This is a genomic window from Vibrio sp. Vb1729, assembly GCF_033338655.1.
Taxonomy (GTDB): Bacteria; Pseudomonadota; Gammaproteobacteria; order Enterobacterales; family Vibrionaceae; genus Vibrio; species Vibrio alginolyticus.
The window spans coordinates 1-230,686 of sequence record NZ_JAWOTB010000011.1 but is presented as its reverse complement, the minus strand read 5'-3'; the positions used below and the strand labels follow the sequence as shown (position 1 = coordinate 230,686).

213 protein-coding genes, 1 tRNA gene and 3 pseudogenes (1 of these 217 cut by a window edge) are annotated in these 230,686 nt (G+C 45.0%); 99 read left to right on the top strand and 118 right to left on the bottom strand.

All coding sequences use genetic code 11. The features are described from left to right. The 3 genes from R7E29_RS05930 to R7E29_RS05920 form a co-directional block, all read left to right on the top strand. Nucleotides 1–1,336, top strand: partial view of an NAD-dependent succinate-semialdehyde dehydrogenase gene (locus R7E29_RS05930; RefSeq protein WP_213906699.1) — the 3' portion only. Its footprint begins 185 nt before the window's first position; 1,336 of the gene's 1,521 nt are visible here — the last part of the coding sequence; its start codon lies beyond the left edge, outside the window; it ends in the stop codon at nt 1,334–1,336. A 41-nt stretch (nt 1,337–1,377) separates the two neighbouring features. Beyond that, nucleotides 1,378–2,781 carry an aspartate aminotransferase family protein gene (locus tag R7E29_RS05925; RefSeq protein ID WP_054576152.1) on the top strand — a complete coding sequence of 468 codons (1,404 nt, stop codon included), beginning with the start codon at nt 1,378–1,380 and terminating at the stop codon, nt 2,779–2,781. Nucleotides 2,782–2,953: 172 nt separating this feature from the next. Then, complete coding sequence (locus R7E29_RS05920; RefSeq protein WP_054574550.1) at nt 2,954–3,475, top strand: DUF2058 domain-containing protein; 522 nt, start codon at nt 2,954–2,956, stop codon at nt 3,473–3,475. 93 nt (nt 3,476–3,568) lie between these two features. On the opposite strand, the gene R7E29_RS05915 is transcribed toward R7E29_RS05920, so the two are convergent. The 3 genes from R7E29_RS05915 to R7E29_RS05905 form a co-directional block, all read right to left on the bottom strand. After that, entirely contained in the window at nt 3,569–4,183 is a 615-nt protein-coding gene (locus R7E29_RS05915) for a LysE family translocator (RefSeq protein WP_017633575.1), read from the bottom strand. Nucleotides 4,184–4,260: 77 nt separating this feature from the next. After that, the gene (locus R7E29_RS05910) at nt 4,261–4,653 is read right to left on the bottom strand and encodes a ribosome recycling factor family protein (RefSeq protein ID WP_017819813.1); all 393 of its coding nucleotides are present in this window, start codon (nt 4,651–4,653) and stop codon (nt 4,261–4,263) included. A 19-nt stretch (nt 4,654–4,672) separates the two neighbouring features. Further along, complete coding sequence (locus R7E29_RS05905; RefSeq protein WP_005373812.1) at nt 4,673–5,542, bottom strand: LysR family transcriptional regulator; 870 nt, start codon at nt 5,540–5,542, stop codon at nt 4,673–4,675. A gap of 105 nt (nt 5,543–5,647) precedes the next feature. Between R7E29_RS05905 and R7E29_RS05900 the strand changes: the two genes are divergently transcribed. Next, the gene (locus R7E29_RS05900; RefSeq protein WP_005373814.1) at nt 5,648–6,904 is read left to right on the top strand and encodes an adenylosuccinate synthase; all 1,257 of its coding nucleotides are present in this window, start codon (nt 5,648–5,650) and stop codon (nt 6,902–6,904) included. Nucleotides 6,905–7,275: 371 nt separating this feature from the next. Then, nucleotides 7,276–8,340: an L-asparaginase 2 gene (gene ansB / locus R7E29_RS05895; protein ID WP_054576153.1), complete on the top strand. Its 1,065-nt coding sequence runs from the start codon at nt 7,276–7,278 to the stop codon at nt 8,338–8,340. Between the two features lie 76 nt (nt 8,341–8,416). On the opposite strand, the gene R7E29_RS05890 is transcribed toward ansB, so the two are convergent. Further along, the gene (locus R7E29_RS05890) at nt 8,417–9,253 is read right to left on the bottom strand and encodes a pyruvate, water dikinase regulatory protein (RefSeq protein ID WP_005373820.1); all 837 of its coding nucleotides are present in this window, start codon (nt 9,251–9,253) and stop codon (nt 8,417–8,419) included. A gap of 251 nt (nt 9,254–9,504) precedes the next feature. Here R7E29_RS05890 and ppsA point away from each other — a divergent pair, with 251 nt between their 5' ends. From ppsA to tyrS, 4 genes are all read left to right on the top strand, one after another. Then, nucleotides 9,505–11,877, top strand: a complete 2,373-nt coding sequence (ppsA, locus tag R7E29_RS05885) for a phosphoenolpyruvate synthase (protein ID WP_047102763.1) — start codon at nt 9,505–9,507, stop codon at nt 11,875–11,877. 170 nt (nt 11,878–12,047) lie between these two features. Beyond that, the gene (locus R7E29_RS05880; protein WP_005373824.1) at nt 12,048–12,827 is read left to right on the top strand and encodes a hypothetical protein; all 780 of its coding nucleotides are present in this window, start codon (nt 12,048–12,050) and stop codon (nt 12,825–12,827) included. A 193-nt stretch (nt 12,828–13,020) separates the two neighbouring features. After that, nucleotides 13,021–13,827, top strand: a complete 807-nt coding sequence (locus tag R7E29_RS05875; protein WP_025767978.1) for a response regulator transcription factor — start codon at nt 13,021–13,023, stop codon at nt 13,825–13,827. A gap of 82 nt (nt 13,828–13,909) precedes the next feature. Next, complete coding sequence (tyrS, locus tag R7E29_RS05870) at nt 13,910–15,169, top strand: tyrosine--tRNA ligase (protein WP_054576154.1); 1,260 nt, start codon at nt 13,910–13,912, stop codon at nt 15,167–15,169. 106 nt (nt 15,170–15,275) lie between these two features. On the opposite strand, the gene R7E29_RS05865 is transcribed toward tyrS, so the two are convergent. Further along, entirely contained in the window at nt 15,276–16,310 is a 1,035-nt protein-coding gene (locus R7E29_RS05865) for a PotD/PotF family extracellular solute-binding protein (protein ID WP_042523267.1), read from the bottom strand. Between the two features lie 137 nt (nt 16,311–16,447). Then, nucleotides 16,448–16,813, bottom strand: a complete 366-nt coding sequence (locus tag R7E29_RS05860) for a DUF6559 family protein (protein ID WP_054576155.1) — start codon at nt 16,811–16,813, stop codon at nt 16,448–16,450. 166 nt (nt 16,814–16,979) lie between these two features. On the opposite strand from R7E29_RS05860, the gene R7E29_RS05855 reads away from it, so the two are divergent. Continuing rightward, on the top strand, nt 16,980–17,234 hold the full coding sequence (locus R7E29_RS05855; RefSeq protein WP_017819806.1) for a hypothetical protein: 255 nt from the start codon (nt 16,980–16,982) through the stop codon (nt 17,232–17,234). Nucleotides 17,235–17,335: 101 nt separating this feature from the next. Here the strand turns inward: R7E29_RS05855 and R7E29_RS05850 are convergent, their stop codons facing one another. Beyond that, on the bottom strand, nt 17,336–19,744 hold the full coding sequence (locus R7E29_RS05850; protein ID WP_318082462.1) for a beta-mannosidase: 2,409 nt from the start codon (nt 19,742–19,744) through the stop codon (nt 17,336–17,338). Between the two features lie 303 nt (nt 19,745–20,047). Between R7E29_RS05850 and R7E29_RS05845 the strand changes: the two genes are divergently transcribed. Continuing rightward, on the top strand, nt 20,048–21,634 hold the full coding sequence (locus R7E29_RS05845; RefSeq protein ID WP_005373846.1) for a BCCT family transporter: 1,587 nt from the start codon (nt 20,048–20,050) through the stop codon (nt 21,632–21,634). A 62-nt stretch (nt 21,635–21,696) separates the two neighbouring features. On the opposite strand, the gene R7E29_RS05840 is transcribed toward R7E29_RS05845, so the two are convergent. Then, a complete protein-coding gene (locus R7E29_RS05840) occupies nt 21,697–22,425 on the bottom strand; it encodes a UTRA domain-containing protein (RefSeq protein ID WP_005387087.1) in 729 nt (242 codons plus the stop codon). Nucleotides 22,426–22,635: 210 nt separating this feature from the next. Here R7E29_RS05840 and R7E29_RS05835 point away from each other — a divergent pair, with 210 nt between their 5' ends. The 9 genes from R7E29_RS05835 (at nt 22,636) to R7E29_RS05795 (ending at nt 33,158) form a co-directional block, all read left to right on the top strand. Next, entirely contained in the window at nt 22,636–23,703 is a 1,068-nt protein-coding gene (locus R7E29_RS05835) for an ABC transporter substrate-binding protein (protein WP_005373851.1), read from the top strand. Nucleotides 23,704–23,715: 12 nt separating this feature from the next. Continuing rightward, nucleotides 23,716–24,540 carry an alkaline phosphatase family protein gene (locus R7E29_RS05830; protein WP_053307187.1) on the top strand — a complete coding sequence of 275 codons (825 nt, stop codon included), beginning with the start codon at nt 23,716–23,718 and terminating at the stop codon, nt 24,538–24,540. Beyond that, a complete protein-coding gene (locus tag R7E29_RS05825; protein WP_047102769.1) occupies nt 24,537–25,427 on the top strand; it encodes an ABC transporter permease in 891 nt (296 codons plus the stop codon). The genes R7E29_RS05830 and R7E29_RS05825 overlap by 4 nt, the downstream gene beginning before the upstream one ends. Nucleotides 25,428–25,429: 2 nt before the next feature. Next, nucleotides 25,430–26,218, top strand: a complete 789-nt coding sequence (locus R7E29_RS05820) for an ABC transporter permease (RefSeq protein WP_017633567.1) — start codon at nt 25,430–25,432, stop codon at nt 26,216–26,218. Continuing rightward, nucleotides 26,215–27,234: an ABC transporter ATP-binding protein gene (locus R7E29_RS05815; protein WP_005373862.1), complete on the top strand. Its 1,020-nt coding sequence runs from the start codon at nt 26,215–26,217 to the stop codon at nt 27,232–27,234. Before R7E29_RS05820 ends, R7E29_RS05815 begins: the two co-directional genes overlap by 4 nt. 2 nt (nt 27,235–27,236) lie before the next feature. After that, nucleotides 27,237–27,896 carry an HAD family hydrolase gene (locus R7E29_RS05810; protein WP_005387091.1) on the top strand — a complete coding sequence of 220 codons (660 nt, stop codon included), beginning with the start codon at nt 27,237–27,239 and terminating at the stop codon, nt 27,894–27,896. 192 nt (nt 27,897–28,088) lie between these two features. Then, nucleotides 28,089–28,745, top strand: a complete 657-nt coding sequence (locus R7E29_RS05805; protein ID WP_021707693.1) for a TetR/AcrR family transcriptional regulator — start codon at nt 28,089–28,091, stop codon at nt 28,743–28,745. Beyond that, a complete protein-coding gene (locus tag R7E29_RS05800; RefSeq protein WP_042523281.1) occupies nt 28,732–30,060 on the top strand; it encodes an efflux RND transporter periplasmic adaptor subunit in 1,329 nt (442 codons plus the stop codon). The genes R7E29_RS05805 and R7E29_RS05800 overlap by 14 nt, the downstream gene beginning before the upstream one ends. Continuing rightward, nucleotides 30,057–33,158 carry an efflux RND transporter permease subunit gene (locus R7E29_RS05795; RefSeq protein WP_054576157.1) on the top strand — a complete coding sequence of 1,034 codons (3,102 nt, stop codon included), beginning with the start codon at nt 30,057–30,059 and terminating at the stop codon, nt 33,156–33,158. Before R7E29_RS05800 ends, R7E29_RS05795 begins: the two co-directional genes overlap by 4 nt. Nucleotides 33,159–33,665: 507 nt before the next feature. On the opposite strand, the gene R7E29_RS05790 is transcribed toward R7E29_RS05795, so the two are convergent. The 5 genes from R7E29_RS05790 to R7E29_RS05770 all read right to left on the bottom strand — a co-directional run bounded on the left by R7E29_RS05790 (nt 33,666) and on the right by R7E29_RS05770 (nt 40,839). Next, the gene (locus R7E29_RS05790) at nt 33,666–34,505 is read right to left on the bottom strand and encodes a hypothetical protein (protein WP_054576158.1); all 840 of its coding nucleotides are present in this window, start codon (nt 34,503–34,505) and stop codon (nt 33,666–33,668) included. 170 nt (nt 34,506–34,675) lie between these two features. Next, on the bottom strand, nt 34,676–35,299 hold the full coding sequence (locus R7E29_RS05785) for a DNAase (RefSeq protein ID WP_318082459.1): 624 nt from the start codon (nt 35,297–35,299) through the stop codon (nt 34,676–34,678). Nucleotides 35,300–35,918: 619 nt separating this feature from the next. Beyond that, nucleotides 35,919–36,185 (bottom strand): hypothetical protein, encoded by a 267-nt coding sequence (locus R7E29_RS05780; RefSeq protein WP_005373876.1) that lies wholly within the window; start codon nt 36,183–36,185, stop codon nt 35,919–35,921. Between the two features lie 324 nt (nt 36,186–36,509). Next, nucleotides 36,510–39,668: an efflux RND transporter permease subunit gene (locus tag R7E29_RS05775; protein WP_213906700.1), complete on the bottom strand. Its 3,159-nt coding sequence runs from the start codon at nt 39,666–39,668 to the stop codon at nt 36,510–36,512. A 13-nt stretch (nt 39,669–39,681) separates the two neighbouring features. Beyond that, complete coding sequence (locus R7E29_RS05770) at nt 39,682–40,839, bottom strand: efflux RND transporter periplasmic adaptor subunit (protein ID WP_025767993.1); 1,158 nt, start codon at nt 40,837–40,839, stop codon at nt 39,682–39,684. Between the two features lie 518 nt (nt 40,840–41,357). On the opposite strand from R7E29_RS05770, the gene R7E29_RS05765 reads away from it, so the two are divergent. Both R7E29_RS05765 and R7E29_RS05760 read left to right on the top strand, forming a co-directional pair. After that, nucleotides 41,358–42,875 (top strand): phospholipase D family protein, encoded by a 1,518-nt coding sequence (locus tag R7E29_RS05765; protein ID WP_054576161.1) that lies wholly within the window; start codon nt 41,358–41,360, stop codon nt 42,873–42,875. Between the two features lie 90 nt (nt 42,876–42,965). Then, the gene (locus tag R7E29_RS05760; RefSeq protein WP_017635142.1) at nt 42,966–43,553 is read left to right on the top strand and encodes a class I SAM-dependent methyltransferase; all 588 of its coding nucleotides are present in this window, start codon (nt 42,966–42,968) and stop codon (nt 43,551–43,553) included. A gap of 54 nt (nt 43,554–43,607) precedes the next feature. Here R7E29_RS05760 and R7E29_RS05755 read toward each other — a convergent pair whose 3' ends face one another. After that, entirely contained in the window at nt 43,608–44,078 is a 471-nt protein-coding gene (locus R7E29_RS05755; protein WP_017635141.1) for an ASCH domain-containing protein, read from the bottom strand. A gap of 200 nt (nt 44,079–44,278) precedes the next feature. Between R7E29_RS05755 and R7E29_RS05750 the strand changes: the two genes are divergently transcribed. Together R7E29_RS05750 and R7E29_RS05745 are read left to right on the top strand one after the other, a co-directional pair. Beyond that, nucleotides 44,279–45,124 carry a tetratricopeptide repeat protein gene (locus R7E29_RS05750; RefSeq protein ID WP_005373890.1) on the top strand — a complete coding sequence of 282 codons (846 nt, stop codon included), beginning with the start codon at nt 44,279–44,281 and terminating at the stop codon, nt 45,122–45,124. 13 nt (nt 45,125–45,137) lie between these two features. Beyond that, entirely contained in the window at nt 45,138–45,533 is a 396-nt protein-coding gene (locus R7E29_RS05745; RefSeq protein WP_005373896.1) for a DUF2391 family protein, read from the top strand. Nucleotides 45,534–45,542: 9 nt separating this feature from the next. Here R7E29_RS05745 and soxR read toward each other — a convergent pair whose 3' ends face one another. After that, entirely contained in the window at nt 45,543–45,977 is a 435-nt protein-coding gene (gene soxR / locus R7E29_RS05740; protein ID WP_005373898.1) for a redox-sensitive transcriptional activator SoxR, read from the bottom strand. 201 nt (nt 45,978–46,178) lie between these two features. Between soxR and R7E29_RS05735 the strand changes: the two genes are divergently transcribed. From R7E29_RS05735 to fusA, 5 genes are all read left to right on the top strand, one after another. Continuing rightward, the gene (locus R7E29_RS05735; RefSeq protein WP_017635140.1) at nt 46,179–47,387 is read left to right on the top strand and encodes an MFS transporter; all 1,209 of its coding nucleotides are present in this window, start codon (nt 46,179–46,181) and stop codon (nt 47,385–47,387) included. Nucleotides 47,388–47,541: 154 nt separating this feature from the next. After that, nucleotides 47,542–48,423 carry a LysR family transcriptional regulator gene (locus tag R7E29_RS05730; RefSeq protein WP_005387199.1) on the top strand — a complete coding sequence of 294 codons (882 nt, stop codon included), beginning with the start codon at nt 47,542–47,544 and terminating at the stop codon, nt 48,421–48,423. Nucleotides 48,424–48,524: 101 nt separating this feature from the next. Then, the gene (gene dgcN, locus R7E29_RS05725; RefSeq protein ID WP_025998657.1) at nt 48,525–49,529 is read left to right on the top strand and encodes an N-acetyltransferase DgcN; all 1,005 of its coding nucleotides are present in this window, start codon (nt 48,525–48,527) and stop codon (nt 49,527–49,529) included. 50 nt (nt 49,530–49,579) lie between these two features. Beyond that, complete coding sequence (gene dgcA, locus R7E29_RS05720; RefSeq protein ID WP_054576162.1) at nt 49,580–50,572, top strand: N-acetyl-D-Glu racemase DgcA; 993 nt, start codon at nt 49,580–49,582, stop codon at nt 50,570–50,572. Nucleotides 50,573–50,865: 293 nt separating this feature from the next. After that, nucleotides 50,866–52,890, top strand: coding sequence for an elongation factor G (gene fusA, locus R7E29_RS05715; protein WP_005387204.1), 2,025 nt, complete (start codon nt 50,866–50,868; stop codon nt 52,888–52,890). A 75-nt stretch (nt 52,891–52,965) separates the two neighbouring features. On the opposite strand, the gene R7E29_RS05710 is transcribed toward fusA, so the two are convergent. Then, a complete protein-coding gene (locus R7E29_RS05710) occupies nt 52,966–53,160 on the bottom strand; it encodes a hypothetical protein (RefSeq protein ID WP_005373920.1) in 195 nt (64 codons plus the stop codon). A 187-nt stretch (nt 53,161–53,347) separates the two neighbouring features. Here R7E29_RS05710 and R7E29_RS05705 point away from each other — a divergent pair, with 187 nt between their 5' ends. Then, the gene (locus R7E29_RS05705) at nt 53,348–54,160 is read left to right on the top strand and encodes an aminoglycoside phosphotransferase family protein (RefSeq protein WP_049872752.1); all 813 of its coding nucleotides are present in this window, start codon (nt 53,348–53,350) and stop codon (nt 54,158–54,160) included. On the opposite strand, the gene nqrM is transcribed toward R7E29_RS05705, so the two are convergent. The 3 genes from nqrM to R7E29_RS05690 are packed head-to-tail and all read right to left on the bottom strand — an operon-like array spanning nt 54,138 to nt 55,142. Next, a complete protein-coding gene (gene nqrM / locus R7E29_RS05700) occupies nt 54,138–54,347 on the bottom strand; it encodes a (Na+)-NQR maturation NqrM (RefSeq protein ID WP_017635136.1) in 210 nt (69 codons plus the stop codon). The genes R7E29_RS05705 and nqrM overlap by 23 nt on opposite strands. A 1-nt stretch (nt 54,348) precedes the next feature. Further along, entirely contained in the window at nt 54,349–54,855 is a 507-nt protein-coding gene (locus R7E29_RS05695) for a NifB/NifX family molybdenum-iron cluster-binding protein (protein WP_005373923.1), read from the bottom strand. Continuing rightward, nucleotides 54,852–55,142 carry a DUF134 domain-containing protein gene (locus R7E29_RS05690; protein ID WP_005373924.1) on the bottom strand — a complete coding sequence of 97 codons (291 nt, stop codon included), beginning with the start codon at nt 55,140–55,142 and terminating at the stop codon, nt 54,852–54,854. Before R7E29_RS05690 ends, R7E29_RS05695 begins: the two co-directional genes overlap by 4 nt. 499 nt (nt 55,143–55,641) lie before the next feature. Here R7E29_RS05690 and R7E29_RS05685 point away from each other — a divergent pair, with 499 nt between their 5' ends. The 4 genes from R7E29_RS05685 (at nt 55,642) to ompV (ending at nt 59,563) form a co-directional block, all read left to right on the top strand. Beyond that, nucleotides 55,642–56,541, top strand: coding sequence for a proline/glycine betaine ABC transporter permease (locus R7E29_RS05685; RefSeq protein WP_318082455.1), 900 nt, complete (start codon nt 55,642–55,644; stop codon nt 56,539–56,541). Continuing rightward, complete coding sequence (locus R7E29_RS05680) at nt 56,534–57,763, top strand: glycine betaine/L-proline ABC transporter ATP-binding protein (protein WP_213906701.1); 1,230 nt, start codon at nt 56,534–56,536, stop codon at nt 57,761–57,763. The genes R7E29_RS05685 and R7E29_RS05680 overlap by 8 nt, the downstream gene beginning before the upstream one ends. Before the next feature lie 267 nt (nt 57,764–58,030). Further along, nucleotides 58,031–58,564 carry a copper resistance protein NlpE gene (locus R7E29_RS05675; protein ID WP_005373930.1) on the top strand — a complete coding sequence of 178 codons (534 nt, stop codon included), beginning with the start codon at nt 58,031–58,033 and terminating at the stop codon, nt 58,562–58,564. A gap of 222 nt (nt 58,565–58,786) precedes the next feature. Continuing rightward, entirely contained in the window at nt 58,787–59,563 is a 777-nt protein-coding gene (gene ompV, locus R7E29_RS05670; RefSeq protein ID WP_054576164.1) for an outer membrane protein OmpV, read from the top strand. A gap of 75 nt (nt 59,564–59,638) precedes the next feature. On the opposite strand, the gene R7E29_RS05665 is transcribed toward ompV, so the two are convergent. From R7E29_RS05665 to R7E29_RS05655, 3 genes are all read right to left on the bottom strand, one after another. Continuing rightward, a complete protein-coding gene (locus R7E29_RS05665; RefSeq protein WP_017819787.1) occupies nt 59,639–61,306 on the bottom strand; it encodes an ABC transporter substrate-binding protein in 1,668 nt (555 codons plus the stop codon). Between the two features lie 161 nt (nt 61,307–61,467). Beyond that, on the bottom strand, nt 61,468–62,082 hold the full coding sequence (locus tag R7E29_RS05660; protein ID WP_005373936.1) for an outer membrane beta-barrel protein: 615 nt from the start codon (nt 62,080–62,082) through the stop codon (nt 61,468–61,470). 180 nt (nt 62,083–62,262) lie between these two features. After that, on the bottom strand, nt 62,263–63,147 hold the full coding sequence (locus R7E29_RS05655) for a LysR family transcriptional regulator (RefSeq protein ID WP_005387224.1): 885 nt from the start codon (nt 63,145–63,147) through the stop codon (nt 62,263–62,265). 93 nt (nt 63,148–63,240) lie between these two features. On the opposite strand from R7E29_RS05655, the gene R7E29_RS05650 reads away from it, so the two are divergent. Continuing rightward, a complete protein-coding gene (locus R7E29_RS05650) occupies nt 63,241–64,122 on the top strand; it encodes a DMT family transporter (protein WP_213906702.1) in 882 nt (293 codons plus the stop codon). Between the two features lie 62 nt (nt 64,123–64,184). Here the strand turns inward: R7E29_RS05650 and R7E29_RS05645 are convergent, their stop codons facing one another. The 4 genes from R7E29_RS05645 to pncB all read right to left on the bottom strand — a co-directional run bounded on the left by R7E29_RS05645 (nt 64,185) and on the right by pncB (nt 67,858). Next, nucleotides 64,185–64,964, bottom strand: coding sequence for a methyltransferase domain-containing protein (locus tag R7E29_RS05645; RefSeq protein WP_017819786.1), 780 nt, complete (start codon nt 64,962–64,964; stop codon nt 64,185–64,187). 170 nt (nt 64,965–65,134) lie between these two features. Beyond that, nucleotides 65,135–65,653: a glycine zipper 2TM domain-containing protein gene (locus R7E29_RS05640; protein WP_054576165.1), complete on the bottom strand. Its 519-nt coding sequence runs from the start codon at nt 65,651–65,653 to the stop codon at nt 65,135–65,137. Nucleotides 65,654–65,867: 214 nt separating this feature from the next. Beyond that, nucleotides 65,868–66,227, bottom strand: coding sequence for a hypothetical protein (locus R7E29_RS05635; RefSeq protein ID WP_005373947.1), 360 nt, complete (start codon nt 66,225–66,227; stop codon nt 65,868–65,870). A gap of 320 nt (nt 66,228–66,547) precedes the next feature. Next, complete coding sequence (gene pncB, locus R7E29_RS05630; RefSeq protein ID WP_042523435.1) at nt 66,548–67,858, bottom strand: nicotinate phosphoribosyltransferase; 1,311 nt, start codon at nt 67,856–67,858, stop codon at nt 66,548–66,550. 298 nt (nt 67,859–68,156) lie between these two features. Here pncB and R7E29_RS05625 point away from each other — a divergent pair, with 298 nt between their 5' ends. From R7E29_RS05625 to R7E29_RS05610, 4 genes are all read left to right on the top strand, one after another. Beyond that, nucleotides 68,157–68,882 (top strand): NUDIX domain-containing protein, encoded by a 726-nt coding sequence (locus R7E29_RS05625; protein WP_005373953.1) that lies wholly within the window; start codon nt 68,157–68,159, stop codon nt 68,880–68,882. 32 nt (nt 68,883–68,914) lie between these two features. Further along, nucleotides 68,915–69,568 (top strand): isochorismatase family protein, encoded by a 654-nt coding sequence (locus R7E29_RS05620; protein WP_053307171.1) that lies wholly within the window; start codon nt 68,915–68,917, stop codon nt 69,566–69,568. 29 nt (nt 69,569–69,597) lie between these two features. After that, entirely contained in the window at nt 69,598–69,954 is a 357-nt protein-coding gene (locus R7E29_RS05615) for a VOC family protein (RefSeq protein WP_025768007.1), read from the top strand. Nucleotides 69,955–70,108: 154 nt separating this feature from the next. Continuing rightward, entirely contained in the window at nt 70,109–71,002 is an 894-nt protein-coding gene (locus R7E29_RS05610) for a DMT family transporter (RefSeq protein ID WP_005373960.1), read from the top strand. Here R7E29_RS05610 and R7E29_RS05605 read toward each other — a convergent pair whose 3' ends face one another. Next, entirely contained in the window at nt 71,003–71,743 is a 741-nt protein-coding gene (locus tag R7E29_RS05605) for a DNA-binding transcriptional regulator YciT (RefSeq protein WP_054576166.1), read from the bottom strand. A 217-nt stretch (nt 71,744–71,960) separates the two neighbouring features. Between R7E29_RS05605 and R7E29_RS05600 the strand changes: the two genes are divergently transcribed. Then, a complete protein-coding gene (locus R7E29_RS05600) occupies nt 71,961–72,440 on the top strand; it encodes a peptide-methionine (S)-S-oxide reductase (RefSeq protein WP_005388723.1) in 480 nt (159 codons plus the stop codon). Between the two features lie 38 nt (nt 72,441–72,478). On the opposite strand, the gene R7E29_RS05595 is transcribed toward R7E29_RS05600, so the two are convergent. The 4 genes and pseudogenes from R7E29_RS05595 to R7E29_RS05580 all read right to left on the bottom strand — a co-directional run bounded on the left by R7E29_RS05595 (nt 72,479) and on the right by R7E29_RS05580 (nt 77,426). Continuing rightward, the gene (locus tag R7E29_RS05595; RefSeq protein WP_033906298.1) at nt 72,479–73,534 is read right to left on the bottom strand and encodes an NAD(P)H-dependent flavin oxidoreductase; all 1,056 of its coding nucleotides are present in this window, start codon (nt 73,532–73,534) and stop codon (nt 72,479–72,481) included. Nucleotides 73,535–73,721: 187 nt separating this feature from the next. Then, nucleotides 73,722–75,125, bottom strand: a pseudogene (gene eat / locus R7E29_RS05590) (ethanolamine permease). A gap of 11 nt (nt 75,126–75,136) precedes the next feature. Then, complete coding sequence (gene eutC, locus R7E29_RS05585) at nt 75,137–76,021, bottom strand: ethanolamine ammonia-lyase subunit EutC (RefSeq protein ID WP_054576167.1); 885 nt, start codon at nt 76,019–76,021, stop codon at nt 75,137–75,139. Then, nucleotides 76,014–77,426: an ethanolamine ammonia-lyase subunit EutB gene (locus R7E29_RS05580; protein WP_318082451.1), complete on the bottom strand. Its 1,413-nt coding sequence runs from the start codon at nt 77,424–77,426 to the stop codon at nt 76,014–76,016. Before R7E29_RS05580 ends, eutC begins: the two co-directional genes overlap by 8 nt. Before the next feature lie 184 nt (nt 77,427–77,610). On the opposite strand from R7E29_RS05580, the gene R7E29_RS05575 reads away from it, so the two are divergent. Beyond that, a complete protein-coding gene (locus tag R7E29_RS05575) occupies nt 77,611–78,561 on the top strand; it encodes a helix-turn-helix domain-containing protein (protein WP_033906296.1) in 951 nt (316 codons plus the stop codon). A 44-nt stretch (nt 78,562–78,605) separates the two neighbouring features. Here the strand turns inward: R7E29_RS05575 and R7E29_RS05570 are convergent, their stop codons facing one another. Continuing rightward, nucleotides 78,606–79,133: a TetR/AcrR family transcriptional regulator gene (locus tag R7E29_RS05570; protein WP_054576168.1), complete on the bottom strand. Its 528-nt coding sequence runs from the start codon at nt 79,131–79,133 to the stop codon at nt 78,606–78,608. 122 nt (nt 79,134–79,255) lie between these two features. On the opposite strand from R7E29_RS05570, the gene R7E29_RS05565 reads away from it, so the two are divergent. Beyond that, a complete protein-coding gene (locus R7E29_RS05565) occupies nt 79,256–79,477 on the top strand; it encodes a hypothetical protein (protein ID WP_017635120.1) in 222 nt (73 codons plus the stop codon). A gap of 98 nt (nt 79,478–79,575) precedes the next feature. On the opposite strand, the gene R7E29_RS05560 is transcribed toward R7E29_RS05565, so the two are convergent. Beyond that, nucleotides 79,576–79,947 (bottom strand): VOC family protein, encoded by a 372-nt coding sequence (locus tag R7E29_RS05560; protein WP_005373979.1) that lies wholly within the window; start codon nt 79,945–79,947, stop codon nt 79,576–79,578. Between the two features lie 59 nt (nt 79,948–80,006). Then, complete coding sequence (locus tag R7E29_RS05555) at nt 80,007–80,897, bottom strand: LysR family transcriptional regulator (RefSeq protein WP_017819777.1); 891 nt, start codon at nt 80,895–80,897, stop codon at nt 80,007–80,009. 109 nt (nt 80,898–81,006) lie between these two features. Here R7E29_RS05555 and R7E29_RS05550 point away from each other — a divergent pair, with 109 nt between their 5' ends. Beyond that, complete coding sequence (locus R7E29_RS05550; protein ID WP_005388704.1) at nt 81,007–81,618, top strand: LysE family translocator; 612 nt, start codon at nt 81,007–81,009, stop codon at nt 81,616–81,618. 131 nt (nt 81,619–81,749) lie between these two features. On the opposite strand, the gene R7E29_RS05545 is transcribed toward R7E29_RS05550, so the two are convergent. From R7E29_RS05545 to R7E29_RS05535, 3 genes are all read right to left on the bottom strand, one after another. Next, complete coding sequence (locus R7E29_RS05545; protein ID WP_005373984.1) at nt 81,750–81,959, bottom strand: hypothetical protein; 210 nt, start codon at nt 81,957–81,959, stop codon at nt 81,750–81,752. A 105-nt stretch (nt 81,960–82,064) separates the two neighbouring features. After that, entirely contained in the window at nt 82,065–83,663 is a 1,599-nt protein-coding gene (gene groL, locus R7E29_RS05540; RefSeq protein WP_005388702.1) for a chaperonin GroEL, read from the bottom strand. A 33-nt stretch (nt 83,664–83,696) separates the two neighbouring features. Then, on the bottom strand, nt 83,697–83,987 hold the full coding sequence (locus R7E29_RS05535; protein WP_005373989.1) for a co-chaperone GroES: 291 nt from the start codon (nt 83,985–83,987) through the stop codon (nt 83,697–83,699). A gap of 267 nt (nt 83,988–84,254) precedes the next feature. On the opposite strand from R7E29_RS05535, the gene R7E29_RS05530 reads away from it, so the two are divergent. Then, on the top strand, nt 84,255–84,605 hold the full coding sequence (locus R7E29_RS05530) for a rhodanese-like domain-containing protein (protein WP_042523331.1): 351 nt from the start codon (nt 84,255–84,257) through the stop codon (nt 84,603–84,605). 93 nt (nt 84,606–84,698) lie between these two features. On the opposite strand, the gene R7E29_RS05525 is transcribed toward R7E29_RS05530, so the two are convergent. The 4 genes from R7E29_RS05525 to R7E29_RS05510 all read right to left on the bottom strand — a co-directional run bounded on the left by R7E29_RS05525 (nt 84,699) and on the right by R7E29_RS05510 (nt 88,864). Further along, nucleotides 84,699–85,097, bottom strand: coding sequence for a GFA family protein (locus R7E29_RS05525; protein ID WP_017635116.1), 399 nt, complete (start codon nt 85,095–85,097; stop codon nt 84,699–84,701). Between the two features lie 251 nt (nt 85,098–85,348). Further along, nucleotides 85,349–85,612 carry a DUF3012 domain-containing protein gene (locus tag R7E29_RS05520; protein WP_005373992.1) on the bottom strand — a complete coding sequence of 88 codons (264 nt, stop codon included), beginning with the start codon at nt 85,610–85,612 and terminating at the stop codon, nt 85,349–85,351. 194 nt (nt 85,613–85,806) lie between these two features. After that, nucleotides 85,807–86,826: a type 2 isopentenyl-diphosphate Delta-isomerase gene (fni, locus tag R7E29_RS05515; RefSeq protein ID WP_054576170.1), complete on the bottom strand. Its 1,020-nt coding sequence runs from the start codon at nt 86,824–86,826 to the stop codon at nt 85,807–85,809. 238 nt (nt 86,827–87,064) lie between these two features. Then, nucleotides 87,065–88,864, bottom strand: a complete 1,800-nt coding sequence (locus R7E29_RS05510) for a cation:proton antiporter (RefSeq protein ID WP_005373994.1) — start codon at nt 88,862–88,864, stop codon at nt 87,065–87,067. Between the two features lie 440 nt (nt 88,865–89,304). Here R7E29_RS05510 and R7E29_RS05505 point away from each other — a divergent pair, with 440 nt between their 5' ends. Beyond that, nucleotides 89,305–91,968, top strand: a complete 2,664-nt coding sequence (locus R7E29_RS05505; RefSeq protein ID WP_054576171.1) for a DUF2339 domain-containing protein — start codon at nt 89,305–89,307, stop codon at nt 91,966–91,968. Nucleotides 91,969–92,056: 88 nt separating this feature from the next. On the opposite strand, the gene R7E29_RS05500 is transcribed toward R7E29_RS05505, so the two are convergent. Genes R7E29_RS05500 through flgB form a run of 12 tightly spaced genes read right to left on the bottom strand, consistent with a single transcriptional unit; the run spans nt 92,057 to nt 102,047 of the window. Beyond that, the gene (locus R7E29_RS05500; RefSeq protein WP_054576172.1) at nt 92,057–93,097 is read right to left on the bottom strand and encodes a hypothetical protein; all 1,041 of its coding nucleotides are present in this window, start codon (nt 93,095–93,097) and stop codon (nt 92,057–92,059) included. A gap of 18 nt (nt 93,098–93,115) precedes the next feature. Further along, complete coding sequence (gene flgL / locus R7E29_RS05495) at nt 93,116–94,015, bottom strand: flagellar hook-associated protein FlgL (protein ID WP_005373998.1); 900 nt, start codon at nt 94,013–94,015, stop codon at nt 93,116–93,118. A 13-nt stretch (nt 94,016–94,028) separates the two neighbouring features. Beyond that, on the bottom strand, nt 94,029–95,402 hold the full coding sequence (flgK, locus tag R7E29_RS05490; RefSeq protein WP_005374000.1) for a flagellar hook-associated protein FlgK: 1,374 nt from the start codon (nt 95,400–95,402) through the stop codon (nt 94,029–94,031). Continuing rightward, on the bottom strand, nt 95,403–95,951 hold the full coding sequence (locus tag R7E29_RS05485; protein ID WP_005374002.1) for a rod-binding protein: 549 nt from the start codon (nt 95,949–95,951) through the stop codon (nt 95,403–95,405). Between the two features lie 10 nt (nt 95,952–95,961). After that, on the bottom strand, nt 95,962–97,098 hold the full coding sequence (locus R7E29_RS05480; RefSeq protein ID WP_086026720.1) for a flagellar basal body P-ring protein FlgI: 1,137 nt from the start codon (nt 97,096–97,098) through the stop codon (nt 95,962–95,964). Further along, nucleotides 97,083–97,754, bottom strand: a complete 672-nt coding sequence (flgH, locus tag R7E29_RS05475) for a flagellar basal body L-ring protein FlgH (RefSeq protein WP_017635111.1) — start codon at nt 97,752–97,754, stop codon at nt 97,083–97,085. Before flgH ends, R7E29_RS05480 begins: the two co-directional genes overlap by 16 nt. Nucleotides 97,755–97,786: 32 nt before the next feature. Beyond that, on the bottom strand, nt 97,787–98,572 hold the full coding sequence (flgG, locus tag R7E29_RS05470; RefSeq protein ID WP_005374008.1) for a flagellar basal-body rod protein FlgG: 786 nt from the start codon (nt 98,570–98,572) through the stop codon (nt 97,787–97,789). 24 nt (nt 98,573–98,596) lie between these two features. Further along, nucleotides 98,597–99,328, bottom strand: coding sequence for a flagellar basal-body rod protein FlgF (gene flgF, locus R7E29_RS05465; RefSeq protein ID WP_005374009.1), 732 nt, complete (start codon nt 99,326–99,328; stop codon nt 98,597–98,599). A gap of 12 nt (nt 99,329–99,340) precedes the next feature. Next, entirely contained in the window at nt 99,341–100,537 is a 1,197-nt protein-coding gene (flgE, locus tag R7E29_RS05460) for a flagellar hook protein FlgE (RefSeq protein ID WP_017635110.1), read from the bottom strand. Nucleotides 100,538–100,564: 27 nt separating this feature from the next. Further along, entirely contained in the window at nt 100,565–101,248 is a 684-nt protein-coding gene (gene flgD / locus R7E29_RS05455) for a flagellar hook assembly protein FlgD (RefSeq protein ID WP_005384410.1), read from the bottom strand. Beyond that, nucleotides 101,248–101,682, bottom strand: a complete 435-nt coding sequence (gene flgC, locus R7E29_RS05450) for a flagellar basal body rod protein FlgC (RefSeq protein WP_005374012.1) — start codon at nt 101,680–101,682, stop codon at nt 101,248–101,250. Before flgC ends, flgD begins: the two co-directional genes overlap by 1 nt. Nucleotides 101,683–101,684: 2 nt before the next feature. Continuing rightward, nucleotides 101,685–102,047, bottom strand: coding sequence for a flagellar basal body rod protein FlgB (gene flgB, locus R7E29_RS05445; RefSeq protein WP_005374013.1), 363 nt, complete (start codon nt 102,045–102,047; stop codon nt 101,685–101,687). A 77-nt stretch (nt 102,048–102,124) separates the two neighbouring features. Here flgB and flgA point away from each other — a divergent pair, with 77 nt between their 5' ends. The 4 genes from flgA (at nt 102,125) to R7E29_RS05425 (ending at nt 104,525) form a co-directional block, all read left to right on the top strand. Next, entirely contained in the window at nt 102,125–102,922 is a 798-nt protein-coding gene (gene flgA, locus R7E29_RS05440) for a flagellar basal body P-ring formation chaperone FlgA (RefSeq protein WP_031777223.1), read from the top strand. Between the two features lie 136 nt (nt 102,923–103,058). Next, complete coding sequence (flgM, locus tag R7E29_RS05435; protein WP_005374016.1) at nt 103,059–103,340, top strand: flagellar biosynthesis anti-sigma factor FlgM; 282 nt, start codon at nt 103,059–103,061, stop codon at nt 103,338–103,340. A 20-nt stretch (nt 103,341–103,360) separates the two neighbouring features. Beyond that, nucleotides 103,361–103,798: a flagellar export chaperone FlgN gene (gene flgN, locus R7E29_RS05430; protein WP_005374018.1), complete on the top strand. Its 438-nt coding sequence runs from the start codon at nt 103,361–103,363 to the stop codon at nt 103,796–103,798. Next, nucleotides 103,779–104,525 (top strand): lytic transglycosylase domain-containing protein, encoded by a 747-nt coding sequence (locus tag R7E29_RS05425; protein ID WP_054576173.1) that lies wholly within the window; start codon nt 103,779–103,781, stop codon nt 104,523–104,525. The genes flgN and R7E29_RS05425 overlap by 20 nt, the downstream gene beginning before the upstream one ends. 435 nt (nt 104,526–104,960) lie before the next feature. Here R7E29_RS05425 and R7E29_RS05420 read toward each other — a convergent pair whose 3' ends face one another. Continuing rightward, nucleotides 104,961–105,479 (bottom strand): NUDIX hydrolase, encoded by a 519-nt coding sequence (locus tag R7E29_RS05420; RefSeq protein WP_054576174.1) that lies wholly within the window; start codon nt 105,477–105,479, stop codon nt 104,961–104,963. A 277-nt stretch (nt 105,480–105,756) separates the two neighbouring features. Between R7E29_RS05420 and R7E29_RS05415 the strand changes: the two genes are divergently transcribed. Both R7E29_RS05415 and R7E29_RS05410 read left to right on the top strand, forming a co-directional pair. Further along, nucleotides 105,757–106,023, top strand: coding sequence for a DUF333 domain-containing protein (locus tag R7E29_RS05415; RefSeq protein WP_005374023.1), 267 nt, complete (start codon nt 105,757–105,759; stop codon nt 106,021–106,023). 249 nt (nt 106,024–106,272) lie between these two features. Next, entirely contained in the window at nt 106,273–106,929 is a 657-nt protein-coding gene (locus R7E29_RS05410; protein WP_005374025.1) for a hypothetical protein, read from the top strand. Here R7E29_RS05410 and R7E29_RS05405 read toward each other — a convergent pair. Next, nucleotides 106,919–107,761, bottom strand: a complete 843-nt coding sequence (locus R7E29_RS05405) for a YdcF family protein (RefSeq protein ID WP_017635105.1) — start codon at nt 107,759–107,761, stop codon at nt 106,919–106,921. The genes R7E29_RS05410 and R7E29_RS05405 overlap by 11 nt on opposite strands. A gap of 131 nt (nt 107,762–107,892) precedes the next feature. Here R7E29_RS05405 and R7E29_RS05400 point away from each other — a divergent pair, with 131 nt between their 5' ends. Further along, nucleotides 107,893–109,263, top strand: a complete 1,371-nt coding sequence (locus R7E29_RS05400) for an L-serine ammonia-lyase (RefSeq protein ID WP_005374028.1) — start codon at nt 107,893–107,895, stop codon at nt 109,261–109,263. 121 nt (nt 109,264–109,384) lie between these two features. Here the strand turns inward: R7E29_RS05400 and R7E29_RS05395 are convergent, their stop codons facing one another. Further along, nucleotides 109,385–109,621 (bottom strand): hypothetical protein, encoded by a 237-nt coding sequence (locus tag R7E29_RS05395; protein WP_005374030.1) that lies wholly within the window; start codon nt 109,619–109,621, stop codon nt 109,385–109,387. A 248-nt stretch (nt 109,622–109,869) separates the two neighbouring features. Here R7E29_RS05395 and R7E29_RS05390 point away from each other — a divergent pair, with 248 nt between their 5' ends. Then, a complete protein-coding gene (locus R7E29_RS05390; RefSeq protein ID WP_213906706.1) occupies nt 109,870–110,745 on the top strand; it encodes a LysR family transcriptional regulator in 876 nt (291 codons plus the stop codon). A gap of 68 nt (nt 110,746–110,813) precedes the next feature. Here R7E29_RS05390 and R7E29_RS05385 read toward each other — a convergent pair whose 3' ends face one another. From R7E29_RS05385 to R7E29_RS05350, 8 genes and pseudogenes are all read right to left on the bottom strand, one after another. Further along, nucleotides 110,814–111,683 (bottom strand): LysR substrate-binding domain-containing protein, encoded by an 870-nt coding sequence (locus tag R7E29_RS05385; RefSeq protein ID WP_054576175.1) that lies wholly within the window; start codon nt 111,681–111,683, stop codon nt 110,814–110,816. A 200-nt stretch (nt 111,684–111,883) separates the two neighbouring features. After that, nucleotides 111,884–112,864 carry an OmpA family protein gene (locus R7E29_RS05380; protein WP_005374035.1) on the bottom strand — a complete coding sequence of 327 codons (981 nt, stop codon included), beginning with the start codon at nt 112,862–112,864 and terminating at the stop codon, nt 111,884–111,886. Between the two features lie 454 nt (nt 112,865–113,318). Then, nucleotides 113,319–114,443 (bottom strand): M14-type cytosolic carboxypeptidase, encoded by a 1,125-nt coding sequence (locus R7E29_RS05375; RefSeq protein WP_017819760.1) that lies wholly within the window; start codon nt 114,441–114,443, stop codon nt 113,319–113,321. 113 nt (nt 114,444–114,556) lie between these two features. Then, complete coding sequence (locus R7E29_RS05370; protein ID WP_017635100.1) at nt 114,557–115,957, bottom strand: FAD-dependent oxidoreductase; 1,401 nt, start codon at nt 115,955–115,957, stop codon at nt 114,557–114,559. A gap of 116 nt (nt 115,958–116,073) precedes the next feature. Next, nucleotides 116,074–116,821 (bottom strand): annotated as a pseudogene (locus R7E29_RS05365) (IS5 family transposase). Between the two features lie 122 nt (nt 116,822–116,943). Continuing rightward, the gene (locus R7E29_RS05360) at nt 116,944–118,482 is read right to left on the bottom strand and encodes a hypothetical protein (protein ID WP_155489403.1); all 1,539 of its coding nucleotides are present in this window, start codon (nt 118,480–118,482) and stop codon (nt 116,944–116,946) included. A 165-nt stretch (nt 118,483–118,647) separates the two neighbouring features. Beyond that, nucleotides 118,648–118,982 (bottom strand): annotated as a pseudogene (locus R7E29_RS05355) (transposase); the annotation flags it as partial. Nucleotides 118,983–119,189: 207 nt separating this feature from the next. Further along, nucleotides 119,190–119,549, bottom strand: a complete 360-nt coding sequence (locus tag R7E29_RS05350; protein WP_017635096.1) for a DUF3316 domain-containing protein — start codon at nt 119,547–119,549, stop codon at nt 119,190–119,192. 412 nt (nt 119,550–119,961) lie between these two features. Between R7E29_RS05350 and R7E29_RS05345 the strand changes: the two genes are divergently transcribed. After that, nucleotides 119,962–120,888: a VirK/YbjX family protein gene (locus R7E29_RS05345; protein WP_005384371.1), complete on the top strand. Its 927-nt coding sequence runs from the start codon at nt 119,962–119,964 to the stop codon at nt 120,886–120,888. A 12-nt stretch (nt 120,889–120,900) separates the two neighbouring features. Further along, the gene (locus R7E29_RS05340; protein WP_005374044.1) at nt 120,901–121,452 is read left to right on the top strand and encodes an outer membrane beta-barrel protein; all 552 of its coding nucleotides are present in this window, start codon (nt 120,901–120,903) and stop codon (nt 121,450–121,452) included. Nucleotides 121,453–121,544: 92 nt separating this feature from the next. Here the strand turns inward: R7E29_RS05340 and R7E29_RS05335 are convergent, their stop codons facing one another. From R7E29_RS05335 to R7E29_RS05315, 5 genes are all read right to left on the bottom strand, one after another. Next, nucleotides 121,545–122,450, bottom strand: a complete 906-nt coding sequence (locus tag R7E29_RS05335; RefSeq protein ID WP_064354503.1) for an EamA family transporter — start codon at nt 122,448–122,450, stop codon at nt 121,545–121,547. A 66-nt stretch (nt 122,451–122,516) separates the two neighbouring features. Next, nucleotides 122,517–123,221 (bottom strand): phosphonate utilization transcriptional regulator PhnR, encoded by a 705-nt coding sequence (phnR, locus tag R7E29_RS05330; protein WP_005442366.1) that lies wholly within the window; start codon nt 123,219–123,221, stop codon nt 122,517–122,519. 9 nt (nt 123,222–123,230) lie between these two features. Continuing rightward, entirely contained in the window at nt 123,231–124,955 is a 1,725-nt protein-coding gene (locus R7E29_RS05325) for a putative 2-aminoethylphosphonate ABC transporter permease subunit (RefSeq protein WP_064354502.1), read from the bottom strand. An 8-nt stretch (nt 124,956–124,963) separates the two neighbouring features. Continuing rightward, nucleotides 124,964–126,070, bottom strand: a complete 1,107-nt coding sequence (locus R7E29_RS05320) for a putative 2-aminoethylphosphonate ABC transporter ATP-binding protein (RefSeq protein WP_064354501.1) — start codon at nt 126,068–126,070, stop codon at nt 124,964–124,966. 269 nt (nt 126,071–126,339) lie between these two features. Next, entirely contained in the window at nt 126,340–127,350 is a 1,011-nt protein-coding gene (locus tag R7E29_RS05315; RefSeq protein ID WP_213906708.1) for a putative 2-aminoethylphosphonate ABC transporter substrate-binding protein, read from the bottom strand. Between the two features lie 266 nt (nt 127,351–127,616). Between R7E29_RS05315 and phnW the strand changes: the two genes are divergently transcribed. The 3 genes from phnW to phnX all read left to right on the top strand — a co-directional run bounded on the left by phnW (nt 127,617) and on the right by phnX (nt 131,021). Further along, nucleotides 127,617–128,720 carry a 2-aminoethylphosphonate--pyruvate transaminase gene (gene phnW / locus R7E29_RS05310; RefSeq protein WP_005432490.1) on the top strand — a complete coding sequence of 368 codons (1,104 nt, stop codon included), beginning with the start codon at nt 127,617–127,619 and terminating at the stop codon, nt 128,718–128,720. A 26-nt stretch (nt 128,721–128,746) separates the two neighbouring features. Then, the gene (locus R7E29_RS05305) at nt 128,747–130,126 is read left to right on the top strand and encodes an aspartate aminotransferase family protein (protein ID WP_053304643.1); all 1,380 of its coding nucleotides are present in this window, start codon (nt 128,747–128,749) and stop codon (nt 130,124–130,126) included. 79 nt (nt 130,127–130,205) lie between these two features. After that, the gene (gene phnX / locus R7E29_RS05300; protein WP_213872746.1) at nt 130,206–131,021 is read left to right on the top strand and encodes a phosphonoacetaldehyde hydrolase; all 816 of its coding nucleotides are present in this window, start codon (nt 130,206–130,208) and stop codon (nt 131,019–131,021) included. Between the two features lie 84 nt (nt 131,022–131,105). Here phnX and R7E29_RS05295 read toward each other — a convergent pair whose 3' ends face one another. Next, on the bottom strand, nt 131,106–132,134 hold the full coding sequence (locus R7E29_RS05295; protein ID WP_005442357.1) for a LacI family DNA-binding transcriptional regulator: 1,029 nt from the start codon (nt 132,132–132,134) through the stop codon (nt 131,106–131,108). Nucleotides 132,135–132,382: 248 nt separating this feature from the next. On the opposite strand from R7E29_RS05295, the gene R7E29_RS05290 reads away from it, so the two are divergent. The 3 genes from R7E29_RS05290 to R7E29_RS05280 are packed head-to-tail and all read left to right on the top strand — an operon-like array spanning nt 132,383 to nt 134,439. Then, nucleotides 132,383–132,826, top strand: a complete 444-nt coding sequence (locus R7E29_RS05290; protein ID WP_005384357.1) for a PTS sugar transporter subunit IIA — start codon at nt 132,383–132,385, stop codon at nt 132,824–132,826. A gap of 59 nt (nt 132,827–132,885) precedes the next feature. Next, entirely contained in the window at nt 132,886–133,173 is a 288-nt protein-coding gene (locus R7E29_RS05285) for a PTS sugar transporter subunit IIB (RefSeq protein ID WP_005374080.1), read from the top strand. Between the two features lie 9 nt (nt 133,174–133,182). Further along, complete coding sequence (locus R7E29_RS05280) at nt 133,183–134,439, top strand: PTS ascorbate transporter subunit IIC (protein ID WP_005384349.1); 1,257 nt, start codon at nt 133,183–133,185, stop codon at nt 134,437–134,439. Nucleotides 134,440–134,630: 191 nt separating this feature from the next. On the opposite strand, the gene R7E29_RS05275 is transcribed toward R7E29_RS05280, so the two are convergent. Then, a complete protein-coding gene (locus tag R7E29_RS05275) occupies nt 134,631–134,993 on the bottom strand; it encodes a hypothetical protein (protein ID WP_041054168.1) in 363 nt (120 codons plus the stop codon). A 9-nt stretch (nt 134,994–135,002) separates the two neighbouring features. Continuing rightward, nucleotides 135,003–137,033, bottom strand: a complete 2,031-nt coding sequence (locus tag R7E29_RS05270; protein WP_171344275.1) for a S8 family serine peptidase — start codon at nt 137,031–137,033, stop codon at nt 135,003–135,005. 466 nt (nt 137,034–137,499) lie between these two features. Here R7E29_RS05270 and R7E29_RS05265 point away from each other — a divergent pair, with 466 nt between their 5' ends. Next, on the top strand, nt 137,500–138,756 hold the full coding sequence (locus R7E29_RS05265) for a type 2 secretion system lipase (RefSeq protein WP_017819748.1): 1,257 nt from the start codon (nt 137,500–137,502) through the stop codon (nt 138,754–138,756). 151 nt (nt 138,757–138,907) lie between these two features. Here the strand turns inward: R7E29_RS05265 and R7E29_RS05260 are convergent, their stop codons facing one another. After that, on the bottom strand, nt 138,908–139,510 hold the full coding sequence (locus R7E29_RS05260; RefSeq protein ID WP_005384344.1) for a TetR/AcrR family transcriptional regulator: 603 nt from the start codon (nt 139,508–139,510) through the stop codon (nt 138,908–138,910). Nucleotides 139,511–139,621: 111 nt separating this feature from the next. On the opposite strand from R7E29_RS05260, the gene R7E29_RS05255 reads away from it, so the two are divergent. Next, on the top strand, nt 139,622–140,164 hold the full coding sequence (locus tag R7E29_RS05255; RefSeq protein ID WP_005374097.1) for a carboxymuconolactone decarboxylase family protein: 543 nt from the start codon (nt 139,622–139,624) through the stop codon (nt 140,162–140,164). A gap of 96 nt (nt 140,165–140,260) precedes the next feature. Here R7E29_RS05255 and R7E29_RS05250 read toward each other — a convergent pair whose 3' ends face one another. The 3 genes from R7E29_RS05250 to R7E29_RS05240 are packed head-to-tail and all read right to left on the bottom strand — an operon-like array spanning nt 140,261 to nt 144,793. Next, nucleotides 140,261–141,637, bottom strand: a complete 1,377-nt coding sequence (locus R7E29_RS05250; RefSeq protein ID WP_213906709.1) for an efflux transporter outer membrane subunit — start codon at nt 141,635–141,637, stop codon at nt 140,261–140,263. A 14-nt stretch (nt 141,638–141,651) separates the two neighbouring features. Continuing rightward, complete coding sequence (locus R7E29_RS05245; RefSeq protein WP_213906710.1) at nt 141,652–143,616, bottom strand: MacB family efflux pump subunit; 1,965 nt, start codon at nt 143,614–143,616, stop codon at nt 141,652–141,654. Between the two features lies 1 nt (nt 143,617). Further along, nucleotides 143,618–144,793: an efflux RND transporter periplasmic adaptor subunit gene (locus tag R7E29_RS05240; protein WP_213906711.1), complete on the bottom strand. Its 1,176-nt coding sequence runs from the start codon at nt 144,791–144,793 to the stop codon at nt 143,618–143,620. A 770-nt stretch (nt 144,794–145,563) separates the two neighbouring features. On the opposite strand from R7E29_RS05240, the gene R7E29_RS05235 reads away from it, so the two are divergent. From R7E29_RS05235 to R7E29_RS05220, 4 genes are all read left to right on the top strand, one after another. Beyond that, nucleotides 145,564–146,907 carry an OmpP1/FadL family transporter gene (locus R7E29_RS05235; protein ID WP_050550082.1) on the top strand — a complete coding sequence of 448 codons (1,344 nt, stop codon included), beginning with the start codon at nt 145,564–145,566 and terminating at the stop codon, nt 146,905–146,907. Nucleotides 146,908–146,985: 78 nt separating this feature from the next. Beyond that, nucleotides 146,986–147,705, top strand: a complete 720-nt coding sequence (locus tag R7E29_RS05230) for a carbonic anhydrase (protein WP_033906269.1) — start codon at nt 146,986–146,988, stop codon at nt 147,703–147,705. Between the two features lie 79 nt (nt 147,706–147,784). Then, nucleotides 147,785–148,336, top strand: a complete 552-nt coding sequence (locus R7E29_RS05225; RefSeq protein WP_005374105.1) for a YtfJ family protein — start codon at nt 147,785–147,787, stop codon at nt 148,334–148,336. Between the two features lie 20 nt (nt 148,337–148,356). Beyond that, nucleotides 148,357–148,791, top strand: a complete 435-nt coding sequence (locus tag R7E29_RS05220; protein WP_033906267.1) for a hypothetical protein — start codon at nt 148,357–148,359, stop codon at nt 148,789–148,791. A gap of 79 nt (nt 148,792–148,870) precedes the next feature. Here R7E29_RS05220 and R7E29_RS05215 read toward each other — a convergent pair whose 3' ends face one another. Beyond that, nucleotides 148,871–149,410: an NUDIX domain-containing protein gene (locus R7E29_RS05215; protein WP_213906712.1), complete on the bottom strand. Its 540-nt coding sequence runs from the start codon at nt 149,408–149,410 to the stop codon at nt 148,871–148,873. Nucleotides 149,411–149,461: 51 nt separating this feature from the next. Then, nucleotides 149,462–150,136 carry a pyrimidine 5'-nucleotidase gene (yjjG, locus tag R7E29_RS05210; RefSeq protein WP_005374109.1) on the bottom strand — a complete coding sequence of 225 codons (675 nt, stop codon included), beginning with the start codon at nt 150,134–150,136 and terminating at the stop codon, nt 149,462–149,464. Between the two features lie 138 nt (nt 150,137–150,274). Here yjjG and R7E29_RS05205 point away from each other — a divergent pair, with 138 nt between their 5' ends. The 4 genes from R7E29_RS05205 to R7E29_RS05190 all read left to right on the top strand — a co-directional run bounded on the left by R7E29_RS05205 (nt 150,275) and on the right by R7E29_RS05190 (nt 152,714). After that, the gene (locus R7E29_RS05205; RefSeq protein WP_005374110.1) at nt 150,275–151,198 is read left to right on the top strand and encodes a LysR family transcriptional regulator; all 924 of its coding nucleotides are present in this window, start codon (nt 150,275–150,277) and stop codon (nt 151,196–151,198) included. Nucleotides 151,199–151,318: 120 nt separating this feature from the next. Further along, the gene (locus tag R7E29_RS05200) at nt 151,319–151,633 is read left to right on the top strand and encodes a hypothetical protein (RefSeq protein ID WP_054576183.1); all 315 of its coding nucleotides are present in this window, start codon (nt 151,319–151,321) and stop codon (nt 151,631–151,633) included. Between the two features lie 47 nt (nt 151,634–151,680). Next, on the top strand, nt 151,681–152,367 hold the full coding sequence (locus tag R7E29_RS05195; RefSeq protein ID WP_053304651.1) for a helix-turn-helix transcriptional regulator: 687 nt from the start codon (nt 151,681–151,683) through the stop codon (nt 152,365–152,367). A 164-nt stretch (nt 152,368–152,531) separates the two neighbouring features. Next, on the top strand, nt 152,532–152,714 hold the full coding sequence (locus tag R7E29_RS05190; RefSeq protein ID WP_021035913.1) for a hypothetical protein: 183 nt from the start codon (nt 152,532–152,534) through the stop codon (nt 152,712–152,714). Between the two features lie 1,550 nt (nt 152,715–154,264). Here R7E29_RS05190 and R7E29_RS05185 read toward each other — a convergent pair. Then, nucleotides 154,265–154,825 (bottom strand): sugar O-acetyltransferase, encoded by a 561-nt coding sequence (locus R7E29_RS05185; RefSeq protein ID WP_053304653.1) that lies wholly within the window; start codon nt 154,823–154,825, stop codon nt 154,265–154,267. A gap of 129 nt (nt 154,826–154,954) precedes the next feature. After that, nucleotides 154,955–155,353 (bottom strand): OsmC family protein, encoded by a 399-nt coding sequence (locus tag R7E29_RS05180; protein WP_005374132.1) that lies wholly within the window; start codon nt 155,351–155,353, stop codon nt 154,955–154,957. Nucleotides 155,354–155,555: 202 nt separating this feature from the next. On the opposite strand from R7E29_RS05180, the gene msrB reads away from it, so the two are divergent. Further along, a complete protein-coding gene (gene msrB / locus R7E29_RS05175) occupies nt 155,556–156,698 on the top strand; it encodes a peptide-methionine (R)-S-oxide reductase MsrB (protein ID WP_054576184.1) in 1,143 nt (380 codons plus the stop codon). Nucleotides 156,699–156,731: 33 nt separating this feature from the next. Next, entirely contained in the window at nt 156,732–156,878 is a 147-nt protein-coding gene (locus tag R7E29_RS05170; RefSeq protein ID WP_080996743.1) for a DUF2256 domain-containing protein, read from the top strand. 61 nt (nt 156,879–156,939) lie between these two features. Here the strand turns inward: R7E29_RS05170 and R7E29_RS05165 are convergent, their stop codons facing one another. The 3 genes from R7E29_RS05165 to R7E29_RS05155 are packed head-to-tail and all read right to left on the bottom strand — an operon-like array spanning nt 156,940 to nt 160,543. Next, on the bottom strand, nt 156,940–157,647 hold the full coding sequence (locus R7E29_RS05165; protein ID WP_053304655.1) for an SDR family oxidoreductase: 708 nt from the start codon (nt 157,645–157,647) through the stop codon (nt 156,940–156,942). Continuing rightward, nucleotides 157,647–159,191 carry a cryptochrome/photolyase family protein gene (locus R7E29_RS05160; RefSeq protein ID WP_053304656.1) on the bottom strand — a complete coding sequence of 515 codons (1,545 nt, stop codon included), beginning with the start codon at nt 159,189–159,191 and terminating at the stop codon, nt 157,647–157,649. The genes R7E29_RS05165 and R7E29_RS05160 overlap by 1 nt, the downstream gene beginning before the upstream one ends. Next, nucleotides 159,191–160,543 carry a DASH family cryptochrome gene (locus R7E29_RS05155; RefSeq protein WP_053304657.1) on the bottom strand — a complete coding sequence of 451 codons (1,353 nt, stop codon included), beginning with the start codon at nt 160,541–160,543 and terminating at the stop codon, nt 159,191–159,193. The genes R7E29_RS05160 and R7E29_RS05155 overlap by 1 nt, the downstream gene beginning before the upstream one ends. Nucleotides 160,544–160,892: 349 nt before the next feature. On the opposite strand from R7E29_RS05155, the gene R7E29_RS05150 reads away from it, so the two are divergent. Next, entirely contained in the window at nt 160,893–161,906 is a 1,014-nt protein-coding gene (locus tag R7E29_RS05150) for a GGDEF domain-containing protein (protein WP_017635511.1), read from the top strand. Nucleotides 161,907–161,996: 90 nt separating this feature from the next. Here the strand turns inward: R7E29_RS05150 and R7E29_RS05145 are convergent, their stop codons facing one another. Beyond that, nucleotides 161,997–162,575, bottom strand: coding sequence for a malate synthase (locus R7E29_RS05145; RefSeq protein WP_005374156.1), 579 nt, complete (start codon nt 162,573–162,575; stop codon nt 161,997–161,999). A 174-nt stretch (nt 162,576–162,749) separates the two neighbouring features. Between R7E29_RS05145 and R7E29_RS05140 the strand changes: the two genes are divergently transcribed. Next, the gene (locus R7E29_RS05140; RefSeq protein WP_080773721.1) at nt 162,750–164,306 is read left to right on the top strand and encodes a DUF3612 domain-containing protein; all 1,557 of its coding nucleotides are present in this window, start codon (nt 162,750–162,752) and stop codon (nt 164,304–164,306) included. 387 nt (nt 164,307–164,693) lie between these two features. Here R7E29_RS05140 and R7E29_RS05135 read toward each other — a convergent pair whose 3' ends face one another. Next, nucleotides 164,694–166,049 (bottom strand): diguanylate cyclase, encoded by a 1,356-nt coding sequence (locus tag R7E29_RS05135; RefSeq protein ID WP_053304658.1) that lies wholly within the window; start codon nt 166,047–166,049, stop codon nt 164,694–164,696. A 132-nt stretch (nt 166,050–166,181) separates the two neighbouring features. Between R7E29_RS05135 and R7E29_RS05130 the strand changes: the two genes are divergently transcribed. Together R7E29_RS05130 and R7E29_RS05125 are read left to right on the top strand one after the other, a co-directional pair. Continuing rightward, nucleotides 166,182–166,787 carry an alpha-ketoglutarate-dependent dioxygenase AlkB family protein gene (locus R7E29_RS05130; protein ID WP_033906254.1) on the top strand — a complete coding sequence of 202 codons (606 nt, stop codon included), beginning with the start codon at nt 166,182–166,184 and terminating at the stop codon, nt 166,785–166,787. Nucleotides 166,788–166,856: 69 nt separating this feature from the next. Further along, a complete protein-coding gene (locus R7E29_RS05125; RefSeq protein WP_005384167.1) occupies nt 166,857–167,945 on the top strand; it encodes a DUF3541 domain-containing protein in 1,089 nt (362 codons plus the stop codon). Nucleotides 167,946–167,999: 54 nt separating this feature from the next. Here R7E29_RS05125 and R7E29_RS05120 read toward each other — a convergent pair whose 3' ends face one another. After that, entirely contained in the window at nt 168,000–169,208 is a 1,209-nt protein-coding gene (locus R7E29_RS05120) for a NupC/NupG family nucleoside CNT transporter (RefSeq protein ID WP_017635515.1), read from the bottom strand. Between the two features lie 561 nt (nt 169,209–169,769). Here R7E29_RS05120 and R7E29_RS05115 point away from each other — a divergent pair. Continuing rightward, nucleotides 169,770–169,853: transfer RNA gene (locus tag R7E29_RS05115), tRNA-Leu, on the top strand. 32 nt (nt 169,854–169,885) lie between these two features. After that, the gene (locus tag R7E29_RS05110) at nt 169,886–170,497 is read left to right on the top strand and encodes a DUF2913 family protein (protein ID WP_005374167.1); all 612 of its coding nucleotides are present in this window, start codon (nt 169,886–169,888) and stop codon (nt 170,495–170,497) included. A 78-nt stretch (nt 170,498–170,575) separates the two neighbouring features. Here the strand turns inward: R7E29_RS05110 and R7E29_RS05105 are convergent, their stop codons facing one another. Next, nucleotides 170,576–171,976 (bottom strand): tryptophanase, encoded by a 1,401-nt coding sequence (locus tag R7E29_RS05105; RefSeq protein WP_053304660.1) that lies wholly within the window; start codon nt 171,974–171,976, stop codon nt 170,576–170,578. A 298-nt stretch (nt 171,977–172,274) separates the two neighbouring features. Beyond that, on the bottom strand, nt 172,275–173,519 hold the full coding sequence (locus R7E29_RS05100) for an NADH:ubiquinone reductase (Na(+)-transporting) subunit B (RefSeq protein WP_054576185.1): 1,245 nt from the start codon (nt 173,517–173,519) through the stop codon (nt 172,275–172,277). Between the two features lie 159 nt (nt 173,520–173,678). Between R7E29_RS05100 and R7E29_RS05095 the strand changes: the two genes are divergently transcribed. The 3 genes from R7E29_RS05095 to R7E29_RS05085 all read left to right on the top strand — a co-directional run bounded on the left by R7E29_RS05095 (nt 173,679) and on the right by R7E29_RS05085 (nt 176,655). Continuing rightward, nucleotides 173,679–175,067: a cytochrome ubiquinol oxidase subunit I gene (locus tag R7E29_RS05095; protein ID WP_054576186.1), complete on the top strand. Its 1,389-nt coding sequence runs from the start codon at nt 173,679–173,681 to the stop codon at nt 175,065–175,067. 10 nt (nt 175,068–175,077) lie between these two features. After that, nucleotides 175,078–176,076, top strand: a complete 999-nt coding sequence (gene cydB / locus R7E29_RS05090) for a cytochrome d ubiquinol oxidase subunit II (protein WP_005374173.1) — start codon at nt 175,078–175,080, stop codon at nt 176,074–176,076. 174 nt (nt 176,077–176,250) lie between these two features. Further along, nucleotides 176,251–176,655: a hypothetical protein gene (locus R7E29_RS05085; RefSeq protein ID WP_054576187.1), complete on the top strand. Its 405-nt coding sequence runs from the start codon at nt 176,251–176,253 to the stop codon at nt 176,653–176,655. Nucleotides 176,656–176,702: 47 nt separating this feature from the next. On the opposite strand, the gene lhgO is transcribed toward R7E29_RS05085, so the two are convergent. The 3 genes from lhgO to R7E29_RS05070 form a co-directional block, all read right to left on the bottom strand. After that, nucleotides 176,703–177,929: an L-2-hydroxyglutarate oxidase gene (gene lhgO, locus R7E29_RS05080; protein WP_054576188.1), complete on the bottom strand. Its 1,227-nt coding sequence runs from the start codon at nt 177,927–177,929 to the stop codon at nt 176,703–176,705. 8 nt (nt 177,930–177,937) lie between these two features. Beyond that, the gene (locus R7E29_RS05075) at nt 177,938–180,061 is read right to left on the bottom strand and encodes a TRAP transporter permease (protein WP_054576189.1); all 2,124 of its coding nucleotides are present in this window, start codon (nt 180,059–180,061) and stop codon (nt 177,938–177,940) included. A gap of 88 nt (nt 180,062–180,149) precedes the next feature. Beyond that, nucleotides 180,150–181,160: a TAXI family TRAP transporter solute-binding subunit gene (locus tag R7E29_RS05070; RefSeq protein ID WP_017635521.1), complete on the bottom strand. Its 1,011-nt coding sequence runs from the start codon at nt 181,158–181,160 to the stop codon at nt 180,150–180,152. Between the two features lie 836 nt (nt 181,161–181,996). On the opposite strand from R7E29_RS05070, the gene brnQ reads away from it, so the two are divergent. Both brnQ and R7E29_RS05060 read left to right on the top strand, forming a co-directional pair. After that, nucleotides 181,997–183,307: a branched-chain amino acid transport system II carrier protein gene (brnQ, locus tag R7E29_RS05065; protein ID WP_054576190.1), complete on the top strand. Its 1,311-nt coding sequence runs from the start codon at nt 181,997–181,999 to the stop codon at nt 183,305–183,307. Nucleotides 183,308–183,410: 103 nt separating this feature from the next. Further along, nucleotides 183,411–184,619 (top strand): GGDEF domain-containing protein, encoded by a 1,209-nt coding sequence (locus R7E29_RS05060; RefSeq protein WP_054576191.1) that lies wholly within the window; start codon nt 183,411–183,413, stop codon nt 184,617–184,619. A gap of 43 nt (nt 184,620–184,662) precedes the next feature. Here R7E29_RS05060 and R7E29_RS05055 read toward each other — a convergent pair whose 3' ends face one another. Further along, on the bottom strand, nt 184,663–186,012 hold the full coding sequence (locus R7E29_RS05055) for a sigma-54-dependent transcriptional regulator (protein WP_017635522.1): 1,350 nt from the start codon (nt 186,010–186,012) through the stop codon (nt 184,663–184,665). 171 nt (nt 186,013–186,183) lie between these two features. Here R7E29_RS05055 and R7E29_RS05050 point away from each other — a divergent pair, with 171 nt between their 5' ends. Together R7E29_RS05050 and R7E29_RS05045 are read left to right on the top strand one after the other, a co-directional pair. After that, on the top strand, nt 186,184–188,244 hold the full coding sequence (locus tag R7E29_RS05050) for a sensor histidine kinase (RefSeq protein WP_017635523.1): 2,061 nt from the start codon (nt 186,184–186,186) through the stop codon (nt 188,242–188,244). Between the two features lie 147 nt (nt 188,245–188,391). Further along, nucleotides 188,392–189,783, top strand: a complete 1,392-nt coding sequence (locus tag R7E29_RS05045) for a glycoside hydrolase family 1 protein (protein ID WP_017635524.1) — start codon at nt 188,392–188,394, stop codon at nt 189,781–189,783. A gap of 99 nt (nt 189,784–189,882) precedes the next feature. Here the strand turns inward: R7E29_RS05045 and R7E29_RS05040 are convergent, their stop codons facing one another. After that, nucleotides 189,883–191,919 carry a PhoX family protein gene (locus R7E29_RS05040; protein WP_017635525.1) on the bottom strand — a complete coding sequence of 679 codons (2,037 nt, stop codon included), beginning with the start codon at nt 191,917–191,919 and terminating at the stop codon, nt 189,883–189,885. Between the two features lie 266 nt (nt 191,920–192,185). Here R7E29_RS05040 and R7E29_RS05035 point away from each other — a divergent pair, with 266 nt between their 5' ends. Both R7E29_RS05035 and R7E29_RS05030 read left to right on the top strand, forming a co-directional pair. After that, nucleotides 192,186–192,524, top strand: coding sequence for a YggL family protein (locus R7E29_RS05035; RefSeq protein ID WP_005374208.1), 339 nt, complete (start codon nt 192,186–192,188; stop codon nt 192,522–192,524). Nucleotides 192,525–193,892: 1,368 nt separating this feature from the next. Continuing rightward, entirely contained in the window at nt 193,893–194,792 is a 900-nt protein-coding gene (locus R7E29_RS05030) for a LysR family transcriptional regulator (RefSeq protein WP_017635526.1), read from the top strand. On the opposite strand, the gene R7E29_RS05025 is transcribed toward R7E29_RS05030, so the two are convergent. Together R7E29_RS05025 and R7E29_RS05020 are read right to left on the bottom strand one after the other, a co-directional pair. Continuing rightward, complete coding sequence (locus R7E29_RS05025) at nt 194,760–195,104, bottom strand: DUF5329 family protein (RefSeq protein WP_137282874.1); 345 nt, start codon at nt 195,102–195,104, stop codon at nt 194,760–194,762. The genes R7E29_RS05030 and R7E29_RS05025 overlap by 33 nt on opposite strands. Before the next feature lie 82 nt (nt 195,105–195,186). After that, on the bottom strand, nt 195,187–196,200 hold the full coding sequence (locus R7E29_RS05020) for an MBL fold metallo-hydrolase (RefSeq protein WP_213906714.1): 1,014 nt from the start codon (nt 196,198–196,200) through the stop codon (nt 195,187–195,189). A 155-nt stretch (nt 196,201–196,355) separates the two neighbouring features. On the opposite strand from R7E29_RS05020, the gene R7E29_RS05015 reads away from it, so the two are divergent. The 3 genes from R7E29_RS05015 to R7E29_RS05005 all read left to right on the top strand — a co-directional run bounded on the left by R7E29_RS05015 (nt 196,356) and on the right by R7E29_RS05005 (nt 198,699). Further along, nucleotides 196,356–196,970 carry a TetR/AcrR family transcriptional regulator gene (locus tag R7E29_RS05015; RefSeq protein ID WP_213871498.1) on the top strand — a complete coding sequence of 205 codons (615 nt, stop codon included), beginning with the start codon at nt 196,356–196,358 and terminating at the stop codon, nt 196,968–196,970. A gap of 329 nt (nt 196,971–197,299) precedes the next feature. Beyond that, nucleotides 197,300–198,205: a 30S ribosomal protein S6--L-glutamate ligase gene (gene rimK / locus R7E29_RS05010; protein ID WP_005374224.1), complete on the top strand. Its 906-nt coding sequence runs from the start codon at nt 197,300–197,302 to the stop codon at nt 198,203–198,205. Between the two features lie 65 nt (nt 198,206–198,270). Next, complete coding sequence (locus tag R7E29_RS05005; RefSeq protein WP_005384193.1) at nt 198,271–198,699, top strand: ATP-dependent zinc protease; 429 nt, start codon at nt 198,271–198,273, stop codon at nt 198,697–198,699. Between the two features lie 66 nt (nt 198,700–198,765). Here R7E29_RS05005 and R7E29_RS05000 read toward each other — a convergent pair whose 3' ends face one another. After that, nucleotides 198,766–199,491 (bottom strand): MBL fold metallo-hydrolase, encoded by a 726-nt coding sequence (locus R7E29_RS05000; protein ID WP_005384195.1) that lies wholly within the window; start codon nt 199,489–199,491, stop codon nt 198,766–198,768. Between the two features lie 323 nt (nt 199,492–199,814). Between R7E29_RS05000 and speA the strand changes: the two genes are divergently transcribed. From speA to R7E29_RS04980, 4 genes are all read left to right on the top strand, one after another. Further along, on the top strand, nt 199,815–201,725 hold the full coding sequence (gene speA / locus R7E29_RS04995; protein ID WP_033906546.1) for an arginine decarboxylase: 1,911 nt from the start codon (nt 199,815–199,817) through the stop codon (nt 201,723–201,725). 1 nt (nt 201,726) lies between these two features. Then, the gene (speB, locus tag R7E29_RS04990) at nt 201,727–202,647 is read left to right on the top strand and encodes an agmatinase (protein WP_005374233.1); all 921 of its coding nucleotides are present in this window, start codon (nt 201,727–201,729) and stop codon (nt 202,645–202,647) included. 410 nt (nt 202,648–203,057) lie between these two features. Then, nucleotides 203,058–204,263: a multidrug efflux MFS transporter EmrD gene (emrD, locus tag R7E29_RS04985; protein WP_005374234.1), complete on the top strand. Its 1,206-nt coding sequence runs from the start codon at nt 203,058–203,060 to the stop codon at nt 204,261–204,263. A 310-nt stretch (nt 204,264–204,573) separates the two neighbouring features. Then, nucleotides 204,574–206,739, top strand: coding sequence for a S9 family peptidase (locus R7E29_RS04980; RefSeq protein WP_081008300.1), 2,166 nt, complete (start codon nt 204,574–204,576; stop codon nt 206,737–206,739). Nucleotides 206,740–206,954: 215 nt separating this feature from the next. Here R7E29_RS04980 and R7E29_RS04975 read toward each other — a convergent pair whose 3' ends face one another. The 10 genes from R7E29_RS04975 to R7E29_RS04930 all read right to left on the bottom strand — a co-directional run bounded on the left by R7E29_RS04975 (nt 206,955) and on the right by R7E29_RS04930 (nt 214,557). Next, nucleotides 206,955–207,950 carry a porin gene (locus tag R7E29_RS04975; protein WP_017635534.1) on the bottom strand — a complete coding sequence of 332 codons (996 nt, stop codon included), beginning with the start codon at nt 207,948–207,950 and terminating at the stop codon, nt 206,955–206,957. 215 nt (nt 207,951–208,165) lie between these two features. Continuing rightward, nucleotides 208,166–209,035, bottom strand: coding sequence for a metal ABC transporter solute-binding protein, Zn/Mn family (locus R7E29_RS04970; RefSeq protein WP_053307119.1), 870 nt, complete (start codon nt 209,033–209,035; stop codon nt 208,166–208,168). A gap of 22 nt (nt 209,036–209,057) precedes the next feature. Then, a complete protein-coding gene (locus R7E29_RS04965) occupies nt 209,058–209,933 on the bottom strand; it encodes a metal ABC transporter permease (protein WP_005393560.1) in 876 nt (291 codons plus the stop codon). Then, the gene (locus R7E29_RS04960; protein ID WP_017635536.1) at nt 209,933–210,661 is read right to left on the bottom strand and encodes a metal ABC transporter ATP-binding protein; all 729 of its coding nucleotides are present in this window, start codon (nt 210,659–210,661) and stop codon (nt 209,933–209,935) included. Before R7E29_RS04960 ends, R7E29_RS04965 begins: the two co-directional genes overlap by 1 nt. Then, nucleotides 210,661–211,587 (bottom strand): metal ABC transporter solute-binding protein, Zn/Mn family, encoded by a 927-nt coding sequence (locus R7E29_RS04955; RefSeq protein ID WP_005374249.1) that lies wholly within the window; start codon nt 211,585–211,587, stop codon nt 210,661–210,663. The genes R7E29_RS04960 and R7E29_RS04955 overlap by 1 nt, the downstream gene beginning before the upstream one ends. 22 nt (nt 211,588–211,609) lie before the next feature. Next, complete coding sequence (locus R7E29_RS04950) at nt 211,610–212,161, bottom strand: DUF6162 family protein (protein WP_054576195.1); 552 nt, start codon at nt 212,159–212,161, stop codon at nt 211,610–211,612. Beyond that, nucleotides 212,158–212,478, bottom strand: coding sequence for a hypothetical protein (locus tag R7E29_RS04945; RefSeq protein ID WP_318082425.1), 321 nt, complete (start codon nt 212,476–212,478; stop codon nt 212,158–212,160). The genes R7E29_RS04950 and R7E29_RS04945 overlap by 4 nt, the downstream gene beginning before the upstream one ends. Nucleotides 212,479–212,520: 42 nt before the next feature. Further along, complete coding sequence (locus R7E29_RS04940; protein ID WP_025768070.1) at nt 212,521–213,351, bottom strand: DUF4198 domain-containing protein; 831 nt, start codon at nt 213,349–213,351, stop codon at nt 212,521–212,523. Between the two features lie 15 nt (nt 213,352–213,366). Further along, the gene (locus R7E29_RS04935; protein ID WP_054576196.1) at nt 213,367–213,906 is read right to left on the bottom strand and encodes a DUF2271 domain-containing protein; all 540 of its coding nucleotides are present in this window, start codon (nt 213,904–213,906) and stop codon (nt 213,367–213,369) included. A 21-nt stretch (nt 213,907–213,927) separates the two neighbouring features. Then, on the bottom strand, nt 213,928–214,557 hold the full coding sequence (locus R7E29_RS04930) for a PepSY-associated TM helix domain-containing protein (protein ID WP_054576210.1): 630 nt from the start codon (nt 214,555–214,557) through the stop codon (nt 213,928–213,930). A 729-nt stretch (nt 214,558–215,286) separates the two neighbouring features. On the opposite strand from R7E29_RS04930, the gene R7E29_RS04925 reads away from it, so the two are divergent. Then, nucleotides 215,287–215,775, top strand: a complete 489-nt coding sequence (locus R7E29_RS04925) for a hypothetical protein (protein ID WP_054576197.1) — start codon at nt 215,287–215,289, stop codon at nt 215,773–215,775. 67 nt (nt 215,776–215,842) lie between these two features. Here R7E29_RS04925 and R7E29_RS04920 read toward each other — a convergent pair whose 3' ends face one another. The 9 genes from R7E29_RS04920 to R7E29_RS04880 all read right to left on the bottom strand — a co-directional run bounded on the left by R7E29_RS04920 (nt 215,843) and on the right by R7E29_RS04880 (nt 225,136). After that, on the bottom strand, nt 215,843–217,015 hold the full coding sequence (locus R7E29_RS04920) for a tetratricopeptide repeat protein (protein ID WP_005374255.1): 1,173 nt from the start codon (nt 217,013–217,015) through the stop codon (nt 215,843–215,845). Next, nucleotides 217,012–217,632: an energy transducer TonB gene (locus R7E29_RS04915; protein ID WP_005374256.1), complete on the bottom strand. Its 621-nt coding sequence runs from the start codon at nt 217,630–217,632 to the stop codon at nt 217,012–217,014. Before R7E29_RS04915 ends, R7E29_RS04920 begins: the two co-directional genes overlap by 4 nt. Continuing rightward, a complete protein-coding gene (locus R7E29_RS04910) occupies nt 217,632–218,036 on the bottom strand; it encodes an ExbD/TolR family protein (RefSeq protein ID WP_005374257.1) in 405 nt (134 codons plus the stop codon). Before R7E29_RS04910 ends, R7E29_RS04915 begins: the two co-directional genes overlap by 1 nt. Further along, nucleotides 218,033–218,587, bottom strand: a complete 555-nt coding sequence (locus R7E29_RS04905) for a MotA/TolQ/ExbB proton channel family protein (RefSeq protein ID WP_017819708.1) — start codon at nt 218,585–218,587, stop codon at nt 218,033–218,035. The genes R7E29_RS04910 and R7E29_RS04905 overlap by 4 nt, the downstream gene beginning before the upstream one ends. Continuing rightward, a complete protein-coding gene (locus R7E29_RS04900) occupies nt 218,587–219,954 on the bottom strand; it encodes a MotA/TolQ/ExbB proton channel family protein (protein ID WP_042523423.1) in 1,368 nt (455 codons plus the stop codon). Before R7E29_RS04900 ends, R7E29_RS04905 begins: the two co-directional genes overlap by 1 nt. After that, the gene (locus R7E29_RS04895; RefSeq protein ID WP_005374260.1) at nt 219,955–220,722 is read right to left on the bottom strand and encodes a DUF3450 domain-containing protein; all 768 of its coding nucleotides are present in this window, start codon (nt 220,720–220,722) and stop codon (nt 219,955–219,957) included. Nucleotides 220,723–220,796: 74 nt separating this feature from the next. Further along, complete coding sequence (locus R7E29_RS04890; RefSeq protein WP_054576198.1) at nt 220,797–222,890, bottom strand: TonB-dependent siderophore receptor; 2,094 nt, start codon at nt 222,888–222,890, stop codon at nt 220,797–220,799. A 207-nt stretch (nt 222,891–223,097) separates the two neighbouring features. Beyond that, nucleotides 223,098–224,471 (bottom strand): sensor histidine kinase, encoded by a 1,374-nt coding sequence (locus R7E29_RS04885; RefSeq protein WP_054576199.1) that lies wholly within the window; start codon nt 224,469–224,471, stop codon nt 223,098–223,100. Beyond that, nucleotides 224,471–225,136: a response regulator transcription factor gene (locus tag R7E29_RS04880; protein ID WP_005386018.1), complete on the bottom strand. Its 666-nt coding sequence runs from the start codon at nt 225,134–225,136 to the stop codon at nt 224,471–224,473. Before R7E29_RS04880 ends, R7E29_RS04885 begins: the two co-directional genes overlap by 1 nt. Before the next feature lie 229 nt (nt 225,137–225,365). On the opposite strand from R7E29_RS04880, the gene R7E29_RS04875 reads away from it, so the two are divergent. Further along, nucleotides 225,366–226,076 (top strand): glycerophosphodiester phosphodiesterase family protein, encoded by a 711-nt coding sequence (locus tag R7E29_RS04875; RefSeq protein WP_054576200.1) that lies wholly within the window; start codon nt 225,366–225,368, stop codon nt 226,074–226,076. Nucleotides 226,077–226,111: 35 nt separating this feature from the next. Here R7E29_RS04875 and R7E29_RS04870 read toward each other — a convergent pair whose 3' ends face one another. Further along, nucleotides 226,112–226,594: a murein L,D-transpeptidase family protein gene (locus R7E29_RS04870; RefSeq protein ID WP_005374271.1), complete on the bottom strand. Its 483-nt coding sequence runs from the start codon at nt 226,592–226,594 to the stop codon at nt 226,112–226,114. A 242-nt stretch (nt 226,595–226,836) separates the two neighbouring features. On the opposite strand from R7E29_RS04870, the gene R7E29_RS04865 reads away from it, so the two are divergent. Together R7E29_RS04865 and R7E29_RS04860 are read left to right on the top strand one after the other, a co-directional pair. Further along, on the top strand, nt 226,837–227,832 hold the full coding sequence (locus R7E29_RS04865) for a 2-hydroxyacid dehydrogenase (RefSeq protein ID WP_025768075.1): 996 nt from the start codon (nt 226,837–226,839) through the stop codon (nt 227,830–227,832). Nucleotides 227,833–227,917: 85 nt separating this feature from the next. Next, nucleotides 227,918–228,274, top strand: coding sequence for a YibL family ribosome-associated protein (locus R7E29_RS04860; protein ID WP_005374274.1), 357 nt, complete (start codon nt 227,918–227,920; stop codon nt 228,272–228,274). A gap of 163 nt (nt 228,275–228,437) precedes the next feature. Here the strand turns inward: R7E29_RS04860 and R7E29_RS04855 are convergent, their stop codons facing one another. After that, the gene (locus R7E29_RS04855) at nt 228,438–229,469 is read right to left on the bottom strand and encodes a hypothetical protein (RefSeq protein WP_005374275.1); all 1,032 of its coding nucleotides are present in this window, start codon (nt 229,467–229,469) and stop codon (nt 228,438–228,440) included. 103 nt (nt 229,470–229,572) lie between these two features. Further along, nucleotides 229,573–230,334: a hypothetical protein gene (locus R7E29_RS04850; RefSeq protein WP_005374276.1), complete on the bottom strand. Its 762-nt coding sequence runs from the start codon at nt 230,332–230,334 to the stop codon at nt 229,573–229,575. Nucleotides 230,335–230,686 lie beyond the last annotated feature (352 nt).

Genomic DNA, 230,686 nt, shown 5'->3' with positions numbered 1-230,686 from the left:
ATCTCAGCAACAACTCTATCAAGCGATTGATGAAGCCGACCAAGCCTTTTGTCAATGGCGAAAAATGCAAGCAGAAGAGCGCGCTGAAATTCTCATGCGTTGGCACGACCTGATTCTAGAATCAAAGCAAGACCTTGCTCATTTGATGGTGATGGAGCAAGGAAAAACACTAGGTGATGCTGTAGGTGAGATTGACTACGGCGCATCCTTTGTTCGTTGGTTTGCCGAAGAAGCACGCCGCTGTTATGGCGAAACCATCCCAAGTCATATTCCGAATGCGCAGCTATCAACGGTGCGCGAGCCAATTGGTGTCGCAGCACTGATTACGCCATGGAACTTTCCTAATGCCATGATCACACGCAAAGCCGCTGCCGCACTAGCAATAGGCTGTCCGGTGCTCATTAAGCCCGCCAGTGAAACGCCTTTTTCTGCATTAGCGTTGGCAGAGTTAGCAGACCGAGCTGGCTTTCCACCTGGTGTCTTTAACGTGATCACTGGCGATGCGGTGATGGTGTCACAAGCCTTGTGTCACTCCGATAAAGTCAAAGCGCTCTCGTTCACAGGCTCAACTCGAGTAGGCAAACTATTGCTACGCGACGCGGCACAAACCGTGAAGAAGTGCAGTATGGAGCTCGGTGGTAACGCCCCTTTCATCGTGCTGCCAGATATGGATGTCGAGCAAGCAGCCAAAGCCGCCGTGGATGCGAAGTTTCAAACCGCAGGACAAGACTGCTTGGCCGCAAACCGTATTTTCGTCCCTGACGATAAGTACGAAGCGTTTTTGGAAGCGTTTGCCAAAGAAATGAGCCACATCGTTTTGGGCAATGGCTTAGACGAAAAAACCACCATGGGACCGCTTATTAATCGCACTGCGGTGGATAAAGCGCATGATTTGGTGCGTGACGCGCTCGACAAAGGCGCGCGATTGGTAGCGGGATACCACCAGCCCGTACCAGGCGAAAACTTCTTCGCGCCGACATTGCTAGCCGATGTAACCTCTGAAATGGCGGTGTATCGCGAAGAGAATTTTTGTCCTGTGGCAGGCGTATTGCCTTACCAAGACTTAGATACCGTGATTGAAATGAGCAACGACACTGAGTACGGCTTAGCTGCCTATGTTTATGGTCACGATATTCACCAAATTTGGCACTGCATGCGCGGTTTGGAGTTTGGCATGGTGAGCGTGAACTCCGTCAAAATGACAGGGCACCCTATCCCATTCGGCGGCGTGAAACAGTCTGGTCTTGGACGAGAAGGAAGCCGTCACGGATTTGAAGAATACAGCGAAATCAAATACTGCTGCTTAGGCGCTTTACCAACCGTCAGTGGCAGTTGAGGCACGAAATATGGATATCCAATTATTCGAGGAGAAGGATCATGAGTAACAAAACCCAACAACTTTTAGAGATCGATCGTCAGAGAGTATTTCATGCCTCAACCCACCTGAAGCAGTATGCGGCCGGGGAGCTTCCGGGAAGAATTATCTCGAGCGGAAGCGGAATACGCATCACCGATTCAGAAGGCATCGAGCTGATAGACGGCTTTGCCGGGTTGTATTGTGTAAACATTGGCTATGGCAGGACCGAAATGGCCGATGCGATTTATGAGCAAGCCAAAGAACTGGCGTACTACCACACTTACGTCGGTCATACGAACGAAGCGCTCGTGACACTGTCAGATCGCATCATCAAAATGGCGCCTGAAGGCATGAGCAAAGTTTACTACGGCATGTCAGGCAGCGACGCGAACGAAACTCAACTTAAGTTGGTGTGGTATTACAACAATGCTCGTGGTCTACCAGAGAAGAAAAAAATCATTTCGCGTGACCGCGGCTACCATGGTTCAAGTATCGCGTCCGGTTCAATGACAGGTTTACCGTTGTTCCACGCCCATTTTGATTTACCACTTGAGCGTATCAAACACACCATCGCGCCATATTATTATCGCCGTGAAGACGAGAGTATGTCTGAGCTTGAATTCTCTCAATATTGCGCAGATCAACTCGAAGCGATGATCTTGGAAGAAGGCCCAGAAACGGTAGCAGCAATGATTGCGGAACCAGTGCTCGGTACTGGCGGTATTGTGCCACCACCAGCAGGGTACTGGCAGGCGATTCGCAAAGTACTCGACAAATACGATGTACTCTTGATTGCGGATGAAGTGGTGTGTGGCTTTGGTCGCCTCGGCTCCGATTTTGGCTCACTCCACTACGACATGAAACCAGATCTCATCACGGTAGCGAAAGGGTTAACCTCAGCGTATCAACCGCTGTCTGGCGTGATCGCCGGTGAACGAGTTTGGAGTGTGCTAGAAAACGGCACCGACCAATGGGGTGCTATCGGACACGGTTATACCTACTCTGGTCACCCAATGGGAGCGGCAGCCGCGAACTGCAACCTCGATATCATTGAACGTGAAGGCCTGGTGCAAAACGCAGCCGAAGTCGGCGCTTACTTGCAGCAACGCATGGCGGAGACGTTTAACGATCATCCATTGGTCGGTGATACTCGTGGCGTTGGCTTGTTGCATGCGTTGGAGTTTTCTTCAGACAAGCTCCGCCGTGCACACTTTGATCCAAACTTGAAAGTAGGCCCGCAAATCGCGGCGGCCTGTTTAGAGCAAGGCTTAATCGCTCGCGCCATGCCACATGGTGACATCCTCGGATTTGCTCCACCGCTTATCGCGAACCGTAACGATATAGACACCATTGTCGACAAAGCGCATCAAGCGGTAAACAAAGTGATGGATAACCTCGTCACATCTAAACAGTGGCAACCATAACCCACCTAGATTTCAGTAATGCTCGCGGGCTTTGGAGAAGGCCCGCTTTGCACTTTCCATTAAAGAGATAACAAGCCAACCAAACATTTTAGACCCATAGAAAGCACTATTATTTACTACAAGTGGCAATAGTGGGTAAAATGCCCAAAATTGCGCACTAACTGGATAAAACATGGCAAAACTTACCCTTCAAGAACAAATGCTGAAAGCTGGCTTAGTTAATGAAAAGAAACTAAAGAAAGCGAAGAAAGGCTCTAAAAAATCACGCGTTCAAGCACGCGAAGTAAAAGCGGCGGTTGAAGAGAATAAACGCCAACAGTTAGAGCGTGATAAACAATTGAGCGAGCAACAAAATGCTGAGCGATTAAATAAAGAGATCAAAGCGCAGATCAATCAATTGATTGAGATGAACAAGATCGACTTAAAAGATGGCGACATCAAATACAACTTCACTCACGGTACGCTAGTGAAATCACTTTATGTAGATTCACTTATCCGCGAGCAGTTGATCAAAGGTATTTTGGCAATCGCAATTGTTGGTGAAAGCTATGTTGTCATTCCACGTGGAGTAGCGAATAAAATTACTCAACGTGATGAGTCCGTAATCATCGAACAAAAAGAACCTGAATCGGACATTCCAGCAGAAGACGATCCATACGCAGATTTCGTCGTGCCTGACGATTTGATGTGGTAACAATAAATTAATCGATACATCAACGAAAAGAGCCGCTAATGTAACATCAGCGGCTTTTTTTATAGAAAAATAATCTACAGAGATGATGTTTTGTTATTGCTTACTTAGAAGCAAATTCGCACCTGATGCAGCTAAAAACAACGAACATCCGCGATTGAAACGTTTCGCCATTTTTGGATTTGAAAACCAGTGTCTCAAGTACAAACCAAAGATGGCATAGATTGAAATGGCGACCATTTCTAATATCAAAAACGTCGAGCCAAGGGCAAAAAACTGCTCTTGAACGTTGGCATTGGCATCAACAAATTGCGGCAAGAATGCAGTAAAAATAAGAATCGCTTTCGGGTTGCCAGCAGCGAGCGTAAATTCTTGTTTCGCCAGTCCTGCGTAGTTGCGCGAATTGTCCAAGTCAGAGATCGGGCTGGACTCTGAGCGCCAAAGGTTGAACGCAATCCATAGTAGATACAGCGCCCCTACCAACTTTATTGCCAAAAATAGCATTTCTGACGTATACAAAATCACAGCCAGACCTGATGCAGACAACGCAATCATCGCTGAAAAAGCAGCAATTCTGCCTAAACTGGCCGTAAACGCGGCCCTAAAGCCGTAACAACGCGCATTATTCATTGCCAATAAATTGTTTGGGCCAGGAGCCATATTGAGAGCAAAGCAAGCAGGAATAAAAAGGAGAAGCTGCCAAATATCCATAATAAAATGGTCTTAGTGAGTGATTTTGATCGGTACCCTAACATCTGTTAATAAAGTGAGTAAACCACAAACCGATCTTAAAGCAACTCAGCATCAAATCGTGCCGTGCGAGCTTGAACTAACGTGCAGTTCGTTTCAGCCATCAGCTCCGCTAAGGTGATGTTTGGGTTTTGTCTCACCAAACGTATCAACTTCACGTCCAAAGGTTCCAATTTGTCTTGGTGAGCAAGTAGAGCTTGTTCGATCTTGTTGATCGCAAATCGCATCGTCTCTGCTTCTTCGTTTTTTAGATGCTCTAAAAACGCTTTTACATCCAAAGCCTCGCCTGAGATTTGCCAGTGACGAGATCGTCTAATTCTCTTAAGATCGCACTGTTTTTCTGCTGCGAGTGTTTTCGCTCGCTTGGCATGGTCACCCCCAATACGGTGAATCAAGGATGGGAGCGAAATCGTAATCTTCGTTTCTTTCATGGCTTTTTCTTTCATCGCCTTAGCCCTCAACCACCGACACATTCTCGCCAACCCAAGCCAACAACTGTTTTGCCGCTTTGGACAACACCTGATTTTGACGCACGATGTAGCCGAAATCAGTGTTTGGAAAACTTGGCAAAGGCGTAACTTCACGAGAAAGCTTTAATCTCGGATCGAGCGAGAAATCCGGCACAATAGCAGTCCCAAATCCCGCTTCCGCCCAGTCGATTTGTGCTTCCACACTGCCCACTTCCATCACGCGATGCTTAGGCAGATTTAGCTCAGGTAAAGACGCATCAATCAGCTCTCGGGTTCGAGTATCGTGCCCTAGTAGAATCAGCGTCTGGCTCTCTTTTCGATTGTCTTGCCACTCAAAAATGTTATCGCCAAACGCACACCAGTGAATTTGCGTGAGAGGCGTAAAATGCAGCGGTTGACTCTCTTTTTGTGCGATAACAAAGCCGATATCGGCACGCGCACTTTTCACCAAATCCACCGCTTGAGAAGATGTGGTGTTGAACAATGCCAAGTCGATCCCCGGATATTCACTTTTGAATTGCTGAAATGGTTTGATAAGCAGTAAACGTGAAACAATATCGCTCGCCGCAATAGAAAGCGTCCCCTGCGTAAGATCGTTGATGGCATTGAGATCTGACTGACAAATTTGCAGCTCATTGAGCATCCGCTGCGCAGTAGCTAACAAACGCTTCCCCGCTTGCGTCAACTGCACGGGATTTCGCTCAATCAATTTCGTGCGCGTGGCTTGCTCCAACTGCTTGATATGCAAACTTACGTTCGGCTGCGTCATGTGCAGTTCCGTCGCTGTTTTACCAAAGTGTTTTACCTCTGCAAGAGTTACGAAGGTTCGCAGCCAGTTCAAATCTAACATTGCCAATTCCGATATGAGATTCTTATCAAGTTAATGAGTATAATTAATTTCTCTTATTATGGCGAACGTCTTAAGATTTTTGCATCTGTTTTTGGAGATTAAATTATGTCGTCTATCGTTGTTGTGGGTGCAAACTGGGGTGATGAAGGCAAAGGCCGCATCGTTGACTTTTTGGCAGAGCAAGCTTCTGCGAGCATTCGTTTCCAAGGTGGTAACAACGCGGGTCACACCGTGGTTAACGATCTAGGTACGTTTAAGCTGCACCAGCTACCAAGTGGCGTATTCAACCCAGACTGTTTGGCAGTGTTAGGTCCGGGTATGGTTATCAGCCCTGCGTTGCTGTCTCAGGAGATTGCGGAAGTTGAAGAAGCGGGCGTAAAAGTGAATATGTGCATCTCTGATCGCGCAACACTGTGTCTACCTCTACACGCACTAGAAGATACGCTAGAAGAACAACGTTTAGGCGACAAAGCATACGGTTCAACTCGCCAAGGTATTGCACCTGCGTACGGTGATCGCGTAATGAAGAAAGGCATCCTAGTTGGTTGGTTGAAGCAACCAGAAGTATTGGTTGAACGCCTTCAATTCATGATGGATTGGAAACTGCCGCAACTGCGTGCACTTTACCCGACGTTCGAGTTTGAACAAACCGCTGAAGAACTGGCGAACTGGCTGCTAGAAGTCTCTGCACCTTGGCGCGATTCAATTTGCAACGTAACGCTTCCTCTAAAAGAACTACAAGCGAAAGACAAAACTCTATTGTTCGAAGCGCAGCTTGGCGCGGGTCGTGACCTTGTTTACGGTGAGTACCCTTGGACAACATCTTCTAACGTTGTATCAATGTACGCGGGTATCGGTAGTGGCCTTCCGGCACTTCGTCCTGAACGCGTTATTGCGGTTGCAAAAGCCTTCAGCTCATCAGTGGGTACTGGTACGTTGATCACTGCAATGGAAGAGCAAGACGCTTTCCGCGAACTTGCTGGCGAGTTCGGTGCAACTACGGGTCGTCCACGCGACATGGGCTACTTCGACGCAGTCGCTACGAAAAATGGCGTTGAACTGCAAGCCGCAACTGAAATTGCACTAACGAAAGTAGACTGTTTGACTGGCCTTAACGATCTGAAAATCTGTGTTGGCTACGAAGGCGACCACAGCGAAAACCCAATCTGGCCTCAAACTGCCTCTCTTGCGCCAATCTACGAGAAGATGGAAAGCTGGAGCGAGGACATCACTGGTTGTCGTAAGTTTGAAGAGCTTCCAGTAGCAGCACAGAAATACGTTCTACGCATTGAGGAACTCATGGGCGTACCAGTAAAAATGGTGTCTGTGGGTCCTGGTCGTGAACAAATGATTATGCGATAAGATGTGAATTAACACATCATTGGCAAGCGGCTTTTATCTGTTCCGGGGTAAAGCCGCTTTTTTTTTACACTGTAAACTTTGGAAAATTGCACGGCTAAATTCATGTTTAATAACCTCATCACGAGACTCCTACCTCCTTTATTTATAAATCAATAAATTATAGGACTTAACACGTTGTGCACGTTACTAGCACATCTCACTTGTTAAAGAAGCACGCCAATTAGGTTAACTGGTTGATTTAATATTCTTTAAGTGATTAGTTGATCACGATCTTCATCTGCAATTTGTTGAACTAGTACTCAAAAAATCTAACCCACTGTTTTTAGGATAGATGAGTTCCCCAACATCCAACCTAACAGCAGGTGATTCCCATGACGAAAAATCTTTTCCGCCTCAGTACGATAACCCTTGGTTTGTGCCTTAGTTCTTTGTCTTTCGCGCAATCCGATCTTCCGAACATTAAAATTCTTGCCACTGGCGGCACCATAGCAGGCGCAGGTCAATCTGCAACCGAGTCAAACTACACAGCAGGTAAAGTCGGCGTTGAATCATTGATTTCTGCGGTGCCGAGTATGACCAACATTGCCGATATTTCTGGAGAGCAAGTGGTCAGTATCGGTTCACAAGATATGAATGATGAAGTGTGGCTAAAATTATCGAAAAGAGTTAATGAGCTACTCGCTCAAGATGATGTTGACGGCATCGTCATTACTCATGGTACGGATACGTTAGAGGAAACCGCTTACTTCCTTGCTCTGACCGTCAAGAGCAAAAAGCCTGTCGTGATCGTTGGTGCAATGCGTCCTTCCACCGCAATGAGTGCTGATGGACCAGTCAACTTATACAATGCAGTCGTAACAGCCACCGATGAAGATTCAGAAGGACGTGGCGTGCTAGTCGCAATGAATGACACGATTTTCGATGCGCGAGATGTGACAAAAACCAATACAACCTCCGTCAGCACTTTCCAGTCACCCAACTTTGGTGCTATCGGCTACATTCATAATAGCGATGCCAAATATCAACGAAGCCCAGAGCGTAAACATACGACAGAAACCCCATTCGATGTATCAAAGCTTACTAAGTTGCCTAAGGTCGGTATTGTTTATAACTATGCAAATGCCTCCAATTTGCCAGTGAAAGCCTTTGTGGATGCGAAGTTTGACGGCATCGTAAGTGCTGGTGTCGGTAATGGTAACTTGTACCACACTGTGTTTGATGAGCTAGAGAAAGCGAGTAAAGATGGCGTTGTTGTTGTAAGAAGCTCCCGAACGCCTAGCGGCTCAACCACTTTGGATGCTGAAATTGATGACGAAAAATACGGCTTTGTTGCCGCTGGTACATTGAACCCACAAAAAGCACGTATCTTACTGATGCTGTCACTGACTCAGACCAAAAACTATCAAGACATCCAAAAGATGTTCCAATACTATTAATTCTGTCTAAGGTTCATTCGATAGAGGAGGTACACACCTTACCTCCTCTTACACATAGCGACATGAGCGTCTCTTGTTAGCCAAACAAGCGACGCTTCATTCCTGCTTTTTCCAGAATACGCGTAGTAATTTCCTCAACAGACAGAGAGGACGTATTGATATATGGGATCGCCTCTCTTCTAAACAACGCCTCAACAGTGTCTAGCTCCAGCTTGCACTGCTCTGTGCTAGCGTAATCACTTCCAGACAAACGATTCTCACGGATTTCAGTCAAGCGCTCGGGATCGATCGTCAGCCCAAACAACTTATGACGATGGATCTCAAATTCAGGCAACAAACGCATCATCTTCACATCTTCCGCAATGAACGGATAGTTCACAACACGTAAACCAAATTGCATCGCCATGTACAAGCTAGTCGGCGTTTTTCCACTGCGCGACACGCCAAGTAAGATAATATCAGCTTGCTCCAACCCTTTTAGCGTAATGCCATCATCATGCGCCAATGTGTATTCAATAGCCGCAATACGGTCAAAATAGGTGTCGGAATCTTTCCCCACGCTGCGAGAACGCTGCAACTTAGGCTTTGGTGCCATCTGAATGTCGTCTTGCACTTTCTGCACAATACTCTCCAACACATCGTAACTGTATGCTGGCGCTTCAAGCAGCATTTCACGTACTTCTGGAACGACAATTGAGAAAAAGACCAGAGGTTTGACGCCATTGCGCTGGTAGGAAGTTTCAATTTCTTTGACTACGTCAGTAGCTTTGTCCTGGCTTTCTACAAACGGAAAGGTTTTTTCGTTAGGAATGAACGGAAATTGACCGAGAACAACATGCCCTAATGTCTCACATGTTATCGCCGTACCGTCAGAAACATAGAATACATCACGACTTTGGTTATTTATTTGCATTTCTGTTTAATTTTTCAAAATCTTTTGAGTAGGATGGTACACATAATATTAATAAATCAGTTTGGCTTTCAGTTAGGTTCACCACAGCTTTAAAAATTCTTTTGAATTTTTTTCAGCCAGAACGTAATCGTTTGCCTTTGATATCAATCTAAATGAAGCAATGTATGGTCAACGTGTAATAACAGCCAACATGCGATTGTTTAGATCGATTTAAGTCCCCCTACTAAGCTGCAATGTTTCTGGAGAAAGACATGCAAAAGAACACCCTCTGGTTCAATGGCCTATCCATGGATGATGTCGACAAAGTCGGCGGTAAGAATGCTTCACTTGGCGAAATGGTTTCTAACCTAGCAAACGCAGGCGTTTCTGTACCAAATGGTTTTGCGACAACCTCATACGCGTTTAACCAATTCCTTGACCACGAAGGTTTGGATGAGCGTATTCACCAATTACTCGATGAACTAGACGTTGAAGATGTAGAAGCTCTGCGTAAGACAGGTGCAAACATTCGTCAATGGGTATTAGAGGCCCCTTTCCCTGCGGACCTTGAACAAGAAATTCGTGAAAATTACCAAGAACTGATCGAAGGCAATCCTGAGCTTTCAGTCGCAGTTCGTTCATCTGCTACGGCAGAAGACCTACCTGATGCTTCTTTTGCTGGTCAGCAAGAAACGTTTTTGAACGTGAAAGGCATCGACGCAGTACTAGAAGCAACTAAGCACGTTTACGCTTCTCTATTTAACGACCGTGCGATTTCTTACCGCGTTCACCAAGGGTTCGACCACCGTGGCATCTCGCTATCTGCGGGTATCCAACGTATGGTGCGTTCAGATAAAGCCTCGTCGGGTGTTATGTTTACACTAGACACTGAATCGGGTTTCGACCAAGTTGTCTTCATCACCTCTTCATGGGGTCTAGGCGAGATGGTCGTTCAAGGTGCAGTAAACCCTGACGAGTTCTACGTTCACAAGCCAATGCTTGAAGCAGGCGAACACCCAATCGTTAAGAAAACATTTGGTTCTAAGTTGATCAAAATGATCTACTCAGATAACCAAGAAATCGGCAAACAAGTTGATATCGTTGATACTCCTGATGAAGAGCGCAACACGTTCTCATTGAACGACGACGAGATCAAAGAGCTCGCAAAGCAAGCAATGATCATCGAAAAGCACTATCAGCGTCCAATGGACATTGAATGGGCAAAAGATGGCATTGATGGCAAACTGTACATTGTTCAAGCGCGTCCTGAAACCGTATGTTCACAAACGGAACAAAACGTGATTGAGCGCTACGAGCTACAAAACAAAGCGGATGTTTTAGTTGAAGGTCGTGCAATCGGTCAGCGCATCGGTAAAGGCGTGGTTCGCTTGGTTGACTCTCTGGACCAAATGTCTTTAGTCCAAGAAGGTGACGTGTTAGTTACAGACATGACTGACCCAGATTGGGAACCAGTGATGAAAAAAGCATCTGCAATCGTAACCAACCGTGGTGGCCGTACGTGTCACGCAGCCATCATCGCTCGTGAGCTTGGTATTCCTGCAATCGTTGGCTGTGGCGATGCGACAAGCAAGTTAACCGATGGTGCAACCGTGACCGTATCTTGTTCTGAAGGTGAAACGGGCTACGTTTACCAAGGTGAACTTGAATTTGATGTAAAACGCTCTTCTGTTGATGAACTGCCACTGCTACCAACAAAAGTGATGATGAACGTGGGTAACCCTGATCGTGCGTTTGACTTCGCACAAATTCCAAATGAAGGTGTTGGTCTTGCTCGTCTTGAATTCATCATCAATAAGATGATTGGTATCCACCCGAAAGCATTACTTAACTTTGATGCACAAAGCGATGAGCTAAAAGCAGAAATCACTCAGCGTATTCGTGGTTACAAAGATCCTATCGATTTCTACGTAAGCAAACTGACAGAAGGTATCGCAACCATTGCTGCGGCATTTTGGCCGAAACGCGTTATTGTTCGTATGTCTGACTTTAAGTCTAACGAATACAGCAACTTGGTTGGCGGTAAAGCATACGAACCGCATGAAGAAAACCCAATGCTTGGCTTCCGTGGCGCGTCTCGTTACATTTCTCCAGTGTTTGAAGACTGCTTCGAGCTAGAAACTCAAGCAATCAAACGCGTTCGTAACGAAATGGGTCTGAAAAACGTTGAAATCATGATCCCATTTGTGCGTACACCAAGCGAAGCAGCATCAGTGATTGATTTGCTAGCGAAGTTTGATCTGCGCCGTGGCGATCAGGGTCTTAAAGTCATCATGATGTGCGAACTGCCATCCAACGCGGTCCTTGCCGATGAGTTCTTGAAGTACTTTGATGGCTTCTCGATTGGCTCAAACGACATGACTCAGCTAACGCTTGGTCTTGACCGTGACTCTGGCGATGTCGCACATCTATTTGATGAGCGCAACCCAGCGGTTAAGGTGATGCTTCAGATGGCGATTGATGCGGCAACAAAAGCAGGCAAATACGTTGGTATTTGTGGTCAAGGCCCATCAGACCACGACGACTTAGCGGAATGGCTAATGGATCAAGGTATTAGCTCTGTATCACTAAACCCAGATACGGTTATCGATACTTGGTTAAAACTCGGTAAAGTTAGCAGCAAGTAACACACGATAAACTCTAGCCCTCACACTCCCCTTGTGAGGGCTTTGTTATTCACACGTCATTTCACAATCAGTTCGTGATTCCTCTCTCAAGTTCGTCATTTAGTCAATTTCATTATCAAAGTCTGATGACCTAAAATGAATGGTATATCGATAACTCCAGAGAGAATTTGATGAAAAAGCCTATCGCACTCCTTACTACATTGATGCTCCTGGCATCCCCTGCTTATGCCGATTGGGATGAAATTTCCAATAAAATGTCTGAGCTTGGCGACGCAGTTTCTGATACTGCACAAGATGCTTGGGACGACACCAAAGCGTTTTCAAAACAAGCGTGGCAAGATTTCACGAACTGGTCCGAGGAAGCGATCAATACCGCAGGCGAATGGACAGAAGCCAGCATCGAGAAAAGCAAAGAATGGATAGATGCTGCCGACAAAAAAATTGATGAGCTGATGGAAGGCGATACGCCAGAAGAAGCTCGCCAAGCCGTGGACTTAATGGCAGATAGCGCTTTGCTCAAGTTATTTAATGAAAAGCCGGAGGCAAAAGCTATTTACGACAACGCGTACGGCTACGCGGTCTTTGATTCTCGTAAATTATCTTTGCTGTTCCACACCAACTCAGGGTCAGGAGTCGCAGTGAATAAGGAAACAGAAGAACGCACTTATATGAATATGTTTGGTTTGGGCGTTGCACTTGGGGCTGGCGGCAAATTTTACCAACAAGTGGTTCTGTTTGAGAGCAAAGAAGACTTTGATACGTTCGTCAACGAAGGATGGGAGGCCACAAGTGAAGCCTCTGCTGTTGCGGGCGAAGATTCAGAGCAACTTTCAAAACAATTTAACAGCGGCGTCGCCGTCTATCAGTTGAACGCTAAAGGTTTGCTCATCGATGCTAACGTGTCTGGTTCTAAATATTGGGTTAACGAAGAGCTCACTAACTCGCAGTAATGCATAGCAACTAATCGCTTAAATAAAACCGTTGTTATGCCCCCTTATCAATAAGTTAACGGGGATATGATTCCTCAAAACTGAGCACTTACGCAACTTTCTCTATGGAAGTCACCAGAAGATGGCGACTTCCCTTTCTCGTTGGATTGCTTTTGGTTATGCTTGCGCAAAACCACCTGCAATTCGGTATCCCATGCCTGACAATAACTTTAATAATCTGCTAGCAGAAGCAATTTCTGCTCTTAACACGCCTAACTTTACTCCTAAACTTATGCGTGTCATTCGCACTCTTTTTCATTTTGATTGCGCAGTTATTTTAGGTTACCGAGAAGGTAAACATCCTATTTATCTCTACGACTCAATTGAGAACGAGCGAGAGTTACTTTTTCAACGCTACCTTACTGACTCATTTCAAAATGACCCTTTTTTTCTCAAACTAAACGAGACAAAGCAACAAGGCGTATTTACGCTCAAAGACGTGGCGCGTAAAGGCGTTGACTTCACCTCATACTGCGAGCAGTTCTATCATCAAACAGGGTGGAAAGACGAACTTAGCATGCTAGTCGAAGTTGAATCTGGCCGTTGGGTCATGCTGTACTTCGGGTATATGAATGATGGAAAATACTTTTCTCAGCAACAAATCAATAAGCTAAAGCCCTATTTCCCGATAATTCAGTCGCTTTGTCAGCAGCATTGGAAACAAACGGAATTTACCTTTTCTGAGCCTGTTTTTGCACAGAGTGCTTATTCTGGCAGTATGCGATTAGCCATTGAGCAAGCTTTAGCAACGTTTGGCGTAGAATCACTCACCCGTCGCGAACAAGAGGTGGCTTCGCTTCTCGCTCAAGGGTTTGACACCAAAGAAATTGCCGCGCGGTTACACTTAGTTCAAGGCACGGTCAAAAATCATCGAAAGCGAATTTACTCGCAATTAAATGTGTCTTCATTGAGTGAGTTATTCCAGCTTTTCCTCAATCACCTCATTCTCCATTCAAGATAAAAAACTGTCCCTTAAGGGATATATCGAGAAAAGGTGTCGCGTTTTAGTCTGAATGTAACAACCACTAAAACAGACAAAAAGAATGACGACACCATTACTGCAAGATTTACAAGATCGCGGCTTGATTGCACAAGCCAGCGATTTGGAAGAAATTCAGACACTTCTCTCACAGCCACAAACCGTTTACTGCGGCTTCGATCCTACAGCTGGCAGCTTACATATCGGCCACCTCGTGCCTTTGATTATGCTTAAGCGCTTTCAAGATGCCGGACACCAAGCTGTTGCCTTGATTGGCGGTGCAACGGGCATGATTGGCGACCCAAGCTTTAAAGCGACTGAGCGCAGTCTGAACTCAGAGGAAATCGTCTCAGGCTGGGTTAACGATCTTTCTAATCAAATTCAGCAGTTGATGAATCACCAACTGGCCAAGCCGATGATCATGGTAAACAACGCTGACTGGATGAAAGCGATCAATGTGATCGACTTCTTCCGCGATGTGGGTAAGCACTTCTCAATCAATACTATGGTCAACCGAGAATCGGTAAAACAACGCCTGCAACGACCTGACCAAGGTATCTCCTTCACCGAATTTAGCTACGCCCTACTGCAATCGTACGATTTTGCCGAGCTAAACCGTCGATACGGTTGCCGTTTGCAAATCGGTGGCAATGACCAATGGGGAAACATCGTCAGCGGGATCGATTTAACTCGCCGTCAAAATGGTGAGCAAGTATTTGGCTTAACTCTGCCGCTGATCACCAAATCCGATGGCACCAAATTTGGCAAAACTGAAGGTGGTGCAGTATGGCTAGATCCTAGCAAGACCTCTCCTTACGCGTTCTACCAGTTCTGGCTTGGCGCAGAAGACGCCGACGTTTACCACTTCCTGCGTTACTACACGTTCTTGAGCTGCGAAGAAATTGCCAGCATTGAAGCGCAAGACCAAGCAAGCCAAGGTAAGCCACAAGCACAACGTATCCTCGCTGAGGAAATGACGCGATTTGTTCATGGCGAAGAAGGCCTAGCTAGCGCCGAGCGCATCACTCAAGCTTTATTCAGCGGTAATGTGCAACAACTGAGTTTGGGTGAATTAAAACAATTGGAGTTGGATGGTTTACCAAGCATTGAGAGCGCACAGCAAGATTTGGTTGAGCTGTTGATTGAGTCGGGTTTAGCAAGCTCGAAGCGTGTTGCACGCGAACACATCAGCAACAACGCCATCAGTGTAAACGGTGAAAAAGTGGCGGCTGATAACCCAAGTTTGAGCTTCCCACTGTTTGATCAATATTGGTTACTGCAACGCGGTAAAAAGCACTTCTGCCTCGTGAAGCGTGCCGCGTAGTAACACTCGAAGTACAAAGCCCATAAAAAATTCCCCTCACTGCTTTCGTGATGAGGGGAATTCAAATTTGAACGATTTTAAGCCTAACAATAGGCAAAGGCGTTGCTTATTGCGTTCTTAAACGTTGCCAGTACTTTTCGTAAATCGCTAACGTTTCTGCGCCAACATCATTAATAAACTCGCCTTTTTTCATGTCTTCTGATGAAGGGAAAATAGTACGGTTATTTTTCAACTCTTCTGGCAATTTGTCACGCCCAGCGTTCGTTGCCGACGCATAACCCAAACTGGTCACGATTTCCGCTTGGTTCTCTGATTGGTACATGAAGTTAATAAATTTATGCGCCAATGCTTTGTTTTTACTGCCAGACGGAATAGTGAAGTTGTCCATCCACAATACCGCGCCCTCTTCCGGCATCACGAACTTCAGCTCAGGCATTTCAACCTGTCCTTGGAATGCGTTGCCGTTCCATTGCATGCCGACCGATGTTTCACCGGACACGTAAGGGACTTGCGGCGCATCTGAGTTGTACAGTAATACGTTGTTTTTCAGCGCGACTAGAGAATCAAAAGCCTGCTCGATTTCTGCTTCGTCTTTTGTGTTCACGCTATGGCCATTTTTCTTCAGCGCCATACCGAACACATCGCGAACGTCATCAATCAGCATGACTTGTTGTTCGTATTGAGACTCCCATAAGTCTGCCCATTTGGTCACTGGTTGCTCAACCATGGATTCGTTGTAGCTGATCCCGGTAATGCCCCAAATATAAGGCAGCGAGTAATCATTTTTAGGATCGTGCGCTTGGCCAAGTAAACCGTCCATTGTGTCTTGCATGTTTGGCACTTGAGCGTGATCTATTTTCGAAAGCAGCCCTTCTCGCCCCATTTTTTCAATGAAGTACGCAGAAGCAAAAACCACATCGTAGCCAGAACCTTTTAGCAATTTTAGCTTGGTATACATTGATTCATTATTCTCAAAAGTCGAATAATTAATCGTAATACCTTCTTGTTTTTCAAACGCTTTTAACGATGCTTCCGGCAAATAGCCACCCCATGCATAAACGTTCAACGTTTTGCTATCTGCATGAGCAAACATGCTGAGCACAAGAGCACTCAGCCCCAATCCTTTGATGATTAATTTCATGGTATGCAATCCAACCAGTCCAGCGACGCGCTGGGATTCGGGTGCATAATTAGGTAATTGTTACCCAATTGAAAGAAAATTTAATTAATCTTTAACAGCAAAAATATTTATCGAATTTATAAAATTAACGCATGTTTTTAATAGCGACTGTGCATACCAAAATGATGAGACATTCCATCTTCCATTCGACCGCCTTTCCAGCCACCAGAGCCGAGTAAATTAAGCACATCTTGAGCGGTATAATCGGCACCAGAAAAGAAATCATGCGCCACGTCTGAGCGTATTGCTTGCAATTCTGGTTGGTTTTCCAAATCAAGATCTTGCGGATTCGCATACAACGCCAACGCAATTTTTTGTTGGCACGCGCTTAAGCTTAACTCGCTGGTGCTCGTCTTTACCTGACCAACCGAAAAGTACTCACGACTGCCGTATCCCACTATCAATCTGGTACTCATTAGCTTAATCACTTTCTTAATGCGGCGACGTTGTATAAATCTCAACATGTTTTGTTATTCCTGTATTAAGTTGGCTATGTCGTATTCTTTTGTTCGAATTAAAACACTCTGTTTTATCCGCGAAATTTCTCTAGCGCTTTTCGCGATGATCGGTTGTATAATACGATCCTGAAATATTTTGTTACGTTACCTCGGTAACCCCTGAGACTGCAACATGAACAACAGCAGATGGGTCGGCTTTATAGGCGGCACGATTGTCTTACTTAGTACCTTTATCCTCTTCGGATCTTCCGTCCACTCTGCTTGGTACCGAATCCCTGCGGAAGCCATTCATGGTATCGCCTTCACTCTGGCTTTTGGTTTAGGGTTAAACAGCCTGCTGGCGTACGCGACGGCAGTGATTACTCTTGCTGCACTATTCTACATTGGCTTTGTCGTTAGCTATCGGGTCCATCAGAAACTTAAATAAACTTCTGTCTCAACCTGAGCTTAATAACGGATACTTAATAACTAAAAAGGGAGCAAATGCTCCCTTTTTAGTTATCAGCATATAGATGTTCTATGCCCGCTTTAATCATTAAGGTGGCATACCCTCAACGACTGCTGCATACCTGAAACATCATCACCTAAATACTCAACCGTCATTGGAACGTTGACCAACAGAGTAAAACTGGAGTCACTGAACCTTCCATCAGCATCACTCTCCAAATGAACAAAAAACGCAGGCTTATCCGCAATCAATGTAATTTTCCTCCCTTCAATAGAGACACCTATATTGGCTTTCGCTATCGGCAAGGTTTTTAGCTCATGAGTACTAAACCATGTGTTGCTTATTCTGTCTTCACCGATTTGCGCTTCAACATAGAAGAAGCCTGACGTAAGTTCGTCCTTCTCGATCGATTCATCCAATTGCCACAAAATCGTATTGCTGTCTGCTATGACTGTTTGTTCTAAGCTCCAACATTGCTTTTCTTCCCCTTGCCAATCTACCCACTTAAGCAGTACGTTGACGCTTGCGGGCTCTTTTGCATCATTGAGCAAATGTAGGCTCAACTTGCCTGTATGCTCGGAAAATACCAAATACTGTGGCGCAAAAAATCGCTTCGCATGGTAGTGCAACTGCTTCCATCGACCACTGTATTCCAAACTAGACCAAGAACTGACAGGCCAATTGTCGTTGAGTTGCCAGTACAGCATGCCGCGACAAACTGGAGAAATGGCACGCCAATGATCGCATGCAGTTTTGATCGCGATTGCCTGCTGAACTTGACTTAAATACAGCATGCTCTCGAATCCAGAGGGAAAACGAAAATAGCGCGTGAACATCTCTGTGATAATACTATTACCTCGAAGGTTCTTCTGATGTTGTTCGAAAGTTGGGGATGTAATATTCCAGTCTTGCTCAGGGACAAACCGCTTAACTTCAGCAAAAGATGGCCAAGATTGAAAACCAAACTCAGAGCAAAAACGAGGATTCACGTCAAGGTAGGCACTGAATGATTTTCCTGAATGCCAAACGTCCCAAAAGTGCATATCGCCTTTACTATCATCATGCCACGCATCACCGAAATCCAGTTCACCATTACATGGGGAACTTGGCCAGAAACGGCGAGTGCTATCTTGCTCGGTAATCTCCTTCTCAATCATGCGGTTGAGGCGATCGTAGTTAACCGTGTATTTGACTTTACTGCGCTTAGATTCGTCATACCAACCAATAGCTCCAATCACTTCATTGTCACCACACCAAAGTGCGATTGATGGGTGCTCCTTGAGCCTCGGGATTTGGAATCTAAGTTCTTCTTCTACCTCTTTTAAAAACTCGTCGTTTGATGGGTACAACGAGCAGGCGAACATCATGTCTTGCCACACCAACAAGCCAAGTTCATCACAAAGGTTATAAAAGGTTTCACTCTCGTACTGACCACCGCCCCATACGCGAATCATGTTCATGTTGGCGTCAACCGCACTTTGCAAAAGGTTGCGATAACGTGTTTCGTACTCTCGCCCCGGCATTGCGTCAATAGGGATCCAGTTGGCACCTTTAGCATTAATCGGTACGCCATTGACGATAAATTCCATTGCAGAGCAGTGCTCATCAGCTTGGTTATTTAGGGTTAACTGACGCAAACCAATGTTGTGCGTTAACTTTTGCTCTCTGCAAGAAATGGTAATGGGATAGAGATACGCTTCGCCATAACCCGATGGCCACCAGCGTTGAGGCTCCAAAATGTGGAACTGGCAATGATAGTGACCACTTCCTTTTGTTTGAATACATTGACGCTCACCATTAAATTCAACAATCATTTCATGGCGTTGACTGTCCGTTTCCACTTCAACTACTACATCAAGAAACACACTCCCATCGGCTTGCCATTGCTGCTCTGTCGAGAAGCCTTTGAGCCAAAGCTCATTCACAATGTCGATTTGAATGGGGTCGTAAATACCCGATACCATCAAGCAAATGCCCCAGTCCCATCCGGAATGGCATTGTGTTTTGCGGATCAAGTTCATGTGTGGAATTTGGTTGTTGCCCATTGCCGATGGAATAGGAAATGGCAATTTTTTTGCTCTTGCGATACCTTCTAAATCCACCCGAGCAAACTCAACCCGAATCGTGTTAGTACCTTGCTTTAAATGCGGTTTAATATCCACACGTTGCTGGGTAAACATGTTGCTGCAAGTTAGTGCTAACTCACCATTAACATAGAAGGTTGCCAAGGTATCGAGACGAGTTAGCGTCATCCAAATTTGCTTGGCAGACAACGTAAACGCGTCGACTTCAAACTCACGTGAGATATGCCACTCACACTCTTCAATCCATCGAACTTTGTTTTCATTATCGGCAAAATAAGGATCTGGAATCTGCTCTGCTTGTAAAAGCGCCGACACATTATCGCCCGGAATAAACATCGGAATTTCAAGATCGGGACGCTGTGGCGAGGTAAGCATCCACTGCCCGTTAAGTTCGAAGTGAGCCATTGAGTTAAACCTTAGCTTGGGAAAAACATGTTTTCTCAATGTAATCCTGATAATCCCATGCAAAAATAAGGGAAATGTTAATTACATACGAAATGCGGTGCATTTCACGTAAAAACTCTTTCTTTTGATCTCTACCCAAAAATCAGCAACTTGGCTAACCTGTTAAAAATTAATCGAAATCTAAGGTTATATTTGCAACTTCGACATGTTAACATCATCGGCTTTTTGAACATCCTCACACTTTTCGTTGAAACGATGTGAGGGGAAATGCACGGCTTCATAGCCCTAAAAAGCGAAGTAATTATGTCAAATATGACGAATGCCGCCTCCCACACAGCGCCTATTCAGGATGCTGACTATTCTGCTATTCATCCCCCATCTTTACTCAAGCGCCTCGAACTCACCAATCCTGTCTTTTGGTTAAGTGGTAGCTTCCTCACTCTATTCGTTTTACTTGCTCTAACGAATACCGACTCTCTAACCGCAATGGTTAACACCGGCTTCGGCTTTGCTACTAAATATTTCGGAGCTTACTGGCAAGTACTGCTTCTTCTGAATTTCCTAATTGGTTTGGCTCTTGCGTTTGGTCGCACTGGTTATGTGCGCCTAGGTGGTCTAGCGAAACCTGATATTGATAACTTTAAGTGGTTGTCAATCGTACTCTGTACTCTACTTGCAGGTGGTGGTGTGTTCTGGGCCGCAGCTGAGCCTATCGCGCACTTTGTGACTGCTCCGCCTCTATACGGGGAAGCCTCACCGAAAACTGCCGCAATCAATGCCCTATCTCAGTCTTTTATGCACTGGGGCTTCTTAGCTTGGGCGATCCTTGGTGGTCTATCTTCCATTGTCTTAATGCACTTGCATTACGATAAAGGCCTGCCTCTTAAGCCGCGTACTCTGCTTTACCCTGTTTTTGGTGATAAAGCCATTAAAGGCTGGATTGGTGATGTTGCTGACGCATGTAGCATCATTGCAGTAGCAGCAGGAACCATCGGTCCTATCGGCTTCTTAGGTTTACAAATTAGCTACGCGCTAAACTCATTGTTTGGCCTGCCAGATACGTTCGTAACGCAAAGCATGGTTATCATGGCGGCGATCCTGATGTATACCCTTTCCGCACTGAGCGGTTTGAGCAAGGGTATTCAAATCGTCAGTCGTTACAACATCATTTTGTCTGTACTATTAATTGGTTACATCCTGTTCTTCGGGCCGACAAGCTTTATCGTTGATGGCTACGTGCAAGGCGTTGGTCGTATGGTGGATAACTTCTTCCCTATGGCACTTTACCGTGGTGATACAGGCTGGCTAAGTTGGTGGACAGTATTCTTCTGGGGTTGGTTTATCGGTTATGGCCCAATGATGGCGATCTTTATTGCTCGTATCTCTCGTGGTCGTACAATTCGCCAATTAATCATGTCTATTAGCATCGCGGCACCGCTGATTACTTGCTTCTGGTTTAGTATCGTTGGTGGCAGTGGCCTTGCGTTTGAACTTGATAACCCTGGTTTGATTTCATCTGCGTTTGAAGGCTTTAACTTGCCTGCAGCACTGCTAGCGATTACTGGTGAATTACCTTACCCAATGATCATTTCGGTTCTGTTCCTGATCTTAACGACAACATTTATCGTGACGACGGGTGACTCGATGACTTACACAATCAGTGTAGTGATGACGGGCTCAACAGAACCAAACGCAGTGATTCGCTCGTTCTGGGGTCTGATTATGGGTATTGTCGCTATTGCGCTCATCTCAATGGGCTCTGGTGGTATTTCTGCATTGCAGTCTTTCATTGTAATTACTGCCGTACCTGTGTCTTTCATTTTGCTGCCAAGCATTTGGAAAGCACCCGGCATTGCAAGCAGAATGGCGAAAGAGCAAGGCCTCGTTTAAACCGCCTCTCTAACCAATATGCGAAAAAGAGCCCTTCATTGGGCTCTTTTTAATTCTGCGCTTTATCCTACGCTATCAATGCGAATCATCACTGCGTCTGGACGCCAATACTCGAATTCGCAGTCCATTAAATGCCCATCTTGTTTGTAGTTTACCCGCCGAATTTTCAGAACGGGTTGTCCTTCAGCTAGGTTCAACGCCTTAGCGACATGAGCAGGAGCTGACGTGGGAATCACATCAAAACGAGAGCGCTTTGTCTCGTAACCATACTTCTCACGATAAATGCCTGTCAGGGACATGGTGAGGTTCTCAGACAATATACCCTCAAACAGTGCCGCTTTGAGCACGTTCTCAACAAACAATACCGCTCGCCCATCAATAAAACGTAACCGTTCAATTACATAAATTGGGGTAATTCGCTCCACCTCTAACGATTTGGCATACTCACCTGCGGCCATTTCACTTCGCACGTTGAGTAGCTTAGTTTCTGCAATACGATGCTGCTCTCGAATCATCTGATGGAAGTGAGAACGAGACAACGGGTTGTAACAGATACGCTCAGGAGATACATACCAACCCCGGCGCTCTTCTCGATAAATAAGACCTTCCGTTTCCAAAGACACCAACGCATCTTTGATTGTGATTCGAGTCGTAGAAAACAGCTCACTGAGCTCTCTCTCTGACGGCAGTTTTTGTCCTTCCGACATGATGCCGGAAAGAATCTGCTGTTTTAAGCTGCTTCTAATTTTTCCTAATTGGGTACCAAATTGTCCGGTGCCTGTCGCTCTCATTCTGATCTAGTCCAAGGATAATTTGACGAATAACATAAGGCGTTTACGTAACAAAAATATGACATTAATCAACAGAACACATACTGAACGTATGAAATATAAGTGCCATATAAAATCAGCAAAACTGTCAAATTACTTGCGCTAAATCGTCACATTCCATCCATAGCATACAAAGCGAACTTACTGACCTAGTCCAGAAGGATGGAGACAATGAAAACTTTGCTAAGTCGTTCAATTACCGCACCAGCGGCAATCATTGCGGTAACGCTCGCTACGCCAACAGTAGCGAAAGAAGCCGATATTGAATCTTTGGTAGCAGCAGCACAAAAAGAAGGGGCGGTTTACAGTGTGGGTATGCCTGACAGTTGGGCAAACTGGAAAGACACTTGGGCTGATTTAAAGTCAAATTACAACCTTAAGCACCAAGACACGGATATGAGCTCGGCTCAAGAAATCGCAAAATTCGAAGCTGAGAAGAAAAACGCGACCGCAGACATTGGTGACGTAGGCTTTGCCTTCGCACGTGTAGCGGTTAAAAAAGGCGTCACTCAGCCATATAAACCAACAACTTGGAATGACATCCCAGATTGGGCAAAAGACGAAGATGGTCATTGGGCACTTGCTTACACTGGCACTATTTCTTTTATCTCCAACAATAACCTCGTAAAAGACGCGCCAAAAACGTGGGATGACCTATTAAAAGGCGACTACAAAGTGACCGTAGGTGACGTAGGCGTAGCAGCACAGGCAAACAACGCGGTTCTCGCCGCAGCGTTCGCCAACGGTGGGGACGAATCCAACCTCAAGCCTGCGCTCAAATTCTTTTCTGAACTCGCGAAGCAAGGTCGTCTTTCATTTACCGATCCGAACATCGCCAACCTAGAAAAAGGCGAAGTGGAAGTGGCGATCATGTGGGACTTCAATGCATTGAACTACCGCGACAAAATTGACCGCGACCGCTTTACAGTGAGCATTCCTCAAGATGGCTCTGTGATTTCTGGTTATACAACCATAATCAATAAATACGCGAAGAACCCTAATGCAGCAAAGCTTGCTCGTGAATACATCTTCAGCGATCAAGGGCAAATCAACTTAGCAGAAGGTTATGCGCGTCCAATCCGCACCAACATCACACTGCCTCAAGCAGTGCAAGACAAGCTAATTGCTAATGACCAATACAGCAATGTTCACCCAGTGACTGACTTCTCAGCTTGGGAAAAGTCCGCACGTAAGCTGCCACGTCAATGGCAAGAAAGTGTCTTAATCCACCAGCAATAAGAGTAAGTCGTTATGAGCAATAAGGTCATCCTTGTTGTTCTAGATGGACTGAACTATCAGGTAGCCCGTGATTGCATGGGCTACCTCAATGGTCTTCTAGAACAAAGTCGTTCCCAACAAGAAACTCGCACAACGCTTTATCCTGTGCAGTGTGAGCTGCCCTCTATGTCTCGCCCACTTTATGAGTGCATTTTAACGGGCGTTCGCCCTGTAGAAAGCGGCATCGTAAACAACAATATCGTTCGTCTATCCAAACACGATTCCATTTTCAGTTTGGCAAAAGCCCAAGGAAAAGTGACCGCTGCGGCTGCCTACCACTGGGTAAGTGAGCTTTATAATCGCGCGCCATTTGAACCTGTTCGCGATCGTTTCACGCATGATGAAACCCTGAATATCCAGCACGGCTACTTTTACCATTGGGATCATTATCCTGATGAAGCCTTGTTCCTGGACGCAGAGTATTTACGTCGAAACTATCAACCTGATTTCTTACTGATCCACCCGATGAATATCGACGATACAGGACATAAGTTTGGCCTAGACTCTCGCCAATACCGCAATTGTGCGCGAGGTGCAGACATTATTCTTTCCAACTACATCGATCAATGGCTTGCTGATGGGTATCAAATCATTGTGACTAGCGATCATGGCATGAACAACGATCTTTCTCACGGTGGGATTTTACCTGAAGAGCGAGAAGTTCCCCTGTTTGTCATTGGTGATAAGTTTACCCATCAAGATTGTCATATTAAGCAAACTGATATTTGTGGCACCGTTTGTCAATTGCTAAACCTTGACCACACGAAGCCATACACTCAGGAATTGTTAGCACTATGAGCAGTTCAGTCCTCTCCCCAAGCTCCAGCGAATCACGCTCAAATTTGGCAAGTACTTGGTTAAAGCGCTTTAAGCCAGCCATTTGGTTGGTGCCTTTCGCGCTGTTTTTCTACCTATTTCAACTCGCACCGATGATTTGGGTACTGTTAAACAGCTTTATCTACGATGGCGAGTTTGCCTTCGATAACTACATTGAAGTGCTCGACTCCGCCTTTATGATGCAGGCGTTTGGCAACAGTTTGTGGTTAGCTGTATGGTCGAGCATTTTTGGCTTAGCCATTGCGACTCTGTTGGTCTCTTCTCTACGCAGAGTCGATTCTAAAGTCCGCGACGGTGTGATTGCGTTTACGAACATGAGCAGCAACTTTGCAGGCGTACCTCTGTCATTCGCTTTTATCATTATTTTGGGCACCAATGGGGCGATTACCCTTTTGCTCAAGCAGTATGGCTTACTCGGTGATTTCGACCTTTATGGTAAATGGGGCCTGCTGGCCATTTACATCTACTTCCAAATCCCGCTGGCGGTGTTGTTGCTCTACCCTGCGTTTGACGCGTTGAGTGATGATTGGCAAGCTGCTGCTGCGCTACTGGGAGCCAAAACATCACAGTATTGGGCGAAAATCGCGCTGCCAGTGCTCTCACCAGCCTTATTCGGTACCTTTATTATCTTAATAGCCAACGCAATTGGCGCATATGCGAGTGTTTATGCGCTGACCTCCGGTAACTATAACGTCATCACAATTCGAATTGCGAGTCTGGTATCGGGAGACCTGTTCCTTGAACCTAATCTCGCCGCTGCAATTTCGGTGATTCTAATGGCGTTACTTGCCTTTATCACAGTGATTAACCAATGGCTCATTTCGAAAAGCTATGCAGGTAGGAAGTAGTCATGAACAACGTTAATACTCGATTCCATAAAACGGTGGTTTATTCCATTGTTGGGATCATGCTCATCCCGATTTTAGCGACCTTTGTCTATTCGCTTTCATCACGCTGGGGTGCCACGGTGCTTCCAGATGGTTTCACTTTTGATTGGTACGTTAAATTGCTGACCGACCCACGCTTTTTGCAAGCGTTTGGGCGTTCGCTGTTTATTTGTATTGCTTCGCTAACCCTCAGTGTGCTTCTGGTTCTGCCAGCGATATTCGTGGTGTTTTACTACTTTCCGAAGCTCGATAAGCTCATGAACGTATTGATTTTGCTACCATTCGCTGTACCACCAGTGGTGTCCTCCGTCGGCTTGCTTCAACTTTATGCTGACAGTGAAATCTCCCTTATCGGTACTCCTTGGATTCTAGTAGGTACTTACTTCACCATCGCGTTACCGTTCATGTATCGTGCGATTTCTAATAGCTTCGAAGCAATTAACCTTAACGATTTAATGGACGCTGCACACTTGCTAGGGGCAAGCACAACCAAAGCGTTTTTGATGGTCATTTTACCTAACCTCAAAAAAGGACTGATGGCATCGCTTTTCCTTTCATTTTCATTTCTATTGGGAGAGTTTGTGTTCGCCAATATTTTAGTCGGCACACGTTATGAAACCCTGCAAATCTACTTGTATAACATGCGTCAGACGAGCGGCCACTTTACGTCTGCCTTAGTGATGACCTACTTCCTATTTATTTTTTTACTGACTTGGTTGGCAAGTCGTTTCAGCCGAGGAGTCAAACAATGAGCTACGTAACAGCGAAAAATCTGACTAAACGTTTTGGTGATAACACCGTATTTGAGGACATTCACTTTAACATCGAGCAAGGTGAATTCATTACGCTTTTGGGCCCTAGCGGTTGTGGTAAATCGACACTACTTCGCAGCCTTGCTGGGCTTAACCCTGTCGATGGAGGCGAGATTTGGGTAAACGGAGAAGATATCACGCATCAAGTCCCGCAAGAGCGTGGTATTGGGATGGTCTTTCAATCGTATGCGCTGTTTCCCAATATGACCGTCGAAGGCAACATTGCATTTGGCTTAAAAATGAAAAAGCTTGCGAATGATGATATTCGACGTGAAGTGGCTAAAGTCATCAAACTGGTGGATCTGGCAGGTAAAGAAAAACACTATCCGCATCAACTTTCTGGCGGTCAGCGCCAGCGTGTCGCACTCGCTCGAGCGTTGGTGGTGAAACCTCGCATATTATTGCTTGATGAACCACTTTCTGCGCTTGATGCCAAAATCCGCAAACACCTTCGTCAGCAAATCCGAGATATTCAGAAAGAGATGAATCTCACCACTATCTTCGTAACTCATGACCAAGAAGAGGCGATGATTATGTCTGATCGTATCTTCCTAATGAGTAAAGGAGAAATTGTTCAAGCAGGAACACCTGAAGAAATTTATACTCATCCTGCTAACGAGTTTGTGGCCGGTTTCATGGGGCACTACAACCTTGTAGAGGCCAATAAAGCCAAGCAACTCTTCAACATTGATACCGAATGGAAAGTGGCGATTCGCCCAGAGTCTATATATGTAAAAGAGCAAGGTCGTCAATATGATAGCCACATCTCAGCGCCACAAGTAGGTACGATCACCAACCACCAGCTTCTAGGTAATGTTATTCGCTATCAAGTGAACGTTGAAGAGTGTGAGCTCACTGTTGACTTGCTTAACCGCTCTTCAGAACGCTTACTAGCGAATGGCAGCCAACTAGAGCTACTCTTTAACCTAAACGAAATTCAACCAGTGAGAGCCTAAACATGTCCAAACCTTTGTATGTTTTTGATATGGATGAAACCCTAATAAACGCTGACTGCGCAATGATTTGGAACGAGTTTATGGTTGAGAGAGACATCGCGACTGATCCTTTATTTATTAAGGAAGATCAGCGTCTAATGGCCTTGTACTCTGAAGGCAAAATGGACATGGAAGATTACCTAGCGTTCTCCATGAAGCCACTAGAAAACATGCCGATTGAAGAAGTAAACGCCTTGGTTGAAGAATGTGTTGAAAGCCATATTTTGCCTAAACAGTTCCCTCAAGCCAAAACCCTGATTGAGCAACTGTCTCGTGATGGTATAGATATGGTTATCATCTCTGCCAGCGTCACTTTTTTGGTGGAAGCCGTTGGTCGCCGTCTTAATATTCCAACCGCACTCGGAATTGATTTAATCGAGAAAAACAACCGTTATACTGCTGAAATCGACGGTATCCCGAGTTATCGTGAAGGCAAAGTCACGCGATTAAAACAGTGGCTAGAAAATCAGCCTGAGCCTTATTCCGAAATCCATTTCTATACCGATTCAATCAACGATTTACCGCTTTGTGAATACGCGAACTACGCTTATCTGGTAAATCCATGCCCACAACTAAAAGAACACGCCAACAGACCGAATTGGAGTGTGTTAAGTTGGGGGTGATATAGCCTCACAAGACCGTTCTTCCTAAGTAAATACTTTTCTATTTGTTCAAAGAGCAGTTCTTTCTGCTCTTTTTTACTTCTCTTCATCACAAATTAATCACTTGATTAAATACTGATTAATTTTTCACATGTCGCATGAGAAATCAGCATCTTATAATTAATCAAATGTTTAATATTTTGAGAGAAGATTGTGACGGAAGCGCATCGAAGGGCGGGAAGACCCACAGATAATATCGACGCAAGGGAAAAACTGATTTTCCACGCGCGCGAACTCTTCACCATTATGGCTTATGACAAGGTCTCTACTCGCCTAGTCGCGCAGAAAGCAGGCGTGAACGTGGCGATGATTCGTTACTACTTTGGCAACAAAGAAGGCTTGTTCGAGACCATGTTGCGCGAAACACTGTCACCGATGCAAAAGCAGATGCAGACGTTGGTATCCAACAGTAACGAGCAAAACTTTCTCGATCTAATGCGCACCTACTACCGCGAAATGATCAAGGTACCACAGTTCCCACGCTTAGTTGCCCAAGTTATGAATATGCCCCCATCGGAAACCCAACGCAAACTGCTCGAAAAAGTCTTCGCAGATATCAGTAAGCCAATGCAAGGCGTGATCTTTGATAAGTTGATCGACAGTGGCGTTTTACGAAAAGACGCCGACCCTCAACTTTGTCGCGTCTCTTACATCAGCTTGATGGTATTTCCTTTTATGGCACCACCAGCACTGCTCGCCATTCATGGCATTGAACTTTCTGAAGCCTTCTTGAACCGATTATTCGAACACAACATACAACTGATGAAACATGGATTTTTAGACTCGGGCGACCAATATGAAGATAAATAAAAAGCTGCTGTTCTTTCCTGCTCTTGCGGTGGGGGTCGTCATTCTGTTTTTGGCGATTAGCCTCAAACCAGATTTGCCCGTAAAACCCGCTGGAGATCGTGCACGGTTGGTCGAGACGATTCCACTTGAGCTCAAAGCCATTGCTCCAGTAGCCATAGGGTTTGGCAAGATCGCCCCAAAAGTGGAATGGAAAGCGATAGCCGAAGTGACGGGGAAAGTGGTCTACCGCCATCCGCAGCTGGAAAAAGGACAAGTGTTGCAAGCAGGGACAGAAATCTTGCGAATCGACCCACTCGATTACGAACTGAAACTGGTTCAAGCTCAAGCCGATCTCAAATCTGCCCAAACCTCTCTGGCTAAGCTGAACCAAGAAGAAGCGAATCTCAAAAGCACACTCAAGATAGAAGCCAACCGTCTGGTTATCGCCAACAAAGAGTTAGACCGTAAACAAAACCTACGTAAGAAAGGCTTAACCTCGCAATCGGATGTAGATCAGCAAGAGCAAAGCGCGCTCTCTCAACGTAAGTTAGTACTGGATATTGAAAATCAAATTGGTTTGATGCCGGATGAGAAACGAGTCGCGGAAGCCCTAGTTAAAGTTAATGCATCAAAAGTGGATGAGGCCGAACGCTCGCTTGATAAAACCATCATCACGCTTCCTTACGATTTGCGTATTGCTGACGTAGAAATTGAGAAAAAGCAAGTGGTTAACCTCCAACAAACCATGGTGACAGGACATGGTATTGATGTCATGGAAGTGGAAGCTCAACTATCCATTCATGACATGCAAACTTTGGCGGCGAGCATCGGTGAGTTTGTCCGCGATGAATCTGGTATTCCACAACCTGATATGAATGCAATTCATGCCAACATTGAACTCAGCAGCGGTAACCTCTCTGCAAGCTGGCCTGCGAAAGTTGCACGCATCAGTGAAACGGTTGATCCAAGCCAAGCGACTGCCGGTGTGATTCTGGAAATTGAACAAGACTACCGTGCATTAAACCCAACGTCTGCGCCTCCATTGGTGAACGGCATGTTTGTGCGTGCCTTGATTGAGGGACAAGAGAACCCGAGTTGGGTCATCCCAGAGCGTGCGCTTCATGGCGATAAGATTTACCTGATGGGAGATGACAACCGTCTGCAAGTCGTCACGGTTGAAGTGTTATATCGTCGCAATAACCAAGTGGTGATCGATGGTGAACTAGAGCAAGGTCAGAAGCTGATCATCAACGATTTGCTGCCTGCGATTAACGGCATGCTATTGAAAGAGTCACCTGAACAGTCAGAAACGGCTATTGAGGAGTCTGATTCATGATCCGATTCTTCGCCAAGCATCCAACAGCAGCCAACTTGCTGATGCTAACGCTGCTGATATTGGGGATTTCTTCACTTTCCACGATTAAGCGTGAAACTTTTCCTGAGTTTGATCCGCCCTACATCCTAGCTGGTGTGGTTTACCCCGGCGCTTCCCCTCAAGAGGTAGAAGAGAGCATCTGTATCCGAATGGAAGATGCTGTCGATGGCCTTGCCAACATTAAAGAAACTCAGTGTGAAGCGATTGAGGGTTCTGCGCGTCTTATCTTAAAACTGAATGAAGAAGCCGACATTGGGCGCATGTTGGTTGATGTTCAAACCCAGATCAACTCGATAAACGACTTCCCACAAGAGATTGAATCTCCTGTGGTCCAAGAGCTCGATTGGAACGAGCCAGTTGTGGATGTCGCGATCACCGCAGATACCACATGGCCAGAGCTAAAAGCGTATGCCGAACAGCTTAAACGCACGTTAAAAATCGATTACGATGTCTCTTTGGTTGAAGTTGCTGGCTTCTCTGACCACCAATACCGAGTAGAGTTAGACACTCAAGCTATCCGACAACTTGGTTTGAGTGTTGGTGATATTGCGGACCAGATTGGTCGTCAGAACGTCAAGTTGCCAAGTGGTAATGTCGAGACGCCAGATAAGAACTTTCTGATCCGCTTTGATGAACGACGTGTGACGCCAGAAGAGCTTGAGACTATTGTCGTGGGCTCTGGTCCAAATGGATCAATCATCCGTCTAAGAGACATTGCGACGATTACCGACCGATTTGAATTAGATGAACAGAAAGTCCTCTTTGATGGTCACCCTTCTGCCCTATTAAAAGTCAGTAAAAACAAAGAAGACGATGCACTGCGCATCAAAGAACGTGTTGCTCAATTTGTCGAAGAACAACAAGCCATCGCGCCAGACGGTGTGATGCTACAAATGACCAATGACCTTTCATCTGTGCTTTGGGATCGCCTGACCATGATGGTCAAAAACGGTTGGCAAGGTATCATTCTGGTTTTCGCCACCATGTGGTTGTTCTTTAGTTTTCGCTACTCTTTTTGGGTCGCAGCTGGTTTGCCCGTAGCCTTCTTAGGTGGCTTATTTTTGATGGCGCAACTTGACCTGTCCATCAACATCATGTCTTTGGTCGGGTTACTCATGGCCATCGGTATCATGATGGATGATGCCATCGTTATTGCCGAATCGATTGCCGCTCACCTCGACCGAGGAGAAGAGATCGATGATGCCGTGATAAAAGGAGTGAAAAAGGTACTGCCAGGGGTAATTTCTTCCTTCCTAACTACGGTGTGTATTTTTGGTAGCTTGTTATTCCTGCAAGGTGAAATGGGTGCGGTACTTAAAGCAGTTCCTCAAGTTCTGATCCTCGTTTTGAGTTTGAGTTTGGTGGAAGCCTTCTTGATCCTACCTAACCACCTTTCTCATTCGCTACATAAACAAAAGCAAGAGCGAAAAACACCGAAGTTCAAACAAAAGCTGCTCGCTTCTTTTGAAAACTTCCGCAACACCACCTTGGTCAACGCAGTAGATAAAGTGGTCGAGTATCGCTATGCCTTTATGGGTGGCGTGGTTGCCTTGCTTCTTATCTCCGCGGCCACGTTAGTAGGTGGTTTACTCAAGTTCCAACCCTTCCCTGAGTTGGATGGCGACATTGCAGAAGCGCGTATTATTCTTCCTCCGGGTTCTTCTCTGTCTCAAACGGAAGCTGTCGTCGATAAGATCGTCGCTTCCGCTCAAAAGCTAGATAAAGAATGGACAGAGAAAGTGGAAGACGGCAATCCATTGGTTCTACACATCACCAGTCAATTCAACGCTAACGCCGACGCGAATGAATCTGGCCCTCACATTGCCACGGTACGTCTGGATTTGCTGGGTGCAGAGAGTCGTAACACACTCATCGATGAATTTATCGATGCATGGCGTGAAGACATTGGTGAACTTGCCGATCCTATCTCGCTGGTATTTAAACAACCGACCATGGGGCCGGGTGGACGAGCGATTGAAATTCGAGCGAAGCATGATGAACTGGATGCGCTCAAAGCCGCCTCTATCGACATTCAACAATACTTAAATGAGTTTGACGGTGTCCATGGCGTGTTGGATGACATGCGTATGGGTAAAGAAGAAGTCTTGGTTAAACTTCGTCCTGGGGCGGAAGCTTATGGTATTAACGGTCAGCTCATTGCCAATCAATTGCGTGCAGCTTTCTTTGGCCAAACCGCAGACGAGATCCAAGTTGGGGTAGAAAACATTTCCATCGAAGTTCGCCTCGATAAAGCGCAAGCTGGTGACTTACAGCAATTGGCAAACTTCCCAATAATCTTGTCCGATGGTAGTCAAATCCCACTCGCGACCATTGCAACTTTGGATTTCCAGCGTAATTACGTAAGAATCCAGCGCATTGATGGCTTGCGCACTGTAAGCGTATTCGGCGATATCGACAATACGAAAGCCAACTCAACCGCCATTATTCGTCAGTTCCAACAGGATGAAGCACCAAAGCTTATGCAAAAGTATCCTGGTCTTCGCTTTGATTTTGAAGGTGAAGCCAAAGATACCGCTGAAACTGGCGCATCAATGGGTAAAGGCTTCTTGCTTGGTTTGTTTGGCGTGTTTGCGATTCTGAGTTACCAATTCCGCAGTTATTTGGAACCATTCGTCGTCATGCTTGCGATTCCCCTCGCCTTTATTGGCGTGGTATGGGGACACATCCTACTCGGTCACTCATTAAGTATGCCAAGTATGATGGGCTTCGTCTCATTAGCAGGGATTGTGGTGAATGACTCGATTCTGTTAGTTCAGTACATACGCCATCATGTGGATGAAGGGGATAATGTGCATGACTCGGTAGTCAAAGCCAGTCGAGAACGCTTTAGAGCAGTATTCCTAACATCAATGACCACTGCAGCAGGTTTGCTTCCGTTGCTGACTGAAACCAGTTTGCAAGCACAGGTTATCCAACCACTGGTTATCTCCATCGTGTTTGGTATTTTCGCATCCACTCTTCTGGTGTTGTTTATGATCCCTGCCGCGTATGCCATTTTAGCTGACTTCGGCCTAGTCCATAAGCATGAAGAGATCTAAAACGACTGATAAGTAAATTTATCAAAATGAACAAGAGCGGCTTAGGTCGCTTTTTGTTCAACACCAACACGTTAAAAAACACAATCACTTAACAAACAGAGAGTTATTGTGTCTCATTAAGTGTGAATATGAACAGTTAAGGATTAAGTATGTTGAGTTTTATATAACCAAATCAAATAACCAACACAAGATTTATAATATGTCTTATTGTCAAAAACGGAATTTCACAGAGTAAAAATACACGTAGGCAACACATTCACAATTTAAACTCACGATAATGAAAACATTGATTGAAGAATTAACATTTTAACAATCATTACAACAATGTTAACTTTAGCCTCGTTGGTCGCGCTGGTGGTAAGCCTCTCACCAAGCCTATTGTCAGTTTTATATGGACGTTCGACCACCTCCAAAATGAATAGACACCCAATTTGGTGCCCTTTTTTTTCGCCCGTGAAAGCATTCTTCGCGGGCTTTTTTCTTTAAGTTAAGTATGAACGCTCTGGATCAACTTTTTTTTGTCAACCTTTCGGATTTGGAGGTAGTATGTGAATCAATAAGCGGAGACAGTGCTAGCAACTCTAAAACATTTTTTTCAAAGATTTCATCCGCGTGTCTTACCCAATCTAAAAACTTTTTTTGAGCAAAAATAGGCTCGATTTCATATAAAAATTCAATACTAAAGTAAAACTCATTTTTGATAGGCAAATTGTACACTCTTCGATAGTCTTTTTTATACTCCAAATTTCCTTCTACATATTTTGAAAATGTATTTTCACCAATCTTGATATCTTGGCATTTGATTGGAGGGTAACCACGAAGAAACTCTCCTACAAGGAACTCTTCTTTCGCTCTCTTTTTTTCTTCGTTTATCGGGTCCATTCCCCAACGATGATTTGCGTACGCAATGGCATCATTCATCAACTCTGTATGATCACCTTTTCGAGAGCCGTCAGGTGACTCTACAGCATGATAAAAATCCACGTACTCTTTCTCTATAAATGAAGATAGTTCATTAACACTAGTAATATATTTATCTGAAGATTTAATCCTTAACCGAATATATAAACCACCTTGTTTATTGATTGGTAATAGTGGATTTATTATTTTATTTTGAAAAGAGAAATAAATCGTGGCCAAGTTTATAAACTTTTCATGCCGCTCTACTTTTGAATCAATATTGAATCGTTGTAATTCAATAAAATCTTGGTATACATGACCTCCATATATATTGTTCGGACATTCAAATGATAGTACTAAGTCATCTATCTGGAATACATTATGTAACAAGTGTGCAAAATCTGGTTTCCCTCTAAACCCATCTTTAAATATTTTGATAAAATTCATATTCATATCTCTTGTTATTTAAATATGTATTGATATTTGTGATAAGCTCTATACTAAATCCATTGGCTTTATATGCGCCATGGCGTACAAAGGTAAATAGACATCCAATTTGATTCATTTTTCTCTCATGGTTACATACTTTGCTAGCTTTTCTTGACACTGACGCTGTGTTACTCAGCCTTAGTTTTTTCGTTCAATCCCTTTACTGCTTTGGCTGTATACGAGTCGATGAGCGGAGACAAATCCAGTAATTCCAATACTTTTTTTTCAAAGGTTTCATCCGCACTTCTCACCCAATCTAAAAACTTCTGCTTAGCAAACATCGATTCGTACTTATACCAAAACTCGATGCTCAGGTAGAATTCATTTTTTATGGGTAAATTGTATACTCTTCGTAATTCACTCTTATACTTAAGATTACCTTCTGAGTATTTTGAGTATTTGTTTTTTCCAACTTCAACTATCTCACACTTTATTGGTGGATAACCACTTAAGAAACCTCTAATTAAATATTCTTCTTTTTCTCTTTTTCGGTTTTCACTTTCTGGAATTTCTCCCCATTGTTTATTCGCACGCTTAGTCAATTCTTTCATCAAGTCTGTATGATACCCCCTCATAGAGCCTTCACTTTGCTCCGGGGCATGATAAAAATCATAATGTTCTCTCTCTAAAAATGAGGACAATTGACTAATATTATCAATATCTTCTCCAGTAGATTTAACCCGTAGCCTAATATATAATCCACCTTGTTTGTTAATAGGAAGCAAAGGGTTTAATATTTTCTTCTGAAACAAAAAATATACCGTAGCTAACTTTACAAACCTTTCATGCCTCTCTATTTTTGATTCAACATCGAACTGTTCTAAATTAACAAGATCCTGGTATACATGTCCTTCATATATGTTGTTCGGACACTCAAATGACAGCACTAAGTCATCTATCTGGAACGCATTATGTAATAAGTCAGAGAAATCCGGCTTTCCTCTAAACCATCTTTACACATTTTAATAAAACTCATATGTCTATCTCTTACTCTTCAAATATGCATCAATACCTTTAAACGAGAGCCTGCAATATGAGTTCTAATTCAAGTAAAGGTAAGCCACATACTAAGGTATTATGAAGGTCAAAAAGGAGATCGGATCTTTTCTAAATTTTAAATATCTAACATCACCTCCACTTTACTGAAATCTACACTTTTGAAAGTTACATCCGCTCCATCCAGCAATAGCTCATCAAACACGCCAACTATTGATAATAAGCTTGAGGATCTGATCTCCACCCATGAAATGAGAAACAAAAAAGCCAGCCTTAAAAGGCTGGCAAGTAGAGCAACAAGGTCAGTGCTTACTGCTAACTAACACCGAACTCGTATTGGATTCATTTTCGTCTGTTAGTCTCTTTTATCGTCGTTTATGACTTGCTTGCTTTCTCTTTGTGGCACGTTACCTTTACTAACTGTTCTTGCTCATCTTTAATGTTTTTCACGATACGCTCATCACGTGCGTGAATGGCATCCATGTTCATTTGCTGAATATCTGCTATAGCTTCATGTTTCATCTCAGAAAAGTCCTGACGTAAATCTGAGCTCCACTCCTCTTTGTCTAAAGTGTTAGCAGCAGCGATTGGTGATGACATTACAGCAATAAGACTTAGAGTAGATAGAAATACGCTTTTCATAATAAGCTCCTTGAGGATTAGCAGTTAATTTTAATTACAATTCATATATTGCACATACGATGCCAACTTTTATTTTGTTATTTTTCAACAACTTAAATAAAACCTCATATTCAACGTTATCTTCGTCTGGTAAATTTCGCTAACCAAGTGTCAAATTAACCATGCGAATTTAAAACATTAGAAACATACATATTAGAAATGCTTTGTCAGGCAGTTTTCTCATCAGATAATTACGTAACTGCCCACTAAAAAATCACTTTGAATCAAAATGCGGAAACAAAAAAGCAGCCCGAAGGCTGCTCCTAATCGTTAACATCAAGCTTGTTAACTCGATACGCTTGCTTCAACGCTCGACGTCACTGGCGACTTTCTGAAACGATTAATCAAACGATGGATAAACCTCTTAATCGATCTGAAAATATTTTTAATATCTTCAAGCATTAAATACAAACAAGGCACCAACACTAAAGTCAGAACCGTTGCGTACAACACCGCAAAGCCCAAAGCGACAGCCATCGGTATGACAAAACGCGCCTGCAAACTCGTTTCAAACATTATCGGCAATACACCCGCAAACGTCGTTATTGAGGTGAGCGTGATAGCTCGAAAACGAGCACAACCCGCCTCAACAACCGCTTGTTTGATGTTCATACCCTTTTCTCTCACTTGGTTTACGTAATCTGTCATAACCAGAGAGTCGTTGATAACCACGCCAGCAGCGGCGATCAAACCAAATGTCGACATCATACTGATGTCTAAACCTAGCCAGAAATGGCCCCAAATCGCCCCCGTCAGACTAAACGGAATGACGGACATTACAATCAAAGGTTGGGTATAACTTTTTAACGGTACAGCTAACAAGATGTAGACGATGATCATGCCTGCAATAAAGAACAAAATCTGTTCATTACGCTGCGCAGCCTGCTCTTCAATATCACCGCCCAATTCTGTTTTCACAGTTGGGAAGGCTTGCTTCATGTCCGGTAAGATATTGTCGTCAATGACCTTCACGATTTCTTGAGGTTCAACCAATTCTTCGTCTATGGAACCATAAACATAAACGGTTTGATACCCGCCTTCACGTCGAATGCTACTCACGCCCGGCTGCTCGTTGATCTTCACCACATCACCTAGCATGACCTTCTTACCTGCTGGTGTTGTAATCACGGCGTAACGCAATGATGAGAATGCTTCACGCGTCAGTTGCGGGTAACGCACCATAACTTTAATTTCTTCACCATCACGAATAATGCGCTGTGCTTCGCCACCATAAAAGCTGCCACCAACTTGCTCTGCGATCATGGTGAGATCCAGACCGAGATCGTACGCTACAGGCGCAAGAGACAGGAGTACTTCTTTGCTTCCAGAATCAATAGAAGATGAAATATCATATAACCCTTCTTCCAGCTGTAAACGCTCTATCAAGTAACGCGCAGCCTCGTTGAGCTCATTGATGTTAGAACCAAACAACAAGTAGCCAAACTCATCTCTGTCACCACCACCCGCACTCTGCTCGCGGATTTTGATGCTCTTCATACCTGGAATAACAGGCATAGCTTCACGCCAACGTCGAGCCAGTTCAAATGTATTGAACGGGCGTAACTCTTCATCAACCAGAGGTACTAATACACGACCTTCGGTGCGGCTTCTGTTGTACGACAGCACATCACGAATCATTCCTTGACCATGTTCTGCAATGGTCTCAGATTCGATCTTTTGCATGACACGTTCAATAGTCTTGAGTGCACTGATTGTCTGCTCACTTGAAACGGTATCATTCATTTCAATAGTGATCGCAGGATAGTCAGTCGGCACTTTAGGGTTGGGGATCACCCGAACATAATTCGCGTTGATCAAAGCCGCGCTGATCAGCAGTAAACCACAGAACACCGCAAACACTGTCCAGCGCCAATGGGTGCATGTTGTTACAAAGTTCCGATATGGACCATTTACAAAACCAAAAAAACGTTGGTTAAATCGGTCACGCCAACCACCTGGTTTAACTGGCTTAAAATGAGTATGCGCAAGGTGTGCAGGAAGGATCAGCTTCGATTCAATCAAACTGAAGATCAAACACAGAATCACGACCCCCGCGATACCATAAAAGAAGGCACTATCAATACCACTAGACAACAAGAATGGTGCGAATACAGCAATCGTTGTCAGAACACCAAATGTCGCTGGCGTAGCAACACGTTTGACACCGCGTACCACGTTATCGACACCGCCGCCCTTTTCTTCGATTTCACTGTACGCACTTTCTCCCATGACGATGGCGTCATCCACCACAATTCCGAGCACCATGATGAAAGCAAACAGCGAGACGATGTTCACTGTAATACCCAAAGCTGGCATCATCATTACAGCACCGAGGAAACAGACAGGTAGCCCAATCATTACCCACATAGCCAAGCGGAAACGTAGGAAAATGGTCAGCATAATCGCGACTAATGCAGCACCTTGCAGCAAGTTTTTCAACATCATGTCGAGACGCCCATTTAAATAATAAGTCGTATCAACTAAGACTTTGAGCTTAACATCCTGCGGCAATGTCTTGTTTTTTGCTTCAATATAATTACGAACGGACTGTGCAACAGGGATAATGTTCTGATCACGAGTTGCTTCAACAGACATGTAGATCGCATTTTGCCCTGAGTATTCAAAATAGCGCTCTTCTTCCGTAAAGCCATCTTTGATCGTGGCGATATCTTGCAGTATAACCTTCGCACCATTTGCGCCAAGCTTTACAGGAATATTTCTAAACTCATCACCACGGTAGTATTGGTTTTCAATCCTTACTGCAATCATCCCTGAGTTTGTTTTTACTTCGCCCGCAGAAAAGTTGGCTGAGTAACGGCTGATCGCGCTGCTGATATCGCTCAACGTCAGGTCGTATTTACGAAGAACAAGTGGGTCTACTTCAATCGCTATTTCTTCTTCTGGCGCACTCAGATACACCAGCATGACGTTTTCTAACTGAAGTAATTCATCTTCGATTTGCTTAGCAAGCGGTTTAAGCTCCTCGAGCGGTCGGTCCCCAACTAACCCCATTTCGATTACATCTTGGCGCCATTCAACTTGGTAGACATTGATTGGTTCCATACCCGCTGGTAAGTTAGACAAGGTATCAATACGTTGGTTTACATCATCTAAGACACGCTTGATATCGGCATTAACGTCTACCTCGATGGAAACATACGCGCTACCTCTAGAGGCCGTTGAGACTGCTTTTTTAATCCCGGTGACGTCTTTAATCGATTCCTCGACCTTAACGAGAATACTCTCTTCTATCTCTTGAGGAGAAGCGCCAGGATAAGTCGCACGAACATCAATGTAGTTCACCTCAATATTCGGAAACATCTGCCTTTGAATAAAGAGAAAACTCACCACACCCATGATAATGATGAACACCATCAAAAGGTTGGCAGCGACGGGGTTATTCGCAAAATAGGCAATTAAGCCCTTTTGTTTAGTATCTTCCATGACAAACTCCTACTTACTGTACGACGGTTTCGGAGTCGTCACTCTTTTTTGCGATTTGTACCGCCATGCCTTTTTGAGGGTACTCTGGTAAGGTCAGTACCAACTTATCACTTTGCTCTAAGCCTTCGCCCACCAGCAAAAACTCACCTTCTGCTCTCAAAACCGTGACAGTTCTGGGTTGAAGTTGATTATCGCCATTCACCACCCACACGGTACGGTTTTTAACTAATTCCTGTGGCAAGCGGTAGATGTGCTTAAGTTCCTTACCAGTGAAGCTCACTTCAACGTAGGAGCCGAATTTAATTGGAGGCTGCTGGTTATCGACACCGTATGGGTCCGCGATTTGAATGACCATGTTAATCATTCGGGTAGCGCTATCAATCATGCCTAGATCACGAACTACTCGACCTTCTCTAGTGGTAGAAAACACACCTTGCTGCGTCACTGTCGCAGTGAGTTCACCAATGGATTCGGGTAAAAATGCACTATCAAAACCGGCAATGGGTACGTGCACCTCTGCCACTTCGATGTTGTTTAACGTGGCAACTCGAGAACCAGATGTAACAAATTGACCAACACCAATATCACGCTCAACAACCAGCGCATCGTAAGGTGCAACGACTTTGCAATTTTCTAACTCTCTTTTTGCTCGTTTGAGTGCCGCTTGAGCCGACTTCACTTGGGCTTGTGCGCTCAAAACGTGAGGTTTGCGTAAATACAGATCCGTCACTTGCTTATCGCTCAGTCTCTTTGCCTGACGTTTTGCCACTTCGGCTTTCGCTTGTTCCTCAATCAAGTTTGCGCGTGCACTAGCTAAATCGGCTTCAGCTTGTAAAACCGACGCTTCATAGTTGTCGCTTTCAATTGTGAAAAGAACCTCTCCTCGTTTCACGATGCCACCCGTTACAAAATTCGGGTGCCAACTTATCACTTCACCACTGACTTGCGCGGAAAGGTGTGTTTTTTCAAAAGGGACTAATTCACCGTGACTGGTAATCACCACTTTGTGATCAGTAGGAAAAAGAGAAGAAGCCTGAACAGTAGGTTCTGTAATTGCATCTTTGGTTGACTCTTTTTCCGGCGCAGTTGCGGCAATTGCAGCATATCCTGCATAAGAGCCTCCAACGACGACGAAGGGTAAAAGCCAACGTAATATGGGTTTTGCTAACATCGAAAATCCTTTTTTATTGTTGTTTTCAACACCACACTTTTATTCAGTCCATTGCTCCCGGTAAGCATGGTGGTGAGAGAATTGAATTTGAATAAACATCAAAGCGGCGCTTGCCTAGTCTTTTAAGCAGCGAACTAGATAGTTATTGCCAATTCAAAGTTAATAAAATTAACAAAAAATTAACCAACTGCGCAAGTTGCTCTGACTTAACTTTTATTCTAAATGGCAAATGACATGCCAAGCATTTATTTATTAAAAATCATATGGTTATATAAAAATCATTATTTTATCCAGTGCGCTATTGGTCATAATCACCAGATATTAGTGATTATGACCAATACGGCCATAATGATAATTAAAATAAATGATTATCTGCGCTTTAAAAGTTGAACTTAGTTCAGGCTCTATGGCAATTCATCGATTAATCGCTCGTTATCAAACGGTTCTGGGTGCATGTGGCGTCAGCTTAAGTCTATAATTTGGAGTAGGTAACACTCTGTAAGACAAGGAAATGTGCTTTGTTACAAACGCTCGCCAAGTTGCTCTTCCCCTCGCTGCTCACTATTTTATCGGCATGCTCATCCGTATCGTTGAATGACGCCAGTGAAAAGTCCACCAGCTTTCAGCTCGGTTATCAAAAGGATTCTGTTCTTGCGCAGTACTTTGAAGCTTACGGGAGAGACCCCAAGTCCATAACTGGCTTTGCACCGTTAAATCAGGGACACGATGCCCTTCTTGCTCGAACCTCTTTGATCGAGTCCGCCCAGAAAAGCCTTGACCTTCAATACTATATTTACCGTGGTGACGAAACGAGTCAGCTAATAACGTGGCGCTTGTATGAAGCGGCAAAGCGTGGTGTTCGAGTAAGACTGTTGCTTGACGATATGCAAAAGCGAAACGACGATGTGATGGCAGCCCTCAATGCACATCCTAATATAGAAATCCGCTTATTTAACCCGCATCAGTATCGCGACTCCCGTTGGTTCGCTCTTGCTAGCGATTTTGAACGCCTTAATCGTCGTATGCACAATAAGTCTCTGATTGCAGACAGTGTTTCCGCCATTGTCGGAGGTAGAAATATCGGCAATGAATACTTCTCTTTTGAATCGCAAGTTGAGTTTGGTGATTTTGATCTTCTGCTCTATGGTGAGGCGGTACAACAAACTGCCGATCAGTTCGACCTCTACTGGAATAGCGCCTATTCGATACCAATGGAATGGATTACACCGAATTCACAGCAAATTACCGACCAAGCGATTCAAAAGCAGGTCAATAAACTCCGGTTAGAGGAAAAGTTTTCAACCGGCCGCTATGACTTCACTCAACTGGATATGTACCAAGATCTAAAACAAGGCAAACTCAAGCTCTACTGGGGAGAAGCGAAAGTATGGTTTGACCTGCCCGATAAAGTCGCGACCCGAGAGAGCCAACTTATTGATAATTTAACGGAACTGGTTAAAAGTGTTGAGGATTCATTTGTGCTCATTTCTCCCTATTTCGTTCCAACTGAAGCAGGTACTCAAGCATTAAGTAACGCGGCCAAGCGAGGCGTTGATATCACGATTGTGACCAATAGCCTCGCGTCTAACGATGTGTTTGCCGTGCATGGTTGGTACGCAAAATATCGAAAAGATCTACTCGAAGCTGGAATCAAGCTTTGGGAAGTAAAAGCGAGCGCGAAACTCAAAAGTAAGTGGAGCCTCACGGGGAGTAGCAGAGCAAGTTTACACGCTAAAGCAATGACAATTGATAACAAAACACTTTTCGTTGGTTCGATGAACTGGGACCCACGTTCGGCCGCTTTGAATACCGAAATGGCCGTTGTTATCGAACAGCCAGAATATGTGCAAATGTTTCTAGAACAACTGCCAAATCAACTGTCGAGTAACGCCTACGCCTTAACTCTGCGCGACGGGGACATTGTCTGGACCGACGTAAAAACAGGCGAAGAATACGACTCCGAACCAGAAGCAGGAGTATGGCGAAAAATGGGCGCTTGGTTCTCCGGAATATTACCGATTGAAGATCAGCTATAACAGCTGCCAATACTGCAAACCTCCCCAGTCAAGCAAAACAAAATGGACGCTAGTTTTGGGCAGGGGACACAACCAACATAAGGAAGTTCAATGCCAGCGCAATGGAATGAATACTATCAGAAAATTTTAAGCCAACCTCACCGCCCAAACGTGGAAAATGCCCTGAACCTACTTAAGATAGAAGGCAAAGTCGCTCTCGATATTGGCTGCGGAATAGGTCGAGACAGCCACTTTCTCCTCGAACAGGGATTTAAGGTTCACGCATGTGATAGCAATGAAAATGCAGTAAAAACTTGTTTAACACGCTTTGAAGGTAATAAACGATTTTCGGTTTCGCAGTGCTGTTTTACTGAATTTAATTACCCTAAGTGCAGCTTGGTTATCGCAAATGCCAGTTTGTTCTTTTGCCCTGACACAGGCTTCAAACAAGTCTGGACAAAAATAGACAGCGCATTACAACCGGGCGGTATCTTCTCCGGCGATTTCTTGGGAGTGAAAGACTCCTGGGTTACCTCCGAAATGCACCCAAACATTACCGCATTAACAAAAAAGGAAGTGGAAAGCTTATTCGAAGGTTACGACCTCATTTCATTGCATGAAAGAGATGAAGACGGGACCACTGTAGTAGGAAGCCAAAAACATTGGCACATGTTTAGTGTGACCGCTCGAAAGCGCTAAAAATGGTCTCTCAGTAAAGAAAGCAGCACTTCAAATCAGTGCTGCTATCAGAGATTAATTGACGGGATACACCACTTCAAAACGCTCTAAAACCAGCGTACGTTTCTCATGCCAATCGATGTTCAACTCATCGCATTCAGCTTTAAAAAATGCAGTATGAGCATCACGCCACCAGTTTAAGGTTCTATCACCTTCGCCTTCTGCGAAGGCAAACTCTGCGGTTACATCCTCATATTTGCATGTACTTACGTCAGTAATTCGTATCACGCAAACCGGGTCCCCATCCCAATTCGTCACTACTTGTAAATGACCGACTTGGGGCATGATTTCACCATGCTCTCGATACCAAAGCTCCAAACTGCACGATGCAGTTTTCTGTCCAATACGAACCAAATCTGCGCATACATTCGCGTTGTATTCATCGGCACAATAATAGTCAGCACTGACTGATGGTACAGCTTCCCTTTGTTCTGGTGATAATAATTCTAGGAATTGTTCTAAGTAATCCTTAGCTCGCGCGTCCATGCTCACTCCATTAATCATAAATTCGCAAGGAGGATAAAAGATATCACAACAAATAACCATCAGGAACAAACTGAAAAACAACAAGAATATGACTTCTACGAAGACGACTGTTATTTCTTTTGTAATAACTTTGCTAAACGTTTGTGCTATTTGCTATTGTTGCATGGTCTATCTGTACTCTTCTCGTGAAAGGACGTTATATGCGCTTATTTATTGGTATTTTTTTCTCGCTGATACTTGCCTTGCCAACAATGGCATCGGAGGAAAAGTATTCAGAATCGGATCTGTTAGATAGACCATTAATGGAACGCTATATTTTAGATGAACTAAAAGCGCTGCGTCAGGACTATCAAAGCCTAGAAAAGCGAATGATCACAGAGATCACCGATCGCGAGCTAACGGTCGCAGATAAATCGTTGAACTATGCCAACGTGACCGTTACATACTTCTTCTACATCATTGCTGGTGTCGCATCGCTGATTGCCTTTGTCGGATGGCAATCTCTGCGCGAGTTTAAACACAACACCAAAGAGATGGCTGATAAACGATTGGAGAAGATCGCCCAAGAATACGAGAAAAAGTTTGTCGCCCTTGAGCGAGATTTAAAACGCAAAACTCGCATTATCAGCGAAAACAACAAAGAGATTGAGAAAATCAACGAGATCCATAACTTATGGCTACGTGCACAAAGCTCTCAAACTCCAGAACAACGTATTGAGATCTATGATGAAATCTTATTAATTCGTCCAGGTGATTTAGAAGCGTTGACTTACAAAGCCGACGCAGCGATGGAAATCAACGAATACCATTGGGCACTTAGCATTTGTAACCGCGTACTTGAAGTCGATTACACCAACGGCCCTGCACTGTATCAACGCGCGTGTGCATACTCTCGCCTTGGTATCGAAGAGCAAGCTATTGAAGACTTGGAACGCGCAATTGAATACAGCCCATCCATTCGTGATTTACTTGCCGAAGAACGAGACCTCGAATTGCTGCACGGTAATGAGCGTTTTGAAAAGCTCTTACATCTAGCAAGCGAATAATGGAATAAACAGCATGAGCAGCCACTTTAATCTAGAAGACGCTAGCCAAGTATTGGTTGGCGCTTTTGCCCTAGCAGTCCCGATCTCATTTTCGGAGGAAGCGTGGCGATTGGGTGAGAGCCTACCAATGGCAAACTTGCTCATGCTGTTAAGTCTTTCTGTCATTTTCCTCAGTTTTTTCGCGTATCAAAGCGTGTTTCAAAGCCACATCAAGAATCGCGTATCCATCTTTATTTTTCGTGTGGTTATCGCGTACCTCATTGCGGCCGTTGTGGTAGCGTTAGTTCTTTTCTGTCTTGATAAACTGCCACTCATGAATGAGCCTTTGGTTGCGATAAAACGCGTTATCGTCATCACAATGCCTGCTTCGATGGGCGCGATCGTAGTCGACAGTTTCGACAAAGAATAGAGATAATCGCTACTCTTCTTCTAACGTTAAGTTCGACCCCGAGTGGTCTTTCCCTAATACATCTTCTGGGTTTCGAAGTGCGCAGGTTTCTAACGACAAGCACCCGCAGCCAATGCATCCGCCTAAATCGTTTTGCAACGCTTTAAGTTTTTGAATCTTTTGTTCTAACTGTTCATGCCAATGGCTTGCCATTTCTTCCCATTGCGCTTTGTTAGGGGCTTGGTGTTTCGGCAGTTCATCTAACGCATGTTTAATTTCTTCTAACGACAACCCAACTTGCTGCGCTGCTTTGATCACCGCAACACGGCGCAACACACTGCGATGGTAGCGACGCTGATTACCTTGATTTCTCCAGCTCGAAATCAGTCCTTTTTGCTCGTAAAAATGTAGGGCAGATACTTTCACTCCAGAACGTTTTGCCACTTCTCCTACGCTGATTTCCATCCTTGACTCCCTGCGTATCAATTTTGTTAAAAAAATGCTTTACCTCAAGTTTACTTGAGGTTTTAAAGTTGCACCATCTTAATTAACGCTAAACCCCGGCGATCTCAAGATAATGTATTCAGCGCGAACGACTTGGTTGTTAACCACAAGACAGTTGGACATCAACCTTTTGAAATCCATCGGGAGTTAGAGGCAAACATAATGAAAAATAAAACTCAGCCGTACTTAGCTGGCCGCTTCTTCGACAGTATCTCCTCTGGCTTATTCATGATGGCGCTGCCATGGGTCATGCTTTCCGAACCTAACATGGGCACTTTCGTAGCTTTAGTTTCTCTGAGCTGCACCGCGATTTCTTTTCTAGCAACGCCTTTCTTTTCCACTTTAATTGACCGACATTCACGCAAAGTACTACTCGTGCTCAATCAATGGATTCAATCGGGTATGGCTTTGGTGGTGTTCATTGCTTATTGGTTAGGGTTTGAGTCACACTGGTTGCTGGCTTTTGCGCAATTGGTGTATTGGGTTTCGAGTAATTTTGCATGGACGACCAACAACGCCTTCACCCAAGAAAATTATCAGCACCATGAGTATGCGAAAATTTCGGGTCAGCAAGAAATTGTAATGCAATCCACAACCCTCGGAGCTGGCGCGTTGGGTATTGTTTTGCTTGAAATGTGGGGTATGAAAGAGTTTGCTTTGTTTGCGGCCAGCGCCTCTGCGTTAGCAGCGATGTTCTATATTCTGACGCCTTATACCCAACAATTAAGGGCGTCAAAATCCGTTGCTTTCATCGCGCAACTCAAAGAGAGCAAACAAATATTCCGTCTCGAACCCCGATTTTATGGCTTTATTCTGCTCTCTTGCCTCTCTTATCCTGCATTGACGTATTTGAGCAAACTGGTGCCGATTTGGTTTTCTGAACAAGGCATCTCTGGCGATTGGTTTGCAGGGTTCAACATCAGTTTTGGCCTCGGTTCGTTGCTAACCGGCTTTATTGTCACCAAAGTGCTAAGCCGTGCCTCCCATAGCCACATTATGTTCGCTTCGATGGTTATGGTATCTTTTGCGCTTATCGGGATGAGTTTTGCGATGAGCCCGCTGACCATCTTATTGTTTACGGCGCTGTTTGGCGTATTTAACGCGCTAAATCGCATTGCGAGAGTCAACTGGATGCATCACACCGTAGCGGTTCATCAACGAGGTCGCGTCGATGGCGGCATCAGCATGTTTGCCACCACCATTCAATCTCTCAGTTACGTCCTGATTGCAATGTTGAGTCATTACGAACTAACACAATACGGTTTTGCAATCGCAGCTGCTGTCATGGTGTTAGCAGTGATTTTGATGGGATTACTCAGTCGAGACGTCGAGCCGTTTAACGACCTGCCCCTTCATGCAGCAGCAAAGTGAAGCATAGAAATTGAGAAGTTGAGAAATTGAAAAAGCGAGATAGGAAGGCAACCAACATCGTCTTCCTATTTTTTACGCCAGCACTTTTGCCTCTATCGCTTATCAGCAAGGTTGGGTATTCTGAAGTGACCAACATGAGCAGGGGGAAATCGCAGTGAACTTAAGGCAATTAGAAGTCTTTTACGCCATTATGCAAGCAGGAACGGTGTCAGGCGCGGCTCGCTTACTGCACGTTTCCCAACCTAATGTCACTCGAGTTCTCGCCCATACAGAACAACAACTGAGCTTCGCTTTATTTGAGCGTGTAAAGGGCCGTCTCGTTCCCACTCAAGAAGCCAAAGCCTTATTGCCAGAGGCTGAAAAAGTCTATCAACAACTCGGACAATTTCGCTCTCTGACCAACAAAGTCAAACAGGGAACTCAACATTTACGAGTTGGTGCTCCGCCTGTTTTGGCCGCACACTTGTTAGCGCCGACTGTCGCGTTGTTATCGAAAGAGCACAGCATCTCCTTTGAGCTCTTAACGGCCAATCGCGATGAGCTGTGCTCAGGTTTACTGAAACATGAACTGGATGTCGCCATTGCGTTCGGTGAAGAAACACCACCAGCGATCATGGGGCACGTGTTATTGAAAGAAAACTTAGCACTGATCGCTCCTAAAAGCGCAGCGATACCCGCAGAAAAAACCGTCATTTTAGAAGAACTCATCAGTCACGATTTACCCATTATCGGTTTAGATAGCCGAGACCCTCTGGGCTTGCTGTTACATCAAACCTTGTCAGCGCGTGACGAGCATTATCAACATGCCATTACCGTCCGCAGCTACTCCGCGGCGGCTGAACTGGTGAAAAACGAAGCAGGATTCGCGATTGTAGACCCTTGGACTGCAAAACAATATCGCCAAGATAATGCCGTTTCCGTGCATGCTTTGGAGCCAAATATGTCCTTCTCTGTCTCTATTTTATTCGCAGAGCACACACCTCAATCCATTGCGACAAAGCAATTTATCACCGCCCTAAAACAACAGATGGTTTAAAGGTATAACCTGAAGTTATACCTGCCTAACAAATAAGCATTCGGTTTCCTAAATCAGTCTGGCTACATTAATGAGCAATAACGATGACGAAGGGAACCATCATGCAAATTGCTCAACCTTACCTACTTTTTCTTGGCGATGTAACCGATCCACTCGCAGCAAAAACCGCGCGTGGCATATATCAATGGCGACCTGAGATTTGTCTTGGCCAAATCCGCCTGACGCCAGAAACCGTATCGCTTAGTTTAACCGACATGACACTACAACAAGCGCAGCAGCAAGGAGCAAAAACGCTGGTGCTTGGCACTGCAAATCCAGGAGGCGTCATTCCCGAAGCTTGGCAAGCAACCTTACTTGAAGCGGCAGAGATGGGATTTGAAATTGCATCGGGCATGCACCAACGTTTGGCGGAACTTTCTCCTCTTGCCGATCTAGAACAACGCGGATTAACCAAACTGTATGATGTTCGCCATTATGATGCCCCGCTCAAGGTCGGCAATGGCAAAGCTCGCGCAGGCAAGCGAGTACTTACTGTAGGGACAGATTGCTCCGTTGGAAAAATGTACTCTGCCCTTGCCATTGAGCATGCATTGAAGCGTAAAAACTGTCGTGCAGAGTTCAAAGCAACGGGTCAAACCGGAATTCTCATCGCAGGCAGTGGCATTTCGATTGATGCTGTAGTTGCCGATTTTATCTCCGGCGCAGTAGAAGCGATCAGCCCTGAGTTCACCGATCACGATTGGGACATCATCGAAGGGCAAGGTTCATTGTTTAACCCTTCATTTGCTGGCGTAAGTTTGGGCTTACTTCACGGCGCACAAGCTGACGCTCTGATACTGTGCCATGAGATTGGTCGCCCGCACATCCGCAACTTACCACATGCGAACTTACCAACCATTGAACAAACGATAGAAGCGAATCTGGCCGCTGCTCGCCTAACAAATCCAAACGCTCAATTAGTGGGTATTTGCTTGAACACTTCGGCGATCAGCGAAGAAGATGCAGCCCAGTTATGCCAGGATTGGAGCGACAAATACCAGGTGCCCGTCACCGACCCTGTGCGTTTTGGCGTTGATGCGGTTGCAGATAGGCTCCTTACGATTTAAGAAACATTTACGGTTTAGAAAATAACTGCGGTTTAGGGAAAACTAGTGAGATGAAAATTCATGTAGAACCTGTCACGCTTGCCATGGCGACACCATTTCGCATCTCTCGCGGCAGTCGGACAGAGTGCCACGTAGTCCGCGTGACAATTGAACATCGAGGCATGACAGCCCAAGGAGAATGCACACCATACCCACGTTATGGTGAATCGGTTGAATCGGTAATTAAGGCGATTTCTCACGCCTCGCATGAACTGCAAAGTTTGTATGCCAAAGGCGAAGCTGATGTCATGGTTCTCAAAAGCCTGCTTCAATCGTTATTGCCCGCGGGGGCGGCAAGAAATGCATTGGATTGCGCCCTTTGGCATCTTCACGCGCTTTTGAGCCAAAAGCAGCAGGTTCACGACCTCTTTACGTTACCCGAGGCGATTGTGACGGCGATGACGGTTTCTATCGACAAGCCGCAAGCGATGGCAAGACAGGCACAAACTTACCTTAGCCAAGGCGCAAAACTGCTTAAGGTAAAACTGGATGGTGAAAACGTGATTGAGCGCGTTGCAGCAGTACGCGATGCCGCGCCGCACGCACAAATTGTCTTAGATGCGAATGAAGCGTGGCAAAACCTCGACCTCGCGACGGTATTTGCTCAACTCGAACCGCTAGACATCACCATGATCGAACAACCGTTGCCACAAGACTGCGATGACGTACTCGCCAGCATTCCGCACCCCATTCCACTTTGCGCCGATGAAAGTTGTCACACCAGAGAGCAATTGCATCAGTTGGTTGGCAAATATGAAATGGTGAATATTAAGCTAGATAAAACTGGCGGGCTCACTGAAGCACTATTATTAGCCGACGACGCCCAAAAACTCGGTTTTAGCCTCATGTCCGGTTGTATGTTGGGGACGTCGCTTGCGATGCGTGCTGCCTTACCCATTGCTGCTCAGGCAAGCGTTGTCGATCTTGATGGCCCGGTGCTGCTCGGACAAGATGTAACGCCAAGCTTGGTTTATCGCGACGGCGAAATCGTTCTTTCCAAATAGCCTAAACAATCCAGAGGTTTTGCTCCAAAAGTCAGAACCTCTGAGTTTATGATCTCGATTAAAAAACAATCAGCCCCATCATGAAATAAGTCACATAAATTATACGGTTATTACGGCATGCTAAGATTACAGTGGTCCAAGAAGGTGGTCTTATGCATCGAGTCATCCGAAAAATGACATGGAAGACGAATAGGCGGTAATCCCGCCCTACTCCAATGCAGTGCGTGGGTTTCTATAGCAACCCACTTCCTAGCAATTCGTAGGTTTTTCACGCCATCTTGCAAGGAGGCTCTATGCCTATCAACAAAATACGCAATATCGCTTTTGTCGGCCAAACCGGGACCGGTAAAACCACGCTAATAGAAAAACTGCTCTTCACCTGCGATGCCACGCACCATTTAGGCAGCGTAGAAAAAGGCGATACCGTTACCGACTTCGACCCTCAATCCATCCAATATCAACACAGTATTGAAGCAACGCCAGTCGCACTGCGCTGGAATAAACACCGGCTCAATATCATCGACACTCCGGGACAAAACGAGTTACTTGGCCGTACTATCAGCGTTTTTCCTGCCGTTGAAACATCTGCCCTTGTCATCGACCCTCAAACCCCACTTAACCAAACTTCCGATCGCTTATTCACCTTTGCTAAAGAGCAGCAAAAATGTCAGATGATCATCATCAATAAGCTCGATAACCACGGTAATCAGTTAGAAAGATTGATGGAGAACATCGTTGAGCATTTTGGGGACCACTGCTTGCCGATCAACTTACCTTCGGCTGACGGGGAATCTGTAGTTGACTGCTATTTCGAACCAGAATTGGGACGAGAAACCTTACTTGCAACGGTAGATGAAGCTCATGAGACCTTAATTGACCAAGTCATCGAAGTCGATGAAGAACTGATGGAACTGTATCTGGAACAAGGCTCCGAACTCACCGCAGAGCAACTGCATGATCCGTTTGAAGAAGCACTGAGAACTGGACATGTGATTCCGGTCTGTTTTGTCTCAGCACAAACCGGCGCGGGCGTCGAGTTGCTGCTGCGCACCTTGGCGGAGATCATGCCCATGCCAAACGAGGGTAACCCTCCTCTACTGGAAAAGAACGGCAAAAAAATCAAAGTAAATTGCGAAACCTTAGAGCACACCGTCGCACACGTGTACAAAGTCAGCGTCGACCCATATATGGGAAAACTTGCCTACTTACGTGTGTATCAGGGTGAAATCAATGCGGGCAGCCAGCTTTATATTGGCGAAAGCAACAAGGCATTTAAAGTTGGGCACTTATATCAACTGCAGGGCAAAGATAGAACCGAGATCCCTCGCGCGCTTGCAGGCGACTTCTGCGTTTTAGCCAAAGTGGATGATCTCGAATTCGATTCAATCGTTCATGACTCTCACGAAGAAGATGGAGTTCAACTCAAAACGTTGGACCTTCCTGACTCCATGTATTCTTTGTGCTTGAAGCCTCTTAAGCGTGGAGATGAGCAAAAATTAGGAGATGTGCTGAATAAAATTGCCAGTGAAGATCCTTCGCTGCGCATCGAACATCGCGCTCGCACCAACGAAACCATCATCAGCGGCCAAGGGGAGTTTCACCTCAAAGTCGCATTAGAAAAGATGGCGAACGTGTACAAACTGGACGTCGAAACCTGCCAACCAAGCGTCGAATACTTTGAAACCATCACCAAACCTGCCGAAGGGCATTATCGACACAAAAAACAAAGTGGCGGTGCAGGCCAGTTTGGTGAAGTGCAATTGAAGGTTCGTCCACTCGAACGTGGTGCCGGATTTAAGTTCATCAACAAAGTGGTGGGTGGCGCCATCCCAACCGCGCTCATTCCTGCTGTTGAAAAAGGTATTTTGCAAGCGTTAGAGGAAGGCGCGATTTCTGGCAACCCAATTAAGGATGTGGAAGTCACCGTTTATGACGGTAAATATCACTCCGTCGATTCGAAAGAAATTGCGTTTGTCATCGCAGGTAAGAAAGCCTTTTTAGATGCTATTAACAACGCCGATCCTATTGTGCTAGAACCCATTGTCCAGATGGAACTGCACATCCCAACCGCGAATGTTGGCGATGTTTCTGGTGATTTATCTGGCAACCGAGGCTTAATCGAAGGCTCCGAGCCAATCGACAGCAGCTTCACCTTACTCAGAGCCAAGTCACCTGTAAACGAGCTGCAAGATTACGCTCGTCGATTACGCTCTATCACTGGTGGTGAAGGCAGCTTTAGTATGACCTTAAGCCATTACGAGCCTGCGCCACCAGCAGTGCAAAAACAGGTCTGCCAAGGCAGTACACAACAAGGTTAATTCCCTAAGATTCAAATCAATCACATAAACAAAAAAGCGCCCTCATTTTGAAGGCGCTTTTAGGTAAAAGAAAAATTATTTATCGAGAGACAAACCTATCTGACTGATTTTGCTTTCAAACTCTTCGATGCTGTTCGCTTTGTAAGTCGGAGCACCGTTAAAGTAGCGCGGTTTCTCTGGCAGCATCGCATTTTTCAGCTCTTGTTCTTGATCGATATTGTCATGGTAAACCGTTACACGATTTGGAATATCCTGCTTCATTACAGCCATTTTGGTTCTCCTTTATTAAGACGAATAGTAAGCGTAGAACGAATTTATCGGAGTACAGGCGAGACTGTGTAAAATTTAGACACTCACAGCAAAATCATATTTAAACAGTTGCATTTAATATTTTTGAGGCACTTTGTCGTGGCTATTGGCAAACGTGAGTGCAGCGATTAAGGTGAGCTCTCTCTACATGAAGACAGGAAGTCCGGTGTCGCAACAAGAATTCAACCAAATGGGCAGTGCCAAAGTTTTTCTCATCGAAAAAGATGGCGTCCAAGTAATAGAAAAACGTAACCCTACTCAAATAGAAGTGGCGTTTTATCAACGCTATGCCGAACAGTTTAACGCGCTTGGAATACACGTACCGCGCTTGATTCAATTCGACGACCAGAAAAACGTTCTGCACATTGAATACGTTCCCCACGCAGTCGAGCAAGCATTCTTACTTGAAGATGATCGAGTCATTGAACAACTCGTCAAACTGCACCAACTTCCACCAACATCAGATGGTGTTTATCACCGCCACCAGTGGACACCACAAGCGACTCAACAAGCACTCGCTACACTTGAACTGGGCTCAGAGACAGAGCAGTTCTTCCACAACCTCCAACAACGATCGGCGCATCTTTTCGATGGACAGAACTTGATCTCCGGAGACTCGAATGCTGGAAACTGGGGACAGCGCGAAAATGGCGAGCTAGTGCTGTTCGACTGGGAACGCTTTTCTACAGGGCATGTCGCGATAGATTTAGCGCCGCTCATCGAGGGCATGGGCACATTTGATGATTACTTGAACGTAGCAGGCAAGTATATAGAGTGCGCAGAGAAAGGTGAAACAACAGAATTGGCGCGCGATATCGGACTAGCAAAAGCGTGGATCGTTGTCGAGGTAGTCAACATACTGGTCTCCAGAGAGAATCCGCAGACCAGCAAATATTTGGACTGGTTTCGGCAAACCTTGCCGCAATGGGCCAAAAGCCTTAGCGCTCAGGTGATGAGTTAGGCTCTGAGATTTGATATAAACGCCTTTCAGGTTCTGCGCATGAGGTTTCGCAGTTGCATACTTTATCAACACCGACGTTGTTTAAACCGCCGCAACTTCCTTGAATACGCTTGTTATGAAAAATGACGCCAAGTGACATCAACAAAATGATTGCGAGAAAACCAAGAAAGGTAAATAACCAAACCATATTAACCTGCCTTATTAGCCATCGACTCTAGCTTAAGTATAGCAGGGCTAGATGTTGCTTTGAGTAGCGCTTTAGGTCTTGCCAACAAGGAGGTTTTTGATTTTTGGCCACCACAACCACAGGAGCCGCAGCCGCCTTTTTGTTTGTGAACACTTTTCTTATGATTGTTTGATGGGCGTCCTTGAGAGGGCTCAATCAAAGGCTCTCTTGGAACCGCAAGCACATCTTCCAATGAACTACGAGTAGACAGCCTAAATACTGGCGTGCCACTGCTAAGTAGCTTTGCCAATACACGTTCACCAATATTTCGCACAAGAACAGCATCCACATTGTACCCTTGTAGAGACTGAATCAACTGAGACTTCGCATTACAACCCGCTTGTGGCATAGAAGCAATGTTCGCTAAGTTTTTTAGCATACCGTCAGTATCAGAATAAATAGCGATGTATGGTGCTTTTACAAAGTGGTTTGCCACCCGCTCACCATCATTAGGAATAGCATAAATCATAAGTTTGACTCCTCATTCGGAAAAACTAATGCATGACCTTCAACTAAACTTTTTGCGACTTTCAATCTTGCACTTTTTACTGTGTTACCAAAAGTTTGTCTAGAAACGCCCATCTGCTCCGCAGCTTGCTGCTGGCTAAGCCCCTCTAAGTCGGCTAAACGTAGCGCTTCTAACTCTTCTGGTAATATGGCGACTTGCTCCAACTGATTAAATGGAATGCCATTGGGCTTAAAGCAGTGGTGAGCCGCACGTCCGCATATTCGTCTTTCTATCTTTGGTCTTGCCATCATTGTCCCTCAAAAACACAGAGTCAAATTACGCCTTAAACTGGCATATGCCAATAACATTTTTAGCATATGCCAATAAACTAAGTTTGCAAAAATCAACACGACAAATACGTAATACATCAGCATTAATTAGACATCTAATAATTTAGAAATTTCGATGACAAACGAGCAAAAAGATCAATTCTAATTAACCGGATAATAAAAACGTTAATTTGCGCAGATTTTTCATACAAATACACGCTAATGTGTTCATTTTATTGAAGAAGAAAAACTATAATCCAAGCAAATCATTAGTTTGAACACTAATGATTGTTTTATTTAAAGGATGTATACCTAAGGAACGAAAAAGAGAAGTTTGACGATATTCGCCTGAGCTTAAAGAGTAATACGTTCGATAAAGAACCTGTCGAACGACCATTACTTGGCCTAGGTGCCCTACTCTTCTTGCCAAATTAAGTTTCTTGAAAGCGCTTAGGTATATCAGAAAAAGGAAGTACATATGTCTGACTCAAATTGGCTCAGCGAATTCCCGGAAATGGATGCCTCTGATCTCAGGGCGATTCGCAAAACACTCGACGGCGCCTACAGAGATTTCTCTCGCGAGTATGGTGAACTCATTGAGTCTCTGTTTGATCCGCTCCTTGCGTTTCTTGTCTGGTTTGAAAAACTTCTGATTTCTACACCTTGGTTCATTATTTTAGGTGTCTGCACCACTCTCGCTTATGCCGCCAGCCGCTCTTGGAAACTGGCCGCTGCATGTTTTGGTTCGCTGATTCTGATTGGCTATTTCGGAATGTGGGAAGACACTATGCGCACGCTCAGTATCATCACTGTGTGTACCATGCTTGCCATTGCACTCGGTATCCCTATCGGTATCGCTATGGCGCGCTCTAATCGCATTCAGTCGGTGGTAACACCATTACTCGACGTCATGCAGACCATGCCGGCATTTGTGTATCTCATTCCAGTTGTGATGTTATTGGGCATCGGGAAAATTCCTGGCCTTATTGCAGTAGTGATCTACGCGATTCCACCGGTTATTCGTTTAACCAATTTGGGCATTCGTCTAGTTGATAAAGAAGTATTGGAAGCCGCAACCGCATTTGGTGCCAGCACTCGGCAACGGCTTTTTGGGGTTCAGCTTCCGCTTGCAATGCCAACCATCATGGCGGGAATTAACCAAACGATCATGATGGCACTGTCAATGGTGGTCATCGCATCAATGATTGGGGTAAAAGGTTTAGGTCAGCCTGTTCTAAAGTCTATTACCAATCAATATTTCACTCTTGGTCTTCTCAATGGTTTAGCAATTGTCGCCCTAGCAATCCTTTTTGATCGTGCTTCACAAGCGTATGCGAAACGCACTCAAGCTCATTTAGGAGACTCAAAACATGACTAGTCCACTTATCGAAATCAGCGGTCTGTATAAAATCTTCGGCCCCAAGCCCAATAGCGTGATTGAGCGCGTTAAGTTGGGACATAGTAAAGAGCAGGTTTTAACGGAAACGGGCCACACGGTCGGACTAAAAGACATCAACCTGCAAATTCAAAAGGGTGAAATTTTTGTCATTATGGGATTATCCGGTTCTGGAAAATCCACCATGATTCGCCACTTCAACCGATTAATCGATCCAACCATGGGGCAGATTTTGGTAGAAGGGGTGGATGTCATGCAACTTTCGAACAAAGAGCTTGAACAGTTTCGCCGTCACAAGATGTCTATGGTGTTCCAGCGCTTTGGTTTGCTGCCTCATCGCACTGTTATCGACAACATCGCATATGGTTTGGAAGTTCAGGGAATGAATAAAGAGGCGCGCTTAGAAAAAGCAAATGAATGGTTAGAAACCGTTGGACTGACGGGTTATAAGCACCAGTATCCTGCTCAACTATCGGGTGGACAGCAACAGCGTGTGGGCCTTGCACGGGCACTGGCTACCGACGCCGAAATACTGTTGATGGACGAGGCTTTTTCAGCATTGGACCCTCTGATTCGGAGCGAAATGCAAGATCAGCTGGTAGAGCTGCAACAGAAGCTGCACAAAACCATTATTTTCATTACTCATGATTTAGATGAAGCGCTTCGACTTGGCGATCGCATCGCGATTCTTAAAGACGGTGAACTTGTCCAACAAGGTTCACCAGACGAAATTTTACTGCATCCTGCCGATGAGTACGTTGAAGCCTTTGTAAAAGACGTCAATAGAGCGCGAGCACTGACAGTCGAAACGCTGATGCAGCCACCTTCGTACTGTGTTCGCGCTGAAACCATTGAAGATGCACTAAGTGAAATGAAACGTGTTAAACGTGATTATGCCTACCATGAGACCAATGCAGGCTATCAAGGCGTGATAACACAGCAAGGATTGCTAAACGCAGCGAAGTTAACTCATATATCAGATTGGCGTGATGATATCTATGAAGAGGTGCCTATCATCTCTCCACATTTAGCCATTGAGCAAGTGCTGACTGAAGTCATGTCGTGTGAACATTCACTGCCCGTCATCGATGAGCACGGCCATTTGAAAGGCGAATTAAATCGTCAGGTTATTGCGGAGCTGTTTTCTGAACAACGAAGCACAAAACGAGGCACTTCACGCTCAAGCTTCAATAACGTTTCTTAGATGATGTTGATAATACAGCTCACAACAATGTGGGCTGTTATCAATTAACTCACTCCCACTCCCACTCCCCTTTTTAGATATTTATCTGTGGGCTCAAGCTTGATACCCAAAGCAACATTTACATTGTTCTGATTTTCCTGACAATTTCATGCTCATATCCGGTTTTATTGACATAGTTAGATCATTCTATTGCTTTTTGATGACGCAAATCCTCGATAAATGTCTACTATTACTCTCATACAAAATCTTGATTTAAAGAGGGATAAAATGAAAAAGACAATGTTGGCACTAACAGGCGCGGTAATCATTCTTGCAGGCTGTCAAGATGAGAAACCTGCCGAAACAAGCGCAGTTGAAGTACCTCAGGCAACGGAAACTGAAGTCACCACCAGTGCAGACGTTACGACTGAGACAATTGACACGTTACCAGTAGAAGAAGAACAGGTAATTACTGAAGAGACATTTGTAGACTCTGAACACAACGCACAAAGTGCTCTGGACTGGAACGGCACCTACAAAGGAACACTACCTTGCGCGGATTGTGCTGGTATCGATATGACCATCACACTAAATCAAGATGGCACTTACGTACTTGAAGAAAGCTACCAAGACAAAGAAGACGGTCAATCAAAATCTGAAGGTCAATTCACTTGGGACGCAAATGGCAGCATCGTAACGTTGACAAATGAAGATGCACCAAACCAATACTTTGTTGGTGAAAACGTACTTATGAAGCTAGACATGAATGGCGAAAAAGTAACGGGTGACCTAGCACCACTATACAACTTAACGAAACAGTAAGAAGTTAGTATCAATACCTGATAAATACCCCAAATCCGAGCCACCCCAGCTCGGATTTTTTCGCTGTTTTAACGAAAGCTATTCCAGCAACCTTTCTATTCTGAAGCAACATTCTGCTTCTTACCCTGATTGTTCATTACATTTCCATACGCTTTGCCGATAGATGCTTACAACGTCATTTTGTACAGTGTTCAAAACAAAACAGAACAACTCGGAAAAATGATGAAAAAAACATTAATTGTACTACTTACTCTGACAGCTGCTGGCTCAGCTTTCGCTGGCGATACTTACATTCGTAACGGTAACATCTACAACAACGAAGGCGGTTGGAACGTAGAAGCTGGTGTGGCTCAAGGCAGCGATCTTTTCAAAGATCAAAAGCATAATACAGCACCAATTCTCAACGGTGGTTACCATGGTGACGACTTTAATGCCGACCTAAGTGGCATTAACTACCGCTTCTTCGGTAACACCAATGAGTTAATCAACATGAGTGCCTACCTTGTAGGTAGTGGTGTAATGCGCGACGGTGATACAGCGAAAAGCCTGAAAGGCACAGATAAACGCCGTTTCGCCGTCGATCTAGGTTTAAACGCAGACTTTACACTGGATCAAAACAACGTCATTTCTACATACCTTCAGCACGATATCAGCGGTGCTTACAAAGGTTACTTAGCGGGCGCGACTTACTTCCACATCATGAAATTCGGTAGTGTTGATTTTGTTCCTTTTGCTAACCTAACTTATCAAAGTGAAGACTACGTAGATTACTACTTTGGTGTGAAACAACGCGAAGCAAACGCAAACCGCAAAGCATACAAAGGTGATTCAACGGTAAGCTATGGTGTGGGCTACAAACTTGTTATGCCAATCAACGACAACTGGCAAGTAAGCCAAATGACACAATACACGCGCCTAGGCAGCGGTATCAGCGACTCTTCTATCGTTGATAGCGCAAACCAATGGGTTGTTGGCGCAAGTGTGTCGTACAACTTCTAATCCGATACGCCCTTATAAAGCCATCATTTCGATGGCTTTATGCGTTGGACATTTGCATAATCTTGAACACCGACTCTAGTGTGAATGAGCAATCCATAACCTATGTAAATCGCTATAGCCTGTATTCTTCACCTGCACACCTCGCACTTGCTGTGTTTTTGTCACTTCTTCGTAGCCAACAAACAAAGGCAAATATAGGTACTGATCGCGCAGCGCTTTCTCTAGGTTTAATAAAGACTGTAGCGAGTGATCATCTGCCATCGCCCTGCGAACCTTTTCTCTATGGCTTAACATCTGGCTTTGATCAAAACTAAAACGCAGTCCAGTTGCTATCGACAGCCATTCGAAGATGCCATATTCAAATGGTGCTTCCATGACTTCCTCAATGAAGAGCAAATCTGCTTGGTGAGACACTACCTCAGGAAAACTAATGTCATCAATAACAATGATCTCTAACTCTAATCCCGTTGCACGAATCACACTGTGCAACCATTCGGAATGACGAATTAAACTCGGAATCGTCCAGACAGGTTCAGCTAATACCACTTTACCTTTCAGTTTAGGTATCACAACACCATCTGTTATTGATAAATCTTGCTCGTGAGTCTCTAACTGAATGCTGTCAACGGCACTTGGCGCATCATAAATTCGCTTTTGCACATGGATGTAATCAGCGAGTTGATACCAAGTTTCTTTTGTGAGTTGGGATTCCGCGCGTTCGCGGTAGGTCACATATGAAAATGCGCTAATTTTTTCCACTTCAACGTGATCGGAGCTTTGGTTAAAGCTCAACATATTTAAGGTTTTAACATCACCATGAGACAGCGTTATTTGATCTAACAATGCGCGTGCTGAAAAATACTCTTTGTGCGCTTCAAGAGTCATACTCTCCTGGTTCCAGCCGCTGATTTTAAATGGCCCAGTCCCTATGTGGTAGGAATAACTAGAACCGAAAGAGACGACATCTCGACACAGAATAGACGCATGAGGAGTTGCTAGCATGTATGGAAACAACTTGTTCGGATGCTTCAATATGATTTTTAAGCAGTTAGATGTTTCTGCAACCACGCTATCAATGCATTGCCAGAGCTCGTGAACTGGTCCTTTTATCTCCCTAAGTCTTTCTATACTCCAAACCACATCCTGTATGTTAAGGGGTTCGCCATCATGGCGATATATGCCTGGCCGCAACCATAACGTCATTACCTTGCCTTCCATTTTCCATTCGTGTGCTAACGATGGCTCGATACCACCATTGGAATTTTGGGTCAGCAATACGTCATAAACGCTTTTCGCGACGTGTAATTCAGTGTGACGGTAAGTATTCGCAGGGTCGATTTTGGATACCCAAGGGTAAGAAGAAATCAAAATAGCGTTATTTGATTCATTCAATCGATTCACTTTTTCAGATGCGATAGTTAGTGCTCTAACCGCGGTTTGACCGAACCAATCAATAAGTTTCGTTATTGAGTTCATTCTTCCTCTGCCAAGCTCCTCAACCAAAAACTCGGTCATCGCTTGTTGGAGGGAAATATTAATACTGAGACGGCTAGCGTTACTTCGGCCAATCGCAGGTTGCCAATCGACCCAATCGTAAGTGGCAAGCTTTTTCATCACAATAGAAACATTGCGCCTCGACGTGCAAATCACCGCTTCTAGCTCAGAAAGCGTAACAAGGTGATACTGGTGAGGTTCAAAGTGCTTTAACAGTAGATCCAGATACCTAAGATTGACATCGTTCACAAAGATTCCTAAGAGTTATTCCAAAGCAAAAAAAATAGCACAGGACGCTTAGCAACTAAACTTCCTGTGCTATATCTAAACAAATTCAAAGCTTGGACTCAGCTCGACCAACAGAAGTCAAAAACGTTTACTAAGCCAAGAGGTAACTTGAATAAGTATTCTTAGAAACGGTAGCTCATACCTACAGAGAACACATTGATGTCTGCATCAACCGTTACTTTTTCATTGCCAAATTTCGCAATGTCTAGCTCAGGCATCATGTATTCCCATTCAACTTGTAGAGCAAAGTTTTCAGTAATAGCGAACTCTGCGCCTAAACCGTACATGCCTGTTACAGTGCTGTCAGAAATGGTGGTATGGCCTGCGCTACCGTCAATCACAGAGTTGCTAATTTTGAATTCAGCATTGAAGTAAGAAAGACCAGCTTTAGCAAAAAGGTTGAAACGATCGCCAATCGGTAGAGTCGCTTTTGGCTGAATCGATAGATACTTCATGTCACCAACAGTAACAACTTTGCCGTCTAAAGCATCGTAGCCACCAATGGCTGCTTCTAGAGAAATGTATTCGTTGAATTTGTAACCACCGAATACTTTGCCTGAAAGGCTTGAGTCATCTTCAAGTTTAAGTTTAGTGCTAGCGTTAGTACCACCACCATTGATAGAGCCATTAACATCACCAAACGATGCTTGACCTACAGATGCACCAACGTAAGGAGCTGCGTTTGCAACAGAACATGTTGCTAGAAGGGCTGTCATTAGCCATGTTTTTTTAAACATTGTATTTCACTGCCTGTTAATTATTGAGGTTGTGTTTTGCCCATCCTTAAGCATGCCATGCTGTCCATTTCACTTGGTTTCAAAACCAAGTGGATGTTAATGAATAAAAACTCAATAAAACATGAAATATTTAGACACAACTTTGCCACTTTCTTTCTTAATTTTGACAATTTAGTCATTTCACAAGCATTGCTGCTTCAACCAGTTAGTGAGCTTGATGATTTCCGCTTGCTTGGCTCGACTCTTTTTATGAATAAAATAAAAGCTGTCTCCGGTTTCCAATCCATGAGAAGGGATGTACACCAAATCGTGCGCTTTATCTCTTTCATTGAGCATAAAATCATTCGCAAATGCGATGCCTTGGTCATAACGCGCCGCCTCTATTGCCAACAACATATGACTAAAATGTTGAACATCGACATCTTTCGGCAAGGTGTAACCGCCCGCTCTGCACCACTCAGCCCAGTCTTTTCCTCTCTCACGATAAATTGAGTCTGTCGACAAAATAGGGTATCGCCAAAGCGCTTCTGGAATCGGTTGATCTTGCAACTCTTTCCAAATTTTATGGCTGCAGACCGGATACAGCGTCTCCGCGTATAACTTTACCGACATGTAGTTTCGCTTTGGCTTTTCTACCGTGATGAAACAATCGCCAACGCTGTCTGTCTGTTCAGGATCACCAACGACCATATTGAGTGTCAGATCGATTTCTGGATGTAAGCGCTTAAAATCAGACAAACGCGGAATAAGCCACTTTACGGCAAGCGAGCTATAAATCGCCAACCGTATGCTGCCTTTGTCCCCTTCTCGCACCTTTTGGCTGGCCATCGCAATTGAGCTAATTGCTGGGCTAATATCCTCTAAATAGCGGGTGCCCGTATCGGACAAAGAGAGCTTTCTGCCTTGACGGATAAATAATGATTCACCCAAATAATCTTCTAATAATCGTATCTGGTGGCTAACGGCACTTTGCGTCACATTGAGTTCTTCAGCAGCAAGCGAAAAGCTAGAGTTTCTGGCAACAGATTCAAAACAGTGAACAGCTCTGAGTGGTGGCAATTTCATTATCTAAAAATCTCATACTTAAACTAATAAATATCACTTCACTTCATCCTATGACATCACCTACTCTTTGGCAAAGAAAGAGGAGAGGAAAAAGTGAAAGTTACATCGGTCGGAGCAGCGATGCTGCTATTAATTGTTGGAAATCTCATTGCGGTGCTTTCGGACTCTTTAATTAAAAGTGTCGGAAATGAAGTGCCTATTTTTCAATTTGTCTTTTTCCGACAAATATCAGCGGTGCTTTTCCTGCTGCCAGTCTACCTGCTAACAAAAAATGCGCCTTTTCTTGAAGGGTTTAAGTGGCATGCTGTTCGCGCTCACGTATGGTTACTTGGTGCAATATTCATGGTTTTGGCGATCTCATCTTTACCGCTCGCAACTGCGAACGCGATCTTTTACGCCGCGCCATTGATCATGTTGCCACTTGCAGTAATCTTTTTTGGAGAACAGTTGTCTAAGCAATCGGTCGCTGCAGCGATAATGGGCTTTGCCGGTGTATTGGTCATCATTCGTCCAGACCAAATCGATTGGGCAGCCATTTCAGCTTTAGTTGTTGCAATTACTTTAGCAATCAATAACTTGCTCATTCGAAAACTGCCAAAAAATCAGTCTGTGATGCAAACGTTATTGATGACAAACTTGGCAGGTATTCCAGTAGCCTTCTTGCTTGTTCTGATCGAAGCAGAACCTTGGGACTGGAGTGCTTTCCCTGTTGCTGCTGGCTCAAGTTTGTTCATCATGATTTATGCAGCAACATGTGTCATCGCTTACCGCTCGATCGATAGCAACAAAATTGCTAGCGCTGAATACAGTGGCTTAATTGGTGCCGTGTTTGTGGGATTGATTTGGTTTGGAGAAGTGCCAGATATATTTATGGCAATAGGAACCATTATGATTGTTGTGCCTCTGGTTTGGCTTTCTAAACGAGAGCGTCGCAAGAAAAAGTTGCAAGAGCAACAAGAAGCGCACGTTACTTAAAGTTGTGCTCTAGCCCAAAGACTAAAAAACCGAGCCGTAAGTGCTCGGTTTTTTATGTGGCTCTAATCGTTTTTTACGTAAGCGACTACGTGAGATAAAAACTGCCTTGCAAAGCGATCATTAAACCGGATGCGATATTCATGCTCGGCTTCCGACACTAGACGCCAGCCTTCAGCAAAGTATTCTTTGATATCATCAACCGCCTCTTCTTTATTTTTGATGTGTTTCGCGTTCCACTGATAAGTGCAAGAGACAACGATCAGCCCACCCACCTTGGTGGTTTTTTTTAGAGCATTGATCACGCTAAGTGGCGACTCACATTGATCAATCACATTTAAACATACGACTAAATCAAAGCGAGATTGGAGAGTATCAAGCTCAAAAGGCTGGTTAATTAGCGTCAAATCAACATGAGCACATTTCTGTACGATATCTCTATTCTCTACCTCTAAAGTGTTTAAGGTGTTCACATCGTGAAGGTAAGTAAGCTCGACGCGTTGTTCTTCTATTAATAGTTGCTTCAAGCCATCCATTAACCTATTTGAAGGCTCCACAAGCGTCGCTTCTCTAAGGTTAGGTAAGCGTTGCACTAACTCATAATAATTTCTTCCCAGCGCCGCCCCAACCTCAAGTAGGGAATACGGCTGAACGCTGCTTTCGATTACCGCCTGCGCAATAAAATCAGCAACTTGGGAGCAGTGAGGTGATGACAAAAAAGAAAGTGGGACTTGTTTTGAGCGACTGGTTATCATCTCAATCTGTTGATCCTCAATGAACTTGTCGAACCATTGCGCTTCGAAATAACCAGCCAAACCGTGCTCGGTCAGGTAAAAATCTTCCATGTTTTTTCCGTTCGTACTTTTAGAAAAGTGATTGTATCGAACACGGAAATTAACGGGTATTTCTGGCCGCACATTCCAATAGGAAAACAGATGAAAACGCCGCTTGTGTGAAAAAGCCCTTTCATCTCAAAGATAAAAGGGCTTGTTAATCGCTTCGGTTAAGTCGCTAACTATTGTGGTAGAACAACGTTACCATCTTGAATTGGGAACGTTTTTGTCGCTGGCTTGCTCGCCAAACGAACCGTCTTTGGTGCACCTGAAACTTCGTAAGTGACGTCGTAACCCACTACTTTATCAGATGTCGTATATTCTGTATGACACTGTTTTTTCGTCGTTGTTACTACATCACCTTTTTGCACATTCTCCTGGATCTTACGACCTGTCAGTGCACCAGCAATCGTACCAGCTGCAGTTGCAATCACTTTACCTGAGCCACCACCGATTTGGTTGCCCAGCGCTGCTCCAGCTGCTGCGCCACCAACCGTACCAATAATTTTATTGTCATCCGCAGGGGCAACTTGCTCGGTTACTACCACGTCTTTACATACTTGGTGCGGCTTTTTCACCGTTTCAGTCACCGCTTCAACCAAAGTAATGTTTGCTTGAGTTGGAGCTGGTGGCGTTTTGTCTTTACAGCCTGCTAGTACAGCAACAACTGCCGTTGCAATTGCGATAGATTTCATATTCATGATTTACATCCCAGTATGGCTTGCTTTGATGAGCGTTATGGTAAATCGCAAAAGGGAAATCACATCAGACGAAAACAAACCCTCTGTTATTAACAAGTAAAGAAACACTGTTTTATAAGAGGTACGTCAAGAAACACTCAGCAGAATGTCAACAGAGCTAAAACTGTATCACTACTGATTATGATTGGGCTGGACTAGTCTATGAGATTTATTTTTAAGCCAAGCTCAAAAATAGTTCGTCATCCGTTAAATACTTATGACGGTGGCTTAGATTACGCACGTGCATAAACATAAAATCAGGGAAACCAGGCGCTATAATGTTATTTGGTTCCCAGCATACACCTCCAACAAACACATATCGCCCCTGCTTGTCATCTTCGTGAAGAGGGTTATTAAGAGGAGAAGAAAACTCTGCTCGGCAACCTTCAACCACACAAACAATTTGTCCTTTAAAAAGGCCAATCACGCGCTTTACAAGATTTGCCTTGATACCACACTTCCATGCTTGGCGAGTGGCCATCTCATAGCCATATTTTCGGATCGCTTTCTTTTGCAAATGTACTACTAGGTTCATTTTGACTCCTGATTCAAGCAACTACGTGAAGCCCAAAGTCATAAAAGCAGATAGACGTCTATACCCGAGTGAGCTCATGGTACGTGGGAATAAACTACGTGATTAGACTGAGTTTAGTGTCGGATGAGATACACCGTCCACGATGCTGTAACGTATCGATTTACACCAATCAAAGGCAGATAACACATCAACTTTTGAGTGCTTTCCTGCGCTGTATCTGGTTACTTCTGTATATTACTATAACGAAATCACCCTCCACGTTTACCTATATAAATTTGTCGTAACGATAGAGGGTGCTTATCATGGAGAGAGGATAACGCCTACGCGTCAATGAGATAATTTTGACCTTCAGTTTCTAAACGATCAATCATTTTACGACACTCATTTAAATCAAGAGGTTGTTCAAAGCGGCGCTTGAGATTCATCAAAAAGAAGATATCTTCACACATGGCTTTCTCAGGTTCGTCACTGATTTTGGCGACCGGTGAACCATTGCACGTGACCATTTTTATCACGATAGAAAGTGGCTGGTAGGCTTCACCATCTTTATTGACATAATCACCCATATCATTGGCAAGAAAAGTACCGATACCAAAACTCACCTGAATACGTCCTTGGAAATACTCGCAAATATCTAACGCTTGTTCGAAGTTAAGTCCGTCGGTAAACACCAGTGTTTTTGTTAATGGGTCTATATTCAGCGACTGGTAGTGTGCAATCATTTTTTCACCCCAGCTATAAGGGCAACCACTATCGTGACGTACACCGAAGTATGCGTTACTTAGTTCTTCATCAAAGTCTTTAAGGAAAGCATCGATACCAATCGTATCGGTTAACGCAATACCTAGTGCACCATTAAACATTTTTTGCCAACGTTGCAACGCCACTTTTTGCGAATCTCGCACATTCACCAGAGCTTGGTGTCCCATAAACCACTCATGAGCAACCGTGCCGATAGGCGTCAAGTTTAGCTCTTTTGCTAAGTGATAGTTGCTTGTTCCTGTCAAACATTCCGGCACTTCCTGGCACAAATATTCCAGCATAGTGCGCTGAGCTTGAAAGGAAAAACGTCGACGCGTCGACATGTCAGAAAATTTAAAGTTAGTAATGTTACGACGTTTTAGTTCCGACTTTAGGTGTCGAACTTTCTCTTCTAAAACAGTGGTAAATTGCGCAACAGGGATATCTGACCAACGCTGACGGCTACGAACTTCAGACACGATACTCATGATGATCGTTTCGTACAAGATGGTATCTCGCCACAAACCGTTAATGGTAATTCTTAACTGGCTTGAGCCATCAGCCATGGCTTTATTATGGAAAGAGACATCACTTTGTGGGTTGAAACGGAAATGGCGCAGTGCATCAACAAAGTCAGGATTCAGGTAAGGCGCGACACGCTTAATATATTCAATTTCTTCTTGCGTAAATTGAATATCTTGCAGTTTAAGGACTTCGGCTTTTACCTCGGGCAAAAGCTCAGAGAGGTCTTCCTCACTGCGCACGATAAACTTATATGACACCATCGCATCAGGGTAAAGCGCTGTTACAGCGCTCATCATATTGACTTTGTAGACATCGAAATCCAAAGCGCTTTGAATGATGCGGGAAGAAAATAGTTTGGTGGTCATTAGGTGCCCTTCTACATGCCCTTCCTGGGTATATAACTTTTTGTTACTAACTAATTTGCGTAAACAATAAACACCCATCTATAGTTTGTCAACTTTTGTTACTAACCACTCATTTTTATAAGGTTTTTTTGTCTAGAATTCGAGCAAGCATTGTGAATAAGTCAGAGTCAACCGTAAATTTATGCTCAAATCGTATTACGAACACTACCTAAAACGTTTCTAACAACTCGTTACTTACCCATTGATTGACCACTTGTTATGCGCTAGATTACTTACAAATCAATATTAGGACCCAACCATGATCGTATCTGTCGACATTATTCCATTCAGGCTATCTGGCTGTGCCGATAAGGGATTGGAAGTGTTGTTGATTAAACGTTCAAATCCAAATCGGCCATACCATGGAGTCTGGGCACTACCGGGCGGATTTGTCTTTGATAAAGACTTAACCAGTGAAGGCGGACGCCCGGCCGATGAAAACTTTGAAGCGGCGCGTCGCCGAATTTGCCGTGAGAAAATCCATACCTACCCTCGCCATTTTAGCGAAGCGTTTATCGACGGTGATCCAAAGCGCGATCCAGAAGACTGGAGCTTAAACATTACGCACTACGCCTTAGTTGATCGTAACAATGTAGAGCAAATAAATAATGCAGGTGTACCGGAATGCCAACTTAAATGGTTTTCGCTACAGGCTATTCTCAATGGAGAAGAGACTCTCGCATTTGATCATCAAAAAACCATTGAAAAAGCGTGGCAAAAGCTTCGTGCATCCATTGAATACACATCGGTTCTTTTGTTTGCATTAGACAAAGAGTTTTTGGTTGCGGACATCATTTCTGCTTATCAAGAGTTTGGTATTGATATCAGCCGAATGACGATTAAGCGCCGCTTGATAGATTCAGGCGTACTAAAACCCACTAATAAAGTCGCTTCAACCAACAAAGGCAAAGGTGGAAAACCCGCAATGGTATATACGCTGACTAGCGACGAAGTAACCTTTTTTCAAAACTGTTTGCGTGGATAAACGCAGACAATCAGACAGACAAGGAGTCTGCCATGACTGTTCGAGTAAACTATCAAACTACAGCAGTGATCGACGTTGATCCAGAGAAAGGCTTTAGTGAGTTATGTCCAGATGAACTGCCCGTTGCAGGTGCGTTGGAAATCGTACCGGAACTTTTGAACAATCATGCCAAAGGCCGATTAAAACTGGTCAGTCGTGACTTACACCCACCAAAAGCAAAGTGGGATGCAGAATCGCCATCCAATATGCTTGAGCCCGTTGGTTTACCGAATGTGGATATAAAGTGGAACCGTCACTGTGTGCTTGGCACAACAGGTTCTGAGCTGCTAGATGGCTTACCACCCGTGTTGGACTATGATTTTCAAGTTAATAAAGGTATGGATCCTGACGCACACCCTTACGGTATTTTTTTCCATGATATTGCCGACACCAAAACGACAGGCGCGCATGAATTTCTAAAGTTCAACGGGATTGATACCTTAGTTATCGGTGGCCTTGCCTTAGACTTTTGCGTGAAAAAATCCGTCATGCAAGCGCTGGAACTTGGCTACAATGTGGTAGTTAATCTTGCTTCAACTCGTGCGGTGCTGCCTGATAATGTAGAGAATGTGCTGACAGAGCTCAGAGATAATGGCGCATTATTTGTCGAAAAAGCGGACGACATCATCGTAGAAAAGTTCGCCTAGAAACGATAGTAACCGAGAAGGATTTCACCATGCATCAACATGAAAAATTGAATTACGTTGAATTTGGTTCCACTAATGTCAGTGCGACCAAACAATTTTTTGAGCGTGCTTTTGACTGGAGCTTTACCGATTATGGTCCAGAATATTCTGCATTTTCAGGACAAGGGTTGGATGGCGGATTCTTCAAATCTGAGTTTATAAACCAAACCGCAAATGGTGGCGCACTTTTAGTATTTTATAGCTCAGACATTCAGGCCACTCAGACAAAAGTAGAGCTGCATGGTGGAAAAGTTATCCGCCCTATTTTCGAATTCCCCGGCGGCTGTCGATTCCACTTCACTGAACCGAGTGGAAATGAATTCGCAGTATGGTCAGAGAGCCATTAAGTCATCACAAATCAACAACACACCATCAACGTGAGCCCAAGCTAGCCAGATCCGGAACTGGCATTACATTTCTGGTTGACCTCATCCTTGGTTTAATTCACTGTTAGCGCAACAATTAATCGATGAGGCGCTAGACCTCGACCAAGGATGTCAAATGACTGCCGTCAGTTTTTTTCGCTTACTCTGCCTCGCTGCTATTTGGGGTGGCTCGTTTCTGTTTATGCGAGTCGCCGCCAACACATTCGGGCCGGCTTACTTAATCGAATTTCGAGTTACATTTGCCGCCGTCGCTTTGTTATTGATCGCCGTATATTTGAAGAAGAAACTCACGTTAACTGCGCATACTAAACACTTCTTTATTATTGGCTTATTCAATAGCGCAGTTCCATTTTTACTCTTTGCGTACGCAGCCCAGACACTGAATGCATCAACTTTAGCAATATTGAACTCAACCGCCCCAATATGGGGAGCACTAGTTGGCTTTGTTTGGTACCGCAGCCCACTCACAGCGAAATCTGTTCTCGGTATGCTAATAGGCATTGGAGGCGTTGCAGTCTTGGTCGGCTTAGATACTTCAACCATAGGTGAAGAAGCCATGCTCCCTATTGCCGCCAGTTTGATGGCTTCTTTCAGCTATGGCATTGCTACCAACTACACTAAAAATGCGCCACAAGTACCTGCTTTTGACAATGCTCACGGCAGCATGTGGGCGGCGGTTATTTGGGTACTGCCGCTGCTACCATTCTTACCAATGCGTGCAGAACCAAGTCATTTCGAATGGAGCTCTGTTGTCACGCTCGGCGTTGTATGCACAGGGTTCGCTTATTTGCTCTATTTCCGCTTAGTTTCTGATATCGGCCCAGCGTCAGCACTGACTGTCACTTTTCTTGTTCCTGTTTTTGGTATCTTATGGGGCTACTTGGTGCTAGATGAGCCCGTCGGTTCTAACACCATCATAGGAACAATTCTAGTGCTTAGCGGCACTATGCTAGTCACCGGTTTCTCCCCAACAGCAATGCTCGCGAAGCGAAAACGAAGCGTGGCTTAATCAGCCTAATATAACTTCCACACCTCGCTTTTTGATTTGTTCAAGGTCGCTTTTCGGAGCGGCTTTGTCAGTCAGCAGCACTGATATTTCGTCAGTATTACCAATTGATGAGGGATAAATTTGCCCAAATTTACTAGAATCCGTTAGAACAATATTGCGCCTTTTTTTCGCAATGATGGTTTCTGCGATCTCAGCACGCATCATGTCGCGGCTAGTAAAGCCAGTGTCTTGATGGAAGCCGTCAATACCCAAGAAGGCCGTGCTGAAATGAATGTTCTCAATACACAACTTAGTCAGCGGTCCGACCAAGCTCTCGCCTTGGTGCTGATACACGCCACCAAGCAAGATAATGTTGGCAGAAGTGTTACGGATGAGATGGGCGATATACGCCGATGGCGTAATGATGGTCACATCGCCGCGCTCAGCCAATGTCCGAGCCAACAACGCATTGGCACTGCCTCCTTCAATCAGCACTGTCTCATTCGGTGCGACCAAATCCGCAGCTTGGTTTGCGAGCGATTGTTTAATATCGAAACGTACTTCTAGGCGGGCATCAATGTCATCACTTTGCAACGCGGTAGCTGCGCCGTGAACGCGCTTTAGGTAGCCCTGTTGCTCCAGAAAGTTCAAATCCTGTCTGATGGTCACACCCGACACGCCAATGATGTCAGAAAGCTCTGTGACTTGAACGCGTTTACGGTCGTTCACTAATTGCAGGATTTCATTTTGTCTTGGGTTCACAGGTTCGCTCCTTATTGATGAGCTTACAGTATACTCACCTGATGTTTCATAAGAAAAGAACTTGAAAGTAAAAAGGAAAAAACGCGTGGTCTGATTAGCCAAGCTGTACCTTGCGAATATCGCTCCCATCAACAGATAATAGGGCAACGAAGATGGGATGGAAGAAGAGGGGTTAACTCCCTACATCCCAACAACGATAGAGACTAGGATAAAAGTAATGGAAGAAATTTACTTCGCAGGCGGCTGCCTTTGGGGCGTGCAAGAATTTATGCGCCACCTTCCGGGCGTAATCAACACAGAAGCCGGGCGAGCAAATGGCACAACGGATAACACTCAATCCGAATACGATGGCTACGCAGAGTGCGTGAAAACCCAGTTCGATGCTGAGCAAGTTTCGGTTGAAACTTTAATGGGGTATTTGTTTGAGATAATCGACCCTTACAGCGTTAACAAGCAAGGTGAAGACGTAGGTGAGAAGTACCGTACTGGTGTTTATAGCCAAAACGAACAGCATCTCACCATCGCGAAAGCGTTTATCGCAGCACGACCGGACGCCGACAAGATCGCCGTAGAAGTACTGCCACTCACAAATTATGTGCCAAGTGATGATGAGCACCAAGACAGACTCACAAACTTTCCGAATGATTACTGCCACATCCCATTAGATTTACTACATAAATACAGGGATAACTCGTAACCATTCGGTCAGCATCGCTTTAAAAGGCAAGATGCATATCAGTTTAAATCGATGCCTTCCACTAATGACAATGTCATTTCTGCCGCCGATATTTCCTTACAACCCGACGAGTTTTGTCCGCACCACAACGGTGTGAATTCATCTCGGTTTTGCTTTTCCATAAGCGCTCTTAGTTGAGCCATTTCAATGGAGGCGTATGGGAATTTCGGCGCAAACTCACTGATGTAGCCTAGCTCCGACATCGCGCGATTCACAATGCCTCTCGCTGGTCGGCCCGAGAAAACATTGGTCACTGCGGTATGTTGCGCGCGTTCACTGGCAATGGCATATCGATGTAAAGACGATGTTTTCGCCTCATCACACAACAAATAGACGCTGCCAACTTGAACGGCACTCGCTCCTAATCTCAACGCGGCTTCCACCCCACTTCTATCAGCGATTCCGCCTGCAGCAATAACGGGCAAATTCACCCGTTTGGCGATTTGTGGTAATAACGCCATCAAACTTAATTGAGTAGTTAAATCATCCGATAAAAACATACCTCGGTGTCCACCAGCCTCCAAGCCTTGGGCGATAATACCGTCAACGCCTTTTGCTTCTAGCCAAAGTGCTTCGTCCACCGTGGTCGCTGACGAAAGGATCTTCCCTCCCCACCCTCTAATTCGAGCTAACAGATCATCGTCTGGCAAACCAAAGTGGAAACTGATCACTGGCGGTGCAAATGGTTCAATCGCGTCAGCAATATCATGATTGAAAGGCATCCTTGTCGGAGCGTTTGGCTGAGCCTGAACGGTTGCATCAACCTCGGAAAAATACGGTTGCAGCGTTTTTTGCCACTTTTCGTGCTTGTTGGCGTCATACTCCGGCATTTCATGGCAAAAGAAATTGAGGTTAAACGGTCGGTTAGTTGCCTGCTTGATAAGTTGAAGTTCTTTTACGATGGCGTCTTTGTTCAGCATTCCACAAGGTAACGAGCCAAGCCCGCCAACATTACTGACGGCGATGGTCATTTGGCTGTCTTGCACACCGGCCATTGGCGCTTGAATAATCGGTAACTCTGTTCCCAAAAGTGTATTAAATACCTTGTTTATCATGATCTTTCCTTGAAAACTTAACCTTTACCTGTGATGGATCTGCGCCATCGTTATCCAGACTAGACTTTCACATGATTAAACACTTATAAAGTTAAAGTGATGCATTTGTGCGCTATGCACTTTTGATAGAAATGACAAAGGGAGCCTATGGCTCCCTTAATATGCTGAATAACAAGAATCAAAGTGACTATCGTACGACATCTGATTCAAGCTCTAGCTCTGCTACAGACAGCATGGCAAACTCTTCCTCGGCGGTTGCTGCCACCAGTTTGTTGCGGCTGTATAACCCATAATAAACACCACCGATAAGAAACAATCCCATTGTCATGAAAAAGGCTGAGGGATCAAAAGCATAAACACCTGTCATTGCGATCAAAGAAAGCACCAGAGAAATACTCGAAGTAATTATCCCACCAGGCGTTTTATATGGACGAGTTAATTCCGGCTGTTTAATTCGCAATAAAATATGGCTCAAGGACATTAATGCGTACGATACAGTCGCACCGACAACAGCCATCGCCAAGATTAAGTCCCCCTCACCCGTAAGTGAAACCAAGAACCCAAAAACGCCCGGAACCAAAAGCGCACGAGAAGGCACTTTTTTGTCACTGGTTAATGACAAAGTTTGCGGTAAATAACCCGCGCGGGAAAGCGCAAACACCAAGCGACTGTAACCATAAATGATTGAAAAGAAAGAAGCGATAAGGCCAGCCAATCCAAGTAAGTTCACGGCCATTGCTACCGTTGAATTGCCCGTAAGCTTTAGGGCGTCAACTAATGGCACCGCGCTATCGCCTATGACCTTTGAGCCAACCGCACCAGCCAAAAGGACGACTACGAGAGTTGCGGTTAGCAATAAAAACAGCATCGCACCAATGATGCCTTTGGGAACATCTTTTGCCGGATTTTTTGCCTCCTCTGCCGCTAAAGGCACACCTTCAACCGCAAGAAACAACCACATTGCAAATGGCAACGCAGCCCATACGCCATACCACCCAAACGGCAAGATTTCTGTTGCCTGAGCCGTCGCCGGAGCAATATCGAATAAGTTATTAACATCAAAGTGACCAATAAGCACAGCAGCAGTAATGAGAATAGCTAGCACAGCCAAACCGCTGATGACCATCATCACTTTGAGAGCTTCGCCAACACCTGCCATATGAATAGCGATAAAGACGGCGTAGAAAAGTGCGTAAACAACAGGGCCATCGATACCAACCAATTCATTCACGGCTGAGCCAATAAAAATCACTATCGCAGCAGGCGCGAGCGCATATTCAATCAAAACTGATAAGCCAGTGAAAAAGCCGCCTGTCGGCCCCATCGCCTGTCTTGCGAAGCTGTAACCACCACCCGCAGCAGGAATAGCCGCAGACATTTCAGCTAAAGACAATACTAGCGTGAAATACATTACTGCCATCGCTCAAGCAGCAATAAGAAAGCCTCCCCATCCTGCTTGAGCGATGCCAAAGTTCCAACCGGCGAAGTCACCAGATATAACATACGAGACACCTAAGCCAGCAAGTAAAATCCAACCTGCGGTGCCTCTTTTTAGCTGCCTTTTGGCCAAGTACTCCTGATGTTTAGACATAGTAAATCCTTCTACTTTGATGAAATTAAAAAGTTGTCGCTGTGTTTATCTTCAACGCTTGCGCCACTTGGCTCATTGATATCTGAGCAATCTTTCAGATTCACTCCTGACAGTTGTAATTTTCGAGCTTCCTTGAGCAAGTAAAATGCGCGTTCACAGGCATCGTCATAGTTGAGCCCCTGAGGGCGCACATTGGAAATGCAGTTTCTTTGGGAATCTTTAGAGCCTCGTTTAGCCCCCCAAGTGAGATACATACCCATGCTATCCGGAGAAGTTAGACCGGGTCTCTCTCCAATTAAAACCAGCACGGCCTTGGCGTTAAAACATTCACCAACATCATCCCCTACCGCTACTCTTCCTTGCTTTACGATTGTGATAGGTGCGAATTTCCATTGATGTTCATCACCAGCGCTTAAAAGAGAAATCAATCGAGTAACAACAGGCACGGCATGGTTTTGAATTGCGACGGAAGAAAGTCCATCAGCAATAACAATCGCAAGATCAATGTCAATGTTATGCTCATTTGCTATCGAGTTGAGCGTTTGCCAAGAAGATTCATCAAGCAGCCTTCCTAAATCGGGCCTTTGCAGGTACATAAGCCGGTCACTCACTTGACTGCTAACTATGACAGGAGGTTCTAAGGTATTTTCAAGAATCGAGTAAGAGTCCGATAAACCAGCAACGAGAGAGTCAACATTCAAACTGCAATGCACTGCATCCATAGCTTGGGCGTGATCCAGCTGAAATGAGAGTAACTCGTTGGTTGGTACACTGTTCCCGCTGCGACCCAGAGCGATCCGAGCAGAGGTGAAGTCGCGTAACTTGCCCCAAGGGTTATGTGTGACAACTTCAGACTCATCTTGTGGGGACTGAGCAATGGTGATTACTTTACCCATGAGAATACCCCTTATTCACTTGGTTAATTGCTCCCGAAAACGAGCGAGAGATTTGCTCACTTAACCGAACGTCTTGCACGCTCTCGAAAATCTGCATCTCCATTAACCATTGTTCAAACTCTGGTGCTGGCTTCAAACCGAGTACTTTTCTTGCGTAAAGGGCATCGTGAAATGAGGTAGTTTGATAGTTGAGCATGATGTCATCAGACCCTGGAATACCCATGATGAACGAGCACTCGGCCACACCTAATAGTGTCAGCAAGTTATCCATGTCATTCTGATCGGCATAGGCATGATTGGTGTAACAGATATCGCAACCCATAGGTAAACCAAGCAACTTCCCACAGAAATGATCTTCAAGCCCAGCACGAATGATCTGTTTGCCATCAAACAGATACTCAGGGCCAATAAACCCAACAACTGTATTAACCAACAAAGGATCGAACTGTTTCGCGACAGCATAAGCACGGGCTTCACAAGTCTGTTGATCGACCCCATGAAATGCATTCGCAGACAGCGCGGTACCTTGTCCGGTTTCAAAATACATCACATTGTTTCCTACGCTACCTCGATTCAAAGACAACGCGGCTTCATGGGCCTCTTTCAAAATCGACAAGTCGATTCCGAAGGTATCATTCGTCCCTTGCGTGCCACCTATCGACTGAAAAACGAGATCGACTGGTGCACCCATTTCAATGGCTTCGATCGTGTTCGTTACATGAGTTAACACACAAGACTGAGTCGGTATTTGATAGTGTTGAATCACCTCATCCATTAAGTCCATTAACTTGATAGCTTGAGGCACATTATCTGTTGCCGGATTGATACCGATAACCGCGTCGCCATTTCCGTACATCAGACCATCAAAAATGGTCGCTGCGATACCGTTGAGAGAATCAGTGGGATGATTCGGCTGTAAGCGAGTAGACAGGCGACTCGGCAAACCAATCGTATTCCGAAAAGCCGTGACAACTTGGCATTTTTTAGCAACGAGAATCAAATCCTGGTTGCGCATAATCTTACTGACTGCGGCCACCATTTCTGGTGTTAAACCTTGACGAATTTTAGCCAACGTTTCACCATCGGCTTCTTCACTCAGCAGCCAATTTCGAAAATCTCCGACCGTCAAGTGCTCAATCGGCTTAAAGGCTTCAAGGTCATGCGTATCGATAATTAGACGAGTGATATCGTCGCTTTCGTATGGAATAACCGCCTCGTTAAGAAACGTTTTAAGTGGTAACTCAGACAGCGCCATTTGTGCGACTACACGTTCTGCCGCTGACTGAGCACAAACCCCGGCTAACGCATCGCCTGAGCGCTCCGGTGTCGCTTTCGCCATCAAGTCAGCTAATGACTTAAAGGTATAGACTTTACTTCCTTGTTGCCGACGATAAGTTGCCGTCATTGCTCTTCCTCTTCACTATTTGGTTCGCTTTTTGCTGAACTATCAATAAGCTTTAAGAAAGTATTGCCAAATGTGTTCCGTAGCGTTATCCAAAACTGGCAACATTTATAAACCAATAATAAACAATGAGTTATGTAAATACTGCTCCAACATGACTCACAAAAAAGGAATGAGCATCACAAGGATGAGTAACCAAATACCCCAAACTGCACCAATGCTGTGCATCCATCACACTAAGGATGCAAACCAACAAGCTGCGAGTCTGATAAACTGGCAACAGGAATATGACCAACTCAGCGATGGTCGATTTTTAGGTCAAATTCGAGAACGACGATTTCCCAATTTCCATGTGTTTCGTGAAGACAGTAACCGCTCGCTAAGACAGCAATGCAGGGTTGAAGAGGGAGGTATTTGGTTGGGTTTGAGTGCGGAAAATAAGCCGCTACACCTAAATCACAGTCAGTTTAATTCAAGCCAACTTTTGCTTAGGCAAGGTGGCGCTGATTTTGAGTTAATGACACCGGAGCAGTTTTCTATCTATGGAATAGTGCTCGACAAAAACTTCGTTCACATCATAGAAAATCAACTTGAGCTTGGGAGTATCCAAAACAACACATTACACTTAACGGGTTTGACGGAAAAACACATTCAACAACTTAAATACTACTTAGGCACGTTACTTGGTTCCGCCGAGCCAAGATGGTCTGAAACCACACATCAAGCAATCTTAAAAGATATTGTGCTGGAGTTGTTCTCACTCAGTTCACTGCACACGAGCCATCCGATATCAAGCTCTCATCGTCAACACGTGATGCACCGTATAAAACAACAGCTACAGGATCTAGACTACCGTACACCGATAACCGTCAGTGAACTGTGTGACGCAGTACACGTCAGTCGTCGCACACTACAGTACACCTTTGAACATTGCTGTAATACTTCCCCAAAGCAGTTCATACATCGAATGCGCCTGAATCAAGTACGTAGAGTGCTACAAAGCCCTGAAGATAATCGAACAATTGCAGAAATTGCTTTTGACTTTGGTTTTTTCCATCTCGGGCAGTTCAGTCAAAGCTACAAGCGGCTATTTGGTGAGACGCCAACTGAAACGAGAAAATGGGAGTCCAGCAAATAAAATGACAGGCAGTATATTCTTTCAGATCCTGCGTTGGGGCCATGTTATGCAGTCGCAATGATTTGCTGAAACTTAGCATGAAACTCTTCAAGTGCCGCTTCAACATCCGGTTCTGCACGGCTCAAGTGCGAGATTAACGTCATAAAATAGCAGTCAAAAATCAGCGGTATTTTTCCCTCAAGGACGGAGCTTCCGTTTACAGATTGAAACAAAGCTTGGTTAAACGACTGATAATAATCCAAATCCCAAATCACTTCTTTCAACAAAGCTCGGCTCAGCTCAACGTTCGCAAAATAGTAGCGATAGTATTTCTCCGTCAGCGCCAAACCAATGTCGATATCGGTTTTACCTTCCACACTGACTAGCGTTTCTTGGCTGATCTGTTGCAGTTGCGCCAGCATCCCTTCGCGCAAAATCGACAGTTTAGTCGGGAAATGGCTAAACACTGTGCCATCGGCTACTCCTGCTGCTCTCGCTATCTGCCTTGTGGTCGTCATGTCATAGCCATTTTGAGCAAAAGATGCCCATGCGGCTTTTAGAATTTTATCTCTGGTCTGTTGTCGCTTCGTCATTGATGTGTCTGCTTAATGAGCCTGAAAGGATCATACCTTGCGTGGTTGAGATTGACAAATTGAGCGCGCTCATTTATAAAATTGATCGCGCTCATTTTATATAAAAACAAAAGGAATCGCTCATGTACGTATTAAACAAACTAGGCCAAGGATTGATTTTCTTCCCGACCATCTTCTGCTTTTCGTATATTTTAAGACCGATATTAATGGTCATCCTTATTCCAGGAGGACTCGCACTTTTGGCGTTAATCGGTGGCGCAGAAGTCAGAGCAGAACTCAAAGCCATGCTGCTTGAGGAGTTTTTTGGCGTTAGCCCATCGCACACCACCTCGAAAAAGGCGTGAGTGCGCTACAAACGTTGGCAAGGCTAAGTAAAAAAGAAAACGCGCAGATATCGAGATCTCAATACCTGCGCGTAGATGTGGTGAAAATAAGACTGGCGTTAGTCAGTATTCATGTTCTGGCCAATTCGCCATAAAACGCCACTAGGGTCAAACAAACAACATTCGCGCATGCCCCAAGGTTGCTCGACCAGCTCAGTCAAACGCGAACCAAATTCTTCATGACCCACTTTGGATAAGTGCTGATGCCAGCTTTCTGCGTCTTCTACGAGCAAGTGCATCATGAAGTTATTGCCGTGTTCTGGCTCATAAAAATTCTGTAAAAGAAACGCGCAGCTACCTTGAGAGAAATATGCTACATCACCGAAGTCCGATGCCATTTCAAAGCCAATCGCCTCATAAAAACGTTTTGATAGCGCGTAATCTTTCGCCGGAACAAATGATTTGATTTCAACAATATTGAGGTTTTCCATTTCCAATTTCCTAAGCCTTTTTCCATAAAACTGACTGACGTAATCTCGCTCTATGCCTTCTATTCGCCTTGCGTAATCTGCTGTGATGACAGTGGCACACACTCTGCCATTTGCGTTTGTAACCACGTGATAAATTTATGTTCGAGTTCTGTACGCTTTTTATCTTGACTCAATAAAACGTAATTGCAACTTGATGGAGAAAACCCAAATGGTGCGACCAAATTACCACGCTTAATATCGTCCATGACAAAAGGATACGATCCCATTGCGACGCCTAAGCCATCCACCGCTGCTTGTATGCAAAAATAAAAATGCGTGAATGATTGCTGAGTGTTGCCGTTGAAAGTTTCACAACGTGTTGATTGCTGCCAATCCGCCCAAGCATTCGGTCTGGTTTGGCTATTCAACAATCGAGCTGCTTTCAAATTGTCTTTAATGGATTGCCAATACTCAGGAGAAAATACCGGCCCCACCCACTCTTCCACAAGAATGGTTTTGTCGTAATCGTGATGCTGCGCAAAATCGTCTCGACGAATCGCCATCGAAAGCCCAGTTGATCCTAATGTTACCGGGCCACCAGCCGTCGACAAACGAACATCAGCACGGTGTTCATCATTAAACGCGGCCAACCTTGGCATCAACCAGCGCATGGTTAATGTCGGTTCACAAGACACTTCAAGATGCTGATGCTTCTCTTGCATAAGCGTATTCACGCCTTTTTCTAGCGTTTGGAATGCCGTTTCTGTGTATGTCTTGAGTAATTCGCCTTCTGCCGTCAACACGACTTTCCTGCCCTCTTTGAAGAACAAAGGTTGAGACAGATATTGCTCAAGTTGCTTGATCTGCTTACTCACGGCTCCGTGGGTAATGTTCAGTTTGTCAGCCGCTTCAGTGTAGCTTGAAGAGCTCGCCGCAACGTGGAATACATAAAAAGATTTCAGGTGACGCATCTGTGAGTTTTTCTCACCAATATGGGAATATTTTTCGATTATAGTCAGTAATAAAGACGCCTACAATTCCGCTACATCCCAGACTTCATCATTCAAACAGGAAATCGATATGGAATTTGTAACTCTTGCGTTATTAGGTGTGCTTATTGTTATTAGCCCTGGCGCAGACTTTGTTTTGGTATTAAGAAATAGCTTAAATCAAGGACGAAAAGCAGGCGTGTACAGTGCGATTGGTATCAGCATGGCGATCAGCATCCACATCGCTTACTCCATGCTGGGGATCAGTTACTTAATTTCACAAAATGAATGGTTGTTTAATCTCGTGCGCTATCTTGGGGCCGCTTATCTTGTCTACCTTGGGATTAAAGGAATATTCTCCTCGCAACCTGCATCAAACTCAGAAACCGTTCAACAGAGCGAGTATTCAATGTGGCGATTTTTCATGCAGGGATTTCTGTGTAATTTACTCAATCCCAAGACGATGCTGTTTTTTCTGAGTATTTTTAGCCAAGTGATTTCTCCCGACTCTAGTCAGCAACACATCGCCTTGTTCTACGGGATTTATATGATTGCGCTGCATGGTATTTGGTTTTCTATCGTTGCTGTTTTATTCACGTCACCCCAGCTACAAGCTTTCTTGTTGAAGATTAAGCATCGACTCAATCAAGCATGTGGGGCGGGATTGATCATTTTCGGCGCAATGCTGGGCTTAAAGGTGTAGTACGCTTGCGGTCCGATTACCCCAGTTCAAATTGATCATTGAACAAGTGGCAGCAATCAAATAAAAATCAACATTATCAATACTTTAAATTAGAAAAAAACAGCCAACGTGCGCTGGCTGTTTCGATACAGTTAATGGATGACCCGAGCGTCCCCTTTAAATAACTGAGACAGATCGATAGTGAATATCGTCACTGTCGGACGTTTAGGCAGAGCATTTTCGATTGAAAACTCTGGCCCAGCTGGAACGAGGGGGAAGTGAATAGCAGTCGGCCACGTTGACGAAGCTTCATTACCGCCCGGCTCAGATATTGAGAAAGAAAACGCAGGTAAACGGGTCATAACACTTACCTCAAATGACTGATTAGCGGGCTCAAGCGAGCCCGCTTAGGTTTTGCAATATTATTGTTATTTTAACGCTTACTTAATCACTAACGATTGATGACGTTAGATATCAAGTTCTTTGTCTTCAACGTGGTTGGTGATCATCGCTTCAGTGGTGATCATCAAGCCAGCAACAGACGCTGCGAATTGAAGCGCTGAACGTGTTACTTTCGCAGGGTCCAAGATGCCCATTTCGATCATGTTGCCGTATTCACCTGTTGCAGCGTTGTAACCGTAATCGGCATCACCCGCTTTAACAGCGTTCGCCACAACAGAAGCTTCGTCACCTGCGTTAGTTGCGATTTGACGAAGAGGCTCTTCCATTGCACGTAGCGCAACTCGGATACCCACGTTTTGGTCATCATTGTCGCCTTTTAGATCCGCCAATTCTTTCGCGATCTTAGTTAGGGCAACACCACCACCAGCAACAATACCTTCTTCAACCGCTGCGCGGGTAGCGTGTAGCGCATCGTCCACGCGGTCTTTCTTCTCTTTCATCTCAACTTCGGTTGCAGCGCCGATCTTGATCACCGCTACGCCGCCAGAAAGCTTCGCAACACGTTGTTGAAGCTTATCTTTGTCGTATTGAGAAGTGGTTGTTTCGATTTGTTTTTCAATCGAAGCCACACGATCAGCAATCGCGCTTGCTTCTGCTGCACCACCCACAATGGTTGTTGTGTCTTTGGTGATGGTAACTTTCTTCGCACTACCTAGTTGCTCTAACGTTGCTTTTTCGAGCTCTAGGCCGATTTCTTCAGAGATGACCGTACCAGCAGTTAGTACCGCAATGTCTTCCATCATCGCTTTACGGTTGTCACCAAAGCCAGGCGCTTTCACCGCGGTCGCACGCACGATGCCGCGCATGTTGTTCACAACCAATGTCGCTAGCGCTTCACCTTCGATGTCTTCAGCAATGATCAATAGCGAGCGAGAAGATTTCGCCACTTCTTCTAGTACAGGCAATAGCTCGCGGATGCTGCTGACTTTTTTGTCCACCAATAGGATGTAAGGGTTGTCTAGCTCGACGCTGCCATTTTCTTGGTTAGTGATGAAGTATGGCGACAAGTAACCGCGGTCAAATTGCATACCTTCAACCACAGACAGTTCGTTGTTTAGACCTTGGCCCTCTTCCACCGTAATCACGCCATTGCGACCCACTTTTTCCATCGCTTCTGCAATGATTTCACCGATCGCGCGATCGCTGTTTGCAGAAATGCTACCCACTTGGGTGATGGATTCTTTGTCACTGCATGGCTTAGACATTTCACGTAGTTTCTCAACCGCCGCTTCAGTGGCTTTGTCGATACCACGTTTTAGGTCCATTGGGTTCATGCCAGAGGCTACCGCTTTAAGACCTTCATTGATGAAAGATTGCGCCAGTACGGTAGCCGTCGTTGTACCGTCACCCGCTTCATCATTCGCTTTGGACGCCACTTGTTTCACCATTTGTGCGCCCATGTTTTCGAACTTATCTTTCAGTTCGATTTCTTTCGCTACAGACACGCCATCTTTGGTGATGGTTGGCGCGCCGTAAGATTTATCAAGCACAACGTTGCGGCCTTTCGGGCCTAGTGTCACTTTTACTGCGTCCGCCAGTAAGTTCACACCTTTCAGCATTTTTTGACGTGCGTCATTAGCAAATAATACGTCTTTTGCAGCCATGGTTATCTCCTCAAAAAACTACTACAAAAATAATTACTCAACGATTGCTAACACATCAGATTCGGACAGAATTAAGTATTCTGCGCCGTCAATTTTCTCGGTTTTCACGCCGTAACCGTCATTGAAAATGATTTGGTCGCCCACTTTGACTTCCATCGCAGCGCGTTCGCCATTTTCAAGACGTTTACCTAAACCAACAGCAATGACTTTCCCGCGGTTTGATTTTTTCACCGACTGAGAAGTTAAAACGATTCCCCCTTCAGATTTATTTTCCACCTCTTGTCTTTCAACAATTAGCTTGTCATTTAAAGGACGAATTTTCATTTTTAAGTGCCTCCTACTTGGAACCAAAAATAAAAGACAAAATAAACATCAAGATGGATTTGCGAGTCGACAGCTCGCTTTCGATGAAAATAATAAGGTCGAAAAATTAGAGTTCAAGAGGTGAATTTGATAAAAATTTTTTATTAAATTAAATAAAATTTTCTATCGAATTATCGCATTCACAACTACTTAGCATCTCTTTATGATGGAAAATATGCTCAATCAAATCTAGAGTGGTTACGTACTCTTAAAAAGGATAATCAAACAATGAAAAAGGCCGTATCTCTATTTCTTGCAACGTTGTGCGTTGGCTTCCTCTCCCCCAACGTGTCGGCTTCTGAACGCGCTGAACAAGGGTGGCAATTGATTGACAAGGGCGCGATGATTGTCGATGTGCGTACGCCGCAAGAGTTTTCTGAAGGGCATTTGGATAATGCCGTCAACTTCCCTTTATCTGAACTTGATAAACATTTTCAAGACGTCGATAAAGATCAAGCTATCGTGTTGTACTGTCGCAGTGGTAACCGCTCTGGCAAAGCGTATCAATACTTACAAACGCAAGGCTTTACGAATCTGCACAATGCAGGTGGCTTAGAAGAACTACAAGACGCCAGATAGTCGTCTCCGTTCTAATATACAAAGTAAAAGCGCAGAGCGTGTCGCAAGCGTATTGTAACGCGCTCTGTTTCTAAATACTTATCTACAACAACTCTACTTTGGCCCTGCATCAAATTGAGTCAGGTTATCCGATATCTCGAGCCACGGCGCTTTCGACGCGACAAAAATATGGAAATCAGGCTTGTGAGAAGATGTGTCATCCAAGATACCAAGGCGAATATTGACGATCCCATTGTTCTTTTTCGAATACAGACTTGATCCGCAGTGGCGACAAAAGCATAGCATGGTATTTTCGCTTTTCTGATAAGTTTGAATATCTTCTTTCCCTTGGATAATAAGCAGTTTATCCAACGCAATACCACCGGCAGATGAATAGTCAGAACCTGTGAACTTGCGGCATTCAGAGCAATGGCAATTTCCCATGTACTTAAATTCATCTGCCACTTCCAACTTTACCTTGCCGCACAGACATGAGCCTTTTAGTACTTCCATTTGAATTCCTTTTTGTTATGAATCTAATTGAATTAGATGGCTATCTCGACACCATGCCATTGCAATACGAAAAATTAAAGACAGGCAATACAGGTTTTCAAAAATGAAACGAAAATGTAAAACTTTCCATTCAGAGGGAGGTGCGCTGACACGTGAAAAATCGAGCTATTTTAGATACAAAAACACCAAGCAATAACGCTTGGTGTTTACCTCACAGAATGTCGCCTCAGAAAAGGCGCTTTCCGCTGTGCTTAAAAAATGCAGTGTTTAGTAAAGCTGGTCGCTTCGTTTGCAGTCCAGTCACCTTTCGGCTTATCTTTCAGGTTTTCACACCATTGCTCGCTGCCGACACCATCTTGCAGAACACAATGCTTTGCAAAGTCTACCGCGTTGTCTGCTGTCCATTCTGTTTTTGGCTTATCGCGCATGTCGTTACACCAGCCTTCAGTGCCCACTTCATCACTACAAGCGGTCAAAGCAGAAGCCGCCAACATCAGCATGACTAGTTTTTTCATAAATTTAAGGTTCCAGTTGCAAACAATAGTAAAATTAAACTCAATCTCTTCAACACGTGCCCATTCAAGTGTCTGAATAAAGGCGTCACTAGCTGAAGTGACTTTTGTATCAACTATAACGAAATTATCAGTCTACGTGTTAAGACATCGAAAAATTATTGAGCGACTCTGTGTAAAGCGCGCCATTCTAAAAGCTATAGGCAGCGCGCTTTCGTTAGCTCACCAACCTTAGAAGAGCCAGTACCAAAGCACGCTAAACGCAGCTCTAATGCCATTTGTTCAAAGTGTTCGACGACAGACTGCGTGCTGATCGTCGCAGCTTTTAATACCGCACCAGCTTGCCCAATGAGATTAGCACCCAAATGAATGGCTTTCGCCGCTTCAAGTCCGTTATGAACACCTCCCGAGGCGATCAACGGTAATGTAGGATGCAGTGCGCGGATTTGAGCCAAACATGTTGCTGTAGGGACACCCCAATCGCGGAAAAGCTCGGCTGCACGCTGCATTTTCGGATTGTCTTGGCAATACCCTTCAACCGCACTCCAGCTTGTACCACCCGCGCCCGCAACGTCAATTGCATCCACACCAGCATCAATTAATCGCTGCGCAATGTGTCCGCTAATACCAAAACCGACTTCTTTGATAATGATAGGAACCTTCACGCGAGATTTAAGCATCTCAATTGCCTGGAAAACACCAACCCAATTGTGGTCGCCATTTTTCTGAAACGCTTCCTGCATTGGATTAACGTGCACAAACAAGGCATCTGCTTGAATCGCCTCTACCGCACGTTGCGCATTATCGAGTTTACCTTTATCGAGCAATTGAGCGGCTCCAAGATTGGAATACAACGGTACTTCTTTCGCCAACTCACGAATGGTTTTACCCAAGCCCGAATGCTGACTTTCTTCTAAGCTAATCCGTTGCGAGCCCACACCCATGGCAATACCTAATTCACTTGCGGCTTCAGCCAAACGACAATTGATCGTTTCTGCGTCTTTTGCTCCGCCAGTCATCGAGCTAATCAAAAACGGTAGCGCTAATTGATGACCAAGAAACTCTGTCGATAAATCGATCGCGTGAAAGTCACATTCTGGCAGCGCACAGTGTTCAAACTCGACAGACTCAAAACCCGCCGTTTTATGCTTCATGCTCATATCATGATGTAAAACAGCATCTAGGTGTAAATCTTTTCGGTTAGTTTGCGGAGCCATAATGTCACCCTAAAGTAAAACAGTCGCGCAGTATTGCGATCCTTATCAGTAACGTCAATGCGAATTTTGTGAATTTGCCGGATTACTTTTCCGAAACGAGTAATGAATCTCGACTGCCCCTGACATTATAAGAAAAGAAACTCGCTTTCCGTTTTAAACAAGCCGGCAAGTTTCTCTTCAAATTGAGATAATCAGCGTACGATACCCATGATGAAAATGGATCACATTGCTCTGTAGTTTACTTTACGCTGTCCGACAGAATTAGCGACACAACAGTGCTTGTCGTCGTTGGTTCAAACTGTTCGGGATCATCACAGAATTGAATTTTTCCTTTTTCTTCTACATGGAACAGCGGTACAACTGAACTACCTTTGTGATGCGCTAAATAATCTTGATACGTGAAGTTATCGCTCAATTTCGTGTGTTTAACCTCTGCACCACGACTTAACATACTGGCTAGCTGGGTATAGCTTACATTGCCGCCCATCAGCAATTTACCATGGTACTCCTGAGCCACGGAGTGCTTCTCGCTGCCATTGCCGTTGGTTTTCACTTTTTGTAAGCAGTGAACTTTATCTTCCCCAAACTCGTCGACGAATTGCATGCAAGCCATAATGTTGAAATGCTGATCGGGCGTTAATGCAACCACTTGTCCAACTCCTATCAAGTTCAAGTTGTCGTCCGCGTGACTAGAAATAGGGTTGCCGTAATAGTAATCCAACCCCAACATACGAACCTGACTGATGTACTCCCAGTTTGAGTCAGTCATTAATACGCGGCGGTCATAACGCGCCAGCGCCTGCCCTATTTCTCTTGCTACTCGGTTAGCACCAATCAACAAGAAGCCGCGTGGTGCTGGCTCTGCAACGCCCAACGTCAGCGCTACAGGACGTGCCGTCGCACTTTGTAACACGACCGTTCCTATAATCACCATGAAGGTCATAGGGACCAGTAAAATCGCTTCATCAATGCCGTATTCGGTCAATTTGATCGCGAAAAGAGACGAAATCGAAGCAGCAACAATACCGCGCGGTGCAACCCAAGACAAAAACAGCTTATCTTTAAGACGCAAGTTGCTGCGGAAGGTTGAAAGAAAAATCGATAACGGACGCGACACTAACTGCATAAATACAAACAACAATAACGCACCGCTACCTAGCGCAGCAAAATCATCCAGACTGATTCGAGCCGCAAGGAAGATGAACAATCCGGTGATCAGTAAAATGGTTAAATGCTCTTTAAAGTGCAGAATTTGCTGAATATTGATGTCTTTAGCGTTTGCGAGCCACATACCCATTACGGTGACGGTTAGTAACCCAGCTTCAGACTCAATGTGGTTAGAGACCGAAAATACACCTAGAACCACCATCAAAACCGCAAATGGCTGCAAATATTCCGGTAGCCAAGAGCGACGCATGATCGTCGCAACTGCATAGCCTGAGGCCGCACCTAGCATGACACCGACAGCAATGATCGTCCCAAACACTTCGACGCTATTTATCGCGCTGTGAGATACGATAAACTCGTAAACCATCACAACAAAAAGCGCACCGAGCGGGTCAATCAAAATCCCTTCCCATCGCAAAATGTTAGCAAGCGTACTGTTAGGTCTTACGGTTCGTAGAAGTGGCACGATGACCGTCGGCCCTGTTACTACGGTTAAGCTGCCGAACAACATGGCAAGCTCCCAAGTAAAGCCGAGGAAATAGTGTGTTGCGATACTGGTCGCCGCCCACGAAATGATCGCCCCGATGGAAACAATGCTCCATACCGAACCACTCACGCCACGAATTTCTTTAAAATTTAAGGTCAAACTGCCTTCAAATAAAATCACTGCCACCGCCAAAGAGACCAACGGAAAGAGCAAATTACCTAATATCTCATCAGGATTTAACCACTGCATAAATGGCCCGACGATCAGCCCTGCCAACAACAAAAATAAAATCGCTGGCAAACGCAATCGCCAAGCTAACCATTGGCAACCTAAACCAATAACCCCAACCGCTGACAGCACCAGCGCTTCATTACCCACTTGCATCAATAATTACCTGTTTTTGTCTTTTTTCGCGTGAATGCGCTATACCCGAATACATTCAGCCTTACGGTCAAATAGAAACAACCGAACGTGCAAATCAAACGACTGACCTTCGATGACATCGCTACGAAACGCACATGTTTGAAGTCCTTTGGCGATCGCATCAGAACTATGAATATAGTTGACCCCCAATGACTTAACGACTCATTTTTGTTCATCAGGTCTTAAAGTGGCACACAAGTGTGCGACTTTGTCGAATTCATCATTACGCATTGAGTTTCATTATGTAGAATGATTTCTGAAGAAAGCGCGGAACCTAGCACTATATGAGGCTAAGGCATAGAGCATGAACTAAGCTTTAGCGTAAGTGCTCAAAGTTAAGAATCGTGGGTCACGCGACGTACGCAAGGAGAAATGGATTGTACGTAATACTAGCACTGTTCATGGCGTGTCTCGCCATCCTCATCGGAGTGAAAGCCGCCAACCGAGCTGCACTTTTAGAAAAAGAACTAACCAAACTTCGTGAGGAAGTCACATCACTACGAGCCAGTGTCCATGGGGGCTCAAACCCACAAGCGCACCAACAATCCAGCATCGAAAAAGACACACCATCTGTAGCGACGTCACCTCACATAGAATCACCACAGAAAAATGTCTCATCCTCTGGGGAACATGATCCAGCTGCCAACCTAGACTTGGACCAGAGCGCTGCGAATCAAGGGTACGCCCAGACAAGAGAAGTGCAACTGGATGTTTTTAGTCAAGAAAATGAGTCATTCCTTCAGAGTAAAGTTCAGAGCCTGCTTAGCAACATTCAAGAAAATTGGTTGGTTTGGGTAGGCGCATTGGCCATGCTGATCGGTGGAGGTTATCTCGTACAGGTGATTGGTAGTCACATCCAGTTTTCGCCATTTATGCGAGTGTCCTTTGCCTTTGTGATCTCATTACTTATGGTGCTTGTTGGCGAGTGGTTTCACCGTAAAGAACAACAGAATCCGCAACGGGCAGCACGAGCCCAAGGCTTTACGTATGTTCCTGCTGCTGTTACCGGTACGGGATTAACGGGCATTTACTGCACCGTCATTTTTGCCTTTGTGGTTTATCAAATGCTAACGCCGAGTATCTCGTTGATCATCTTGGCTTCAGCGGCATTTTTCAGTTTAGCATTATCATTGCGACAAGGGCCGTTAATGGCCGTGCTTGGCTTAATTGGTGGCTACACAGCACCACTGTGGATTGGGGGTAATGAACCCAACTACTTTTTGTTAGCCGGATACATCTGCGCAATTTCGTTCGCGGCGACCTTATTGATGCAAAAAGTGCGTAGGTCATGGATTACGCCAAGTATCGCGATTCCACATGTCATTTGGATGTTGCTGTTGATTGAGAGTACACCAACAGAACTGTTGTTCTCGTGGCTCGCGATTTATCTCTCCATCACTTTGTATCTCATTTTCGCGGTTCCGAGAATGGGTTGGATGCTCAATCCTCGCTTTCGTCACTATCAAAGCAAGTGGACAAACTCGCCGACCGCTACCGCTCTCGCAACTGCTTTATTGACCTTTTCTGCCGTCACCAGAATGCCGGATCTGAACACTCTACAAATGGCGTACTGTTATACGCTGCTTGTTGCGATCATCTGGCTACCAGCACTTCGTACAGGCTGGTCATTACGTGTATTTTTGCCATCCATTCTCGTCTCAGCAACCGCGCTGATTGTTCTTACCATCGCTTTTAATGCGCTGTATATGTTAGAGCGAGAAGCTAGCATCCTATTCGCATTGGCGGTGAGTATTGCGCTGATCTGCTATCGAACATATTGCCAATCACTTAGTGACCGTTCGCAACTCAGTGGGCTGCTTCTGCTGGTACTGGCTCCCGCGATGAGCTTAATTACGTTGTTTTATATTGACGAATTTATGCAAGGCTACCTGTGGTATTGGACTGCATTCTGCGCATTGATGGCCACTTACTACGTTGTGCTTGGTCAGCGTGCACGTTCGTTGGCATTAGAATGCTCTGCCGTTATGCATGCTTTAATCGTAGGTATCGCTTTTGTTTGGTTGAGTGATACTTGGTTAACAACAGCAATCTCAATACAAGTTGCGATAATGGCCTTACAGGCTCAAGTCGGGTTATTTCGACCTGCGAGTTGGGCGATTAAAGTGGCAATGGGAATACTGGTTATCCGACTCACGCTGCTACCTTTCATACCCGAATGGCAACCGGTAGAAGCTGGGCATTGGGCTTGGGTTCTGGTGAGTTATCTGCCTTCTCTCTTCATCTTGTCTTATGCTCGTTCAACACTAAAACAAGTGGACCGAGAACTGACCAACTGGTTTGAAGGGGCGTTTTTACATGTATTCTTAATGGCATTGTTCACCCAAACTAACTACTGGTTAACGGGGCAATATGGTTACTTGGGGAACATCGACTTCACAAGTGCGGCAGTCTTTGCCAATCAAGCATTAGTTATGGGTTTGGTATACAGCTACCGCAGCCAATTTGCGCAACGCTTAAGCCGTATCTACGAAATCTATAGTTACTTGCTTTGGTGCGCGTTCGCTATATTGATTATTTTGCTTAATACGGCAGAATCGCCGTTGGTGACTGATAACGTCTCGGCACAAGCACTTCCCATCTTTAACATGCTGAGTATCGGCTGGCTGTTACCAGCTTGCATCCTGCTTATCGCAACCTTTAAACGCTGGAATACGTTGCAAGTTCATCGATTTGCGATTGCTAGTCTAGGCTTTTTACTTGCAGCCATTTGGTTGGGGATGTCTATCCGTCAATTCTGGCAAACCACATCAATGATGCTGTATCAGCCAACCAGCATGGCAGAGTTGTTCAGTTATTCAGTGGCTGGCTTGCTCGTAGGTGGATTGCTGACTTGGCGCGGCGTGACCCAACAGGGGCTGATGATGCAGCGTGTCGGTCTAGTGGTCCTTGCCGGTGTCGCACTGAAAGTATTCTTATGGGATGTGAGCTCTCTGGATGGGTTCTGGCGAGCAATAAGCTTCTTAGGCTTAGGTGCATCTTTGATAGCACTTGGATGGCTATTCCAGAAATTGAATCGTTCGGTGGCAAAAGCACTCGAGCCCTAGACGAGTCAAAGAGAGATTCCCGACAGTGCGCTGTTTTCGTTATTGGGGGACGATAACAGTGTAAAGCCGGGAATCATTGGAGTGTTCGTTACTTCAGTAAAGCGACCACGGTATGACGACGCACGTTTGCTTGCGCATTCAATGCCTGAAAAGTCGAAGTAAACTCGCCAGACTTTTGCATGAATCCATCCAGTTTTGCATTCACCTCATTGACTGAAAGCTGTGCGGTTTTGGTTTGGATAGAACGCATTTGAGTATTCAGTTCACCATGAAAAGCTTTCGCTTCTTGCAAACTCGTTTGAACTTGTTTCAGATGCTGATTTACTTTAGCAATCGTCTGCTTGATGCCGTCGCGTGAGCCTAGATCAAACCCGAGCTCCGCAATACCATCTGGCTCAGACTTTAAGTTCAAAACGTTAGGCTGTCCCGCAGGGAATCGGTGCCCTTCCCCCGTTACCATCACCTTTTGCTGCATTTGTTGATAAGCGTTGTCTCTGGCTTCAAATAAAATGCTGCCATCATCGGCTAATGAGGCTCGCATTCCTAACGCAATCAAGCTGCGATCCAGCATTTTGACCGTTCGCTCACCGTCTGATTGTCCATCAAACTGAATCATCACCGCTTGACCTTGAGGAAAATCCAAACGGATTTGCTCGGCCTTGTCGCTTAAGCGATGAACATTCAAACCTGGAATAGAAAAGCGACGAATATCCGCTTTATCCAGTTTTAAATGCAGTTCGTTATTTAGGACTTTCTGGCCATCGAAACGTGCTTGCTCAACGACTTTTTGGATGGTGGCTTCAGAACGAACCAATGTATCCTGCAAACCAGGAACATTTTGTACGCCTTGATTAATAGCTTGCGTCAAACCACGTTTAATTTGCGTGAGCTCTTTGCCAATCACCTGCAGCGATTTGGACGCGATCTGAACCGCCGTGGCTTGCTGCTGACCCTGCGTAAGCTGAATACCAGATACAGAGTAGGCTGACGCAGTGTCAGCCTGAATTTGCGCCGGGCGCGGTTTAATTGCCGTACTTGAGTCTGCAGAACGGGTCGGCATGATAGAGGCTTGTTCTTGTCCACCTAAGCGTATGCTATGGGGTCTAACCTCTACTGTACTCATTACCATAAAAAGAACTTCCTAACCTTATAAACGGTCAAACAGCGACAAACCATCGATCTTCACATAGCTTGCTTGCGTTGCTTGCAAAGCGGCCATGTAATTACTCAATCGTACCGACGCTTCACCATAGTCCAGAGCAGAGAGGTCTCCAGATACTTTGTCAACGAACAGCTTGTTTTCACTGTGCGCGCCACCAACAAGATCTAAGTTGTTGTGTCGACCACCAATCTCAGTCATGGTCCCTAGTACGTTTGAAAAAGTATCGTCGATAGCGCTGATACTCGCCTCAACTTCAGCTCTGAAGTTGGCGGTAGGGCTCTCAAACTCTTTGATCAGCGCATCAATTTGGTTAAGCACGTTATGGCCTCCCCCAAGGTCCAATATTTCTTTTGCAGTCATATTGGAATCCATCGTGACACCTTTAGCAATTGTTACTACGCGCTTGTCACTATTACCTTCAATTACGTAGCTGCCGCTCGCTTTACTTACAGCCGCAGTATCCGTTTTAGTACCAGAGAAAAGGTAGTGCCCTTCTTCATCCTGCGCGTTAAAAGACGACTCAATAGAGTCACGGTAACTCTTAAGCTCTGTAATCATACCGCCACGACTTTCGTCAGTAAGAGAGCCGTTCGCACCCCAAAGCGCGATGTCTCGCATGCTTTTTAAGCTTTCTTTGATCGAATCTAAATGGGTTTCTTGACTCGATAGCGTCGTTTTTACGTTTTCAATGTTGTTTTTGTACTGAGCAATCGCACTGGTTTCTCGGTCTAAGTTAAGCAACTTGATCGAAGCCATTGGATCGTCAGACAGCTTGGTCAAGCGCTTGCCAGTAGACATCTGTTGCAGAGCTTCGCCTAATCCCGCGCTATTGCTCTGCAAGCTGTGCAACATCATTTGACTAAATTGATTGTCACTAATTCGCATCTAAACTTTCCTCTTAGAATAACTGCAGAATAGAATCGAGCAGTTGATTTGCTGTGCTGATCACTTTCATGTTGGCATTGTGCGCATTAGCAAACATCATTAGGTTAGCCGCTTCTTCATCGCTGTTTACGGAGCTAACATTATCGCGAGCTGCGTGCGCTTGCTTGTTCATGGCTAACTTCGCTTGATAATCAGCATTAGCTTGGCGTGCTTTAATTGCGGTTTGACCCACCATTGAACTAAAGGCATCGTTCAAGCTTACTGAGCCGTAACCTGATACCGCCACTGGCTTGTTGCTTAACTCGATCAATGATTGCAACGCATCTGCGTTACCAGGTGTTCCATCACTTGAGAACGCAAGCTCATCTGGAGTTAGCTTGGTAATATCCAAACTGGCTGCAGGGTTTGCTGGGTCATAGCTGAACAAAGGTTTACCTGGGTTGCCATTTAAGTCTTTGCCAGTTGCAAGCACGGCGTTGTATTCATCCGCGAGAGCTTTCGCCATGTCATTCAGAGCCAATTGGTTTGGTTTCAACACTTCGGTTTGATAGTCATTAATCGCACCTAATTTGCCACCAAGCGAGTCACCAATCGCAAAACTTTGATTCGAGAACGTGACGTGTAAGTCCGCCAAGTAAGGATCACTCGGGTCAGGAATGGCTTCCAGTTTGCCATGGTCCGTACCCATCACAAGCGGTTGACCAGAGGTTAGTGTGACCTGAACACTGCCGTCATGCTGCTGTGTTGTTTTGATTTCAATGGTTTGAGATAACTCACCGATTAACCTATCTCGTTCATCCATTAACTGTGATGGGTTACCACCTGTACCTTGCATCTCTACCAGTTGCTTGTTCACCTTCGCGATATTTTCCATAAGGCTATTCGCGTGGTTAAGCGCTGCATTACGTTGGTCGCTCATGTCTTTATGTTGATTGTATAAAGACTCGGTAAGCGTATTAAAACGGCGGGCCAAAGCTTCAGATTCGTTAATGATCTGCTGGCGGTAAGGTATGGATTCCGGCTTAACGGTCGCATCGTTAAGCGCAGCGTTTAGCGAGTCCAAGCCAGCCGATATACTGAAACCATCGGCACCAAGCGTATTCTCCAGCTGACTCATGTTACTGGTGTATCCAGATGCGTATGCCGCCATACTGTTAGTCGACCACGTTTGCTTAATCAGAAATTGATCAGTAACGCGGCGAATGCTAGTGACTTCTACCCCTAAACCTGGACTTAAGCGATTGGCTTTACCATCATCGACAGACGCCATCAACGCTTGTTGACGACTGTAACCCACGGTATTCACGTTTGCCACGTTTTGCGCGGTTACGTCTAGGGCCACACGGTTCGCGCCTAAACCTGAAAGGGCAATATTAACTAGGTTCATTTACAGCTCCATTTTTCTGATCAACGGCTGAGAAAACGCGGTAGTCATACCGGCCTCACCGAATACCTGTTTAACAGAGGCGACGGCTTGAGAAGCGGTATTAAATAGGCTTGAATTCTTCTCTACCTCTTTAGAATCTACTTGTGAGATAGATTCAGAATTCGAAGCTTTACCATCGTTAGCGGATGAGATGTTGCGCGCAGCATCGAAAGCAACCTCACGCATAGACGGGCTCAGCTGCTGGATGAGCATATTGGCAATGCCTGAGCTCTGTTTCTTTGCTAGTTCCATCGCCAGCTGACCGTCATACATATCACGGAATACCCCTTGTTGCTGACTGGCGAACGGGCTGTCTTTATCAGCAAGAGCATCACTACTGCTGCGCATTTGGCGTAACACCATTTGTAGGAACATTGCCTCAAATTGACCTGCGACGACTTCAAGTGCGCCTTCTTGATCACGACTATGCTTGATGTTAGCCAATGCACTATTGTCGTGATAAAGCATCGAATTTAACTGAGTTTGTTCATTGGTACTGTCTAGCTTCATCCTTAACTCCTTATATCACGACCAATTCAGCGTTCAATGCACCTGCTTCACTCAAAGCTTGCAGGATAGACATCAAGTCTGTAGGCGTGGCACCTAAACTATTTACCGCATTAACTATGGTGTTAAGTTCCGTGCCTGGAGGCCAAATCACCATCTGAGCGAGATCTTCATTCACATCAAGGTCCGTTTGGTTAACGACTTTCGTATCGCCATTTGCAAACGCATTAGGCTGACTAACTTGTTGTGATTCAGAAATTCGCACGGTCAAGTTACCGTGACTTACTGCTGCTTCACTCACTTTGACACTCTTACCGATCACTACGGTGCCAGTGCGAGAGTTAAAGACAATACGAGCAGGTTTACGGCCTTCAACGACGCTCATTTCTTCAAGCATCGACATCATGACGACACGCTGCTGTGTATCTTTTGGTGCACGCATATCAATGCGCGCTTTATTGATCGCAACTGCAACGTTAGGTCCAAAAGTGTTGTTAATTTCACGCGCAATATTTTTTGCTGTAGTGAAGCTAGGCTTGCGCAGGTTTAGGGTGATTTCATCACGTTGGTTGAAATCGGTTTTGATTTCTCTCTCTAAAGTCGCACCATTCGGAACGCGACCCGCCGTTGGTGTGTTTACTTCTACTTTGGAGCCACTTCGCCCCTCTGCAGATAAGCCGCCCACAACCACGTTACCTTGCGCAATCGCGTACACTTCGCCATCAATACCACGTAAAGGCGTTAGCAATAACGTACCACCGCGAAGGCTCTTTGCATCACCGATTGAAGACACAACCACATCCAACGTTTGTCCTGGGCCTGCCATTGGATCAACGGACGCTGTCACACTCACAGAAGCCACATTTCGTAGCTTAGGGTTCATACTGTCATCAATTTGAACCCCAAACTGACGTAGCATGTTGGTAATAGATTGAGAGGTAAATTTCACTTGGTTTCGGTCACCTTGGCCGGCTAAGCCAACTACCAAACCATAACCAACCAGTTGGTTTTCTCGAATGCCGCGAACATCGACCAAGTCCATGATCGGAATTTCCGCTTCAGCACGTGAAGTGCCTGGTAGTCCCAAGGTCAACACCAATAGGAGAGACATAAAGAAAGATTGCATTGTCTTCATTAGAAAGGTACCCATGGGCTGTTGAAGAACTGAGTTAGCCACCCGGCTGCGTTGCTGTCAGCTAGCGCTCCGCGACCTGCGTAGGTAATTCTTGCATCAGCAATTCGTTGAGAAGAAACTTGGTTACTGCGGTTAATATCATCCACACGGACGATACCGGTTAGACGAATAAACTCGTCGCCTTGATTCAGACGAAGCCATTTTTCACCGCTGATACGCAATACGCCATTAGGTAATACTTCGTGTACCGTTACCGTAATGGCACCTTGAAGCTTGTTGCCTTGTGAACTTGATGCACTGCCATCGAAGTTACGTTTGCCATCCACGCTAACCCCTAACTCATCGATAGTTTTCGTGCCTATGGTCGGCGCCACAAAGTTAATTGCTGAACTTTTACCGAACTTAGTACCCGCATTTTTACTCGATGAGGTTTCTTCTGATAATTGAACCGTTAATACATCGCCAACTCGGTAAGCACGACGATCCTGGAACAGAGTCATCGTGTATTGGTGACGATAAAGGCTACCAGATTGGGTTTCCGGCAGCGTGTAATCGAGCGTTGGTGGTGCATATTCCTCAGCATTCGGCTCAGGCGGAATGAATTCCTGACGGCCAGCACATCCCACCAGCAACACGGCGGCTACTGCCCAACTCTTAGAAAGCCATTTCATTGCTTTTTCCTTCATCATCACCAATTTCATACTTACATTGATTGCGAAACAAACTTCAGCATGTCATCTGCAGCAGAGACCACTTTCGCATTCATCTCATACGCACGTTGAGTGGTGATCATGTCGACCATCTCTTCTACTACTTGTACGTTTGACCCTTCCAGTGCACCTTGCTTGATAATGCCGGCACCATCAGCTCCTGCAATCAGCTCATCAGCTGGACCGCTGGCTTCCGTTTCACGGAATAAGTTGCCACCCATGGCCTCTAAGCCTGCTGGATTGATGAATTTTGCAAGTGTAATTTGACCAAGCTGCTGAGGTGTTGGATCGTCTGCTGTTGTTGTAGTCACGGTGCCATCAACACCCACAGAGAAAGAGACCGCATTGTCAGGGATCTGGATTTGAGGCTCTAAAGGCAGGCCCTGACTGTTCACCATTAAGCCTTCTGAGTTTCGATGGAACTGACCATTACGTGTATACATGATCTGCCCGTCCGAGTTTTCTATTTGGAAGAAACCCTGACCCATTACAGCAAGATCCAACTCTTGCGTTGTGTTTTGGGTATTACCTTGCGTGAACACTTTTTGTGTGCCAACAACGCGAACACCGCTACCTAGCTGAATACCACTTGGTAATTCGTTAACTTGGTCTACTTGAGCGCCTGGTTGGCGCTGAATGCTGTAGAAAAGATCTTCAAATACGACTCGGTCACGCTTAAAGCCAACCGTGTTTACGTTTGCTAGGTTGTTAGAAATGGCAGTCATCTTCGTGTCTTGCGCTGCCATGCCTGTTTTACTTACCCATAATGCTGAATGCATTTTTTACTCCTTGCGGGGCGAGACTTAGCTCGCCGCCATTAATTTGTTACCAGCTTTTGCTAGAGTTTCCGCCGTTTTCATCATGCGAACTTGCATTTCAAAGTTGCGCGTCAGCGACATCACACTAACCAATTCATCAATAGCAGATACGTTACTGCCCTCAATGTGCTCAGGAGAGAGTTGCACGGTTTCATCTGCCGCGAATGGCACGCCATCTACGCTGTGCAGCAAGCTATCGCTCTCTTTTTGCAGTTGATTAATTTCCGGTTTAACCAACTTCAAAGTGCCTGCCACAATTTCTGCGCCGCCACCTGGTGGGATCACTGAGACTTGACCACGTTCGCTGATTTCAATCTTTTGATAGTCCGGCACAACCAAAGGACCATTGTCACCGAGGACAGGGAACCCATTGATTGTTAGAGCGCCAAAAGTATCGACCTGAATATTGCCTGCACGGGTGTAAGCTTCGTTACCCGCTGGGGTTTCTACAGAGAGATACCCCTCACCCATAACCGCAACGTCCAACGGACGTCCTGTTTTCACAATATCGCCAGCGTCGAAACGTGTTGAGGCAGAGTTGGTCACAACCATAGTGCGACCATCAAAACCTGGGCCTTGCATCTCTACACTACGCACACGCTCCATATCCGCTCGAAAACCCGCAGTATCAGCATTTGATAAGTTGTTTGAACGAACGTGCTGCGCTTTAAGAACTCGGCTGGCACCCGACGTTGCCGTAAATAACAAACTATCCATGCAAAACTCCCATTACACCGCGTTAAACAAAGCTTGAGTAAGCTTGTCGCTGGTAGAAATTGTCTTTGCGTTTGCTTGGTAGTTGCGTTGTGCAGTCATTAGAGCAACAAGCTCGCTGGTTAAGTCAACGTTAGAACCTTCTAATGCACCCGGAGTTAGGTCACCCATCGTACCTGAACCCGGAACACCCATAATTGGAGCACCTGAGCTAAAGCTTTGAGTCCATGATGTTCCACTCACTTTCGCTAAGCCTTGTGTGTTTGCAAAATCAGCAAGAACAACCTGACCTTGTAGCTGTGATTGGCCGTTAGTGTAAGTCGCGTAAACCATGCCGTTACCTTCAACGCGTACACCTGCAAGTTCACCTGATGTGTAACCGTTAGGGCTATTAGTACTTACGCCAAAAGCTGCACCAAATTGCGTGCTGCCTTTCAGGTTAATGTCTACACTCATCGCGTTCGCACCTGCTGCAGGGAATGAAACATTAAACGGCGCAGTTGGTGTTGAAAGCGAGCCGTCTTTACCAAACGTTACAGGCACAGTTGCTACTGGCGTCGTACCGCCATCTACTTGAACGTTCACTTCCCACGAGTTAGAAGCAGTCTTAGTAAAGTACTGAGTTACCGTGTGCGAGTTACCCAATGAGTCGTAGACTTTTGTTGTGTAAGACGAGTTAAATGAGCTTGGATCTTTTGGATTGAATGGCGTTACGGCTTTATCAATAACAGACGCGCTTGCGTCGAAGTTCGCAACAAAATCTAAGCTGTCTGTTGCTTTAGCATTCAGTGAGGAAGTCGATACCTGAATATTACCCACAGAACCTGTCATTAGGTTGTTGTTGCTATCGACACTGTAACCTTGAAGCTTTGCACCGCTGTTAGCCGTAACAAAGTTGTTCTTATCCGTTGAGAACACACCTGAACGTGTGTACAACATTTGGCCCATATTATCTTTAGTAACAAAAAAGCCACCGCCATTAATAGCTAGGTCCATCGCACGGCCAGTTCCTGTGATACTGCCGTCTTTGTCGAAGTTCTGTGAAATTGACGCGACTTCCACACCACCAGGTTGCATGCCGTTATATACAGCGGAGAATTCTGTGCGGCCACCTTTAAAACCATACGTTGATGCGTTGGCAATGTTGTGACTGATTGTGTTTAGCTCTGTGTTGGTCGCGTCCAGACCACTTAGTGCGATGTTAAAACTCATAAATAGACCTCTGATTTCCGTATTTGGTTAAGCACCAAACTGAGTGATTTGATAGAAAGGAACGTTGCCAACGCCATGGACATTGACTAATGCTGCGCCACCGGTATTAGGAATGCGCACTTGCTCAACAGTGCCTGCCATCAGCACATTTGGACTTGCTTGCCCTTCTTGCACTTCTACGGCCACTGAGTATTTGCCTGGTTTAAGACCAAGTTCTTCAGGATTAATTGAAAAGTCGACGTCACCTTTGCCGTGAGCACCTAGTGGCACTTTAGTTGATTGACCAAATTCATCTTTAACAACTAACGTGACTTGGTTTGAGCTATGAGCGAGTTCGATTTTTCCGTTTTGTACGTCTTCACCAAGCTGAAATTCATCCGCGTTGACGTAAACCGTTTGCCCAACAAGGCCCGCTGTTGATAGCACTTGCATGTTGTCCAGTAACACCATGCTCTGTTGCATTGTCTTAGACATATTCTCGGTACTTTGTACCTGCGAGAACTGAGCCAATTGACCAACGTATTCCGTACCATCAAGGGGATTAAGTGGGTCTTGGTTTTGAATTTGAGCCACCATCAAAGAAATAAACTCATTCTCCAATGAAGAAGCACTGTTCATGTCTTTAGGGTTTGGTGAGATACCGTTGCTGTCTTTTGCTTTTGTATTTACTGGAGCGTCAGACGATAAAGGGGTGTATTGTGCAATACTCATTAGCTACCCTGCCCTAATCTAAGCAGACCTTGCTGCATACTTTTTACATTGGCTAATACTTCAACATTCGTTTCGAAGCTGCGTGTTGCGGACATCATGTCTGCCATTTCAGCAACTACATCAATATCGGGGTAAAACACATAGCCTTCATCATTAGCCAGTGGGTTGTTCGGCTCAAAACGCTTCTCTGCATCTCCAGCATTTTTAACAACGTCAACAATGCGAACTTCTGCATTGGGATAAGCTCCATTTTCTGTTGTCATTTGCGTTTTTTGGTACACAGTCGCAAATACTGGCTTAAGCGCTTTATAAGCATCTTCTGGATTTGCAGATACTGCATCTGCGTTTGCTAAGTTACTGGCTACCGTATTCAGACGCACAGTTTGTGCTGTCATCGCGGAACCAGTGATCGAGTAAATATCAGTGAATGACATAATTAACGTCCCTCAATCGCTTTCGCTAAGCCATTAAATTTCATGTTGAGAAACGTCAGGCTAGTTTGAAAGTCCATGTTGTTTTGCGTGAATTTTGCTTGTTCAACACCAAGCTCTACGGTGTTGCCATTTTTGCTATTCTGGTAAGGCACCGAGTATTGGGCCTGAACCTGGAACTTTGGCACCGGTTTGTTCACACCACCTGCCGTTACTTGGTTCATTACGGTGGTGAAACTTAGGTCTTTCGCCAAATACCCAGGGGTGTCAACATTTGCTAGGTTACTGGCGAGGACTTTGGTACGCTGAACGCGAAAATTAAGTGCCTCTGGATGTACTCCTAAAGCATTTTCAAATGTGATCGCCATGCATCTTCCTTACAGTTGGCTCGAATACGCCAACATACAAACAAGATACGTGCCATAAAAAATAGCTATATATATCAATGACTTACAAACAAGGATGGAAGCCAAACTTCCGGTTCTCGGAAAGCATTAAAAACAAGAGGAAAGTGTCCACTTCCTCAACAATAATGCTGACGTTACTCGCTTTGACATCAGAACAAGCATTCGCCAACACCAATGACAAAACCCTCAGCGTTGAAGAGATAAAGTCCGTTGTAGCAACGGATTTCGAACAAGAGGTGGATCGCGTAGCGCTCTCCAATCAGTGGGGGGAGTACAAACTGGACTTCGACATGTGGGTGCCCGGTTCCGCCAATCACTTGCCAGAATGTCAATCGCCTTTAGTTATCACAGGTCGTGACAACAACACGTTGCCAGTCGGTAACCTCAAGCGCTCAGTCAGCTGCGACAATATCGCATCACCATGGCGAATTAACGTTACGATAAAGTCTTCGCTGACTCTGCCTGTTTTAGTCGCGACAACCACGGTTGGCCGAAATGAAGTCGTAACGGCTAAACACATAAAGCTTGAAACCCGAACCATCTCTCGCCAAGACGATTTTTATACTCGCCCCGAGCAAGCAGTAGGCTTAGAAACCTCTCGTCGTTTGCGGGCTGGACAAGTGGTTAATCCATCCAATTTGTCGGCCCCACCTCTAATCGAGAAAGGCAATGAAGTCATAGTCATTGCGAGCAAAAATGGATTTAGTGCCAGCACAAAAGGAGTCGCCTTAGAAGATGGAGCGAAAGGGCAACAAATTGACGTGGAAAACCCAAGTTCGGGCAAGGTCATAAGAGCAGTCGTAACTGGATTAAACCAGGTTCATACTCAATTTTGATTTTTTGACTCGGGGTAACATTTTTTAATTTTGGCTCTCGTCAGTAACACTGAACTTCGAGTACAAAAAAAATATTTAATGTTTATCACATTCTAACCGCCTACTTAATTTAGAACATGATGATGAGGACCACAGCATGAAAATCGACAAAGTCGCGGGCGGTCATGTCCCACAAACAAAATTACAGCAAGCAAGCAAACAGCCTGTCGACGTCGTCGAACAGAGCAAAGTACACGAGCCTGCATTTCAAGCGAATACCGTAGCGATAGATCGCGCTCAAGCTGAAATGGCATCACTACCTGATGTTGATATGGAAAAAGTAGAACAAGTACGCAACGCATTAGCGCGTGGTGAACTTAGCCTAGATACAAAAGTGCTATCCAAGGCAATCATGCAGTTCCATACAGGTCACGAGTAATAAAACGCTAGGAAGACATCATGGCAAGCGCAGTATCGCAGCGAATTCAACAATTTGTTCGCTCTATATCTGAGGATATTAAGCTTTATCAACAACTGCTTCCTTTGCTTCAGCAGCAAAAGGTATTGTACTTAAAGTTTGATGGAGAGGCACTGAACGACAATGTTCAGAAACAAATGCCGATACTCAATAAACTCAGCCGCTCCGCCAATGACAGAAGCCAGTGTATGCGAGCGCTGGGGTTAGCGTGTAATGACGCCAGCGTAAAACGAATTTTCAATGCTTTGCCTGCCCAAATAGGTATGCAAGCTAGAAAACAATGGGCGCTATTGGAAACGTTGGTAAGTCAGTGCCAACAATACAATCAGAGCAATGGCCACAGCTCTGCGGCGTTCCATGAGTTGGTCAGTCAACTCAAACAACCTGTGCAACACACTTATGAAGATAAATCGTTCTAAACGATGTTCGTCTTGCCTACAGATTCAGTCGCCATCTCGGCTGAGTACTGTAGGCCTTTTTATTTTTATTGCCTTTCTGTCCTACCTTCCAATCACATGCCAGGCAAAACCAAATGCTGTCGATATTCAAACGCAGTATCAAGTATTAGCACCATACAAGCCACAAATTGCCAAGCGTCTCGATTCATCCAAACCGGTAATTAACCACATTTTCAAACAGCTTCAAAACCACTCATTACCAAATAGCCTAGCCTTAGTGCCAATGTTAGAATCTTCTTACAACCCCAAAGCCGTTTCTCACGCTAACGCCGCCGGACTTTGGCAATTGATACCAACCACAGCGAAACGATTCGGATTAACGATAAATACAAAACAAGACGATCGCTTTGACACAGAAGCCAGCACAACGGCCGCGCTCAAGTACCTGGCGTTTTTATACAACAAATTCGATCAAAATATGGCTCTCACTTTAGCTGCATACAATGCCGGAGAAGGACGTGTTGCACGTGCTATTCAGCGAGCAGGAAGTCGAGATTTCCAACAACTCACGCTGCCTAACGAGACTCGTCAATACGTCAGCCGCTTCTATGCATTGGAAAAGTTGATAGATATCGGTCAGTTACAATCCTCATCATTTCAACCTTTACTCTTGTTTGCTCCAGACGCTCCTATGATTTCACAACCGCTGGTCGACTTTAGCCGACTGCCTCCGCTAGTTAATTTGTGATAAAAGCTACGACAGAGCTCAATGTCAGAGAAACGTAAAATTACAAGATCCTGTTCGGCGAATTTGAAAACTCGTGATCTCTATGCAAACGTGTGCAAAAAAGTTGAGGTAAGGTATCTCAAAGATAAGAAAGAGTAGTGGTTTACTAAAAAGCGCCCCAATTGCGCTTGGCAATTGGGTAGATATGCGTCACATTGCGTTTGCAAAAAAACATGAAAACCAATGGTCAGACCTAATAATTATTTACACACTAAATGTAAAACAGCTATTGTTTCCATAGTTCGAAACAAATCTAACATATCAAGATGACGCTTCGCTTGCGCGTCTGGAATAAGTCCGGGTTCCGGGGGGGAGTCCGGACTTTTTTATTGCTCTAAAATCTTTGCCCACAATAGAGCCAACAGAAGCTAAGTCGTAATGATGCAAACTAACTGTTTATAGTAATTCTTTAGAAATCAACTGAAGTAAAAACGTTTCGCGCTCAATGCTCATGCCTTTTTTCGGGCTTTCTGCCATCGTTTTTTCATTGTGTGCAATTGCTTCGTGTATGTTCATCCATACCGGGTGCATTCCATTTTTAACTTCGTAATCTTCATACGCCGTTTCGCCTAGCTCACGTTCGATTTTACATGTATAACAATACGACACCATGTGCATCACGTCAGCGTCATCCTTGTACCACGGACGAAACTCCTCAAAGATTCCGAAAGGCTTAATACCATGTATATTTTGGGCGCCCGTTTCTTCCTCTAATTCACGGACTAATCCAGCAATGACATCTTCACCATCATCAATACCACCGCCTGGTAGCGTGTAGTCATGGTAACGTTCTGTATAGAGCAACAGCACATCTTCACCATCAAGTACAATGGCTCGCGCTGCATTGCGCTGAAAAACAATTTTGTCATCCAAATGCTCTATGTCTGGATGAACGGTCGATTTTAAATGTCTCATCGAAATTACCACGGTCAATGTTTTGTGCGCATATTACCGAATTTCACACTTTAAATCATTGTTGTAGGCCAGGTACGTTCGAGCGCTTGTCAGGAAGTGATTGATATGACCTTCACAACAATACGCCAAGAACAGAAGTGTGACGTGCTAATCAGCAATAAATGAGAATATCTAAATTCTTATACGTCCCTCTTACTTTTAACATCGATAAGACAATAATCTCTTAAAGTTGCCTATAATCAATACAATACTCGCCCACCCCATGCGGAGATAAAGAATGAAAAAGACAAATTTAATGATGGCTATGGCTGCAACATTGGTACTGGCTGGTTGTTCAACTTACGAGGGAGCGACCCGATCAACTGAGTATACCTCCGTTGCAAATCCCGCAGCCGTATACTGTGTTCAGCAAGGTGGTGAGCTGGATACCGTGTCGGAAAACGGCGAACGTGTCACTTACTGTGTGCTGTCGGACAATGAACGCGTCGAGCAATGGGAATACTATCGCGAGAATCACAAAGAAAATGAGGGTGACAACTACTAATTATTTTTATCGATACGTCACCTTCCCTCTATCACTTAGGAGCCTTTGGGCTCCTTTTTTATTTGATTTATCAAAGTGTTCTTACGTTGTTTTTACATATCTCTGACTTTACCGCACATCGACCCTATATCGAACAGTGTTCTATTCTTGACATTCCCCTGACATAACTTTCCACTTGGACAATAAAATTCCAAACACAGATCACACTAATTCACATTTCTTCCACATTTTCTGGGACAGGTGAGCAAGATGAAAACACAAATAGTAAAAGAAGCCGAGTCAGCCCCAAGCAACGTTGTTACTGAAAAATCAAAGCGCATTATTTATAAATCAAGCTTAAACGCCTTGATGATTGTCGCTATAAGTATTCTCGTTAACCTTAGTCTTCGTCTTGATTATGTCGTGTTGGGATCAAGCCTTGGCGAGCTTTCCGTTACAGAAACGCTCCAGCTTGTGATGCTTGCTATTGCATCATGGTCGTTTTTCAGCTTATCGAAACAACAGCCTCAGCTAAAGCATGCGGCTATTTTGATTGCAGGATTTTTTGCAGTACTGATTATTCGCGAAACGGACTATTGGACAGACATGATTCATCATGGCTCTTGGGTTTTCCCAGCACTTGCTGTCACCGCACTGGCTTGCGCCAAAGCTTACCAAGGTGGTAAAGGTACCATGAACGAAATGGCGACCATTTTAACGGTGCCACATATGAAGCTATTAGTTGGTGCTGTAATGCTATTATTAGTCTTCTCTCGTTTGTATGGTATGGGTAGTTTTTGGCAACAAGTGATGGACGAAAATTACATCCGTGATGTTAAAAATATCTCAGAAGAAGGTATAGAACTGCTTTGCTACTGTTTGATCGCATTAAGCGCCGTCCGCACAAAACGCGAGCTTAATGAATAGACTCTGGGTCAAAGCGACGGTTCAATGCCGTCAGTATCGGATGGAAGATACTTAATGCCTTTTCCGCAGCACCTACAGATTCATCCAAGGCCGTCATTTCGACGGCCTTTTTCATTTCTTTAATATGTTGCAAAGCCTCTTTATCGAGCGGTAAAGAGAGCAATTTATGAATAGTATCTCTTGCGATCATAAGTGGCTTTTTTCGGACAATTGATAAATCTCGGAAAAATACGCCATGCTTGACCCCTTCTAAATAAACTCGGTAGGTTGTGAGTTCATCGAGTAGCAAGAATGTCTCCGCCATAAGCCCTTTATGTGGGTATGGCACGCTAATATGTTTGCTGATATCCAGTGGAATATTGAGGGTCACCCCCATGGATTCGCAATCGGATTTAAGTACTCGTAATAAGCCTTGCTCATCCATCAAATTCTGGATATCAATGATTCGTTCGAGGTGGTAGTCATTAGACAGCAAGATAACCTCAACCGGATGCCCCAACCATAACTCGAACAACCCACTTTTGCACAAAACTTGGGAAACATAACGCATGTTTTGAAACGTGTTCAACGACTCCGTTTCTAAGAGTATATGACGTTCAGGGAACGGATTCACAGAGTCTGCGTTTAGGGTTCTAAAATACGCGTACATCGCCTCTGCTTCAGAAACACTTTGTCCTTGCGTTACTCCGCCACAAAAAACAATCACCGTTCGCTCTATCGGTAGTGATGCAGTCCTACAAGACAAAGCTTCGACTCTGGTTATGCCCTCAGAGGTCAACCTGTTATTGACGAGGCGTTTACCTAAAACGATGACGATGTTGTCTAACTTCATTTTAAAATCTCGCGCTTAGTTGGCAGTGTTACAAAAATCTTCTTTCACTCCCGACCCACAAGCTTTAACATCTAGTTAACAACACTGTTCTAGAGACCTTTATAAAGGTTCACTGCTAAAGGAAGTCAATTATGCTGTCGATTTTCGATATATTTAAAATTGGTGTCGGGCCATCCAGCTCCCACACTAATGGTCCTATGCTTGCCGGATTCCATTTCACTCAGCTAGTTAGCGACTCTATGGCGAAAGTGCATCGGGTGCAAGTGGACCTTTATGGCTCATTGTCACTGACAGGTCGAGGGCACCATACAGACCGAGCCACGGTCCTTGGTTTGATGGGAAATAAACCTGATACCATCAAAATGAGCAGTGCCAAAAGTGCGCTACAAAATACCATAGACAATAATACGCTCATGCTCGCCGGTACACACCAGATTGAGTTTAGCTACGACCATGACATCGTCTTTCATAGCGACAACCTTCCCCTGCATGAAAATGGTATGACGATTACGGCATTAGACGCAGCTGGAGATCAAGTAGCGTTTGAAATTTATTACTCCATTGGAGGCGGATTCATCGCCACCGCCGACGAACTAGAGAACGGCACGCAACAAAATGAGGTCGCAGTACCATTTCCGTTTACATCCGCAGATGAGATGCTGGAAAAAGCCGAGACGAACGGTTTCAGCTTGGGAGGCATGATCCTCCAAAACGAACTCGCATTTCGCTCAGACGAAGAAATTAACCAAAGAGCAGAGCAAATTTGGAAAGTGATGTCGCTCTGCATGCAACGTGGCTTCGATACGGAAGGGATTTTGGAAGGTGGTCTAAATGTCACTCGTCGAGCACCAAACCTTTTGAAAAAGCTCGAAGCCAACGCTGCAGTTGAAAACGATCCGATGGAGATCATGGATTGGATCAATCTCTTCGCCTTTGCGGTTAGTGAAGAAAATGCAGCAGGAGGGCAAGTCGTTACTTCTCCAACGAATGGCGCAGCAGGGGTGATTCCGGCGGTATTGATGTACTACCATCGCTTCATCAAAGAGCTCGATGTTAAACAGCTAAAAGACTTTCTCGCAGTCGCCGGCGCTATCGGCATCTTATATAAAACTAACGCGTCAATTTCTGGTGCAGAAGTGGGGTGTCAGGGAGAAGTTGGGGTTTCTTCATCCATGGCTGCCGCTGGCTTAACAGCGCTAAGAGGGGGCAGTAACGAGCAGATTTGTATTGCTGCGGAAATTGCGATGGAGCATTCATTGGGTATGACTTGTGACCCGATTGGCGGCTTGGTTCAAGTACCTTGTATTGAAAGAAATGCCATGGGAGCAATGAAAGCGATTAATGCATCGCGTATGGCATTAAAGCGCACAAGTAAATGCTTAATTTCGTTAGATAAAGTTATCGAAACCATGTATCAGACTGGTAAAGATATGAATAAAAAATACCGTGAAACTTCTTTGGGGGGCTTAGCTGTCATTCATATGGCACCGCCATGCGAATAATGGCAGGTGGTCATTGCGCTTAGCTTCTCACCATACGCTTATCTGGTAATTATGATCTGATGATATTACATATAGAAATGCCGCGAAGAACGCGGCATTTTCTTAACAAGAAACTATTCGATTAATCACGTCGACCACGAAGTTCAATTTTTTGAGTTGCAGCATCCGAATGGATTGTTACACCGCCATAGGCCATTTCATTGCGACCCTTCAGCGTCAATTGAGAATCTGCACGCTCTACGTCAACCTGATTTTTCGTTGCCATCGTCATATCAATCGTGCCCGTGTATGACCCATCGCCAGCAAATGCTACGTTTGTTGAGCAAACCATCAAAACAAGTGCGATTAGTTTTTTCATACATCACCTCTATTATCGTTCTTACTTTCTGTCGGTGGAAAAACTGTAACAACAGAAACGCGCTCATACGAGGAAAGCCATTATTTACCAAATGGAAATCCATGCTAATAAACTGATGTAACCAAGAATAACTTATCGTTACCTTCAATAAATCAGGGATAAGGCAGCAACTTAAATTGACCGAGCGTTGTCTTTTCTTAAGAAATTCAGCGATATGATTTGTCGACAAAAGCCAAGCGAGACAATGTATGAGCGTTAATCTGGATATTCAAAATATTTTGGTATTAAAACGGATGTATGAGTTACGTAACGTCCGGTTAGTCGCAGAATCACTCGGTAAAACGTCAGGAGCAATCAGCAAAAATCTGACAAAGATGAAAACTCAGCTCAATGATCCGCTATTCGTTCAGACCAAAAATGGCTTTGAACCAACACCTTTTGTGGAAGCGAACATTGCGCATTTTGAGCAAATAATCAACAGCATTGATTCCATCAAACCACAGCATTTTTCACCAGCTCATTTTGACGGTTCAATCACTATTTATGCCAACACATTGTTTTGGGAGTACTTTGGTGACAAGTTTTACTTGGAGTTACTAAAGCACGCTCCAGAAGCAAAATTCTCATGTTTGCGCTGGGGTAGCGAAGCAAAAAAACGATTAATTGACGGTGAAAACGCCATTGCGATTCATTACTTTGATGAAGATCTGCCACAGTCAATTGTTCAGACCGAACTAGGGCGAGGAAAAGCGGTATTTTTTGTTCGACAAGATCATCCCGCTCAAAACTCCCAAGAACTAGAAGAATACCCTTTTATACTTTTTAAAACGCCGGGATGGAACGACTACCGATACCCAGTGTTGGAAAGGCTCAAACATATAGGTTTTAGAACCACACCTAAAGTGGAAATTGAGCATCCAGCGATGATTCAAAAAGTGCTTCTGCAAACGAATCATTTTGGCATAACGATGAGTGGACATGTTCCTAAGGGTTGCCGGAGTATCGCGCTTCCTGGCGGGCTAGAGCTTGATGTTCGCTACGTGATGAGCTGTCGTCGCTCTCAACAGCAAGCTCCGGTAAATCAGTGGTTATTAGATGTCATTAAGCATGTCGCTCAGTCCTAGACTGATGACTTGCTACTGCTAATAATAGCCAAACCACACATGCGCTCTACTTACTCGCTGAACGAACATTAAAGACTCTGTATTAACCATTGAGCAAAGGTGTTTACGTGTGATTTTTCGGATGCTCGAACCATCATATAATGTGCACCAGAACTTGGCATATGCCAAGTTCCAACCTGGACTAATACGCCCTGTTGCAGCTCATCCTCAACAAGAAAGTCTCTTACCAACAACACGCCAAGTTGATTAATCGCAGCATGAATAGCAAGCAATGAATGCTCAAACTCGGCGACGACTTTGCTCACCTTCCCTTGATAACCTTGGTGCGCAAGCCACTCTTGCCAAGATTCATGATAACCGCTAGTGCAGATTTTAGGCACTTTAGCTAACTGCGAGAGGTCATTTATCGGGTTTAAATGCATAAAGCCCGGGCTTGCGACAACGATCCAGTTTTCTTGGGTTAATCGTATGGCTTCTTGCTCTTGCCAATCTCCATCTCCGTTAATAATTTCGATATCCGCAATCGCACTGGCGCTTGGAACTGTACTAGCAGTAGTCGAGATTTTAAAGGAGATGTCTGGGAATTGTCGCTGAAAATCAGCCAATCTTGGCATTAACCATTGAGAGCAAAAGCTGTGAGCGACATGTAAGTTAACTTGCGTATTCTTGGGACGAGTAAATAAATGCTGCGTCGTGGTCGATAATGTTTGAAGCACATGATTAACCACTGGCCAGTATTCTTGCGCGGAGCAGGTCAGCGTAAGGTGAGTGCCCTTACGCTCGAATAACGTCGCATTGAGCTGTGACTCTAGCGATTTCACCTGTTGGCTTACGGCCGCACGAGTCACATTTAGCTCCTCTGCAGCTTTTGTAAAACTCTGTAGTCGAGCCGTGGCTTCAAAAGCTCGGAGCAAATTGAGCGGCGGTAAACTTTGCATATCATTCTCCCAAACACTTGGCTGTCATGCTATGAACTGGTGATGACAAATTGATGAAGGTGCTGAGTTTACGTATGTTGAGCACATGTCAAAGCGTCCCGATATAACTATGTTTCTACACAACTACTTAGTTAGTTAAGCGGGATCAAAAAAGCCAGCGTGATACACGCTGGCTTTTGGAACTTTATCTTAAGCAGGAATTATTCTGCTTTTTCAGTTGTTTGGTATTCAAACGCAGGAACAACCACTTCAACACGACGGTTCATTTGACGACCTTGACGTGTCTCGTTGCTTGCTACTGGGTTAGCTTCACCCATGCCTTTCACTGTCATACGCTCAGCCGCAATACCTTTTGCTTGGAACTCGTCAGCAACGGCTTTCGCACGTTTTTCTGTGAGTTGCTTGTTGTAAGCAGCAGAACCTGTCGTATCGCTGTAACCCGTGATCTCAACTTGAGCTTGTGGGTAAGTATTCATCAAATCAACGGTACCAGAAAGGTTCGACGCGTCTTTCACTTCTGCACTTTCTAAGTCGAATTGTACTGTCGCTGTTGTTTGAGCAGGGTAAACGTGATCTACAATGCGTGTTGCAGGACGTGCTTCTACCACCTCTTCAACGGCTTTTTCTTGAACGACTGGCTCAGAACCAAACTTGTAGTTGAAACCGATACCGAAGAAATCTGAATCCATGTCTTCAATTACATCATCAGACATATCTTGGTAGCGTTGGTATTCAGCACGTAGGCTCCAGTTGTAGTTGATTTGGTATTCAGCACCCAGAGAGCCAGTTGGTACGAAATCTTTCTCGTCACCAGCCATCATGTATGCAGCACCAACTTTCGCGAATAGATTCCAAGAATCCGTTAGTGGTAGGTTAAATTTAGGAGCAAGCGTCAATGCCCAAAGATCACCATCAACGGTGTTTAGGCCAGGCTTTTTAAAGTTTGCAGTGAAGTCACCAAGGTAATCAACACCATACTCTGCCGCAACGTACTTGTTGAAGCTGTAGCCTAAGTGCATAGATGCTGCAAAACTGTCGTCGTCACAAGGTTCGTTCAGGTAACACGCATCGTTTAGAGAGTTGTAACCTACTTTACCGCCCATGTAAGTGTCAGCAAGTGCAACGTTTGAGATCACACCACCAGCAAGTACAGTAGCCACTGCTATAGCGATTTTTTTCATTATTCTTTTCCTTTTTCTTGTACACAAAGCAACACATCGCGGCAGCATACTGCCGTAAAATATGAAGCCGTAACTTTCTCTTTTCTTCGAATAGAAATAGCTAAATAGCGTAGGAAAGAATCAAAAATGATATTCAAACGCCAATGACGTAAAACGGAAAAAGGTAACCTCAAGACCATCTATTCATGAGCTTCATCCGCATACCCAACCGAAAAATAAAGTTCGTTGCGTTGGTTTAGCCATAGTCAATTCGTTGCGGAGAATATCACAAAGAAGCCAACTTTCTGTGACGCAAATCACCATAAAAAGCCACTTTCTCAAATTTAAGAATCATCATTTAAGCTTGTGAATGGCAACAAATTTTTACAGGGGAGCGTGGATCTGGAGAGCACAAAAAAACAGCTCATTTAAATGAGCTGTTTTCGAAATAATGAAAAAGCGTTAACTCGTCGAGCTAAATTTTATCCGCTACGGTTAACGTTGCAGCTAATACATCTTGCCCAAACAAAACACTACGCTCAGGAGACCAACCGTAAAGTGGATCTGGGTGATTGTTGTTATCTTTAAATGGCATTTCGATTGTGTAAGACAAGCATTTGAACTGCTCTGCAACCCAATTTGAACCGACCGTCAAATTCGCTTTACCAGGCTCATCTTTATCGTAACCAATCTCATCTTGGAACTCTGGCGTAATAGTCAGTAACGCTTGCTTAAATGATGTCTCTAAAGCGGCAAGATTTTCATCGTAAGAAGGAATACCTTCTGAGCCAGCGACGAAGTTATACGGAATCGCTTCATCGCCATGAATATCTAAAAACATGTCAACACCCGTTTCCAGCATGCGCTGACGCACAAGGTAGACTTCTGGGCTCTTTTCCATTGATGGCGTTTGCCATTCACGATTTAGGTTTACGCCTACTGCGTTGGTACGCAAGTGACCGCGAATACCACCGTCTGGGTTCATGTTTGGTACGACGTAAAGCACCGCTTTTTCAAGCAATGCACGCGCAACCGTGTCGTTTTCATCTAACAGACGTTGGATCATACCTTCCATGAACCATTCCGCCATTGTCTCACCTGGGTGCTGACGTGCAATCATCCAGATTTTCTTTTTACCTTCTTCTGGCTCACCGAAAGTAAGCAAGCTCATGTCGTTGCCGTCTAATGTGTGGCCTAGTGTTTCAAGTTGGCAGTGGTGCGCGCTTTGTGCCATGTGTAACAAGTCTAAATGACGATCGTACGTGTATGGCGCAAAGTACGCGAAGTAAATTGAGCTGCGCTCAGGGATTACAGTGAAAGTCAGCGTGTCGCCATCGAACTCTGCCGGTACTCGGAACCATTCTTCACGATCGTAAGACGCAACCACATCGTAACCTTGCCATCCTTCTGGATAAGCCGATTTAGCCAAATCAAGCAATTTGATGGTGTGCGATTGCTCAGCTTCTGTCTCAAGACGGAAGTGGAACCACTGGTAGAATTCCGACATATTGTCGTTAGGAATTTTGAGTTGGATGTCGTTTTTGTCGTCCGCTTTCACTACGTGAATGCTGCCGCTATCGAAGTTGCTGAATACTTTCATTTTATGACTCACCTTTTAAATCTGAGCTTGAAAGACAGAGGCTAACACAAGGCTTCATCGCGCCCCAATGACTTTCACTGCAAACTGTCTCGTTTGTGGCTAAAGTCTTCAGTTTAGTCAAGCTTATCCGCTTTGCCTGCTGGTCCCGCGAGTTTTGCTAGCCACTTATCCCAGATGAATGGCGTCTGCTCGTTATCTTCTGCTTCCTCTTTGCGACGTACCGCGTTGCGCACTATCATAGCCCCGGTCCAGCGAAGCGGTTCTGGCGGGAAACACCCCAACGGTCCTTTGGCTAAACCACTGTTCGTCCACTCGTTATCGATTCCCAATATCAATGAAGATAGGATCTTTCCGCCCATTCGAGTCTGCGCTACACCATTGCCTGAATAACCAAATCCGTAAAAGATATTGCTCTGTTTATCTAGCTCGCCGAAAAAAGGGAAACCAGTAGCAGAACGATCAGAGCCCCCCGTCCATGAATAAGCAAACTCCTCCCCTCTCAAATGAGGAAACAACTTATCGAACGACTTGCGCAGTAGACCTTGGTAGCGTGTTGGCTTGTTAAACATTGCGTCAACTTGGTTATTGAAAGAAAACTGATTGCCGCCTTTCCCCAACATCAAACGGCCATCTGGCGTATCTCGGTAATAGTGGACGAAGATACGTGAATCCAACACGCTAGAACCTGCCTGCCAACCAGATAGAGGTAGTGCGTCACCAAGCGGCCTGGTGATCACCATGTCGGAAGAGACCACCACGATACTGTTTTTGAACTGTTTAAACTGCTCCACCATCCATGCATTTAATGCCAATACCACCTGCTGCGCTTGAATGTTTCCTTTAGGTGTACAGACAATGGCAGGTTTTCCATAATCTAGACGCGTCATCGGCGTGTCCTCATAAACTTCTACACCCAGATCAATAGCAACACGGCGTAACCCTCTCGCTAATAATGCAGGTTGAACGCTGGCTGCAACTGGAGAGTGAAAGCCTTCTATATGTCGAGGTGAACCCGCATTGGCACGCAGTTCCTCCACCGAGCAACGACGCCAACTGTTCACTTCTAATCGCTTTAACTCGTCCACAACTGGCTGCATTCCCCCAGTTTGAGCCTGATTGGTTGCAGTGTAATAAACCCCTTTCAACGATAAGTGCGCATCGATGTTGTGCTGCTGACAAAAGTCGTCAATCTCGAGCACTGCTTGTTCCGACTCTTTTACTAACCAAGCAGCATGTTCTTCACCGAATAACCGTTTCAATGTCGGAAACTTGGTAGACCAAGTCAGCATACAACCGCCGTTTGCGCCCGATGCACCACTGCCACAAAGGCCTTTTTCAATCACGACTACCTTTTTTTCCGGAGATTGCTGCTTAATCATAATCGCGGTCCAAAGTCCGGTGTATCCGCCACCAACAATCGCAACGTCAGTATTAATGTTCTGCTGTAACGGTTGTGGCGTTTCTGGTTGCTCAGCTTCAATTGCCTGCTTGAACCAATATGAATGATGTGTCATCGGGTATCCTTTGTAGAAGTGACGCACACAACCGTGCTTTGTCACCACTTTACAAACCTACCGAATATTCAACGAGCTAGAAAAACTTACGCTGAGCATTAGAAAATATTTAGATCCTATCCCAAAAGGGGTTTATTCCAAACAATGAGGCCACAAGCAAAATGCGACATGGCCTCGTAGTTTTCTATTTCTTATCCCAACGAACAAGCAATCTACGATAATGGTTTAACCAGCTATGGGTTCGCTCCACTACCCAACTATGAGCCTTAAAATCATCCGATTGTTTTAAGCTAGCTGCCTCTTCTTCTCGTGATTGAACATGAGGGATGTAGTTCAAAGTAACCAGTTCATCATGTAACCTCTGTCGAGATACAGTGGCGCTTGTAAAGGTGGTCGATAGCTTTCTAATGCATCTAAAGTTTGAAGTACCCATTTGATATCGTGAACGTTGGCACCACGCTGACTACAGCAAGTGGCAATCCATTCGCATCCGTCAACAAACTGCGTTTTATGCCTTGTTTTTGGGTTCTTTGCTGTTTTTTTGAGCCAGATAAAGGCACTTTAGTTTGGCAGCCATCCATTGATATAGAGCGCCAATCAACACCAACGTAAATCATGCCATTTTGCCAAAATCGCTCAAAAACGCCTGCATCTCGCCACTCTTGAAAGCGACGATGTGCGAAGCTAGAGGTACAAATGCCCGTTGCGTTAAGCGCATTCCACTGACAACCAGTTCTAAAGACAAAAAGAATGCCGTTCATCGCATCACTATTATCGACTCGTTTTCGATGCGTACCGAAGGATGGTTAGTCTTATGAACGGGCAACAATGGCTCAATTTTTCCCAGAGCACATTAAAGATCAGGTATTATGTTGAACTCATTTACAGTATTTTCAATAGGTGTTGATTTAGCTCAGGCAACACCTATTGAGATAGGTTCTTAGCTCGAGGGCTGCGATATCACTTGGGAAGTCGACGATTGATTATTACATGGGGGTCGCTAAATAGAGTTTGTCTTTGTCTCTATCGACATACACCACATAAGGGACATTGCCAACACGAAATCCATAGGGCTCAACGGCAGCTTCTATCGGAATAACTCGTTCGATTTTACGGTTGAGTAAATCAACTCGCCAGATGCAGGCATAGGCTGATGAGTTATCAAAATAGATTTCATAACTATCGCCCCCCCAAGAAAGGTTATTGATCACCCAGTTTTCGTAGTGATCATTAATCAGAATGCTTTTATGGTAGGGGCTTTCAACGAGTAATTGGCCGTCATCGCTGCTTATTTGACTTTGTTGGTCGGCTGATACTAGCGGTACGGACGAATAGCGTCCTTTGTGCGGAGGTGGCACATAGGGAACCTGTACCAGAGAGGGGGATGCTGCAGTGAGATCTAGCTCAAAATAATCATCCTGTTTGTTTTTTATATACAGCAGTGATTCTTCGATACTATGGACATAGACCTGTTCAGGTGCTGTGAATACGGTCTTTTTGTTACCCGTTAGCAAATCAAGCGTCTTTATATCATTGCCAAGATTATAAATTAGCTCAATACGATCCTTATATTGAGCGACAAGGAAGTTTTCCTCACTAGCCATTTCATTGATGTCGATGAGCGCTTTATGTCCCCACCAGTTGTATGGGTCGACGGTAAAATCTGTCGTTATTGTTTTTTCTAGCTCAGTAAGGTGTTCCGGTGAGTAATCATTGTCGCTTTTGCTCTGTACCATACCGGTATTGAGCTGTGCGACTTGCTGTTGCGTTGTTTCGTTGGTTTGATAAGCGCGTAATGAATAGTATTCGGTACGTTTGTTAACGGATTGGGGTTGCAGGGGGCCTTCTGTGTTAAAGACATAGGCAACCATCATAGAGCGTTCGTCGCCAAGGAAGAGAAGACGGGTCTTGCCATCGTTGGGTATAACACCGTCGAAGGGAATGCGAATTGCTTTATTTTCGGTGTCCGCCTTTAGTAAGGTTAGTGATGTCCCTTGTGTTAATGTTTTGGGGCCAATACATTCTATCGAGTCATGATTTGCGACTTTGCCTTGCCAAGATGCCGGCACGGAAAGGAAGTTTTTGTCAAAAGCACAACTTGAGCGAGTAAGCCGTGTATCAATCCGTGATTCGGTTTGCTTAAGTGAACATAGGCCAAGGTTGGTTTGTATTGCTTGGGCGATACGGGAATGTTTCTGTAACGTATCGGCCTTAACAAGGGAGGCTATGTCGTCACATGCTTTTTGATTATCGCTCCGTGATGCCGCGAGAGAATAGTCGCTAAGCAGCCATAGTGTTTCTACTGACGGTGAATGCGCCGAAAACAAAGCTGGGCAACTATCAGCATAAAGATAAGCTGCGTAGTAGGCTGCTGTGTAATCTTTTTTCTGATAATGCTTTAAAAATAGTGCTCGCGTTTTAGCAGTGGTTGTATCGTTGCATGCATTGTTTTCCGTATTGGCTTTAAGCGCAGTGGGAAGTGCAAAAAATCCAACCATGACAAGCGGTAAGATAATTTTTCTCATTAACTGGTGTAATTGTTGTTTATGGTATCAGCACTATAACAGAAAATAGTGGCAAGGCGGTGATGTTAAGTCAGCGAAACAGAGCCAGCGAAAGAGTTGAGCAGTTTCATTCTGGTTTGTGGTCGGTATGAACAGTGCTAAGAATCAAAAGGATTGTCGCTCATAGCCAGCAAAAGGTGCTTTAGTTTGGCAGCCATTGATCTAGAACGCCAATCAACACCCTCGTAAATCAGACCATTTTGCCAAAATAGCTCAAAAACGCCTGCATCTCACCACTATTGAAAGCTACGATGCGCAGAGCTAGAGGTACAAATACCCGTTGTGTTAAGCGCATTCCATTGACAACTAGTTCTGAGAACAAAAAGAATGCCATTCATCGCATCACGATTATCGACTCGTTTTCAATGCGTACCGAGAGGATGGTTAGTCTTGTGAGCGGGCAACAATGGCTCTATTTTTTCCCAGAGCGCATCGAAGATTAGGTATTGTGTTGAACTCATTTACAGTGTTTTCAATAGGTGTTGATTTAACTCAGGCAACACCTATTGAGATAGGTTCTTACGAGATATTACATTTAAGACACACATTCATCAGGAATATATATTTAATAATAAAAAGGGGAGCAAATGCTCCCCAAAAATAATAAAACGAATTCACAACAAGGATTAAATAGGCAATAGAGTTATAAATGCTAGCGAATAAATTAATTAACGATTACCAGGTTCACGCATGCGGTACTCGTATTGAACATTGAGAATAGGCTGGTAAACAACTTGCCCGTCACTTTGCAAGAACTCATTTACCATGACTTTTGAGTCAGTGATAGAAAACGATTGGCGATCAACATACGTTGTAAGGCTCGTAAACTCATCACGGAGTTGTCCAGATGATTTATTTTGGTAGCTTTGGATCATGTCTCGGCCCATTTCATAAGCCGCTTGTTTGCTATCCATTACGTCGCCATGGATAGTTTCGGTATCGTTTGTCCACTGATAACCACCAGCAAGAGCCATAGAAGGTGCAGCAATCAGAGCAATCGTACTTGCTAAAGTTGTTAAGCGTTTCATAAACCTCTCCTTACTTACCTTTACATCGGGCCAAAATTGGCTCGATACTTATAAGGTACGTATAAAGACCTAAAACACGTCAAAACAATTTCAAATAATGTTCAATTTTCGTTCAACTTATTTCACATTAACTTAGCAACTCAACGTCATATTCAGCCGACATTCGCATTTTCTTCCTTTTGAACAATGGGTTTCAACCTGACACTTCCTTACCAAACCATACAATACCTAAGGTCAATTTTCTCTTAGAATTCCAGCAAAAGAACACTGTTCAAAACCTTACACAAACGTCGGACACAGCAAAAACCACCTCTTTTCAGTCGTGCTTTGCATTCCTCCTTTTCGGGTTCTTCGCTGCTCGTCCGTCGGTTCTTAATTGTCGCTATTGAGCACAAGTTAATCTGGAGTGAAAATGACCGCGAACAAATCCATTTTTTACCATAGCAAATCGATTTACTCAGATGATTATGCTGATGTCTACAAGCCAATTTGGACCTACAGAGCTAAGTTCATCTTACGTGCGCTTTATTACAAACGTGCGTTTAAGCACCTTTCAGACAATATTGAATCGTCATTGTTAGAGTTGCTTTGTACACGTACGCATCGATTTTTAGAGAAGCCGTTTCGTCCGTATATCATCAAAAACAACTCAGCGTTCGATCGTTCTAACTTGGTGGTTGATCACTACAAAACGATTTCAGAACTGTTTTCTAAACAAACAATCGAAGAAATCTACACAGACTCGAAAGGCCTAACATTAGCCTCTTTTGAAATTGACGAAATACTGTACTCGGTGAGATTAGTATACGAAGCACGTTATCAAAAAGAAGGCGACATGAGCCTAGTGCTGCACAGCGCTGAAGATGGCAACTTCTACACGCTCTCTTTTACGCTAGGTCACATCGAATCTGGACGCAGCATTATGATTGGCGGCTTACAAGGACCGCGAAGCAGTGAAGAAAACAACGCGAAAATTAAAAAGCTAACTCGTAAGCTTTACGGACAGAGACCAAAAAGCTTGATGGTGAGCTTGCTCACTTTGCTCGCACAAATTTGGGAAGTAAATACGATTCTAGCAGTGAAAACGCAGTCCCATACTTACGCAGCTAAGCGCTACAGCAAAGGGCGAATCAAAACGGATTACGATGCACTCTGGCAAGAATTGGGCGGCACCGAATACAATCGTCATTTTTACTCAATTGATGTAAATGCACCCCGTCGAGATATCGAAGGCATGTCGCGCTCTAAGCGTTCGATGTATCGTCGCCGTTATGAATGGCTAGACAACACCAAGATCACTTTCGAACAAATATTAAAAGGCGAGCAAGCTAAAAGCTAAGGAGAAGCGTTCATGCGTTATTCATTCATTACTGCTTTAGTGTTGTCGGCTTTTTCTTTGTCAGCCAACGCAGAAACCAGTGAGCACATCATAGGTACAAACATTGGCTATGGCGATGTGAACTACGATGCTCCGACAAGCAAAGAATCAGGCGACATGTTCTTAGGTGAAATATATTACCGCTACATGCCAACACATAACTTTGGTATCGAAGCAGGTTATAAAGGCGCGTTTGACGGTATCGGCTCGATACTCGTGAGTCCGATTTCAGAAGTCACCGATACGAGCTTCTCCGGACCTCGCTTGAGTGGCTATGCTAGCTATCCTCTGGGTTCAGGTTTCGAACTGTACGGCAAGGCAGGTGTCACTCTCTACACTCTCGAATACACTTATAAAGTGAACGGTCAGAGCAAGAACATCGAACACTCAAGTGTCGGAGGTGAAGCGGCTGGCGGTATCGGCTGGAGCTATAAACACTTTGGTTTGAATGCAGAATATGTGTACTCAAAAAACAGCGATTTTGACTCTAGCGGCGTGATGTTCGGCGCACAACTGCGTTTCTGACGTCCCTTATACTCCTACCCCTTCCCCAAAAACTCAAAAAGAAAAAGGCAGCGACGGCCTGAGTCGCTGCCTTTTTCTTTCATCAATATGAGTCAGTTCGTCAACGCAAGAATAATCCCCACCAGAATCGAAGTAACCCCAATACCCCGAGTGAGATACCATTTCTCAGACAGAAACCAAATCCCCATAAACAACCCAAACACGATGCTGATTTGCCTTAGTGCCACCACCAAACTCACGTTGTCTGTCATGGTCATCGCAAACAACACCAAGCCGTAGGTAGATGCCATCATTACCCCTGCCATGCTAGCTGTTTTGCGGATCTGCCACGCTGTCTTAATCTCATCTGGTTTGCCCGTAATTAAGCACCACACAAGAGCAGGAATACCAATTGCCCAAAACTGCACGCCCAAGTAGAAGATCGCACTGTACTGATCATTCAAGATCTCTGATGCTTGTCCTGTGAGTAAACTCAGCGCTTCTTTGTCGACCACCGAGTAACCCGTTGTGCCTATTGCGGCAATCAATGCCCAGAACACACCAACGTTCAAATAAGAGCCCAATGTCATCTGACGAAAATTCGTCAGTGGTACCAGCATACAACCAAGGGTAATCAGCAAGAATCCAAGCCACTGCTGACTGGATAATTCATGCCCCAATGCAACACTGATTGCGCCGACCATCATCACAGGCAGTGCCCGAGCAATCGGATAAACCACCCCCACATCAGCGTGCTTATAAGCGACAATCAAACCGACCAAATAAACCATTTGTGAAATGCCGCTAATGAACAGCAATCCCCAAAATTCACTCGGTAATGATGTCCAGCCAATGGTCGCCAAATACCAAATCAAATAAGGGGTAAGAATGGCACAGGCCGAGAAGCTGGCCGCCATAGTAAACGCGAGTCCAGAGCCTGAGTTGCTTTTACCAAGGATATTCCAGCCCGCATGGAGAACAGCAGAAAAAACGACGAGACCAATCGCCAACAAATCCATTTCAATGTTCCTGTCTGAATAAAGTAAAGGCTCCGAGATGGAGCCTTAGATAATGAGAAAATCCACTTAACGATTGAGTTCCGCCAGAGATTCAATGCTGATGGCATCGTGTCGCCAATACTCGATATCGCAATCAATCAACTCACCGTGCTGGTTGTAGTTGATGCGCTCCACCACCATCGCTGGCGTGCCAGCTGTCGCGCGCAGTGCCTGAGCCATTTCACCCAACAAAGTGCTGGTTGAAATGCGGTAGCGAATCTTTTGATACGTTACGCCATAATGATCGCGATAAATGTCCGTCAGTGAATTTGATAAATCGTAGTCCAACAGGTTCGGAAACAGCTCTGGGCGAATGTAGTTTGTTACGAATACCACAGGTCTATCTTCAAGGTATCGCACACGGTCAACTCGATACACATCCGAGAAAGGCTGCAAGTCCAGCAAGCGCGCGGCTTGTTTGTTTGCCAACGTCCCTTTTGCTGCGACCAACTCCGTTTTTGGCACACGATTTTGCGCTTTCGCCATGTTCGGGAAGTTCAGAGTTTGGGTTGGATCGTAACGCAATGGCTCAGGTGAGATAAACCAACCTCGGCGATCTTCGCGATAGATTCGACCTTCCGCTTCTAGCAGTGATAAAGCTTCACGCAGAGTGACGCGTGTAGTATCGAACGACTCCGCCAACTTACGCTCTGCTGGCAGTTTTTGACGCGGCGATAACATGCCCGCTTCAATCTGTTCAACAATCGAATCTTTAATTTTTACGTATTGCACGAAGTGTCCTTATCTTTTGCGCCAAGCTTGTGTGCGATTCTCTAACAATTTACCCAAAGTCATCTGAACAATCTTCGCAATTGCGGCAGCAATCATGATCATCACAGCCATTGCCGCTGCAGCGCCAGTTTGACCTGCATCGTCCATATTCAGAATCGAGACCGAAGCCGGAATCGTATCGGTTGAGTAAAGGAATACTACCGCAGAAGTGGTGGTCAATGCATTAACAAACAAGTAAGTCGCAATGTCCAAAATCGTAGGTAAGCACACAGGTAATGTCACTTTAAAGAACAACTTGTATTGAGGAAGCTTCACCGATGCCGCCGTGGCTTCAATCTCCGATGGCAACTGCTTTAGCGCTGTCAGGGCGGTCATGTGACCCACTGTGTAGTAATGCACTACCGTGTTAATTACCAAGAATGCCATGGTGCCATAAAGTACGTTCAGAGGATTGTTCGCATCGTTGAAGTAAAAGATGTAACCCAAGCCAAGCACCATACCCGGAACTGCCATTGGCACCACGCTGAGCATTTGCATCACCTGACGAATTGGACCAAACGCACGCCCTTTCTCAATGCAGTAAGCACCGACAAAGATAATGGCTGTACCGATCACTGCCGTCCAGCCTGCCAGCGTTAGCGAATTGAAGAATGGGCTCCAACCGTAAGTGCTCATTTCAGCAAAGTTGTAGTTGTTTAGCGTCAGCGCTTTGTTCCAAGGCCAGAACGTCACTAACGAGCCATACACCGCCATGCCAAGCACAGCCAGCACTGCAATAGAAATGATGCTGCAGTAAACCAAACAGATGCTGTCGCGCGCTTTGTTGGGTTCTGGCTGATAAGGCACTGAACGTGTGTCGAATAAGCTCTTTTGTTTTTTCTGTACCCAGCGATCTGCACCAAATGCCATTACCGCAGGGAATAACAACATAATGCTGGTCACCGCACCCATGGCAAAGTTTTGTTGTCCCACAACTTGCTTGAAGATGTCAGTCGCCAGGACGTTGTAGCTTCCACCAATCACTTTCGGCACACCAAAGTCCGTGATAACCAGCGTAAAGACCACGATAAGCGTACTGATCAAACCGTATTTCGCCGCAGGTAACGTCACCATAAAGAAGGTTTTGATGGGTGAAGTTTTCAGTGCGCGGGCTGCTTCATACAAACGGGCATCTGAAGTACGCAGCGAAGTAGTCAAAATCATCAATGCATGAGGGAAGGTCCAGAAAATCAAACCCATCGAGATACCAATCACGCCGTAAATCGAGTTTCCTAACAGCATCTCTTTGGCAATGCCTTGATTACCGAAAAGGAAAATCAAACTGATCGCTGGTAACAACGAAGGCGCGAGAATCGGCGCAGTACCTAGGATTTGGAACAAACCTTTAAACGGCATGCATGAACGAGTCAGCGCATAGGCATAGCCAAACGCAAGCACACCCACTACCGAGGTCACTATCACGCCCAGAGTGAAAGTGTTGCCCACCGACACCCACAAGCTTGAAGAAGAAAAGTACGTCGCAAAGTTTGCCAATCCGACAAATTCGCCATTGGCATTTTGCACACTCTTGGTCAACATGGCCCAAAGCGGCATTAAGATGAAGAGCACCATCATGGTCGACAAGCCAGCGAGCAAACCAAACAACACAAGGTTGTCACGGCTGACACGTCCGAGTAAGGGTTTTGCTTTGTCTTGTGTGGTCAGGCTATTCATCGTCATTGTCTTCGCATCCATGTTTACACCTACGCTGCTAGCGCTTTATCAACCGAGGGCACGGCGTAACCATGCAGCCCTTCTTCAGCAAACTGGATGTAACGTACATCGCCCGCTTTGATATTGAGTTTTTGAACCGTTTCCACAGGCACATCCACGACGATGGTTTTCGTTGAGCTGTCGTTTTGCAATACGCAATCAATACGGAAAAACGCCCCCAGAAACTCGGTTGCGGTAACTCGCACTGGTAAAGAGTTGGTGTAGTTTTCAACGAACTTGATGCTTTCAGGACGCACCGCAAGGTCGAAGCGATCACCACGTTGGATCTTACGATTGGTCAAGCTTGGCGCTGGCATTAGGGTTTCCGCAATGCGCACTTGGGAGTCCGTAGCTACTGAGGTTTCAATAAAGTTCATGCTGCCGACAAACTCAGCAACAAAGCGCGTGGCTGGTTGTTGGTAGATCTCTTGAGGTGTGCCTACTTGCTCAATCACACCATGGTTCATTACCACGATACGATCCGCCATCGACAACGCTTCGTCCTGATCGTGCGTAACCATGATGGTAGTGATGCCAAGCTTGCGTTGCAGCTTACAAATTTCATCACGTAAGTGAACACGTACTTTCGCATCCAACGCAGATAAAGGTTCATCAAGAAGAAGCAGTCCCGGAGATAAAGCAAGCGCTCGCGCTAACGCCACACGTTGTTGCTGACCGCCCGACAACTGGTTAGGAAACTTCTGCCCTGAGGTTGGTAAGCCTATCGTTTCGAGCCACTGCTCTACTTTCTCCAGCGCCTCTTTGGTTGACATACCTTGGTTTTTCAAACCCACCGCAATGTTCTCTTGTACGGTGAGGTTTGGAAACAGCGCGTAAGACTGAAACACAATGCCGAAATCACGCTTTTCTGGTGGTAGAAATGTGGTCTCTTGGCCGTTTTGAAAAATCGCGCCAGAAGTAGGTAGATCTAAACCTGCAATGGCACGTAATAACGTAGTTTTACCGCAGCCAGAAGGGCCTAAAAAACAAACGAACTCGCCTTTTTCGATCGCCAGTGAGATTTGCTTTAATGCAGTGAACTGTCCGAATTGCTTCACTACATCTTCGATATTTAGGTAATGTTGGTTAGTTGACATAACACACGCTCCAAATGGTATATACCAACTTTAATTTTGGAGTGTTACGTTCCAATGACAAATTTATAGCCAGAAGATGACAAATAGATGAAGGGAGATAGGGTTTGTTTAAGTGGTAATTAGAGATTCCCGACTTTCTTAAGTTCGTCATTCCAGCGAACCTAGGTGAGACTAGGAATCTACTTTCAGCAAACTTTGAAATAACAGAGAAAACAAAAAATCCACCTCAACCGAGGTGGATTTCAGTATTCAACTCAAAGCAAATTCAATTAAGACTTTGGCTCTGATTTCGTGTCAAACTTTTCAGACCAAGCCGCTAGAATCTCTGCACGCTTGCTGCCCATTTGCGCGAAGTCCATCTTCGCCATGTTCTCTTGAACGTTCGGGAAGTTAGACACAGTCGCTTTCACTTCTTTATGTGCAACCACTGGGTACATTTCTACGTAAAGCTCGTTTGCTGCTTTAGAGATTGACCAGTCGACAACACGTTTCGCTGCATCAGACTCTTTTACTAGACCAACGGCTTCTGATTCCCAGCCGATGCCTTTTGGTGTGATCACCGCTAGTGGTGCACCTTGTGTTTTCAGCTTCGCGCCGCGGCTTGCCATCGAGATACCGATAGCCACTTCACCCATACCCGCTTGAACACATGGCTTAGAGCCAGAGTGCGTGTAGTGTGCAATGTTCTTGTCTAAGTCACGCATGTAATTCCATGCCTGATCTTCACCCATGTTTTGTAGCCAAGCAGAAACCTGCATGTAGCCAGTGCCTGAAGACGCTGGGTTCGGCATTGCAATGTGACCTTTGTAAACCGGCTTCGTTAGGTCTTCCCAAGACGTTGGTTTCGGTAGGTTAAGTTGTTTCGCTACCGCTTCGTTGAAACAAACTGCGTTAAAGAATGCATCGTTACCGAACCAAGCTTGGTTTGATTGAGGGTCGTTTAGGTTCGCGTGCAGCTCTTCCAAACCTTTTGGTGTGTAAGGCTTAAGAAGACCTTCATCTTTAAGCAGTGCCATTGACGAGCCAGCAAGACCCCAAACCACTTCCGCTTGAGGGTTGTTCTTCTCTGCCAGCAATTTCGCCGTCATGATACCAGTGGAATCGCGAACCCACTTAATCTTGATATCTGGGTTATCTTTCTCAAACGCAGACTTGTATTTCGCAAGAATGTCAGTTTCGAAAGCGGTGTAAACCGTGACTTCCTGTGCTGCCATTGCATTCGTAGCTAGCAGAGAGACAAGTGCAGCCAGCGATCCTTTCATCAAACGGTTTTCCATCATTTTCTCCAGTTAATTTGGCTAAGTTTTCATTTGGTCTGTACCAGTTGACGATATACACCCTACTGAGTCTTTGTGACGAAATCATGACCATTAAATGGCAGTTTTACGAAAATTTGCGATGAATAATCGTTCAATTGATCCGCCATTTTCTGGATATTAAAGTTTTATGAAATTGGACATTCGCCTATTTACTGCCCTTTTCTTCCTCGCTAGAGTGAACTCGAAATTTGGCGTAGACCAATTAGCCTATTCTGATGGAAATCGAGATGAAAAACGAATACCTACTACTGACTCCAGGTCCTCTATCTACTTCTGAAACAGTACGTGAAGCCATGCTAAAAGACTGGTGTACTTGGGATGATGAATACAACAAAGACATTGTAGAAGTGATCCGCACTAAGCTTGTAAAACTGGCGACGGAGCAAGACGGCTACACCAGCGTACTAATGCAAGGTAGCGGCACCGCATCAGTAGAAGCAACGATTGGCAGTGCCATTGGCAAAGATGGAAAATTGTTGGTTGTCGACAACGGTGCTTACGGTGCGCGTATCGCTCAGATCGCTGATTACCTAAATATTCCATGCCATGTAGTTTCCCCAGGCGAAACATCACAGCCACACTTGAACGAGGTGGAAACTGCATTGGCATCGGATCCTGCGATCACACACGTGGCGATTGTTCACTGTGAGACAACCACTGGCATGCTGAATCCAATTGAGGCATTTGCTTCTGCGGCAAAAGCACACGGTAAAGTCGTGATTCTCGATGCCATGTCGAGCTTTGGTGGCATTCCTATCGATATCGCAGAGCTAGGCATCGATTTTATGATCAGCTCTGCAAACAAATGTATTCAAGGCGTACCGGGTTTTGGCTTTGTGATTGCGAAACAAACTGAGCTAGAAAAGTGCCAAGGTCAGGCGCGTTCTTTGAGCCTTGATCTTTACGACCAGTGGCACTGTATGGAAGTGAACCACGGCAAATGGCGTTTCACGTCTCCAACGCACACAGTTCGCGCTTTCTATCAAGCATTGCTAGAACTGGAACAAGAAGGCGGCATTGAGGCTCGTCATAACCGCTACCAAACTAACCAGAAAACACTGGTTGCAGGTATGCGTTCTTTGGGGTTTGAGCCGCTACTGAGTGATGACCTTCACTCGCCTATCATCACCTCTTTCTACTCTCCAACTCACAGTGATTACCAATTCAAAGCGTTCTACACGCGTTTGAAAGAGCAAGGCTTCGTGATTTATCCGGGTAAAGTATCGAACGCAGATTGCTTCCGCATCGGCAACATTGGCGAAGTTTACCCAGCAGATATCGAGCGCTTAATCGGTGCAATTGAAAAAGCAATGTACTGGCAAGTTGCGTAAAGCAGCCTTCTGATTGAGAAAGCGTTATGACTCAGAATATCAAACCGACCCATCTCCGCAGCGAAGGCGATGTCAACACGACACCAGCGCGCCAAGCTTGGAATGCATCGATGGACGACGAAAGCACGCAAGCATTATTGAAGCGTGATTCGGAGGTCTTTCTTCATCAAGCCATGTCGACGCCTTGCTTAGATACCTTGGAAGCAGCAGAAGGCATCTACATCCAAGATGCCACCGGCAAAAAGTACATGGACTTTCATGGCAATAACGTCCATCAGCTAGGCTATGGTCATCCGCATGTGATTAACCGTGTGCAAGAGCAAATTGCCAAACTGCCGTTTTCACCACGTCGTTTTACCAATGAAACTGCGATTGAATGTGCCGAAAAACTCACCCAAATCTGTGGCGGCGAATTGAATCGCGTGCTGTTTGCTCCGGGTGGCACATCTGCGGTTGGCATGGCACTTAAACTAGCGCGCCACATCACGGGCAACTACAAGGTGGTGTCTCTGTGGGATTCCTTCCACGGCGCATCGTTGGATGCCATCTCAGTGGGCGGCGAAGCGTGTTTCCGCCAAGGTATGGGACCATTAATGGCAGGTGTTGAGCGAATCCCACCAGCCGTATCTTACCGTGGTGCTTTCCCAGTCGCGGACGGCAGCGATGTGCATTACGCCGATTACCTCGAATACGTGATTGAGAAAGAAGGTGGCGTGGGCGCGTTTATCGCAGAAGCAGTTCGTAATACCGACGTACAAGTGCCGAGTAAAGCCTATTGGAAACGCATCCGCGAAATCTGTGACAAACAAAATGTCATGCTGATCATCGACGACATCCCTAACGGCATGGGTCGCAGTGGTGAATGGTTTACCTACCAAGCCTACGACATCGAGCCAGATATGCTCTGCATCGGTAAAGGTTTGGGTGGTGGCTTAGTGCCTATCGCAGCCATGGTAACCAAAGACAAATACAACACCGCCGAGCAAATCTCCATGGGCCATTACACTCATGAGAAAAGCCCTATCGGTTGTGCTGCAGCACTGGCAACCATGGAAGCTATTGAGCAAGACGGCTTGCTAGATAAAGCCAAAGCTGACAGCCAGTTCATGCGTGAAAAGTTGCTAGAGATGAAAGCTAAGTACCCAGTGATTGGTGATGTGCGTGGCATCGGCATGTTATGGGGCATTGAACTGGTCACTGACCACGAAAGCAAAGCACGCGCGTATGACGAAGCGGAAGCTGTGCTGTACCAATGCCTCAACAACGGAGTGAGTTTCAAGGTATCGCAAGGTAACGTGATTCAACTCAGCCCACCGCTGATCATCACTCGCGAACAACTGACAGAAGCGTTGGCGATCTTCGAAGAAGCGATCGCCAAAGTGTGCAAAGACTTTAACTACTTCTAACCTCAACAAAACCAATTTATCCAGAGCGCGGTTCCAACGTGTAGGCAAGCGCTCTGGCAAGCAAGAAAAAGGATTGAACATGAGCAACTCACCAATTCAAGCAGTGATCTTTGACTGGGCTGGCACTATCGTCGATTTCGGCTCTTTTGCGCCAACCAGTATCTTTGTGGAAGCGTTCAAACAAGGCTTTGACTTTGAAATAGACCTAGAAGAAGCGCGTGAACCAATGGGACTTGGTAAGTGGGATCACATCCAAGCAGTGGGTCGCATCCCTGCAGTTGATAAGCGTTGGAATGAGAAGTTTGGTCGCTCAATGACCAGCGAAGACATCGACGCTATCTACGCAGCATTTATGCCTCTGCAAAAAGCAAAAGTGGCAGACCATGCAGACCCAATCCTTAATGCGATTGAAGTTGTGAACGGTCTGAAAGACAAAGGCATCAAGATCGGTTCTTGTTCTGGTTACCCTCGCGAAGTGATGGACGTACTGATTCCAGTGGCAGCGGATTACGGCTATAAACCGGATTACGTAGTAGCAACGGATGACCTGCCGCAAGGTGGTCGCCCAGCACCATTTATGGCACTGAAAAACGTGATTGAGCTGAATGTAACGGACGTTAATGCGTGTATCAAAGTGGATGACGCCGCACCGGGCATCGATGAAGGTCACAACGCAGGTATGTGGACCGTTGGTTTGTTGCTTTCTGGTAACGAAGCAGGTCTAACGTTTGAAGAATACCAAGCCGCGGACGAAGCAACGCTTGATGCCGCTCGTGAAAAAGCGCGTGCAAAATTGATCAAGAGCTCGCCGCACTACCTCATCGACACCATTGCTGACTTCCCAGAAGTGGTTGCAGATATCGAACGTCGCCTAGCGGCAGGTGAGCGTCCTTAGTAGAGAATCATTATTCTCACGCATAAAAAACCTCTCAGCATTGAGAGGTTTTTTGTATCGCGTTTTGTCGCTAACCAAATCAAATTAGTTGATCGCAGTACTCGCTCGGCGTTTAAGCTTAAAGCCCATGTCCGTTGCGTGCTCTACAGGCTCACCTTTAATGGCTTGCAGTAACTTGTCTGCGGCTTTCGTCCCCATACGTTCGTAATCGAATTCCGCACAGGTCAAACTTGGGTAGGCGTGCTCACCCATGGAAGAGCCTTCCAAACAGATAATCGCAATATCGGTCGGGACTTTCAGCACGCGGCGATGACACTCAAACAACGCGCCAATCGCAATTTCTTCATGGCTACATACCAGAGCATTCAAACTTGAATCGCGCAGCAATAACTTTGCCAACCCTTCCGCACCTAATTGTGAAGATGGCGCTTCGTGGGTAGTTAAGAAATGATCCGGCGCAAGGTAGTTCTCAATCATCGCGCTTTGCCAGCCGTGTAGCTTACGTTGCAAAGTGGAGTGATCCCCACGCGCACCAATGAAGCCCACGTTCTTGAAGCCTTGCTCAATCACATGCTTGGTACAGGCTTTACCCACCTCAAAATGGTCAACACCGATATTGAGGTAACTGGCTTTCGAACTTAACTCAGCAATTTCCAATACCGGCGTGTTCGAGGCTTCCAAAAGCTGATTAGTACGTTGGCTGTGTTCATTACCAAACAGCACCACTCCGGCTGGGCGGCTCTCAAGAAATGTCGAAAGCAGTTTCTCTTCTTGCTCTACCGAGTAGTCGCTGTAGCCAAGCAGCAACTGATAACCTGCTTTGTTCAACGCTTGTTGAAAGCTCGGTAAGAAAAGCGCGCACGCTTTTTCAAACAGGGAAGGAATGATAAGAGCGATGGAGTAACTTTCAGCAGACGCCAAAGCCCCTGCCGCTTTATTCGGGATATAGCCGAGCTCATCAACCACTTGTTGAATCTTTTCTCTCAGCTTGTCAGACACTAGCTCAGGCGTTCGTAATGCTCGCGACACCGTCATGGTGCCTACGCCGGCTTTTTTAGCGACGTCCGCCAAGGTGACATTGCCAGTACTTCTTCGTTTGCGAGGTTCGCTCATTGTTCTTATTTAGTGTTCTCTATTTTCTGCCGCGACATCTTACCACAGCGTTTTATTGGTTTTGATATTAGCGCATTAGAAGTCGATCACAAGCATATGAAACTCGGATGACTGATAAAAATGGTAGCGCTATCACAATTTATGATAGCGCTATCAGATAGCGCTACCATTTGTGATCATTCTCAGGTTTTTCTGACAAATTGATCGATAAAGTACCCATCAACAAAACAACAAACCGGAAAGATCCAATGCTACGTGAACTGATTACCTCTGATGTGATTCGCATCCATTCTGATGCTACTGACTGGAAAGATGCGGTGAGCAAATCCTGTGAAGCACTGATTGAAAATGGCGCGATTGAGCCAAGCTACGTGGACGCTATTTACCGCTCACACGAAGAGCTCGGTCCTTACTACGTGGTAGGTCCTGGTATGGCGATGCCACACGCTCGCCCTGAAGATGGCGTTAACCGTTTGTCTCTTGCCATCACGGTGATTCAAAACGGCGTGAACTTCGATTCTGAAGGTAACGATCCAGTAAAAATGCTGGTTACGCTAGCCGCGACAGACAGTAACTCGCACGTGGATGCGATTTCTAAACTGGCTGAGTTGTTTATGAATGAAGAGCATGTAGAAGCCATCTGCACCGCTCAAAACACACAAGATGTTCTCGCGATCATCGAAAAATACTAACTCCTGATGTGCCCTTAAAAAATGGGCATACACCCCTATAAAAAGAAAAGGTCTGAATTATGAAAATTATGGTTGTTTGCGGTCACGGTCTTGGTACTAGCCTAATGATGGAAATGAGCATCAAAGGCATCGTGAAAGAATTGAATGTAAACGCAGAAGTGGATCATATCGATCTAGGTTCTGCAAAAGGTACGGATTGTGACATCTTCATCGGTACTAACGACATCGTTGAACAGTTGAACGCACTTGGCGTTGAACCACGCATCGTTGCGCTTGATAACATGGTCGACAAAGTGGCAATGAAAGAGCGTCTATCTGTGGCACTTCAAGAGCTTGGCGCTCTATAAGGTGGCGTTATGGAATTTTTCAGTTTCTTAATGAACGATGTTCTATCAGAGCCGGCGGTTCTGGTGGGTCTCATCGCCCTAATCGGCTTAATTGCCCAGAAAAAACCGGTCACTGAATGTATTAAAGGTACGGTAAAAACCATTCTTGGTTTCATCGTGCTTGGCGCGGGTGCGGGTCTGGTTGTGACTTCTCTGGGTGACTTTGCGACGATTTTCCAACACGCATTTGGCATCACTGGCGTGGTTCCAAACAACGAAGCTATCGTCTCTATCGCGCAAGAAGCGTTTGGTAAAGAGATGGCGATGATCATGTTCTTCGGTATGTTGGTGAACATCTTGATCGCTCGCTTCACGCCTTGGAAATTCATCTTCCTAACGGGTCACCACACACTATTTATGTCGATGATGGTAGCGGCGATCCTTGCTTCTAGCGGCATGAAAGGTGTTCCACTGATCGCGCTTGGCTCTCTGGTTGTGGGCTCTGTGATGGTGTTCTTCCCTGCGATTGCTCACAAGTACATGAAGCAAGTAACAGGCTCTGACGACGTTGCGATTGGTCACTTCTCTACCCTTTCTTACGTACTAGCGGGCTTTATTGGCAGCAAGTTCGGTAACAAAGAACACTCTACTGAAGAGATGAACGTACCTAAGAGCTTGTTGTTCCTACGTGATACGCCAGTGGCAATCTCGTTCACCATGGGCATCATCTTTATGGTGACGTGTATCTTCGCTGGCGGTGACTTTGTACGCGAAGTCAGTGGTGGTAAGCACTGGTTCATGTTCGCATTGATGCAATCCATCACATTCGCCGGTGGTGTGTACGTTATCCTTCAAGGTGTACGTATGGTTATCGCAGAAATCGTTCCAGCGTTTAAAGGTATCTCAGACAAACTAGTACCAAACGCAAAACCTGCGCTTGATTGTCCGGTTGTATTCCCATACGCACCAAACGCAGTATTGGTGGGCTTCCTATCGAGCTTTGCGGCGGGTCTTTTGGGCATGTTCCTACTTTACGTGATGGGTCTCACTGTGATTATCCCTGGTGTCGTTCCACACTTCTTTGTAGGCGCAGCGGCAGGTGTATTTGGTAACGCTACAGGTGGTCGTCGCGGTGCAATCTTGGGTGCTTTTGCACAAGGTCTATTGATTACCTTCCTACCAGTATTCCTAATGCCAGTACTTGGTGACCTAGGCTTTGCTAACACGACCTTTAGTGACGCAGACTTCGGCGCTGTTGGTATCCTACTGGGTCTGATTGTTCGTTAAGTAGTTAGTCTGAATATGACTAGCTGATAACTGACTTGATTGATGCGGGAATAGGCTCATAGGCATCAATCCTAAAGAGTCTCTAGTCATAGCAAGCGACTGACTTTAGAACAACCGGAGCATGAAAGAAAACAAACGCCCCTCACGTGAGGGGCGTTTTTCTTTTTGGCACTATCTTAAGGAGGTTTGGTTTATTGAAACGTACTTCCGTTAGATAGCAGCTTTCTTGTCGGCTCTTGCTCGGTGTATTCGACCGCATCGTGATCCGCGAGCTTATCGACTTCCGCCTGTTCACCCACCACAATCAACACATGTTGTTTCACCAGAGCATCGACCACTTCAATGTTGTGCTGACGAAGAAGCGCTCTCACTTCGCTCTCTTTTCCTTCATGATACTTAACAAAGTAACGTGCAGGTTGCTGCTCGGCTTGATCTTGGCGTTCATCCACGAGAGGAAATCCTTGATTGTTTGCCAAGCTGCTTGAGCTCAGTCCGATTGCCAATAGTGCGGTAGCGCCTACCGCAGACAAAGAAAGTAAGGTCAACTTCTTCATAGCCACTCCTTATTGAAAGGTCAGAGTCCAACTGTTGATGGTGCCTGTGTCTCTTCTGGCACTGTCCACCGCTTTTAGTTCCCATGTACCTTGCGATTCAAAACCAGAAAAATCCGCTTGGAACGTATTTTTTATATCGTTAGCGCTGCCGCCGGTATTATTGTGAAGTACAACTTCTCCACCAGTCGGTGACGTTAAAGTCACTCGTAGATCACCGATGTAAGTGTGGCTAATATCAACGTCAATACTTACTGTGCCTGAATCACCAGAGCGATCGACTTCTACTGCACTGATTGCGCCAGAAGATTTATTATCTGGAATCGCGACAGGGCTGGTATTTGAGAAGCTAGAATCCGAAGAGCTACCACCATCAGGTCCATTACAGCCAGCGTCCAAGAACAGCTTCGCCGCTTCAGCATTAACTAGGCCGTGGCCAGTACGGTTGTCTCGACCAGCAACATCAATATCTGTTGCAGTTTTCACTAGGGCATTACGCACTTGCGCTGCTGTACAGGTTGGGTGGTAACTCCACACCAAGCCAGCTACGCCCGTTACGTGCGGTGTCGCCATTGATGTACCATTGTAGTATTCGTAATCTTCACCAGAGGTTGTTGCAACAGTAATTTCCTGACCAACATACCCCAACAGCTCTTGACCAAATGCACGATCAACCGTTACCGAAACCATACGATAAGCGTTGTTTGTGTCTACCAAGAATGGGTTTTGTAAACCAGGTAGTTCAGAGTTGCTGTATACGATTGCAGCTCGCGCACCCGCATTGTAACAAGCCTGAACCGCATCCACTTCAGGGTAGTTTCCTGAAGACTGGTTGCCAATACGCTCAGTCAAACAAATTTTGCCCGACATATCACCACAGTTAAAGTTACCGCCAGATACATCACAGCTATCTAGCGTTGCCGTTACTGAACCCGCGATTGGATCCGGAACATACGAAGAACCGTTATTGATCAAACGATTGTGAGGAACAATCCCACGATCAAACTGACTGACACCATTCAAGGTAATATCAGAAAGTTTACCTTCACCTACCGTAACCGTTGATAAGATCGCCACACCCGGGCCTGAGATCTCAACTTGACTAGTAGATTGTGAGAACGCTGCATGATCATTTTGATTATCAACGGCCGCAACAGACATCACTGAGTCATAAGAAGCTGGATAGCTGTGCGCTGTATTGCCATCATTACCCGCAGCGGCGATCAATAGAACGCCTTGATCGTAAATATTTTGCAGTGCATTTTGCTCAGTTCGGCTTGATTGACTACCACCAAGGCTCATGTTCACAACGTTAGCACCATTATCGGCACAGGTCTGGATTGCTTTAACAAGCCCAGATGAGTAACCCCAACCCGATTCGTTAAATACTTTCACGATGTGCAAATTCACATTCTGGTTTGGCATCACACCCTTTACACCTTCGGTGTTGGCAATCGCAGCAATCGTACCCGCGACGTGAGTACCGTGGGCATTGTTGTTACCCGGATCACTCCATGATCCCGTACCACTATCGTTAGTACCAGCAACGCGGTTACCGCTTAGGTCGTTGTGCGAAATGTCGTACCCTGAATCGATAATACATACAGTGCGATTACCCGCATTGAAGTCAGCTAGCAGTTGAGCATTAACCGCTTCATATCCCCATGGGGTCGTTTCGCTGAGCAAATAGCGAGGTGGATCGACTTCCACGTATTCCACATCACTACGGTTGCGAAGCGGCTCTAAGTCATCGCCATCCAATTCAACGCTGTAAATGGCGCGATTACCCAGTTTTTCCACCTTACGTGCCTTCACCTGTTCTAGAACAGACTCCTGCGCGATTCGTGGCCCCCAGAATGAGTTACCACCCATTGAAGAACGGCTGACCGCATCTTCTTTGAATTTGACGATGTACTTCGTCGGTAACTTAGATTCATCAAATCCCATTGGTGGAGCCGCAAACGCTGACATCGAAGTGGTCAGTGCTATTGCTACGGCAGACAACGAAAATAAGCCTTGTTTTTTACTTGTTGTGTAGTGCATTTGCCCTATTCCTTATTTGAGCTAATTTTTATTCACTATATTCTCATGAAAAGTCATCATCATGATGTTTGCATGAGAGCTTCAGCTATAGTTTACAGAGCAAAAATGCCAAACAATTTGTTTCATGAATATACAAATTTGTACAAAAGATCATTCAACAAACACTTTAAGTTAACATTAAAAATCATAAACAAAACCTTATAAAGCAATTACTTAATTAACAAAAAGTGAATGTTAAATTAATGTTAGTGAGTAATTATTCTAAATATCACCCATTTAATCGATTGCTATGCTGAATGGATTTTTTGACCGTGGTGCCAAAACTGAAATATTGAATATTTAGTTGTTGACTGTCTTGAGCATTTACTCAGAATTAGAAGGTTTAGTGAGAAAAATTCTCATCTAAATACTGTTATAGCCGAGCGTATTCACGCATTCGGAACAATAACCATTACAAGAAGAGTGAATGATGAAAAAAACAATCACACTATTAACTGCATTACTTCCGCTTGCCTCCGCCATTGCAGAGGAGCCAACTTTATCACCAGCAATGGTTTCTGCGGCTGAAGTGGTTAGCGCGCAAGAAAATCAAACTTATACGTACGTTCGATGCTGGTATCGTACGAGCCACTCTAAGGACGATGCGGCTACCGATTGGAAATGGGCAAAAAACCAAGATGGTAGTGACTTCACTATCGATGGTTATTGGTGGAGCTCTGTTTCATTTAAAAACATGTTCTACACCAATACCTCACAAAACGTAATTCGTCAGCGTTGTGAAGAAACACTAGATCTAGCGAACGAGAACGCAGACATTACATTTTTTGCTGCCGACAATCGTTATTCTTATAACCACACGATCTGGAGCAATGATGCTGCAATGCAACCAGATCAGATAAACAAAGTAGTGGCTTTAGGCGATAGCTTGTCTGATACAGGCAACATCTTTAACGCGTCCCAATGGCGCTTTCCTAACCCGAATAGCTGGTTCTTGGGTCACTTCTCAAACGGTTTTGTTTGGACGGAATACGTTGCTAAAGCCAAAAACTTACCGCTATACAACTGGGCAGTTGGTGGCGCAGCAGGTGAAAACCAATACATCGCGCTAACTGGTGTCGGCGAACAAGTTTCTTCTTACTTAACCTACACAAAGCTGGCGAAGAACTACAACCCTGCTAACACATTGTTTACGTTAGAGTTTGGTTTAAATGATTTCATGAACTACAACCGTAGCGTGCCGGAAGTAAAAGCGGATTACGCTGAAGCTCTGATTCGTTTAACAGACGCTGGCGCGAAGAACTTCATGTTGATGACACTGCCAGATGCAACCAAAGCACCACAGTTCAAATACTCAACACAGGAAGAAATTGAAACGATTCGTGCGAAAGTATTGAAAATGAACGAGTTCATCAAAGCACAAGCGATGTACTACAAAGCCCAAGGCTACAACATCGCATTGTTTGATACACACGCACTGTTTGAGAAGTTAACCTCGGCACCAGAAGAACACGGTTTCGTAAATGCAAGCGACCCTTGCTTAGACATCAACCGTTCATCCTCTGTTGACTACATGTACACTCACTCATTACGTTCTGAATGTGCAGCATCTGGCGCAGATAAGTTCGTGTTCTGGGATGTGACTCACCCAACCACAGCAACGCATCGTTATGTGGCTGAAAAAATGTTAGAAAGCAGCAATAACTTAGAAGAGTTTCGCTTTTAATAAGCCGTTGTTGTTCATTGCAAGTTAATCTGCATAAAAATGACCACGATGCTTCGTGGTCATTTTTTATCGATATCGACCCCCGATAACGGGTTTATTTGAGCTCGCTTACTTCAAGCCGTTGATTTAGAGACGTTGACTTTGAGCAGTCTCATTCAGCGTTCTGTTTTGGTACGTTACCGCGGAAGCTGTTCACCATAATAGAGATCAACGTCTTTAAGGTTTCATCATCACTGCGGTATGAGTAGGCTCGTATACCCGTAAACTGAACCTGGAACAACTGAGCAAGAAGCAATGTATCCTGGGCTTCAATTTCGCCATTCTCGATTGCTCGCTCAAACAGCTTTGCAAGAAAAGATTCAAATTGGTTTGCTAAGCTGTTTGTTTGATTGCGCAGCGCATTAAAATCCTCAGCAAATTCACTTGCTGATTTGACTAACATGCACACTTCACTGGGATTGGAGTCTCGCTGATTGATAACCACATCAATCGCGAAAGCTTCTATTGCATCTAGAACCGTTGTGTTCTGAGCTAAATGCAACTCAAACAGGGCTTGTAAGTTCGCAACGTACATTTTTAGCGCTTCACAATATAGCCCCTCTTTTGACCCAAACGTCGCATAGATACTTCCAGGACGCAGATTAACGCTATCTTGCAAATCACGTGTAGATGTTGCATGAAAACCTTTCTTCCAGAATAGATCCGAGGCGGCTTTCACCACTTCATCACGTTGGAATTTCTTTGTATTCGCCATGAGCAATTATCAATTTTGAACATATGCTCAATTTTATATTGAGCGACCGCTCAAAATCAACTATCCTGTTCTTGCCTAATTCGCTCATATCCAATTACAGGAGATTTAAACATGGCAGAATTTAAACTGTATACCGCAGAAAACGCACCCGAAGGATCAAAGCATCTGATTGAAAATTCAGTCAAAGCGTTTGGCATGCTACCAAATCTTCATGCTGTTATGGCTGAAGCGCCAACCTTGCTTGAGGGTTATCAAGTTGTGCATGAGCTCTTTCAACAAACATCATTTAACGCAGAAGAATTGACCGTCGTATGGCAAACCATCAACGTTGAACATGGTTGTCACTACTGCGTTCCTGCTCATAGTGCGATCGCGGCGTCAATGAAAGTGGATCAGGAGATTGTTGATGCTCTCGTCAACCAAACACCATTGGCAGACGAAAAACTTGAAACACTACGAGAAACAACGCTTCAAATGGTGCGTCAACGTGGTGTAGTGGAAGAGTCTCAGATAGAGAAATTCTTTGCGGCAGGTTACGGACAGCAGCAACTGCTTGAAATTGTTCTTGGTCTAGCGCAAAAAGTGATGAGTAACTACACCAATCACCTAGCTGACACCCCGGTTGATGCACCTTTCAAGAAGTTTGCCAAGTAACTTAAGCTTTTAGTACTGGTCCCATTCATGGGACCAGTAATACCTTCAAAAAAGGCTTTGTTGCATGGCGCTTCGCTAGTGTGCGCTGACCCCTAATTACAACGGCGCAACGTCGGTTCCTCCTAAAGACTGGTAAAGCGTAACCTGAGTGAGAAACTGGTTGTAGCGGTTCTCCAACAAAGAAGCTTGCGCGTTTCTGGTGTCTTCTTGGGCATTCAAATAGTCCATGATCGATGTCGAGCCATACTGATACCGCGCAGCATAAATGGACTCAGCGGCACTTGCGGCATCATATTGCTCTTGTAAACGCGCCGCCTGATACTTCAATTTTTCGCGTGCTGACAAGGCATTTTCGACATCTTGGAATGCGGCGTACAACACTTGGCGATAACTCACAATGGCCGATTGATAGTCTAAATCGGCAATGGCTTGGCTATTTTTCATCTCATTCCACTGCAAAAACGGCAACGTCATATCTGCACCTAAACTGCCGATCGGGTTGGAAAGCAGGTCTTTGAGCGCTTGTGACGATCCACCCAAAGCCCCAGTGAGCGTCAGCTTGGGCAAGTAGTCCAAATCTGCTGCGTCTTTATTTGCTAGCGCGGCTTTGACTTCATAAATCGCTGCTTTAATGTCGGGTCTGCGGATCAATAAATCAGACGGAGCACCAACACTCAACGATGGCATATCGCCTTCAGGCAGCATTTGGATGTTTGCACTGATGCTCTTCGGCGGTTGATTGAACAAAATCGCAAAGGCGTTGTTTGCCTCAAGTAAACTCTGTTCAAACTCACTTTGCTGCGCTTGTAAGCTTGCCAACGTACGTTTGGCTTCAAGCACATCTAACTGATCCACAGCGCCAAGTTGGTACTGTTTTTCAATCAATTGTAGCGTTTGAGCTGCGTCTTCCACATTACGCTGACTGAGGTTTAAGCGCTGTTTTAGATAGCCAATTTGCCAATATAACGATGCCGTCGTTGCCACCAAACTTTGTGCGGTCGCCTCGCGATCTTGTTGACTTGCCATCGCCGTCCACTCGGCTTGGTCAACGTCTGCAGAGATTTTTCCCCACAAATCCAACTCGTAATTGACGGACAAGTTAGTGCTGTAGCTATCTGCCGATTCCCCGCTATCAAGAGATTTTTGAACTTGTCCTGATGTGGAAGAACTCAACGTAGGGAAAAGGTCATCTTGCGCTAAACCCAGCTGTAAACGCGCTTTCTTTAGCGTTAGCGTTGCCAGCGTCAAATCGTTGTTTTGAGCCAACACCTGAGTAATGTATTGATTAAACGTTGGGTCGTTAAACGCCAACCACCAAGGATCCATACTGACATCACCCGCAACATGCATCTGTTGCCAATTTGCAGGCACTTGCACCGCAGGTGCTTGATAGTCACTACGCATAAGCGACCCACAACCTGACAACCACACTGCACTTAAGGCAGCCGCGACCAATCGAGTTTTGAATTTCATTGTGTTACTCATTTTTAGTCTCTCGCTAGCGCTTCTATCGGATCGAGTTTGGCGGCATTGCGAGCGGGTAAAAAGCCGAAGGCGATGCCAATCAACGTTGAGCAAATAAACGCCCAGATGATCGAGTTCATTGAGTAAATCATTTGGAAGCTGCTACCAGACGTACTGAATGCAAAACCAATCAAAAACGCCAAGCCAATACCAGCAATGCCACCACACAAACACACTAGTACCGCTTCAATCAAAAACTGACGCAAAATATCCGCTTGCCGCGCACCCACAGCCATTCGCACACCGATCTCTTTCGTGCGCTCTGTCACCGACACCAACATGATGTTCATTACGCCAATTCCCCCGACAATTAGGGAGATCACCGCAATCGCTGAGATCAGTAACGTCATGGTTGCGGTGGTTTTCTCGATGCTCTGACGAATGGTGTCAGTGTTAATCGTGAAGAAATCTTCTGTACCGTGGCGCATTTTTAACAAGTTGATGATGCTCTGCTCTACCGCCGCACTTGGGGCGTTCTCATCAATCCGTACAGTAATGCCGTTGAGGTAGCGTTGTCCCATCATGCGTCCCGACATAGTGGTGTATGGCACCCAAATTTTCAGCGCGTCGCTGTTGCCAAACGCGTCTTCTTTTTTCTGCGTGACACCCACAATACGCACTGGCAATGAACCAAGAAAAATCACTTCACCAATCGGATTTCTATCCGCAAACATTTCCTTTCTGGTGTTGTCATCAATCACTGCTTCTTGGGCGAGTGAGTTCACGCTCTCTTCATCCCAAAACTGACCTTTGGCGATCCCATAACCGCGCACACGGAAATAGTCTTCCCCAACGCCTTCCACAGACGCAGTTGCATCCTGATTGGCGTAACGCACGGTTATGCTGTTGGATAAAGACGGCGTGACACTGTCAACAAAAGGTAGACTCTCCAACGATTTAGCATCGTCGGCGGTTAGCGTTTTCACTCGTCCGGAGCGGCGGTCACCAAACCCTTTGCCCGGCCTGACATCAATGGTGTTTGTTCCCATGGATGAAATATTCGACAAAATTTGCTGTTGTGAACCATTACCTAGTGCCACCACGGAAACCACCGAGGCTATACCAATAATGATGCCGAGCATGGTCAAAAACGTACGCATCCTGTGGCTAGACATCGCCAGCAGCGCCATTTTTAACGCGTCAATAAAACTGTCCCACTTCCACCACTTACTGGCGGCTTGCGCTGGGCGATGAAAAGACGCGCTCGGTGTCTTTGCTGCTTGCTCATTGATTACAACTTGTGCATTTGGCGTATCTGCAATGATTTCACCATCTTTGATTTCAATGATGCGATCCGCAAAGTTCGCCACGTTCATATCATGAGTCACTAAGATGATAGTATGCCCAAGTTGATGCAACTCTTTAAGCAGTGCCATCATCTCTTGCCCACTGTGACTGTCTAATGCGCCAGTGGGCTCATCAGCGAGAATCACCTCACCACCGTTCATCAGTGCACGAGCAACACTCACGCGCTGTTGCTGGCCACCACTCAGTTGGCTGGGCTTGTGGGTCAAACGATCTTCCAGCCCCAATCGAGCCAATAGTGACTGCGCTCGATCCGTTCTTTGACGATGAGGAACTCCCGCGTAAACCGCCGGTACTTCCACGTTTGCCACCGCGGTTAAATCCCCCAGCAGATGGTAACGCTGGAATATAAAGCCAAAATACTCGCGGCGCAGTTCCGCCAGTTGGTCGGATTCCAACGTCGAGACATCTTGCCCATTAATGAAGTATCGACCGCTAGACGGTTTATCCAAGCAGCCGAGCACATTCATCAGCGTCGATTTACCAGAGCCTGATGCACCCACGATCGCGACCATTTCACCGCGTTTTATCTCTAAATTAATGTGATTCAACACAGTAAGCGACTCGTCGCCAGAGACAAATCGTCGAGTTAAATCCTCAACTTTTAAAAGCACGTCACTCATCTTAGAACCTCATTGGAGGTCGACGACGATCACCTCGGCTTGATGATTCTCCATCCATAGCATTGCCAAGAACAACTTGGTCGCCCTCCTTCAAACCTGAGAGAATTTCTGCGTTCACTTTGTTGTTGATACCCACTGTCACGGGCCTTTGCACCACTTGGCCCTGTTCAAGCACTGGCACGGTATAGTTGCCTTTGCCGCCAGATTTTTGCAGCACTTGTGAAGGGACAATCAAGGTATTTTCCGATTGCTCAAGGACAATCGAAACTTGCGCAGTCATGCCAATACGCAAAATACCTTGCGGGTTCTTCACATCAAATACAGCGTTGTAGTAAATGGCGTCGCTATCTGAAATGCTCAAATCGCTGTCATCGCCATCCATGATTGTTGGCCCCGGCTCAATGGCGCGCAATGTGCCTTTAAACTGCTGATTCGGTTTGCCTAAAATGGTGAACAGCGCCGTTTGGCCGGGGTGAACAAAAATCACATCGGCTTCCGAAATTTCGGCTTTCACTGTCATCGTATCTAACTTAGCTAACTCGATAATAGTTGGCGTGGTTTGATTGGCGTTTACGGTTTGTCCTTCTTCCACCGCGGTGTAGACCACCGTGCCATCCATCGGTGCGTTGATGGTGGTGTAACCGAGATCTAACTGCGCATTGTCGACGTTGATTTTGGCTTTCTCGATTTCGGCATCCAGTTGCGCTAACTCGGCTTTGTAGATGGCGAGCGTCGCTTCGGCATTCTCGTAATCAGCTCGTGAGCTCGCTTTCGCTGCCAACATGCCTTTTTGGCGCACGTATTCATAGTTTGCTTGTTTAATTTGCGCTTGCTTAGCCTGGTACTGAGCGTTGAGACTATTAAGAGACGCTTGGGCTTCTTTGAGGCTGTTTTGCTGAGTCAGGCTGTCAATCTGTGCAATCAAGTCCCCCTGTTTGATCCCATCCCCTAAGTTCACAGCGAGGCGTTGAATTTGCCCAGATACTTGCGCACCTACATTCACCAATTTGGACGCTTGCAACATGCCGTTGGCTAATACCGCCTTTTCGATATTGCCTTTGCGAACGACTTCTGTCGCGTAAGGAGAAATGGGTTCTGGACGTTGCAGATAATGATAACCACCAGCACCAATAGCAAGTAGGCCACACAAAACGAGCCATTTTTTATTGAGTTTCATAGCAGGAGTGAAGTAAATAATCGTTTTGATTTTATACTGCTATTTGTCTTAGCCGTACAGGGTACGAGACGTAAAGATAGGTAAATTAACGTCAAGATACTGAAGGAATAACTTCACTAACGTGAAAAATCCGAGATATTATAGTCACTTCAAAACTTTATCATTCAATAAATATAACAAAGATCATTTTTAATATAGAAATTCAAGTTATAAGTATTATAAACAAAACTTTTAAATACCAACAAACCAGTAAAATCCAAAATTATTCAACATTCCATCAATTTAAATTTCATTATGGCCATTTTTAATTATTGAATTTCAAGAGGAGTTAAGTGATAAGTTAAATAAAAAATACCCACATAACACAGGTAAGACCGAGAGGAGTGTGTCATGTGGGTTTAAACGATAGTTCTCTTGCTGATTCGAACTACCAACGTTGGGATGCAATGGAAATACAAATGACTCAGAGTTTCCATCACGGACACTTTATCGCTGGATTTCCCTCTATTTGTTAGGGAACAGTCAGTACAATAAAAATAGAGAAGTAATACCGCAAAAATAAAAATAGAGGTTCAGGATTTAATTTACACGTAAAATAACCACTATATTCACGCCATGAAGCATTAATAAATTCAACAATAAATATTTATTAAGTTAAATTTACTTATTGTCAGCACACTGTTAGTTTTACTCTTAAATGCACTGGTCAGATTTGTTTATTTTACTGATTTTCGTTGCAATACAACTTCTAATTAATTCATGAGAAAAACATGCAGCGACAATTAACTCTTTCACCGATTTATTTATTAATCGGGTTAGCCTCCTCGACGGCGTATGCCGGTGGTTTTCAAATTAACGAACATTCGGCGACGGGTCTTGGTCGTGCTTTTGCTGGTGATGCCGTCATTGGTGATAATGCGTCTGTAGTCAGCCGTAACGCCGCAGCGATGACGCTGTTTAAACAAAATGCCTTATCGTTCGGTGTCACTTACGTCAAACCTGACGTTACCGTTAAAAATGCGCAATATCATCGAGCTAACATTAATGCGGATGTCAATGTTGGTATGGGTGGTTTTCCTCCGTCCCCTCAAGCTGACATTACCCCGTCCTTCTCTCAAACCGTGACCGACATTGATGACGTCGATGGCGTTGGTCAACCAGCCGTTGTACCCAATTTTTACTTTATTCACCCTATCAACGACGACTGGTATCTAGGCTTATCGGCATACTCCAACTTCGGAACCGACATGGAGTTTAAACCAAACTATGGCGCACCTGTTTTTGGCGGTGTCACCAGCGTAGCGAGTGTCAACCTTGGCGCAAGCTTGGCATACAAGGTGAACGATCGTTTTAGTATCGGTGGTGGTATTGATGTGATTTACGGCTCTGGTGAGCTGTACCGCGATATGGACGTGGGTGTTTGCGTTGGTGGGAACATACTTGGAAACGAACTAGAACAACGCTGTGGATCCGTAAAAGGCAACGCACTTGATGTGGAAGCTGGCGGCATTGGGCTTGGCGCGAACATTGGCATGATGTACGAGTTTAACGAACGTCATCGCTTAGGTTTAAGCTACAAGCACAGCCCTAACATTGATGCCAAGGGTGACATCCACTTTGCTGGCGAATCGTACGACTCGCTTGCTATGCCGCTACCGGATATTGCGGAGTTTTCCGGTTATCACCGCGTCTTACCTAAATTTGCCCTGCACTATTCTGTGCAGTGGATTGGTTGGTCAGCATTTGACAGCTTGAAAGCTGATGATCAGTTGCTAAAAGATTTTCAGTGGCAAGACTCCGCGCACTACTCCATCGGTGCGACTTGGTACGCCAATGAACGTTGGACACTACGCACGGGTTACATGTTCGACAAAACACCTGTCGATGAGCTGACTTCGCTTTCTATCCCAGATTCGAACCGTCACTGGTTATCTGCGGGGGCCTCTTACCAATGGTCATCAGATACCACGGTTGACATCGGCATGACGTACTTGATTGGTGAAGATGTCAACGTAGAAGAGTACGCGTATGAAGGTGTTCCTGCACCGATGGTGACGGGCGTTACCCATTCAAATGCGTTCCTAATTGGTACCCAGCTCTGCCACCGTTTCTAATTTGTCAGGCAGTGATCAGACCTCTAGGTCATTGCCTTGTAACAACGCTTATCAAGGCGACCGAACAGAGACATTATTATGAACAAAACACTACTTGCTTTTTCACTCTCACTTCTCACTCTAAGCGCGGCTCAGGCTTCTGAATGGGACTATGGCAATGACAAACACGGGCCAGAACACTGGGGAGAAATCGCCAAAGACTGCGCAACCACGAAAAACCAAAGCCCAATCAACATCGACAACCCAGCCGATGCAAAACTGGAAGCACTGAACCTTTCGTACACTGGTCAGGTCATTGGTTTAACCAACAATGGTCATACGCTGCAAGCGCAAGTGAACGGACGTAACAGCTTCACCATCGATGGCGAGACGTTCGAGCTGCAACAGTTCCATTTCCACACACCTTCAGAAAACCAAATCAAAGGCCGCCAATATCCACTTGAAGCGCACTTTGTGCACGCCAACGCAAATGGCGAGTTGGCGGTAATTTCGGTGATGTTTGATGCTGGCGATCAAAACGCAGCACTGTCTAAACTGATCAACGCAATCCCACAAGAGAATCAAACCACTTTCTTTAAAGATACGTTTGAGATTAAAGACTTACTGCCAAAAACTGCAAACTACTATCGATTTAACGGCTCTTTAACCACACCGCCATGTTCAGAAGGTGTGCGCTGGTTTGTGCTTAAAGACACTCAAACCTTATCCAAAGATCAAGCCGCGAAACTGATGGAAGTCATGGGACAAAACAATCGTCCGCTGCAACCGTTAAATGCGCGCGTTGTACTTTCTAACTAATCGCCAAATCCGATAAGGGGCATCGTATTTGCCCCTTATTTTGATTCGCTCTAACCTCACTTAGTTACAGGAACCCCCAATGAAAACTCCATCTGTTCTGTCACTCTTACTCGCACTCGCCCCGACACTCGCCTTCTCTCATAACCTTTCTGTCGGTCAAACTACCCCATCCGTCAGCATTGATACCTATGGCGAAATGACGCTGCAAGGAGACGATGTGGCTTATCAACCTTGGGCAACTCAGCAGATGTTAGGCAAAGTCCGTGTGATACAAGCCATTGCAGGTCGTAGTAAAGCTAAAGAGATGAACGCGCCGCTGATGTCAGCAATCACTGCCGCTCACTTTCCTGAAGATCAGTATCAGACCACGACCGTGATCAACCAAGAAGACGCCATTTGGGGAACCGGTACATTTGTAAAATCGTCGGCAGAGGACAGCAAAAAGACATTCTCTTGGTCTTCCATGGTGTTAGACAAAAATGGCGTATTAGCAACAACTTGGGATCTGCAGCAAGAAAGTTCTGCGATTATCGTACAAAATAAACAAGGCGAAATTTTATTCGTGAAAGAAGGGGCTTTAACTCAAGACGAAGTCACACACGTCATCGAACTGATTAAACAGAATATCTAAACCTAAGGTAAGGAAAAGCTATGAAACTGTTCAACACCATCGCACTCTGTCTTTTAGCGACTGTAGCCTCTTTCCAATCGGTTGCTGGAGACAACGATTGGGACAAGATTGCAGATAAAACCGTCAGTTTTAAATCGGAAACCGACACAGTCAATCCACTGTCACCATTTGCTAACACTCGTTTCAGCCACATAAAAATCAAATGTACGCAAGGTACGGTCGATCTGAAAAGCGTTAAAGTAATCATGAAAGATGGTCAGGAAAAGACGTTCGACAGTTTAGGTGTTCTGACTAAAGGCATGTCATCAAGAAGCTTAAGCCTACCAACAAAAGATAGCGCGAAATTAGACAAGATCGAGTTGAACTATGAATCGGTTGGCAGCACTGCGCTGCAAGTCGCGGGGGTGACCAAAAAAGCGCAAGTGGAAATCTTAGGTAAGAAAATCGACGAGTAAGCGATGGCTCAACGAGCTCACCCAAACTAAAAACAGCGGCACTAGGCCGCTGTTTTCATTAAAAAATCATCATGGATAACTAAATGAATTTCTTCAGCTTCGCCAAACCATAAGCGGCGATGGTGACACAATCTTTGATCGTGCCGTCGATCATCATCTGTTCGAACTCCTCAACAGAAAAAGCACGAGTGATCAAATCCTCTTCTTCACTGTCGAGTTGATTGCCCACGTCCGTTAAGTCACTGGCGAAGTAGACGTGACATGTCTGATTCAAAAAGCCGTATGCGATAAACTGCGCGCCGACATACGCCATGGCGCTCGCCTGCATGCCCGTTTCTTCACGCAGCTCGCCTATGGCAAGCTCAAGATGATCCGCATCTGGATTTGATTCCCACGCCCCTTGTGGGATCTCCCAACAACGTTGACCTATGGTGTAACGGTACTGCTGAACCAAGTGAATCATCCCGTTATCGATAGCCAGAATCGCAGCACAATCAGGTTTGTCGACCACACCATAGATGCCCTCTGCGCCGCTCGGACGTAAAATTTTGTCCTCTCGCACCGTCATCCACTTATTCTGGTAAACGACTTTGCTGTCTAGCTGTTTGATGTCTGACATGATTATTCCTTGATTTTTCTGAGGGTTACTGCGGAATAATACCCGATTCGGTTACGCCACCAAAATGTTCTTTAGTTCACTCAAAGACTCAACGGTGTAATTTGGTGCGATACGCTCATCGACGCTTGCGCCTGTGGTATTTAACCAGCAAGTTTCAATACCAAAATTATTACCACCCAGAATATCGGAATGCAGGTTGTCACCCACCATCAGTACGCGCGTTTTGCATGGGTTGCCCATTTGCTGCATCGCGTATTCAAAAATACCTAAGTCCGGTTTTGCTACGCCCACTTGTTCAGAGATCACCACTTTATCGAAGTACTCAGTCATCCCTGTGCGCTCAAGGCGAATTGCTTGCAACTCTGTAAAACCGTTGGTGATAATGCCCATTTTAGCTTTGCCTTGCAGCGCTTCCATCAGCTCTTTTGCACCTGGCAACAAGCTGCAAATATCGGCCATTGCTTCTAAAAATGCACTGTTGAGATCTGCTGTTGTGGTATTCAACTTCTCAGCCCACTCGGTAAAACGCTTATGTTTTAGCTCATCTGCCGTTACTTTGCCGTCTTGGTAATCCACCCAAAGCGGTTTGTTTACGGTTTGGTAATGAGCAAAATCTTGTTCAGTAAAATCTACGCCTTTGCGAGAAAACATAAGCTGCAAACCTTTGAAAGCATCAAAGTGGAATAAGGTTTCGTCAGCGTCAAACAGGATCCAATCGTACTTCATTTTCTTCTTCCCAAAATCAAGGTCGTAATATTGGTGCATAGTCTAGATTGTTTTCTTCTTGAAGATAATCTCTATAATTGGAAATTAATTGTATCCTTGTGCTCAACAATAAATGCTTCACGATAATAGGAGATTGATGTGAACGCGATTGCCTCCCTGCCCGTTTTTGTTGCTGTTGTCGAATGCGGCAGCTTTTCCCTTGCGGCCAAACAGCTGAATCTGACGAAATCGGCGATCAGCAAACGCATCAACCAACTAGAAGACGATTTGGGCATTCGTCTCCTTAACCGAACCACGCGTAAGCTGAGCCTGACCGAAGCGGGAGAACGCTATTTTGAGTACGCCTCTCAAGCGCTCAACCTAGCCCAACAAGGCGTGGACGCGGTATCGGAGCTGCAAGGCTCTCCACAAGGTCGGCTCAAAATTACCGTGCCGATGTCTTTCGGTGTGCTGCATATCGCGCCTTTGATCAGCGAGTTTCTCGCTCGTTACCCGAAAATTGAAGTGGATTTAAACCTCGAAGACAAAATGGTCGATTTGGTTAAAGATGGTTTTGATTTGGGGATCCGTATTGGTGAACTCACCTCTTCCAATCTAATCGCAAAACGTCTCGCTCCTTGTAAAAGTGTGCTTTGTGCCTCACCAGATTACTTAGAGGAGTTTGGAACACCACAAAAACCAAGTGATTTAGTCGGTCACAACTGCCTGCGCTACTCCTATTTCCGTGGCGGCGTCGAATGGATGTTCATCAACAACGGCAGCGAATACAAGGTACTTCCAAAAGGAAACTTTATCGTCAATAACAGCGAAGCCATTCGCCAGTTGCTGTTAAGAGGTTCGGGCATTGCGCAACTGCCAACATTTATTGCAGGAAGAGACTTTGCCGCAGGAAATCTAAAACCGGTGATGGAAGAGTACTCTCTACCAGAACACGCCATTTATGCGGTGTTCCCTGAGCGCAAGCACATGCCGTTGAAAGTAAGAGCCTTTATCGATTTTATCAGCGAAAAGCTCGGCACAGATTTACCTTACTGGGATCGTTACAATAGCCCAGAAAAATAACCATATTGATGATAAGTGAGTGAGATTTCACTACTGACATGTTCTGACATTCCATCCGCGTAACCTTATTTGGAACTCAACAGGCAATCCGCCAAAACCAAACCAATAAGGAATCACAATATGGAAACCGTTATCGAAACTGTGCAATTTCGTCTAACCGCAGGCACAACAGAGCAAGACTTGATCGCCGCTGCCAAACAGTCACAAACGTTTGTGAAGAATCTGCCGGGCTTTTTGTATCGCTCGCTCAGTCACGAAGCTACGGACGATGTGTGGACAGACATCATTTACTGGCGTTCAATGGACGATGCCAAACAGGCGGGAAAACAGATTAAGCAAGCCGCTGAATTTCAGCCTCTGTTATCAATGATTGACTGCGAAAGCTTCGAGCTTAAACATCACAACTTAAAAATGTGCAGTGAGCTAGAGAAGTAATCAGCCACACTACCACTAACAACCAGTAGGTCTAGATAAGGAACATCATGAGCAAATCAGAACGACTGTTTGAGCTACTGACGCTTCTGCGCGCAAAGCGTTACGCCGTGACAGCGAAAGAGCTCGCAGAAAGAATGGAAGTTAGCGAACGTACGATTTATCGCGATATTCAGTCGTTGCTTAGTTCTGGTGTTCCTATTAAAGGTGAAGCAGGTGTTGGCTACCTATTGCAAGCTGGCTCTCATCTGCCGCCTTTGATGTTTTCAGAAAAAGAGATGATGGCGCTTGAACTGGGTATGCGGATGGTTCGAGCTTGGTCGGATGCCGAACTCGCCGAAGCGTCTCACTCTGCGTCCACCAAAATACTTTCGGTATTGCCCGATAAGCTCAAGCAACAAGTGGAAGATTGTCCGCTGATTGTGCCCGATTATCACACCCAATCCGAGACTGCCAAACGAGGGCAGCTCCTGCGCCACGCGATTGATCATCAGTTAAAGGTCAGTTTGGATTACCAAGATGAAAGCGGACAAGTGACCGAAAGAAAAATCCAACCGTTAGGCCAGTTCTTTTGGGGCAAAGTCTGGACGCTGGTCGCCTGGTGCGAATTGCGCGACGACTACCGCCAGTTCCGCCTCGACCGTATCCAAGCACTGCGTATGCACGATGAAGAGTTTCAGAGTGCGGAAACCAAATCTCTCAAACATTATATTGCGCAGTATGAATCGAAAGATTGAGTGTTCTTCATCCTTCCATCACAAGGATTATAAATTGCTCTGCTCAATGCGCGATATTTGGAAATGCACATTTGGTTAAACTAATGTTTCATTTTTAACAGATGCGCAACCAACCTAAGATCGTTAACTTAAGTAGCACGTCAACCACACCGGATCGTGAAGCTATGAAAGTACTGATTCAATACACCCAAGCAGGGAAATATCGAGATCAAGCGTGGGAGTCTTTAACTCTTCGATCTAAAGGTGATATGCAGGCCGTTACCCCTTCTTATGCTGCCCAACTTATCGAACAAAGCAAAGCGACACTTGTGATGACTGAGGAGCAACAAATCGTTATTCATCCATAACCGACTATTAGCCTTGTTTAACCAACCTTTGTTAGTTGTGCAAGGCTTACATCTCGCCATTTAAGTTTATCAATTTTATACACGACCAACTATATTTGGAGGTTGGCGTTAAGCATTTTTCCGAACATTGATGTTTGTTCGTTTAATCGTTCAACCTAGCTCAGGTGAAAAGCGAAAGTTACCTGATGTATCCCAAGAGGGGCCTAGGTGGTACCGCCTATTATCCTTCATAACAATATGGGTAATTATCATAAACTCTACAATGTTAGCACTTGTATTTTTTATCACTAGCAAATCATGTATGACCTTCACTTATCCAACCAAGTTTAATATCACACTTTAAATGTAAAAAATCACATTAACAATTTCATACAAATAATAAATACATCAGCTAATTTGTAACTTTTTAAAATGAAAGTCTAGAATGCAAAAAATAAACCTTTTTAAATATAGTTTTTTGTTAGTATCTGCACAAACAAATTATTAGCTAGAGGTGCTCTGTGTCGGGATTATTTGAGTATAAAATAAAAACTCATGATAACTTATCATCAATTATATTAAACATGTATGGTGCTCCATATGAAAGGCTAAATTTATCACTTGATAATAAAAAGCTTACGAGTCTATTCGCATAGCTCGAAGTGGAGGGTTACCTGCGAATGCTCATATAGTTAAACAAGCCGAAAAACTGAATAAAATAGCTCAAGCATCTAAAGTTGGCGGACATGTTTTAGTATGTGTTGGTCTAACGGCTTCCTGCATTCAGATTGCGAATACACAAGACCAACATGAGAAGAATGAAATTTTTGTTGAGTCAATAACTAGCACAGCTGTAGGAATGGGTACCAGCGCGTTAGTCGGTCTATTTTTAGTATCAAACCCTATTGACTGGTGGACTGCCATTGTACTCGCTGCCGGTACTACCGCTATTGGGTACGCCTCCGGTAAAGCAGCTGTGCTTACATACAACAACTTAGGCTCTCAGCCTGACTTAGTTTCAAAGACAAACTTGGGTGCCATATGCAATTAGTTTGGAATATTATTGGATACTTAATGTTTTCTGGAATATTGATTATTTTTCTCCAGACATTATTTATAGGTATCATGCATATTTTAATGCCAAAAAAAGTTGTCAATAGTTACTTTACAGAACCTTATTTTAACACTTTCGAACTAGCTCTATTTACGGGATGGCCTTACGCATTTTTCCGAACATTGATGTTTGTTCGTTTAATCGTCCAACCTAGCTCAGGTAAAAAACGAAAGTTACCCGATATCTCCAAAGAAGTGCCTAGATGGTACCGTTCACTATCAATTCTATTAATAGGAATAATTATTATAAACTCCTCTATGCTGATAGTCGTATTCTCTTCAGCTGGAATACTCGCATTAGTAGATAGTTTAAACCCTTAATACCTTATTGTTTTTCAAGTTCAAGTTGAAACTTTGAAGTTGAATAATGTAGAAATAGCTTATTTGGGCTTAATGTAACTCGAATAAGCTATATTCTTCTCGAAAGCTATATAATTGTCACAACGACGCTTGCTCTCTTACAATAATTCTTCTTCGTTGAGACGACGAATCAACTTAGCTGGCGTGCCTCCGTATAGACAATCTGGCTGCACATCATGGTTAACGACCGAGTTCGCCGCAATCACCGAGCGAGCGCCAACTGTTACACCTTGGTTGATGACGGAATTTCCGCCAATCCACACATCATCTTCAATCGTGATAGGTTTACAAAACGTTTCCCAACGTCGACGACTTCGGTAATCAACAGAATGAGAAGCGGTATAAAATTGCACGCTCGGTCCAATGAGCACGTGGTTCCCGATGGTAATTTTGGCACCATCGAGCATGACCACGTTCATGTTGATAAAGGTTTCTTCACCTATTTCGATGGTCTTACCAAATTCACAATGAAAAGGGGACTGGACAATACAACGGCCTACCTTGCCAAATAGCTGCTTTTGCAATTCGTCGCGCTGACTTTCGTCGGTGTTATTATTGAGCGCTCTAAGTGCTTGAAGAGCATGGCTTCTAATGGCGTCAATTTCTTTGTCCATGCCATCAAAGACCTGGCCAGACATCATTTTTTCTAGTTCTGTCACTGGAAGACTCCTACAACCTGCAATTACTGCTTTCAGATTCCTCACAAGGTACGTGAATTGCGAAATAAAAAAAGAGAAAAGCCCGGACTTTTCTCTTTCCTGTTTTTATATTTTGTGGAGTCTGTCGGCTTACACAATTTCCCAGCTGTGGGTCATCTCAACACCTTCACCTAGCATTAAGCAAACCGAGCAGTATTTTTCTAGCGAGTCAGCCGCCACTTTTGCTACGACTTCTGGGTCAAGCTCGTCACCTGACACTTCAAAGTGGATATTCACTTGCGTAAAGATACGCGGTGCGGTTTCACGACGCTCTGTGGTTAGCTTGGCATTAACTGACGAGACCTTTTGGCCTGCCGTTTTCAAACCATCAACAACATCGACAGAGCTACAGCCACCAGCAGCCATTAGTACCATTTCCATTGGGCTTGGTGCGGTTGCACCACCATTGCCATCCATCACTACGGAGTGGCCCGACTGAGATTGCCCAAGGAATTTAAAATCTTCTATCCATTTAACTTCAGCTTGCATGATTTACCTCATTTAGCATCGCTTATTCAAGGCATCGTTGCCCTTACTAGCGGTGTGTTTCTTGTCGATACTTTAGCTCTATCGCATAAAAGGGCAACGGAATTTTCAACATTACTGTAATTTTTTCGCTCGGTTACCTTTCTCTATACGTAACACTTTTTATTTAAGTAACACTTTCTACAAAAATAACGATGAGGTAGCTATGAAGAATATGTCTAAGTTATTGGCCGGTTTCTCCTTCGCACTTCCAGTCTTGTTTCTACTATTGAGTAAAACAGGTACCGCCGATACGATGGATAAGCTGAAGGCTTCAGAGAATACAAGAATCGCAACGCTAGCTGGCGGTTGTTTCTGGTGTACAGAATCGGATTTAGAGCAACTGCCCGGCGTAATCGATGTTGTATCAGGTTATTCAGGTGGTCATATTGAAAACCCGACTTACCGCCAAGTCTCTTCTGGTAAATCTGGTCATATTGAAGTGATTGAGGTGAAGTACGATCCTGCTGTCGTGAACTACGAGCAAGTGCTGGACTACTTCTTCCGTCATATCGACCCTACCGACGATAAAGGTTCATTTGTTGACCGTGGTCCTCAATACCGTCCAGCGATCTTCTACCATAATGCGGAGCAAAAGCAGATTGCTAAGCAGTTTATGATAGAAATCGACAAGGCGATGATCTATCCAAAACCGTTGAAAACAGAGCTGATCGAGTTTGAAAAGTTTTACCCTGCGGAGTCGTACCATCAGGATTACTACAAGAAGAGTAGCCTGAAATACAAATACTACCGCTACGCATCAGGTCGCGATAAATACCTCGACGAAGTGTTTGGTGAAGATCGAAAAGAAAGCCCTAAAACACTTCGACAGTTGATTGAAGAAAACAAACTGCTTTCGAAAGTGAAAGCGTACAGTAAACCTGCTCAGTCTGAAATCAAATCAAACTTAACAGAGCTACAGTATTACGTGACGCAAGAAGAAGGCACGGAGCGTCCGTTTGATAATGAATACTGGGACAACAAAGAAGCGGGAATTTATGTTGATATTGTGACCGGTGAACCGCTATTTTCTTCTACTGATAAATACAAATCTGGCACAGGTTGGCCAAGCTTTACTCGACCAATTAACCCGGGTTACATCGTGGAGAAAACCGATTATAAACTGCTCTACCCTAGAACGGAGATCCGCAGTAAGTTTGGTGATTCACACCTAGGTCACGTGTTTAAAGATGGTCCTAAGCCGACGGGATTACGCTATTGCATGAACTCTGCTGCGATGAAATTTGTACCTGTGAACAAGATGGCGAGTTTAGGCTACGGCGATTACCTGTACCTATTTGATAAGTAATTTTAACCAAATTAGGAGTGAACATTCAGCGCGATGAAAGGTTTTAAATCCAACCTTCCCATGAAAGTCTGTCCGGTCTGTCAGCGCCCGTTTTCTTGGAGAAAGAAGTGGGCGCGAAATTGGGAGGAAATCGTTTATTGTTCTGAGCGTTGCCGAAGAAATAAACCAACGAAAACGTAGGTCACTCCGACCCTCTCTGGAGCATGTTATTCCCTTTGTATTAACGTTTGTACGCGTTCTCTTACCAAGGTAATAACGTCCCATCATAAGCCCAAAACGCCCCGCTATCTTGCGGGGTTGCTTTTTCTATCAAGCCTAATAAATCCTTAGCAACTCGCTCTGGCGTGAACAACTTTCCCTCTGGGACATTGGTTTGAAAAGGTGCCGACAAAGCGGTATCTGTGGTGCCAGGGTGAAGTGAAAGCACCGTGCCATGTTTGACTATTCTTTGCCATTCGATCGACATGGTTTTGAGGAACATGTTTAATGCGGCTTTCGATGCTCGATAGCTGTACCAACCACCTAACTGATTATCGCTAATGCTGCCAACTTTGGCCGAAATGGTCGCAAACTTGGGTGCAGTACTGCGCTTTAGCTTGGGCGTGAAGTATTTCGCCAACAGCAAACTTGGCAAAGTATTAACCGTGATGGTTTGCTGAAAGAAGTCTGCGTCGAGCGAGCTAAGATTCTTCTCAGGACCTTTCTCTTGGGTGTGCAACGTACCAACACAGTTCACCAACCAATCGACGTGTTCAATCTGCTCACTGAACGCTTTTACCTGCTCGTCTTGCGATACATCCACTTGATGCCAAACGACATTTGGGTGTTGCCAATCTGGTTGCTGCTTACGATAAGTGGCATGCACGCGAGCTTGAGGAAACCGAGCTGCGGCTTCTCTCACCATCGCCAAACCAATTCCACCATTGCCACCGACGATGAGTATTTCCATCACAAGTTCTCCACGTTTTCTATGTAGTGCTCTGCGGTATCAAGAATCGCTTGGCGTTGTTGTTCTTCCATGTTGTCCCAAGAGCGGAAAATCATCCCGATTCGTGGATTGGCTGCGAGGCGCTTGTCGTGTTTGTTCATAAAGCGCCAATAAAGGCTGTTAAACGGACACGATCCTTCCCCACTCCTCGCCTTATTGTCGTAATGGCAACCCTTACAGTAGTCGCTCATTTTGTTGATGTAAGAACCACTCGCCGCGTAAGGTTTGGTGCCAACAATGCCGCCATCCGCAAACAATGCCATGCCACGTGTGTTCGGCATTTCGACCCATTCAATCGCATCAACATAGATACCGAGATACCACTCATCCACTTGATCTGGGTCGATCTCGGTTAGCAAGCAAAAGTTACCAGTGACCATCAATCGTTGGATGTGGTGTGCGTAGGCGTAATCGAGGGACTGCCCAATCGCATTGCGCATACAAGCCATTTTAGTTTCACCATTCCAGAAGAAATCTGGCAGCTTTCTTTCTGCGCCCAACTCGTTCTTTTTCGGGTAATGAGGCATGTTCGCCCAATAGACGCCTCGAATGTACTCTCGCCATCCTAATATTTGGCGAATAAACCCTTCAACTTGAGAAATGTCGATGTCCGCGTTGGAATGAAATGCCTTGAGTGAAGCATCAATGACTTCTCTCGGGTGCAGTAATTTGCTGTTAAGCGAGAATGAAATTCGGCTGTGATACAAGCTCCACTTAGCGTCGTGCTGGCCTGTCATAGCATCTTGAAAACGTCCGAATAACGGCAGACAGACTTGGCAGAAATGCGCGAGTAAAGAGAGGCTTTGCGCGCGATTAATCGGCCACAACAATTCCCCTTCGAGATTTCCGATAGTTTTGATGTCATGTCGTGCCAACCGCTCAGTAATATCGCGCACGTCGGTACTGAACATCAAAGGTTGTGGCAGTTGTTCAATGTCTTTGGCTTTGAGCTTGTTACGGTTGTTGGCATCGTAATTCCATTTTCCGCCGACGGGTTTTCCGTCTTGCATCAAGATGTCGAAGCGCTTGCGCATACGGCGGTAAAAGTGCTCCATCATGATGTGTTTACCTTGAGGAAACTGCGATTCTATTTCCTCAAACGGCAACAAAAAATGTTCCGAGTCGACACAACGCGTCACGACCCCATCAAGCTTTAGTTTGGCTAACTGCTCCAGAAGACGGTATTCATCCGGGCGTTGATATTCAAACTTACTTGCACCAACTTCACTCGCGTAGTGTTGCAAGACTTGCTCAAGATCGTCGAAGGATTGTGTGTCATCCAACGTGAGGTGCAGAACTTGGTGACCTTCACTCTGACGCTCTTTCGCAAACTGTTCCATTGCGGAAAAGAACGCACACACTTTCTGAATATGATGCGTGACGTAAGTATTCTCTTGCTTGAGCTCCGCAATCAGGTAAAGCACTTGCTCATCCGGTTGCTGAAACCAAGAGTGCTCACTGTTAAGTTGATCGCCCAAGATCAATCGTACGGTTTCAAATTGCATTACGGTTTCTCCGATGACGAAGCTTTGTCACTGCTGCCCATCACAATCGGCCAATCGACCATGTCTACACTATCCAAATGCGCGCCAGGACAACGACCTTGCCACCTATCGATGAACTCCATGTGCGGGTCGTACATTTCGGTTTGCTTTTCGAGGTTGAATTGTCGTGAACCACGCGGATCAGCACCAACGCCCGCTAGGTATTGCCAATTTCCCCAGTTTGATGCCACATCGTAATCGACCAGTTGTGACTCAAAGTACGCCGCGCCATAACGCCAATCAAGGCCAAGTTCATGCACCAAACAACTGGCGACTAACTGTCTGCCACGATTCGACATATAACCGGTTTCATTAAGTTGGTGCATACACGCATTGACGATAGGAAATGGCGTTTCACCTTTCTTCCATTGTTGAAAACGGTGCGCGTAAAAGCTGGTGAGTGGTGCTTGATTTTGGATGCCACCGAATCGGAAGAGCTGTCGCTTGTGTCGACGGGCATACCAATAAAAGTATTCACGCCAAAGCAGCTCGAAGTAAATCCAGTAGGTTGAATCATTTGCACCATTCTCCGCTTCATAACGTTTCAACATGGCATAAATGGTTTTCGGAGAAACGCACCCATGAGCTAGCCAAGGAGAGAACTTGGTGGAGTAATCCATGCCATCTAAACCATTGCGTGTTTGTTTGTATTCACTGGCTAGTGTGGAAGCAAAATACTGGCGACAATGTTCAAGCCCGCGGCTTTCTCCACCATGAAACGCAGCTTTTGTGTCAAAGTAATATGCAGTAACGGAAGGAAGATTCACACCTAAAGGAATTGGAGGTAACGAACGGATACTCTCGTGGGGCCGAGAGATGTCTAAACCTTCAACTTGCTTTCTAAACTGCGTGAAAGTCGTAGGCAGATTGCTCAAGTCAAATGGCAGTTGTTCTTCCCTTAACAGGGTCCGGATTGCTTGCTGTTTTATTTTTACATGAGACGCGCCTTCAACTGCGCGATCTAACGCTTGTTGCTCATCCGAACCGGGAAAGGCGTCAGCATATATATGTGTGACGCCGAAGCGATTAACAGCATACTTGATTGCTTGATCGGGCGTCAGTTCAACCGCCCATAATCGCTGACCAAGGTGATTCAAAGATTGATTGAGTTCACTAAGCGATAAGTCGAGAAACTGCAATTTCGCACGCCCGAAAGAGGCTTCCTGCGCAAAGTGATGCAAGTAAGGCGTCATTGAAGGGTAGCAATACAAGCAAATTAACTCGTCCATTTCTACACTGGCGCTTTTCAACAGTGGGTTGTCGTGCAATCGCAAGTCGTTCGTGAACCAATAAAGTCCTATTTTCTTTTTCAATTCGCACCCTCAGATGTTAATTCTTCGTCTACGAGTTCTTTTCACGGAGACCCTGACGTTAAGCCTTTTGATTTACTTGCTTTTATACGAAAACGAGAGTTTGACGATCATTAGGTTACTAACGTTCAAACGGAATCCATTTGCTGGATATCTCAAAACACGCAATACCACCAAATGCCTGTACATGTTTCATACTGATATTTTATAAAATTTGAATCCAACGGTATTGATCACGATCTTAATCACTCATTTTCTATATAAACCATGCAAAAGTGATAAAAATTAAAGCGACATTAGTTAATATCCGTTAATCTAAGCCCAATCCCATTTTGCTAGTACCATCGCAGAAATGACCGACGAGTTTAAGAAATCAACCGCTAATTTAAAAAAAGCGGTCCCACTGATGATCAAAAACCATGTTGCTGCCACGCCAGCCAACTACGCGCTTTGGTATACCTACGTTGACAAGACCATTCCAGAACTCAACTTTGAGTTAGACATGGTGTTAGAAAACTACGGTATTTGCCCTCCAGCAACCAATAAACAGCTTTACAACAACTATGTGGCCAGCAAAGCAGAAACCAGCCTTGAAGATCTTAGAACCAATGTAGAAGTTCTGCTACATGAAGTATCCAGTTCAATGAGCGATACGATTTCAGATACTTCCTCCTTTTCCGAGATGGTAGACAAAAGCTTTAATAAACTGGAAAAAGTTGAGGACAATAGCCTAAGCATTGAAGAAGTGATGGTAGTGATTCGTCAACTTGTCGCAGAGTCACACGAAATTCGTCACTCAACAAAGTTTTTGAATAGCCAATTGACTAACGCGAGTGAAGAAATTTCTCGCCTCAAAAACCAACTGGCTGAAGTACAGCAAGATGCGTTGTTCGATGGTTTGTCAAACCTATACAACCGCCGAGCATTTGACAAAGATCTCTCTTCACTTATTGCATCAAATCAGGCAATGACCTTGATCATGCTTGATATCGATCATTTCAAATCATTTAACGACAATTACGGGCACCTTTTTGGCGATACAGTATTAAAAGCCATTGCCCGCCGGCTACAACAAAGTTGTCGAGATGGGATATGTGCGTACCGTTTTGGTGGTGAAGAATTCGCGTTAATTGTACCTAACAAATCTCTGCGAATTGCTCGCCAATATGCAGACACACTACGCCGGATGATAGAAAAACTGCGTATCAGAGATAAGCGCTCAGGCACACAAGTTCACAGCATTACCGCTTCTTTTGGGGTAGCAGAATTTGAGCTGGGTGATACGCCTGAAGCCTTAATCAATAAAGCCGATAAACAGCTTTATGAAGCAAAACAACTCGGTCGTAACCGCGTGATGCCAATTTAAATAAACTGGCTAAGCGAAAACGACTTTTATGATAAAAAAGAAAACCCCGCGCTGTAAAGTGCGGGGTTTTTGTATCCAATCATGAGTATCTTAATCGACGCTGTAGCAGTAACTTAGAATGTAGTCGTCACCATTTTTTGCGGTATATTCTTTATCTTCACTGCATGCCATCGGCTTACCTTTTTTGTCGCCTTTGATTAGACTTATCCAATGGCGCATCGCGGTTGGTGCATTGCCAGTTAGTTCAGGATGAAACGTCGTGCGAGTTTCCAATTGAATATCATCAATGTCCACTAATTCCACGCAACCAGTGCCTTTATGACAGCCAAACAGCACTTCTACATGATTGCCCGAATCATCTTTGAACAAAATCGACTTTGGATCTTCCTTTTCACCAGTGTACGCCACGAAGTGTTTTGGGCTTTTCAGGCCGCTGTGTGTACCGTCTTTGAAATAAGCCAAAACATGGCGGTAATCAATCACGTAACTTGATACGTCTTGGTGCGACCCGTTCTCCAATGGGAACATGCGGTCAAGCAGTTGCTTCGCTTTTACTTGTTTCTCACTCTGCTGCTCAGCACTTACCGCTTCGACGGCAAATACGGCTTCAGCGATAAATGGGCGTTGTTGTTGTTGCATCTCTTTTTTATCGAAGTTCAGCATATTCATCGTCATATCCTCGCACTTAAAAACTCGTCCTAGAGTAAAAACTTAAATCCTTTATTTAAGTTTCAGGCAATTCTGTGAAGTGGATGGTTAATTTCCTTGCCTGCTCATTATGTAGACTAGCGAAATATTGACTACAATTTCACAACAAAAATTTTACAATGTGAATTTTACAAAATGTCTGTGTCAAAAAGCCTTATTCGTCAGTCTCATTTTCTTGGTACGAAAATTCGTAACCTAAGAAAAAACAACCATTTAACGATGGAAGATTTGTCTGCCCGTTGTGTAAGAATTAATCCAGAGTACGCTCCGTCGGTTTCTTACCTTTCAATGATTGAGCGCGGAAAACGCGTACCGAGTATCGATATGCTCGAAGTGATCGCGGAAGTTTTTCAAAAAGATCCGGCGTGGTTTTTAGATGATGAACCCGAATTAGAAGCCATCACACCCAACAAAGGAAATCGTGGCGGGATTAGTGGCATGGCGTTGGAGCCGAGCTTCCTGTTTTCCAATGATATTCTTCAAATCGCGATACCAGAAATGCTCTCCCAAACAGGTATCACGGGGCGTCAATTCGCCCACTTACTGATCCGCGCACACCAAGAAAACCATCAAAACCATTTTCCTGATTTAGAGCGCGCCGCCGAAGAGGTCGGCTTGAAGCGGCTGAATCTATCTGTAGAAGATCTCGTAGACATTGCAAAGAGTATGGGATTGGATATCCGCTGGGTAGATCGAGCGCCACAAGATGTGATTGATGAACTGGGCGTCAGCGCCAAACAGTTGATTACGTCTTTCATGGAGCCACCTGGGACTATTTATCTCAATAAACGAATGCGTGACTATCCAACCCGATTGAAGTATGACTTGGCGGTATATATCGGCCATCGAGTGCTCCATAGCAGCGATGCAATGAATAACGTTTTATCTATCGGGCATCAAAACAATTGGGAGCAAATGGACAGCCCTGTGTCGAACTCTGAACTCAATTCGCAAGATATCCTGCAAGCTTGGCGTGATTTTGAGTCCAGCTTTTTTGCTGGTGCCTTGCTTTGCCCCAAAGTACCATTTCGTCAGTTGCTTGACCGCTCCGGTTACGAAATTGATGTTCACAAAAAGGCCGGCGTTTCTCCTTCCGTTGCAATGCGTCGCATGACGGTGGTCTCGCCTTACCCTCATTGGCACTATTTTGATGCCTATGGCCCCGGCAAGTTAAAAGCAGTGTATCGAGGAAATGGTATTCCATTGCCTTGGGGCAACATGCGCAAAGTAAACGACCCTTGCCAGCACTGGGCGGTATTCCGACGCCTTTCCCAGCCTTTGGATACCAGTTCAGCGCAAATTTCGATTTTAAATGTTGGCGACGAGCCACGTATCTACTGCTGCGAATCGGTCAACGTATTTGACCCTGCGGGAAATAATCGCGTGCTATGTGCCGGTATTGATCTTAACCCTGCTATTTCTGCACAAGGTGGCGATGCCGTTTCCATAGCGGAAGAACTTAAGTCCCTTTGTGTCGCTTCCGGCGGAAGTAGTGTTATTCCTCCCCACATCAAAAAAGACTTAACGACTATCGCTAAGATATTAAACATCAACTGGATAGAGCGCGGGATTCAAACCCAAGCAAGGTTGATCTGCTCCAGAGGGGCGGTTTGTCCAAGACAACCTAGTTGTTACAGCAAGTGCGGAGAAGCTGATGAGACGGGCAGCGACGTGAATATCATCGGGCTTTAGAAAGAAAAAACGCCAATCACAATAAACGTGATTGGCGGTATATACTTGTGAACAATTTGTATTCACTAACAACGTCAGTTGGCTAGGTGACCCTCGGCTTAATAAGGGTCACTCTAAGTAAAGCACGATGCGTGCCAACTTTAAAAAAGCCGTTTTTTAGTAGATCCAGATGCATATCGTTGCTTTATTAACCATTAATTTCGCAAACTGCATTTGCAAAATGCAACATTATGCAAATATGCCACTGAATGCACTGCTAATAACGACTCTCTCAGCAAAGTGTCTGTGAACATATGAAGTCACATATTCTTGCACCTCAATGATGATGAGATTTCGGGCTCCCAACTTTACCATTCCTCTAACCCCTTATTGAAACTGGGTTCAGGCTCATCCGCCATGCTTTTGTTGATACATTCTCTCATCGGCTATTTTCATCATTTGCTCAGGAGATGACATTTGCGGGTCAAATATCGCGTACCCAATACTGGCTTTCAAATAGATAAGCGTTTCATCGTAAATGACGGGCGTAGAGCATAGCGCTAATCGAAGTTTTTGTAGAAGAGACTGAACATTTTCTTCCGTTCCTGGGTGATGAACTACAACTAAGAACTCATCACCGCCCATTCTGGCCACGATGTCTGATTTACGCAGAGAGCTTTTTACCCTTTCAGCCGTAGCGATTAAAACTTTGTCACCTGCGTCGTGACCATAGGTGTCGTTAATGTGTTTAAACCTATCTAGGTCAATATTAATTAAGGCGAAGCTATAACGCTTTTTATAACGTTTCGCTATTTCGAACTGCTGCTTGTAAAACTTCATAAAATAGCGACGGTTTGGTAAATTCGTGAGTTCATCGTGTAAAGCTCTGTCATCTGCAATGGTATACAGTCGATAAATGGCGAACAGCGCGAGGCTAAGTGCGAATATAATGGGATAGCCGATTACTCTAGCTAAATGCAACTGATGCCAAGAGATTTGGCGATCAGCTTTGCCTCCAGAGAAAACCACCATACTCCACCCACCATAAGGAAAATGAACCATCTCTTTTGCATATACCATGCTATTTATACTTTGCGCGCCAAAGAAAGCATCACCAAATGAGCCACCGCTATCGTAACCACGGATCATTAAAGGGTAACGATACGAGAAATCAATTACGCCGGTTTCTCTCATCAGAGCATCGAAATCAATCACCGCACTGATCACTCCCCAGTAGTCCTGATTCATTGGAGGATCAAGAAAAACAGGCACACGCACGATCAAACCTCGGCCACCTTGGATCAATGTAACGGGCCCTGCGATGAAAATTTCTTGTACATCCTTGGCTTTTTGCACCTGTACCCACTGCTGTGGCACTGCGCGGTAATCAAGGCCGATTAGGCGCTCATTACCTTGGCGTGGAAATACGTGACTAATTACATCATTTTTCGCGATACCGATGATTGTAATATGTTTACTTTTATTTAGGATTCGGTGAGCGGCGATACTCAATTCTTCTTCTTGATTTTTAGGAAGTAACGTAATGAGTGTCGCTAAAGTACTGGCTTTGTAGATATCCGCCATAAGTACCGCTTCCAAATTGGAACGGAGAATGGAAAGTTGTTCTTTGGCCTCAACTTGAACTCGCTCTTTGTGAAGCTCTTGCTGGTTTCGATTTAACAGCTCGATAACCCCAATACACAAAGCGAAAAAGGTGAGGAAGAACAATGCAAAATAGCATCGCTTTCTGGGTAAATAACGCATTTTCTCCCCACAACTCGTATACAACTACGAGATTTTTTATTTATTGTTAAAATTCTTATTATCACAAGAATAACCAATCATAATCAGAAAGGTAACAGTGATTGACAACTTTTATGTTTTAGGTGTGAGATGATGCATCAACAAGGCGATTTATTTGGCGGCGATCTATGGCAAGAAGTAGAAAGAGGAAAACTTTATTATGATCCTCATTTTCTTAGCCATCTTGAGGCGGATAATTACTTTGACCAACTTCGAAAGACACTGCCATGGCACCAAGAACACATTACTATGTTCGGCAAGTCAGTACTTCAACCTCGCTTACAAGCGTGGCACGGTGATGCAGCATATACTTACTCAGGCTTAACCATGCAGCCTCACCCTTGGGCTCCTGAGTTAACTCAGCTGAAAGTACGTTGTGAATCAGTTGCTGATGTCACTTTTAATTCTGTTCTCGCTAACTTATATCGACACGGTCAAGACTCAATGGGCTGGCACCAAGATAATGAACCAGAGTTAGGTAGAAACCCTGTTATCGCATCTTTGAACTTAGGTGAAACACGTCGATTTTTGCTTAGAAATTTACATTGTAAAACTGAGATTGAATATGAGCTTTCTCACGGCTCCTTACTGATTATGGCTGGCGAGCTACAGCATCACTGGAAGCACTGCGTACCAAAAACCGCGAAAACCAAAGATGAACGTATCAACCTGACTTTTAGGCAAATTTTTAACTATTGACTCAGCTTTTACATTCTCAATTAATATTGATGGTAGGTTTAGGTTCAGGACTTCATAGGGAATGGATTTATGCGTATTAAACCTCTTAGCTTAGCGGTCTTACTCTCTTGCTCACTTACCTTTGCTGCTCAGGCATCACAGGAAGAGGTACCGCTTCTCGATAATACTCAATCAGCGCAGTTGATTCGTAGTACCTACGAACAGGAACTGTTCACTTTCCCGGCGTTTAAAGAGGGCCATTTTGGCTTACGCATGTACCGCCAAACATTAGATGAGAAATATCACGCTGCCATTTGGACCGACATGGCACAAGTAGCCAGCCGGTTAAACCAATTTGCTAATGAAGTTGTTGAACCAGAAGACATCATTCTCTATTCATCTCAAAGGCTGACCACGTATCAAGAGAAAGAAACCGAACGAGGGCAGCGACGCTATACCGTGACTAAACACCATCCTGAGTACCTTTATCTTGGTGTGGATTTGCTTGGCGCAATGGCAAGAGCAAACGAATACGGCCTAAAGCATAAACAAGACAAAACGCTGAGAAAAATTATTAGGCGCTACGATTTCTCGCGTTACGTTACGGACAAAGAGATGATAGAAGCATGGGCAGCTCAGCTTGCAAACCAAGTCTACTGGCTTCGTCAGTTAGGAGAGCAAGATGTGGTCGAGGAATTCACTCAAACCTTCCGTGACACCTACCCCGACGATAAAGATAAGATGCTTTCAGCTCAGCAGTATTGGAACAAACTCTATGGTATGACGCACATCATCTTTGCCGATTCACAGTATTATCAGGAGCGAGTAAGCGAGAAGAAACACCAATGGATTTATGATTACTTTCGCAACAATATCGATACTATCCTACTGCGCGCCAAAGAAGACGTGATTGCGGAAGTCGGCATTTCGTTTTTGTTAGCAGGCTTGGACCATGATCCGGTCGTAAAGAAAACCCGCCAAGCCATTCGTCACGCAATCAACGCAGAAAAAGGGATGATTCCGTCGGTCGACGGTAACTTTGATCTCAAGTACGGCGAACACCGTAACGTACTAGCCATCATGCTGCTCGATTGGAAAGGGGTACATAAAGCGCCAACTTATCAAGAGCACCCAGAGGCTTTTAAATCGATACCTTACGGCTTAATGCCCAAGCCTTAGAAATAACAAAACCCGCCATTTAGGCGGGTTTTTAGTGTGTATCTTCAATCTAAATTAGAGAGAGATAAAAATGCCCGCTAAGCACGCACTCATCAGGTTAGCGAGTGTACCAGCAGCAACCGCTTTTAGGCCTAGACTTGCAACATCTTTGCGGCGCTCAGGTGCCATCACGCCGATAGAACCCAACTGAATCGCAATTGAGCCAATGTTCGCAAAACCACACAACGCAAAAGTGATAATAATTTGAGTATGCTCAGACAGTGTCGCTTTGTGCTGCACAAAATCGATAAACGCAACAAACTCATTCATCACCACTTTCTGACCAATGTATGAACCCGCAGCTAGAATTTCGTGGCTTGGCACACCAATCAACCACGCTAGAGGTGCAAACAAATAACCAAAAATCGCTTGTAGCGTTACGCCAGAGAAACCAAGTATCTCGCCCAAGTTTTCTAGCCCCGTGTTCACCATCGCGATAACACTTACGAAAGCGATAAGCATGGTACCAACAGCAACGGCAACTTTCATACCGCCCATGGCACCGCTTGCTAGCGCATCAATAACGTTACTTTCTTCTGATTTATCTAGCTCAATATTGTTGTAATCGCTTGGCGTTTGACGCTCAGGAACGATGATTTTTGCCATCATCAAACTACCTGGTGCTGCCATAAAGCTTGCCGCGATCAAGTATTTGAGGTCGACACCCAAACCAGCATAACCACCAAGCACACTGCCCGCCACTGAAGCCATACCACCAGCCATCACGGCAAACAGTTCAGAGCGAGTCATGTTAGAAAGAAATGGACGAATAAGAAGTGGTGACTCGCCTTGAGATAAGAAAATGTTCCCTGTTGCAACCAAAGACTCTGCTTTACTCGTACCCAAGAACTTCTGGATAGCGCCGCCAATAAATTGAATCACTTTTTGCATAATGCCCAAATAGTAAAGGGCGGAGATAAGAGCACTGAAGAAGATGATGATAGGAAGGACACGGATAGCGAAGATAAAGCCAGAAGAAGCGAGGTCACCAAAGAGGAATTTAATCCCTTCATCAGCAAAGCTGAGTAGCCCCGCGACACCATTACTTAAACTCGCCAGCGCCGCTTGACCCAACGGGAAATAGAGCACCAAAGCAGCAAACCCCATTTGTAGCATCAAGGCGCGAGATACAGTTTTCCAATTAATGGAAGAACGACCCTCAGAAAGTAGGAAAGCACAACCTAGCAGTGCAACAATACCAAATAGACTAAATAGAACACTCATGAGCTGGACCTACTAAACGTTGAAAAAGAAAAAAGAGCCAAAGGAATTGGCAGAAGAAAGGGACAACGCAGCGAGTGATAACTCACTTTTAGATCCAGAATGTAGACAGAACGAATAGTTCGACATCTTATTTTTACCTTATACAAGCAATTGAACGTAGCTGGTCCGGTCCGTGGGGTCATTCACTGCTGGCGAGCATGTTGCTTGGCCTGCTCCATGTGACGGCTTGTATGGGTAAGGGTCCTGAACAACTAAACCCTAATTCCCGCTTAAACGGGACGCAAGTATAGCCAACAAAAAGAGATATTCATCACATTTATTTACGCAAACGTTCAAGCGTTCAAAATTTAGGCAAAAGTACTCTTTTGTCGTCATACTATTAATAAAAGTAAGGGCATAAGGATAGGCGTTGATGGTAAAAAACATAAAAGTGACCAATAAATATGCAATCAAACTCGAAAGAGCCAAAATTCGTCATTTTGCTCTCGCCAACAGGTGGATTTTGGTTATACAATTCGCGTTGCTTCTTTCGAGGCCTCTGAGTATTCAGAGCATCATGATGCCGAGATGGTGAAATTGGTAGACACGCTAGCATGAGGTGCTAGTGCCTTTGGTGTGAGGGTTCGAGTCCCTCTCTCGGCACCATTATCCTTCTTCCCTAATTTTGTTCGAGTGTAATGCAAAGTTCTAAGCAGGCAAGACAGTCTACAGATGCTAATCAACTTCTGAGTGAGCTTGCGGTTCACGCTTTATTACACCTGCACTTTAAAATTCACGCGTCCTCGCATGGCCTCTCCCTTAAAGAACGTAATGACTTACTTCAGAAATGGCTGAAACCAAAACTGAAGAGTAATCGCTATAAGCTGATTAAAAAGCCGTTAAAATCTTTGACTCAGCAGGCAAAAGGTGAGAACGGAAATCTGGAAGCATTACTCGAGCGCTGCGTCGGTGCAGACAAACCCAGCAACCCTCAACCCGATCTAGATAGCTACTTGCTGCTGATCAACGAGATTGAGAAGAAACTGGGGACTACCGTGTTATTATCTCGACCGGAAGACGTCGACTTATCTCACGACCAACACGGCTGTTTGCTGTGTGTGCTTTCTGAGAACTTAAATCAGCACTTCGATGATAATAACGCCCTAATCGCTCCTATTTCGATGCTGTTCCGCGGACCAATGAGTCAACGTTCACTTTTTCTTGGCAGCATTTACGCCAGTGGTACCTTCAATTATGAAGTGCAGTATCAAGACGACCAGTTCGTTCGCATCACATTAGAGTTGGCGTAAGTGTAACGCTAAGAAATAAACGAATCGAAAAAGGCTGCGAAACTCGCGGCCTTTTGCTTATCTAGATTTAAACTTGAGTTAATCGATCTCTTTAAATCGAGCAGTAAAGTGGCGCAGCACTGGTGGCTCGTACACGAAAGTGAGCCCTTTTAACTCATATGCACGATTTTTCAGTTCGATAATCGCATCCGCAATGTAATCCATATGATCGTTTGTGTAGACACGACGTGGAATAGTCAAACGCATCAACTCAAGCTCTGACGCTTTTTGTTTACCCGTTTCCGGATCTCGACCAAGCAGCAACGATCCTATCTCTACTGCTCGAATACCCGCTTCCAAGTACAAAGCATTACACAATACCTGCGCAGGAAACTGATCCGCTGGAATATGTGGCAAAATCTTAGCGGCATCCACAAACACCGCATGACCACCCGTTGGGTATTGAATCGGAATACCGCCTTCACGTAAGCGCTCACCTAAGTATTGAACTTGGCTAATTCTATAGTGAAGAAAATCCTCATCCGCGGCTTCATACAAACCGCGAGCGAGCGCTTCCATATCACGCCCAGCCATGCCGCCGTATGTCACAAATCCTTCCATGGGTACGCAGCGCGTCTGCACCGCCTGGAACAACTCCTTATGATCACGAATACAACACATGCCACCAATGTTTACCATCGGGTCTTTCTTAGCTGACATGGTGAGCATATCACCGTACTGGTACATCTCACGGATGATTTCCAGAATCGATTTATTCTCGTAACCCGCTTCACGCTGCTTGATAAAGTAAGCGTTCTCACAGTAACGAGCCGAGTCAATCACCACTGGAATATCGTACTTGGTTGCAATCTCGTACACACTGCGCATGTTTTCCATCGACACAGGCTGACCACCGGAGCTATTACAAGTAATCGTGGTGATAATTGCACAGATGTTATGCGAACCGTGCGCTTCAATTGTTGCCACCAGCTTATCGATATCAAAATTGCCCTTCCAATCATAAGGCGTAGTGGTGTCGAATGCTTCTTCCGTTACCACGTTAATCGCTTTACCGCCATTGAGTTCAATGTGACCCGCTGTGGTATCAAAATGGTAGTTCGAGATAAATACTGGCGTTTCGCCACCACGCACCTGACGCATACGCTCAATCAAAGCGGGGAACAAAATTTGCTCGGCACCACGCCCTTGGTGTGCAGGCACGGTGAGCTTATAACCGAAGAAGTGCTCCACTGCATCACACAGGTTGTAGTAATTTCGACTCCCCGCATAGGATTCATCCCCCATCATGATGCCAGCCCACTGATTATCACTCATGGCACCAGTGCCTGAGTCAGTCAGCAAATCGATATAAACATCATCACTACGAAGAAGAAATGGATTATAGCCCGCTTCTTTTAACGCGACTTCACGGTCTGCCAAAGTCGTCATTTTGATTGGCTCAACCATTTTGATACGGAAAGGTTCTGGAATACGTTTCATTGTTAATTTCCTTATACGCATTGCCCTACGCAGTTTCACGTAAGACTAAAAAACAAATAGATAGAATGCTTTTCAATGCGATTGCATTGAGGAAATCAACGAGAAGAGATTTTACTAAGAAGAGACAAGCAGTAGTCTAGGTTATACCAGAACGACAGCACCAAACGGCTATCGAGAATATCCTTTATTCTCATCGTCTTCGTCCTCCTGATAAAAATAAAAAGTCAGAAACCCCATGTCTCTGACCTTTTCAATATAGTGCAGTTTTCAATCAATTTTCAGTGAGGTCACCCTCATTTTAAGAAGGTCTCGCCCTTTTCATTCTGCGTTTGATATTACTTTCTTTGACTAGGTAATCGAAAAGTGGCGCGAATAAGTTAGCAAATAGAATCGCTAACATGATGCCTTCTGGATAAGCCGGGTTCAGCACTCGGATAAAAATCGTCATCACGCCGATTAATAGTCCGTATGCCCATTTCCCGTTATTGGTAAAAGCTGCCGAGACAGGGTCTGTCGCCATGAAGAAGGTACCAAACGCAACCCCACCAATCACGAAGTGCCAGTAGAACGGCATGGAGAACATGGGGTTAGAGTCTGAACCGATCGCATTCAATAGTAATGAAGCTCCGATTAAACCGACCAACACGCCCGCAACAATTCTCCACGATGCAATCTTCATAAAGATGAGAACCAAGCCTGTTAGTGCGATCAACAACGTGGAGACTTCACCCATCGAGCCTGGTAAATTACCAACAAAAGCATCTCCCCATGAAATTGTTTGTCTTGTCATATTATTTATCAAAGCACTTTGCCCGCCTTCATACCATTGACTAAGTGGAGTAGCGCCAGAGTAACCATCAGCCGCGACCCACACAGCACCACCGGACATGTTGGCAGGATAGGCAAAGTATAAGAACGCTCGCCCTGCTAAAGCTGGATTTAGGAAGTTTCGTCCAGTACCACCGAAAATCTCCTTCGCCACAACAATACCGAAAGTGATACCTAAAGCCGCTTGCCATAGTGGAATTGTCGGGGGAAGGATCAGCGCAAAGAGTATAGAGCTGACAAAAAAACCTTCATTTACCTCATGCTTTCGCACAATAGCAAACAGAACTTCCCAGAAACCACCAACGATAAACACCGTCGCATAAACCGGGAGAAAGTAAGTAGCACCAAGCCACATTTTACTTCCCCACCCCGCTTGTGAAACCGCATCTAACGAGCCCCATACCCAACTCAGTTGCCATGAAGAAACAAGCGCTTGCTGAGCTGAGGCTTGATCCATTCCATACAACAAGGCATCACTCGCTTGCTGGCCTATGTTGTACATACCCCAGAACATGGCAGGGAAGACCGCCAGCCACACCATGATCATAATACGTTTTAAATCGATGCTATCTCGAACGTGAGTCATGCCCTGGTTTACCTTACCAGGCGTGTAAAAAATGGTTTCGACAGCTTCGAAAAGTGGGTAGAACTTGTGATACTTCCCACCTGGACCAAACTTAGGTGTCGCTTTCTCAAAGTAATGTTTAAGGCTCATAACGCTCCTCCTTTATCTAAAAGATGGTACGCACATGTGTAAAAAGCGATCGTTTTTTAATCTCTTCGTCTTCCTTCTTCGTATTTCACCTTGTTCGCCACTCTTCTGTCTCCTCTTTAAATCCGGCGAACAGTTTATCCAACGAAAAAGGGACCGCTCATGGACACACTCGCCATTGACCTAGCTAGATTCCAATTTGCCTTTACTGTCTCTTTCCACATTATTTTTCCAGCTTTTACGATTGGTTTGGCAAGTTATCTCGCTGTATTAGAGGGCTTGTACTTAAAAACGGGCAACAAACAGTACATGCAAATCTATAAGTACTGGATCAAAATCTTTGCCATCAGTTTTGGTATGGGTGTGGTGAGTGGCATCGTGTTGAGCTATCAATTCGGTACTAACTGGAGCGTGTTTGCCGACAAAACAGGCCCAATCCTAGGCCCGCTAATGGGTTATGAAGTTTTTACTGCGTTTTTCCTCGAAGCGGGGTTTTTAGGCGTGATGCTTTTCGGTATGGATAAGGTGGGTAAGAAGCTTCACTTCACCGCGACTTGTATTGTTGCATTCGGGACGTTTTTGTCTGCGTTTTGGATACTTTCGGTTAATAGTTGGATGCAAACACCAGCGGGCTACAGTATCAACGAAGCCGGACAGTTTGTCCCAGAAGACTGGTGGGCGATTGTCTTCAACCCTTCTTTTCCTTACCGGCTCGTTCATATGTTGCTCGCCGCTTACCTTACTACTGCCTTTGTTGTAGCTGGCGTTGCCGCTTATCACTTACTAAAAGCAAACCATAACCCTCTAGCCAGAATTATGTTCTCGATGGCAATGTGGATGGCTGCCATCGTGACACCAATTCAAATCGTTGCTGGAGACATGCATGGATTAAACACCCTTGAACATCAACCCGCCAAAGTCGCCGCGATGGAAGGGCACTATGAGTCTCACCAAGGCGCGCCATTGATCCTCTTCGGTATCCCTAACGATGAAGAAAAACGCATGGAATACGCACTGGAAATCCCCAAACTCGGTAGTTTGATTTTAACTCATGACCTCAACGGTGAAGTGAAGGGATTAGATGCTTTTCCAGAGGAGGAACACCCTCCTGTATCTATCGTTTTCTGGTCTTTCCGAGTAATGGTCGCGCTTGGTTTTGGCATGCTTGTTATTGGTTTGTGGAGCCTTTGGCTAAGAAAACGTCGCAAACTTTTTGATTCAAGGGCACTTCAACGTATTTGTGTCCTGTTTGCCCCAGCGGGGTTCATTGCAGTTTTAGCAGGCTGGATAACTACCGAAGTCGGTCGACAGCCTTACACCGTATACGGTCTTTTAACCACAGCCAATTCGGCATCGCCTATTGATGCCGCCGCGGTGAGCGTCTCCCTGACGGCGTTCATCGTGGTTTACTTTGTGGTTTTTGGAGCTGGCTTCTTCTATCTCCTACGTTTGATGCGCAAGTCTCCAACTCGATATGAAGAAGGTCTAGATAGCCGACTTCCTGATGGCACGAAAACTGATGCCATCACACATTCTAACCATCTAACCTAGGAACTAACTCATGGATTACGCATTAATTTGGTACGCTTTGATTGGGCTCGCCGTTCTGATTTATGTTGTGTTAGATGGCTTTGACCTCGGTATTGGTATCCTATTTCTCAGCGCTAATGACGATGAAGAGCGCGACATGATGATGAACAGCATCGCTCCTGTTTGGGATGGGAATGAAACTTGGCTAGTTCTTGGCGGAGGTGGGCTTTTTGCCGTGTTCCCCCTCGCCTACGCGGTCATTATGCCAGCACTCTATGCTCCCCTGATTTTAATGCTGCTCGGATTAATTCTGCGCGGGGTTTCTTTTGAGTATCGCTTCCGAACACAACGCGGAAAGTTTTTATGGGATAGCGCTTTTTTCATTGGTTCACTCACTGCGGCATTGATGCAAGGCATTATGCTCGGAACCCTGCTCCAAGGTATAGAGGTTAGTGAACGAGCATACGCAGGTGGATGGTTTGATTGGCTTTCGCCATTTAGCGTATTTTGTGGCCTGGCGCTTGTTTGTGCTTATATTCTGCTCGGTTCATGCTGGTTATTAATCAAGCTTCCAGAAGAGCTGATGGGGCGCTATTACGTGGTCGCGCGACGATGGGGACTAGCGATGGTAGCCTGTATATTCATCGCCAGTTTGTGGCTGCCATTGAGCCAAAATATCGTCTTTGAACGTTGGTTCTCATTACCAAACTCGCTACTGTTTTTCATATTACCAATTATTGCAGCGGCACTCATTTGGCAGCTATTCAAAGCCTTACTCGACCACAAAGCCGTCCGAGCCTACGTTCTTGCGATCGGCCTGTTTCTTGTGTCCGCGATGGGTTTCGGTGTCAGTACATTCCCTTACTTGGTCCCATTCGCACTCACTTATCAAGACGTCGCCGCGCCAGACAAAAGTTTGGCATTTTTACTTGCCGGTGCGGTGGTATTACTTCCTCTGATCATAGCCTACACGGCTTATTCGTACTGGGTGTTCCGCGGCAAGATGAAACGTGGAGAAGGATATCACTGATGAAACTAAAGCCCATTTTGTGGTTCATTGGCATTTGGCTGGCAAGCGTGGTCGCCTTGTTTATCATCAGTTCGTTGATACGAACTGCGATATTGTAGGCCCAGAGTCGACTGCACCACATCTGAAGCCATTGAGGTCTATACTCAAGCAAGAGTAAAACAACGGAGTGTTTTTATGACCTTAAAGCGGTTTCTGGTAACTTTGATTCCTTTGACGGTTCCACTGTTTTCACCAAATGCATTGGCCGTAGACAAACAGATGTCATCCGCCATGAAAAGTAAAATGCGGTCTATTTGCTCCGCAACAGACGAGCAGGGCCATTGGCAACTTGCTGAAGCAACTCCTGACGCAAGACGCTCACTCAACATGGTGCTTTATCAAATGACTGCCGATGATAAATTGAAAGCAATTCATGAGGTGAGAACGAAAATGGTCGGCGGCACCCATTATGCGTTTGAGTTCGAGTTGCAAGATGGTCAAGTCTGGAATGCAATTGTATTGCACAGTGCCCGAGGCGATTACATGATCGAAAGACACGCAAAGAAAGGCGAACTCTGCCCTAAAGATGGCGACTCCTAATCCCCAGATTCAAATAAAACAAAGGCGACAGTTACGTCGCCTTTGTTTTATACCGTTTTCGCTTCTATCTTCTCATTCACTTTATCGCAAATGTACTCTCCAATAGGCATTGCAGATGTCGCTGCAGGAGAGGGGGCGTTGCAAACGTGTAAGCTTCTTGCGCTCTCGGCAAACAAGAAGTCATGAACCAAGGTTCCGTCGGATAACACTGCTTGCGCACGAATACCCGCAGGATATGGTTTGAGATCTTCTACCTTGATGCTTGGGCAATATTTGTTGACCAACTTGAGATAGCCCGGCTTCCACCACGAGTTCTTAAACTCAGCCAATCCGGTTTTTAGATGCTTTTGTGTCACCTTCCAAAAGCCGGAGAAACTGAGCATTTGCATGGTATCTTGCAAGCTGAAGTTAACCTTGTCATACCCTTCTCGCTTCCAGCCTTGCACCGCGTTTGGACCAACGGTCACACTGCCATCAATCATGCGAGTCAGGTGGACACCTAAGAATGGCAAATCAGGGTCGGGAATTGGGTAAATAAGATGATTCACCACTTGGTCGTGTTTGCTATCTAAGCGGTAGTATTCACCACGATAAGGGATAATTTGGAAATCGGTTGGAATACCCATCATCTTAGTCATACGATCCGCCATCAAGCCGCTGCAAGTGACCAAGAATTTGGCATTGAGCTGCATGGTTTGCCCGTCTGAAATGCAGGTCAATTGAACTTCTTCGTCTTTCTCTTCGGCAGCCACCACTTTGGTTCTCAGGCTGATTTGACCGCCAAGCTTTTTAAACTCTTCCGCCATCTGCTCTGTGACCAAACGATAATCGACAATACTGGTGGTTTTGACATAAATCGCACCCAAGCCTGTGATGTTTGGCTCAGCCAGCTTGAGTTGGACTTCATCGAGTAGCTTTACGTCGATGCCGTTGACATGGCAGCGCTCATAGAGGGCATTCATGCGTTCGACTTCTTGCTCATTGGTCGCAACCAGTAACTTGCCACAGTTCTCCACCGGAATATCGTGCTCGGCACAAAACGAAATGGTTCGCTCTACCCCACGCTTACAAAAATCCGCTTTTAAGCTGCCCGGTGCGTAGTACACCCCGGCATGAATCACGCCGCTATTGTGTCCGGTTTGATGCTTGGCAAAACCGGACTCTTTCTCAACCAATAAAATGGATTTGTCTGGATGACGTTGCTGTAGTTGCCATGCTGTCGACACACCAACGATACCGCCACCAACAATGATGTAGTCATAGACTGATTTCATACGACCTCTTATAAAACCGATAGTTGAGATTGTTGCAATTTGAACTTGCGACCACTGTAAATGAACACCGCGACAAATACCGCACAGCTTGCCACACGAACCAACATTGGGATGTCGTGCCAAACCAGCAATGTACCCACCACTACCAACAAGAGACGCGTCAGAATGTTTAGAGGACCTTCCAAGTAGCCTTCAATCGCACCAATCAATGCATAGGTACCGATGATGGCAAAGAAGCCTACGGTAATTACCGACGTCACATCCCAACTGACCAAACCTGTATAGGCAATAAGTAGCGGTACAAGATACAAACCTTTGGCGATTTTCCACGCCATCAAACCAGTGCGCATCGGTGGTGTTTTGGCGATGGTTGCTGCTGCAAAAGCGGTCAAACACACTGGTGGCGTAACGTTACTGTCTTGCGATAACCAAAAGATGATGAGGTGAGCAGCCAGCAATGCCAAGCCTACCGCTTCCATACCCAAACTTTGCTCTAGTAGGGTTTCCATAAAGTCTGCAGGTACTAACGCCACCATTTCTTTCGCAGTTTCCAACGCCATTGGTGCATTAAGAAGTTCCAACTTTTCTGGCGCCGCCAACATGAAGATGGCTTTTGCTTGTTCTGGCAATTGACCCGACACCATCAATTCAAGCAATTGGTTTTCCGCAATCAACTTGTAAAGCGCAGGGGCAGACAGTGTGCCCAACACAATATACGCCGCTGTAACAGGTAAACCCATACCCAAAACAAGAGAAGCGAGCGCAATCAGAACGATCATGATGAACAAGTCGCCATTCGCCCAACCGTCGATCATCAATGAGAAGGTGTTGCCGATGCCCGTTGTACTGATCACGTTGATCACCAAACCGATACCCACCAGCAATACGGCTGTTGTCGCCATGTTTTTCGCACCTTGCGATAGCGCTTCGATGATCGCTTTTGGTCCCATCTTGTGATCTTTCGAGAACCAAGAAGCCATCACCACAGAAATGATCGACAAGCCAGCAGCGTAAGTTGGCGTAAAGCCTTGAACCAACAAAGTAACCAATACCGCCAGTGGGATAAGATTGTGCCAACCGCTGATCAACACTTTCAGTAGAGATTCATCGCTGGTCGTGATTTTTTGAACGCCGCTGCGTTTGGCTTCGATACGCACAAAGAACGCCACAGACAAGAAATAGATAAGAGCAGGAATGAAAGAAACGGCAATAATATCAACATAAGGAATTTGCGTGTAAGACGCCATGATGAAAGCGCCCGCTCCCATCACTGGTGGCATCAACTGACCACCTGTCGACGCCGCAGCTTCAACGCCCGCAGCAAAGCGCGAAGGGAAACCCGCTTTTTGCATTAAAGGAATACTGATAACACCGGTGGAAACCGTATTTGCCACACTAGAGCCCGATACTGAGCCCATCAAACCGGACCCTATCACTGCGATAAAACCCGGACCACCGATGATTTTACCAGCCGCAGCACGTGCCACATTGATGATGTAATCACCAACACCAGAGCGAACAAGAAACGCACCGAACAGAATGAACATGAATACGAAAGTCCAACTGATGCGTGAGATAGAGCCAAACATGCCCTCAGAAGAATAGAAGCTGCGGTAGAGCAAGGTTTCCATGCTCAAACCCGGGAAGTGGAAAATACCTGTCGCCCACTTACCCCAAAGCACAACGTAGCTTAAACACACCACAATCAACACTGGAATAAACCAGCCCATGGTGCGTCGAATCAGTTCGATAACAATCAAAATTGCCATGATGGCGAAGACCCAATCGCTGGTCACGAACTTCACACCGCGTTCGTAGAGTGCATCTTCGGCATAGGGAATGTAGAGCAAACACGCGACCGCGCCCATGGCAATTAACACATCGATACCGAGTGCAATCTTACTCTGCTTGAGAGAGATATGAGCCGGATACCAAAGCGCACAAATCACCGCAAAGCCAGCAAAGTGGGTCGCGGAAATCCATAACTCTGGTAACGTCGATAAGGTATTAAACCAAATGTGCAAAGCAGACAACACCACGCCAAACACTGTGATTGTGGTGGTTACCCACGGAAAATCAGTGCGCGTGGGCAGCTCAAACTTCTGCAATTCCTTTTCTATTGAGTCGCTCATCTCATACTCCAAGCTCTGGCGGCTTTTTCCATCTTAGAAATCGGTAGGGATAAAATGCCCCGAGCCGAAACTCGGGGCGAAGTTGGCGTTATTTCGCCATTAGGTCTGATGGGATTTCGATGCCCATTTCTTTGTAGTAACGCACCGCACCTGGGTGAAGAGGCACTGGCAAGCCAGCGATCGCTTTCTCAATCGCCATTGCTTTTGTTGCTTTGTGGATGCCTTGTAGGAAAGGCAGGTTCTCGTAGATCGCTTTGGTTAGCTGGTAAACGTCTTCTTCCGAGATATCTTCACGAACTGCCAAGAAGTTAGGCTGTGCAATGGTGGTGATCGGCTTATCTAGACCCGGGTACGTGTTCGCTGGGATCTCGTACTTCGTCCATAGGTTGTAATTGCCGTTCGCCTCTTTGATTTGTTCGTCAGTAAACGAAAGAATCGAAATGTCTTTACCCAACGCAGCAAAAGCTTGAGTGACCGCACCAACAGGTACACCCGCAGGCGTGTTCATGCCGTCAATGGTGCCGTTTTGAAGTGCGCTCGCACTGCCGCCGTAACCCATGTAAGCAAGATTGAATTTATCAGGGTCGACCTTCAGACCTTTCATGATTTGGCGACCAGAGTTCTCAGTACCTGAGTTCTTCTTACCGATAGAGAACTTCTTGCCATCTAGGTTGTTCAGATCAGTCACTGTGCCCGTTTTTGCTAGGTCAGAGCGAACAATAAAGTGCTCAACGTTTTGCCACAGCATAGAGACTGAACGCAGCTGCTCTTGGCGACCGCTCTTCTCATAAGGACCTTCGCCAGACCAAGCCCATGCACCGTAAAGACCTTGCAGAATCGCGAACTGTGCTTCGTTTTCGTTCAGCAGTTTGACGTTTTCACCAGAGCCCGCAGAGCTGATTGCAGAAAGGGAGAAGTGGTGCTTTGGTGCCAATTTCACTTTGCTTAACGTCGCCAACGCTACGCCCACAGGGTAGTAAGTACCACCTGTCGATGCCGTTGCAAGAATGTAGCTACGATCTTCTGCCGCAGCGTTAGCAGCAATACCAAAAGAAGTCACAGCGACAGCCAAAGCTTTTACCAGCTTATTCATTTTCATTATTACTCTCCGTGTAGTCGTTTCACGATTGGGGATTTACATCATGTTAAACCTTTATTAACAACACATTCCCTAGAGCAATTGAAATGCCAACTTTTAACCCTTTGTATTTATTGAACTAAGTACTGAAAGACATCAAAAATGAGCAAAATCATGCTGATTTGATAGCAAAGTAATGAGCAAGATCTTGCTCATTGAAGAGAAGAAGGTTACACGCCTAGATCGCAAAAGGTTAATAAAATGTGATCAAGACAAAATAAATGCACGATTCACTAATAAGCAATATTTTGCCGATGCAATTTTGGATTGAATTGCAACTAATGAGCGTCTTAACAATAAGAAGAAAAAGCGCATCATTCTAAACTGCTCACTTTATCAGCGGAGGTTTATAGCCTAAACGACTACAAATAGCACAAAAATACAGCAAAACAAGCCATGTTAAAGAAATGAAAAGTCATTTATTCTAATTTTGAATTTAAAAAGCAGCTCGATCCACCAGTTCAGAAATAAACACTGACCGTATCAACTTATTTTCTACTTCGGGGTTGTGCCAATGGCCCTATGTTCGTTAGTGTAACAACACGCCAAGGCAAACGTATTCCTTGGTATTTTTTCGTCTTTAAGGATCACCCATGTCAGCAACTGCGCAATTACAATTCGCTTTAAAACGCCCATCTGGCGTTGCTGCTGCGATCCTCCTGCTCTCTCTGAAACTGATTCAGAGCTGACAGGCTATATCTAAACTTTCTGTCAGCTTGAGAAGAAGCTGACGGGAACACCACATACTCCTCCCATTCCTTTCAGTTTCTTCCAAGCGAAACATAAGAGGAATAACAATGTTAAGCGCACGCAATATCGCCGCTTTGGGCTTCATGACTTTCGCCATGTACTTAGGCGCGGGTAACCTGATCTTCCCTCCATTTTTGGGTTACCAAGCAGGTGAAAACTTTCTGAGCGGGATGTCTGGCTTCCTCTTGACGGGTGTAGGTCTGCCTGCGATGGCACTGGTGATGGTGGCTATCGTAAACGGTTCAGACAAATTAACCGCTGCCCTACCTAAACCTTTGGCGACCAGTTTTTGGGTGATGGTGTTTATTGTGATTGGCCCTGCGTTCGTGATTCCACGTGCGATTACCGTGGCTTACCAATTCAGCTTTGCACCAATGTTTGGTGATGCCGCTTTGGTACCTTTCACAATTGCTTTCTGTGTTATCACCATTTTGTTTGCGCTATACCCGGGCAAATTAGTCGACAACCTAGGTAAGATCTTAACGCCTGCCTTGATGGGTATCTTGATCATCATGTCTGTGACGGCTTTGATTTCTCCTGCTGGTGAGCTAACTGCCGCAACGGGACCATACGTATCTGGCGCATTTGCTGAAGGCTTGACCCAAGGCTACATGACCATGGATGCATTAGGTTCTATCGGTTTTGGCTGGATTATCTTCCGCGCGATTCGCAGCATGGGTGTGGATTGTCCGAAAGCCACTGCAAAATACACACTAATTGCTGCTTTGATGTACGCGGTTGCCATGGCATTTGTTTACATCTCATTGGCTTACATTGGCTCGACGAGCTCATACTTGGGTTCTGAATTCAGTAACGGTGGCGACATTTTAACGGCATTCACCTTCAGCCACTTCGGCGCATTTGGTTCACTATTACTTGGTGCCGTGATGGTATTGGCGTGTTTGACTACTGCTATCGGCGTAACCACCGCAGGCAGTGAGTTCTACGACAACACTTTCAGCAAAGTGAACTACAAAGGCTGCGTTGTCACGACTATGGTATTGGCAGGTTTAATCGCTAACGTAGGTCTAGAGCAACTATTGTCTATCACATTGCCAGCGGTTGTGGCGCTTCACCCAGTAGCGATTGCATTGATGATCATGGCACCAGTGCGTAACAAGATGTCGCAAATCATGGTGGTCGCGACGGCGTTCACTGCTCTAACGTTTGGTTGTGTTGATGCGCTGCACATCCTAGGTTACATGCCAGATTCCACCGATGAGTGGATGGGTAATTACATGCCTCTGTACAATGACTTTGCTAGCTGGATTATGCCTAGCGTATTTATGATGATTGTTGGTCTGCTGTTTACGACGAAAACCAACCAAACCGAACAATTCGAGCTGGTGAATGAATAGACATTTAACATAAGACATCGCTCAATAAGTGAGTTACTATGTAGCTCGCTTATTGATATCAGGCAAAGGAGTTGCCTGAATGAAAGATTGATATGGGTCGCCTATGGATAATCAGTATCTAGACATCAGAACACTGAACTTTATCGTTATTCTGTTCTCTTGCATTTACTCTATTAGTCTGCTTTGTTATCAATACACTCAGGGTAGAGTCAAAGGCTTAAAAACCTTCTCGATATCACTACTGTTCATTGGTTTAGGCCCTTTTTTACTTGGCTTTAGAGGCTCTGCGCCAGACTGGCTGACCATCGTCATAGCCAACACTCTCATATTAGTCGGCTTCTTGCTTACGCTATATAGCGTAAGCATTTTTCGTCAATACCCTTTAAAATTGGCTCACTGTCTCACCTTGTTAACACCTGTTTTCAGTGGTTCATTTTACTATTTCACCTTCCATGATCCTTCTATCAAAAGCCGTATTATTTATCTGAGCATGTATATTTGTATCGTCACCTTCTTTAGTGGTGTCGCTATGCTTAAAGGTACCCAAAAGGACTTAAAGCTCCCTGTTAAAGCAATGGCTTACTCTTTCTTTGGATTTAGTTTTTTTATGGGATTTAGGGCGCTTTGGAGTACTTTTTCAGGTGAGTTACCAAGCTTTATGGTCGCAGGCCTTATCCATCAGCTGACTTTCTTATTTAGCATCTGCCTGATCGTTGCTTTGAGCTTTAGTATGCTGTGGTTAATTAACGGACGCTTGGTGCAATCCATTAATGATCTCTCTCATTTAGATGCACTCACAGGGCTATATAATCGTCGAGCCATGGAAGAAATCGTTCCAAACTTGGTTAATAAAGCACATAAAAAAAGCCAAGCAATCAGCATTATTATGACTGATGTAGACAAGTTCAAAGCGATTAATGATCACTATGGTCACACGGTTGGCGACTCCGTCATGGCAACGATCTCCACTATTTTTAAAAAGCATCTTCCTGAGTCAGCCTGCATTGTGCGATTTGGTGGTGACGAGTTCATGATTGTTTTGCTCGAAAAAGCACAGCAAGCCAAAATTTTCGCAGAGCAAATTCGCCTTGCGGTCGAAACTGAAACCGCTTTGCAATCATTTAAAACTGAAGTGACCATGAGCTTTGGTATCAGTCAGTTATCTGAGGGGCAATCACTTCAAGAGGCGCTTGCTGAAGCAGACGAAGCGCTATATAGCTCTAAACATACTGGAAGGAACCTCGTTACCTTGTTTGGAGAAGGGAAAGACCTAAATTATAAGTTTGTCCCAGCTCCAGCCAAAAGCGCATAACGTGTTTGTTATGCCAATGATTTTACATTAGCTAGAAATCGCACTAAGTATAGTCGGAGCGATTCAAACCAAACTTCTGCATCTTTTGGTTAAGGGTTCGACGTGGTAAATCCAACTCCTGCATCACCTCATTGATGCGTCCATGATGCCTGACTAAAGAATCATGTAGCACCTTACGTTCAAAGTTATGTAGCTGAATCGCCAACGGCACGCCCGCATGCGTCTCTTCGGTTGTTGAGGATGGTCGACTGGAGAGAATTTCCATCACGGAGACGGTTTCATCCAATGCAAAACGCATCGCTACATTCCTAAGCTCACGTACGTTACCGGGCCAAGAGTAAGCAAGAATGGCCTTTCTATCGGCTTCACTCAGCGGACGACTCTCAGGATTACTTTTCAGAGCAAAGTGTTCGAACAAGATCAACGCATCTTCTTCTCGCTCACGTAGCGGTGGCAAATAGATCTGCGCCACATTAAGACGATAGTACAAATCCTGACGAAACTCGTCATGATCATTGAGATCTTCTTTCGCGGCGGCGATCACTCTTAAATCAACCGAGATCTGTTGGTTACCCCCAACGCGCTCAACCGTATGTTCCTGTAATGAACGCAACACTTTCACCTGCATCGACAGCGGCATACTCTCGATTTCATCAAAGAATAAAGTGCCTTTATCCGCGTATTCCAACTTACCAATGCGCTTTTTACCCGCTCCGGTAAATGCCCCTGCTTCATGCCCAAACAGCTCACTTTCAAACAGATTCTCAGGAATTGCACCACAGTTGATTGGCACAAAATGATGGGTTCTGCGTTGGCTTTCATTGTGCAAACTGGTCGCTACCAGCTCTTTACCACAACCTGTCTCACCGTAAATGATCACGTTGGTATCAATGCGTGCTAACTTGGCTACTTGTTCTCTAAGCTGTTGCATCACTCGGCTTCGCCCAATCAACACCTCTTCTAAGCCGCTAACGCTAGATAGGTACTCTTGGCGATCTTGAGTAGACGTTTGTGCGCGATAACTCTCGACCGCTTCGGTCACTCGTTGGGATAAACGCTCTGGCTGAAAAGGTTTCTCGATAAAATCGAATGCACCTTTTTGTAATGCGCCTACCGCCATATCGACGTCACCATGTCCGGTGATCAAGATAACTGGCGTTGGGATGTGATTAGCAATCAGGCTTTCTAGTATCGACAAGCCGTCGGTGTCCGGCAGGCGAACATCACTGACAATCGCATCAAATTCTTGGCTAAGAATGGCCGCTTTCCCCTCTTCTCCTAAACTGAATGCGGTCACGTCGAACCCCGCCAGTTGCAGCCACTGACTGGTAGCCTGACGAACAATGTCATCGTCTTCGATAAGTGCAATTTTAGGGGTGTCGTCAAAAGCCATGAGTTACTACCGTAGGTGGAATAGAAATCGCTCTTTGCTAACGGTAGCAAAAACCACTGAGGAGAAAAGGAGCTAGATCTCACTTCTTGCTTACAAGTCTTTAACATCCAACCAGTTAGGCGCACTCTTTAATGACTCTCGGTGAGAACGCACTAGCTGAACGGAGTCAGTATGCAGCGCAAAAGGAATGGCAAAACTTGGCTTGTGGTCGTAATTGCAGCAGTGCTGATGTTGTCTTGTTATAGCGCCAGCAGAGAGGTTGCTCGTCAATGGTTGAGCGTACAAACTCAAACCGAAGCTCAACAAAAACTGCTCGACTATATCGGTGAAGTTCGCCGTGCACTCAAACGTTTCTACCACTTACCTTACCTCGTCACCAATAACCCAGAAACCATCGCTTTTGTGAAAGGGAATCTGACTTATTACGAACCGTTGCAAACCCAACTGACTCAACTAGATAAAGCCGCCAATACGGAAGGTTGGCTAATCCTGTCTAACTCTGGCGAAGTATTGGTCTCGAGTTTAATCGAAGAGCGCTTTAGCTTGTCTGACCGAAAAGCCATTGTGGAACAAATTCATAACCAAGGCGGCGGTGTTTCCTTGGTGAACAAAACCAAAGGTTCGAGCCCGTTGTATTACCTTGCAGCTCCTATCTACGACGGTCTGGATATCGCAGGCATTGTGGTGGTGCAGATCAACCTCAGCTTGTTGACCGAACAGACCATTACTAGCCAAGACATCATTACGTTGCAAAATCGCCAGCAACGCTTTTTCCTATCAAGCAGCTCGCTTTATAACGCAGACTGGTTTAACGAACCGAGCAACACCGTTCAGTTAGAAACGCAGCGCTTATACGACAACACCAATATCAGTGTGTGGACGCTCAATCAGCAACGCTATTTTGCGCACACCGTTAAATTGGATGATTTGAATTGGTACGTCAGCTACCTCACCCCTTCTAAGCCGATTCAACAAACCATCAACGTGATTGGTTGGAGCGTAGCGGCGCTGCTCTTGTTGGTTGTATTACTCGTCATCATTGGTCTACAACGTCGACAAAAGCACATCAATCAACAACGAATTCAAGCCCTGTTGGAAGAGTCTCAACGCCGCTTGAAACAGATGATCAATAAAACCCACGTTGGTTTGCTATTGATTGATGAACAAGGGCAACTGTTCGATCTCAACCCAATGGCGAAGCGTTTGTTCTGTTTACCAGAAAGCGTCAATCGACATGCTTTTGCTTGGGAGTTATTCGACGCAGGCAATCCCAATTCCACCACACTTAAGTTGCTCAAGGATTTACCTAAACATAAAGAGCTCGCAGAGATCAGCACGGTCGAAACCATTGCCAGACGCAGTGACGGAAGCGTCTTCCCTGTCTTGTTCTCGCTAACCAGTTTCCCTTGGCATGGCGAGCAGTATTTCCTTGCGACGATCATCGACATCAGCAAGCGGAAAAAAGCCGAGCAATCACTGCAACAGGTCAACCAAGAACTGGCGCAGCGGGTAGAAGAGCGTACTCAAGCGCTAAAAGAAGCACAAAGCCAATTAATTGAATCGAGCAAAATGGCCGCTTTGGGTCGCATGTCGAGCGCGATCACTCATGAGCTCAATCAGCCACTGACGGGCTTGCGCACCCTGCTCACCACGAACGAGCTACTAGCGGAACGCGGTGAAACCGAGATGATGAAAGCCAACAACGTATTGGTGCAGAAGCTGATTGATCGCATGGCAAGCATGACCAGTCAGTTAAAGACGTTCGCCTACAACAAACCAGAAAGCCTACAGGCGATTTCTCTTACCTCCGCACTCGAAGAGACCTTACGCGTTTATCAATCCCAATTAGACAAGGTGGATGTGCGTGTGCGCGTTCCTCATGATTTACCTAATATCATGGGTGAAGAACAACGACTGCTTCAGGTGCTCGGTAATCTTGTCTCGAATGCGCTAGACGCAATGAACAATACCACCAACCCGCAGCTCAGCTTGATCGTCAACCCAACCAGCAATCAGGTCGAACTGATCATCAGTGATAATGGCTGCGGCGTGTCGGATGAGATGCTTGAATCCATGTTCGAACCCTTCCAAACCTCAAAGAAAATTGGTGAAGGATTGGGGCTGGGTTTAGCGATTACGGCCAACAATATGCGTGATATGAACGGACAAATTACTGTGCATAAGAATGAACAAAATGGGCTGACTTTCACTTTATTGTTCAAATCAGCCTAAGGTGATATTGATTACAAAATCATCATTAGAACTAGGCATCCCCGCTGTTTGAGAAAAACACGATCTCGATACAAGAATCCCTCCTTGACCTACACTATTCTCAAGCAAATAAGACGAATAACTTCCGAACGATAAAGAGTGAGAAACATGATTAAGTTTCCTGAACATTTTCTTTGGGGCGGTGCCATTGCTGCAAACCAAGTAGAAGGGGCGTACAACCTTGGGGGTAAAGGGTTATCGACATCAGACATGCTGCCAAACGGTATTTTGAGTCCGCATCAAACCCGTGAAGAGCGTACACCGGGTATCAAAGACGTGGCGATCGACTTCTACAATCGCTACCCAGAAGACATCGCGCTGTTCAAAGAGATGGGCTTTAACTGTCTGCGTCTCTCTTTGGCATGGAGCCGCATCTTCCCGAACGGGGACGAACTAGAACCTAACGAAGAAGGTTTGGCGTTCTACGATAAAATTTTTGACGAACTTGCCGAGCACAACATCCAACCTTTCGTGACATTATCTCACTACGAAATGCCTTACGCACTGGTCGAGAACTACGGTGGTTGGGGCGATCGTCGCGTCATCGAATTCTTCGAACGTTATGCTCGCACCGTGCTGGAACGCTACAAAGACAAAGTGAAGCTGTGGTTAACGTTCAACGAAATCAACATGTCTCTACACGCACCATTTACTGGTGTTGGTTTGCAAGAAGACGCCAGTGAACAAGAGATTTACCAAGCGATTCACCACCAACTAGTCGCCAACGCAAAAGCGGTAAAACTGTGTCAGCAAATCGTACCAAACGGCAAGATTGGTAACATGCTGCTTGGCGCAATCAACTACCCATATACCTGTAACCCTGATGACGTGCTTGCTGCAATGCATGAAAACAACAAGTGGTTGTTCTTCGGTGATGTGCAAACACGTGGTCAGTACCCTGGCTACATGAAGCGTTACTTCCGCGAAAACGGCATTGAAATTCAGATGGAAGCAGGCGACTTAGAAGAAATTGCGTCTGCGAGTGTCGACTTCATCTCATTCAGCTACTACGCAAGTGGCTGTGCTAGCGCGGATCCGAAACAGAAAGAAGTGGGTAACATCGTCGATAGCGTACCAAACCCATATCTTGAAAAGAGCCAATGGGGCTGGCTGATCGATCCAAAAGGTCTTCGCGTTCTGCTGAACTTCCTTCACGATCGCTACCAAAAGCCACTGTTCGTCGTAGAAAATAGCTTAGGCGCGCGTGATGAAATCGATGAAAACGGTGAGATTCAGGATGATTACCGCATCGCTTACTTGAACGACCACCTTGTGCAAGCACACGAAGCGATTCTTGATGGCGTTGAGCTGATGGGCTTCACCAGTTGGGGACCAATCGATTTGGTCGCGAACTCAACCGCTGAGATGAGCAAACGTTACGGCTTTATCTATGTCGATCGTCATGATGATGGGCAAGGAACGCTAGAACGTAAACGCAAGAAAAGCTTTTTCTGGTATCAAGACGTGATTCGTACTTCAGGCGGTTCATTGAAAAGATAAGCCTGTTGTCTAGGTATAAAGTGCAACTAGGCATTCGCCTAAACCATCAAGCCCTGCAATTGCAGGGCTTGAATTTTAAGGTGTTTATTCATTTAGAGATTAAACTGCAATCTCTCCACCGTCTTCACGGCGAATAACCACTGTCGCCGCTCGTGGGCGCACAGAAACACCAGCAGGTGTTTCTTCGGCTGCATCTTCACTGTATGGCCAGTTACCTGGGTGCTGAATATTCACAAACAATGATTTGTAATCAGGGCTGATGGTAAAGCCTGTTACTTCACAACCATTTGGTCCGACAAAGAAGCGTTTCAATTCAGCTTGATTATCCGCACCAATCACAGCTTGATCACCATTCTCATCTGTTAGCTTAGATGGCACAACAGCCAACATTTGATCATTGGTGTAAGACGTGACTTCATCTGCGCCGTTGTCCGTTTGAATCCACAAAATACCACGGCCATCAAACGCTAATCCGTCTGGGCTCGCAAACTGGTTTAACTCATTCAAGCCAGAACGGTTGGTATCTGCATCACCATTTGCTGGCGAACCAAACACAAAGATATCCCAAGTAAAGTCAGTTGCTGAAGCACCTTCATCCCAACGAATAACATGACCAAACTTATTATTTAAACGTGGATTCGCAGGATTGGTTTCATCTGTACGGCGCGTATTGTTCGTCAATGTTAAATATACTGAACCCGTGAATGGATCAACCGTACACCACTCTGGTCGATCCATTGGTGTTGCCCCAACTAAATCCGCCGCACCCGCAGTATTGATGATAATTTCAGCCAGTGAATCAAAGTGATCCGCTAATGTACCACCAGCGGTTGTTACGCTATCAAGCGTTAATGGTAACCAAGTACCTGTGCTGTCTTCATTGAAGCGCGCCACATACAGTGTGCCTTCGTCCATGTACTTGTCACCCATCGCCAAGCGGTTATCAGGGTTAGCATCTGCTGGATCCCACGCTGCCGCAGATTCAAATTTGTATAGGTATTCAAAGCGAGAATCGTGACCAGAATAAAATACCACTGGTTTGCCTTCTTCAAGCTTACCGAAAGTACAGCCCTCGTGACGGAAACGACCTAGCGCAGTACGTTTCTTCGCACGTGAGTTTTGCGTGTAAGGGTCAATCTCGACAATGTAACCGTGACCATTGGCTTCATTACGGTAATCATCCATCGCACTTGCTCCTGTTGGAGCCACATTAAAGCGAGAGAACTCATCAAGACGCTCTTCTGCATTTCCTGCTAATGTCTCCCATAGGTAACGAGTGCTTTGGTCATCGACACCAATGCGATCTTGCTCTTCTGTACGAGTCCCGGCGTTAACAAAGTAACCTGGCCAGTTCTCTTCACACGTTAAGTACGTGCCCCACGGCGTGTAGCCGTTGCCACAGTTGTTTAACGTACCACGCGCTTGGCTGCCATCTGGTGAGAAACGAGTGACAGTTAAAGATGTGTGGGCTACCGGGCCAGACAAATCCATGACTGTCGCACCAGTATAACGACGGTTTAGTGGGTCGGTATCAACCAACTTCCACATGTTGTCTTCCAGTTGAATGCGAACCACTGATACACCGTGCGCGTTAATCTCTTTGCGCACTTCATCTACAATGGTACGTACGCCATTTTCAACCGTCGGACCGTTTGGATGCAGTGCTGATGTGTCGATGTACTCGTGGTTAATACATAGCAAGCCATCTGTAGTGCTATCGTTCAATGGGAAAAAATGCATGCCGTCATGGTGCATGCCTAGCGCATTTAACTGATCGGTACTGGTGTTGGTACCATCATTTTGCCATGCGCTGCCTTGTGCATTAAGTGGTGTTCCCCAAGGTACTAGTACTTGTGCGGTGTAGCCTTGTGGAATTGAAACTGCGTCAGTGAGTGAGCCAGGGATAGATTCAAAGTTAAGAACGGCTTTAGATGCGCCCGAACCACTGCTTACTGTACTCCCTGAGTCAGACGAGTTACAACCAGCCAATCCGAAAGCACCAAACGCTGTCATCGCACTGATACCTAAACCACCTTTCAGAATGCTGCGTCGAGATAGGCTCGCTTCTAATACTTCTTCAAATGGTTTGTTTTCACTTTGGTTATAACGCGTCGCGTCAAAGGTTTCCTTGCTCATTTTTACTTTCCCGATCTTATAGTTTAATTAATAAATAAGTGATTAGTTGAACGGCAAGAAGTTTGGATAAGAAAAATGACAAAAGTGCTTAAAACATATGAAACTTGTGTTTCAACAATACTGCAAACCAACCAACACAGCTAACGAAGCAATTAAATTCTGGTTACATAATCACCAACTGTATCGCTTCATTCTGATTTTACTTGGGCTAAAGTGTGATAGAAGGTATAAGGTGTACGAAATCAAATCATCTACGAGAGATAATCATGAAATTAGACAAGATCGATAACAAGAGCCGTCGTATCCGTAAAAAGCTGTTCTTAGGTGAGTTCGCAATCCTAGGTTTCGAGATCAGCTGTGAAACAGACATTAACGACTTCGACCGTTACGATGCATTCGTTGATGACTTTATCGACTACATTGACGAGCTTGGTCTTTGCTTCGGTGGCGGTGGTCTAGAACTGTTTGAAGGCTTCCTATGTTCTACTGACCGTTACGGCAGTGCGACTGAAGAACAGAAAGCGCAAGTTATCAAATGGTTAGAAGCACGCCCAGAAGTGAAAAGCGCGCAAGCGGGCGAACTAGTTGACGCCAACTACCTGTAACTAAAGGGCAACCTGTAATACGCAGAGCTCAGTAAATGGTAGAGAAAGCTGGTCTTAAGACTGGCTTTTTTATTTTTGGAAGAATGCGATATTAAAAATAGGGTGCTTGGGAAGTTGCGCGGAGTGATTGTGGCGTTTTTGAGCTGGCAATCAACGGGAAACTGCGTTCCACAGCCAGCTCGTGCCTTTAGGTATAATTAACTATGATTTTTTAGCTGGGGCGTCTTTCGTGTCTTTCCAGTATTGAATACGCACACGATGTAGCTGAGCTCTTCTAGTCTTTTTCATAGTAAAGTCCCTCATCTTATATAAGTAACGCTCCTCATGGAGCTTATTGTCTAAGGTCGTATCCCCTTCAATCTATAAGGGAATCAATCATTTAACCGTGACCAATTTCACAACATAATGATAATTACCGGTTTCTTGCAGCATGTTTTTACTGGCAAACGGCATATTATCTATCTGACACGGTTAACTTACTCACCAGATATGACAGAAAAATGGCAATCAAGTTCCCTACTTATACTGTCATTGAATCTTAATAAGGATTAACAAGGTGGGCATTTCAGATTTACCATACTGTTTATAAAAACCGCAAGAATTTTTATTTCTTTTCAAACAAATCTCTACTCAAGATCAATTCACTTTCATCTTTATCGTCTCCCTTTTAACGCATTGTGATCCAGTTCAATCCACAGAACTCGGAACAAAAAGCGCACATTAATACATTCACCACCAAACTTGTGCGAGATCTCTTACAAGAGTTGTAAGCAAATAGATTAATCACCTCTAAGAGCAATGCCAGAAAAAACATTAAATATATGATTTAAAAGTAATATTTAAATTCACTTAAAATAATAAGTAAAAATAATTTAGAAAAGTTAATTGAGTCAAATCAGCAAAACATCAATACTCAATTTGTCGACAGGATGTTGGCGGGAACAGGAAAAAAGCCTAAAGGATTGGGTATCTTCAGGATGAAGATTTGATAACTTAGGATGAGTTGTCAGCAAGGATGTAGTTAAGCTCTAGGATAGAGTTGTCAGCAAGGATGTAGTTAAGCTCTAGGATAGAGTTCGCCCGTCAGGATGATAGGCAAGAATGGACACCGCTAGGAAGGCGATGAACAAGGAACTCGGTTAAAGGACTTAGCCACAATCAAGGATAGATGCAGGGAGCACCTATTAGTAGCTGGATTGCTGCGAAAAAGAATAAGCCCCGTCTGGGAAACCAGGCGGGGTTTTATTTTGTCTGTAATGTATTGATAACGATTCATCTTTTATCGTTTAAGTCTTCTCTGTTTTCATAAAACACCGTGCTATCATTTTCTTTACGTCTCCCAACAAAGCTCTCAGAAAATCACACACTATGCTTAATCCTGTTTGGTTACATACATTTAAGACATTGATTGAAGTCGGTCATTTTACGCAAACGGCAGAAAAACTTTTTATGACTCAGCCTGGCGTCAGCCAACACATCAAAAAATTAGAGCAAAGCTGTCAGCATGCCTTGATCAAGCGCGAAAACAAAAGCTTCGAATTAACCGAGCAAGGCAGGATTGTCTACGCATATGCGCTCGAGTTAGAAGATAGAGAGAAGAAGCTGCTCGAAGAGCTCAGTTTTGATGATGCGTTTTCAGGCCACTGTAAACTGGCTTGTTCTGGTGCAATGGCGTTAATGTTGTATGGGCCCATTTTGGAGAAGCAAAAACAGCACCCGAGCTTATCGTTACATTTAGAAGCCGCGCCAAATCAATCTATTCTCAACGCCATAACGCAAGGGCACATCGATATTGGTATCGTGACTGATGTTCCCAACAAAGGTCTGTTTCACAGTGAGCGAATTGGTAAAGAGAGGTTGTGCTTGGTTCTGCCAAAGCATTATCAAAATAAGCAGATAACGCCACAACTCTTGCATGACTGTGGTGTCATTAGCCACCCTGATGCCGAGCATTACATGACGCTGTTTTTTGACCAATGTGAAGAACCACAGCTCCAAGAAATTAAGATGAGCGATTTACCATTATCCGGCTACGTAAATCAATTGAGCCAAATTTTGCTGCCTGTCAGCAAAGGACTTGGCTTCACCGTGCTGCCTCAAAGTGCGGTCGACAATTTTCCACTAAAAGACACGTTATACATTGCTCAACTGAAAAACACTGTATGTGAAGAGCTATTTCTGGTTCGTAAGCGCAGTCGTGCTCTACCTCTGCGCTATCAGACCATCAAAGAAGTGTTATTGGATGTGATCGGTGGTGCGCATCAATGATGTTAGCCACTCTTCGCTGGTAATGCGTTCCTCTTGGCAATCCACCCAATATGGTTTGCTAGATAACCAACTTTTCGACGCAACTTCTTTTATAAACACATCCACGGAATCAACGTCATCTTTGGCGTAATCCCATTTATTGCGCATGTGTTCTGCCGCTTCTTGATTAGTGTACGCCTTGCCGTTGCGGATAAAGGTGCAAGAGGATTGCTCAACTCGTTTTATCAACGTCGAGATATCTTGCTCTACCCCTGCTAGTGCAAAGGTCGGCAGAATGCTTAATGTAAGTAACAACGTCCACTTTGCTTTCATCGCACCTTTATCCTTATCCCTGACCAAGTAACTACTAATAAGTGACTTAACTATTCTGATGTTTGGCTATTTAGCTCAGCCATTATTGCCACCATGCCTTCGCAGGCTGAGGCTCCGCAATCGCCAAGCGTTGACCAATCTCAGGGCTCACTAACGTTACACCGCGCTCTTCACTTATATCTAACGCGCGTTGCATCGGCTCATTCCAATCATGCATCGATAAATCAAACGTACTGTTGTGAATTGGCATCATCACTTTGCCCTGCACATCAATGTGTGCTTGAACGCTTTGCTCTGGGAACATGTGAATGTCTGACCAAAGTTCATTGTATGCGCCGGTTTCGATCATAGTGAAGTCAAACGGACCGTACTTTTCACCAATCTCTTTAAAGCCATTGAAGTAACCAGAGTCACCACTGAAGAACACTTTGTGTTGTTGTGCATTAATAACCCAACTGCCCCACAGTGTCGTATCGCGGTCTGTCAAACCTCGACCGGAGAAATGCTGAGTCGGAGTCAATGTATACTCAATGCCGTCGACAGAATGTGACTCCCACCAATCTAGCTCGATCACTTTCTCCTTCGGCACACCCCAATTCACCAGTAATTGGCCAACTTTTAACGGCACCAAGAAAGTGCCCACCTTGTCGCCTAGCACTTTAATAGAAGCTTTATCTAGGTGATCGTAATGGTCATGACTGATCACCACCACATCGATAGTTGGCAAATCTTCTATCGTGATGGGGGTTTGGTGAAAGCGTTTTGGCCCTGCCCATTGTACAGGAGACGCGCGATCACTGAATACAGGGTCGGTCATCACCAGTTTTCCATCGAGCTTCATTAATACGCTTGAGTGACCCAGACGATAGATGACGTCATCTTGCTCTTCTAACAGCTGCTGCGCTGTGATCGCATGCACTGGAATTTCAATCGTTGGTGTTGGGTTAAGGCGCTCAGTCGTAAAATACGCTTTCATGATTTCGAACATGTCGCCCAAACCGCTTTTGTATTCCAACTCTGTATTTGCAAATTTGTCCGGGTATGTTGGCGCTTTTTCAGTATCAACATTAGAACAAGAAATCATGGATGTACCCATCGCGAACGCTCCTACTGTGGCTAGCAAAGTTTTTTTCATAAAAAGTTAACCCGAACAAAAGTAAACTACACGGTGCAGTTTACATTCTAATTATCAAAAGTAAACTACTTAGTGTAAAATAGATCAAGAAATGATCTTCTTAACTTAGCAAGCTTATGAATGTAAAAAGAAAAAGTCGTAGCGAAACCAAAAGAGAAGCCATCCTGTGCGCAGCAAAGCAAGCGTTCCAAGAGTTTGGGGTGCAAAACACCAGCATGGATAAGCTCTCTGCTATCGCGCAAGTCTCTAAGCGCACGGTCTACAACCATTTCCCTTCTAAGGAAGCGATCGTGACGGAGTTGCTGACTGAGCTTTGGCGTTCGTCAATGATGGAAAGCGATATTAAACGCTTGGCCACTCTGCCACTCAAAGATCAATTGATTGAATTACTCTACAGCGAGATCATTGTGGTGACGGAACCAAACTATATTGAGCTGGCAAAAGTGGCATTTGGGCACTTCTTATTTAAGCCGGAAGATCTCAAAGAACAAGCAGAACAAATGTCGAAACAGGAAACCGCCCTGTACCGCTGGCTTACTGAGAAATCGAACAGTGGCGCTTTGCAAATTGATGATGTACATATAGCAAGCACTCAATTGCACAACTTACTTAAAGGCAGTGCATTCTGGCCGCAGTTAATGGGAATTCGCCCCTCTTTGTCGAATGAAGAATCTAGGCTGTTAGCTACCCAAACGGCGGAACTTTTTTTAAGTCACTATCAAAACAGCTAAAAACAGCGGTCAAATTGGCCGCTTTTTTAAGCGATAATTCGTGACAAAGCGATGAAATTTTTGCTCAATTTTATTTATCTCACCCTTGACAGTCTCATACCGCAAGGCGTGAGCGTTCGATAAAATATTTTTGTCGTGTCGACGATGCTTTTTCGTTTTCATCTCACAAAAAAACGCCCTAAGGTGCGCACCTCTGACGACGTGGTTGTTCAACCACAATTCTAAATCGTTGAAGTAAGTAGGTTATGTCATAACATGATCACCTGCCTACTGCATTCTATGCTCTATACTTATATTTTAATTTGGTACTGACTTACTAAGGAATTGCCATGCGTATTGCTATTCTCTCTCGTAATGAGAATTTATATTCAACCATGCGCCTAAAACAGGCGGGTGAAGAACGTGGGCATCAAATCGATGTGATCGACACGCTTCACTGTTATATGGACATTACGAGCAACAACCCTAAGATCCGCTACAAGGGTGAAGAATTACCGCAATACGATGCTGTTATTCCACGTATTGGGGCATCTATTACGTTTTACGGCACTGCTGTTGTACGTCAGTTTGAAATGATGGGTACATTTTGTGTCAACGAATCTGTCGCGATCAGCCGCTCTCGTGACAAGTTGCGCTCATTACAACTGCTATCACGTAAAGGCATCGGTTTGCCACGCACTGGCTTTGCTCACCATCCTGACAATATTCAGGACGTGATCAAAAACGTTGGTGGCGCACCTCTAGTGATTAAATTGCTAGAAGGCACTCAAGGCATTGGTGTTGTACTTGCTGAAACAAATAAAGCGGCAGAAAGCGTGATTGAAGCTTTCATGGGTTTGAAAGCTAACATCATGGTGCAAGAATTTATCGAAGAAGCAAAAGGCGCGGACATCCGTTGTTTTGTTGTCGGAAATAAAGTAATCGCCGCAATGAAGCGCCAAGCAAAAGAAGGCGAGTTCCGTTCTAACCTTCACCGTGGCGGCTCTGCACAACTCGTGCGTTTGAGCAAAGAAGAGCGTGCGACCGCTGTAAATGCAGCGAAAGTGATGGGCTTGAACCTTTGTGGTGTGGATATCCTTCAATCTAAAAATGGCCCAGTGGTAATGGAAGTGAACTCTTCTCCTGGTCTAGAAGGCATCGAACTAGCAACGGGTAAAAACATTGCAGGTATGATCTTCGATTTTATCGAGAAAAACGCTAAGCCAAATTCAAACCGTACTCGCGGTAAAGGTTGACTTTTGTTTAACGCACAAGAGAGCCAAAAACCGGCTCTCTTGTTACTCGTCGCTAGGATGACACTATGAATCAGAAAATGATCATTGGGAATGCCGAAGCTATTTGCTTGCCAGAGTTAGGGATTACTCACCTTGAAGCGCGTATTGATACAGGCGCTCAAACCTCTTCATTACATGTAGACAATATTGATTGCTTTGAAAAAGATGGTCAGTCTTATGTTGCATTCGATTTGCACCCAGATGTATACCATTTAGAACAAGTGGTTCGCTGCACAGCGAAACTAAAAGCAAACCGTAAGGTTAAATCTTCTAACGGTACTTTTGAGCACCGCTGCGTGATCACGACGATGCTGCGTATGGGCGACCAACAATGGCCAATCGACATTACGTTGACTAACCGTGAAAAAATGACTTACATGATGTTGTTAGGTCGTCAGGGCATGGCAGACAAAGTGCTCGTTGATCCTAGCCAATCTCACTTATTGGCATCTTAACCCCGTAGCTTCAGATGAGTGATCGAACGTTTTTGTTGAGCATCACTCGTCTGGCTTTATCTTCGCTTACTTCCTACGAAATAACGCAAACAACAATCCCTTCGCTTTAACTTTTGTCACTCGCCAGTGCGTCATTGGCTTAGTCGGCGCTGTATTCAAAATGTGCTGATACGCTTTTTCATCCAAAGTTACCTCTCCCCCATGTGCCAAAAGCAAACATTGCGGATTCATCTCAAACACACGCTTTAATGATTGCCGATATTGATTCGGATGAAATATGGGAAACGGCGCAATCAGATGCTTTTTCACCTGCACCATTAAATCCGCCACATACAACACATCTTGTTCAGAATGATAAACCGACAGATCTCGATCAGTATGCCCTAGCGTTTCTAGCACCTGCCAATCATCAAATCCAGGAATAAACTCTCCATCAATAAGTTCAATATCTGGATTTAACTTGCGGGAATACCAAAGGTTTTGCTTTGGTTTACGCATCCGATTCGCCATCCAGCGTGCTAACATTAAATCGGTCAAATGCATTAGCCAACCGTCTACACCGCTATACCACTGGCTCTCTCGCTTTGCGGCCAATAGCTTACATCCTGTTAAATCACGTAGTTTGTGCGCACCACCAGCATGGTCTGGATGCATGTGGGTCACAACAACCAACTTTAGGTCAGAAAAAGGACGATGGAGTTGATGTTCAATAAAGTCTTTAAGATGAGGAATGTCTGCTCGACTGGCACCATCAAGCAACAATAATTTATCGGGATATTCGGCGAGATACATGGTCTGAATGTACCCCTGAATTCTGTGCAGCTGCAAAATATGTCCTTATTTTAGTGAGATGCTTCATGACCGAACCCTTACTGGTCAGACCAACTATAACAGCAGAATGGACGCTTCGGTAAACAAATATTCACACGTAGCGACGACAACAAATCATAATCGAGATGATAGATTTTAATCATTAGACTCAAAGGCACTTTTATCCGTTAATGCGCGCACACGGAGTTCGTGTCAGGGTATGAGGTAAATGCCTCATGATTTGCTTTTTTGTACTTTTCCTTCTAATTAATTAAGGAGTTAAGTACATTTTTGTGAGAATCGAGTTGGAAAAAGCAACTAAATTAGACCGCATCCGCGCGGACTACAACGTTCACTACTGGAGCCAAGGTTTCTACGGCATTGATGACCAAGGCGAAGTATATGTATCACCACGTAGTGATCGTGCACATCAAATCCCTTTCAGCGCTATTGTAAATGAGCTAGAAGCGAAGCAGTTAAATCTGCCTGTATTAGTACGCTTCCCGCAAATCGTGCACCAACGTGTGCATGGTATTTGCCACGCATTCAACCAAGCAATTGAAGAATACCAATATCCAAACAAATACTTGTTGGTGTACCCAATTAAAGTAAACCAACAACGTGAAGTGGTGGATGAAATTCTAGCGAGCCAAGCTCAACTAGAAACCAAGCAGCTTGGTCTTGAAGCGGGTAGCAAGCCAGAATTGTTGGCGGTACTTGCATTGGCTCAACAAGGTAGCTCCGTGATCGTGTGTAATGGCTACAAAGACCGTGAGTATGTGCGTCTTGCACTGATCGGTGAAAAGCTGGGTCACAAGGTATTCATCGTACTAGAGAAGCTTTCTGAGCTGGATCTGGTACTAGAAGAAGCGAAAAGTTTGGGCGTAAAACCGCGCCTTGGTTTACGCATTCGCCTCGCCTCTCAAGGCGCAGGGAAATGGCAAGCAAGTGGCGGTGAAAAATCGAAGTTTGGTTTATCAGCATCGCAAGTGCTTAGCGTTATTGAACGTCTTAAACGCGAAGGCAACCTAGACGCGATGCAACTGGTTCACTTCCACCTTGGTTCACAGATGGCAAACATCCGTGATGTACGCAATGGTGTGAACGAGTCTGCACGTTTCTACTGCGAACTACGCGCACTCGGTGCAAACATCGAGTACTTCGATGTGGGCGGCGGCTTGGCAGTGGATTATGACGGCACACGCAGCCAATCATCGAATTCGATGAACTACGGCCTTGCAGAATACGCACGTAATATCGTCAACACAGTGGGCGATGTGTGTCTGCAATACGAACAACCAATGCCAGTGATCATTTCGGAATCGGGTCGCTCGCTAACAGCGCACCACGCTGTGTTGATTTCTAACGTAATTGGTACCGAGTCGTACCTACCGGAAGAAGTACATGAGCTTGATGATGACGCTCCGCTTTTGCTACAAAACATGTGGCGAAACTGGGAAAACTTGCAAGATGGTACAGACGCTCGTGCGTTAATTGAGATTTACAATGATACCCAAAGTGATTTGGCAGAAGTGCACTCTCAATTTGCTACAGGTGTGCTTAACTTGGAACAACGTGCGTGGGCAGAACAATTGTCACTACGCATTTACTTCGAATTAAGCCGCAAGATGAGCACTAAGAATCGCTTCCACCGTCCGATTCTGGACGAGTTGAGCGAACGTCTTGCGGATAAGTTCTTCGTGAACTTCTCTCTCTTCCAATCTCTACCAGATGCTTGGGGTATTGATCAGGTGTTCCCTGTTCTGCCACTTTCTGGTCTTGGCGAGGCGGAAGAGCGTCGTGCAGTGATGTTGGACATCACATGTGACTCTGATGGCGCGATCGATCACTACGTTGATGGTCAAGGCATCGAGAGCACGCTACCTGTACCAGCTTGGAGCAAAGACAAACCGTACCTAATGGGCTTTTTCCTAGTAGGCGCATACCAAGAAATCCTTGGTGACATGCACAACCTATTTGGTGATACCCACAGTGCTGTAGTCAATGTTGATGAACATGGTCAATTTGAGATCAGTTACATCAACGAAGGTGATAGTGTAGAAGACATGATGCGCTACGTTCATATCGACGTGGATGCGATTCGTGACAATTATAAACAATTGGTTTCACAGCGAGTTGAAGCCAATGAACAAGCACAAATCCTAGCAGAACTAGAACAAGGTCTAGCAGGATACACCTATTTAGAGGACTTCTGATATGAATGATTTGTTTACTAAAACTGATTATTCGCTTTACTCCAACTCTATGTCGTTTTTACGTCTGCCGTACATTCGTAACCCGGTATCGGCAGACGCAGACGTTGTGGTGTTGGGAGTCCCTCTGGACATGGCAACATCTGGTCGTCCAGGTGCGCGTATGGGTCCAGATGCAATTCGCCGTGCCTCAGTCAACTTGGCATGGGAAGGTAAGAAGTTCCCTTGGAGCTTCAACGTATTGGATAAACTGAAAGTGATCGATGCAGGTGATCTCGTGTTCGATTGCGGTGATGCGGAAGATTTTACTTACCGCCTTGAAGCGGCAACCAGTGAAATTCTAAAAAGTGGTAAAACCATGTTGGGATTGGGCGGTGACCACTTCATTACGCTACCTATCCTGCGTGCCTATGCGAAGCATCATGGCCAAATGGCGTTGATTCACTTTGATGCTCATACGGACACCTATGCAAATGGCAGTTCATACGACCACGGTACGATGTTCTACCATGCGCCGAAAGAAGGTTTGATCTCAGCAAAGAACTCAATACAAATCGGCATTCGTACGGAGTACAAACAGCAAGATCACGGCTTCAATGTGATTAATGCGATGCAAGCGAATGACATGTCGGTGAACGAGATCCTAGAAGAAATTCGTCGCACCGTCGCAGACAAGCCAGTATATGTCACTTTTGACATCGACTGCTTAGACCCGGCCTTCGCACCGGGAACTGGTACACCAGTTTGTGGTGGCTTGAACTCAGACAAAGCGCTGAAAATTATTCGTGGTTTAGCCGGCATGAATATCGTGGGTATGGATGTTGTCGAAGTATCGCCTCCATACGACCACAGTGATGTTACCGCACTAGCGGGAGCAACCATCGCACTAGAAATGCTTTACGCATACGCATCTGAGCGCGAATAGACATAATCATTTCTAAGGGAGCTTCGGCTCCCTTTTCTTTCTGATGCCTTCCTCTACCTTTTATTCACTCGTTTCATCTTGAACTCAGATCAACCGAGCAGACGCTTTATTTTTGCACTTTAACCATTAAAACCAGTTACCTATAAGGCTCATTCTATTCACGAAAAGTAAAAGATTTAACTTAATTAGACAAAGAAATGCATCTCTTTTTGAAAACAAAATCGGATTAGTTTTTCTAATTGAAATCATAGATTTTTATCTTGCTCAACTTCACACTTTTCGATTGCTAATTATACAAGCAAGCACTATTATCTCGCGCAAATACCCCCCGCAACACAAGAATTCAGTTAGCACTCTGTAAAAGAGTGCTAAGGGTTTTTACGTCTTAAATTTTTTGGAGAGATACGCAAATGTCTGCTTCGTTTCCATTAGCGAAACTTACCTTTTTAATCGCTATATTGACTGCCGTGGGTCAAATGACCCAGACAATGTACGTGCCTTCAATCGGTCATATGGCGGGCGAGTTTTTGGTATCTGCGTCATCACTTCAAGCTGTGATGGCTTGTTACCTAATCCCATATGGCTTGTCGCAATTTGCGTATGGCACACTATCGGACCGCTTGGGACGCAAACCGATCATCATCGTCGGGCTGCTTATCTACATCGCGGGTACACTGGTGGCATTATTTGCACATCAATTTGAATGGTTCTTGATCGGTAGCTTTATCCAAGGCTTAGGTATTGGCTGCGGCGGTGCGATGTCACGCACTCTGACTCGCGATTGCTTTGAAGGCTCTGATCTACACAGAGCAAACAGCTTAATTAGCATGTGTGTGATTTTCTCACCATTAATGGCACCAGTATTAGGCGGTTACCTAACAGAAGCTTTCGGATGGCGGTCAAGCTACTTGTTCTTAGCGCTATTTGCTATCGCGGTTGTGATCACCATGATGACAAGCATGATGGAGACACTACCAAAAGAGAAACGCAAATTCGAACCAGTAGCCAAAAGCTACAAACACGTTTTGTCTGACCGTCGCTTTCAAGGCTTTTTGATTTGCCTGGTTGCAACATTCGCTGGTGTGGGTGTATTCGAAGCGGCGGCTGGGGTGTTGTTAGGTGGGGTATTAGAATTACCGGCAACAACGGTAAGTTTGCTGTTTATATTGCCGATCCCAGGTTACTTGGTGGGTGCAGGCTTATCTAGCTACATCGCAAGACGTCGCTCTGAGCGTCGTGCTTTAAATGTAGGCTTGGTCTCTATTTTTGTGGGCTCTGCTATTGTGCTCATCCCAGGCTTGTTTGGTTTAACCACTGCATTAACGCTGGTTGGAGGCGCAACCGTGTACTTTTTGGGTGCAGGTATTCTCTTCCCAGCAGCAACAACTGGAGCGATTGCGCCATTCCCATACCATGCAGGAACAGCAGGCGCGACATTGGGTGGCATGCAAAACTTGGGGGCAGGTGTCGCAACTTTGCTCGCGTCACTATTTCCAGCGCATAACCAGATGCCTTTGGGCATTTTGATGATGGCAATGTCGGTAATTGCAATGCTTGGGTTAATGTGGGTGAATCGAGCACACAATCACTCAAACGAAGTACCGCAAGTTATCTGATCATTATCAGCTTACTTTCAAAGTCCAAAAGGGACACACTCAACAAGTGTGTCCCTTTTTTCATATCACACTATATCGATTTCCCGATGAGAATGATTTAACTTTCGAATTGATATTTGTTAAAAATAACAGCTGCTTACACAATGTGTTTTCAGCTCCCTTCAAATTGAGTATCCAACTCGAAATATTGAGGATTCTCACTTTTTCGGTATACCCCATAACAAAGAATGGACAACTGAAAACCACTAACAAAATGAAAGCCCAGCCCTCAGGATGAGGCCACTTGGGTGTACAATAAGGATAAAATCAGATGCGTTTCACTTTAACTACGTTGGCCGTCTCGGTCGCGCTTGTCGCCGGATGCAGCAATCAAGGAATCCCCAGCATGACTCAATACTCCCAAACACAGATCGTTGCTCAACAAACTCAAGCTCCGGTTGCGAAAAAAGTCCCTCACTCGATGACTATTCATGGCGATACCCGCGTTGATAACTACTACTGGATGCGTGACGACGAACGTAAAGACCCTGAAATTTTACAGCACCTAGAGAAAGAAAATCAGTACGCAGAAACCGTTCTAAAGCACACTGAAACACTTCAAGATACGCTATTTGAAGAAATTAAAGGGCGCATCGCAAAAGACGACAACTCAGTACCGGTTCGTAAAGGCAACTATTTCTACTCCAGTGAAGTGACCGGAGATAACGAGTACGAAGTCCATTTGCGAGCTAAAGACTTTGCAGGCAAAGACAAACAAATCATTTTAGATGTCAATGAACTAGCAAAAGAACATGAATTTTTCAGTATCGGCGGCCTATACGTTAGTCCGAATGAAAACTTATTGGCGTATGGCGAAGACACATTAAGCCGCCGCGTGTACACCCTTAAGATCAAAGACCTGACAACAGGCAATTACCTACAAGATGAAATCGAAGGGGCCTCAAGCGCTGTCGCATGGCAGAACGATAACAACGCCTTTTACTACATCAAAAAAGATCCACAGACCTTATTGGGCTACCAAGTTTATCGTCATGTATTGGGCACACCACAAAGCAGCGATGAGCTGATTTTTGAGGAAACCGACAGCGCCTATTACACCTCACTAAGCAAAAGCAAAGATGGCGAAGATATTTATATCTGGCATTCGAGTACAGAAACCAGTGGGGTCTCTATCATTGATGCGAACAACCCTAAAGCAAAGGCGAAACCGTTCTATCCTCGTGAAGATGGCATTGAATACAGTATTTCTAAGCTAGGCGATTGGTACTACATTTATACTAACTATCAAGCCGTCAACTTCCGTTTGATGAAAGTTCATCAAAATGACATGCATGACCGCTCTAAATGGCAAGATGTGATTGCCGCAGACGACAACAATCAACTTGTCGACTTCGAGTTATTCGATGATCACATCGTCTATGAGCAGCGCTCTAACGGCCTAGCAAGCGTCACTGTACGTCAGCTTTCAACAGGAAAAGAATTCCCCCTCACATTTAATGACGATGCGTTTGCTGCCTATTTGACAGGTAACCTAGAGCTGGATAACGAGAAAGTTCGTATTTATTACAGCAGTTTAACCACTCCAGGAACCTACTACGATTTCGATCTAAAAACGGGCGGGTCAGAAATCATGAAGCAAACACCTGTACTTGGTGATTTTAATCCTGACAATTACCAATCAGAACGCATCATGGTCACAGCCCGTGACGGTAAAGAAGTACCCGTTTCTTTGGTGTATCGTAAAGACTTATTTAAGAAAGATGGTACGAATCCACTCTACCAATATGGTTATGGATCTTATGGCGCAACCATTGAGCCAACTTTCCGCTCGACACGTTTGAGTCTATTGGATCGCGGCTTTGTTTACGCCATTGCTCATATTCGTGGATCTGAAATGCTTGGCCGCCCTTGGTATGAAGACGGTAAAAAACTAACCAAGCAAAATACATTCAACGACTTTATTGATGTGACTAAAGGTTTGGTTGAACAAGGCTATGGCGCGAAAGATAAAGTCTTCGCTGTTGGTGGCTCTGCAGGAGGCCTCTTAATGGGGGCTATCATCAACCAAGCACCAGAACTGTATCGCGGTATCGGCGCTCATGTTCCGTTTGTGGACGTGGTAACCACTATGCTCGATGAATCAATTCCATTGACCACCAACGAGTATGATGAATGGGGTAACCCAAATAACAAAACATACTATGACTATATGTTGAGTTACTCGCCTTACGACAACATCAAGGCGCAAAACTACCCGAACATGTTGGTAACGACTGGCTTGCACGACTCTCAAGTACAGTACTTTGAACCAATGAAGTGGGTCGCCAAACTTCGTGAAATGAAGACAGACGATAACGTCTTGTTGTTCAAAACCGATATGGAAGCCGGACACGGCGGCGCATCTGGTCGATTTAAGCGCTTAAAAGAAGATGCGCTAGAGTATGCCTTCTTCCTCGATTTACTCGATAAAAAATAAGCGTATTAATAGAACTGTATCTCTAACAACAAAAAATGCCCGCAAGTTGCGGGCATTTTTATAGACGCACTCTCTAAACAAAGAGTGGGGTTACCTAAGCACAGAATGACTAGCGTCTCTTATAGCCAAAGGATAGCAGAAAGAAAAACGCCTACTCACAACGAGTAGGCGTTAACACAATAAATGTGTTTAGGCAGTAGAAACTGGCCTATTTATTAGAAGTAGTAACGAGCACCTAGAGTCCAGTAGTCGTTCTCTTCATTGTTGTAGTCGTTACCTAGATCAAACTGGTAAGCTGCAAACGTTACGAAAGCAGGAGTTACAGCGTACTCTGCTTGTAGCGCAGTTTCGCTTGAAACTGTCTTATTGTCTTCTTCGTCTTCTACGCCTTCGTAGTTAACGCTGAATGTCCAATCGTTTACGCCGTATGCCAAAAGAGCTTCAAGTTGAGAAGTGTCTTTACGCATTTGGTAGAAGTACTCGTTCATACCGTATACTACTGCTGCGTATAGACCTGAACCGTACTGACCGTAGTTTACAGAGAATAGGTGTGATTCAGCATTCTTAGTACCTAGAGTCGCGTTTTTAACATCACCGCCGCTGTATACGTAGCCTAGACCAAAGCCAGCTACAGAACCGCTCAATGCAACTTGACCACGTTGCTCGTATGTTGTTGCATCTGAAGTTTGCTCACCTTGCCAACCTAGACCTAGGTTGAAAGCAAAACCTTCACCAAATTCAAAACCTTTACGGTAGCTAAGCATTTTATCAGCACGAGCTGAGCCTAGGTTGCCGTGGTTGTCGTACAAAAAGTCGTTCGCAAACGCGATTGGTAGATCCGCAACGCCAGCGACATCGTAGTAAGGTGACCATTGAGTACCTGCTACTAAACGGCCAAACTGCTCATGAGTAGCACCGATGTAACCTAGACGAGTTTTGAATGACTGTTCACCACCATTTAGGTAGTTAAGCGCCCATTCACCTTTAGCGTCGATAGTAATACCGTTGCCAATGTCTTTCTTACCCGCAACGTTAATACGTGGAGACACTTGGTGAACTTTTACATCTTCTTCGAAATACTCACCCACGCCAACTGAAACGTGACCGCCGATCGATAAAGATGTACCATCGCTGTTGTAAACTTCTGCTGCGAAGGCCTGTGAACCACATGCTAGTGCCGCCACTGCAACGGCTAGAGTTTTCATTTTCATTGTTAACATCCGTATAGTTGTTTGTACCGGTTCGCTTAGAAACAGATTAAATCCGAATCAATCGCAACGAACACATAACAAAGTAGTAATGAAATAGAAATGAAACAAACACTTTCTTATGCAACCAGTGGTATTAATGCTCACATTTTGAACTGAGTCACAAAAAAATAGGGAACTTTTCATTCCCCATCATAAAATCTGTGGCTTTTTACGTGTCACATCTCCCAACGTGCGAGTGGCTTCTCAGTTTTGATACCCTTACTGCCCCAGCGGTCAATAACATCAATTTGCAGTATGCGGCTCGGTTTAATAAGCGATGTCAAGGTTTTCGACGGTCGTTTATCCGTCACTAACCATAGCGTTTTATCTTGTTCAAACTGAGCTTTTAAAGATAATTTGTCTTCTTCTGTCCACTCGAGTTCCGGCTTAAATTCGCGCCCAACCACAAACAATTGGTTGCCAGAGGCAAAGTCCTCTAATGACTCACTCATCAGTACCACTGAATCGATGCCTTTATCGAAGATCTCTGCCTGTTGTTGGTTGATCAGTTCACGCACATTGAGCATAAGAGCCTGTTGATTCGTTTGAATCGCCTTTTGGTGTTCAGGATATACACGTTGTAGATCCTCTCCAACAATGCCCGCCATTCGGATTAAGTTTGTAGGGTTCAGCCATGCGTACTTCGATGTTGACCCGTTTTCCAATGTCAGTACTGCAACTCCTTGAGCTCTAGGAGAAATGGCCTGCGATGCATCGATTTCAATCAAGTGAATGTTGCCCTGTCGAGCGTAAACATAAGTCGGGTCTTGTTTCCAAATCGCACCAAGAGTAACAGCAACCGTCGCGGCTTGACCCGCTTGCTTAACTTGCTCTGTACCTTTATTTGCGAACCAGTTCTCAAGACGCTCAACGCCGTAACGCTTTGGAGGCAGATACTGAGTCTCTATCCCTGTACCTTTCATGAGTTGCTCAGACAACATGTACGTGACGGGAGTGCTGGTTAAAATGTCTTTGGCGCTTGCCAACGATGGAAGTGTCGTCGCTATAACCAAACCAAAAGTTATCGCTAATTTTTTTATCTTCATGTTCATTACTTTATAAAAAGGGTTACGCTTTTTGGATAATTCGGTAAACCGTTGCTGTTAGGAAAAATGCCGCAGAAACAATGATGATGGATGCGCCTGATGGCACTGGTAGCTCAAGCTCCATCGGCAGTATGGTTCCTACTAAACACGCAATGGTTGCCAATAAAGAAGAAAGGAGAACAAAACTGCCCATGCGTTTAGTCAATAACCGAGCCGTTGCACCAGGAATCAGTAGCAATGCACCAACCAATACCGCGCCAATAATCTTTACCGCGGCGATGGTGACCAAGGTGATCATCATGACAAATAAGTAATCATAAAAGCTGGTATTAAAGCCGCGTACACGTGCAATATCCGGGCTAATACAAGTCAGCAAAATGCGGTTAAACGTTGGAATAAGAAGCAGTAATATGATCAAACAACTGATCGCTAAAATAAGGATATCGTTGTCCGTCACAGTCAAGATCGAGCCAAACAACACGTTCTCCAACATGTGAATGTTGATCTTGCGAGCAACGTACATTAACAGCGCAGCACCAACCGCTAACGCTAGTGCAAGAAAAACCCCAACCAGTGTGTCGTAAGGTACATTCGTACGATTACGAACAAAGTGAAGCAACAGCGCAAAAATCATACAAAAGCTAAACAATCCGATGATCGGATTCTCTGGCGGCTCACCGAGCAACACACCAATCGCGATTCCGGTAAGCGCAGCATGCCCAACCGCTTCAGAGAAAAAAGCCAGTCGCTTGGCGATGACTAATGTACCAAGACCACCAAGTAATGGCCCTAATATCAGCGCTGCCACAATTGCGTTCACCATGAAAGCATAAGAAAAGCTATCGCTTAACCATCCAGCTTCAACGCCGCTAACCGCTAACTCTCGCAACCAATCCATTATGCAGCCTCCACTTTTGCTGTGTAGTGCTTAAATAATGTTTCTATACGATCAGGGCTTAGCACATCTGAATGGTGACCTGACGCCACAATTTGACGATTTACGACATGGACCTGCGCATCTAAACGGCGCACTGCGGTCACGTCATGATGTACTGCCAGCACCGTTTTGCCTTCTCCAACGACTTCATGAATCAAACCTTCAAGATATCGAACACCTTGCTCATCCATGCCAGTTGTAGGTTCGTCTAAAACCAATAAATTGGGCTCATCCAGTAAAGCTTGCGCAAACAAAACACGCTGTTGCTCACCGCCAGAGAGTTGCCCCATACGACGGTCGCTACGCGTTGCCATACCCACGCGATCCAGCTGGGCCAGGGCATGTTGAGTTTGTTTCGTTTTACGTCGCCAAAATAGAGGGATACGAGTTTGGTTAAGCAGTACAAAATCCATCACGGTTAACGGGAGGCTTGCTTCAAACATCGCTTTTTGTGGCACATACCCTATCTTCCCCGATGCAGCTGATGGTTCTGGCCAATTGAGCGCTATGTTTCCCGAAAATGGCGTGAGTCCAAGTACCGAACGAAGCAAAGAGGTTTTACCACCGCCGTTCGGTCCCATAATCACGTGACATTTCGCGTTCTCGAATTCGGCGCTGATGTTCTGCAAAATGATATTGTCGGCGTATTTTAGGCCCACGTTACTTAAGGAAACGGAAGGTCCAGTCATTACGCCTTTTCCCCTGCTCGCTTACTCGCCACAAATTTCATGGCTTCGATTAGTGTTTCCACATTATCTCGCATCTCAACCTCGACTTTATCAGCCTCATACTCACCGTGAGTCATGTGAGAAAAGCGATAAAGCTGCACCCCAGTCGCCTCTTCGATGGTATCAACAAAGCGATTCGGCATATTGAGCTCATAAAACAGCACATCAATGCCCGATTCACGAATTTTCTCTATCGTTTCCTGTAGCTGACTTGCACTTGGTTCAACACCATGAGCAGGCTCAATGACAGCGGCAACGTCAACACCAAACTCCTGAAGGATATATCCGTAAGCATTGTGGGTTGTCGCCACCTTCATACCAGCCGTGTCCAACTCACCAAGAGACAACATTGCATCACGCTTCATCAGGCGAAATGTTTTCGCGTATTTACGAGCATTTTGGCGATAGAACGTAGCATTGTCTGGGTCCAATTGGCTTAGCTCACTCGCGATGGTGTAAACCTTTTGAATGGTTGTTGATAAACCGACAAAGGTGTGAGGGTTCACTGCTCCTTGACCAACAGACTGCCCCATAGCGGGCAATAAAGGCACTTCTTTGTTCGCTTCGATAACCACGAGATCATCACGCTGAGAAGCCTTGATCACTTTCAGTGCAAAATCGTCATGACCAATACCATTGATCACTATTACGTCCATTTCATTTAAGCGCTTAAGATCATTAGGTTGTGGCAAATAGTTGTGAGGATTAAAACCAGCATCAACCAAAGGAACGATGTCCGCCTTCTCACCAACAACGGCTTTAACATAGCTGTAATAAGGTTGAAGCGTAATACCAATACTGAGTTTATCGGCAGCAAAGCCAGTAGAAGACACCGTCAATAACGCGGTGGCTGTAAGAATACGACGTAAAAGAGAGCGTTTGATCATAGTACTTATCAATTATGTTGTCTTAATGGGCGTGAGAGTGAGAGGAAGAGTCTGACAGAATGATTTGTTTCCAACCGAAATCGTGGCGTTTTGCTAGCTCGCTCAATCCCTCCACATTTAACGAACGGCTAGAATCATTAAACCAAATATCAGCTTGAGAACTGCGGCTATCCAACAGCATGGAAGCAGAGCCTTGGGCACTGGTCTTCACGCCAATGTAGACACCGTCATCAATTCGTTGCCACTGATGAGAGCCTTTACGCTTCCAGTTTTGGTCTTTCACGAATGGAGCAATCCAAAGCGCCTCCATATCAGAGATCTCAGGCCAAGTTCCGGTATCTAACTGCAAATCACGAATCTCTTCATGAGCGAGCTTAAGTTCAGCGATCAACCCCAACTCATTTTGATGTAAATCCGTGATTAACACTTGATGAGACTGCATGTCTGGCTTTTCAGTCGCGACCTGATGGTAGGGCATAAGTATGGCTGCTGAACTGAGAATCGCTGCGATTGTCAGTGCGACCCACTTTCCTTCTCGGTTACCATCATCAGGGCGAACTTTCTGAACGCTCATTTCTCTTTCAGCTCAACGATATCCACTTCCACCGGGCTTTCATGTCCGGCATCAAATACCAAATAGAAATCTGTTTCAGGTTGAGTAAATTCTGCGATGGAACGCTTATCTGTTTTTTCTTTGGCGATCAGATTGTCGTCGTAATCGTACATTTCGACATCGTAGTCGACCGCTGTCGATCCATCCGAGTAGCCCGCTTCACAAATCACTTTATCTTGCGCCAAGTGACAGCTCATCAGAGGAAAATGTGCAGCAGCGTGAAAGGACGCAAATCCAGAAAAAAGCAAAACCGCTTTTAGAAGAGAAGTGTTATTCATGATAATTCCAAAATGGCCCAGCAATTGCTGAGCCTAATTCGATTAGTTAAGTTGAGTTTCAAACGTAAGGTGAACATTGGCACTCGCTTTATCCGCCAATGGATTATCTTTCAATTCACCTTTGTAGTTCGCTTTCATTAAGTAGCGCCCGGCGACTTCTGGCGTGAAGATCACTTTGCCATCTTTATCGCTCACCACATCGATTTGTTCTTGATGGTTTCGGTACATAGTACCTTCACGTGTAATCTCAGCAGTAACGCCCTCTTGTGGCTCTCCGTTAAAGAAAAACTGGAAAGTCACAGGCTCACCTTCAATGATGTCCGATGGATGCGTGATCGGTTTCATCTCCAGCATTTTGCCTTCAATCTCCAACGCTTTGTCCGTTGGCATACCAACCGTAATGTAGCTTTCTGCTCGGGTGTAACTTAGTTGAGTAACCACATCACGCGCTTGCTCGGGAAGCACATCACCACGCTCAGCTTTGCTTGCTCGCGCCCATTTCACCGTATCACGACGGCCCGCTTTGTATTGTGTGTAGTAGCTCGGCTGATTATTAATCGCAACTTTGTGCGTGCCTTCTTCTGTAAAAAAGAAATCAAACATAGAGCGACGCTTGCCACGAACAACAAAGTTAGGACGCTCAGAGCGGCCATCCGGCATCACCACAAATGCCTGATCACTACCCGCAGGCTTATCAAAAACAAACGTTCCGTGAGAGGCAGTAACATCAAATGTCAGCCAGTCACCGCCTTCTTTAGAAACCGTAAAGTGAGAGGGCAGAACCCAACGTGGATGTGCTTGCGCGGTGGTGGTTACAGCCAATCCCATTGCCATTACACTCGCCAATGCCACTGCTTTCATTTTGGTTTTCATTGTTGTGTCCTTTAATCACTTAACTTGATAATTGACGGTGATGACACCCGTCTCTTGTGTTGGTTTAAGCTCATAGCGCACGTCACTGTCCGCTAGCGTTATTTTTTGACGTAAGTAGTTTCGCCCACCGTGTTCACGAACGACTTCGACGTACAACGTGTAATTTCCTTGTTCCAAACGCTCCCCTGAGTCATTGGTTCCATCCCAGACAAAGCGGTATTGACCAGCAGGACGTGTTGCAGAAGTCACCGCATCAACAAGTTCACGATCATAACGACCCGCTTTTCTCCACCAGCTGCGTAGATCTTTTAACCATTCGTCTTTCCCTACCCATAACTGAATGGTTTTAACCGGTTTACGCTGATCGTTTTCAACCCAAACCGCCACATAAGGGCGTGCATACATTGAGGTATCTATCTTTGGAAGTTCGAGTTCGAAGTCGACCTTCGCGTTATCTGGTAGAGGCGCCGCGGAAAGAGAGAAAGGAGTAAAAGCCGCGATCAAAGCGGCTTTACAAAAGTGATTACGGCGGAAAAATCTTCCTGTGTTCAACATAAGTGTTCTCTAAAAAAGCTGTTATGGAACAGCAACAAAATAAATTACGAGCGACAGTAACGTACCAAAGCTCATCCATTGCATTGACGTTCTGAGCGTCTTCTTCTTAGGCAGTAACAAGCACACGCCAGTAAGAACAAAAAACACCATCAAAAGCGCAGTGACGTCGATAAACCACTTCCAAATCCCACCACTGTTGCGTCCTTTATGTAGATCGTTCAGCAGCGCAACAATACCGTAGTGCGTCGTTTCGACGTCTGCTAAACCAGTAGTCATATCAATAAAGACCGTAGCGTTATAACCCGGGCCTTTAAAATCCATAGAAAGCTCTCCGAGTAACAACTCACCTTGCTCAACTTCGGTATACACATCTAGTGCGGAGGGAGTGCCGCGAAGCTCGGTTTCTTTAGTCAAGAAAGCCACCAGCCCTTCACGATTAGGTTGAAAGGTATCTGAATGTGAGAATAAAACTGAGTGCGGAACCGTCAGAGTATGTTGTTGAATGATAGGTTCACTGCGTTCAAACAATTCGGGGCGATTGAGGGTAATACCAGTTACTGCAAAAAACAGCGTAACTAAGAGAAGAGCCATCGAAATATAGATATGTAGGCGGCGAGCCCAAGTTTGAACACCTTTGCTTTTAAGCAACATAGAAACAATCATCACCAATAAATGTGGGGCATAATTTAGGTGATAATCATTCGTATTGGCATTTAATTTACATTGTTTACTTTTTCAATTCAGCTTGGCTTGCGCATGTTTTAGCTATTTGGGCCAATGCGAGTTACAGGTTGCCTACCTTTTAGATAATAATCATCTCAATTAAAATAACTAAAAGTTAAACCACTTCCTCAGTTCGCAAAAATGACATAGATCTCATATAAACGTAGGTTACTATGTTCTTTTAACCTAATTACTTTCGGTGTAAAACATGAATAAATGTCCTGCGATCATCGGTATTGTATTTGATGAAAAGAGTTTGAAAGCTATCGATAGAATAAATGAATTACATGAATTAGAGAGATCGGCCAAAGTATTTATTAGCTAGGGTAACCTTTGGAGTATTTTTGGAGGAAACTCCCTGAAGGGGACAGCGAGTAGTGGCCTATCTAAAGCAATTACTGCTATTCCCGCCAAACCAGGATGGGAAACCGCTAAAAATGTTAGCATTGGATTAGGAAGAGGAATTTCTTCTGATGCAAGCCAAACTGCTTGGAGTATATCACAAGCTAATTGGGAGTATTACTTCAAATCATATAGTGCCTTAGATCAGATCAAGCTGAGAGAAATCGAAAAAATCGCCACTTTCCAAGCACTTGATCATGTACACGATAGCAAGCAATATAGATTTTGGAAAGCGATCTCAGATGGATGTAAAATATGAACAAGAACGCTGTAATAATACTCTTATCATTTTTCTCAAGTGTCGCTTTAGCAAATGCAAAATTTGAAGACAGTTTATTTAAAAATGTAAGCCAATCTATTGATAATTATGGTGCTAAGATAAAGCAGTGTGAATCTATGGCAAAACAGAATACGCCTGACAAAAAAATCCTAGAGTATTCAAAGAACCATATAGAAGCATTAACTCCTGTTCTGCCTTTTTTAAGCGAAAAAGCTTTTGAAGCTTGTGTCTTAAAAGAGAAACAAGAACTAGCATATCACTTATTAATAGCAAAAAATAACGCTTCAAGAACCTCAACATTAAAGCTTGTAGAATCGACTGAAAGCCTTACTTTTCATATCGAACCTACATCTATAGAAAAGTTTGAAACACTGAGCAAAGTACATCAAGAATATATAGAGAAAAAACCCTTTTTCTCCCGACCATTTGATGCGTTAGCCTTTTATGAAAAACTCATGCAGTAAATAGCCTTTATGACTTTAGACAAAAAAATACCCGAGACTGAGCTCGGGTATTTAATAAAAATGTTCGCTATGAGTTCTGCGTCGATTCTACTTTGCGCAGCTGAGATAGATACTTAACCCAACTTTTTGCCTGATTCGATGGCTTAATCTCATTCGCTCTTTTGGCATTAGCGAGCGCATCGTCAAACCGCTTAAGTTTGTAGTAAGCGCGAGTTTTGATAAGTGCAACATCCGCTTTACGACCTCTGACATTATCGAGCGCGGCAATGGCATCTTTATAATGGCCTTCTTGCACCAGCAGTTGAGAATAGTTCCAGTAATACTGCCTATCTAGCTGAGCTGCAATACGCCAGCTATCAATAGACTCTTCCCACTCTTTTGCCATTTGCCAATACGTTGCTTGCTGAGCTTTTAGCTTACTATTCGAGTTTACATCCTCTAGCTCGTTCATCACCAATGCAGCTCTCTCAGGAATACCTCGTTTCGCGTACAATTGTGCCAGCAGCTTTAAGTCATCTTGGCTAAGTTGTAACCCTTTCAGTTTTGCCAACGCCAAAGAGTCTAGGGCACGTTTGTTGTCATCAACCCGTAGATATAGAGCAACAAGCTGACGCCACCATTCAATTCGCTCAGGTTCAATCACTATTAAGCGTTTGATGGTCGAGATTGCCGGCTTCCACTTTTTCAGTTCTAGCTCAGCAGAAAGCTTTATCGACAATGCGCCAAGCTTGTCTGGCTGACCAAACTTCTCATAACGAGCCATTGCTGAAAGCACTTTTTGCCACTGACTCAGTTGATAATGAGATTGGGAAATACGCAGCCATAGTTCATGCGCTTTTTGACCTTTAGGAATGTTTTTGCTCAAGGCATAGTAATGAGGTAAAGCCTTAGAAAAACGTTGCTCGTTCAGCAGTATATCAGCCAACATTTTTCGGGTTTGCCATGCTTGCTCATCTTGTAGCAAACCACTATTGACTGCCAACTCAAGTTGCTTAATCGCCGCTTGAGTTTGCTCGTTCTGCCAGTAAAAAATACCCAACATTCGAGCGACATAAGCTTGGTCATATCCACGAGAAAGCTCCATAGCTTCAAGAGATGAAATCGCTTCTTTTAGTTTCTCCTCTTGAGCCAAGTTGTGTGCTCGTTGAACTCTCGCTGCGGTGTATTGGCTTAACTCACTGGCAATGGTTGAGAGTGCACTCAGGCTTAATACCGTACCGATTAAGAATTTTTTCATCATTTGGCTAACTTGAACTCCACTTTAGCGGTTTGTCCGAACTGCTCAATTGACACACCATCCTCAACTTTTGGCTGATACTTCCATTTTTTAAGCGCACGGATTGCTTCCCTTTCAAACATGCGCTCGGGCTCAGCCTCGATCACTTCAATATCTTTTGGTCGTCCAGTTGCATCGATCGTGAAACGCATAATGACATAACCTTCCACTCTACGTTTCAGCGCCTTACTTGGATAACGAGGATCAACACGATACAACGGCAGTGCTTGCTGGTTGCCCATTGTTCCCTTCAAGTTTGGGGCGCTAATCGCGATGCCTTCAAGGGCTGTGTTTAAACCTAAAGCACTGACTGGCGTCATCTGACTCATTGGTTCCATTTGAGTGTCAGCTTGAGACAGATCCATTGGCTCCGGCGCTTGAGGTGGTTCGGGTTGCTCCGGCACTGAACGTTGACGACGCTGCACGTCTGCTTCATTCTCTACCATCACCATATCAAAACGAACGGCTTCTGAAGCTTCTGGTGCACGCTGGTTGCCTTTATCAACCATCCACGCCATAAAGCTAAACAAGCTCACAGAAATTAACAGTGATGCTGGTAGTGCAAGTAACAGCCTGCCCATTAAGGTTTCTCCGCCGCCAATGCAATGTTCTTCACACCCGCCGCCTTTGCAGCGTCCATCACTTTCACGACAGTGCCATTGTAAGCATGCTCGTCAGCTTGGATAACTAACGAGGCATCAGGTTGATCAAGTAACAGGTGCTCAATAGAGGCCTCAACACGCTCAATATCAACCACTCGTTTGTCAATGTACACATCATTCGCTGCCGTTACTGCGATAAAAATGCCCGCGTCTTTTTGACTTACTACATTAGAAGCCTGGGGGCGATTCACTTCTACACCGGATTCACGTACAAACGAACTGGTCACAATGAAGAAGATCAACATGATGAAGACGATATCAAGCATCGAGGTTAAATCGACTTGAGCTTCATCTTGTTGGTTAGGTCTGCGTCCGAGTCTCACTTTTGACTCCTTAAAGATTGTTCTAACTGGATAGCTTTTCGTTCACACACTTTGCTAAGGCGAGCATGAATAAACATGCCCGCAAGCGCTGCTACCATACCTGCCATGGTTGGCAGCGTAGCAAGTGAGATACCAGAAGCCATCAATTTCGGATTGCTGCTGCCTTGCGATGCCATTACGTCAAACACCGTAATCATGCCTGTCACCGTCCCTAACAACCCTAGCATTGGGCAAACCGCCACAAGTAGCTTAATAGTCGATAGGTTTTGGCGTAGTTCGATTTGCGCTTTTGCAATCCATCCTTCACGGATTTGATGCGCGTACCAAGAGTGGTGCTCTGATCTTGCGTGCCACTGCTCACAAAGCTGTTTTTTTACCCCAGGGAAAACCGTTGTGAGATAAATAACTCGCTCCATAACCAACAGCCAGCACACCGCCACGACGGCGGCCAGCCACCATAGGATTTGACCACCTTGCTGCATAAAGCTCATCAAGGTTGTGGCCCAATCCTCACTGATCAAACCCAATGTGCTGAGTAGGATCTGCTCCATTACGCTGCGTTCTCCGCTAAGGTGTTAGAGTGACTTTTGTTATTCGGCATATCACGCTCAGCTTGTTCTGCAACTAAACCGATGCCTTGTTTTTCTAAGATACTGCGAATATTTTCTGCTTGAGAGCTCAATACGTTGTGCGCTAATAGCAAAGGCATGGCTGAAACAAGGCCAAGTACGGTAGTCACAAGTGCCATCGAAATGCCACCCGCCATTACTTTCGGATCACCATTACCAAATTGAGTGATGACTTGGAAGGTTTCGATCATACCCGTTACCGTGCCTAGTAGGCCAAGCATAGGAGCTAGAGCAGCAAGAAGCTTAAGCATCGACAACCCTTTTTCTAGGTGGGTTTGCTCATCAACAACGGCTTCCAAAAGACGTAGTTCTAACGCTTCTACGCTGCGATGCTTGTCTTTCTGGTATACCGCAAGCACGCGACCCAAAGGGTTGTTTCCTGGCTGCGCTGGGGTTTTCAGTTGCTTCATGATTTTCTGGCGCGAAATCATCAGAGATGCACCACGTACGAGCGCAATCAATAGGCCGATAGCCAATAAACCAAGGATGATTTTGCCGACAACGCCACCCGCATTTAGGCGATCAGCCAAAGTCGGTGAGTTTGCGAGCTGCTCAAGAAGAATGCCACGTGACGGATCTATGACAAGCGCATCAATGTCACCAGAGGAAATAGTATTCGCTGTTGGACCGCTTTCAGGCTGACGAAGATAGTTTACCGCATCTCCGCGTTGACCATTCCACTTAACGTAGCCAGTGTCATCCAGCAGCGCCATAGAACCAAGACGAACACCACTAACCGTTTGTTCACGACCCTCGCCATTTAGCAGTGTGAAAGAGACGTTTGCCATTTCACCGCTTGCTTTGATTTGTTCTTCCATGCTGCGCCACATCGCCTGAAGTTGGGTCAACGTTGGCAGTGATTTAGCCGCAACAATAGCATCGATATCTTTCTGATATGAGTTTGCATCTACACCGGTTACTGAGCTTTTTAGCTCAGACTCTAGCTCTTTTGCGTTCTGGCGAACGACGCCAAATAACTCACCTAGGCTCCCGGTTTCTAGACGCAACTTTTCTTCTAGCTGTGCCAGTTCTGCTTCATTTTCACCGAAGGTAACACTTAATGAGTCCGCCTCTGCTTGAAGAGCAGCACGCTCTGCCACCAATTTATTCTTTATAGCCTGTAGGTCTTGCTCTGTTTGCTTAAAACCTGATTCACGCGCGACATTGTGCGATTGCTGTTGACGATTTTCTTGCTGCGCCTTTTGTAACAACGCATCACTAGCAAAAGTTGTATAAGGCATTAATGCGGCTGTCGAGATTAATGCAACCGATAACCATTTTTTCATCATTTATTTGCCCTCCGCAGCGGTTAACGACACTGGTAGAGTTAACATGCTCGGCGCGATCTGTTTATTCGCCATAGCGAACGCTTTGTCTAGCTCTGATTTTTGCTCAGAACCCACTTGTTGCCATGCTTGTTGTTGCTGTGACCAGCTCCAAAATGTGTCACCAGATAAGCTACGCGCTACCAAAGACAAACGCCCTAAATAGAGAATGTCCGCCTCCACAGCTTCATTGTCACCTAGGTTAATCTTGCCTTGGTAAACGCCAAGCTTGGTGCCGTAATCCATTTCAATTTGGTACGCTTCTAAAATACGACGAAACTTCTCTGCATCCGCAACGTCTGCACGCGTCATCATGGAATCCAGCTTTGCAATTCGCTCCTCACGTTGCGCTTTGCGTATAGGCTTGTCGTTAGCGACGAGCACTTTTAAGCCCTCAAGCATGTGATACATCAAAGGCACGACACCTTGACGAGTTTGAGCAATCTGCTCAATTTGCTCGTTCAAGCTATCAACTTCTTGATTTTGACTTTCAACAAGGCTTGCAAGGTGATCGCGATAAATCTTCAAGTTACCGACTTCCTCTTGCAGCTGCTCAATTTCAGCTTCTAGAGTAAGTGATTTTTCTGCGCTTGCATCAATACGTTTTTGGCTTACCGCCGACGACTGGTTTGTTTTACTCTGCACAGCTTGTGCATCGTTTAAGTTCGCCGCGTGAGCGGGAATCAAAACCGATGATATCAACAGAGCGATACTTGATTTCATTAGATTCATACGAGTTATATTTCTGTGTTCCAAAAACGACCAAAGGGGAAGACTACCCTTCCCCTTTAATAATCAAATTGTTATCAGTACTTGAACTGGATTGTTGCCATGTAGTTGCGGCCTTCTCCAACCACAACCCCACTCGCACCTTTTTGCTCGCCATTCGTGCTACCACCACCTGCGAAGTAGTCGGTATCGAATAAATTCTCGACATTGAATCGAGCAATAATATCCAAGTTTTCATCGTACTTATGTTTGTATGACACGCCCATATCAACGCGAGCGTAGCCATCTTTCTTGAAGGTGTTCTTTGCATCACCGTAGCGATCACCTTCATAAATCAAACCAAGGTTTAAGTTAGTGTTGTCTTGAACCTTGTAGCTAGACCATAGACTTGCCGAGAACTCTGGCACGTCTACAGGGCGGTTACCTTCATATCTTTCTGCCTTCTTAAGCTCTGCATCCAAATACATTGCAGAAGCGGTTAGCGACAACTCTGGGGTCACAAAACCTTGAGCCATTAACTCAGCGCCTTTGTGAACTTGCTCACCACCTTGCGTTTTCTTGTGTAGGAGATTGCCGCCCGCGTCTTTGCCGCTTTCAACATCCAGCGAGATGTTCTCTAACGTGATATCAAACACAGCACCAGATACAAATAAACGCTGATCAAACAGTTCCCACTTCGTACCGATTTCATAAGAGATACCACGCTCAGCGTCGAGTTTCTCACCTTCATTGATGTAGGTACGACTACCGTTGCTGACTTCACCTTGCGGCATAAAGCTTTCAGAATACTGAACGTAAACCGAGCCATTCGTCGATGGGTGGAATATCACACCTAACTTTGGAGAAACTTGGTTTTCGGTCAGTTCATCATCACGCTTTTCGTCATAACGAACACCTGCAAGCACTTGCCAGTAATCATTAATAGTCATCATATTTTGCGCGTAGATACCCCAAGTATCGTGCTCGCTTGTGGACTGTTTAACTTTCCCAGAGTAGCCAGGACGAGGCACTGTCTGACCGGCTTCTATACTTATAGGGTTGTAATACTTTTGGAAACGGTCATAGGTATACTCTAGATAGTTCGCACCTACCAAAAACGTGTTATCTGTACCAAACAGAGAAAAGTCCGTCGTCACATCTATATATGCAGTATCAAACACCCAATTATCTTTGCGTTCGTTACCAGAATGGTCGATCTTAGTATCTTGGTCATAAGTTTCGAAACCTGGGTAAGACTCCACATCAAAACGCTTAAAGTCTTGACGGTTGTAACCTGCTTTTACGTTCACGTTATCCGTGACTTGCGCATTAATATCGACACCGTAGTTTTCTACTTCGTTATCAATTTCAGACCACTGCGCATCCCAAATGTACTTATCACCGCGAACCGCTTTGCCATCAACAATGTATGCGCCAGAGTCTACGCTACCATCGTCTTTCGTGCGATCGTAATGCGCTGACACCATAAAGTTGTCGGTGATGTCGTACTCAACCACTAGGCCCGCTACCGTACGATCTGTTCTAGGCTCAGTGCCATCACCGTACCTGCGCCAAGAGCCGTAGCTTTCTTTGGCAAAAATTGCGCGCGCTCGCAGTGTCTCTGCATCATTTAGCGCGCCACTCACATCAAGCACAGTGCGTGAGTGATCATTCGAACCTAGATCTTGACTCAAACTTGCTTGTGTTTGAGTTGTTGGTTTTTTCGAAACCATGTTTACCAAACCACCCGGCTCAGATTTACCGTATAGCAGACCTGATGGACCTTTAAGCACTTCAACACGCTCTAAAAGCTCAATTGGCTGACGGTAGTGTGACCAGTGTTGACGACCATCACGAAGAAAACCGTCTGAACTGCTAAGTTCAAAACCACGTAGAGAGAAACGTTCGCGGTTACGGCTTGTACCACCCGCGCTAACACTTGCATCGTTACGTAGCACTTCACCAAGTGTACTTGCACGCTGCTCATCAATTACCGTTTCATCGATAACCGCTACTTGTCCCGGCGTTTCCAGCTGCGTCATTTCCATGCGCATTGCTGTACTGTTTGTATCTGCCTTGTAGCCGAACTCTCGACCTTCTACAACTACATGTTCGTCTGTTTGAACTTCCGCCACTGCAGGTGTTGCTAACACTGCACCGATCACTAACGCCAAATGGCTCTTAGTAAACATATCCTTTCACTCCGATTATTATTTTTCGGGTCACATACTTGTTGAATGCGATTCCCTCTTAATTATTTCGCGGGTGAATATAAGTGATAAGTATTACCATTTGCATTAAATTTACATTCTTTGCATTTGCAAACTTTTGTAAAGTACTCTCTGATGATGCGCCATGATAATGTGACATTAATCACAAAAATTACGACTTAATCATACTTATTGCTTGAACACTAAAGTAACCCTCAAACCGCCTTGCTCACGGTTTTTCGCCGTGACTGCTCCACCCATAATACGCATGGATTCTTTGACAATCGCAAGACCTAAACCGTAGCCACCAAGCTTTTTATCTCTAGAAGCATCTAAGCGTGTAAACGGATCAAAAATATCGACCAGCTTGTTCTCTGGAATACCAGGCCCATCATCAGATACTGACATGGTGGTGAACTGCTGCCCTTCTTTGACATAATTTTCCAGAGAAACTTCTATCTGAGATGCTGGTCCTGAATATTTAATGGCATTACCAATAAGATTGTTCAAACAACGAATGACCAGCGTTTCTTCACAAATGGCTTTAGCACATACAGCTTCTGAGCGGAAAGACAACGTCTGTTCTGACTTCAAATCTATTTTGCAACGTTCTACTTGCGGGGAGAGCAAAACTTCTAAATCACAGCATTTCGTGGCTTTGTCGAAGCGCGCATTTTCCAAGCGACTGAACTCCAATATATCGCTGATCAAATGGTTTAGCTCTTTTGCTTCATCTCCTAGCCTTGCCACTAGGCTTTGCTCACTTTCTCCAACACGCTTTCGCAAAAGATGCAGAACCAAGTTCTGCCTCGCTAACGGCGTTCTCAATTCGTGAGAGACATCTCTTATAAGCAGTCGCTGCTTTTCAGCGAGAGAATGAATCTGTTGCGTCATGTGATCGAAATCTTGCGCTAACTCGTTAAACTCACGCGTGCTCGACTTCAGCTCTTTCACGACACTGACATTAAAATCGCCATTAGATAGCTTTTTGCTTGCTTCTCTCAATCGATCCAATGGTTGCTGTAAGTTACGTGCCATTAGCAGCGAAAAGAGCGCCAAAATAACCACTGCAATCACGACTTTGAGAATAGAGAAATACAGAATGAAGTCATTTGCAGGGTGCAGTCGATGTGGCAATTGAATCACTAAAGTATTGCCATGAACTAAAGGAATATTGATGATGGGGCGATTCACTTTCCCCTCAAGTTGATCATCAATGCTTCTCTTAAATTGAAGTTTGAACTCGAAGTGCGGATGCATCAGACGGTGCGTAACTGGTTGCTGATGTTCATTCAACACAAATAAATAAAAGTTTTGCGCATTTGCCCAGTCAGCAAGTTCGTCCATGTCTCCGTGCTCAATCAATACATTGGCTTGATGTGCAAGGTCTAGCATTTCTTCTCGCACACTATCGGGCACTTTCAACATGGCTTTCACCAGAGCTTGTTCCGCTAAGGATTGCACGACCAAAATACTAATGACAATTGCGGTCATGCAACTAAATAACTTGAACGCTAAGCTATCTTTACGTTTTGCAATAAAAGGTGGACATCGGAGCTTCATTAACGGTTTACAGCCTCTAAATAACTGTAACCTTTGCCACGGAAGGTTTTGATATGTTGCTTGGAAAGCCCCGCTTCAACTAACTTGCGACGTATGTTACTGATGTGCATATCAAGGTTGCGATCAAAAGGACTCAGCTCTTTCTTTAACACTTCAGTTTGAAGCTCTGCTTTTGAAATCACGACTCCTTGGTTTTTTACCAAGTAGCTCAATAGTTCAGCTTCCGTACTTGTGAGGGGTAAGCTATTAAGCTGGTCGCTGATCGTTTGAACGGTACTACACATCGTCTGACGTTGACGTTCCAAGCCAACACGACGAAGAATCGCTTTGATGCGCATTAGAAGCTCAGCGACATTAAAAGGCTTTCCGATATACTGATCGGCCCCCGCTTGGTAACCATCAAGCATCGAGTTTTCATCGTTGAGAGCGGTAAGCATTAGAATAGGTGTCGCGAAGCGCTGACAGATCCTACGAGCAACTTGCATGCCGTTAAGGTTTGGTAACATGACATCAAGCAATACAAGATCTACAGGCGTTTTTTCCATATATTGCAGCGCACTTTCACCGCAATGTACAGAAGAGACGATGTAGCCCTCCTCTTGCAAAACCGCTTCTAACAGCTCACACAAAGGAACGTCATCATCGACTATCAAAACTCGTGACATTACCACTCACCATTCAAATAAAAATGGTTCGCATTTTATTACTCATTTACCAATTAAACAACTAACACTCTAATGCTTTAAGTCCACAGGACTCAGTCCAAGAAGCAGCAACGTGCCATTAGAGTTTAATGTTCACTTTTACTAAAGGTTCCTAACAATATGCACCTAGATATATCTTCATAGAAAAAACGAGTACAATCTGGCCACCGCAAAGCAAAAGATAAAGCGAATGGAAACGTTATTAATTGGTCACCGTGGCGTGGCAGGTTCATACCCTGAGAATACAAAAATAAGCATTCAGGCAGCCATTGACCTGGGGTTGAAGTGGGTGGAAGTGGATATACAGCCTACCAAAGATAATGTTTTAGTGGTTTGCCATGATCATACCGTCAATCGATGCAGCAATGGACAAGGGCGTGTTGATGAGCTCACCCTGGAAGACTTAAAAGCATTAGATTTCGGTAGTTGGTTTAGCACAGACTTTTCAGGCGAGAAGATCGTGACACTAGATGAACTGCTCACTTTAGCTACTGAGAATAAGCTTAACTTGAATATCGAAGTTAAAGTAGACAACCATCCAGCGGAAGAAGTGGCGCAGACTCTAGCCAATGCGTTAGCAAAAAGTCCAATGCCGCAAGAGAATGTACTCCTATCCAGCTTTAGTCATGACGTCATTAGAGCGATGCACAAATACTGCAGTGGCTACCGATTGGGTGTGTTAAGTGAATTCTTTACGAGAAAAGATAAACGCCTTTTGGAAGAAGTTAGTGCCTATAGCTGCAACCTAAACATTAACTGGGTTCGCACTCGCCAGATAAACAAACTCCAACAAGCCGGTTACAAAGTGATGTGCTATACGGTGAACAATCCAAATAAACTGAAATACCTGCCTCAGTTAGACGGTATTTTTAGTGATCATCCACAGCGCTTTATGCCATAGCCTATAAGAGCCAGAACATTAAAGGGGACCTTTTATTACCACTCAATCTGAATTGGTGTCCCCATCTCGACGAGCTGGATAAATTCGTCCATTTCCTCGTTGGTAATCGCAATACACCCATTAGTCCAATCAAAACTTTGGATGTAAATCGGCAACTGACTCTCACCGTTTTTTAAGCCATGAATTTTGATGTTCCCTCCAGGGGACACACCTCGGCGCTTCGCTTCCAACGTATCAATCGCATCAGGGTAACTGATATGCACAGAACGATAAAAAGCAGAGTCCTCTATAACATAATCTAGAGTGTATTCGCCCTCTGGCGTGCGATTGTCTCCCTCTTCTTGTTTATGTCCTTGCGGGTTCGCTCCTAAAGCAATTCGGTATTCTTTTAGCACTGCTCCTTGTTCCATCAAATACATTCGACGCTTAGACTTGTCGACTTTAACAAGGTCAACAGCTGCGTGAGTGCCCGAAGCAAACACACAACACAAGAACATAGAGAACCATTTTACTGACATTGTCGTAACGCCTAAGCTAATAAAGTGAACAAGAGAAGAGCGATAATGCTAGTCAGTTAATGCTCGTAAAGCAAACAGTATCTAATGCGGAACCGTAAGATAGCACTCGCTGAAAGGCGTACTTCTTGTTGTTGTTTGATACAACAAAAGTCAAAGAGAAGATTTCTCTATTCATTGCGGCTAAGTTGCATTACTTTATAAGCATATTTATTTATAAAGTCCGTACTTTTTGAGAGGGAACCATGATTAACATTGCTTTTTTTAGTGCAAAATCCTACGACGAAGCCTCTTTTAATAAAATTAAAAATAACCGCGATTTTGAATTTCACTATCACGACTTCCGACTAACCGAAAAAACAGCCAAGATGGCGCACGGCAGTGATGTCGTATGTGCGTTCGTTAATGATGATCTTTCAGCTCCCGTTCTTAAACAGCTTTCTCTAGGCGGGACCAAGCTTATTGCTATGCGCTGCGCGGGATTTGATAAAGTTGATCAACAAGCAGCCAAAGAACTAGGCTTACAAGTGGTTCGAGTTCCAGCTTACTCACCAGAAGCAGTGGCAGAGCACACGGTTGGTTTAATGATGTGCCTAAACCGCCGTCTTCACAAGGCCTACCAACGGACACGTGACGCCAACTTCTCGCTAGAAGGTCTTGTTGGCTTTAACTTTTTCGGAAAAACCGTTGGTGTTATTGGTACGGGTAAGATTGGTATCGCGACGATGCGTATCTTCAAAGGGCTTGGCATGGAACTGCTTTGCTACGACCCCTACGAAAATCCATTAGCACTAGAAATAGGAGCCCGTTACTGTTCGCTTGAAGAAATCTACGCTAATGCGGATGTTATCTCTCTCCATTGTCCAATGAGTGAAGAAAACTATCACTTATTGAACGAAAAAGCCTTCGCGCAAATGAAAGATGGTGTAATGATCATTAACACCAGTCGAGGCGAGTTGCTAGATTCACTAGCGGCGATAGAAGCGTTGAAACAAGGTAAGATTGGTGCGCTTGGCCTAGACGTGTATGACAATGAAAAAGACTTATTCTTCCAAGATAAATCTAACGATGTCATTGTAGATGATGTTTTCCGCCGTTTATCGGCTTGTCATAACGTGCTGTTTACTGGCCACCAAGCATTCTTGACTCACGAAGCACTTAATAATATTGCCTCTGTGACGCTTGATAACGTCGAAGCCTTTTTCTCTGGTAACGTATCGGGCAATGAACTGATTAACTAAAGCCAGACAATCGAGAAGTATAGTAGAGCGTGTGATCTCAGCTATGCTATACTCCTCGACTATTTAAAATTTGAGCCAAATTACCATGAGCATAAAAACTGATATTCAAAAGCTGCACAACCGTTTAGATACATGCCAACGTAAACTTGATGCGGCACGTTCTCGTGGTGATCACGAAATGATTACAAAGTTCACGGATGAAGTAGAACAGCTGACCAAAAAGCTTAACCAGTTAAAGCACAAGCAAAACTATGAGCTGAACAAAGAACGTAAAAGCTTACTTGATATGCCTTTCTCTCGTGAAATCACCAAAGCAGAACAAGCGGACATAGGCAAACTAAAAAAACGCGTACGCGGCTTAGTAATCGTTCACCCATTAACAAAAGTTGGTAAAGAACTTCGCCTTGATGTGATGACAGGCTTTGCGCCAAAAGAGTTTTAAAACTCGCATTAACATTTATGGAGCCTAAGCATTTGCTTGGGCTTTTTATTTTGTACTGCTTCATTAGATTTCATCGAAATATCAATCCATAAGCTATTAAAAAGGCCAGCGACAAAAGCCACTGACCTATTTCGACCAATATCGTCCGCATTACATCTCAACGTTACGACAGTTGCTGCAACTTGTGCTCCACAACGGGATCATTCGGAACCAACTGCTGAGCGACTTCCAAAAGCTGTACCGCATCTTGCGGGTTGTCATACTCATGCTTAAGTGCAATATCAACAAGTGGCTGAATATCGATTTGCGCTTGATGCTCCTTCACATGTTCTTTCTTTTCTTCAATTAGTACATTATGAGCGGTGCTCAGTAAGTTTAAACGATGCTGTGAGCTCGCATTCGCCTTGTTAAGGCACTGATAGTAATCTTCTTTTAAGCGCAGCGTTTTGGTCTGATGACGAAACTGCGCTATATCTATCTTCTGATAACGTATAAAGTCTACGGCCACTTGCTTATAAAAACCGAATTTATTCAAATACGTCGCGTGGGTACCATGTCCCATCCCGAAGACTCTTAAGTGAGTGAGCTCTGGGTAGCGTTTGGCGTGAAGGCGGTCGATTTCATTAGTTGGATCATAAATGATATAGCCTTTTGCATCGCCAAGGTCGAGGTCGTGATACTTTCCTTCCCAATCAAATTGTTGGGCAAGTTCAGTACTTGGCCTATCATCCCATGGCACCAAAACTTTGTTTTTTGTGCTGACCGGGTGAAACATCAATACTTGATCCAACTTTAATAGATTAGAAAAGGCACCAATAGCAAAACCACCGCGGCTAAGTCCATAGCCTAAACGACATTCAAAGGGCTCAAGTAAAGTCGACAGTTGCTCTAGAAAGAAAATCAAATTACGGCTGCGAAACCAGTTACTTTTCCCAAGATGCTGAAATGAAATAATATTTACTTTTTGTTTCTGGGCTAAGCGATAACCCCAAGGCGCAAAGTCTGAGTGTAAGTCCTGTACTTGTAGATTCGTACCAGCAGGGGAAAAGGTGAACAACAACGGTTTATTGCGGTCGACAAACTCATACTTAACAAATACATCATCAAGTAAGTCCTCCCCGGACATCGGTAGCCTGGTTTGCTGTTCTTCACGAGAAAGAGCCAGCCATTCATCCAACCAGTACAGTAACTTCATTAATCCTCCATCTAAATTGCGCCTAGCAATTGTGTTAAAAATCTAGTTTTTAGTGTGTGATCATCTCCCCCTGGTTACAGGGGACTCTGATATCAGTCCTCTTTTAAAACAAAGCGTGAATTTGCTTATTAAATTGGTCAATATCTAAGGTTTGATGGCGAACAAACTCCTGCGCCACCAGATTAAAAAATTCTAATTTATCTAATTGTGTGGATTGAGTGCCGTGTCCCATACCGACGACTTTTAAATGGGTAAGCTCTGGATAACGTTCAGCATGAAGACGATCAATGCGATTGGATGGGTCATAAATAATATAACCTTTGGCATTGCCCAAATCTCGATCATGGTAGCCGCTTTCCCAAGCAAACTGCTGAGCAAGCTCAGTACTCGGCCGATCATCCCAAGGCACTAACGCTTTATTTTTAGTGCTAACAGGATAAAACAACAAAAGATGTTCTAGTTTCAGCAAGTTAGCGAACGCGCCAATTGCAAAGCCACCTCGACTTTGCCCATAACCCAAACGACATTTGAAGGGATGAAGCAACTCAGATAGCTGCTCCAGAAAGAAAATCAAATTCCGACTACGGAACCAATTACTTTGTCCTAAATGTTGAAAGGCAATAATGTTTACTTGTTGTTGTATTCCGAGCTCGTAGCCCCAAGGAGAAAAATCCGGAGTTAAATCTTGTACCTGCACATCAGTACCGGAAGGAGAAAATGTAAACAACAATGGCTTGTTAAGATCGACGAGTTCATACTTCACAAACACATCATCAAGTAAATCGTAGCCAGAGATAGGTAAAGCCATCTCTTGTTCTTGTTGAGTAAGAGCTTGCCATTCATCTAACCAGTAAAGTAGCTTCATTTTTTCTCCAAGTGCATCCGCAGTATTTAGACTGGAACTCTATCAAAATGCGTTTAAGCATCCCACGTTGAGACTTAAGAAAGCTCTATTTGAAGCCCAAATGAGACGTATGGAAATGTCTTCGATTGAAGGTATTACTGCGTAAACTAAACCCAAAGTAGGTACGCAAAAACTTGGAGAAAGAGCTAGAGAAAAATCAATTAGAAGTTTCGATAACAGCGGTTAAAAAACAGCAGATACAAAAAAACCGCTGTAAGAACAGCGGTTTTTTTTAAAAGTGGCGGAGAGATAGGGATTTGAACCCTAGATACGCTATTAACGTATGCCGGTTTTCAAGACCGGTGCTTTCAAC

What these genes read in the sequence shown, in the direction of transcription:
- R7E29_RS04905 (WP_017819708.1), bottom strand. Translation starts at nt 218,587, where the DNA reads ATGGAGCAGATCCTACTCAGCACATTGGGTTTGATCAGTGAGGATTGG.
- R7E29_RS05070 (WP_017635521.1), bottom strand. Translation starts at nt 181,160, where the DNA reads ATGAAAATGAATAAGCTGGTAAAAGCTTTGGCTGTCGCTGTGACTTCT.
- R7E29_RS04920 (WP_005374255.1), bottom strand. Translation starts at nt 217,015, where the DNA reads ATGATGAAAAAATTCTTAATCGGTACGGTATTAAGCCTGAGTGCACTC.
- R7E29_RS05675 (WP_005373930.1), top strand. Translation starts at nt 58,031, where the DNA reads ATGAAAAAGACAATGTTGGCACTAACAGGCGCGGTAATCATTCTTGCA.
- R7E29_RS05270 (WP_171344275.1), bottom strand. Translation starts at nt 137,033, where the DNA reads ATGCACTACACAACAAGTAAAAAACAAGGCTTATTTTCGTTGTCTGCC.
- R7E29_RS05735 (WP_017635140.1), top strand. Translation starts at nt 46,179, where the DNA reads ATGAAAAATAAAACTCAGCCGTACTTAGCTGGCCGCTTCTTCGACAGT.
- R7E29_RS05830 (WP_053307187.1), top strand. Translation starts at nt 23,716, where the DNA reads ATGAGCAATAAGGTCATCCTTGTTGTTCTAGATGGACTGAACTATCAG.
- R7E29_RS05040 (WP_017635525.1), bottom strand. Translation starts at nt 191,919, where the DNA reads ATGAGCAAGGAAACCTTTGACGCGACGCGTTATAACCAAAGTGAAAAC.
- R7E29_RS05125 (WP_005384167.1), top strand. Translation starts at nt 166,857, where the DNA reads ATGCGTATTAAACCTCTTAGCTTAGCGGTCTTACTCTCTTGCTCACTT.
- R7E29_RS05625 (WP_005373953.1), top strand. Translation starts at nt 68,157, where the DNA reads ATGATCGTATCTGTCGACATTATTCCATTCAGGCTATCTGGCTGTGCC.
- R7E29_RS04895 (WP_005374260.1), bottom strand. Translation starts at nt 220,722, where the DNA reads ATGAATCTAATGAAATCAAGTATCGCTCTGTTGATATCATCGGTTTTG.
- R7E29_RS05140 (WP_080773721.1), top strand. Translation starts at nt 162,750, where the DNA reads ATGTCTGTGTCAAAAAGCCTTATTCGTCAGTCTCATTTTCTTGGTACG.
- nqrM (WP_017635136.1), bottom strand. Translation starts at nt 54,347, where the DNA reads ATGGTTTGGTTATTTACCTTTCTTGGTTTTCTCGCAATCATTTTGTTG.
- R7E29_RS05695 (WP_005373923.1), bottom strand. Translation starts at nt 54,855, where the DNA reads ATGATTTATGCTATTCCTAATGATGGTGAGCGGGTGGCAAACCACTTT.
- R7E29_RS05690 (WP_005373924.1), bottom strand. Translation starts at nt 55,142, where the DNA reads ATGGCAAGACCAAAGATAGAAAGACGAATATGCGGACGTGCGGCTCAC.
- flgC (WP_005374012.1), bottom strand. Translation starts at nt 101,682, where the DNA reads ATGTCATTCACTGATATTTACTCGATCACTGGTTCCGCGATGACAGCA.
- ppsA (WP_047102763.1), top strand. Translation starts at nt 9,505, where the DNA reads ATGCAAAAGAACACCCTCTGGTTCAATGGCCTATCCATGGATGATGTC.
- emrD (WP_005374234.1), top strand. Translation starts at nt 203,058, where the DNA reads ATGTCTGCTTCGTTTCCATTAGCGAAACTTACCTTTTTAATCGCTATA.
- R7E29_RS05245 (WP_213906710.1), bottom strand. Translation starts at nt 143,616, where the DNA reads ATGAGTGACGTGCTTTTAAAAGTTGAGGATTTAACTCGACGATTTGTC.
- R7E29_RS05825 (WP_047102769.1), top strand. Translation starts at nt 24,537, where the DNA reads ATGAGCAGTTCAGTCCTCTCCCCAAGCTCCAGCGAATCACGCTCAAAT.
- R7E29_RS04855 (WP_005374275.1), bottom strand. Translation starts at nt 229,469, where the DNA reads ATGAAGTTACTGTACTGGTTGGATGAATGGCTGGCTCTTTCTCGTGAA.
- R7E29_RS05745 (WP_005373896.1), top strand. Translation starts at nt 45,138, where the DNA reads ATGAGCAGCCACTTTAATCTAGAAGACGCTAGCCAAGTATTGGTTGGC.
- R7E29_RS05095 (WP_054576186.1), top strand. Translation starts at nt 173,679, where the DNA reads ATGGACACACTCGCCATTGACCTAGCTAGATTCCAATTTGCCTTTACT.
- cydB (WP_005374173.1), top strand. Translation starts at nt 175,078, where the DNA reads ATGGATTACGCATTAATTTGGTACGCTTTGATTGGGCTCGCCGTTCTG.
- msrB (WP_054576184.1), top strand. Translation starts at nt 155,556, where the DNA reads ATGAAGAATATGTCTAAGTTATTGGCCGGTTTCTCCTTCGCACTTCCA.
- R7E29_RS05505 (WP_054576171.1), top strand. Translation starts at nt 89,305, where the DNA reads ATGGCGTGTCTCGCCATCCTCATCGGAGTGAAAGCCGCCAACCGAGCT.
- R7E29_RS05020 (WP_213906714.1), bottom strand. Translation starts at nt 196,200, where the DNA reads ATGGGTACATCCATGATTTCTTGTTCTAATGTTGATACTGAAAAAGCG.
- R7E29_RS05815 (WP_005373862.1), top strand. Translation starts at nt 26,215, where the DNA reads ATGAGCTACGTAACAGCGAAAAATCTGACTAAACGTTTTGGTGATAAC.
- R7E29_RS04890 (WP_054576198.1), bottom strand. Translation starts at nt 222,890, where the DNA reads ATGTTTACTAAGAGCCATTTGGCGTTAGTGATCGGTGCAGTGTTAGCA.
- R7E29_RS05790 (WP_054576158.1), bottom strand. Translation starts at nt 34,505, where the DNA reads ATGAATTTTATCAAAATATTTAAAGATGGGTTTAGAGGGAAACCAGAT.
- R7E29_RS05105 (WP_053304660.1), bottom strand. Translation starts at nt 171,976, where the DNA reads ATGAAACGTATTCCAGAACCTTTCCGTATCAAAATGGTTGAGCCAATC.
- lhgO (WP_054576188.1), bottom strand. Translation starts at nt 177,929, where the DNA reads ATGAAATCAGTCTATGACTACATCATTGTTGGTGGCGGTATCGTTGGT.
- R7E29_RS05775 (WP_213906700.1), bottom strand. Translation starts at nt 39,668, where the DNA reads ATGGAAGATACTAAACAAAAGGGCTTAATTGCCTATTTTGCGAATAAC.
- R7E29_RS05295 (WP_005442357.1), bottom strand. Translation starts at nt 132,134, where the DNA reads ATGAGCGAACCTCGCAAACGAAGAAGTACTGGCAATGTCACCTTGGCG.
- R7E29_RS04945 (WP_318082425.1), bottom strand. Translation starts at nt 212,478, where the DNA reads ATGAATAACACTTCTCTTCTAAAAGCGGTTTTGCTTTTTTCTGGATTT.
- R7E29_RS04885 (WP_054576199.1), bottom strand. Translation starts at nt 224,471, where the DNA reads ATGAAGCTCCGATGTCCACCTTTTATTGCAAAACGTAAAGATAGCTTA.
- R7E29_RS05875 (WP_025767978.1), top strand. Translation starts at nt 13,021, where the DNA reads ATGCCTGACAATAACTTTAATAATCTGCTAGCAGAAGCAATTTCTGCT.
- R7E29_RS05545 (WP_005373984.1), bottom strand. Translation starts at nt 81,959, where the DNA reads ATGACCCGTTTACCTGCGTTTTCTTTCTCAATATCTGAGCCGGGCGGT.
- R7E29_RS05655 (WP_005387224.1), bottom strand. Translation starts at nt 63,147, where the DNA reads ATGAAATTGCCACCACTCAGAGCTGTTCACTGTTTTGAATCTGTTGCC.
- fni (WP_054576170.1), bottom strand. Translation starts at nt 86,826, where the DNA reads ATGGCTCCGCAAACTAACCGAAAAGATTTACACCTAGATGCTGTTTTA.
- R7E29_RS05595 (WP_033906298.1), bottom strand. Translation starts at nt 73,534, where the DNA reads ATGATAAACAAGGTATTTAATACACTTTTGGGAACAGAGTTACCGATT.
- flgK (WP_005374000.1), bottom strand. Translation starts at nt 95,402, where the DNA reads ATGAACCTAGTTAATATTGCCCTTTCAGGTTTAGGCGCGAACCGTGTG.
- R7E29_RS05135 (WP_053304658.1), bottom strand. Translation starts at nt 166,049, where the DNA reads ATGCGTTATTTACCCAGAAAGCGATGCTATTTTGCATTGTTCTTCCTC.
- R7E29_RS05395 (WP_005374030.1), bottom strand. Translation starts at nt 109,621, where the DNA reads ATGAAAAAACTAATCGCACTTGTTTTGATGGTTTGCTCAACAAACGTA.
- soxR (WP_005373898.1), bottom strand. Translation starts at nt 45,977, where the DNA reads ATGGAAATCAGCGTAGGAGAAGTGGCAAAACGTTCTGGAGTGAAAGTA.
- R7E29_RS05840 (WP_005387087.1), bottom strand. Translation starts at nt 22,425, where the DNA reads ATGAGAGCGACAGGCACCGGACAATTTGGTACCCAATTAGGAAAAATT.
- R7E29_RS05550 (WP_005388704.1), top strand. Translation starts at nt 81,007, where the DNA reads ATGGAATTTGTAACTCTTGCGTTATTAGGTGTGCTTATTGTTATTAGC.
- R7E29_RS05900 (WP_005373814.1), top strand. Translation starts at nt 5,648, where the DNA reads ATGTCGTCTATCGTTGTTGTGGGTGCAAACTGGGGTGATGAAGGCAAA.
- R7E29_RS05570 (WP_054576168.1), bottom strand. Translation starts at nt 79,133, where the DNA reads ATGACGAAGCGACAACAGACCAGAGATAAAATTCTAAAAGCCGCATGG.
- R7E29_RS05190 (WP_021035913.1), top strand. Translation starts at nt 152,532, where the DNA reads ATGAAAGTACTGATTCAATACACCCAAGCAGGGAAATATCGAGATCAA.
- R7E29_RS05030 (WP_017635526.1), top strand. Translation starts at nt 193,893, where the DNA reads ATGCTTAATCCTGTTTGGTTACATACATTTAAGACATTGATTGAAGTC.
- R7E29_RS05335 (WP_064354503.1), bottom strand. Translation starts at nt 122,450, where the DNA reads ATGGATTTGTTGGCGATTGGTCTCGTCGTTTTTTCTGCTGTTCTCCAT.
- flgH (WP_017635111.1), bottom strand. Translation starts at nt 97,754, where the DNA reads ATGAAATGGCTTTCTAAGAGTTGGGCAGTAGCCGCCGTGTTGCTGGTG.
- R7E29_RS05000 (WP_005384195.1), bottom strand. Translation starts at nt 199,491, where the DNA reads ATGTATCTCGCCGAATATCCCGATAAATTATTGTTGCTTGATGGTGCC.
- R7E29_RS04950 (WP_054576195.1), bottom strand. Translation starts at nt 212,161, where the DNA reads ATGAGCGTTCAGAAAGTTCGCCCTGATGATGGTAACCGAGAAGGAAAG.
- flgF (WP_005374009.1), bottom strand. Translation starts at nt 99,328, where the DNA reads ATGGATAGTTTGTTATTTACGGCAACGTCGGGTGCCAGCCGAGTTCTT.
- R7E29_RS05780 (WP_005373876.1), bottom strand. Translation starts at nt 36,185, where the DNA reads ATGAAAAGCGTATTTCTATCTACTCTAAGTCTTATTGCTGTAATGTCA.
- R7E29_RS04860 (WP_005374274.1), top strand. Translation starts at nt 227,918, where the DNA reads ATGAGCATAAAAACTGATATTCAAAAGCTGCACAACCGTTTAGATACA.
- R7E29_RS05050 (WP_017635523.1), top strand. Translation starts at nt 186,184, where the DNA reads ATGCAGCGCAAAAGGAATGGCAAAACTTGGCTTGTGGTCGTAATTGCA.
- R7E29_RS05705 (WP_049872752.1), top strand. Translation starts at nt 53,348, where the DNA reads ATGAAGACAGGAAGTCCGGTGTCGCAACAAGAATTCAACCAAATGGGC.
- R7E29_RS05855 (WP_017819806.1), top strand. Translation starts at nt 16,980, where the DNA reads ATGAACAACAGCAGATGGGTCGGCTTTATAGGCGGCACGATTGTCTTA.
- R7E29_RS05405 (WP_017635105.1), bottom strand. Translation starts at nt 107,761, where the DNA reads ATGAAGTTAGACAACATCGTCATCGTTTTAGGTAAACGCCTCGTCAAT.
- ansB (WP_054576153.1), top strand. Translation starts at nt 7,276, where the DNA reads ATGACGAAAAATCTTTTCCGCCTCAGTACGATAACCCTTGGTTTGTGC.
- R7E29_RS05360 (WP_155489403.1), bottom strand. Translation starts at nt 118,482, where the DNA reads ATGAGAAAAATTATCTTACCGCTTGTCATGGTTGGATTTTTTGCACTT.
- R7E29_RS05215 (WP_213906712.1), bottom strand. Translation starts at nt 149,410, where the DNA reads ATGTCAGACATCAAACAGCTAGACAGCAAAGTCGTTTACCAGAATAAG.
- R7E29_RS05350 (WP_017635096.1), bottom strand. Translation starts at nt 119,549, where the DNA reads ATGAAACGCTTAACAACTTTAGCAAGTACGATTGCTCTGATTGCTGCA.
- R7E29_RS05285 (WP_005374080.1), top strand. Translation starts at nt 132,886, where the DNA reads ATGAAAATTATGGTTGTTTGCGGTCACGGTCTTGGTACTAGCCTAATG.
- flgN (WP_005374018.1), top strand. Translation starts at nt 103,361, where the DNA reads ATGGCAAGCGCAGTATCGCAGCGAATTCAACAATTTGTTCGCTCTATA.
- R7E29_RS05325 (WP_064354502.1), bottom strand. Translation starts at nt 124,955, where the DNA reads ATGGATGCGAAGACAATGACGATGAATAGCCTGACCACACAAGACAAA.
- R7E29_RS05880 (WP_005373824.1), top strand. Translation starts at nt 12,048, where the DNA reads ATGAAAAAGCCTATCGCACTCCTTACTACATTGATGCTCCTGGCATCC.
- R7E29_RS04980 (WP_081008300.1), top strand. Translation starts at nt 204,574, where the DNA reads ATGCGTTTCACTTTAACTACGTTGGCCGTCTCGGTCGCGCTTGTCGCC.
- R7E29_RS05555 (WP_017819777.1), bottom strand. Translation starts at nt 80,897, where the DNA reads ATGCGTCACCTGAAATCTTTTTATGTATTCCACGTTGCGGCGAGCTCT.
- R7E29_RS05905 (WP_005373812.1), bottom strand. Translation starts at nt 5,542, where the DNA reads ATGTTAGATTTGAACTGGCTGCGAACCTTCGTAACTCTTGCAGAGGTA.
- R7E29_RS05425 (WP_054576173.1), top strand. Translation starts at nt 103,779, where the DNA reads ATGAAGATAAATCGTTCTAAACGATGTTCGTCTTGCCTACAGATTCAG.
- ompV (WP_054576164.1), top strand. Translation starts at nt 58,787, where the DNA reads ATGAAAAAAACATTAATTGTACTACTTACTCTGACAGCTGCTGGCTCA.
- R7E29_RS04865 (WP_025768075.1), top strand. Translation starts at nt 226,837, where the DNA reads ATGATTAACATTGCTTTTTTTAGTGCAAAATCCTACGACGAAGCCTCT.
- R7E29_RS05890 (WP_005373820.1), bottom strand. Translation starts at nt 9,253, where the DNA reads ATGCAAATAAATAACCAAAGTCGTGATGTATTCTATGTTTCTGACGGT.
- R7E29_RS05750 (WP_005373890.1), top strand. Translation starts at nt 44,279, where the DNA reads ATGCGCTTATTTATTGGTATTTTTTTCTCGCTGATACTTGCCTTGCCA.
- R7E29_RS05635 (WP_005373947.1), bottom strand. Translation starts at nt 66,227, where the DNA reads ATGAACCTAGTAGTACATTTGCAAAAGAAAGCGATCCGAAAATATGGC.
- speB (WP_005374233.1), top strand. Translation starts at nt 201,727, where the DNA reads ATGAATGATTTGTTTACTAAAACTGATTATTCGCTTTACTCCAACTCT.
- R7E29_RS05055 (WP_017635522.1), bottom strand. Translation starts at nt 186,012, where the DNA reads ATGGCTTTTGACGACACCCCTAAAATTGCACTTATCGAAGACGATGAC.
- R7E29_RS05340 (WP_005374044.1), top strand. Translation starts at nt 120,901, where the DNA reads ATGCGTTATTCATTCATTACTGCTTTAGTGTTGTCGGCTTTTTCTTTG.
- R7E29_RS04970 (WP_053307119.1), bottom strand. Translation starts at nt 209,035, where the DNA reads ATGAAGATAAAAAAATTAGCGATAACTTTTGGTTTGGTTATAGCGACG.
- flgE (WP_017635110.1), bottom strand. Translation starts at nt 100,537, where the DNA reads ATGAGTTTTAACATCGCACTAAGTGGTCTGGACGCGACCAACACAGAG.
- R7E29_RS05130 (WP_033906254.1), top strand. Translation starts at nt 166,182, where the DNA reads ATGCATCAACAAGGCGATTTATTTGGCGGCGATCTATGGCAAGAAGTA.
- flgB (WP_005374013.1), bottom strand. Translation starts at nt 102,047, where the DNA reads ATGGCGATCACATTTGAAAATGCTTTAGGAGTACATCCAGAGGCACTT.
- R7E29_RS05320 (WP_064354501.1), bottom strand. Translation starts at nt 126,070, where the DNA reads ATGTCAACTAACCAACATTACCTAAATATCGAAGATGTAGTGAAGCAA.
- R7E29_RS05235 (WP_050550082.1), top strand. Translation starts at nt 145,564, where the DNA reads ATGCAGCGACAATTAACTCTTTCACCGATTTATTTATTAATCGGGTTA.
- R7E29_RS05645 (WP_017819786.1), bottom strand. Translation starts at nt 64,964, where the DNA reads ATGGAAGATTTTTACCTGACCGAGCACGGTTTGGCTGGTTATTTCGAA.
- R7E29_RS05180 (WP_005374132.1), bottom strand. Translation starts at nt 155,353, where the DNA reads ATGCAAGCTGAAGTTAAATGGATAGAAGATTTTAAATTCCTTGGGCAA.
- R7E29_RS05640 (WP_054576165.1), bottom strand. Translation starts at nt 65,653, where the DNA reads ATGAATATGAAATCTATCGCAATTGCAACGGCAGTTGTTGCTGTACTA.
- R7E29_RS05170 (WP_080996743.1), top strand. Translation starts at nt 156,732, where the DNA reads ATGAAAGGTTTTAAATCCAACCTTCCCATGAAAGTCTGTCCGGTCTGT.
- R7E29_RS05685 (WP_318082455.1), top strand. Translation starts at nt 55,642, where the DNA reads ATGTCTGACTCAAATTGGCTCAGCGAATTCCCGGAAATGGATGCCTCT.
- dgcN (WP_025998657.1), top strand. Translation starts at nt 48,525, where the DNA reads ATGCAAATTGCTCAACCTTACCTACTTTTTCTTGGCGATGTAACCGAT.
- R7E29_RS05240 (WP_213906711.1), bottom strand. Translation starts at nt 144,793, where the DNA reads ATGAAACTCAATAAAAAATGGCTCGTTTTGTGTGGCCTACTTGCTATT.
- R7E29_RS05075 (WP_054576189.1), bottom strand. Translation starts at nt 180,061, where the DNA reads ATGAGCGACTCAATAGAAAAGGAATTGCAGAAGTTTGAGCTGCCCACG.
- rimK (WP_005374224.1), top strand. Translation starts at nt 197,300, where the DNA reads ATGCGTATTGCTATTCTCTCTCGTAATGAGAATTTATATTCAACCATG.
- R7E29_RS05925 (WP_054576152.1), top strand. Translation starts at nt 1,378, where the DNA reads ATGAGTAACAAAACCCAACAACTTTTAGAGATCGATCGTCAGAGAGTA.
- flgD (WP_005384410.1), bottom strand. Translation starts at nt 101,248, where the DNA reads ATGAGTATTGCACAATACACCCCTTTATCGTCTGACGCTCCAGTAAAT.
- R7E29_RS05220 (WP_033906267.1), top strand. Translation starts at nt 148,357, where the DNA reads ATGAAACTGTTCAACACCATCGCACTCTGTCTTTTAGCGACTGTAGCC.
- R7E29_RS05380 (WP_005374035.1), bottom strand. Translation starts at nt 112,864, where the DNA reads ATGAAAAAAATCGCTATAGCAGTGGCTACTGTACTTGCTGGTGGTGTG.
- R7E29_RS05580 (WP_318082451.1), bottom strand. Translation starts at nt 77,426, where the DNA reads ATGACGGCAACTTATCGTCGGCAACAAGGAAGTAAAGTCTATACCTTT.
- R7E29_RS05800 (WP_042523281.1), top strand. Translation starts at nt 28,732, where the DNA reads ATGAAGATAAATAAAAAGCTGCTGTTCTTTCCTGCTCTTGCGGTGGGG.
- R7E29_RS05015 (WP_213871498.1), top strand. Translation starts at nt 196,356, where the DNA reads ATGAATGTAAAAAGAAAAAGTCGTAGCGAAACCAAAAGAGAAGCCATC.
- R7E29_RS05375 (WP_017819760.1), bottom strand. Translation starts at nt 114,443, where the DNA reads ATGAAAGTATTCAGCAACTTCGATAGCGGCAGCATTCACGTAGTGAAA.
- R7E29_RS05025 (WP_137282874.1), bottom strand. Translation starts at nt 195,104, where the DNA reads ATGAAAGCAAAGTGGACGTTGTTACTTACATTAAGCATTCTGCCGACC.
- R7E29_RS05560 (WP_005373979.1), bottom strand. Translation starts at nt 79,947, where the DNA reads ATGGAAAACCTCAATATTGTTGAAATCAAATCATTTGTTCCGGCGAAA.
- R7E29_RS05610 (WP_005373960.1), top strand. Translation starts at nt 70,109, where the DNA reads ATGACTGCCGTCAGTTTTTTTCGCTTACTCTGCCTCGCTGCTATTTGG.
- R7E29_RS05160 (WP_053304656.1), bottom strand. Translation starts at nt 159,191, where the DNA reads ATGCAATTTGAAACCGTACGATTGATCTTGGGCGATCAACTTAACAGT.
- R7E29_RS05275 (WP_041054168.1), bottom strand. Translation starts at nt 134,993, where the DNA reads ATGAAGAAGTTGACCTTACTTTCTTTGTCTGCGGTAGGCGCTACCGCA.
- R7E29_RS05485 (WP_005374002.1), bottom strand. Translation starts at nt 95,951, where the DNA reads ATGAAGCTAGACAGTACCAATGAACAAACTCAGTTAAATTCGATGCTT.
- fusA (WP_005387204.1), top strand. Translation starts at nt 50,866, where the DNA reads ATGCCTATCAACAAAATACGCAATATCGCTTTTGTCGGCCAAACCGGG.
- R7E29_RS04960 (WP_017635536.1), bottom strand. Translation starts at nt 210,661, where the DNA reads ATGACTGGACCTTCCGTTTCCTTAAGTAACGTGGGCCTAAAATACGCC.
- flgL (WP_005373998.1), bottom strand. Translation starts at nt 94,015, where the DNA reads ATGCGAATTAGTGACAATCAATTTAGTCAAATGATGTTGCACAGCTTG.
- R7E29_RS05085 (WP_054576187.1), top strand. Translation starts at nt 176,251, where the DNA reads ATGACCTTAAAGCGGTTTCTGGTAACTTTGATTCCTTTGACGGTTCCA.
- R7E29_RS05660 (WP_005373936.1), bottom strand. Translation starts at nt 62,082, where the DNA reads ATGTTTAAAAAAACATGGCTAATGACAGCCCTTCTAGCAACATGTTCT.
- R7E29_RS05600 (WP_005388723.1), top strand. Translation starts at nt 71,961, where the DNA reads ATGGAAGAAATTTACTTCGCAGGCGGCTGCCTTTGGGGCGTGCAAGAA.
- R7E29_RS05100 (WP_054576185.1), bottom strand. Translation starts at nt 173,519, where the DNA reads ATGAGCCTTAAACATTACTTTGAGAAAGCGACACCTAAGTTTGGTCCA.
- R7E29_RS05620 (WP_053307171.1), top strand. Translation starts at nt 68,915, where the DNA reads ATGACTGTTCGAGTAAACTATCAAACTACAGCAGTGATCGACGTTGAT.
- R7E29_RS05145 (WP_005374156.1), bottom strand. Translation starts at nt 162,575, where the DNA reads ATGAATATGCTGAACTTCGATAAAAAAGAGATGCAACAACAACAACGC.
- R7E29_RS05345 (WP_005384371.1), top strand. Translation starts at nt 119,962, where the DNA reads ATGACCGCGAACAAATCCATTTTTTACCATAGCAAATCGATTTACTCA.
- R7E29_RS05760 (WP_017635142.1), top strand. Translation starts at nt 42,966, where the DNA reads ATGCCAGCGCAATGGAATGAATACTATCAGAAAATTTTAAGCCAACCT.
- brnQ (WP_054576190.1), top strand. Translation starts at nt 181,997, where the DNA reads ATGTTAAGCGCACGCAATATCGCCGCTTTGGGCTTCATGACTTTCGCC.
- eutC (WP_054576167.1), bottom strand. Translation starts at nt 76,021, where the DNA reads ATGGGTAAAGTAATCACCATTGCTCAGTCCCCACAAGATGAGTCTGAA.
- R7E29_RS05795 (WP_054576157.1), top strand. Translation starts at nt 30,057, where the DNA reads ATGATCCGATTCTTCGCCAAGCATCCAACAGCAGCCAACTTGCTGATG.
- R7E29_RS05865 (WP_042523267.1), bottom strand. Translation starts at nt 16,310, where the DNA reads ATGAAATTAATCATCAAAGGATTGGGGCTGAGTGCTCTTGTGCTCAGC.
- flgG (WP_005374008.1), bottom strand. Translation starts at nt 98,572, where the DNA reads ATGCATTCAGCATTATGGGTAAGTAAAACAGGCATGGCAGCGCAAGAC.
- R7E29_RS05060 (WP_054576191.1), top strand. Translation starts at nt 183,411, where the DNA reads ATGGATAATCAGTATCTAGACATCAGAACACTGAACTTTATCGTTATT.
- R7E29_RS05525 (WP_017635116.1), bottom strand. Translation starts at nt 85,097, where the DNA reads ATGGAAGTACTAAAAGGCTCATGTCTGTGCGGCAAGGTAAAGTTGGAA.
- R7E29_RS05500 (WP_054576172.1), bottom strand. Translation starts at nt 93,097, where the DNA reads ATGGTAATGAGTACAGTAGAGGTTAGACCCCATAGCATACGCTTAGGT.
- R7E29_RS04900 (WP_042523423.1), bottom strand. Translation starts at nt 219,954, where the DNA reads ATGATGAAAAAATGGTTATCGGTTGCATTAATCTCGACAGCCGCATTA.
- R7E29_RS05520 (WP_005373992.1), bottom strand. Translation starts at nt 85,612, where the DNA reads ATGAAAAAACTAGTCATGCTGATGTTGGCGGCTTCTGCTTTGACCGCT.
- R7E29_RS05120 (WP_017635515.1), bottom strand. Translation starts at nt 169,208, where the DNA reads ATGAGTGTTCTATTTAGTCTATTTGGTATTGTTGCACTGCTAGGTTGT.
- R7E29_RS05225 (WP_005374105.1), top strand. Translation starts at nt 147,785, where the DNA reads ATGAAAACTCCATCTGTTCTGTCACTCTTACTCGCACTCGCCCCGACA.
- R7E29_RS05255 (WP_005374097.1), top strand. Translation starts at nt 139,622, where the DNA reads ATGGCAGAATTTAAACTGTATACCGCAGAAAACGCACCCGAAGGATCA.
- R7E29_RS05400 (WP_005374028.1), top strand. Translation starts at nt 107,893, where the DNA reads ATGCTGTCGATTTTCGATATATTTAAAATTGGTGTCGGGCCATCCAGC.
- dgcA (WP_054576162.1), top strand. Translation starts at nt 49,580, where the DNA reads ATGAAAATTCATGTAGAACCTGTCACGCTTGCCATGGCGACACCATTT.
- R7E29_RS05850 (WP_318082462.1), bottom strand. Translation starts at nt 19,744, where the DNA reads ATGGCTCACTTCGAACTTAACGGGCAGTGGATGCTTACCTCGCCACAG.
- R7E29_RS05165 (WP_053304655.1), bottom strand. Translation starts at nt 157,647, where the DNA reads ATGGAAATACTCATCGTCGGTGGCAATGGTGGAATTGGTTTGGCGATG.
- flgM (WP_005374016.1), top strand. Translation starts at nt 103,059, where the DNA reads ATGAAAATCGACAAAGTCGCGGGCGGTCATGTCCCACAAACAAAATTA.
- flgA (WP_031777223.1), top strand. Translation starts at nt 102,125, where the DNA reads ATGACTTACAAACAAGGATGGAAGCCAAACTTCCGGTTCTCGGAAAGC.
- R7E29_RS05370 (WP_017635100.1), bottom strand. Translation starts at nt 115,957, where the DNA reads ATGACACATCATTCATATTGGTTCAAGCAGGCAATTGAAGCTGAGCAA.
- R7E29_RS05230 (WP_033906269.1), top strand. Translation starts at nt 146,986, where the DNA reads ATGAACAAAACACTACTTGCTTTTTCACTCTCACTTCTCACTCTAAGC.
- R7E29_RS05480 (WP_086026720.1), bottom strand. Translation starts at nt 97,098, where the DNA reads ATGGGTACCTTTCTAATGAAGACAATGCAATCTTTCTTTATGTCTCTC.
- R7E29_RS05290 (WP_005384357.1), top strand. Translation starts at nt 132,383, where the DNA reads ATGCTACGTGAACTGATTACCTCTGATGTGATTCGCATCCATTCTGAT.
- R7E29_RS05315 (WP_213906708.1), bottom strand. Translation starts at nt 127,350, where the DNA reads ATGATGGAAAACCGTTTGATGAAAGGATCGCTGGCTGCACTTGTCTCT.
- pncB (WP_042523435.1), bottom strand. Translation starts at nt 67,858, where the DNA reads ATGACCACCAAACTATTTTCTTCCCGCATCATTCAAAGCGCTTTGGAT.
- R7E29_RS05385 (WP_054576175.1), bottom strand. Translation starts at nt 111,683, where the DNA reads ATGCAAAGTTTACCGCCGCTCAATTTGCTCCGAGCTTTTGAAGCCACG.
- R7E29_RS05915 (WP_017633575.1), bottom strand. Translation starts at nt 4,183, where the DNA reads ATGGATATTTGGCAGCTTCTCCTTTTTATTCCTGCTTGCTTTGCTCTC.
- R7E29_RS05535 (WP_005373989.1), bottom strand. Translation starts at nt 83,987, where the DNA reads ATGAAAATTCGTCCTTTAAATGACAAGCTAATTGTTGAAAGACAAGAG.
- yjjG (WP_005374109.1), bottom strand. Translation starts at nt 150,136, where the DNA reads ATGAAGTACGATTGGATCCTGTTTGACGCTGACGAAACCTTATTCCAC.
- R7E29_RS04870 (WP_005374271.1), bottom strand. Translation starts at nt 226,594, where the DNA reads ATGTCAGTAAAATGGTTCTCTATGTTCTTGTGTTGTGTGTTTGCTTCG.
- R7E29_RS05615 (WP_025768007.1), top strand. Translation starts at nt 69,598, where the DNA reads ATGCATCAACATGAAAAATTGAATTACGTTGAATTTGGTTCCACTAAT.
- R7E29_RS04955 (WP_005374249.1), bottom strand. Translation starts at nt 211,587, where the DNA reads ATGATCAAACGCTCTCTTTTACGTCGTATTCTTACAGCCACCGCGTTA.
- R7E29_RS04935 (WP_054576196.1), bottom strand. Translation starts at nt 213,906, where the DNA reads ATGTTGAACACAGGAAGATTTTTCCGCCGTAATCACTTTTGTAAAGCC.
- R7E29_RS05005 (WP_005384193.1), top strand. Translation starts at nt 198,271, where the DNA reads ATGAATCAGAAAATGATCATTGGGAATGCCGAAGCTATTTGCTTGCCA.
- R7E29_RS05770 (WP_025767993.1), bottom strand. Translation starts at nt 40,839, where the DNA reads ATGTTAGCAAAACCCATATTACGTTGGCTTTTACCCTTCGTCGTCGTT.
- R7E29_RS05150 (WP_017635511.1), top strand. Translation starts at nt 160,893, where the DNA reads ATGACCGACGAGTTTAAGAAATCAACCGCTAATTTAAAAAAAGCGGTC.
- R7E29_RS05305 (WP_053304643.1), top strand. Translation starts at nt 128,747, where the DNA reads ATGACTCAGAATATCAAACCGACCCATCTCCGCAGCGAAGGCGATGTC.
- R7E29_RS05530 (WP_042523331.1), top strand. Translation starts at nt 84,255, where the DNA reads ATGAAAAAGGCCGTATCTCTATTTCTTGCAACGTTGTGCGTTGGCTTC.
- R7E29_RS05755 (WP_017635141.1), bottom strand. Translation starts at nt 44,078, where the DNA reads ATGGACGCGCGAGCTAAGGATTACTTAGAACAATTCCTAGAATTATTA.
- R7E29_RS05280 (WP_005384349.1), top strand. Translation starts at nt 133,183, where the DNA reads ATGGAATTTTTCAGTTTCTTAATGAACGATGTTCTATCAGAGCCGGCG.
- R7E29_RS04975 (WP_017635534.1), bottom strand. Translation starts at nt 207,950, where the DNA reads ATGAAAATGAAAACTCTAGCCGTTGCAGTGGCGGCACTAGCATGTGGT.
- R7E29_RS04875 (WP_054576200.1), top strand. Translation starts at nt 225,366, where the DNA reads ATGGAAACGTTATTAATTGGTCACCGTGGCGTGGCAGGTTCATACCCT.
- R7E29_RS04930 (WP_054576210.1), bottom strand. Translation starts at nt 214,557, where the DNA reads ATGTTGCTTAAAAGCAAAGGTGTTCAAACTTGGGCTCGCCGCCTACAT.
- R7E29_RS05420 (WP_054576174.1), bottom strand. Translation starts at nt 105,479, where the DNA reads ATGAGACATTTAAAATCGACCGTTCATCCAGACATAGAGCATTTGGAT.
- R7E29_RS04850 (WP_005374276.1), bottom strand. Translation starts at nt 230,334, where the DNA reads ATGAAGCTACTTTACTGGTTAGATGAATGGCAAGCTCTTACTCAACAA.
- tyrS (WP_054576154.1), top strand. Translation starts at nt 13,910, where the DNA reads ATGACGACACCATTACTGCAAGATTTACAAGATCGCGGCTTGATTGCA.
- R7E29_RS05920 (WP_054574550.1), top strand. Translation starts at nt 2,954, where the DNA reads ATGGCAAAACTTACCCTTCAAGAACAAATGCTGAAAGCTGGCTTAGTT.
- R7E29_RS05250 (WP_213906709.1), bottom strand. Translation starts at nt 141,637, where the DNA reads ATGAAATTCAAAACTCGATTGGTCGCGGCTGCCTTAAGTGCAGTGTGG.
- groL (WP_005388702.1), bottom strand. Translation starts at nt 83,663, where the DNA reads ATGGCTGCAAAAGACGTATTATTTGCTAATGACGCACGTCAAAAAATG.
- R7E29_RS05845 (WP_005373846.1), top strand. Translation starts at nt 20,048, where the DNA reads ATGTCAAATATGACGAATGCCGCCTCCCACACAGCGCCTATTCAGGAT.
- R7E29_RS05820 (WP_017633567.1), top strand. Translation starts at nt 25,430, where the DNA reads ATGAACAACGTTAATACTCGATTCCATAAAACGGTGGTTTATTCCATT.
- R7E29_RS05265 (WP_017819748.1), top strand. Translation starts at nt 137,500, where the DNA reads ATGATGAAAAAAACAATCACACTATTAACTGCATTACTTCCGCTTGCC.
- R7E29_RS05035 (WP_005374208.1), top strand. Translation starts at nt 192,186, where the DNA reads ATGAAATTAGACAAGATCGATAACAAGAGCCGTCGTATCCGTAAAAAG.
- R7E29_RS05575 (WP_033906296.1), top strand. Translation starts at nt 77,611, where the DNA reads ATGAGTAACCAAATACCCCAAACTGCACCAATGCTGTGCATCCATCAC.
- R7E29_RS05390 (WP_213906706.1), top strand. Translation starts at nt 109,870, where the DNA reads ATGAGCGTTAATCTGGATATTCAAAATATTTTGGTATTAAAACGGATG.
- R7E29_RS05410 (WP_005374025.1), top strand. Translation starts at nt 106,273, where the DNA reads ATGAAAACACAAATAGTAAAAGAAGCCGAGTCAGCCCCAAGCAACGTT.
- phnW (WP_005432490.1), top strand. Translation starts at nt 127,617, where the DNA reads ATGAAAAACGAATACCTACTACTGACTCCAGGTCCTCTATCTACTTCT.
- R7E29_RS04925 (WP_054576197.1), top strand. Translation starts at nt 215,287, where the DNA reads ATGAACAAGAACGCTGTAATAATACTCTTATCATTTTTCTCAAGTGTC.
- R7E29_RS05860 (WP_054576155.1), bottom strand. Translation starts at nt 16,813, where the DNA reads ATGTTGAGATTTATACAACGTCGCCGCATTAAGAAAGTGATTAAGCTA.
- R7E29_RS05510 (WP_005373994.1), bottom strand. Translation starts at nt 88,864, where the DNA reads ATGCAAGTGGGTAATGAAGCGCTGGTGCTGTCAGCGGTTGGGGTTATT.
- R7E29_RS05710 (WP_005373920.1), bottom strand. Translation starts at nt 53,160, where the DNA reads ATGGCTGTAATGAAGCAGGATATTCCAAATCGTGTAACGGTTTACCAT.
- R7E29_RS04965 (WP_005393560.1), bottom strand. Translation starts at nt 209,933, where the DNA reads ATGGATTGGTTGCGAGAGTTAGCGGTTAGCGGCGTTGAAGCTGGATGG.
- R7E29_RS04915 (WP_005374256.1), bottom strand. Translation starts at nt 217,632, where the DNA reads ATGGGCAGGCTGTTACTTGCACTACCAGCATCACTGTTAATTTCTGTG.
- R7E29_RS05680 (WP_213906701.1), top strand. Translation starts at nt 56,534, where the DNA reads ATGACTAGTCCACTTATCGAAATCAGCGGTCTGTATAAAATCTTCGGC.
- phnX (WP_213872746.1), top strand. Translation starts at nt 130,206, where the DNA reads ATGAGCAACTCACCAATTCAAGCAGTGATCTTTGACTGGGCTGGCACT.
- R7E29_RS05260 (WP_005384344.1), bottom strand. Translation starts at nt 139,510, where the DNA reads ATGGCGAATACAAAGAAATTCCAACGTGATGAAGTGGTGAAAGCCGCC.
- R7E29_RS05835 (WP_005373851.1), top strand. Translation starts at nt 22,636, where the DNA reads ATGAAAACTTTGCTAAGTCGTTCAATTACCGCACCAGCGGCAATCATT.
- R7E29_RS05200 (WP_054576183.1), top strand. Translation starts at nt 151,319, where the DNA reads ATGGAAACCGTTATCGAAACTGTGCAATTTCGTCTAACCGCAGGCACA.
- R7E29_RS04880 (WP_005386018.1), bottom strand. Translation starts at nt 225,136, where the DNA reads ATGTCACGAGTTTTGATAGTCGATGATGACGTTCCTTTGTGTGAGCTG.
- R7E29_RS05910 (WP_017819813.1), bottom strand. Translation starts at nt 4,653, where the DNA reads ATGAAAGAAACGAAGATTACGATTTCGCTCCCATCCTTGATTCACCGT.
- R7E29_RS05415 (WP_005374023.1), top strand. Translation starts at nt 105,757, where the DNA reads ATGAAAAAGACAAATTTAATGATGGCTATGGCTGCAACATTGGTACTG.
- R7E29_RS05110 (WP_005374167.1), top strand. Translation starts at nt 169,886, where the DNA reads ATGCAAAGTTCTAAGCAGGCAAGACAGTCTACAGATGCTAATCAACTT.
- R7E29_RS05810 (WP_005387091.1), top strand. Translation starts at nt 27,237, where the DNA reads ATGTCCAAACCTTTGTATGTTTTTGATATGGATGAAACCCTAATAAAC.
- R7E29_RS05195 (WP_053304651.1), top strand. Translation starts at nt 151,681, where the DNA reads ATGAGCAAATCAGAACGACTGTTTGAGCTACTGACGCTTCTGCGCGCA.
- R7E29_RS05565 (WP_017635120.1), top strand. Translation starts at nt 79,256, where the DNA reads ATGTACGTATTAAACAAACTAGGCCAAGGATTGATTTTCTTCCCGACC.
- R7E29_RS04940 (WP_025768070.1), bottom strand. Translation starts at nt 213,351, where the DNA reads ATGAAAACCAAAATGAAAGCAGTGGCATTGGCGAGTGTAATGGCAATG.
- R7E29_RS05045 (WP_017635524.1), top strand. Translation starts at nt 188,392, where the DNA reads ATGATTAAGTTTCCTGAACATTTTCTTTGGGGCGGTGCCATTGCTGCA.